This window comes from Rhodobacter sp. Har01, assembly GCF_020564565.1.
Lineage (GTDB): Bacteria > Pseudomonadota > Alphaproteobacteria > Rhodobacterales > Rhodobacteraceae > Pseudogemmobacter.
This window is the reverse complement of the sequence record NZ_JAJCTD010000001.1, coordinates 611,756-836,497: the sequence shown is the minus strand read 5'-3', so window position 1 is coordinate 836,497 and position 224,742 is coordinate 611,756. Positions and strand designations below refer to the sequence as shown.

The window sequence follows — 224,742 nt, the reverse complement described above, 5'->3', positions numbered from 1 at the left end:
CCGGGTGAGGGGTGTGCCTTCCGGGCCGAAGGTCAGGAAGCTTACGGCAGTCAATTCGGTCCCGTCCAGGTTCGCCCGCGCCGCCTGGATCACCGTCTGTCCGTAGTCACCGCCCTGCCGCAGCCAAAGCCCGGTGTCCGAAACCGAAAGCACCGCACCATCGGTCAGAAAGCGCGAGCGCAGTTCCTCATAGGCCTTGGACGTGGCCGCGACCAGCGGGTTCAGGACACCGACGGTCAGGACACCCACGGTCAGAGCGGCAAGGACCGGGGTCAGCAGGAAGCGCAGCCCCGAGCGACCGGCCGCGCGCACGACCACCAGTTCCGAAGACCGCGCCAGCGACAGGAACAGGGTCATCGCCGAGATGATCAGGATCAATGGCAGGATGCGGTACAGCGACTCGGGCACGTTCAGCAGCGAAAGCCTGGCCGCATCGGCCAGACCGGCGCCCTTGCCCGACAGCCGCCGCAGTTGTTCGATCATGTCGATCAGCATCAGGATGCCGAAGAAAACCAGGAACACCTGGCCAAGGGTCAGCAGGAACCGCCGGGCGATGTAAAGCGATAGTGTCATGCCGCCGCCCCATCGACCGCGGCAGGATCGTAGCCCAACTGTCGCGGCCGCTGGGCCAGCCACAGCAGAACCGCCGAAACCGCCAGCCCCAGCGCCGGGGCCAGGTACAACAGCAGCCACCCCATGTCATTGCGCAATGCCACCCCCGAGGCTGACGTCGCCACCATCTGCAGGCCGATCAGCAAGAGCACCGCCAACCCGACCTGCCGCCACAAGCCAAAGCGGGAAAACCCGCCCAGCATTAGAGCGGCAAAGCCAAGCAGCGGCGCAGCCAGCCCCAGCAACGGCCCGGCCAGCCGACTGTGCGCTTGTTCAAGAAAGACGGCGCGCGTGGTGCGCATTGCCTCGATCCGGACCGGGTCAGCTTCCAGCAGGTCCAGGGTGGACAGTTCGTCCACCTGTTTGCGGCGCACGTCGTCGTCCTGGACGATGGCGCCCAGGTCCAGGGTGAAATCATTGAACCGGGTGATCGAGATGCGCGGCGGAACATCGCGCGTCAACCGTTGCGCCGCGCCATCCAGCATCACCAGTTGCGGCGCGGTTTCGCCGCGCACGATCAGCGCCCGTCGCGCGGTATAGACCACGCGGTCGTTCTCGCCGCGCTCGTCCGACAGGAACAGGTCGTTCAACTCGCCCAGGGGCGTGATTTCGCGGATATAGATCGTCAGGCCGTCGGCCGGGTGCAGGAACCGACCCTCGTTCAGGAAGCGGGCGGTGACGTCCGCGGAGATCTCGGCGCTGCGCGATTGCAGTCGGCCCTGCGCCATCGGCACCAGCACATTGGCGAGGACCAGATGCATCGCCATGACGCAAACCCCGAACAGCACCACCGGCCGCGACAGGCGCACGGCCGAAAAGCCGGTCGCCTGCATCACCACCAGCTCCGATTCCTGGCTTAGCCGGTTGATGGCATAAAGGCAGGCCGCAAAGGCCGAGACCGGCAGCACCAGGCGGATGACGTTGGGCAGCGACAGCAGCGAAAACTCCAGGAACACCAGCGCTGACTGGCCATCGCCGATCAACTGGTCAAACAGCCCGACGGCCCGGTTGACCCAGTAGACCGCCACCAGCAGCAAGCTGAAAAAGCCGAAAAGCTGCAGCAGGTAAGACAACAAGTAACGGTCGAATCTTGCCAAGAGGAACCCGGGTTTCCACAAGATGTTGCGTTTCAACTGGCCGGACCCTAGCCGAATTCGAGGCCATGGAAAACTCATATCTGGTCAAGTCCGGGGCATCTGGATAGCGTTGCGGCGATGGCCCGCCGACCCGTTCCGCCGCTGTGCGGGCGGGGCTGCAGTTCGATGAAACCCCTTTGCGCAAGGTGACTTTGCGATGTCGCATCCCGTTCCCGTCCAGTTCCGCGAAACCGAGGTCGAGGCGCTGATCGCCGCCGAGGGGCGGATTGCCATTCTGGTCGAGCCGGGCACGGCATTGGGTCCGGCAGGGCGGCGGATCGACCGGGCCACGCGTGGGGCGGTGGCGCGGGCGCTGGCCTCGGACGCCGCGGCCAAGCTGAAACCGGGTGAGGCGATGGACCTGGCCTATCCGGCGGGCCTGGCCTGCGACGCGCTGCAACTGGTGCGGCTGCCCAAGCGCACCGACACCGCCGCTGCCCGCAAGGCCGGCGGTGCAATCGGCCGGGGTCTGGGGGAAAAGCCGCTGACGGTGGTGGCCGAGGCGCATCCGCGCGCGGCCGAGGTGGCCCTTGGCCTGGTGCTGCGGGCCTATGACTTTACCGCCCACAAGTCGGGCGAGAAGAAACTGCAAGGCCCGGTGCGGATGATGGTCGCGGCCCCCGAGGCGGTGGCGGCCGAGGTGGCGCCGCTGATGGCGCTGGCCGAGGGCGTCTGCTTTACCCGCGATCTGGTGAACGAGCCGGCGAACGTGCTGACGACGCAGGATTTCGCCGAGCGCCTGCTGGGCCTGCGCGACCTGGGCGTCGAGGTCGAGGTGCTGGAAGAGGCAGAGTTGGCCAAGCTGGGCATGCGCGCGCTGTTGGGCGTGGGGCAGGGGTCGGAGAGCCCGTCCAAGGTGGTGGTGATGCAGTGGAAGGGCGGCGCCCGGGATGACGCTCCGCTGGCGCTGGTGGGCAAGGGCGTGGTGTTCGACACCGGCGGCATCTCGATCAAGCCGGCGGCGGGCATGGAAGAGATGACCATGGACATGGGCGGCGCGGGCGTTGTCGCGGGCGTGATGCGCACGCTGGCGCTGCGCAAGGCAAAGGCCAATGTGGTGGGTCTGGTGGGTCTGGTCGAGAACATGCCCGACGGTCGCGCGCAGCGGCCGGGCGACGTGGTGCGCAGCATGAAGGGCGACACCATCGAGGTGATCAACACCGACGCCGAGGGCCGTTTGGTGCTGGCCGACGTGCTGTGGTACGCGCAGGACCGCTTCAAGCCGAAGGGCGTGATCGACCTGGCGACGCTGACCGGGGCGATCATCATCGCCTTGGGCCATGAGAATGCGGGTGTGTTTTCCAACGACGATGCGCTGTGCACGTCCTTCCTCAAGGCCGCGATGGCGGAGGGCGAGGGCGCCTGGCGGATGCCGATGGGCGAAGGCTATGACGCGCGGCTGAAAAGCCGGATCGCCGACATGATGAACGTCGGCGGCCGCGAAGGTGGTGCTGTGACGGCGGCGCAGTTCCTGGCGCGGTTCGTCAAGCCGGATGTGCCATGGATTCACCTGGATATTGCCGGGGTGGCGCTGTCGAAGGCCGACCAGCCGCTGGCGCCGAAGGGGGCCACCGGCTGGGGCGTGATGGCGCTGAACCGGCTGATCCGCGACCGCCATGAGGGCTGAGGACGGCGGAATTCGCGCCAAGTCCGGCTTGAAACCGGGGCGTGCCGCATGGGGGTGGTGAACTTCTACCACCTGACGCGGTCCACCCTGGACGAGGCGGTGACGATGCTGTGCGACCGCGCGCTGGCGCAGGGCTGGCGGGTGATGGTCCGCGGCCCCGACCGCGCCGCGCTGGAGCGGCTGGACGCGCGGCTGTGGCTGGGGCCGGAGGACGGGTTTCTGCCGCACGGGCTGGAGGGCGGGCCGCAGGATGCCGATCAGCCGGTGCTGCTGGGGCAGGGTCCGGCGGTGAACGGGGCGCAGGCGGTGCTTCTGCTGGGTGCCTTGCCAGTGGACCCGGCCGAGGCGGCGGCGCTGGAACGGGTCTGGCTGCTGTTCGAGGATGCCGATCAGGCCCAGGTCGCCGCGGCGCGGGGGCAGTGGACGGCCGTCACTGCGGCGGGGTTGCCGGCGCAGTATTGGGCCGATGCCTCGGGCCGGTGGGAGAAGAAGGCCGAAACCGGCGCGGCCTAGCGCGACAGGATCATCCGGTCGTCGGCGATTTCCACCCGGAACTGGCGCAGGTAATCCATGCCCAGAAGCGAGATGTCCATCTCTCCGTCGGTGACATAGGCCGGAACGCCGGTGTCGGTGAACGGCCCCAGCGCCACCTGCGGCAGGGTCACGCGGGCGGTGCGGACGGTGCCGTTGGCGGTGGAAGCCTCGCCGATGAAGACCAGCGCGGCCGGGTCGATGCCCAGCCGGGCGGCATCATCGCCCGACAGCACCATGTTGGTGGCGCCGGTGTCGGCGAGGAACAGGACGCCGGTGCCGTTGATGTCGAGCGTGGCGTAGAAATGCCCGTCGCCGGCGCGCGGCAGCTCGATCTCGCCCGCCTTGGTGACGCTTTGGCGGGGCATCACGTCCTGGCGGATGTCACCCCAGAGGCCGTAGCCAGCCATTACGCCCAGGAAGATCAGCCCCCAGGCAAGGGCGGTGCGCAGGGCCTGGCCCAGGCGCTTGCGGTATTCCACCATCACCCAGCCGCCCACGGCGACCAGCAGAAGCACGAGATAGGCCATGCGGCCAAGGGTGTCGCCATCCATCAGGGGTCTCCTTTGCGGCCGATATGGGGGCGGGGCGGGCGCAAGGGAAGATCAGCCGACCAGTCCGGTCTGGCGCACGCCGTCGATGACGAACTGCACCGCCAGCGCGGCCAACAGCATGCCCAGCAAACGGGTGATCACGATCACCCCGGTCCGGCCCAGAAGGCGTTCCAGCGGCGGCGAGGCGAGCAGGAAGGCGAAGGTCACCGCCATCATCGCCAGCATCAGCCCGATCACCGCCGCCGCGCCGCGCCAGTCTGCGAACGGGGCTGCGCCGGCCTGCGCTTCGGCCTGTCCGACCAGCAGGATCATCGAGGCGATGGCGCCGGGGCCGGCGATCAGCGGCGTGGCCAGCGGAAACACCGAAGGGTCGTGGTCGGGCTCGGCGTGCTGGCCCTCGCGCCGCTGGGTGCGGCGCTCGAACAGCATGTCGAGCGCGGTCAGGAACAGCAGGATGCCGCCGGCGATGCGGAAGGCGGGCATCGAGATGCCGACGAAGCCCAGGAGGGATTCTCCCGCCAGCCCGAACAGCGTCAGCAGGGCCGCCGCGATCAGGCAGGCACGCTGCGCCATGGCGCGGCGCTGCCGGGCGTCCATCCCGCGGGTCAGGGCGATGAACATCGGCACCAGCCCGGGCGGGTCAATCACCACGAAGAGCGTGGCGAAGGCGGTGATGAGAAAGGCGCTGTCGGGCATGGCGACAGGCTAGCGCGCTGGGGGGCGATCTGGAAAGCGCTATCCCGTCGGGCGCCGCAGGCCGGGGGGCCAGCCCCCCGGACCCCCGGAGGTATTTGGGCCAAGATGAAGGATCAGACGATGCGGGGGCCCAGGGTTGCGGGGTCGGTGCCGGGGGTGGACCAGAATTCGGTGGCGAAGGGCGGGAGGAGCGCGGTGGCGCGGTCGAGGTCTTCGCGCAGGATGGATTTGCGCAGGGCCAGGGCGGTGGCCTCGACGCAATTGGGCGGGGTCAGGTTATGGTGGGGGCGAAGGGATTGCGCTTCGGCCGTCCAGTCGGCGCGGGTGCCGGGGGGGATGGGGTCGGCAAGGTGCCAGTCGGCAACGAAGAGGGCCCGGAGCGTGGCGGGCAGGACTTGCGCGAAGTCGATGGCCTGTTGCGGCGTCAGGCGACGGCGGAAGGCGCGCAGCACGCCTTCGACGGCGGTGAAGGTGGCGTTGTCGGAGGTGAGGTTCATGGCATCGCGGGCATGGGCCAGGAAGGCCTGCCATTCGCGGGTGGACTGGCGATAGGTCCAGGGCATGGGCATGGTCCGGCCTCCGGTACCGATGTGATCGTGTCAGATGGCGTCAAGCTGGCGGAGCGCGCGACCGTACTTGCCGAGACGTAGGGCATCGCTTTCCGTCACTTCGGGCAGACGGCGCACATCAAGATTGTCCAGCAGGTCGGCTCGCTTGACGCGCCGCGACACGGGGTTCTGGCGGCAGCGGTCGATGAATGCGGTATAGTCCTCGGCCTCGGACTGTTTGGTGACGAGGGCAAGCGCGGCAAGCACCTCGTCCGAAAAACCCTCTCCGCGCAGGCGGTCCAGACTCCAGCCAGGGCAATCCTCAATCACGTCGTGCAGGACGCCAACGATCCGCTCGGCATCGCCTTCCAGCGACAGCATCACCCGCAAGGGGTGCAGGATGTAGGGGGCGCCTGCCTTGTCCTTCTGTCCGGCATGCGCGGTCACCGCAATCTCGATGGCGCGTTCGAGGGGAGTCATGTGGCGTCCTCCAGGCGTTCGTGAGCGGTGATCCAGAGCGCCTCGGCCCGGTGTTCGGCCTCTTGCAGTTCGGCGGCCTTGGCGGTGAGCGCGTCGAGGTCGGGTTTGCGGGCCGGCGTGTAAAGGGCGGGGTCGGCGAGTTTCTCGGAAAGTTTCGCCCGCATGTCGGACAGCTTGGCCAGGCGGTCTTCGCACTTGCGGACTTCGGCGCGCAGGGCGGCGAGGTCTTCCTTCGCGGATTTTGAATTCTTTTCAGAGGGTTTCGCGGTGGTCTTCACGGGATCTTCGCCGGCCAGAAGCTGGGCGCGATAAGCGTCGAGGTCTTCGGTGAAGGGGGTGACGGTGCCGCCTTTCACCAGCCACAGCCGGTCGGCGACCAGGTTCAGGAGGTGCATGTCGTGGGAAACCAGGATCACCGCGCCGGTGTAGTCGGTCAGCGCCTCGACCAGGGCCTCGCGGGATTCGATGTCGAGGTGGTTGGTGGGTTCGTCCAGGATCAGCAGGTGCGGCGCGTCGATGGTGGCCAGCAGCAGCGAGAGCCGGGCCTTCTGGCCGCCTGAGAGCCGCGCGACCAGCGTGTCGGCCTGGTCAGCGGTCAGGCCGAAGCCGGCCAGCCGGGCGCGGTGCTTCGAGGCATGCTCGGCCGGGCGCAGGCGGGCGACGTGCTGCAGCGCGGTCTCATCCGTGTGCAACTCGTCGACCTGATGCTGGGCGAAATAGCCGATGCGCAGCTTCGAGGCGCGGGCCAGACGGCCTTCCGAAGCTCGAAGTTTCCCGGCCAAGAGTTTGGAAAGGGTAGATTTTCCTTCGCCATTGCGGCCGAGAAGGGCAATCCGGTCGTCCTGGTCGATGCGCAGGGTCAGGCGGCGCAGCACCGGCGGGCCGTCATATCCGGTGGCGACGGCGTCGAGCGTCAGGATCGGCGGCGCGAGTTCCTCTGGCTCGGGGAAGGTGAAACGCGCGAGCGCCGCCTCTTGCGGGGTTGTGGCGAATTTCAGCCGCTCGATCATCTTCAGCCGCGACTGGGCCTGGCGGGCCTTGGAGGCCTTGTAGCGGAAGCGGTCGACGAAGGCCTGGAGATGGTCGCGTCGGGCCTGGGTGCGGCGGTTCTCGGCCTCGGCCACGGCCAGCCGGGCAGCGCGGGTCTCGGCAAAGGTGTCGTAGGGGCCGGTGTAATAGGTCAGCTTGCGGTCTTCGAGATGCAGAATGCCGGTGACGGCGCGGTTCAAGAGACCGCGGTCGTGGGAGATGATGATGACGGTGTGCGGGTAGCGGGAAAGGTAGTTTTCCAGCCAGAGCGCGCCTTCGAGATCGAGGTAGTTGGTGGGTTCGTCGAGAAGCAGGTAGTCCGGCTGGGCGAACAGGACGCCGGCGAGGGCCACGCGCATCCGCCAGCCGCCGGAAAAGGCCGAGCAGGGTTGCAGTTGCTGCTCCGGCTCGAACCCCAGGCCGCGCAGGATGGCCGAGGCGCGGGCCTCGCCCGACCAGGCGTCGATGTCCGCGAGGCGATGCTGGATGTCGGCGATGCGGTGGGGGTCATGGGCGGTTTCCGCTTCGGCCAGAAGGGCGGCGCGTTCGGTGTCGGCGGCGAGGACGGTGTCGAGAAGTGAGGTTTCCGACGAGGGCACCTCTTGCGCGACGCCGCCGATGCGGGCGCGGGCGGGCAGGCGGATGGCGCCGGATTCCAGCGCCAGCTCGCCCCGGATCAGCCGGAAGAGGGTGGTCTTGCCGGTGCCGTTGCGGCCCACGAGGCCGACCTTGTGACCGGTGGGAATGGTGGCTGAGGCGCCCTGGAACAGCGGGCGGCCTTCGACGGAATAGGTGATGTCCTCGATGCGCAGCATGGGGCGGGATTGCCCGATGCCGGGGGCGGCGTCAACCGCGGGCTCAGTCCATCAGGCCGGCCAGCAGTTCGGCGGGCCAACTGCGGTAGGCAATCAGCGGCTGGTCACCCTGATCCGAGAAGACGAAGACGTTCAGCGTGGCCAACTGCGATGTCATCCGGCAGAACCGGTCTGGTCCGTCCAGCGGCACCGGGCAGACGTCAAGGTCGACGTGGGGGACGGATTCCTCGAACATCGCATAGGTGAAGGGCAGGGTCGGCGGGGCCTCTTGTGCCAGGGCGGGCAAGGGCAGCAGGGTGGCGAAAAGAAGGCTGGGGCGGAGGGGCATGGTCGGCCTCACAAGCGAAAATCCCGAGTATTTTTATCGGAGGATTCTCTCCGGGCAAGCGTCAGCCTGTCGCAGGCCGTCTTTTCTTCATCCCGGGCGCGTGCTAGCAGCCCGGCCATTACGGACCACGGGCCAGCAAGGCCCCACCCAGCATGGAGAGCCAGATGGCCACCGAACGCACCCTGTCGATCATCAAGCCCGACGCCACCAAGCGCAACCTGACCGGCAAGATCATTGCCAAGTTCGAAGACGCCGGCCTGCGGGTCGTGGCGTCGAAGCGCATCCACCTGACCCCGGCGCAGGCCGGCGAGTTCTACGCCGAGCACAAGGAGCGCGGCTTCTATGGTGAATTGGTGGACTACATGGCCAGCGAGCCGGTGGTCGTGCAGGTGCTGGAAGGGATCGGCGCCATCGCGAAGAACCGCGAAGTGATGGGCGCGACCGATCCGGCGCAGGCCGATGCGGGCACCATCCGCAAGGAATTCGCGCTGTCGAAGGGCGAGAATTCGGTGCATGGCTCGGACAGCCCGGCCTCGGCGGCGCGCGAGATTGCGTTCTTCTTCTCGGGGCTTGAGCTGGTCGGCTAAGCGCGGAAACGATTTCCGAAGCCGGAAATCGTGGACGGAATTCGACGTCGAATTCCGTCGCCCGGGATCAGCGGCGTTCCACCACGCCGAAATAGGACAGGGCCGCCTCCAGATCGGAGCGGCCCTTTTCCTTGGTGCCCTGAAGGCTGGCTTTCAGCGCATCGAAGCGCAGACGCAGGGCCTTTTTCTCGTCGCCCTGGCAATCGTTCCAGGGCCGGCCCTGCAGGCCCATCACCAGCACGTAGTAGCCGATGAAATGCGGGGCTGAACCGGACAGGAGAAGCCGCCGGTAGGCCTCGTCCGCGCCGAGGGCGCGGATTTCATCGGCCGAGTGAATGCCCGCGCGGGCAAAGGCCGCTTCGCTGGCGGGGCCGAGATTGGGGATGGACGAGACCGGGTCGGACATGGCGCCTGCGCGAATGCAACAGGGGCCAGCGTGACGGCTGGCCCCCGGTTTCGTCAAGGCGTCTTCAAGGCGTCTACAGGGCAGGGGTCAGATCGACGCCCAGTCCTTGTAGATCGGCTTGCCGGCCTGCGGCTGCGGCGTGGCCGTGCCCGGCTGGGTCTGCTGGGGTTGTGCGGTCGGCGCCGGGGTGCCGCCCTGTTGAATCTGTGCCGTGGCCATGTGACTGCTCTCCGCTCTGGCTCTTGTTTCCGATACCCCTTGATTGCGCCCCGGGCGTGGCCCGGGCAAGTCAGGGATGCGGCACCTTTGCGGATTTCCGAATCACAAGTGCGGCATTTGCCACAGGGTCAGGTCAATTCACTCGCCGGAAAGCCGATTTCGGCAAGGGCGGCAACAAGGGCCGCGGTAGGCGCGCCTTCGGCGCGGACCTGCCGGGTGGCCAGATCGACCTCGACCTTCGCCGCAAGGGGGGCCAGGGCGGCCTCGACGCTGGCCTTGCAGTGGCCGCAGGTCATGTCGGGAACGGAAAGCGTGGTCATGGGAGTGCTCCTTTTGCCCCCATATGGGCGTTCCGGTCGCTGGAAGGTCAAGGGCAAGCCTGCGGTCGGCGGCGGGCTTGACCTTCCCGTGACTGGAAGCCCCATATGGATGGGGAAGGAGTCTCCCCGATGAACGCCCCCGCCCCCGTGAACGAGACCGCCCGCCTGCACCTGGAGGGCATGTCCTGCGCCAGTTGCGTGGCGCGGGTCGAGCGGGTGCTGACGGCGCAGGAAGGTGTCGAGACCGCCAGCGCCAATTTCGGCACCGGCGAGACACTGGTGCGGTTCCATGCGCCGGCCACGCGCGAAGGCATGGCGGGCGCGCTGGCGAAGGCGGGCTATCCGGTGAAGCCGCTGGTGGTGGACCTGTCGGTCGAAGGGATGACCTGTGCCGCCTGCACTGGCCGGGTGGAACGGGTGCTGAAGGCGCAGCCCGGGGTGGCCTCGGCGGTGGCGAACCTGGCCACGCGGCGGGCGCAGGTGACGCTGTGGGAGCCGGTGCCGCCGGAACGGCTGGCGGCGGCGGTGACCAAGGCGGGCTATGTCGCCACGCCGCTGGCTTCGGCCAGGCCCGCCGATCCGCGGGCGGAAGAGCGCAAGTTGTGGCGTGCAGCGGCCCTGGCGGGGGCGCTGACGCTGCCGGTGTTCGTCACCGAGATGGGCGGGCACCTGATCCCGGCGTTTCACCACTGGCTGGGGATGACCTTCGGCACGCGCCAAATCTGGCTGATGCAGTTCGTGCTGGCGACGCTGGTGCTGGCCGGGCCGGGGCGGCGGTTCACCCTGAAGGGCTTGCCGGCGTTGCTGCGCGGGGCGCCGGACATGAACAGCCTGGTCGCGGTGGGCACCCTCGCCGCCTGGGCCTATTCGACGGTGGTGCTGTTTGCGCCCTCGCTGGTGCCGGCGGCATCGCGCGCGGTCTATTTCGAGGCGGCGGCGGTGATCGTGGTGCTGATCCTGGTCGGCCGGGCGATGGAGGCCCGGGCGCGCGGGCAGGCGGGGGCGGCGATTGCGCGGCTGGTGGGCCTGCAGCCGAAAACCGCGCGGCTTGAGGACGGGACCGAGGTGCCGGTGGCCAGCCTGCTGCCGGGAATGCGCATCGCCCTGCGGCCCGGCGAGCGGGTGCCGGTCGATGGCGCGGTGGTCTCGGGCGGCTCAGCGGTGGACGAATCCATGCTGACCGGAGAGCCGCTGCCGGTGGCCAAGCGCGCGGGCGATGCGGTCAGCGCGGGCACGGTGAACGGCACCGGCGCGCTGACGGTCGAAGTGCGGACGGTGGGCGCGGGCACGGTGCTGGCGCGCATCGTGGCGCTGGTGGAAGAGGCGCAGGGGTCCAAGCTGCCGGTGCAGGCGCTGGTCGACCGGGTGACGCTGTGGTTCGTGCCGGTGGTGATGGCGATTGCCCTGGTGACGGCGGCGGTCTGGCTGGCGGTGACGGGCGATATCGCCCGCGCGCTGGTCTCGGGCGTGTCGGTGCTGATCATCGCCTGCCCCTGCGCCATGGGCCTTGCGGTGCCGGTGTCCATTCTGGTCGGCTCTGGCCGGGCGGCCGAGTTGGGGGTGCTGTTCCGGCGGGGCGACGCGTTGCAGCGGCTGGCCGGGGTGACGCGCGTGGCCTTCGACAAGACCGGCACGTTGACCGAAGGCAAGCCGCGCGTGATGGCGGTGCATGGGCCGGGCTGGGTGCTGCCGGGCGCGGCGGCGGTCGAGGCGTCCAGCGAACACCCGCTGGCGGCGGCGGTGCTGGCGGCGGCGGGCGAGGTGCCCGAGGCGACCGGCTTCGTGGCGCACCCGGGCCTTGGCGCCGAGGCGGTGGTGGCGGGCGCGCCGACCCTTGTCGGGGCGGCGCGGATGTTTCCGACCATACCGCCCCGGCTGCGGGTGCTGGCCGATGAGGCGGCAGCACAGGGGCAAAGTGTCTTGTTCGTGGCCCGCAACGGCGCGGTGCAGGGCCTGATCACGGTGGCCGACGCGCCGCGCGCCAGTGCGGCGCGGGCGGTGGCGGCGCTGAAGGACATGGGCGTGACCCCGGCGATGATCAGCGGCGACAGCCCGGTCGCGGCGCGGGTGGTGGCGGCGGCCCTGGGGATTTCGGACGTGTCGGCGGGCGTTCTGCCCGAAGGCAAGCTGGACCTGATCCGCACCCAGGGCGGCGCCTTTGTCGGCGACGGCATCAACGATGCGCCGGCGCTGGCGGCGGCCGAGGTGGGCATCGCCATGGGCACCGGCACCGATGTCGCCATCGAGGCCGGCGAGGTGGTGCTGATGCGCGGCGACCCTCTCGCCGTGGCCAGTGCCATCCGCCTGTCCCGCGCGGTGATGCGCAACATCAGGCAGAACCTGGCCTGGGCGTTCGGCTACAACGCGGCGCTGATCCCGGTGGCGGCGGGCGTGCTGGTGCCCTTCGGCGGGCCGCAGCTTTCGCCGATGCTGGCGGCAGCGGCGATGGCGCTGTCTTCGGTCTTCGTGCTGACCAACGCGCTGCGGCTGCGTTTCGTCAAGGAGGTGACATGAACATCAAGGACGTCGCCGCCCGCGCCGGCCTGCCGGCCAAGACCATCCGCTATTACGAAGAGATCGGCCTGATCCGGCCCTTGCGCGCCGCCAACGGCTATCGCGCCTTTCGCGAGAGCGACCTGCACAAGCTGGAATTCATCGGCCGGGCGCGGTCCCTGGGCTTTTCCATCGACGATTGCCGGTCGCTGCTGGCGCTGTACGAAGACAAGGCGCGGGCCAGCGGCGATGTGAAGGCGCTGGCCGAGCGCCACCTGCAACGGATCGAGGCCAAGCTGGCCGAACTGCACGCGATGCAGGACACGCTTTCGCAGCTTGTCCATGCCTGCAAGGGCGACGCGCGGCCCGATTGCCCGATCCTGTCGGGCCTGGCAAAGGGGCCGTCCTGCTGCGCCTGAAAGCCTCAGGCGACGCGGAGGATCTTGTCCAGCGTGGTGTTCTCGACCACCAGGTCGGCCACGGTGCTGCGGTCAAGCCGGGCGTAGAAGGCATCCAGCGCCTCGGCCAGGACGCAGTTCAAACGGCACCCCTCGGCCAGGGGGCATTCCGGCGCTGTGCCCTTGAAGCATTCGGCGAAGGGAATGACCTTCTCGAAGGCGCGGAAGACCTCGCCCACGGTGATGCGCTCGGCCGGGCGGGCAAGCTGCAACCCGCCGGTTCGGCCGCGCACGGTGTGCAGGAATTTCTTCTGCGCCAACAGGTGGATCACCTGGGCCAGATGGTTTTCCGAGGCGCCGGTCGCCTCGGCAACCTCCTGCCGGCGGACAGTGCGCCCGGTGTTGATCGCGCAGAACATCAGGGCGCGCATCGCCAGACTGGTTCGGGTGGTCAGACGCATGAAGACCTCCTCAGGATTGTCCAGGGAAATTGGGCATGTGAGACTTCGCAAACCATGATCCAGATCAGAAATCCGGCCCGGCCGGCGCGAATTGGTGTCGGTCCGATGCGTCATTTCGCCCCTGTTAACGCCACCATAGCGAAAATTTCGGTTTACAATTGTATACATATGACATATTCAGATGTGAGCATGCGTAGAGGGGGAGGCGTGATGCAAAGCGATATGCGGCTGTTGGGCCGGCGTGGGTTCCTGGGGCTGGCGGCTGGCGGAGCGGCGGTCGCAGCCACCTTGGGACCGGCACGCGCGGCGAAGGTGCGGACTTCGGCACGGATTGTCATCATCGGTGCAGGTGCGGCGGGCACCTCCATGGCGAACCGGCTGGTCGAGCGTCTGGAGGGTGCCACGATCACGCTGCTTGATGGTCGGGCGGACCATTTCTATCAGCCGGGCCTGTCACTGGTGGCAGCGGGGCTGAAGCCGGCCTCCTACACGCTCTCGAAGACCGCCGACTGGCTGCCGAAAGAGGTGACGCTGATCGCAGAGAAGGCCGCAGCCATTGACCCCGATGCGAAGACTGTCGCGACCGAAGGCGGCACCCGGCTGGACTACGATTTCCTGATCGTGGCGCCCGGTCTGGTGCTGGACCACGATGCAATCCCCGGCTTTTCGCTGGACATGGTGGGCACGAACGGCATCGGCGCGCTCTATGCCGGCCCGGACTATGCGGCCAAGACCTGGGAAGCCGCCCGAAAGTTCACGGAAGAGGGCGGCGTGGGCCTGTTCACCCGGCCCGCGACCGAAATGAAGTGCGCTGGCGCACCCCTGAAGCACACTTTCCTGATTGAGGATATTGCCGGGCGCACCGTCGGCCCGGGCAAGTACGAGATTCATTTTGCCGCGCCGCAGCCCGTGCTGTTCAGCGTGCCGATCGTGGCCGAGAAGGTGCGGATGCTGTTCGGCGAACGCGGTGTCACCACCCACCTGCAGCACAAGCTGATGTCGATCGATCCCGGCAAGAAGTCGGCGCAGTTCGAGAAGACCGAAGTGGATGCGGCGACCAAGGCCGAAGTGAAATCGACGGTCGAACTGCCCTACGACTATCTGCACGTCATTCCGCCGCAGCGCGCCCCCGAGGTGATCCGCCAGTCCGGCCTGTCCTGGGCCGACAAGTGGACGGACCAAGGCTGGGTCGAATGTGACATGAAGACCCTGCGCCACCTGCGCTACCCCGAGATCTTCGCTCTGGGGGACGTGGCCGGCGTGCCCAAGGGCAAGACGGCGGCATCGGTCAAATGGATGGTGCCGGTGGTGGAGGATCACCTGGTTGCCGCCATCGAGGGCCGCGAAGGGACCGAGGTCTATGACGGCTACACTTCCTGCCCGATGATTACTCGCGTCGGCAAGGCGATGCTGGTCGAGTTCGACTACAACAACAACCTGGTGCCGTCCTTCCCCGGGCTGATCGCCCCGCTGGAAGAACTTTGGATCAGCTGGCTGATGAAGGAGGTGGCTCTGAAAGCCACCTACAACGCCATGCTGCGCGGCAAAGCCTGAACCGACGGAGAAAGAGATGAAGGACCTGACCCTTTCCACCCTGATCGCCGTCTTCGAGGAAATGTTCGGCCGAGGCCTGTTCTGGACCATGGTTGCGGTGGCGGCGCTGATCACCCTGCTGTACTTCTTTGTCCTGATCCGCGATCACCGGGTCAGTTGGCGCAAGTTCCTCTGGGCGCAGCTGTCGATGCCCTTCGGCGCCGTCGCGGCGGTGCTGTTCGTGCAAAAGGTCACCTCGTCCAGCTTTTCCAACATCGGCGGACCGGTTGACTGGATCGTGCTTCTGGGCGTTGCGGTCCTGGGGGCGGTCGGGCTTGCAATCCTGGTCTATTCGGTGCAGTCGCTGGTCCGAGGGCCGGGCTGACCCTCCATTTGCAGCCCAATGCCTGATAATGCCCCGGTCCCTCACGGCCGGGGCTTTTTCGTCCCCGGACGTTTCCGCCCTTCGCGGCTTTGGGTTCAAAGCGGTTTCGCTTGCACAGAGCCGCGGTTTTCAGCGGGCGAATTCACTGGATTTGCCGGATGATTGCGGTAACATCAAAGCGCTTTGAACGTTGACCACGCGTCCGGGCGCCGAAACTCGGTCTGCCTATCCGCTTGACCCGCCCGATGGCCGGCCTAGGCTGCCAAGTGACCCATGACCAATGCAGGACCCGCCGTGAACGACCTCAGCCTTTCGCCTGACCGCCTTCAGTCCTCTGTCCTGCATCACTTGACCTTCACCCTGGGCAAGGACGCTCCGAACGCCAGCCGCTACGACTGGCGCATGGCGCTGTCGTTTGCGATCCGTGATCGCATCGTGGAACCCTGGTTTGCCAGCACCCGCCGCACCTGGGCCGAGAACCGCAAGCGCGTCTACTACCTGTCGATGGAGTTCCTGATCGGCCGCCTGCTGGAAGACGCGACGATCAACCTTGGCCTGTACGAGGCGGCAGAAAAGACCATGGCCGGCTTTGGCCAGGACCTTGAGACGCTGATCCAGGACGAACCCGATGCGGCGCTGGGCAATGGCGGCCTGGGGCGGTTGGCGGCCTGCTTCATGGAAAGCATGGCCACGCTGGGCTGTCCGGCCTATGGCTATGGCATCCGCTATGAACACGGGCTGTTCCGCCAGCGGTTCGAGGGCGGGCGCCAGGTGGAAACCCCGGAAGACTGGCTCAATCAGGCTCATCCCTGGGAATTCCCGCGCCCTGAAAGCAGCTACACCGTGGGCTTCAAGGGCGAGGTGGAAACCCGCGACGGACGCGAGGTCTGGGTGCCCGGCGAAACCGTCCTTGCCGAGGCGCATGACACGCCCGTCATCGGCTGGGCGGGCAAATGGGCCAATACCCTGCGGCTCTGGGCAGCCAAGCCGACGACGATGTTCGACCTGGCGCGGTTCAACCGCGGTGACTATGCCGCCGCGGCCGAGCCCGAGGCGCTGGCGCGCACGCTAAGCCGCGTGCTCTATCCCGATGACACCACCTATCAGGGCAAGGAGTTGCGGCTGAAGCAGGAATTCTTTCTGACCTCGGCCGCGCTGCAGGACATCCTGCGCCGCTATCTTTATGCTCATGACGACCTGAAGGCCCTTCCGAAACACGTTGCGATCCAGATGAACGACACCCACCCGGCGATTGCCGGGCCGGAACTGGTGCGGCTGTTGTCCGACGAACACGGGCTGCCGTTCGAGGACGCCCTGTCTACGGCGCGGGCCTGCCTGGGCTACACCAACCACACGCTTCTGCCCGAGGCGCTGGAACGCTGGGCCACCTTCACCTTCGGCACCGTGCTGCCGCGCCACATGCAGATCGTCGAGCGCATCGACAGCTGGCACCGCCGCACCTACCCGTCGCGGCCGCATTACGTGGGCATTGTCAAGCACCACGAGGTGCGGATGGGCGAGCTGGCCTTCATCATGAGCCACAAGGTCAACGGCGTTTCGGCGCTGCATTCCGACCTGGTGAAGAAGAACCTGTTCCCCGAGCTGGATCGCCTGCACCCTGGCCGGATCATCAACCAGACCAACGGCGTCACGCCGCGGCGCTGGCTGAAGATGTCGAACCCTGCGCTGGCAGGGCTGATCACCGACGCCGTCGGCACCGGCTGGGAGGATGATCTCGACCGGCTGGACGGGTTGCGCGCTCATGTCGACGATGCGGGCTTTCGCGACCGCTTTGCCGCCGCCAAGCGGGCGAACAAGGCGCAGGTCAGCGACTGGATCGGGCGCGAGTTCGGGGTCAAGGTCAGCCCCGATGCGCTGTTCGACGTGCAGGTCAAGCGCATCCACGAATACAAGCGGCAGCTGCTGAACATCCTGGAATGCATCGCCCACTGGCACGCGCTGCGCAGCGGCGCGATCTCGAACCCGGTGCCGCGGGTGCGCATCTTCGGCGGCAAGGCCGCACCGGGCTATGCGGTGGCCAAGGAAATCATCCGCCTGATCAACGACGTGGCGGTCGTGGTGAACAACGATGCCAAGACCGGCGACCTGCTGAAGATCGTCTATCCGCCGAACTACAACGTGAGTATGGCCGAACGCCTGGTGCCCGCCGCCGACCTGTCGGAACAGATTTCGACCGCCGGGAAAGAGGCCAGCGGCACCGGCAACATGAAATTCATGATGAACGGCGCCCCGACCATCGGCACGCTGGACGGCGCCAACGTCGAGATTCTGGCAGAGGTGGGCGAAGAGAACTTCTTCCTGTTCGGCCTGACCGCGGAAGAGGTGCAAAAGCGCCGCGAAGACCCCGAGCATTCGCGCAAGGCCATTGAGGCGAGCCAGCCCCTGCAGGACGTGCTGCAGATGATCGCCGAGGGCCGCTTCAGCCCCGATGAGCCGGAACGCTATCATGGCCTCGTGCATGGCATGTGGCACAGCGACTATTTCCTCGTCGCTTCGGATTTCGACGCCTATCATGCGGCGCAGAAGCGGGTGGATGCGGCCTATGCCGATCCGGGCGCCTGGGTCCGAATGGCAGCGATGAACACGGCGCGGTCCGGGTTCTTCTCGTCGGACCGCACCATTCGCGGCTACATGAAGGATGTATGGGACGTGACGCCCGCGCTGTAACGGGTGCCGTCCGGGAGGGTCCGATGGGCGACGAACTGCTGGAGGCCGGCGCTGCCTGGGCCATTTCCGAGGGGCGCCATGGCGATCCGTTCTCGGTGTTGGGGCCGCAAAAACGCGGCGGCAAGTGGGTCATCACCGCCTTCGTGCCGGGGGCCGACCGGCTGTGGGTCGTCTCGGGCAAGACGGTTGCCGAGGCGCAGGCCTATCCGGGCATCCCGGGGCTGTTTAGCCATGTGCAGGGGCGCAAGGCGGCCTATCGTCTGCGGGCGCAAGGCGGCGGCACGGAATGGGAGTTCGACGATCCCTTCCGCTTTGGCCCGGTGCTGGGCGAGATGGACGAATACCTGCTGGGCGAGGGCACGCACAAACGGCTGTGGCAAGTGCTGGGTGCGCATCTGATCACCCATGAAGGCGTGGACGGCGTGCATTTCGCCGTCTGGGCGCCGAATGCCGAGCGGGTTTCCGTTGTGGGCAACTTCAACATCTGGGACGGCCGGCGCCACCCGATGCGGCGGCGCGGCCCGACCGGCGTGTGGGAGATCTTCGTGCCCGGGTTGCTGGAGGGCGAGGCCTACAAATACGAAATCCGCGGCCCCGGCGGCGTACTCTTGCCGCTCAAGGCAGACCCGGCGGGCTTCGGGTCCGAGCATCCCCCCGCCACGGCCTCGGTGGTGCGCCGGATCGGCGGCGAGTTCCACGATGCGGAGTGGATGGCCGGGCGACAGGCGCGGCAGTCGATCGACGCGCCGATCTCGGTCTATGAGGTGCATCTTGGGTCATGGCGGCGGGCGCCGGGCAACCGGATGCTGTCCTATGACGAGCTTGCCGAACAACTGGTCGGTTATGCGGTCGACATGGGGTTTACCCACATCGAATGCCTGCCGGTTTCCGAATACCCGTTCGACGGAAGCTGGGGCTATCAGCCGGTGGGCCTGTTCGCCCCCACCATCCGGCACGGCACACCTTCGGAATTCCGCGCCTTCGTGGATGCCGCGCACCGCAAGGGCCTGGGCGTGCTGCTGGACTGGGTGCCGGGGCATTTCCCGTCGGACGCGCATGGCCTGGCCTGGTTCGACGGCAGCGCTCTGTACGAACATGCCGATCCGCGCGAGGGGTTTCACCAGGACTGGAACACCCTGATCTACAACTACGGCCGGCTTGAGGTGAAGAACTTCCTTGTCTCCAACGCCTTGTATTGGCTTGAGGAATACCACGTCGACGGGTTGCGGGTGGATGCCGTGGCCTCGATGCTGTACCGCGACTACAGCCGCAAGGCGGGCGAGTGGATCCCTAACCGCGACGGCGGCCGCGAGAATTACGAGGCGATCGACGTCCTGCGGGCGATGAACATCACCGCTTACGGCGAATGCCCGGGCGTGATGACGGTGGCCGAGGAAAGCACCGCTTTTCCGGGGGTTTCGCGGCCGGCGAACTGGGGCGGGCTGGGGTTCGGCTTCAAGTGGAACATGGGGTGGATGAACGACACCCTCAGCTACATGCAGAAAGACCCGCTGTTCCGCAAATACCATCACCACAAGATGACCTTCGGCATGGTCTATGCCTGGTCGGAGAACTTCATCCTGCCGATCAGCCACGATGAGGTGGTGCATGGCAAGGGATCGATGCTGACCCGGATGCCCGGCGATGCCGAACATAAGTTCGCAAACCTGCGGGCGTTCTACGGCTACATGTGGGGACACCCGGGCAAGAAGCTTCTGTTCATGGGTCAGGAATTCGCCCAAGGCGCGGAATGGAACCACAACCAGAGCCTGGACTGGCACCAGCTTGACCTGCCCGCGCATGCCGGCGTGCAGGCGCTGGTGCGCGACCTGAACCGCATCTACCGCGACACCCCGGCGTTGCATGTCAACGACTGCCGCCCCGAGGGGTTCGAGTGGATCGAGGCGAACGATGCCGGCGCCTCGGTCTATGCCTGGGTCCGCAAGGGTGCCGCAAAAGACCCGATGGTGGTGGTGGCGGTGAACATGACCCCGGTCGAGCGCAGCTATCGGCTGGGCCTGCCCGCCGGCGGGAAATGGTCCGAGGTGATGAACACCGATGCTGCGGCATATGGTGGCGGCAACCGGGGCAACTTGGGCGGCGTGAGGGCCGAGGCCGTGCCGGCGCAGGGTCGTGCGCATTCGGCGCTTGTCACGCTGCCGCCGTTGTCGGCAGTCTATCTTCAGCAGGGCTGACATGCGTCGGTCGGGGACGGAGAACCAGATGCAGCCAAGATCGAACCAGCGACTGTCCTCGCAGGCCATGGCCTTCGTGCTGGCTGGCGGGCGCGGCAGCCGGCTGAAGGAACTGACCGACCGCCGCGCCAAGCCAGCGGTGTATTTCGGCGGCAAGACCCGGATCATCGACTTCGCGCTGTCGAACGCCCTGAACAGCGGCATCCGCAAGATGGCCATCGCCACGCAATACAAGGCGCACAGCCTGATCCGCCACATCCAGCGCGGCTGGGGGTTCTTCCGGGCCGAGCGGAACGAATACCTTGACGTGCTGCCGGCCAGCCAGCGGATGGACGAGGTGAACTGGTACCGCGGCACCGCGGATGCCCTGGCGCAGAACATCGACATCATCGACAGCTATGCGATCAAATATGTCGTCGTGCTGGCGGGCGACCACATCTACAAGATGGATTACGAGCTGATGCTGCGCCAGCATGTCGACACCGGCGCCGACGTCACCATCGGTTGCCTGACCGTGCCGCGGATGGAAGCGACCGCCTTTGGCGTGATGCATGTCGACCGCGACATGCGGATCACCCAGTTCCTGGAAAAGCCGAAGGATCCGCCGGGCATTCCGGGCGATCCCGACAATGCGCTGGCTTCGATGGGGATCTATGTCTTCGACTGGGCCTTCCTGCGCGACCTCTTGTTGCGCGACATGGTGGACGACAATTCCAGCCACGATTTCGGCAACGACCTGATCCCCGAGATCGTCAGGAACGGCAAGGCGATGGCGCACAAGTTCTCTGACAGCTGCGTGAAAAGCGGCCTGGAGGATGAGCCCTACTGGCGCGACGTCGGCACCATCGACGCCTTCTGGCAGGCCAACATCGACCTGACGGATTTCGTGCCGAAGCTGGACATCTATGACAATTCCTGGCCGATCTGGACCTATTCCGAGATCGTGCCTCCCGCGAAGTTCATCCATGACGAGGATGATCGCCGCGGTATGGCGGTGTCGTCGCTGATCTCGGGCGACTGCATCGTGTCGGGCTCCGAGGTGCGCAATTCGCTGCTGTTCACCGGGGTGCGGACGCATTCGTTCAGCGCGCTGGAATATGTCGTGGCACTGCCGCGGGTGATCGTGAACCGCAAGGCAGAGCTGCGGAACTGCGTGATCGATTCCGGCGTGATCATCCCCGAGGGGCTGGTGGTGGGCAAGGATGCCGAGGAAGACGGGCGCTGGTTCCGCCGCACCGACTCTGGCATCGTGCTGATCACGCAGGAGATGCTCGACGCGCGGGCCAGGGCCCTGGGCTGAGGGCCGGGCGCGCGGGGTATGCCCCGGAGGATTTGCGCGTCCCAGACCATCGGTTTTTCGAACCGATGGCGAAACAGACGAACTACCCCGCAGGGTATTTGAGCCAGGATGAAGGACGGGAGACGGGGACAGATGGGCGGGCGGGTGCTTTCGGTCGCGTCGGAATGCGTGCCTCTGGTCAAGACCGGGGGGTTGGCAGATGTGGTGGGGGCGCTGCCCGGCGCCTTGAAGGGCGCGGGCTGGGACATGCGGGTGCTGATCCCGGCCTATCGCCAGTTGCGCGACATGGCCGCCGAATGGCCCGAGGTGCTGGTTGAGCAAGCGCTCTGGGGCGGCACCGGGCGGGTGCTTGCAGGCGAGGTGAAGGGCGTGGCGGTCCTGCTGCTTGACGCTCCGCATCTGTATGACCGCGACGGCGGGCCCTACAACGGGCCGGGCGGCGACCACTGGGACAATGCGCAGCGTTTTGCGGCGCTGAGCTGGGTGGCGGCACGTATCGCACGCGAGGGCCTGGGCGACTGGAAACCAGACGTCCTGCACGCGCATGACTGGCAGGCGGGCTATGCTCCGGCCTATCTGGCATATCACGGCAACGGCGGCTGCCGGTCGGTCATGACGGTTCACAACATCGCCTTCCAGGGCCAGTCCTCGGCCGTGATGCTGGGTGATCTTCGGTTGCCGGCCAGTGCCTTCCATCCGGGCGCGCTGGAGTATTATGGCGGAATCTCCAGCCTGAAAGCGGGCCTTGTCACCGCCGATCGGATCACCACCGTCTCGCCGACCTATGCAACGGAACTGATGCGGCCCGAGTTCGGGATGGGTCTGCAAGGCGTGATTTCGGCGCGGGCAGGTGTCGTGTCGGGCATCCTGAACGGGGTCGACCTGGACGTATGGTCGCCCGAGGTCGAAGCGGAAAATGCCTATTCGTCCCGCGACATGGCCGGAAAGGCGGCGGCGCGGGCGGGCTTGTGCGCCGAGTTCGGAATTGAGGTGCCGGGGCCTCTGGCCATCATCGTCTCACGGCTGACCGATCAGAAAGGCATCGACCTTCTGCCAGCCGCGCTGCCGGATTTTCTCGATGGCGGGGGCGGGCTGGTCATCCTCGGGTCGGGCGACCCGGGACTGGAGGCTGCGGTGCGCGGTCTTGTGGCCCGTTTCCCGGGCCGGGTCGGCCTGCGCATCGGGTATGACGAGGGCCTGAGCCACCGCATGTTCCAGGGCGCCGATGCGGTGCTGGTGCCCAGCCGGTTCGAGCCCTGCGGGCTGACCCAGCTTTACGGGCTGCGCTACGGCACGCTGCCGGTGGTGGCGGCTGTCGGCGGCCTGGCCGATACGGTGATCAATGCTTCACCCGCAGCGATGGCAGCCGGGGTTGCGACCGGGATCAGCTTCTGGCCCACCGATGCCCTGGCCTTTGCCGGGGCGCTGCGCCGCTTGCTGGCGCTGCACGCCGACCGTAAGGCCTGGGCGCGGGTGCAGAAGAACGCCATGGCGGCAGCGGTCGGTTGGCAGACCAGCGCCGCCGCCTATGCCGCGCTGTATCAGGGGCTCAAGGGGTGACCGAGCTGCCCTTGATGCGGGCGAACGGCCATGCCGTGGCCCCCGGACGGCCCTGGCCGATGGGCGCCACGCTGACCGGCGACGGGGTGAACTTCGCCGTCTTTTCGGCCCATGCCGAGATGATCGAGCTGTGCCTGTTCTCGCCCGATGGCCGGCGCGAGATGGCTCGCCTGCCGATGCGCGACCGCGACGGCGACATCTGGCACATCCATGTCGGCGGGTTGACCGCGGGCACGGTTTACGGCTTCCGCGCCTTCGGCCCATATGAGCCCGAGCGCGGCCACCGCTTCAACCCGCACAAGCTGTTGCTCGACCCCTATGCAAGGGCGCTTGAAGGCCGGCTGAAGTGGTCCGATGCGCTGATGGGCTACAAGATCGGCTCGCCCAAGGCCGACCTCAGCTACGACACCCGCGACAGCGCCTTCGCCGCGCCCAAGTCGGTGGTGACCGACCCGTCCTACGGCTGGGACGGCGATGCCGCCCCGCGCACGCATCGCCCCGAAACGGTGATCTACGAAGCGCATGTGCGCGGCCTGACCATGCGCCATCCGCGGGTGCCGCAGGGCCTGCGCGGCACCTACCTGGGCCTCGCCTCGGATGCCGTGATCGAGCACCTGCTGGGCCTGGGCGTCACCGCGGTGGAACTGCTGCCGGTGCAGGCGTTCCTGGACGAACGCATGCTGGTCGCGCGGGGATTGCGCAACTACTGGGGCTACAACACGCTGGCCTTCTTCGCGCCCGAGCCGCGCTACATGGCCAAGGGCGGGTTGTGGGAATTCCAGACCATGGTGCGCCGGCTGCACACGGCGGGGCTTGAGGTCATTCTGGATGTGGTCTTCAACCACACCGGCGAAGGCGACGAATGGGGCCCAACCCTGTCGTTCCGCGGCCTGGACAATGCCAGCTACTACCGCCTGGCTGATGGCGGGCGGCGCTATGTCAACGACACCGGCACCGGCAATACGCTGAACCTGACCCACCCGATGGTGTTGCGCATGGTGATGGACGCCCTGCGCTACTGGGTCGAGGTCGGCCATGTCGATGGCTTCCGCTTTGACCTGGCCACCGTGCTGGGGCGCGAGGCGCATGGCTTCGACCCGCAGGGCGGGTTTTTTGACGTGATCCGCCAGGACCCGGTGCTGAGCCGGGTCAAGCTGATCGCGGAACCCTGGGATATCGGCCCCGGCGGCTATCAGCTGGGCGCCTATCCGCATCCGTTCCTGGAATGGAACGACCGCTTCCGCGATGGCGTCCGGCGGTTCTGGAAGGGCGATGCGGGGATGACCCGCGACCTGGCGGCGCGGCTGCTTGGCAGCGCCGAGAAGTTCGACCATTCGGGCCGCGCAGCGACCTCGTCGGTGAACTACCTGACCAGCCATGACGGCTTCACGCTTGAGGACCTGGTCAGCTACACCGTCAAGCGCAACTGGGCCAACGGCGAGGAAAACCGCGACGGGCATTCCGAGAACCACTCGGACAACCTGGGCGTGGAAGGCCCGACCACCGACACGGCGGTGCTGGCCGCGCGGGCCTTGCGCAAGCGCAACCTGCTGGCGACGCTGTTTCTGAGCCAAGGCGTGCCGATGCTGCTGGCGGGCGACGAGATGGGGCAAAGCCAGGCCGGCAACAACAACGCCTATGCCCAGGACAATGAGGTGTCGTGGCTGGACTGGGATCACGCGGATACCGGGCTGATGGCGTTCGTTCATCGGCTGGCCGGCTTGCGCAAGGCGCATCCGGTGCTGCGCCAGCGCCGTTTCCTGCATGCGCGGGAACGCCCGGCCGATGGCCTGCGCGACGTGATCTGGCGCCGTCCCGACGGCACCGAGCCCTCGGCCCAGGACTGGCACGATCCGGCCTTCCGCTGTCTTTGCGCCGAATTGCGGATGTCTGCCGAAGGCGGCGACCCGTCGCAGGACGCCGTGCTTGCGGTGTTCAACTGCGGCCCGGCGGTGACGCTGGTGCTGCCCGACAGCGCCCCGGGGTGGGAGCTGATCCTTGACACCACGCGCCCGGACATGGGTCACGGACCCGCACCGCATGAGGCTCCGGCCCAGTCGGTGCTGCTGTTGCGCGCCACATTCGCCCGACCGAAGGATGAGCATCCATGACCACCACCGTAGCGACCACGCCGATTGCAGGCCAGAAACCGGGCACCAGCGGGCTGCGCAAGAAGACCGCGGTCTTCATGGGGCGGCACTACCTTGAGAACTTCGTTCAGGCGGTGTTCGACGTGGTGGGCTGTGCCGGCAAGACCTTCGTCCTTGGCGGCGACGGACGCTATTTCAACGACCGCGCGGCGCAGGTGATCCTGCGGATGGCGGCGGCGAACGGCGCGGCGCGGGTGATCGTGGGGCAGGGGGCTTTGCTCTCCACGCCGGCCGCCAGCCACCTGATCCGGCTGAACCAGACCGATGGCGGCATCATCATGTCGGCCAGCCACAACCCCGGCGGCCCGACCGAGGATTTCGGCGTCAAGTTCAACATGCCGAACGGTGGCCCGGCGCCCGAGGCGGTGACAGAAAGCATTTTCACGCGCACCACAGAGATCACCGAATACCGCATCGTTCAGGCGCAGGATGTCGACCTGTCGCGCATCGGGCGGCATGATCTGGCGGGAATGGCGGTCGATGTGGTCGATCCGGTGGCGGACTATGCTGCGCTGATGGAAAGCCTTTTCAGTTTTGACGCGATCCGGGCGATGTTCGCCGGCGGGTTCCGGATGCGAATGGATTCGATGTGTGCGGTGACCGGCCCCTATGCCGTTGAAATCCTTGAAAACCGCCTTGGTGCGGCCAAGGGCACCGTGGTCAATGCTGCACCCCTGCCGGATTTCGGCGGGATGCATCCCGACCCCAACCCGACCTGGGCCAAGGCCCTGATGGATGAGATGTTCGGTGCCGATGCCCCCGATTTCGGCGCCGCTTCCGATGGCGACGGCGACCGCAACATGGTGGTCGGGCGCGGCATCTATGTCTCGCCCTCGGACAGTCTGGCGGTGTTGGCCGCGAACGCCCATCTGGCGCCGGGCTATGCCCGCGGACTGGCCGGCGTGGCGCGCTCGATGCCGACCTCTGCCGCGGCCGACCGGGTGGCGGCGGCGCTGGGGATCGCGGCTTATGAAACGCCGACAGGGTGGAAGTTCTTCGGCAACCTGCTGGATGCCGCGAAAGTCACACTGTGCGGCGAGGAAAGCTTTGGCACCGGCAGCGACCATGTGCGCGAGAAAGACGGGCTTTGGGCTGTGCTGCTGTGGCTGAACATCCTGGCCGCGCGCAAGCAGTCGGTGGCCGGGATCCTGCGGGAACATTGGGCGACCTACGGCCGCAATTACTATAGCCGGCACGATTTCGAGGCGATCGAGACGGCGAAGGCCGATGCGATGATGGCCGCGCTGCGGGGACGTCTGGCGGGCCTGCCGGGCACGGACGTGCAGGGCCTGACCATCGAGGCGGCGGACGACTTCGCCTATACCGACCCGGTCGACGGCTCGATCAGCCGGGCGCAGGGCGTGCGGGTGCTGTTCTCGGGTGGCTCGCGCGCGGTGTTCCGGCTGTCCGGCACTGGCACCGAAGGCGCGACGCTGCGGCTGTATCTGGAACGCTATGTGGCGGGGCCGGACGGTCTGGACCACAACCCGCAACAGGCGCTGGCCCCGATCATCCGCGCCGCCCATGCCATCGCCGGCATCGCCGCGCACACCGGGCGCAGCACGCCCGATGTGGTGACCTGAAGGTTCATTCGCGCCATTTCCATGTCGGACATGGACCAGACCCCCGGCCGCAGGAACCTGACACTGGTGTCGAGTTTGCGGCAGGGGGGGGGTCGGCAATGTCAGACGTGCGCAACGAAGGACGGGCCCGGTCTGGCCGGCAGGCGCGGGCCGCCGAACGCAGCCGCAAGGGCGGCGGGGTCGGACGGCCCTACATCGTGCGGAACATCCCGCCCTACGACATCCTGTCCGAAGACAACCTGCAGCGCATCGAACGTGCCGCCGACCGCATCCTGGCCGAGACCGGCATCGAGTTCCGCGACGACCCGGTCGCGCTGGACCTCTGGCGCCAGGCCGGGGCGCAGATCGACGGGCTGCGCGTGCGGTTCGCGCCGGGAATGCTGCGGGAAATCCTGACCTCCGCCCCGGCCGAATTCACCCAGCACGCCCGCAACCCCGCCAACTCCATCCGCATCGGTGGCAAGAACGTGGTGTTCTCGCCCGCCTATGGCAGCCCCTTCGTGATGGACCTCGATCGCGGCCGCCGCTTCGGCACGATGGAGGATTTCCGCAACTTCATCATGCTGGCGCAGGCCAGCCCCAGCTTTCACCACTCGGGCGGCACCATCTGCGAACCGACCGACGTGCCGGTGAACAAGCGCCACTTCGACATGGTGATGGCGCATATCGAACTGTCGGACCGGGCGTTCATGGGTTCGGTCACCGCCGAGGAACGCAGCGAAGACAGCATCGAGATGTGCCGCATCCTGTTCGGGGCGGGCTTCGTGGACGAAAACTGCGTGATCCTGGGCAATGTGAACGTCAATTCGCCTTTGGTCTGGGACGGCACCATGACCCGTTCGCTCAGGGCCTATGCCCGCGCCAATCAGGCCGCCGTGGTGGTGCCCTTCATCCTGGGCGGGGCGATGGGTCCGGTGACCAGCGCCGGCGCCATCGCGCAATCGCTGGCCGAAACCATGGCCGGCTGCGCCCTGACGCAGCTGGAGCGCAAGGGCGCGCCGGTGATCTTCGGCAACTTCCTGTCGTCGATGGCGATGCGCTCCGGCAGCCCCACCTTCGGCACGCCCGAGCCGGCGATCGGCAGCATGGTGATCGGCCAGCTTGCCCGCCGGCTGAACCTGCCGCTGCGCTGTTCGGGCAACTTCACCACCTCGAAGCTGCCCGATGCCCAGGCGATGACCGAAGGCACGATGTCGATGCTGGCCGCCATTCATTGCGGCGCCAACTTCATCCTGCATTCGGCGGGGTTCCTGGATGGGCTGCTGAGCATGTCCTATGAAAAGTTCATGCTCGACGATGACCTCTGTGGCGCCTTGCACCATTATCTGGACGGGGTGACGGTGAACGACGACACCCTTGCCGTCGATGCCTTTGCCGAGGTCGGGCCGGGCAACCACTTCTTCGGCTGCAGCCACACCATGGCGCATTACGAAACCGCCTTCTGGGACAGCGGCCTGGCCGACAACGAGCCGTTTGAAAAGTGGGAAGCGGCGGGTTCCACCGACGCCGCGACCCGGGCCAACCGGGCCTGGAAGCAGCGCCTGGCCGAATATGAGGCGCCGCCGCTGGACGATGGCCTGCGTGACGGGTTGCGCGATTTCGTGGCGCAGAAGAAGGCGGCGATGGACGACGCCTGGTACTAGCGGCCTACGCGCGCAGCCCGGTTTCCCGCAGCAGGCCCAGCCGCTTGGCTTCGTAGTAATAGCCCTTGGCGTACCACATCACCGCGCGGTCCTGATCGCCGCCCGACACCATCCAGGCCCCGCGCAGGTAGCGGCCGGCGTAGATCAGGTTGGTCTCGGCATCCAGCAGGCCCTCGGGCGGGCCCTGATAGCCCATGGTCCGCGCGGTCTGCGGCAGGATCTGCATCAGCCCATAGTAGGGGCCGTTGCGCGCGCCCGGGTTGTAGCCGCTTTCGCGCTGGATCACCCGGTGCAGCAGGCTTTCGGGGATGCCGTGGATGCCGGCATACTTGTGGATCAGCGCCCGCATCTCGGGCGTCTCGCCGGCATGCAGGTCACCGGTCGGCGCCTGGGCAGCGGGGCGGCCCCCGCAGGCGGCCAGCGCCAGCGGCATCAGCAGAAGGGATCGGCGGGACAGCGGCATCGGAAACCTCACACGGCAACGGCGGACAGGCATAGGAAACCCGCGCCTTGCGCGCAAGCCGGCCCTCACCCCGTGTCCGACTTTCCGCCTGTGGCAAGGGCCGCCCCTCGGCGCTACTCTGCCCGGCAACCGCCCCTGCCGGAGCCGCGCCATGCCCCTTGCCCCCCGCCCGATGGCCACGGCCCTGATCGTGGACGACCATCCGCTGTTCTGCGACGCGCTGTCGATGACGCTGCGCGCCGTGGCCGGCCTGACCGGGATCGAGACGGCGGACCGGCTGGAAACCGCGCTTGCGCGGCTGGCCCGTGCGCCCTTGCCCGACCTTGTGGTGCTGGACCTGAACCTGCCCGATGTGATGGGCATCGACGGGCTGATCCGGCTGCGGCAGGTGGCGGCCGAGGTGCCGGTGCTGGTGGTGTCGTCGATGGATGACCCGCGGGTGATCGGCGCCTGCCTTGCCGCAGGGGCCGCGGGCTTTGTCCCCAAACACGCCCGGCGCGAGGCGTTCCGAGCCGCGGTCGAAGCGGTGCACCAGGGCACCCCCTACCTGCCCGAAGGCTATGAGCCCGCGCCGCAAGGCAGCCCCCGCGCCTCGGCCCGCGCGGCGGCGATTGCGCGGCTGGCGCTCTTGACCCCGCAGCAGGCGCGCATCCTGCAACTGATCTGCGAGGGCAAGCTGAACAAGCAGATCGCCTGGGACCTGTCGATCGCCGAGACCACGGTCAAAGCCCATGTCACAGCCATCATGCGCAAGCTGGGGGTGCAAAGCCGCACCCAGGCGGTGCTGATGGCCAAGACCACCGATTTCACCAGCCTGATGCCGGAAGTCGGCTGAGCCGCTTGCCGGGGCGGGGTCAGGACGCATAGGCTGGGGTTCCCTTAACCGGAGGAACAAGGGCGATGGACGGTCACACCCGGCCCGAGGTGATGCCGCGCGCCCATGCCCCGGCGCGTGACCCGGCCGCGCTGGACCGGCTGGCGCTGGCCTTGGGGCCGGGGCCGTTCGCGGCGGTGCTGCTGTTCGTCTCGCCCGAGGCCGACCGGCTGGCGGTGCAGGCAGGCCTTGCCGCCGGGGCCTTCGGCGGCGCGCCGGTGATCGGCTGCACCACGGCGGGGGAGATCTCGGCCGAAGGCTATGCCGAGGGCGAAATCGTCGCCGTCGGTCTGCCCGCCGCCACCTTCGCCGCCGAGGTGCTGGAAATCGACCTGACCCATATCGACGGGCAGGGCCTGATCGGCCGGATGATCCGCGCCCGCGCGGCTCTGGCCGACCGCCACCCCGTCTGGCAGGGCGAGTTCGCCTTCCTGATGGTCGACGGCCTGTCGATCCGCGAAGACGAACTGACCGCCGCCCTTGGCCCCGGCCTTGGCCCGGTGCCGCTGTTCGGCGGCTCGGCCGGCGACGGGTTACGCTTCGGGCAGACCTTCGTGCTGTCCGGGGGGCGGTTCCGCCAGGGCGCCGCCGTGCTGGCGATGATCCGCACCGCCTGCCTCGCCAGCGTGTTCAGCCTTGACCATCTGGTCCCCACCGACCGCCGCATGGTGGTGACCGGCGCCGACCCGGCCCGCCGCGTGGTGCACCAGATCAACGCCGAACCCGCCGCCCGCGAATACGCCCGCCTTCTGGGCAAGGACCCCGCGCAACTGACCGCCTTCACCTTTGCCGCCCACCCGGTTGTGGTCCGCATCGGCGGCCGCCACCACGTCCGCGCCATCCAGCGCATGGCCCCGAACGGCGATCTGGTGTTCTTCTCGGCCATCGACGAGGGCCTTGTCCTGACCCTGGCCGAGCCGATGGACATGGCCGACCACCTGGACGCCGCCCTGACCGAGCTTTCCGCCGACGCAAGACCCTCGGCCATCCTGGCCTGCGACTGCCTTCTGCGCCGCATCGAGGCGCAGGAAAAGCAGCGCTTCGGCGCCGTCTCAAGCGTGCTCAGGGCGCATGGGGTGGCCGGGTTCTCGACCTATGGCGAGCAGTGGAATTCCATGCACGTCAACCAGACCATGACCGGCGTCGCCCTTTGGGCGCCCGAGGCCGGCCCATGATCGAGGCGCTGATCGACCCCGCCGATGCCCCCGACCGGCGGGCGGAAAAGCTGCTGACCATCGCCACCGCGCTGATGCGGCGGATGGAGCGGGTGACGGATGACAGCGGCGCCGCCTACGCCCAGTTCCAGCGCGCCGCCCTGCTGGAGGATCAGGTCCGCGACCGCACCCGCGATCTGGAACGCGCGCTGGCGCTCTTGAACGCCACCAACTCCCGCCTTGCCGAAGCCAAGGCCGAGGCGGAAACGGCGCGGCAGAACCTGGCCTCGGCCATCGAGACCATCCAGGAAGGCTTTGCGCTGTTCGACCGCGACGACCGTCTGGTGATGTGCAACAGCCGCTTCGGCATGCACATGCAGGACCTGCGGGGGCGGCTGTCGCCGGGCCTGCCCTTCGCCGACTATGTTGCCATGGCCAGCCGCTCGGCCTTCCTCGCGCTGCCCGAAACCGAAACGCCCGAGGCCTGGGTGGTGCGCCGGATGCAGCGGCACCTGGACCGGCACGTGATCTTCAACGTCCGCATGGTGCAGGACCATTGGGTGCAGGTCAGCGAACACCGCACCGCCGACGGCGGCACCGTCATCCTGCAGACCGATGTCACCGACATCATCCGCGCCGAACGGCATGAACGCGGCAAGGCGCTGGACGACCAGGCCCGCATCATCCGGGCCACGCTGGACCACATCAACCAGGGCGTGGCGATCTTTGACCGCGATGGCCGGCTGGTGGGCTGGAACCGGCGGCTGTCGGTGCTGTTGTCGTTGCCAGCCGGGCGGCTGCGGATGGGGGCGTCGTTCGACCAGTTGCTCAGCCGGTTCCGCGCCGACCTGGCCTTCGGCGCCGGCATGTCGGAAACCCGGCTGATGGACTGGGTCGCCGGCCGCACCGCCCGCGCCGCGCTGTCCTTCACCGTTCGCCCCGGCGACGGGCCGATCCTGGACGTCTTCGCCCAGGGCATGCCCGACGGTGGCTTCGTGATGAGCTTCACCGACGTCACAGCCGAACGTGAGGCGCTTGAGGCGCTGAGCCGCGCCAAGGAAACGCTTGAAGCGCGCGTGACCGAACGCACGCTGGAATTGCAGGACGCCCTTGCCCATGCCGAACGCGCCAACGCCAGCCGGTCGCGCTTTGTCGCCGCCGCCAGCCACGATCTGCTGCAACCGCTGTCGGCGGCGAAACTGTTCCTGTCTGCCATCGAAGCCGCCGCGCTGAACCCCGCCGCAAGGGCCGCGCTGGACAAGGCGCAAAACGCGCTGCAATCGGTCGAAGGCATCCTCGACGCGCTTCTCGACATCTCCAAGCTGGAATCCGGCAAGGCCGCGGTCAGCGTCGGCCCGGTCCGGCTGGGCCGCCTGCTGGCGCAACTGCATGAGGAATTCGCCCCCCTTGCCGCCACCAAGGGCCTGCGGCTGACCGTCGTTGCCAGCCGCGCCGTGGTCGACAGCGACCCGGCCTACCTGCGCCGCATCCTGCAGAACCTGATCGGCAACGCGATCCGCTACACCGACACCGACCGCGTGCTGGTCGGCGCCCGCCGCCGCCCCGGCGCGATTGAAATCGAAGTCCGAGACACCGGCCCCGGCATCCCTGCGCATGCCCGCGAGGATATCTTCAAGGAGTTCCACCGCCTGAACGCCCGCGCCTCGGCCAGCGAAGGCATGGGTCTGGGCCTGGCCATCGTGCAACGCGCCTGTGCACTGCTGGATCATCCGCTGACGCTGGACTCGACCCTTGGCAAGGGTACCACCTTCCGCGTCGGCCTGCCGCTGGCCGCCGAGGCCCCCGCCGCCGCCCCCTCGGCCCCGGTGCATGAGGCCCCCCAGACCCAGGGCCGCATCGTCTTTCTGGTGGAAAACGACGCCGACCTGCGCCGCGCGCTGGCGCATCTTCTGGAAACCTGGGGGCTGGGCGTGCTTGAGGCCGCCTCGGGCGAAGAGGCCTTTGCCCTGATCGACGAGATCGGCATCCTGCCCGACCTGTTCCTGGTCGACCAGCAACTGGGGCAGGGGATGGACGGTCTGGCCTTCGTGGCCGCGCTGCACGCCCGCCACGGCGCCGTGCCTGCCCGGCTGATCACCGCCGACCGTGCGCCCGCGCTGGCGCAGGCCGCCCGCGCCGCCGGGCTGGGCCTGATCCACAAGCCCATCGACGCCGCCGCCCTGCGGCTGGCGCTGGCCACCCCCAAGGGCAATTGATACTTCCGGGATACGACTATCGAAGTATGGCGCCGCGCCCCGACGTTGCATAGTCTGCACCACGAGGGAGAGAGAAACATGAAGCTCAGCGACAGCCGCGACATCGCGGCCGCGCCCGAAGTGGTGTGGTCGGCGATCCTGGACCCCGAGGTCCTGCACCAGTGCATTCCCGGCTGCCAGTCGATGACCGGCACCGTCGAAGACGGCTTCGAGGCGGTGGTGAAGCAGAAGGTCGGCCCGGTCAGCGCTACCTTCACCGGCCATGTCTCGTTCTCCGACGTGGTTCCCGGCCAGTCGCTGAGCATCACGGGTGAGGGCAAGGGCGGCGTCGCCGGCTTTGCCAAGGGTGGCGCTGCGGTCACCTTCGAACCCATCCCCGAAGGCACCCGCCTGACCTATGACGTGGACGCCTCGGTCGGCGGCAAGATCGCCCAGCTGGGCAGCCGCATCGTCGACAGCTTCACCAAGAAGATGGCCGACGAATTCTTCGCCCGCTTCCAGGACGCGGTAGAACCCGCGACCGAAGAGGAACTGGCCGCCGCCGCTGCCGCCGAAGCGGCCGCCGCCGCCGAGGCCGAAGCCCTGGGCGAAGAAGTTGTTGCCGATTCGGGTGATCACAAGAAAGGATGGTTCCGGCGCATGATCGGCGGCTGAACCACCGGCACCAGACGTTACCAAGGAATACCCAGGGAGGATGACGATGACGAAGGTCTCGATGACCGTGAACGGCAAGGCCGTCTCGGGCGAGGTGGAGGGGCGGACGCTTCTGTCCACCTTCCTGCGTGACGGGCTGGGCCTGACCGGCACTCATGTCGGCTGCGACACCAGCCAGTGCGGCGCCTGCGTGGTGCATGTCGACGGGCGCGCGGTGAAATCCTGCACCATCTTTGCGGCCGACGTGGCCGGCGCCACGGTCAAGACCATCGAAGGCATGGCGAACCCCGACGGCTCGCTGTCCACCCTGCAACAGGCGTTCCAGGACAATCACGGCCTTCAGTGCGGTTTCTGCACCCCCGGCATGGTGATGGCCTCTGCGGCCTTCCTGGCCGAGAACCCGACCCCGACCGAGGCCGAGGTGCGCCACGGGCTGGAAGGCAACATCTGCCGCTGCACCGGCTATCATAACATCGTCAAGGCGGTGTTACAGGCCTCGGGCCAGGACGTGTCCAAGATCGCTGCGGAATAACCGGGCAGGGGGCGCATCCGCGCCCGACCCGCAAGAGAATTCAGGGAGGATTTCCATGCCCAAAGATGGTGGCATCGGCGCCAGCGTAAAGCGGCGCGAAGACGTGCGGTTCCTGACCGGCAAGGGCCGGTATACCGACGACATCAACATCCGTGGCCAGTTGTACGCCTTCTTCCTGCGCAGCGACGTGGCGCATGGCAAGCTGAAGGCCGTCCACACCGCCGCCGCGGCCGCAATGCCCGGCGTGGTGCAGGTCTTCACCGCGGCCGATTTCGCGGCCGTGGGCGGCATTCCCTGCGGCTGGCAGGTGACCGACCGCTTCGGCAAGGTGATGCAGGAACCCAAACACCCGGTCCTGGCCGACGGCAAGGTGCGCCATGTCGGCGACCCCATCGCCATGGTGGTGGCCGAAACCCTCGATCAGGCCCGCGACGCCGCCGAGGCGATCGACGTCGAGATCGACGAACTGCCCCCGGTCCTGAACATGAAGGACGCGCTCAAGGACGGCGCGCCCAAGGTCCATGACGAGCTGACCTCGAACCTCTGCTACGACTGGGGCTTCGTCGAGGAAAACCGCGAGGCGGTGGCCAAGGCCTTCGAAGGCGCGGCGCATCACATCACTCTGGAACTGCGCAACAACCGCCTGATCGCCAACCCGATGGAGCCCCGCGTCGCCGTGGGCGACTATGAAGACCATTCGGGGATGCACACCCTTTACACCACCAGCCAGAATCCCCACGTGATCCGGCTGCTGATGGGGGCCTTCGTGCTGGGCATCCCGGAATCGAAGCTGCGCGTGGTCGCCCCCGACGTCGGCGGCGGCTTTGGCTCGAAGATCTATCACTACGCCGAAGAGGCGGCGGTGACCTTCGCCGCCAAGATGCTGAAGCGGCCGGTCAAGTGGACCTGCTCGCGCAGCGAGGCCTTCATCTCCGACGCGCAGGGCCGCGACCACCTGACCAAGATGGAACTGGCGCTGGACAAGGACCACAATTTCCTGGCCATCCGCACCGAGACCCATGCCAACATGGGCGCTTATCTTTCCACCTTCGCGCCCAGCATCCCGACCTGGCTGCACGGCACGCTGATGGCCGGCAACTACAAGACGCCGCTGATCTACGTGAACGTGAAAGCGGTTTTCACCAACACCGTCCCGGTCGACGCCTACCGCGGCGCCGGCCGTCCCGAGGCGACCTACCAGCTGGAGCGGATCATCGACCTCGCTGCGCGGCAATTGGGGGTCGACCCGATCGAGTTGCGCCGCAAGAACTTCATCACGCCCGACCAGTTCCCCTACCAGACCCCGGTCGCCGTGGTCTACGACACCGGCAATTACCAGGCTACCATGGACAAGCTGCTGGAACTGTCCGACCACGCCGGCTTTGCCAAGCGGCTGGAAGAGTCGAAGAAACGCGGCAAACTCCGCGGCTTCGGCATCGCCCACTACATCGAGGCTTGCGGCATTGCGCCGTCAAACCTTGTCGGCCAACTCGGTGCCCGCGCCGGCCTTTACGAAAGCGCGACCGTGCGGGTGAACGCCACCGGCTCGATCACCGTCTTCACCGGCAGCCACAGCCACGGGCAGGGGCACGAGACCAGCTTTGCCCAGGTGATCTCCGAAATGATCGGCATCGATTCCGCTCAGGTGGAAATCGTCCATGGCGACACCTCGAACACGCCGATGGGGATGGGCACTTACGGCTCGCGGTCCCTCGCCGTGGGCGGCTCGGCCATGGTCAAGGCGACGAACAAGATCATCAACAAGGCCAAGAAGATCGCCGCGCACCTGCTGGAAGCGAGCGAAGCCGACATCGAGCTGAAGGACGGCAAGTTCACCGTTGCCGGAACCGACAAGTCGAAAACCTGGGTGGACATCACCCTTGCGGCCTATGTCCCGCACAACTACCCGCTGGAAAGCCTGGAACCGGGGCTTGAAGAGACGGCCTTCTACGACCCGTCCAACTTCACCTACCCCGCCGGCGCCTATGGCTGCGAGGTCGAGGTGGACCCGGAAACCGGCAAGGTCACCATCCTGGCCTTCACCGCCGCCGATGACTTCGGCAATGTGGTGAACCCGATGATCGTGGAAGGCCAGGTCCACGGCGGCCTTGCCCAGGGCATCGGCCAGGCGCTGCTGGAGAACTGCGTCTTCGACGAGAACGGCCAGCTCCTCTCCGGCAGCTTCATGGACTACGCCATGCCGCGCGCCGACGACCTGCCGTTCTACAAGGTCGACCACAGCTGCGTCACGCCCTGCACCCACAACCCCCTGGGCGTGAAGGGCTGCGGCGAGGCCGGGGCCATCGGCTCGCCCCCCGCCGTGGTCAACGCGGTGATCGACGCGCTGCAGCGCGGCGGCCATACCCACGTCACCCACATCGACATGCCCGTCTCGCCCGCCCGCGTCTGGGCCGCGATCAACAACCGCTGAGGGAGGTTCAAATGCACAACTTCGACTTCGTCAAACCTTCCACCATCGCCGATGCGGTCAAGGCGCTGAAAGCCGAAGGCGCGCAGGCGCTGTCCGGTGGGCAGACCCTGGTGGCCAGCATGAAGCAGCGCCTTGCGGCCCCGGCCACGCTGGTCAGCCTGACCGGCATCGCAGAGATGAAGGGCGTCTGCCTGGGCGACGGCGGCTTGCACGTCGGCGGCGCCACCCCGCATGCCGACGTGGCACGCGAGGCGGCCAGGCACTATCCGGCGCTGGCGGCGCTGGCGGGCGGCATCGGCGACCCGCAGGTGCGCAACCGCGGCACCCTCGGCGGCTCGATCGCCAACGACGACCCGGCGGCCTGCTACCCGGCGGGGGTGCTGGGTTCGGGCGCGACCGTGGTCACCGACCGCCGCAGGATCGCCGCGGACGACTTCTTCCAGGGCCTCTTCACCACGGCCCTGCATGCGGGGGAAATCGTCACCAGCGTGGTCTTCCCGATCCCGCAGGCGGCGGCTTACGAGAAGTTCGACCAGCCCGCCAGCCGCTTCGCCCTGACCGGCGTGTTTGTGGCGAAATACGCCGACGGCGTCCGCGTGGCCGTCACCGGCGCGGGCGGCGACGGGGTGTTCCGCTGGACCGAGGCCGAAAGGGCGCTGTCGGCGAACTTCTCGGCCTCGGCCATCGCCGGCCTGTCGGTTGACCCATCCGGCCTGATCCACGACCTGCACGGCACGCCCGAGTATCGCGCCAACCTCGTCAAGGTGCTGACGGCCCGCGCGGTGCAAGCCGCCGGCTGACCGGTTGCCGGTTCCGCGAACGGTCTCGATTGTCAAACGCCTGTCATGTGCGCCTGCCATCAAGCAGGCGCACAGCGACAATATCTCGGGGTTGCCAGTGCTGGCCAACCAGATATAGTCGGCGCCGTCGGGGCGGGGCTCCCGTCCTGATGCCAAAGGCAGTCGGGTCTAGGCGGAGTCACTTGCATATGGACGGCGATTTCAGGACCCATTTCGTGCGCGATCCCGGTGCCTTGCGGCATTTTCCGGCGCTGGTCCTGAACGCCGATTTCCGCCCGCTCAGCTACTACCCGCTGTCGCTCTGGCCCTGGCAAGAGGCGATCAAGGCCGCCGTGCTGAACCGCGTGCAGATCGTCGCCGAATACGACGAGGTGGTGCGAAGCCAGAGGCAAGAGTTCCGCATACCCTCGGTCGTCGTTCTCAAGGAATTCATAAAACCCCAGAAGCGCGTGGCATTCACGCGCTTCAATCTTTTCCTGCGCGACGAGTTCTGCTGCCAGTATTGCGGCTCGAAGGGCGACCTGACCTTCGACCACGTGGTGCCCCGGTCGCGCGGCGGCATCACCAGTTGGGAAAACGTCGTCGCTGCCTGTTCGCCGTGCAATCTGCACAAGGGAAACAAGACTCTGCGGCAGTCGGGCTTGTCGCTGCGCCGCCCGCCGCGGCCGCCGACATCCGAGGAAATGCAGTTCCATGGCCGCAAGTTCCCGCCCAACCACCTGCACGACAGCTGGATCGACTACCTCTATTGGGACGCCGAACTGGAAGCGTAAGCAGTCACGTTCTCGGCCCGGAACCAAGCCGTGGGGGCCAGATCGGAATGCGGGCCCCCTCAGACCAGCGTCGCGTCTCAGGCTGGGCCGAAGCATTGGCTGGCTTGGGATCGAAGCTGTCGTTTCCAGTCTCGCGGGCAGGCACTGCGGTAGCTGCGGCGGTCGGAAAGCGGTGGTTTCTGGTTTCGCCCAAGGCCGCAGCCCGGACGCTGACCTTTGACGCGCTGACTGAGGGGGACATCGGCGCAGGACGCCGGACCGCACGGCGGTTCTGCCCACCGGCGATCAGGCTGGTCGGTGCGACGCGCCTGATCGGATCGCCACGGCCAATCGCAGGCCTGCGGCAGCGGTGCCAAAGTGGCCCGCTCGCCGGCTGACCGTCAGGCACCGGCCGTCCTTTCCAGGGGCGCAACGTACCCTTCCGCAGCGCACGGCCGCGGGACAGGGTTGAAGGACGCGAGTCCCAGTGGAACTGGCCGTCATCCAGGGTCAGGCCCGGGCGGACGGCGCCAGGCTCAGTCCTTGGAGCGTTCCACGTAGGTATTGTCGTCGGTGTTGATGACGATCCGGGTGCCCGCCCCGATGTGCGCCGGCACCATGATCCGCAGCCCGCTGGTGGTCATGGCCGGCTTGTAGCTGGAGCTGGCCGTCTGCCCCTTCACCACCGGCTCGGTCTCGGTAATCTCGACGGTGATCTTCTGCGGCATCTCGATCGCGATCGGGATGTTCTCGAAGGTCTTCACAAAGCAGCGCATGCCTTCCTGCAAGTAGACCTTGTTGTCGCCCATCACGTCGGCGGTGACCACGACCTGATCATAGCTTTCCGGCTCCATGAAGTGAAAGCCCTCGCCGTCTTCATAGAGGAAGTCATAGCCGCGCTCGTCGACCGTGGCCTTCTCGACCTGGTCGGTGGTCTTCCACCGCTCGCTGACTTTCACCCCGTCCGAGATTCGGCGCATTTCCACGCTGGTGGTGGGGGTGCCCTTGCCGGGGTGGAAGTTGACGGAATTGAGGACGACGTAAAGGCGGCCGTCCATGTCGACGACGTTGCCCTTGCGAAGCGAGGAGGCGATGACTTTCACGGGGTCGGGTCCTTGTGGTATGGGCGCGGCGGGCGCGGATGCCGTGCCCTCTAGCGCACCTTGCCCCGCAATTCCAGCCGGAACAGCCGTAGATGACCGATACGCCCCCGCCGCGTTCCTGGTGGCACCCCGCGCGCCACGCCGACCGCCGCCCGCTGCTGCTGGCCCGCAATCGCATTCAGGCGGCGATCCGGGGCTGGCTGGCGGCGAGCGGCTTCACCGAGGTCGATCCCGCCGCGCTGCAGGTCTCGCCCGGCAACGAGGCGCATCTGCATGCCTTTCGGACCCTTGCCATCGGCAATGACGGGGTGGGGGTGGAGCGATACCTGCACACTTCGCCCGAGTTCGCGATGAAGCGGCTGCTGGCGGCGGGGGAGACGCGAATTCACGCCTTCAGCCACGTCTGGCGGAACCGGGAACGGGGGGCGCTGCATTCGCCTGAGTTCACGATGCTGGAATGGTACCGGGTGGGTGAGGGATATGACCGGCTGATGCAGGACATCGCGGCCTGGGTCAGGCTGGCGGCCGAGGGGCCGTTGCGGTTCCGCGACCGGGTCTGCGATCCGGCCGCACCCTTCGACCGGGTCTCGGTGGCCGAGGCCTTTGCGGACCATGCCGGGATCGATCTGCTGGCGACGATGGATGCTGCGGGCGAGACCGACGCCGCGGCGCTGGCGGCGCAGATGGACCGGGCGGGGATCGCTCGGATGGCGGGCGAGACCTGGTCCGACCTGTTCAGCCGGGTGTTGTCCGAGAGGGTCGAGCCGCGGCTGGGGATGGGGCGGCTGACGGTTCTGGACCGCTACCCGGCCGCCGAGGCGGCCTTGGCGCGGCGTTGCCCGGACGATCCGCGGGTGGCGGAGCGGTTCGAGGTCTATGCCTGCGGGGTCGAACTGGCCAACGGGTTCGGCGAATTGACCGATCCGGTCGAGCAGCGCCGGCGATTCCAGGAGGAAATGGCGATCAAGGCGCGGGTCTACGGCGAGATCTACCCGATCGACGAGGACTTTCTGGCCGCGCTGGCGATGATGCCCCCGGCGGCCGGCTGTGCCCTGGGCTTCGACCGGCTGGTGATGCTGGCCACCGGCGCGCCTTCGGTCGAGGCGGTGATGTGGGTGCCTGCCGGCTGACCGCGGGGGGCTCTGCCCCCCGACCCCCGGGGGTATTTGGGCCAAGATGAAGGGCTGACTTGCATCAGGGCGGGTTTGGCGGCAGGAGAGGCGGGCGTGTCTGTGGAGGAAAACTTGATGCATCGGATCGCCATTCTTGGAGCCTCGGGCTACACGGGCGCGGAACTGGTGCGCCTGATCGCCACGCATCCGCAGATGCGCATCACGGCGCTGTCGGCCGACCGCAAGGCGGGGCTGAGCATGGCCGAGGTGTTTCCCTTTCTGCGCCACCTCGACCTGCCGCGGCTGGTGAAGATCGACGAGATCGATTTCCAGAACGTCGACCTGTGCTTTTGCGCGCTTCCGCATGCGACCACGCAGGAAGTGATCGCAAAGCTGCCACGCGATCTGAAGATCGTCGACCTGAGCGCCGATTTTCGGCTGCGCGATCCGGCGGAATACGAAAAGTGGTATGGCCAGCCGCATGCAGCCACAGAGTTGCAGCGCGAGGCGGTCTATGGCTTGACCGAATTCTACCGCGACGACATTCGCAAGGGCCGGCTGATCGCGGGAACGGGGTGCAACGCCGCCGCCGGGCAATACGCGCTGCGGCCGCTGATCGCGGCGGGCTGCGTGGACCAGGACGACATCCTGATCGACCTCAAGGCAGGAGTCAGCGGCGCCGGGCGGTCCTTGAAGGAAAACCTGCTGCATGCCGAGTTGTCGGGCGGCACGCATGCCTATTCCGCGGGCGGCAAGCACCGCCACCTGGGCGAGTTCGACCAGGAGTTCAGCAAGGTCGCGGGGCGGCCGGTGCATGTGCAGTTCACCCCGCACCTGTTGCCGATGAACCGCGGCATCCTGGCCACGGTCTATCTCAAGGGCGATGCGAAGGTCGTGTATGAAACCCTTGAAAAGGCATATCAATCCGAGCCGTTCCTGCGCGTCTTGCCGTTCGGCGCCCTGCCATCCACGCGCGATATCGCGGGCAGCAACTTCTGCCACCTCGGCGTCATCGGCGACCGCATTCCGGGCCGGGCGGTGGTGGTCGCGGTGCTGGACAACCTGACCAAGGGCAGCTCGGGTCAGGCGATCCAGAACGCCAATCTGGTGCTGGGGATCGAAGAGACGACGGGGCTGATGCTGGCGCCGGTGTTTCCGTAACTCCGGCCTTGCGGCGCTGGCGGCCGTGCCGGCTGCCGGCGTGGCCCGGCCGACGCGCCAAAGCACGCGCACCCGCAGCGCCCGACCCTAGTTGCGGAATTCCCTGGGGCGCATCCAGAGCCAGATCAGCGCGCCGCCTGCCGCCACCAGGAACGGCAGCATCGCCAGGTTGACCAGTTGCCAGCCGGCCTGGACCGACCCGCCCGAGCAGTTCATCAACCCGCCCGACGAGAAGCTGGCCAGCGTCACCCCGCCGAAGACGATGAAATCGTTCAGACCCTGGATGCGGCCGCGCTCCTCGGGGCGATGCGCGGCGGTCAGCATGGTGGTCGCGCCGATGAAGCCGAAGTTCCAGCCGATGCCCAGCAGGATCAGCGCGAGGTAGAAGTTCTCAAGCTCGACCCCGGCCATGGCGACGGCGCCCGATCCGGCCAGGATCATCAGGCCCAGAGCGATCACACGCTCGACCCCGAAGCGGGCGATGATGTGGCCGGTGACGAAGCTGGGCAGATACATCGCCAGCACATGGGCCTGCACCACGTTCGCCGCGTCGCCGGTGTGAAAGCCGCAGCCGACCACGGCCAGCGGCGACGAGGTCATCACCAGGTTCATCAGCGCGTAGGACACGGTGGCGCAGATCATCGCCACCGCGATGGTGGGGGTGCGCACCAGATCGGCGCGCGACCGGCCCGGCGCCGCGTCGTGGCGCGGCGGCGGCGGCAACGGGATGCGCAGAAGGGCGAAAAGGCCGATGCCGACGAGGTTCAGCAGGATCACCACGGCATAGGTGGCCAGGAACGAGACGACGTGGGCATCGGCGGTCAGCTTCACCAGCTCCGGGCCGGCGATGGCGGACAAAAGGCCCCCCGCCATGACCCAGCTGATCGCCTTGGGCCGGAACGCGGCCGAAGCGGTGTCGGCGGCGGCGAAGCGGTAGAAGCCCTGCGCGCTCATGTAAATGCCGGTGAACAGGCCGGCCAGGCAGAACAGCGCGAAGTTGGCGGTGTACAGGGCATAGGCCCCCAGCGCGCCGCCGATGGCCCCACCCAGGGCGCCGACGGCAAAGCCCGCCGCCCGTCCGAAACGCTGCATGAAGGCCGAGATCGGCGTGGCGGTCAGCATCGAACCGATCACGGTCATCGAAATCGGCAGCGTGGCCCAGCAGGCGTTGGGCGCCAGCGACTGCCCGGCCAGGCCGGCGACGGTGAAGATCATCGGCAGTTGCGCGCCCATGATCGCTTGGGCGGCGACCAGGACGGCGACATTGCGCTTGGCGAGGGCGTCGGACATGGGGCACAGGGGTAGGGGGTTCGGGGCGGGCCTGCAAGGGGGGCGCATGATCGGGCGGATCATCGAGGGGCCGGCGGACCTGGCGGAAGGTGTGGCCTGGCTGGTGGCGCGCGAGCCGCGGTTCGCGCTGGTGCTGCAGGCGGTCGGGGACTTGCCGCTGCGCCGGCATGCCGATGGGTTTGGGGCGCTGATGGATGCGATCATCGGCCAGCAGGTCTCGGTCGCCTCGGCCGCGGCGATCCGGGCGCGGATGGAGGCGGCGGGGTTCCTTCAGGCGGCGGCGGTGGCGGCGGCGGACGAGGCGGCCTTGCGCGCGGCGGGGCTGAGCAGGCAGAAGGCGGGCTATGCCCTGGCGCTGGCGCGGGCCGATATCGACTATGCGCGGTTGCGGGCGTTGCCGGATGACGAGGTGATCGCGGCGTTGGTGGCGGTGCCGGGGATCGGCCGCTGGACGGCGGAGATCTATGCCAAGTTCGCCCTTGGCCGCGCCGATGTCTTCGCCGCCGGAGACCTGGCCCTGCAGGAAGGCGCGCGGCTACTGTTCGGCCTGTCCGAACGCCCCGGCGAACGGGCCTTGCGCGGGATGGCCGAGGACTGGCGGCCCTGGCGGGCGGTTGCGGCCCGGGCGCTGTGGGCCTACTACCGCGTGGCGAAAGGGCGCGAAGGAGTGGGCGGATGAGGCAACTGGACTTCGGGCGCAAGGGCGTGGCGCAGGGCACGGCGCGGTCGCTGGTGGTGTTCCTGCACGGCTATGGCGCCGATGGGGCTGATCTCTTGGGCCTGGCCGATGTGCTGGCGCCACATCTGCCGGGCACCGCCTTCGTGGCCCCCGATGCGCCCGAGCCCTGCGCGGGCAATCCGTTCGGCCGGCAGTGGTTTCCGATTCCCTGGCTGGACGGGTCCAGCGAGGCGGCGGCGAAGGACGGGCTTGTGCGGGCGGCCGAAGACCTGAACGGGTTTCTCGACGCGCGGCTGGCCGACGAGGGGTTGGCGCCGTCGGCGCTGGCGCTGGTCGGCTTCAGCCAGGGCGCGATGATGGCGCTGCATGTCGCGCCGCGGCGGGATCAGGCGGTGGCGGGCGTGGTGGCGATCTCGGGCCGGCTGCTGGCGCCGGAGCGGCTGGCGGCGGATCTGGTGGTGCGGCCGCCGGTGCTGCTGGTGCACGGCGACGAGGACGCAATGGTGCCCTTCGCCGAGATGGGTCTGTCCGGCGAAGCGCTGACGGCGGCGGGGTTCGAGGTCTTTGGCCACGTCATGCAGGGCACCGGCCACGGCATCGCGCCAGATGGTCTGGGCGTGACCTTGCAGTTCCTGCGCGAGCGGCTGCCGTCGGCAGGGGGCGCTGCCCCCTGACCCCCGGGGTATTTGAGCCAAGATGAAGGGATTGCAGCTTCATCTTGGCAATAAATACCCCCCGCGCGGAGCGCATTCTTTCTTAGGCCGAGGCTTGCAGCCAGGCGGCGCAGCCGGTGAGGGCGGCGTAGTCGTCTTCGACCACGGTGACCGAGAAGGCGTGGGTCAGCAGGTCCACCCGGCGGGGTTCGCGGAAGGCCCTTGCCAGGCCGAAGCGGGCGAAGTGGGGGCACATGGCGCGGGACATGCCGCCGATCAGATAGATGCCGCCATAGGGCAGGTGGATCAGCGCGAGGTCGGCCAGGACCTGGGCGAGGATGCGGGTATAGAGGGCGGCGGCCTGGGTGGCGATGGGGTCTGCGGTATCGAGGGCCTTGAGGACTTCGGCCGACTGGCGGGTGTCGGTCTGGCCCGCTTCGCTGGCGGCGAAGGCGCAGAGGTTGCCCAGACCGCGCCCCGCAAGCACCTCTTCGGCGCCGCAATGGGGGACTTCGCCTTTCGCGGCCAGGCGGGCTTCGATGAAGCGCATGAGCCGCAGGTCCGCTTCGCTGCGCACCGGCATGTTGACGTGGCCGCATTCCGAGGGCGGCACCACGCGCCGCGCGCCATGGCCGTGGACCGGCGCGGCATTGACGCCGGTGCCGAGGCCCACCACCAGCATCGGAGCGCCGGGCGCCTGCGGGCCGTCGATCACCGGGCGCAGGTTTTCGGCCGCGATGTGGCCCAGGGCGTGGCCTTGCGCCTGCAGGTCGTTCAGGATTTCGACCCTGACCGCCCCGCTGGCGGATTGCAGCTTGGCCGCGTCCATCGTCCAGTCGAGGTTGGTCATGGTGGCGACGCCGTCCTGCACCGGCCCGGCGGCGGCGACGCAGAGGCCCTGGATCGCGGCGCCGCCTTGCGCCCCGCCCTGCGCCAGGTAGTCGCGCAGGATCTGGGCGATGTCCTGGCCGCGGGCCTGGTATTCGGCGTTGGGAAAGCGGCGGATCGTGTCGGGCAGCACGCGCGTGCCGCTCGCCAGCGCCACGCGGGTGTTGGTGCCTCCGATGTCGGCCAGAAGCGAAAGGCCCGATCCCATCTTGTCCCCTAACCGTTCCGCGCCAGCGCCCGCGTCAATGCGTGATACGAGGCTTTGGGCGTGCGCTTCAAGCTGTCGAAATCGACATGCACCAGGCCGAAGCGCTTTTCGTAACCGAGCGACCATTCGTAATTGTCGAACATCGACCAGCAGTAATAGCCCTGCACGTTCGCGCCCTGCGCGATGGCGCGCTGCACGGCGGCCAGATGCTGGCCGATGTAGTCGGTCCGCTCGGGGTCCTGGAACGGGCTGGGCGAGGCCATGCCGTTTTCGGTGATGAAGATCGGCAGGCCGCGGGAATATTCCGCCTGCGTGCGCAGCAGGAACCATTCCAGCCCCTCGGGGAAGATTTCCCAGCCCATCTGGGTCCTCGGCAGCGGGCCTTCGACTTCGGCGGTGTGCGGCCAGGGGCCGGGGTCGGGGGCGATCAGTTTGCGGGTGTAGTAGTTCAGCCCGCACCAGTCGACCGGGGCCGAGATCAACGCCATGTCGTCCTGCCAGTTCGCCGGCATGTGGGGGCCAAGGCCTTGCAGCGCAAGGGCGGGGTATTCGCCGTGGAAGATGCCGCCCAGGAACCAGCGGTTGTAGATCGCGTCGTAACGGGCGGCGGCAGCGGCCGCTTCGGGGCTGGCACCGTCCGGATCGGCCCATTCCAGGTTGCAGACCGCGCCCAGGTTCGGCACGCCAAGGCCGCGCATGACCTCGATCGCCCGACCGTGCGCCAAGAGGACGTGGTGCATCGCCCGCGCGGTGGCGCGGATGTCGCGCAGCCCCGGCGCGTGGATCCCGAGGAAATGCGACAGCCAGCCGACGCACCAGGGTTCGTTGATCGGTGCTGTGGACCAGACGCGGTCGCCGATGCGGCGCATCAGCACCTCGGTGTAGTCGGCGAACCAGCCGGCGATGTCGCGGTTGCGCCAGCCGCCCAGATCGGCCAGGGCCGAGGGCAGCTCCCAATGATAGAGCGTCAGCGCGGGCTTCAGGCCACGGTCCACCATGCCATCGACGAGGCGGTCATAGAAATCCAGACCCTCGGGGTTGGGCGCCCCGCGCCCCTGAGGCAGGACGCGGGCCCAGGAGGCGGAGAAGCGGTAGACGTCCAGGTTTGCGGCGGCGATCAGGTCCAGGTCTTCCGCCCAGCGGTGGTAATGGTCGCAGGCCCGCGCGCCGGTTTCGGCCCGGACCACGTTGCCGGGCGTTTCGGCGAAATCGTCCCAATGGGTGCGGCCGGCGCCGCCGAAGGCGTGGCCCTCGATCTGGTAGGCCGAGGTCGCGGTCCCGAACAGGAATCCTTGCGGGAACTGGGCGCGGGCGGGCAGCATGGGCGGCTCCTTCAGCGGGGGGCGGGGCCGGTGGACTGGCCGATGACAAGGTCGGCTTCCAGAAGGCGGGTCGGCGGCGGGTCTTGCGGGCGGGCGATCAGGCCCAGCAACATTTCGGCGGCGATACGGCCGGCGTCGCGCACCGAGGACCGGGTGGCGGTGAAGATCGGCACGTCCTCGCCGTTCTTCATGTAGGAAAGGTCGTCGTCGTGGATGATGACGGAAACATCGCGGCCCAGCTTCAGCCCGCGCTCTTCGACGGCGCGGCGGATGCCCATGCCGGAAATCATCGAGGCCGCCAGAAAGGCGGTCGGTGGCCGGGGCAGGGCCAGCATCCGGGTGGCGGCGCGGTAGCCCGAAACCTCGGTCATCTCGTCGCTGGCCATCAGGGCGGGGTCGGGCGCGATGCCGCGGGCGGCCAGCGCGTCCAGGTATCCGGCGCGGCGGCGCATGGCGAAATCCATGAACTCCAGCCCGTTGACCAGCGCGATGTGGCGGTGGCCCAGGTCCAGCAGGAATTCCGTCGCGCGCTGGAAGGCGCGGCGGTTGTTCACATCGACCCAAGGGTAGGGCAGGGTCACGCCCGAGGCGCGGCCGTGGACGACGAAGGGAAGCCCGATCTCGTGCAACAGCGCGATGCGGCGGTCTTCCATCTTGGGCGCGTGGACGATGACGCCATCGACGTTGCCCTTGGAGCGCAGCGCGCGGTAGGTGTCTTCCTCGTCCTCGTCGGGCACGACGGACAGCACCATGTCATAGTCGTTGCGCGAATAGGTCTCGCCCGCGCCGGCGATGAAATCGGCGAAGATCGGGTTGACGATCTCATGCCGGGTGGCGACCGGGATGACATGGCCCACCGCCATGGCGCGGCCGGTGGCCAGCCGGATGGCGCGGGCGTTGGGGCGGTAGTTGTGCCGCTTGGCTGCGGCCATCACCCGTTCGCGGGTGGCCTCGTTCACTTCGGGGTAACCGTTCAGCGCCCGGCTCACCGTGGTGGGCGACAGGCCCAGCTTGGTGGCGAGTTCCTTGAGGTTCATGGCGGGACTGGCTCAAAGCGGTTTCAATCGACCGGACTGTAACGGGTGATGAACAGGAGTCAAAGCCATTCGTTTGCAAGCGAACCCGCGTTAGACGGGCATTGCTGCAGGTGCAAAAGCGCTTTGGATTGACTTGGGCTGGCGGATGGGCAAGGCTGCCATATCCAAAGCGGTTTGAAACCGATTCTGCCGCCATGGGAAAACGCTCCGTCAACCGGGCGGGGCAATCGGGAGGATTGCGAATGAAGACCAAGCTTTATGTCAGCGCCGCGGTGCTGGCTCTGGGTGCGGGTGGCGCCTTTGCGCAGGACCTGAAGTTCCCCGTCGGCGAGGGCGCCTTCAACTGGGACAGCTACAAGGCCTATGACGAGGCGACCAATCTGGACGGCCAGACGCTGACGATCTTCGGCCCCTGGCGCGGTGAGGACCAGGTGCTGGTCGAGTCGATGCTGGCCTATTTCACCGCCGCCTCGGGGGTGAAGGTGAACTACTCGTCGTCCGAGAATTACGAGCAGCAGATCGTCATCGATTCCGAAGCCGGCAGCCCGCCGGACATTGCCATCCTGCCGCAGCCGGGCCTGATCGCCGATCTGGTGAAGAAGGGGTTCGTGGCGCCGCTGGGCGAGGACACCCAGAAATGGCTGGCCGAGAATTATGCCGCCGGCGACAGCTGGGTGGGACTGGGGTCCTATGCCGGCCCCGACGGCACCAAGGCGCTTTACGCGTTGCCCTACAAGATCGACGTGAAATCGCTGGTCTGGTACAGCCCCGAGACCTTCGAGGACGCGGGCTATGACGTGCCCGAGACGATGGAAGACCTGAAGGCGCTGACCGACAAGATCGTCGCCGATGGCGGCACGCCCTGGTGCATCGGGCTGGGGTCGGGCGGGGCCACCGGCTGGCCGGCCACCGACTGGGTCGAGGACATGATGCTGCGCACCCAGGCGCCGGAAGTCTATGACCGCTGGGTGACCAACGAGCTGGCCTTCAACAGCCCCGAAGTGGTGGGCGCGATCGAGGAATTCGGCGCCTTCGCCAAGACCGACGCCTATGTCGCCGGCGGCGTGGCGGCAGTGGCCGCGACCGACTTCCGCGACAGCCCCAAGGGCCTGTTTGCCTCGCCGCCGCAGTGCTACATGCACCATCAGGCCAGCTTCATCCCGTCGTTCTTCCCCGAAGGCACGGTTGTCGGGCAGGATGCCGACTTCTTCTACTTCCCGGCCTATGCCGGAAAGGACCTGGGCAAGCCTGTCTTGGGGGCGGGCACGCTGGCCTTCATCACCAAGGACACCGAAGCCTCGCGCGCGTTCATCGATTGGCTGAAGACGCCGATCGCGCATGAGGTCTGGATGGCGCAGTCGGGCTTCCTGACGCCCTTGAAGAGCGCCAACCCGGAAACCTACGGCAGCTCGGTCACCCGCAAGATGGGCGACATCCTGCTGAACTCGACCACCTTCCGGTTCGACGGGTCGGACCTGATGCCGGGCGCGGTGGGCGCGGGCACGTTCTGGACCGGCATGGTCGATTATGTCGGCGGCAAGTCGGCGCAAGAGGTGGCCGACGCGATCCAGGCCAGCTGGCCGAAGTGATCTGACTGCGCAAGGGGCGCGGGCGGAGCGATCTGCCCGCGCGACCCATGTCGCCATTCATCCGATCGCCACGGGAGGGGTAAGACGATGCATCCGGCCTTGCAGGCCTTTGTGGTCATTCTTGTCGGCGTCGGCGGCTGCGTGGGGTATTTCTACGCCTCGAACCTGGTGCTGGACAAGATCCTGTTCCCCGCCCGTGGCCCGCATGCCGGGCGCAACATCAACCGGGCGAGCGCAATCCGGCCCTGGCTGTTCCTGTTCCCCGCACTGGCGCTGCTCTGCCTTTACCTCGCCTATCCGGTCTTCGCGACCGCCTGGTTGTCGCTGCATGGAAGGTCCGGCCAGTTTGTCGGCGGCGCCAACTACATCGCCATGTTCGGCGAGCCGAAGTTCGCGGAATCGCTGAAGAACAACATGCTGTGGCTGGTGGTGGTGCCGGCGGCATCCACCGCCTTCGGCTTGCTGGCGGCGCAACTGACCGACCGCATCAAGTGGGGCAACATCGCCAAATCGCTGATCTTCATGCCGATGGCGATTTCCTTCGTCGGGGCATCGGTGATCTTCAAGCTGATCTATGATGCCCGCGATGCCGAGGTGGCGCAGATCGGCCTGCTCAACGCGCTGTGGCTGAAGTTCGACGGCGGGCCGGGGTCGTTCCTGTTTCTCAAGCTGTTGCCGTTCCTGCTGGTCATCGCCTTTGTCGTGCTGGCGGTGGCGCTGGCGGGCTATGCCGCGCAGGCGGTGGCGCAGACCCGCAAGGATTTCAACGGCCGTCTGCTGGCCGGCGGCATCGTCTTTGCGCTGCTGGTGGTGCTGTATGCGATCTGGGGCGCGGTGGGCAGCCTGTGGGGGCTGGTGATGTGGGCGCCGCCCTTTGGCCAGCCGCAGAACTGGCTGCAACTGCCGTTCTGGAACAACTTCTTCCTGATGGCCGTGCTGGTCTGGATTCAGACCGGCTTTGCCATGGTGATCCTGTCGGCAGCACTCCGCGGCGTGCCGGAAGACACCATCGAGGCCGCCATCATCGACGGCGCCAACCCGTTCCAGATCTTCTTCAAGATCAAGGTGCCGCAGATCATGGGCACCATCGTCGTGGTCTGGACGACGATCACCATCACGGTGCTGAAGGTGTTCGACATCGTGCTGGCGATGACCAACGGCCAGTGGGAGACGCAGGTGCTGGCCAACTACATGTACGACAAGCTGTTCCGCTCGCTGGACTGGGGCATGGGCTCGGCCAGTGCCATGATCATCATGCTGCTGGTGACGCCGATCCTGGTCTGGAACGTGTGGAACGTCCGCAAGGAAATGAAGTAGGGGGCGGGGTCGATGGACAACATTGCCGGCAAGAAACCCGCCCTTCTGTGGGCCGTTCACATCTCGGTCGTGGCGCTGGTGCTGTTGTGGGTCGTGCCGACCTTCGGGCTTCTGGTGTCCAGCTTCCGCACCGGCGACCAGATCGTCAGTTCCGGCTGGTGGCAGGCGCTGTCGACGCAGGAAACCCAGCAACCGGCGATCCGCGTGGCCGGGGACGAGGTGGAAAAGGACGGCGCCTTTGTCATCGAGGGCAATCTCTATGAGACCACCGGCACCACGATCAGCCGCTGGGGCACCTCATCGCGCGAGCCCGAGGCCTATGCCCCGGGCGAGACCGCCAGCCTGGACGACGGCGTGACGCTGACGGTGCAGCCGGATGGCGCCTATGTGCTGAGTTCTCCGGCCACCACCGCCGAGATGCGGCTGCCACGGGTGTTCACCACCGCCTCCTCGCCGCCCGAGTTCACCGTGAACAACTATTCCAATGTGATCGCCTCGCCCATGGCGGGGCAATCCATCGGGCAGGCCTTCCTGAACACGCTGACTGTTGCCATTCCGGCAACGATCATCCCGATCCTGGTGGCGGCCTTTGCGGCCTATGCGCTGGCCTGGATGGAGTTTCCGGGGCGCGCGCTGCTGGTGGCCTTCATCGTGGGCCTGCTGGTGGTGCCGCTGCAACTGGCGCTGATCCCGCTGTTGCAGTTCCACAACTGGATTGGCATCGGCAAGGGGTATCTGGGCATCTGGATGGCCCATACCGGGTTCGGGTTGCCGCTGGCGATCTATCTCTTGCGCAACTACATGGTCGGCCTGCCGCGCGACATCATCGAGAATGCGCGGGTGGACGGCGCCACCGATTTCCAGATCTTCGTGCGGATCATCCTGCCGCTGTCGTTTCCGGCGCTGGCCAGTTTCGCGATCTTCCAGTTCCTCTGGACCTGGAACGACCTGCTTGTCGCGCTGGTGTTCCTGGGCACCGGTAACGACCAGCAGGTGCTGACCGGCAATCTGGTGAACCTGATGGGGTCGCGCGGGGGGGATTGGGAAATCCTGTCCGCCTCGGCCTTCGTGTCGATCGCGGTGCCGCTTCTGGTGTTCTTCTCGATGCAGCGGTTCCTGGTGCGGGGCCTGCTGGCCGGATCGGTGAAGTGAGATGACGCAGACCGACCCCGACTGGTGGCGCGGCGCGGTGATCTATCAGATCTACCCGCGCAGCTATCAGGATTCGAATGGCGACGGGATCGGTGATCTGAAGGGCATCACCGCCCGGCTGGACCACATCGCCCGGCTGGGGGCCGATGCGATCTGGATCAGCCCGTTCTTCACCAGCCCGATGAAGGACTTCGGCTACGACGTCAGCGATTATTGCGACGTCGATCCGATGTTCGGCACGCTGGCCGACTTCGACGCGCTGGTGGCCCGCGCTCATGACCTGGGCCTGAAGGTGATGATCGACCTGGTGCTGTCGCATGCCTCCGACCAGCACCCGTGGTTCAAGCAAAGCCGCAAGGACCGGGTGAACGACAAGGCCGACTGGTTCGTCTGGGCCGAGCCCAAGCCGGACGGCACGCCGCCGAACAACTGGCTGTCGGTGTTCGGTGGGCCGGCCTGGCAATGGGATGCGCGGCGGCAGCAGTATTACCTGCACAATTTCCTGACCAGCCAGCCCGACCTGAACTTGCACCACATGCCGGTGCAAGAGGCGCTCTTGGACGCGGCGCGGTTCTGGCTGGAACGCGGGGTGAACGGCTTCCGGCTGGACACCATCAACTTCTACTTTGCCGACAAGTACCTGCGCGACAACCCTTCGCTGCCGCCCGAGCTGCGCAACGACAGCATCGCGCCGAAGGTGAACCCCTATAACCATCAGGTTCACCTGTTCTCGAAGAACCAGCCCGAGAACCTTGATTTCCTGCGCAAATTCCGCGCCGTCCTGAACCCCTTCAACGCCGCCGCCGTGGGCGAGGTGGGCGATGCCCAGCGCGGCCTCGAGATCATGGCCGAGTATACCTCGGGCGGCGACAAGGTGCAGATGTGCTATCCGTTCGAGATGCTGCAGCCGACGCGGCTGACCGCCGGGGCCCTGGTGGAAACCTTTGCCCGGATGCAGGCGAAGGCGCCGGACGCCTGGCCCTGCTGGGCCTATTCCAACCATGACGTGATCCGCCACGTCACCCGCTGGGGGCTGTCTGACGCCGCCGCGCGCAGCTATACGGTGCTGCTGATGTGCCTGCGCGGTTCGGTCTGCCTGTATCAGGGAGAGGAACTGGGTCTGCCCGAGGCGGATGTGGCCTTGGAAGACCTGCAAGACCCCTATGGCATCGAGTTCTGGCCCGAGTTCAAGGGCCGCGACGGCTGCCGGACACCGATGGTCTGGGTGTCGGACAACGCCTCGGGCGGGTTCACCACTGGCAAGCCCTGGCTGCCGGTCGATGCGCGGCACCTTGGCCGCTCGGTCGCGGCGCAAGGTGACGAGGCGGGGTCGATGCTGGCCCACTATCGCCACGCGCTGGCGTTCCGGCGTGCGCATGAGGTGCTGCGGACCGGCGCGATGGACGGGATCGCGGCGGCGGGCGACGTGGCGCGTTTCCTGCGCCGGGGGGACGAAGTGCTGTTCTGCGCCTTCAACCTGGACGAAAAGGCGGGCAGCGTCGCCTTGCCGGACGGGACATGGGAGCAGATCGGGACCGAGCTTGGATCGGTGCCGGTCGATGCAGCGGAAATCCACCTGCCGGGCTGGGGCTTTGCCCTGGCGCGGCAGGCGTAGGGAAGGGGGGACGGATGGCCGATCTGGTGCTGAAGGACGTCGAGAAGGCCTATGGCGAGGTCAAGGTGTTGAAGGACATCAACCTTGACATCAAGACGGGCGAGCTGATTGTCTTCGTCGGCCCCTCGGGCTGCGGGAAATCCACGCTGCTGCGGATGATCGCGGGGCTGGAAAAGATCTCGGGCGGCGAGTTTTCCATCGACGGGGTGCGGATGAACGACGTGCCGCCGGCGCAGCGCGGCATCGCCATGGTGTTCCAGAGCTATGCCCTGTACCCGCACATGACGGTGCGCGAGAACATGTCCTTCGCGCTGCGCATCGCCAAGAAATCGCAGGCCGAGATCGACAAGGCGGTCGACAAGGCGGCGAAGATCCTGCAACTGACGCCTTATCTCGACCGTCTGCCCAAGGCGCTGTCGGGCGGCCAGCGGCAGCGGGTGGCCATCGGGCGCAGCATCGTGCGCGACCCCAAGGTCTATCTCTTCGACGAGCCGCTGTCGAACCTGGACGCCGCCCTGCGGGTGGCGACCCGGATCGAGATCGCCCAGCTGAAAGAGGCGATGCCGCAATCGACCATGGTCTATGTCACGCATGACCAGGTGGAAGCGATGACCCTCGCCAGCCGCATCGTGGTGCTGGCGGGCGGCGGGATCGCCCAGGTCGGCAGCCCGCTGGAACTGTACGAACGCCCGCAGAACGAATTCGTGGCGCAGTTCATCGGCAGCCCGTCGATGAACCTGATGGCGGGCGAGATCACCGGCACCGGGGCAAAGACCACGGTCAGGCTGGCGAATGGCGGCATGGCGGTGTCGGCGGTGCCAACGAACGCCGCCGACAAGGGCCTGCCGGTGAACATCGGCGTGCGGCCCGAGGACCTGGTCGAGGCGGCGGGGAAATCGCCGGCCGAGGCGATCTTCACCGGCGAGGTGGAAATCACCGAGGCCCTGGGCGAGGTGACGCTGCTCTACTTTCGCCGTCAGGGCGAGGCGGCGCAGGTGGTGGCCAAGCTGCCCGGCATCCGCCCGGAACTGCGGCGCCGGACGGTGTCGCTGGGCGCCGATCCGAAGAAGGTGCACCTTTTCGCGAACGGCACGTCGCTGCTGTATCGCTGAGCGCCTAGCCAGGCCAGCCGACCATTGCGAGGAACCCGAGCCACAGGCCGCAAAGCACGGCCCCCGACATCACGCTGACCCAGAGGGTCAGGCGGATAGAAGGCACGGGCTTGGTGGCGGTTGCAGAGCGTCGGGTCATGTCCCGATAGAGCCGGACAAGGGTTTCCGAATCGCTAACGGCCGCGTCGCAAGGCGGAATTCGAAGTCGAATTCCGTGCACGATTTCCGACTTCGGAAATCGGCTGCTTCGGTTGGACTCAGCGCGTCTTGCGGGCGTGGAAGATGAAGCCGAGGAAGTTCAGCAGCACCTGCGCAGCCAGGATGGCGGTCGATCCGGAGTGATCGTAGTCGGGCGCGACCTCGACAAGGTCGATGCCGACGATGTCATGCGTCCGGGCCACGCCTTGCAGGATTTCCAGCACTTCATAGTAGAGGAATCCGCCGTGGCTGGGGGTGCCGGTGCCCGGCGCGATGGAAGGGCAGAAGCCGTCAATGTCGATGGTGACATAAAGCCGGGCGCCGGCCGGGATGCGGGCCAGCACGGCCGCACGGCCGAGCGCCCGCACCTGCCGCACCGACAGGATGTCGTCGCCCATGGCGCGGGCCGCGTCATAGCCGTCTTTCGCGGTGCTGCTGACGTTGCGGATGCCCAGCGCGGTGATGCCGGTCACATGTTCTTGCTCGGCCGCGCGGCGCATCGGATTGCCGTGGCCGTGGCGCACGCCGTGGCGCACATCGACGAAATCGAGATGTGCGTCGATCTGCAGGATGTGGATCGGGCCGCGCCCGGCAAAGGCGCGGATGCAGGGGATGTTCACCGAGTGATCGCCCCCCAGCACCACCGGCAGGGCGCCGGCGTCGAGGATGGCGCGCACGCCGGTCTCGATGTTGGCGTGGCTGGTCTCGGTGTCGGTGTGGACGATGTCGGCATCGCCGATGTCGACGATGCGGACGTCCGATCCCAGATAGGTGCAGTCGTCTTCATGGTCATAGGCGCCGGCATGGCCGAAGGAGAACAGCGTCGAGGCCTCGCGGATCGCCCGCGGCCCGAAGCGGGCGCCGGCGCGAAACTGGGTACCGAAGTCGAAGGGCGCGCCGAGCACGGCCACGTCGGCCCGGATCGCGCCCCAGTCGGCAAGGTAGGGCCGTTTGCCGAAGGTGGAGATCCCGACGAAGGGCAGGTTCAGCCGCCCGCTTTCGTAGCCATGTCCGCTCATGTCCCGTGCCTTTCGCTGCCGCCCGGCGGCGCAGCATGAAAGGCGGCGCGGGGCTTGTCCAGCCCGCGCCCGGGGGGCCAGGGGGGCGCCCTCGGGGGGCATCGAGCCCCCGCTCGGCCGCGTTGCCACGGCATGCGGCACCGGTTCTGCTTGAACCCGGGGCCGGAATGCGCTGGGGTGCCGGCCGACAACGGAGTGTGGCATGGCAAACGACCCGGTGAACTTTCGCCCGAAGGCATATCCGCCGCCCGAGTTCCCGCCGCGCAAGGCGCCGGCCTTTGCCCGCACGCCGCCGGCGGTCTTTCCGGTGATCCTGGGTCTGCTGGGTCTGGCGCTGGCACTGCGGGCCGGGCTGGCGCGGGTGGGTCTGCCAGAGGGCCTGGGCGATCTGGTGGCCGGCCTGGTGCTGCCGGTCTGGGCCTTCGCCGTCCTTTCCTATGGCGTCAAGCTGGCGCGGCGGCCGGGGGTGATCCTGGACGACCTGAAGGTGATGCCGGCGCGGGCGGGGCTGGCGGCGGCGACGATGGGCGGAATGGCGGTTGCGGCGCTGCTGGCCCCTTTTGCGCCGCGCGTGGCGCTGGGGATGCTGGCGATTTCCCTGGTCGCCCATGCCGGGCTGGCGCTGCTGGTCGGCCGCGTGCTGGCGGCGGCGCCGCCCGAGGGGCAGGCGGTCAACCCGGGCTGGCATCTGACCTTCGTCGGCTTCATCGTCGGCGGTGTGGCCGCGGCCCAGCTTGGCCTGCCGGGCCTGGCGCGCGGGTTGCTTTGGGCAACGCTGGTGCCGGCGGCGGCGATCTGGGGCGTCAGCCTGGTGCAACTGATTCGTCGGGTGCCGCCGGCGCCGCTGCGGCCGCTTCTGGCCATTCACCTGGCGCCGGCCAGCCTGTTCGCCACGGTGGCGGCGCAGACCGGGCAGGAGGGCCTGGCGCTGGCCTTCGGCGTGCTGGCGCTTGGCATCTTCCTGGCGCTGGCGCTGGGGTTCCGCTGGATCACCGAAGCCGGGTTCTCGCCGCTTTGGGGGGCCTTCACCTTTCCGCTGGCCGCCTTTGTCGCGGCCCTGATCCGGCTGGGCGGGGTCTGGACCGGCGCCGGCCTTGGCCTTTTGGTGGTGGCGCTGGTGGCGGTGCCGGTGGTGGCCTGGAAGGTGCTGTCGCTGTGGCCCGGCGGGCGGCTGGCAGGCAAGACCAACGCGGCCGAGGCGTGACGGACGCCCGTTCGCCTTGGCCGGTGTTGTCAGGGCCGATCAGGCGGCCGCGCGACACGGATCAGATCAATCCGACCCAGGCACGGGCGATGGCCAGGCCATGACCGTCGGCCGCGGCACCGCGGGTGCGCGCCAGTTCCGGGTGACGGGCGGGCCAGCCGGGGTCCGTGCGTTCGATCAGGTCGGGGAATTCGCGGGTCCAGTCGGCCACCACGGCGCGGCTGGCCTCGAAATGGAACTGCATGCCATAGGTGGCGCGACCGATGCGGAAGCTCTGGTTCGGTGCGGCGGCTGAGCCGGCCAGCCGGACCGCGCCCGTGGGCAGGCTCAAGGTGTCCGAGTGCCACTGGAAGATCGGGAATTCGCCGGGCAGGGCGCCCAGCACCGGGTCGGTGCGGCCGGGGTCGGTCAGCGCCACGTCGCACCAGCCGAATTCTGGCGCGGCGCCGAGGTGGTTTTCCGCCCCGAAGGCCCGCGCCAGCAGTTGCGAGCCAAGTCAGATGCCCAGCACCGGCCGGTCCGCCGCGGCATAGGCCGCCATCAGCCGGGCCAGCGCGGGCAGGTAGGGGTGGGTATGGTCGTCCCGTGCGGATTGCTCGCCGCCGAAGACGACCAGCGCTTCGGCCTCTGGCGCCTGCGGCAGGGGCTGGCCGGTCCAGGGCTTGAGAAGGTCGATCTTCGCCGCCGCCTCGTGCAGGGCCACGCCGACCTGGCCGTGGTGGGTGACCTTGGTGTTTTCCACGATGGCGACGCGCATCAGCTTCTCCGTCCGGCAGCCCGGCACAATCTGCATGGGGCGGCCCTGCTTTCAAGCCCAAGATGCGGCTTTCCCCCTTGCGCCCGGGCTTGGGCCGTGAAACAGGGAACCGCCAAACGATGATCCCCCAGGAGTTCCCCATGGAGATTCGCGAGGCCCTCACCTTCGACGATGTCCTGCTGGTTCCGGCCGCCTCTTCGGTGCTGCCGTCCGATGCCGACACGGCGACCTTCGTCACCAAGTCCATCCGGATGAACATTCCGCTGCTCAGCAGCGCCATGGACACCGTGACCGAGGGCCGCATGGCCATCGCCATGGCCCAGGCGGGCGGCATCGGGGTGATCCACCGCAACCTCGACACCCAGGCGCAGGCGCGCGAGGTGCGGCGGGTGAAGCGCTTCGAATCCGGCGTGGTCTACGCGCCCATCACCCTGCGCGCCGACCAGACCCTGGCCGACGCCAAGGAGTTGATGGAGCGCTACAACATCACCGGCTTTCCGGTGGTGGATGCGGACAACCGCGTTGTCGGCATCGTCACCAACCGCGACATGCGCTTTGCCAGCGACGACCGCACCCCGGTCAGCGTGATGATGACCAGCGAGAACCTGGCCCTGCTGAAAGAGCCGGTGGACCGCACCCAGGCGATCAGCCTGATGAAGGCACGCCGGATCGAGAAGCTGCTGGTCACCGACGGCGCCGGAAAGCTGACCGGCCTGTTGACGCTGAAGGACACCGAGAAGGCCGTCCTCAACCCGCATGCCTGCAAGGACGAGATGGGCCGGTTGCGCGTTGCCGCTGCCTCGACCGTGGGCGATGCCGGGTTCGAGCGCAGCCAGGCGCTGATCGAGGCCGGCGTGGACATGGTGGTGATCGACACCGCGCATGGCCACAGCGAAGGCGTGGCCCGCGCGGTGGAACGCATCAAGCAGCTGTCCAATACCGTGCAGGTGGTGGCCGGCAACGTCGCCACCGGCGAGGCGACGCGGGCGCTGATCGGTGCCGGCGCGGATGCGGTCAAGGTCGGCATCGGCCCCGGCTCGATCTGTACCACCCGGATCGTCGCGGGCGTGGGCGTGCCGCAACTGACCGCGATCTTCGATTCCGCCCGCGCGGCCGGCGACATTCCGGTGATCGCCGATGGCGGCATCAAGTATTCCGGCGACTTCGCCAAGGCCATCGCGGCGGGCGCGTCCTGCGCCATGGTCGGCAGCGCCATCGCCGGCACCGACGAATCGCCCGGCGAGGTGATCCTGTGGCAGGGCCGCAGCTTCAAGGCCTATCGCGGCATGGGCTCCATTGGCGCCATGGCGCGCGGGTCGGCCGACCGGTATTTCCAGAAAGAAGCCAGCAGCGACAAGCTGGTGCCCGAGGGGATCGAGGGGCAGGTGCCCTACAAGGGCTCGGCCCAGGCGGTGATTCACCAGATGGTGGGCGGCTTGCGCGCGGCGATGGGCTATACCGGCTGCGCCACGATTGCCGAGATGCGCACGCAGTGCCAGTTCGTGCGGATCACCGGCGCGGGCCTGAAGGAAAGCCATGTCCATGACGTGCAGATCACCCGCGAAAGCCCGAACTACCGCGCCGGCTGACCGCGGCTTGCGACGCTACACTGCCTTGCCGGCGCCCATCCGGGGCGGCCATCAGCGGGGGGGCCCTCAGGCGCGAAAAAAGGACCGCCAGCCATGAAGCAATCGATTCTCATGGAGAAGTATCCGGTCTTCGAACTGACCGTGCCGAAGGCGGAAACCACCTGCGCCGACATCGACGCCGTGATCGACCGCCTGCGCGCCCGCATCGAGGCGCATCCCAAGGTGGCCTATATCGCCACCTTCGACCACTTTGCCCATACCTCCGCGATCGGCGGCAGCATCGCGCCGCAGATCAAGGCCGCCAAGAACATCGTGTTCTGCTTCGGGGTGCATCTGCCGAACCCGCATGTGCTGGCGGTTCGCCCGCGCGCCATCGGCGTGGCCGATCTGGGCGACAGCTTCCACCTGGCCTTCCTGGAGCCGCCGATGGAACTGGCGACCACCGAGATGGAGGCCTGGTGCAAGGCGCTGGCCGACCGGACCTGATGCCGCCATGACCCCTGCCGCCCGCGCCGCCGCCGCAATCGAGGTGCTGGACCGCGTGCTGGCGGGCGAGTCGGCCGAAAAGGTGCTGACGGCCTGGGCGCGGGCGTCGCGCTTTGCCGGCTCGGCCGACCGCGCGGCGGTGCGCGATCTGGTGTTCGAGGCGCTGCGCTGCCGGCGGTCCTTTGCGGCCCTGGGCGGCGGAATGACCGGCCGGGGTCTGGTGCTGGGTGGCTGGCGGGCCGCCGGTCGCACGCCCTGGGACGACGGTCCGCACGCCCCGCCGCCGGAAGGCCCCGCGGACCAGGGCCGCCCGCCCCAGGGGGCCGAGGCGCTGGACGTGCCGGATTGGCTGGAACCGGCCCTGCAGCGGGCGCTGGGGGCGGACTATGCGCCGGTGATGCAGGCGATGCGCCAGCGTGCGCCGGTGGTGCTGCGGGTGAACGCCGCAAGGGCCGCGCGCGACGCGGCGGCGGCGCGGCTGGCCGCCGAAGGCATCGCCACGCGGCCCCATCCCCTGGCGGCTTTCGCGCTGGAAGTGACCGAGGGCGCGCGCAAGGTGCAGGCCTCGCAGGCCTATGCGACGGGCCTGGTGGAATTGCAGGATGCCGCGTCGCAGGCGGTGGTCGAGGCGCTGCCGCTGCGCGACGGAATGCGGGTGCTGGACCTCTGCGCCGGTGGCGGCGGCAAGACCCTTGCCATGGCCGCCCGCGCCCGGCTGGCGCTCTGGGCGCATGATGCGGCACCGCGCCGGATGGCCGACCTGCCGGCCCGCGCCGCCCGCGCCGGCATTGCCGTCAGCCTGACCGACCGCCCCGAGGCGACCGCGCCCTATGACCTGGTGCTGGCCGACGCGCCCTGTTCGGGCAGCGGCAGCTGGCGCCGCGACCCCGAGGGGAAATGGGCGCTGACGCCTGACCGGCTGGCCGATCTGACCGCGGTGCAGGCGCAGATCCTGGACCGCGCCGCCAGCCTGGTCGCGCCGGGCGGCGTGCTGGCCTATGCCACCTGTTCATTCCTGCGCGAAGAGAATGAGTCGCAGGTTGCGGCCTTTCGCGCCCGCAGCCCCGGCTGGACCCTGGACCGGGAGGCCCGCTTTACCCCGTTGCAAGCGGGTGACGGTTTCTTTCTTGCCATTCTAAGGCGCGCCTGAGGCGGACGGATCAACTTGCAGATGTTTTCCGGCTTCGGTTAAGTGCTGGTTAATCATTGTGGGCCTAGTGATGCGGAAGGGAATTCCGTGACGGAGGGCTGCGTGCTGGGGCCGGAAGTTGAACTCAGGGCCGCGTTGGCGACCACCGACGGAACCCGTCGCGGGCTGCCGTGGCTGGTGGCGGGCGCCATGCTGTGCCTTTCGCTGGCGGTCTATTCGGGTTCGACGCTGGTGCGGCTGAGCCTGATCACCACCGGGCTGGCCATCCTGCTTGTGGCCGGCGCGATGATGATCCTGGCGCGCAAGGGTCACCGGGGCGAGGCGCGGCTTGCCCGCCAATTGACCACCCTGGTCGGCGAAGACGCGGCGCCGTGCTTCTCGACCGACGAACTGGGCCAGATCCTGTATCGCAACGTCGCCGCCCAGGCGCGGTTCGGCGACAACCCGACGGCAACCCTGGTGGGGGTGCTGCACGAACAGTTCGCCTCGCCCTCGGCGGTGCTGTTCCGGCTGCAGACGCGGGCGGCCAGCGGTGGCGCCGCGCGTGAGGATGTGGTCACTCGGCGCGGTCATCTGCGGCTGTCGGTGCACCGGGTCGAAGAGAACCGCTTCCTGTGGCGGCTCGAGGAATTCCAGGACCGCACCCCTGCCGGCCGCGGGGCGGAAGCGCTGAGCCTGCCGATGGTGGTGGCCAACCGCAACGGCGTGGTGCTGTTCTCGAACGAGGCGATGCGCCGGCTCCTGGGCGAACGGCCCAAGCGGCTGGACCGCATCTTCGTGCAGCCGAAATTCCAGACCGGCGAAGAGGTGGACATCGTCACCCCCGGCGGTCAGATCCGCGCCGTCGTGGCCGAGGTCGAGGGCATCGGCGACCGTCGCGAGATCTTCCTCTTGCCGGCGCCGGAACGCTCGGACGCCGACACGATGACCACCGATTTCGAGAACGTGCCGGTGGCGCTGATGAAATTCGGCGCCGACGGGGCGATGCGCAGCGCCAACCGGGCCGCGCGCGAACTGCTTGGCGATATCCCGCTGGCCGGGCTGTCGTTCCACGACCTGTTCGAAGACCTTGGCCGGCCGGTTCAGGACTGGCTTGCCGACGTGATCGCCGAGCGGCTGCCGGCCGGGGCGGAAGTGCTGCGGATGCGCCGGGCGGGGGAAGAGGCCTTCGCCCAGGTGCAGTTGCGCCGGATCGTCGAGCAGGGCCGCAGTGGGGCGCTGGCGATCCTGTCCGACGCGACCGCGCTGAAGAAGCTGGAAGCGCAGTTCAACCAGAGCCAGAAGATGCAGGCGATCGGCCAGCTGGCCGGCGGCATCGCGCATGATTTCAACAACCTGCTGACCGCAATCTCGGGCCACTGCGACCTTCTGTTGCTGCGCCACGGGCGCGAGGACGGCGATTTCGCCGATCTTGAACAGATCCGCCAGAACGCCAACCGGGCGGCGGCGCTGGTCAGCCAGTTGCTGGCGTTCTCGCGCAAGCAGACGCTCAAGCCCGAGCGGCTGGATCTGCAGGACCTGCTGTCGGACCTGACCCACCTGTTGAAGCGGCTCCTGGGCGAGAAGGTCGTTCTGCGCTTCGCTCACGACCCGCTGCTGGGCCCGATCCGGGCCGACAAGCGGCGGCTGGAGCAGGTGCTGATGAACCTGGTGGTCAACGCCCGCGATGCCATGCCCGATGGCGGCACGATCCGCATCGAAACCGAGGCGCTGGCGCTTGCCGAGGCGACGGTGCGCGACAAGGCCACCGTGCCGCCCGGGGAATATTCGGTGATCCGGGTGATCGACACCGGCACCGGCATCGCGGCCGACAAGATCGACAAGATCTTCGAGCCGTTCTTCACCACCAAGAAGGTGGGCGAGGGAACGGGCCTGGGCCTCTCCACGGTCTATGGCATCGTCAAGCAGTCGGGCGGCTATGTCTTCGTCGCCTCCGAGCCGGGCAAGGGCACCACCTTCGATCTGCTGTTCCCGGTGCATGAACTGGCCGAGGGCGAGCATGTCCCGCTGCCCTCCGCGCCGCAGGAGGAACCGTCGCGGCTGCTGCTTCGCAAGGGCGAGGGCGTGGTGCTGCTGGTCGAGGATGAGGCTCCCGTGCGCGCCTTCGCCAGCCGGGCGTTGCGGATGCGCGGCTATACCGTGCTTGAGGCCGAAAACGCCGAAGAGGCACTGAAGACGCTGGAAGATCCGGCACTTGAGGTCGATGTCTTCGTGACCGACGTGGTGATGCCGGGGCTGGACGGCCCGTCCTGGGTGAAGATGGCGCTGGAGGATCGGCCGAACGTCAAGGTCGTCTTCGTCTCGGGCTATGCCGAGGATTGCCTCAGCGAGGATCAGTCGCGCATCCCGAACTCGGTCTTCCTGCCGAAACCCTTTTCGCTGAACGACCTGACAACGACGGTGCAGAACCAGTTCCACTGATGCGGCTGCAGGATGGGGAGCGGTCTCGCCAGGCCGCCCGCCAGAGCGGCAGGGCAAGCAGTCGCGCAAGCTCGCGCTGCCGCCGGACCTCGCGGCGCAGCGGATCGGGCGACGAAGCGGGCCGCGTGGCAAGGCAGACTGCGCGGCAAGGCGGGCGGCGGAACGGACCGAGCGCCAGAGCGGATTGAACGGCGCAGCGGACTGCGCAACGACGCAAATTGCGCGGTGGAGTGGACTGCGGAACGCACCGTGCGGCGCTGAGGACTGCGCTGCACCGACGACTGTGCGGCGCAGCGGACCGCGTCGCGGAACCGACCGAGCGGCAGAGCGGACTGGGCAGCGGAACGGACCGAGCGCCAGCGCGGATTGCGCGGTGCAGCGGACTGGCGGCGAAAAGGACCGCGCAGGGAAACCGATCGCCCAGCAGAACCGGCAAGGGCGGAGCGGACGGAGTGGTGCAACACAGGGTGCGGCCGCAAATCAACCCTGGCGAGGCGCCGGTCCTGCGCCGCTAGACCTGCAAGCTGGCGTGAAGGGCGAAATCCTCTGCGGCCACCTCGTGCAGAAGCGCCTCGGTTTCGGGTGACAGCTCGGTCGCGCGCGAGGGCGAGACGTTGAGCCGGGGCAGGATGATCTCGCAATCCAGCCGGTCTTCCAGGAAGTGGACGAAGGTGTCGATCTCCTCATAGCGGAACAGCCGGTCCACCCCCTGGCCCTGACGCGGTTTCAGGAACCGCGCTTGCGAGCCGACATCGGCAAAGGCCGGGCGAGGGTCGCTGCACCAGCCGCGGACGAAGTCGTCGAAGCTTTTGCCGGCGGTGCTTTTCCCGGGGTCGGCCTGGTCGTCGCGGCCGCGGAAGCGGTACCAGGACCCCAGCCAGTCGCGCGGTTCCCGCATCAGCGCGACCACGGTCCAGTCGGCCTTCGACGCCGCCTCGAGGTAGGGTCCGAAGAACCGCCGGAACCGGTGCACGGTGGTGTGCTTCAACACCGGCGGACGCTGGATTGACACCGCCGCCAGCGATTCGAGGGCCGAGGCGATGGCGGTGGACCCGGTCTTCGGCGTGGCCAGGAAAACCAGCCTCTGCTCCCAGAACACCAGCATGTCCGTCCCCTTTTTTCTTCGTTCCGGCCCTTCCGGCCGGTTTTCCTCGGTCGCCGTAAACTATCCCTTAACGGATTCGCGCAAAAGCTGATTTTACGAGAATTTGGTTGAAATGTTCCGCTTTTGATCCCATAAGAACGGGAACGAAAAACGAACACAGGCAAGGATTGCCGCCCCAGGGTGGCTGTGGAATAAGGGAGACGGGAATGTCGGCGGCGAACCTTTTCGACCTCGGGAGCAAACGGGACATGGACAAGCAGAAGGCGCTGGAAAGCGCGCTGCAGCAGATCGAGCGGCAGTTCGGCAAGGGCTCGATCATGCGGCTGGGTGCCGACAGCCCGGCGATGGACATCGAGTCGACCTCGACCGGTTCGCTGGGCCTGGACATCGCGCTGGGGATCGGCGGCCTGCCCAAGGGGCGGGTGGTTGAAATCTACGGGCCGGAGAGCAGCGGCAAGACCACGCTGACCCTGCATGTGGTGGCCGAGGAACAGAAGAAGGGCGGCGTCTGCGCCTTTGTCGACGCCGAACACGCGCTGGACCCGCAATATGCCAAGAAGCTGGGCGTCAACCTGGATGAACTGCTGATCAGCCAGCCCGACACCGGCGAGCAGGCGCTGGAAATCGTCGACACGCTGGTGCGGTCGGGCGCGGTCAGCCTGATCGTGGTCGACTCGGTTGCCGCGCTGACGCCCAAGGCGGAGCTGGAAGGCGACATGGGCGACGCCACCGTCGGCGCCCAGGCCCGGTTGATGAGCCAGGCGATGCGCAAGCTGACCGCCAGCATCGGCCGCACCAACTGCATGGTGATCTTCATCAACCAGATCCGGATGAAGATCGGCGTGATGTTCGGCAGCCCGGAAACCACCACCGGCGGCAATGCTCTGAAGTTCTATGCCAGCGTGCGGCTGGACATCCGCCGCATCGGCGCAATCAAGGACCGCGACGAAGTGGTCGGCAACACCACTCGCGTCAAGGTGGTGAAGAACAAGGTGGCGCCGCCGTTCAAGCAGGTGGAATTCGACATCATGTATGGCGAGGGCATCTCGAAGACGGGCGAGCTGGTCGACATCGGCGTCAAGGCCGGCGTGGTTGAAAAGTCGGGCGCCTGGTATTCCTACAAGGACGAACGCATCGGCCAGGGCCGCGAGAACGCCAAGACCTTCCTCAAGGCCAACCCTGCCATTGCGGCCGAGATCGAGGACAGGATCCGCGCCGCCAACGGGATGGATTTCACCCTGGTCGCCGGCCCGGACGATGGCGAGGCCGGCGAGGACTGAACCCCGTCGCCGGGCAGGATTTCAAGGGCCGGAGGGGCAACCTTCCGGCCCTTTTTCCTGGCCTGCCGCATCCCCCGTGGACAGGGCTGCCTGCCGCCGCTACATGAGGGCGAAACCGCAGGAAATTCCCTGAAAGGCCCGGCCCATGGCGTCGCTCAACGACATCCGTTCCACCTTCCTCGACTTCTTTGCCAAGAACGGCCACCGGGTGGTCGAGAGTTCTCCGCTGGTCCCGCGCAACGACCCGACGCTGATGTTCACCAACAGCGGCATGGTGCAGTTCAAGAACCTGTTCACCGGAGTGGAAACCCGCGACTACAAGCGCGCGACGACGGCGCAGAAATGCGTGCGGGCGGGCGGCAAGCACAATGACCTGGACAATGTGGGCTATACCGCGCGGCACCACACGTTCTTCGAAATGCTGGGGAATTTCTCGTTCGGCGACTATTTCAAGGACACGGCCATCCCGCTGGCCTGGGAGCTGTTGACGCGCGACTTCGGGCTGGACCCCAAGCGCCTGCTGGTCACCGTCTATCACACCGACGACGACGCGGCGGCGATCTGGAAAAAGGTCGCGGGCCTGGGCGATGACCGGATCATCCGCATTCCCACCAACGACAACTTCTGGATGATGGGCCCCACCGGCCCCTGCGGCCCCTGCACGGAAATCTTCTACGACCACGGCCCGCACATCTGGGGCGGCCCGCCCGGCAGCGCGGAAGAGGACGGCGACCGCTTCATCGAGATCTGGAACAACGTCTTCATGCAGTTCGAGCAGTTCGAGGACGGCAGCCGCCGCGACCTTGAGGCGAAGTCGATCGACACCGGCATGGGGCTGGAGCGGATCGGCGCGCTCTTGCAGGGCAAGCACGACAACTATGACACCGACCTGATGCGTAGCCTGATCGAGGCCAGCGCGCATGCCACCAGCAGCGACCCCGACGGCCCCGGCAAGACCAGCCACCGGGTCATCGCCGACCACCTGCGCTCGGTCAGTTTCCTGGTCGCCGATGGGGTGATGCCCAGCAACGAAGGCCGCGGCTATGTGCTGCGGCGGATCATGCGGCGCGCCATGCGGCACGCCCACATGCTGGGCGCGCAGGACCCGGTGATGTTCAAGCTGGTGCCGGCGCTGGTGCGCCAGATGGGCGCGGCCTACCCGGAACTGACCCGGGCGCAGGCGCTGATCGAGGAAACGCTGAAGCTGGAAGAGACCCGGTTCAAGCAGACGCTGGACCGCGGGCTGAAGCTTCTGGATGACGAGTTGTCGCGCCTGCCGGAGGGCGCCGAACTGCCGGGGCAGGCGGCCTTCAAGCTGTACGACACCTACGGTTTCCCGCTGGACCTGACGCAGGATGCTTTGCGCGAAAAGGGCAGGGCGGTGGAAACCGCGGGCTTCGACGCGGCGATGGCCGAGCAGAAGGCCAAGGCCCGCGCCGCCTGGTCCGGCAGCGGCGAGGCGAAGGACGCGAAGGTCTGGTTCGAGATCGCCGAAGACAAGGGCGTGACCGAATTCCTGGGCTATGAGACGGAAACCGCCGAGGGCGTGATCCTGGCGCTGGTCCGCGACGGGGCGGCAATCGACCGTGCCGAGGCCGGGGAAACCGCGCAAGTGGTGGTCAACCAGACCCCATTCTACGCGGAATCGGGCGGCCAGGTGGGCGATACCGGCTGGATCCGCACCGACACCGGCCTGGTCGAGGTGACCGACACCCGCAAGGCCGCCGGGGTGTTCATCCACATCGGCCGGGTGATCGAGGGCAAAGTGTCGCGCGGCGAGCCGGCGAAGCTTGAGGTCGCGCACGGGCGGCGCAGCCAGATCCGCGCCAACCACTCGGCCACGCACCTGCTGCACGAAGCCCTGCGCCGCGCGCTTGGCGAGCATGTCGCGCAGAAGGGCAGCCTGAATGCGCCGGACCGGCTGCGGTTCGACTTCTCGCACAGTCAGGCCCTGACCGCCCCGGAACTGGCGCAGGTGGAAACCGAGGTCAATGCCTTCGTCCGCCAGAACGCCCCGGTCGACACCCGGATCATGACCCCCGACGACGCCCGCGCCATCGGCGCGCAGGCGTTGTTCGGCGAGAAATACGGCGACGAGGTCCGGGTGGTGTCGATGGGGGTGCTTGACGGCTCGGGCAAGGGCGCCGAGGGCCGGACTTACAGCCTTGAGTTGTGCGGCGGCACCCATGTGGCGCGCACCGGCGACATCGGCGCCTTCGTGCTCTTGGGCGACAGCGCGTCAAGCGCGGGCGTGCGGCGGGTCGAGGCGCTGACCGGCGAGGTGGCCCTGCAGCATCTGCGGGCGCAGGATGCCCGGCTGGCCGACATCGCGGCCGTTCTCAAGGCCCCGGTGACCGAAGTGGTAGACCGGGTAAGGGCCCTGTCCGACGAACGCCGCGCCCTGCTCAACGAGGTGGCGCAGTTGCGGCGCGACCTGGCGATGGGCGGAAGATCAGCCGGGCCGGACGCGAAAGAGATCAACGGAATCAAGCTGATCGCGCAGGTTCTTCAAGGTGTTTCCGGGAAAGACCTGCCCGCCCTGGTGGATGAGATGAAGGCCCGCGTCGGCAGCGGCGCGGTGCTGCTGATCGCCGATACCGGCGCCAAGCCCGCCGTGGCGGCCGGCGTCACCGCCGACCTGACGGATCGCCTGTCGGCCGTCACCCTGGTCAAGGCCGCGGCCGAGGCGATGGGCGGCAAGGGCGGCGGCGGGCGGCCAGACATGGCGCAATCCGGCGGCGCCGACATCGCGCTGGCGGAGGCGGCGATCAAGGCCGCCGAAGCCGTGCTGGGGGGCTGAGGCGATGCCCACCGCGTTCTGGATCGCCCATGTCACCGTGACCGACGCCGAAGCCTACGGCCGATACGCCAAAGGCGCGACCGAGGCCATCGCCGCGCATGGCGGCGTCTTCCTGGCCCGCGGCGGGCGCTACGTGCAGCTGGAAGGCACCGACCACAGCCGCAACGTGGTGGCACGCTTTCCCAGCCTGGAGGCCGCGGTGGACTGCTACCACTCGGCCGCCTATCAGGCCGCGCTGGCGCATGCCAAGGGCGCGGCGGTGCGCGATCTGGTGGTGGTCGAAGCCGCCGACTGACCCGCGATCTGCCGGGATTCGCGGCAATTTGATCGCAAACGGCGGAATTCCCGGCCTGACGGCTTGTCGGAAAACTGTTACCTTGGTCATATCGGAGCAGACCTCGCACAGGCGCCAAGGACCGCAACAAGGTCTACGCGGGCGGGGGCAGGCGGAAGGGTTTGACAGATGTGCCGTTGGGCAGCCTATGCGGGTGCGCCGATTTTTCTTGAAGATATCGTGTCCCGGCCAGGACACAGCCTGATCCACCAGTCGCATTGCGCCACGCAGTGCCACAGCGCGATCAACGCCGACGGGTTCGGCGTTGCCTGGTATGACGAACGCCCCGAACCGGGGCTGTATCGCGACGTGATGCCGGCCTGGAGCGACCCGAACCTGCGCAGCCTGACCGCGCAGGTGAAATCCGGCCTGTTCCTGGCGCATGTCCGCGCCTCGACCGGCACCGCCACCAGCCGCAACAACTGCCATCCCTTCGTGCAGGGTCGCTGGTCTTTCATGCACAACGGCCAGGTCGGCGGCTACGATGCCTTTCGCCGCGATGCCGACATGCTGATCCCCGAAGCGTTGTACACCCATCGAAAGGGCGCGACCGACAGCGAGGCGTTGTTCCTGGTCGCCTTGGCCGAGGGGCTGGATGACGATCCGCGCGCGGCCCTTGAACGCGCCTCGGCCCGGTTCATCGCGCTGGCCCGGGCCAAGGGCGCGCTGCCGCATCTGCGCATGACCGCCGCCCTGTCTGACGGCCGCCGGCTTTACGCCGTACGCTACGCCACTGACGAGGCGGCGCCGTCGCTGTATTACCGCTGGTCCGACACGCGGCAAGGCATGGCCGTGGTCTCGGAACCGCTGGAAAGCGATGAAGGCGGCTGGACCGAAGTGCCAGCCGCCTCGTTCTGCAGTTTCGAGGGCGACGCGGTTCGCGTCGAAGAGTTCCGGCCGTGCCGGCTGGCCCTGGCGGCCTGACCTCAGGCCTTTTTCATCGGGCAGGTCGAGAGGCCGACGATCGAATACAGCGGGCAGGTTCCCAGCAGGCCGGTCAGCAGCGGCACGACGCCGATCAGCTTGGCATAGTGCCAGAAGCCGGTTCCGCTATCGACAAAGAACCAGACGATCAGGGCCAACCCCACCGCGATGCGCAGGATCTTGTCGATCCCTCCGACGTTGTTCTTCAGCATGATACGTCTCCCATATCGTTCGCCCGGGCGATTCCCCCGAAGCTGCAGGAAGATTAGCACCTGCCGAAGGACGGGTCTGTGATCAGGTCACAAAGGCACGGCCGCCAGGCCGCGCAGCGCCCCCGGGTCGGTCAGCCGGACCTGGCCGCGGTCGGTCTCCACCCAGCCCTGGCGCTGGAACCCTTCAAGCCGGCGCGACACCACTTCGCGGGCCGAGCCGATGCGGGCGGCAAGTTCGGCCTGGGTTGCCGCAACCACGTCGTCCCGCGCGAGATCCAGCAGCGCTGCTGCGAGCCGGGCCTCGACCCGCCCGAAAGCCACGCGCTCCAACAGCCGGGTCACATCCGCCATGCGGCGGCCGAAGGCGCGCAGGATGAAGGCGCGGAAGCCCGGTTCGTGATCCATCAGCCGGGCGAACAGGGCCGCCGGGATCGTCACGGCGCGGGCCTCGGCGGCGACGATGGCCTCGCCGGAATAATCCTCGCCCCCCATCAGGCCCAATGTCGTCTGCACGCAGGATTGCCCGGGGCCGACCGCATAGAGCAGGATTTCCCGCCCGCTGGGGCCGGTCAGGAAGACCTCGACCCGGCCCGACAGCACGACCAGAAAGCCGTCAGGGCGGTCGCCGGGACGAAACAGGATGGTGCCCTTGGGCAGCGCCATCATCCGCAACTGCATCAGATCGCGCTGGGACGCGGCAGAGAGCGGCCCGAGGGTGTCCGTCCAGCTCATGCGTTTCCCTTCCTGGTCGTTGGCACACGCCGGCATTTGCATCCCTGGTCTCTGGCGGCTGGCCGACCGCGGCACCGACTCGACCGTGACAGTGTCACCGCGCACGGGCGCACTGACAATATGTAGCGTCCGCGGCGGGGCAGGGGGCGACATTCGACCGGTTGCCGATCACCGTCACCGTTTTGTGAACAATTACGGCCGAAGTGCGATTGTGCGTGAATGATCGGCGACAGCGCTCTGCGCAAGGTTGTCTGAAAGCCGGTCCGAATAAATCACAGAGTGTATTTCATGGCGGGATTGCGATCAGGTTTTGACTTCTTCAAGGCAAGACCCGAAATTGTCGGCTTGAGTGGTGTGGTGGGGGATTCACATGCGGTTTGATCTGAAGATTGCCTTGGTCGCGGGCACGGTGGCACTGGGTGCTGGCGCGGTCGCGGATGCGGCGACGGTGTCGTTCAACTTCGGCACGGGCACGAATGCCTATGCCGCGCCCGGCGATCCGATGACCTTTCTCAGCAGCGATGGCGCCTTGAAGGTCACGGTGCTGGGCTTCAACTATTCCAACGCGGTCCCGCCGTCGATCGAACCGGTGCTGGACTATCAGATCGGCGTCTACAAGCAGCAGAACGAGGGGTTGGGGGCTTGCACCTTTGGCACCGCTGACCGGTGCCGGCAGAACTCGTTGCTCGACGGCGGCTCGCTCTACGAGATGCTGACCTTCGCCTTCGAATACGCGGACACCGGCGCGGCTGCGCTGGTCACCATCGGCAACGTGCTGTTCAACCAGGTGAATACCAACGAAGAGGTGGACATCTTCGCCGGCTCGATCCTGCAGCAGATCTTTGACAACAAGACGGTTGCGGGGGTGACGCCGATCAACATCGGGGCCTATTCGCTGTTCGGGATCGGGGTCGACAACGGCGCCGCAGGGCCGGACACGGATCAGGTCCGGGTTGCCGGGTTCTCGGTCGATTACGAGCCGGCGCCCGCCCCGGTGCCGCTGCCGGCTGCCGGCTGGCTGATGCTGGCGGGACTGGGCGGCCTTGCCGCGACGCGGCGGCGCAGGGCGGCCTGAGACTGGCGCCAGATCTGGGCCAAGACCGGGGCCAGATCGGGGGGCAGACCCTTCTGACGAACAGGGGCGGCCGTATCGGCCGCCCTTTCCTTTGCCGGGCGGGGGGGGCCGCGATCGGCCCCTCGTTTCCGCGGCAATTGGACCGGACATGTCGGGCCGCTGCCGCGGAAAAGCCGAATCATCGGGGGCGCAATACATCCGGCGGCACGATCAAGAAAATCACAGAACAATCCCAGATTGCGCAGCCCCGGCGGGTCGCAATTGACCCCTTGCACGACCGTTGCAAAAACAGGCCAGACCGGCGGGCCATGCCCCTGATCTGGGCCAAATGGGAAACAACGACCCCAGATATTGCGGCCGAGAAGGGGAATCCGCTTTGGTGGGTCCGCGCAGGCTGTTATTCTTCAGTTGAGGCACGAGGGTGTCTGCCGGAATCGGTCGAACAAGGATCAAGGACGGCGCACCTTCAATTGCACGCTGCTGTTTGTGACAAGGGATTGGCAAGTGGGATATCTGACGAAACTGGCGCTAAGCGCCGCGGTCACGGTTGCAGCGGGCTCTGCCCAGGCTGCAACCGTGACTTTCGATTTCGACGCGGCGAACCGGGGGGCGGCCTATAGCCTGGCCTATGCTTCGGGCGACCTGTCGCTGAACGTCACGGCGACGCGCGGCTCGGCCGCGGCAAAGGTGCAGACCTGGTCCGGCCACGGCATGGGCGTACCCGGCCCCAACCCGGACCCGCATCTGGTTGATTCCAGCGGAACCGGCGAGGATGAGACGGTCTGGTTCCGCTTTTCCGAGCTTGTGAACCTGGTGAAGGTGACCTTCAGCTACGTCGACGAGAAGGACGACTTCAAGCTTTGGCAGGGTGCCACGTCGCTGGGCGTGTTTGACGTCAAGCAGACGGTCTTCACGGCCGCCGCCGGCTGGGCCGATTCGTTCGGCGTCGGCGCGGTCGATTGGCGGTCGCGTCATGGCTCGGGCTATTCGGCCTTCAAGATCACCTCGGTGACGGTCGAGACCCAGGACGCGCCGGCCCCGGTTCCGCTGCCCGCCGCCGGTCTGATGCTGGCTGCCAGTCTGGCCGGTCTTGGCCTGGCAAAGCGCCGCAAGGCCTGAGACCGCGCCCGGAAGGAATGGAAAAGGGGCGGCCCGCCGGGCCGCCCCTTTTGACTTTGCGGTCGGCTGGCGTCAGTCCAGCGCCTTGAAGTTCAGGCTCGCGCCTTCCTTGATGCCGCTGAACCAGCGCGCCGTCACCGTCTTGGTCTTGGTGTAGAAGCGGAAGGCGTCCGGCCCATACTGGTTCAGGTCGCCGAAGGCCGACTTCTTCCAGCCGCCGAAGCTGTAGTAGGCCAGCGGCACCGGGATCGGGAAGTTGATCCCCACCATGCCCACGTTCACACGGCTTGCGAAATCGCGCGCCGTGTCGCCATCGGCGGTGAAGATGGCGGTGCCGTTGCCGTATTCGTTGTCCATCACCAGCTTCAGCGCCTCTTCGTAGTTGCCGCTCCGGACGGTGGACAGAACCGGCCCGAAGATCTCCTGCTTGTAGATCTCCATCTCCGGCGTCACCCGGTCGAACAGCGTCGGCCCGACGAAGAATCCGTTCTCGTAGCCCTGGATCTTCAGCCCCCGGCCATCGACCACCAGCTTCGCGCCCTGGTCCACGCCGCTGCCGATCAGGCCCAGCACGCGGTCCTGCGCGGCCTTGGTCACCAGCGGGCCGAAGTCCACGTCGTCGCCCGCCGTGTAGGGGCCGACCTTCAGCTTCTCGATCCGCGGTACCAGCCGTTCGATCAGCGCATCCGCCGTCTTCTCGCCCACCGGCACCGCGACCGAGATCGCCATGCAGCGTTCGCCCGCCGCCCCGAAGCCCGCCCCCACCAGCGCATCGGCCGCCTTGTCCAGATCGGCGTCGGGCATGATGATCATGTGGTTCTTGGCGCCACCGAAGCATTGCGCCCGCTTGCCGTTCGCCGCGGCACGCGCGTAGATGTATTGCGCGATCGGGGTCGAGCCGACGAAGCCGACCGCCTGGATCACCGGATGGTCCAGGATGCCGTCCACCGCCGTCTTGTCGCCGTTCACCACCTGCAGCACGCCGTCGGGCAGGCCCGCTTCCTTGAACAGTTCGGCCAGCAGAAGCGAGGTCGAGGGCGTCCGCTCGCTGGGTTTCAGGATCATCGCATTGCCGGCGGCGATGGCGGGGGCCATCTTCCACAACGGGATCATGGCCGGAAAGTTGAACGGGGTGATCGCGGCGACCACGCCCAGCGGCTGGCGCATCGAATACAGGTCGATGCCGGGGCCGGCGCTGTCGGTCATCTCGCCCTTCAGCATGGCGGGCGCGCCCATGCAGACCTCGACCACCTCAAGCCCGCGCTGCACGTCGCCGCGCGCATCGGGCAGGGTCTTGCCGTGTTCGCGGCTGACCGCCTGGGCCAGCTTGTCCATGTCGCGGTTGATCAGGGCCGCAAAGGCCACGATGATCCGGGCGCGGCGCTGCGGGTTGGTGGCGGCCCAGCCGACCTGGGCCTTGGCGGCCTCGGCCACCGCATGGTCCATCTCGGCGGGGCTGGCCAGCGCGACGCGGGCCTGCACCTCGCCGGTGGCGGGGTTGAAGACCTCGGTGAAGCGGCCCGAGGTGCCCGCGACCCGCTTGCCGTTGATCCAGTGACCGATCTCTTCCATCTCAATCCTCCCAAGGATGTGCCGGGCCGTTTTACTCTTGCGGAAATGCCAGACCAAGGGGCAATCTTCCAAAAGGGTTTTGCAGGATTGCAGGGGAAACCATGCTGGACTGGGACGATCTGCGGGTCTTTCTGGCGGTGGCGCGGACGGACAGCCTGTCGGGCGCCGGCAGGCGGCTGAAGATCGACCCCGCCACCGTCGGCCGCCGCATCGCCCGGCTTGAGGACGGCATCGGCGCGCGGCTTTTCGCCAAGTCGCCGCAGGGCTATGCCCTGACCGAGGCCGGCACCCGGCTGATCCCCCATGCCGAGCGCGCCGAAGGCGCGGCGCTGGCGGCGCAGGAAACCCTGTCCGGCCCGGAAGGGCTGACCGGGCAGATTCGCCTGGGCGCCCCGGACGGTTGCGCCAACTACCTGCTGCCGCAGGTGCTGACGCGCCTGTGCGACGCCAACCCCGGGCTTGAGGTGCAGGTCGTGGCGCTGCCGCGCGTGTTCAACCTGTCGAAGCGCGAAGCCGACATGGCCATCGGCGTCTCGCGCCCCGCCGCCGGCCGGCTGACGGTGCAGAAACTGACCGACTACCGCCTGCACCTGGCCGCCAGCCGCACTTGGTTGGCCGCCCATCCGGTGACCGGCCCCGAGGATCTGCGCGCGCATCCCTTTGTCGGTTACATCCCCGACATGATCTTCGACAAGGAACTGGACTATTTGTCCGAGATCGGCGCGCCAGCGGTGCGGCTGGCCTCGAACTCGATTCCGGTTCAGGTGAACCTGCTGCGCCAGGGCGCCGGGATCGGCGTCGTGCATGACTTCGCGCTGCCGGCCGCGCCGGAACTGGTGCGCGTGCTGCCCGACCGCATCAGCCTGACCCGCAGCTTCTGGCTGATCCGCCATGCCGACGACACCCGCGTGGCCCGGCTGAACCGGTTCGCCGACCTGCTGATCCGCGAGGCGCGGGCGGAAATGGCGAATCTCGAATCCATCGCTTGACAGGATGCCCCTGCAACCCTGACCCTTCCAGAGACAACCCGAGGGAAGCGAGGTCGTGATGCTTGTCAGCCAGATCCTCAAGACCAAAGCCGATGGCGTGATCACCATCGCGCCCGGCCTGACCATGGCGGAGGCGGTCGAGATGCTGTCGGCGCGCCGGATCGGGGCGGTCATCGTCTCGACGGACGGCCGCCACGCCGAGGGCATCCTGTCGGAACGCGACATTGTGCGCGAACTGGGCCGCCGCGGCCCGACCTGCTTGAAGGACAAGGTCGAGTCGGTGATGACCTCTCGGCTGGTCTCCTGCCAGAAGACCGACCGCGCCGACGAGGTGCTGCAGAAGATGACCGACGGCCGCTTCCGCCACCTGCCCGTGGTCGAGGGCGGGCAGATGGTCGGCCTGATCTCGATCGGCGACGTGGTCAAGGCGCGGCTGGAAGAGCTGCATGCCGAGAATCACGCGCTGGAAGGCATGATCAAGGGCTTCTAGGCCAATGCCGCAGTGCGGCGCTTTGGGGCTTGCACGGCTGGCCGCGATGCTGTTGCGTGGCGGCCGGAACGCACCGGACGGAGAACCCTGAATGCGCATCGGCCTTTACCCGGGGACTTTCGATCCCATCACCCTGGGGCATGTGGACATCATCCAGCGCGCCATGGCACTGGTGGACCGACTGGTGATCGGGGTGGCGATCAACCGCGACAAGGGACCGCTGTTCAATCTGGAAGAGCGCGTCGGCATGGTGCAGGACGAATGCGCCGCCATTGTCGCCAAGACCGGGGGCGAAATCGTCGTCCATCCGTTCGAGAACCTGCTGATCGACTGCGCCCGCGACGTGGGGGCCACGATCATCATCCGTGGCCTGCGGGCGGTGGCGGATTTCGAGTACGAGTTCCAGATGGTCGGCATGAACCGCGCACTGGATGCCTCGATCGAGACGGTGTTCCTGATGGCCGATGCGCGGCGGCAGGCCATCGCGTCGAAGCTGGTCAAGGAAATCGCCCGGCTGGGCGGGGATGTGTCCAAGTTCGTCACCCCGCCGGTCAAGGTGGCGCTGGAGCGCAAGTATCGCTGAAACGAAAACGGGGGCCGACTGGCCCCCATGTCCGTCACGCCGCAACCCCTTTGCGGCGCCGGTGGCCCGGGCGCTCAGGCCCGGCCGTAGACCGCCTGCCAGGCAATCCTGTCGGCGTCGCCCGGATAGATGTCCAGGTCCAGTGCCACGTCCAGCGGCATCCGCGCGATTTCGTCCCGGGTGCGCCGGTAGAGCGCCCGCTTGCGCGCGGCCTCTCGCAGGCTTCCAATCATCGTCAGCATCATCGTCTTCCTTTTCTCGCGGGGTCTGCTTTTTCTCCCGCATGGGCTGAAGATGGCGGTTTCCGTTAGCGCGAACAAGGCCGGATGCTGCGATGCGGCATTGCGTCGAACGCATACCTTCCACATAGGGAAAGGGCGCCCGAGGGCGCCCTTTCGCTGGAATTTCAAGCGGTTCAGATCAATTTGCCCATCGCGACGGCGGTATCCGCCATGCGGTTCGAGAAGCCCCATTCGTTGTCATACCACGACAGGACAGAGCAGAAGGTGCCGTCCATGACCTTGGTCTGGTCCATGTGGAACACGGACGAATGCGGGTCATGGTTGAAATCCGAACTGACGTTCGGCAACGTGGTGTAGCCGAGGATGCCCTTCAGCGGGCCATCGGCGGCGGCCTTGATGGCGGCGTTGATCTCATCGACGCTGGTGGCGCGCTTGGCGATGAATTTCAGGTCCACGACGCTGACGTTCGGGGTGGGAACGCGGATCGCGAAGCCGTCCAGCTTGCCCTTCAGGTCGGGCAGCACCAGGCCCACGGCCTTGGCCGCCCCCGTGCTGGTGGGGATCATGCTCAGGGCGGCCGCGCGGGCGCGGTAAAGGTCCTTGTGCATGGTGTCCAGCGTCGGCTGGTCGCCGGTGTAGCTGTGGATGGTGGTCATCATCCCCTTCTCGATGCCGATGACCGAATGCAGCACCGAGGCGACCGGCGCCAGGCAGTTGGTGGTGCAGGACGCGTTCGAGACGACGATATCATCGCGGGTCAGCGTGCCGTGGTTCACGCCATAGACAATGGTCTTGTCCGCGCCTTCGCCCGGCGCGCTGATCAGAACGCGCTTCGAGCCGTTCTCAAGATGGGCCGCGCATTTTTCCTTGCTGGTGAAGATGCCGGTGCATTCCATCACCACGTCCACATCGCCCCAGGGCAGGTCGGCGGGGTTGCGCAACGCGGTGACGCGGATCGGTCCGCGGCCGACGTCGATCCAGTCGGGGCCGGTGGTCACGGCGACCGGGAACCGGCCATGCACCGAATCGAAGCGCAACAGGTGGGCGTTGGTCTCGACCGGGCCAAGGTCGTTCACCGCCACGACCTGAATGTCGGTGCGGCCCGATTCGATGATGGCGCGCAAGACGTTGCGGCCGATGCGGCCAAATCCGTTGATGGCGACCTTGACGGCCATGTGCGTTCCTCCTGTGCTGCGCGGGCTGGCGCCCCTGCGCTTGGAACCCGAAACCCGCCGCGAATGCAACCGGCCTTGGCGTGGTCAGCGCCAGAATTCCACCCAGTCCATCAGCCCGACGAACTTGCGCGCCAGATACAGCAGCGTCTCGCCCCCGGTCAGCACCAGGTCGGCGCCGATGAAGGCCGCGAGGATCAGCGCCAGGATCAGCGCCAGCCGGTCGGTCACGATGGTGTCTCCTGCGGCCGCGCCCCGGGCCCAGGGCCGACGATAGACGAAGCCGCGGCGCCGGAGCCAGCCCTTTGCCAAGGCGCCGCCGCTGCGCTATCTCGACCGAAAGCCCTGGTGGAGATTGGCATGAGCGGATTGTTGGCGCTTCTTGACGACGTGGCGGCCATCGCCAAGGTGGCGGCCGCCTCGGTCGACGACATCGCCGCCGCGGCAGCCAAGGCCGGGGCCAAGGCGGCGGGCGTGGTGATCGACGATGCCGCGGTGACGCCAAAGTATGTGCACGGCTTCTCGGCCGAGCGCGAGTTGCCGATCATCTGGCGCATCGCGCTGGGGTCGATGAAGAACAAGCTGCTGTTCCTGCTGCCGGGCCTGCTGGCGCTGGATCATTTCCTGCCCCAGGTGATCACGCCCTTGCTGATGCTGGGCGGGGCCTATCTGTGCTTTGAAGGCGCCGAGAAGGTGTTTCACGCCCTGGCGCCCCATGCCGAAAAAGGCGTCGCGGCCGATTTCGACACCAGAGATCCGGCGCACCTGGAAGAGGAAAAGGTCGCCGGCGCGATCAAGACCGACTTCATCCTGTCGGCCGAGATCATGACCATCGCGCTTGCGACCATCGAAAGCCCGTCGTTCTGGCTGCAGGCGGTGACGCTGGCGGTGGTGGGGGCGGCGATCACGGTCGCGGTCTATGGCGCGGTGGCGCTGATCGTCAAGATGGACGACATCGGCCTGCACATGGCCGCGAACCGCCGCACCCGCGCGGCGCGGGCCTTCGGGCGGGGTCTGGTGGTGGCGATGCCGAAGCTGATGTCGGTGCTGTCGACCGTGGGCACGGCGGCGATGCTCTGGGTCGGCGGTAACATCGTGATCCACGGGCTTGAGGTGACGCATCTCTGGCCCGCGCCCTATGAGGTGATCCACCACATCGCCGAGGGTGCGGCCCATGCCGTGCCCGCCGCGCAGGGCGCTGTCGAATGGGCCGTGACGGCGGCGCTGGACGGGGTTGCCGGGCTTGTTCTGGGGGTGGCGCTGATTCCCCTGGCGACCCGGGTGATCGGTCCGATCTGGGGCGCGCTGACGGGGGCGAAGGCCTCGCACTAGCTGCGGCGCAGCACCGTCAGCGAATACAGCGCCAGGGCGGCCCAGATGAAGCCGAAGGCCACCAGCTTGGTCTGGCTGAACGGCTCGTCGAAGACGAAGACCGCGGTCAGGAAGATCATGGTCGGCGCGATGTACTGCATGATGGCGATGGTCGAAAGCCGCAGCCGCTTGGCGCCGTTTGCATAAAGCATCAGCGGCCCGGCGGTGACGATGCCGCATCCGGCAAGCAGCCAGGTCTCCATCGGCGTGCCCATGGCAAAATGGCCCTGGCCGGTGCCCGCCAGCCAGGCGGCATAGGCCAGCGCCGGCGGCAGCAGGATCAGCACCTCCAGCGCGAAGCCCTGGTTCGGGCCGATCGGCAGGCTTTTCTTGAAATAGGCGTAGAAGCCCCAGGTCAGCGTCAGAGCCAGCGCGATCATCGGCAGCCGCCCCGCCTCCCAGGTCAGGATGGAGACGCCGAGGGCAGCAAGGGCGATGGCCAGCCATTGCACGCCGCGCAGGCGCTCGCCCAGCAAGAGCGCGCCCAGGCCGATCGAGAACAGCGGGTTGATGTAATAGCCCAGGGCGGCGTCCAGGGCGTGGCCCGAACCGATGGCCCAGACGTAGATGCCCCAGTTGACGCTGACCAGGGCGGCGGTGAGCGTGCCCATCGCCAGCATCCGCGGGCTGGTCAGCGCGGCTTTCAGTTCGGCCGTCCGGCCCAGGGCGACCAGCACGGCCAGCGCGACGGGGACCGACCAGATCACCCGATGCGCAATGACCTCGACCGGGGGCACACTGGCCAGCGCCTTCATGTAAAGCGGCAGGAAACCCCAGAGGAGATAGGCGGCCAGTGCGTAGAAAAAGCCCGACAGGCTGTCATCGTTGCGGGCAGGCGCGGTGCTTTGGGTCATGCTGCCGGTGTATCGGGGTCGGCGGCGGCGGGCCACGGCGAACTTGTGCCCGATACATCAATGCGCAGGATGTGGGTCGGCGGGCAGGGGAAAGGGGGCACTGCCCCCCGTCGCCGCAAGAGCGGCGACTCCCCCCGGAGTATTTCGGAAAGGGCAATGGGCAGAGGGTCAGCGCGGCAGGGTCCAGCCCGGCTGGGCCAGGGTGAAGCCTTCGAAGCGAAAGCCGGGGCTGACGGTGCAGGAGACAAGGCTGAAGGTGCCGGTGGGGCGGGCGGCCTGCCAGGCCTGGGCCGGGACGATGATCTGCGGGCTTTGGCCGGCCAGCACGTCGGGGCCAAGGCTGTGGTCGGTGGCCCGCGTGGTGCCGATGGAGAGGGTGAGCGGGTGGCCTGCGTGCCAGAGCCAGATCTCGTCGGCATCGACCCTGTGCCAGTGGCTGCGCTCGCCTTCCTTGAGCAGGAACAGGATCGCGGTGCCGCTGGCGCGGCCGTCGCGGTCGGGGCCACGCCAGGTTTCGCGGAACCAGCCGCCTTCGGGGTGGGGTTCAAGGCGCAGCGTTTCGATCAGGCGGTCGGGGTCGGTCATGCCTCTCTCCATTGGCCGGGGGCAAGGCCGTCCAGCGTCCAGTCGCCGACGCGCCAGCGGATCAGCCGCAGGCAGGGCAGGCCCACCGCGGCGCACATCCGGCGGACCTGGCGATTGCGCCCCTCACGCAGGGTCAGTTCGATCCAGGCGTCGGGAATGGACTTGCGCACCCGGATCGGCGGGGTGCGGGGCCAGAGCCATACGGGCGTATCCACCATACGGGCCTGCGCGGGCAGGGTGGGGCCGTCGTTCAGCACGACGCCGCCCGACAGCGCCTCAAGCGCCTGCGGGCCGGGGGTGCCCTCGACCTGGGCGAGATAGGTCTTGTCCAGCTTGTGGCGCGGGTCGCTGATCCGGGCCTGCAGCCGGCCGTCGTCGGTCAGCACCACCAGGCCCTCGCTGTCGCGGTCCAGCCGGCCGGCGGGGTAGACGCCTTTCACCGGCACCACATCGGCCAGGGTGGCGCGGCCCTGATCGTCGGTGAACTGGCAGAGCATGTCGTAGGGTTTGTTGAGCAGGATCACGCGAGGGGGCATGGGCCACCATAGCCCGGCCGGCGGGCAAAGAAAAAGGGCGCCCGGGGGCGCCCTGTGCGATGCTGCCGGGGCCGATCAGCCGCGCAGGATGCTGCGACCGGCGTATTCGCCGACCTCGCCCAGCATTTCCTCGATCCGGATCAGCTGGTTGTATTTCGCCAGCCGGTCCGAGCGGGCCAGCGAGCCGGTCTTGATCTGGCCGCAGTTGGTGGCGACCGCCAGGTCGGCGATGGTGGCGTCTTCCGTCTCGCCCGAGCGGTGGCTCATCACGTTGGTGTAGCCGGCGCGATGGGCCATCTCGACGGCTTCCAGCGTTTCGCTGAGGGTGCCGATCTGGTTGACCTTGACCAGCATGGAATTCGCGACTCCGCGCGAGATGCCCTCGGCCAGACGCCGCGGGTTGGTCACGAAAAGATCGTCGCCCACCAGCTGCACCTTGCCGCCCAGGCGATCGGTCAGCAGCTTCCAGCCGTCCCAGTCATCCTCGGCGCAGCCATCCTCGATCGACAGGATCGGATAGTCCGCCACCAGCTTGGCCAGGTAATCGACGTTCTGCTTCGGAGTCAGGGTTTTCTTTTCTCCGCCAAGTACATAGGCGCCATCCTTGAAGTATTCGGTCGAGGCGCAGTCCAGCGCCAGCCAGACATCGTCGCCGGGCGCGTAGCCGGCCTTCTCGATGGCCTTGAGGACGAAATCCAGCGCCGCGCGGGTGCTTTTCAAGGCCGGCGCAAAGCCGCCCTCGTCGCCGATGCCGGTCGACAGGCCCGCCGCCGTCAGTTCCTTCTTCAGCGTGTGGAAGATCTCGGACCCCATCCGCACCGCTTCGCGGATGTCCTGGGCGCCGACCGGCATGATCATGAATTCCTGGATGTCGATCGGGTTGTCGGCATGCGCCCCGCCGTTGATGATGTTCATCATCGGCACCGGCAGCACGCGGGCCGAGGTGCCGCCGACATAGCGATACAGCGGCTGGCTGGAGTATTCCGCCGCCGCCTTGGCCACCGCCAGCGACACGCCGAGGATGGCGTTGGCGCCAAGCCGGCTTTTGTTCGGGGTGCCGTCCATCTCGATCATGGTGCGGTCGATGCCGACCTGTTCGGTGGCGTCATAGCCGACCAGTTCCTCGGCGATCTCGCCGTTCACCGCGGCGACCGCTTCCAGCACGCCCTTGCCCATGTAGCGGGTCTTGTCGCCGTCGCGGCGTTCGACCGCTTCGTGCGCGCCGGTCGAGGCGCCCGAGGGCACGGCCGCGCGGCCCATGGCGCCGCTTTCCAGCACCACGTCCACCTCGACGGTGGGGTTGCCGCGGCTGTCAAGGATCTCGCGGGCGTGAATGTCGATGATCGTGCTCATTGGGGGGCTCCCTTTGGCCGGAATGCTGCGCTCTTGCCGGCGGCTATAGCAGCGCGGGCCGGGGGTGGGGAAGGGCGGATCGGACGGAAAGGACCGCCCGCACAAGGAAAACGGCGGCGAGGTTGTCCCCGCCGCCGTCCGTCTGCTCATGTTGCCTGTATTGCCTTGCCGTCCGGGTCAGCTGCAGCCGGTGGTGCCGCCGCAGGTGTTGCACTTGAGGCAGGTGCCGTTGCGGACCAGCGTGTAGTTGCCGCATTCGCCGCAGGGATCGCCGGTGTAACCCTGCATCTTGGCCTTGATGCGGACCTCGGTCGTGGCGACGCTGAGCGCGAAGCCAGAGGTGGTTTCGGCAAAGCCTGCGGTCCGGGTTTCGGGGACCAGCATGTTCAGCGCGGTCACCGGGTCGCTGGCGGCAAGCGCCGTGGCGCCGGCCGCACCGCCCTGGAACACCATCAGTTCCTGCGGCAGGCGTTTGCGCAGATAGCCGGTCGAGCTGATCGACTTGAGCAGTTCCACCGACTTGGTGGCCTGCGCGTCGGTCACCTCGCCGAAGTTGCGCTTGCCTTCATCGTCGCCGCGGCCCATCTCGTCGAAGCTGTGCCCTTTCGGCGCGACATGCGCCAGATCGGTGCGGTCAAGGTAGCTGATCGCCAGTTCGCGGAAGATGTAGTCCAGGATCGAGGTGGCGTTCTTGATGCTGTCGTTGCCCTGGACCATGCCCGCGGGTTCAAACCGGGTGAAGGTGAAGGCCTCGACGAATTCCTCAAGTGGCACGCCGTATTGCAGGCCGACGCTGACGGCGATGGCGAAGTTGTTCATCATCGCCCGGAAGCCGGCACCTTCCTTGTGCATGTCGATGAAGATCTCGCCCAACTGGCCATCGGCATATTCGCCGGTGCGCAGATAGACCTTGTGGCCGCCGACGATGGCCTTTTGCGTATAGCCCTTGCGGCGTTCGGGCAGTTTCAGCCGGTGGCTGCGGACGATTTCGCGGACGATCACCTTCTCGATGATCTTCTCGGCGATCACCGTGGCCTTTTCGTGCAGGCTGCCGGTGGTGAGGATGTCCTCGGCCTCTTCGTCGTCCTCGATCAGCGCGCTGGCGAGGGGCTGGCTGAGCTTCGATCCGTCGCGATAGAGCGCATTGGCCTTGATGCCCAGCGAGTGCGACAGTTCATAGGCCGCAAGGGTTTCGGCGATGGTGGCCGAGTTCGGCATGTTGATGGTCTTGGAGATCGCGCCCGAGATGAAGGATTGGGCGGCGGCCATCATGTGGATGTGGCTCTCGACCGAAAGGTAGCGCTTGCCGGTCTTGCCGCAGGGGTTGGCGCAGTCGAACACCGGGTAGTGTTCGGTCTTGAGGAAGGGCGCGCCTTCCAGCGTCATGGTCCCGCAGGCGTGGTCGTTGGCGGCGTCGATCTGGGCCTTGGTAAAGCCGAGGTGGCGCAGCAGGTCGAACGTCGGGTCGTTCAGCTTTTCGTCGGGAATTCCAAGGGTTCCGGTGCAGAACTCGGCGCCCAGCGTCCACTGGTTGAAGACGAACTTGATGTCGAAGGCGGTGGGAAGCGCCGCTTCGACCTTGGCGATCTCGACCGGGCCGAAGCCGTGGCCGATCAGCGCGGTGTGGTTCACGCCGGGGGCTTGCGCCAGCGAGCCGTGGCCGACCGCATGGGCGACGATCTCGGCGATCTGGTGGCCGGGGTAGCCGAGGGTTTCCAGCGCGCCGGGGACCGACTGGTTGATGATCTTGAAGTAGCCGCCGCCGGCCAGTTTCTTGAACTTGACCAGGGCGAAGTCGGGCTCGATGCCGGTGGTGTCGCAATCCATCACCAGGCCGATGGTGCCGGTGGGGGCGATGACGGTGGTCTGGGCGTTGCGGTAGCCGTGCGCCTCACCCAGGGCAAGGGCTTCGTCCCAGGCGGATTTCGCAAGGGCGACAAGGCTTTGGTCGGGGCAGTTCACCTGATCCAGCGCGACCGGGGTGACATTCAGGCCTTCATAGCCGGCCTGCTTGCCCCAGGCGGCGGCGCGGTGGTTGCGGATCACCCGCAGCATGTGGTCGCGGTTGCGGGCATAGCCGGAGAAGGCGCCAAGTTCACGCGCCATCTCGGCGCTGGTGGCATAGGCGATGCCGGTCATGATCGCGGTCAGGGCACCACAAAGGGCGCGGCCTTGCGCCGAGTCATAGCCAAGGCCCATGTTCATCAGGAGGCCGCCGATGTTGGCGTAGCCCAGGCCCAGGGTGCGGAAATCGTAGCTGAGCTGGGCGATTTCCTTCGACGGGAACTGCGCCATCATCACGCTGATTTCCAGGGTGACGGTCGACAGCCGGCAGGCGTGGATATAGGCCTCGGCGTCGAACCGGCTGCCGGTCTGGAAGGTCAGCAGGTTCAAGGACGCCAAATTGCAGGCGGTGTCGTCGAGGAACATGTATTCCGAGCAGGGGTTCGAACCCCGGATCGGGCCGTCTTCCGGGCAGGTGTGCCAGGCGTTCACGGTGTCGTGGAACTGGATGCCGGGGTCGGCGCAGGCCCAGGCGGCGTGGCCGATCTGGTCCCAGAGGTCGCGGGCGCTGACGGTCTTGGCGACCTTGCCATCAGTGCGGCGGATCAGCTCCCACGGTTTGTCGTCACGGACGGCCTTGAGGAAGGCGTCGGTCAGGCGGACCGAGTTGTTCGAGTTCTGGCCCGAGACGGTGACATAGGCCTCGGAATCCCAGTCGGTGTCATAGGTGGGGAATTCGATGCTGTCGAAGCCCTGGCGGGCGTATTGCAGGATGCGGTTGGTATAGGTGTCGGGGATCAGGGCCTTTTTCGCGGCCCGGATGGCGGCCTTGAGGGCCGGGTTCACGCCTGGATCGGTGGCGCCGTCCATGCTGCCGTCGAAGGCCTTGATGGCGGTGAAGATGTCGTTCAGGCGGGCTTCGTGGGCCTTCGATCCGGCCACCAGCGAGGCGACCTTCTGTTCCTCGATGACCTTCCAGTTGATGAAGGCCTCGATGTCGGGGTGATCCATGTCGCAGATCACCATCTTGGCGGCGCGGCGGGTGGTGCCGCCCGACTTGATGGCGCCGGCGGCGCGGTCGCCGATCTTGAGGAAGCCCATCAGGCCCGACGACTTGCCGCCGCCCGAGAGTCTCTCGCCCTCGCCCCGCAGCGACGAGAAGTTGGTGCCGGTGCCCGAGCCGTATTTGAACAGCCGCGCCTCGCGGACCCAGAGGTCCATGATGCCGCCGTCGCCGACCAGATCATCCTTGACCGACTGGATGAAGCAGGCGTGCGGCTGGGGGTGTTCGTAGGCGCTGTCGGATTTGGTCAGCGTGCCGGTCTTGTGGTCGACGTAGTAGTGGCCCTGCGACGGGCCGTCGATGCCATAGGCCCAGTGCAGGCCGGTGTTGAACCACTGCGGGCTGTTCGGCGCGGCCATCTGGCGGGCCAGCATGAAGCGCATCTCGTCATAATAGGCCCGCGCGTCGGACTCAGAGCTGAAATAGCCGCCCTTCCAGCCCCAATAGGCCCAGGCGCCGGCAAGGCGGTCGAAGACCTGCTTGGCGCTGGTTTCACCGACGATACGGTCTTCGGGGGCCAGATTGGCAAGTGCTGCGTCATCGGGGACCGAGCGCCAGAGGAACTCGGGCACGCCCTTTTCCTTGACCCGTCTCAGCCGCGCCGGCACGCCGGCCTTGCGGAAATACTTCTGGGCGAGCACGTCGGAGGCGACCTGGCTCCAGCCCTCGGGAACCTCGACGGCATCGTTGCGGAACACGACCTTGCCATCGGGATTGCGGATTTCGGATGTGGTCACGGAGAAGGCCATCGCCCCATAGGCGCCGGTGGCTTCACTGGTAAACTTGCGCTCGATCTTCATCGCCCCTTGATCCTTCGCTTTGGCCAGGGCGGCCCGGAATGGCCCCATGGCATGGTCCCCTTTGCGCGGCCCTTGCCCGGCAAAGCGCAACAATACCCCGCCCGGCCCGCAGCAAGCGGACTGGGGCTTCGGTGCCAATGGTACGGGCACCCTCGGGATGGGGTCTGCTGCTCCCTCGCCGGCCGCACTAGATTTAGTGTCTCGTTGGGCCGCTTCGTCAAACTGTCGTATTCGTGGGGCGGGTTCAAACGAATTTTTTGCAGCCGCGACGGATTTTCCGTCTTGACGCTGGGCCTGCGTTTTCACGGCCACATCACGCCGCCGTTAACCTTCGAGTCCCCCGAACACGCCGAGGTTGTGGGTGATCCTGTGGACAAGACTTGCACCGGAGTCTCAAGAGCGGCGGTTTTGCAGGCATCCCGGCCCACTTGCCGCGAAAGCCTGAAACCAAGACTGAATCCGGCCGAGGCGGGGATAGATGCAGGCCCGATGCACCGGGCCGATTCCTTTGCGTCACTTTGCCGGGGCGCGATTGATCAGCACGATTCCGGCCGCCACCAGAGCAACCGCCCCGAGAATCCCGCCCGAGAGCGACTCACCGAAGATTGCGGCGCCCAGAAGCACGGCCAGCACCGGCGTCAGGAACGAGAACGACGCCACCGTGGATGACGGATAGACCGACAGCAGCCAGAGCCACAGGATGAATCCCCCCGCCACCACGACCGAGGCCTGGAACAGCAGGCCGGCCAGGTGCAGCGGCTGCAACTCGCGGATCAGCGGGCCGAAGAACGGCGCGGCCAGAAGCAGGATCGGGGCCGAGACCACGACCATCCAGAACAGCTGCAGCTCGGGGCCTTCGGCGCGCATGGTCGGGCGGCGCGCGACAAAGGCGGTCAGCGCCCAGCCCAGTGCCGCGCCAATGGCACAGAGGTCTCCGGCCAGGCTGCCCTCGCCACCCTGTCCGCGCGACAGGATGGCCCAGGCGGTGCCGGCAAAGGCCAGCGCCAGCCCTGCGGCCTTGGACGGGGTCACCCGCTCGCCCAGGCCGAAATGCGCCAGCGCGGCATACCAGACCGGCATCGAATACATCAGCACCGAGGCGCGGCCGACCGTGGTCAGGTCAAGCGCAAGGAACAGGAACAGGAACTCGGCCGCAAACACCGTGCCCATCAGCAGGCCGGGCCAAAGTGCGGCGCGGCGCAGCCGGGGCGGGCGGCCGCGCCAGGCCAGCCAGGCCCAGACAAAGCCGATGGCCAGAGCCGAGCGAAGGCCCGCAAAGAACACCGGCTGCAGTCCCGCGTTGACCGCCTTGACGATGATCTGGTTGAAGGCAAGCAGCACCTGCACGCCCAGCAGCATCGCCACTCCGGCGCCGTCCAGCCTGTCTCTGCGCACCTCCGCCCCCCGAAGCCTGCGCCCTTTTGGCATTGACCGGGGGATGGGGGCAAGCGAGGCTTTGGCAGGTGAAACAACGGACGCAAGGGGTGTGTGATGAGTCTGGGCAAGACACTGATGAGGGTGTTGATCGGCGTGGCGATCGCGAAGGGGGTCTCGACCCTGGCCAAGAAGGGCAACGCCGGCATCGACACGTCGGGCGCCGGAACGGGCAGCCGCTATGACGGTGGCAAGGGCGGCCTTGAAGACATGATGGGCGACATCCTGGGCGGCAAGTCGCGCACGACCAAAACCACCAAGACCTCGGGCGGCGGACAGGGCAGCGGAGAGGGCGGCGGCCTGGGCGACCTGCTGGACCAGATTTCCGGCAGCAAGCGCAGCACGCCGCGCAAGACGGCCCCCAAGGGCGGCTTCGACGACCTGCTGGGCCAGTTGACCGGGGCGTCGTCGACCAAGGCGCCCAAGGCCGGGTCAGCCGGCTCTGGCGGGGTCGGCGATCTGCTCGACCAGGTGCTGGGCGGAACCAAGGCGGCGGCCGGCAAGCCGATGATGCTGCCCGAGCCCGAGCAGGAGCAGGAGCTGTCGGCGGCGCTGATGCTGCGCGCGGTGATCCAGGCGGTCAAATGCGACGGCGACCTGGACGAGGCCGAAAAGCGCAAGCTGATGGATGCGATGGGGGATGCCGATGCCTCCGAGGTGAAGGCGGTGAATGCCGAACTGGCCCGCCCGGTGGATGTGGACGGCCTGGCCCGCGCGGTGCCGGCGGGGATGGAGCCGCAGGTCTATACCGTCTCGCTGATGGCCATAGACCTCGACCAGCAGGCCGAGGCGCAGTATCTGCACGCGCTGGCGCAGGCGCTGGAACTGACCCCGGCCGAGGTGAACGCGCTGCACGACCGCGCGGGCGCCCCCCGGATATATCGTTAGCGGCACCTGCCGGGCCGTCCGCGGCCCGGCAACGCCTTCGGCAGGGCGCTTGCATCCGGCCGGCGCCAGGGCCGGCACTGCGGTTGTGCTGCGGGGCGGCCGCATCGGGGCTGTCGTCCGCGGCCGAAGGCGGCTTTCGTGGCCTGAGGATCGCCACGTAACCGACTGCAATCGCTTGTCTCTCTTTCCGCCGTGGACGCTTTGCGCCCGGCCGCCCCGACAGGATCGTGACTTCCCCTCGGCGCCGGCCGCCCTATAGTGGCGCCGAACCGACGGAAACCGGCCGCGCGTGCGTTTCACGGGCAGCCTCGAAAGAACCCGCCTTGACCTCAGACACCCGCCCCGACCTTGCCAGCCTTGCCCGCATGAACCCCGGCCGCCGGTTCGGCCGCTGGGTCTGGCTTGGCCTGTTGCTTGCCGTGGTCGCCGCCGGAGGCTGGTGGTGGGTCAACCGCCCCGCCGCGACGGTCGTCTATGACACCACGCCCGCCCGCATCGGCGATCTGGTCGTCACCGTGGTTGCCACCGGCAATATCCAGCCCACCACCAGCGTCGACATCTCGTCCGAGCTGTCGGGCACCGTGGCCGCCGTCGAGGTCGACTACAACGATGCCGTCGAGGTCGGTCAGGTGCTTGCCCGGCTGGACGACACCACCCTGAAGTCCCGCATCATCACCGCCGAGGCCCAGCTTGCCGCCGCCCGAGGCAAGCTGGTGCAGGCCGAAGCGACGGCGACCGAGACCGCCGACACCTGGGCCTCGACCGAGGCCCTCGACAAGCGCGGCCTGGCCACCCGGACCACCGTGATCGCCGCCAAGGCCGCGCATGACCGCGCGGCCGCCGCCGTGCAGATCGCTAGCGCCGATCTGACCTTGGCCGAGGCCGCGCTGACCGAGGCCAAGACCGATCTTGGCAAGGCCGTGATCCGCGCGCCGATCAAGGGCATCGTCCTGGACCGCGCCGCCGAAGTGGGCCAGATCGTCGCCGCCACGCTGAATGCGCCGGTGCTGTTCACCCTGGCCGAAGACCTTGCCCGCATGGACCTGCAGGTCGCGGTGGACGAGGCCGACATCGGCCGCGTCAAGGTCGGCCAGACCGCCGATTTCACCGTTGACGCCTATCCGGGCCAGCTGTTCCAGGCCACCATCACCAGCCTGCGCTATGCCCCGGACGACACCGAGGACGTGGTCTCCTACACCGCCGTCCTGACCGTGGCCAACGACCAGTTGTTGTTGCGCCCCGGCATGACCGCCACCGCCACCATCATCGTGGCCGAGGAAGCCGGCGTGCTGCTGCTGCCCGTCGCCGCCCTGCGCTATTCCCCGCCGCAGACGCAATCCAGCACCCGCTCGGGCCGCGGCCTGCTGGGCTATATCATGCCGTCGCGCCCGCCGGGCGCTGGCAGCCGGGCTTCGGTCGATGGCTCGGGCGTCTGGGTGTTGCGCGGCGGCGTGCCGGTCCGCGTCAAGATCACCCCCGGCGCCACCGACGGAACCGACATCGTCGCCACCTCGGAAGAGCTGAAGGAGGGCGACGAGGTCATCCTGTCCCAGCGCGAGGCCGACTGAGCATGACCGCGCCGCTGATCGAATTCCGCGCCGTTGCCCGCGTCTATGGCGAGGGCGAGACCGAGGTGCGTGCACTGGACGGCGTGGACCTGCGCATCGGCAAGGGCGAGTTCGTTGCCGTGATGGGGCCCTCGGGGTCGGGCAAGTCCACCGCGATGAACATCATCGGCTGCCTCGACCGGCCCAGCGGCGGGGAATACCTGTTCGACGGCGTCGCGGTGCAGGACCTGTCGCCCGATGCCCGCGCGCTGCTGCGCCGGCACTACCTGGGCTTCGTGTTCCAGGGCTTCAACCTGTTGCCGCGTACGACGGCGCTTGAGAACGTGGAACTGCCGTTGATCTACAAGGGCGTCCCCGGCGCCGAACGCAAGGCCCGCGCGCTGGCCGCGCTGGCCAAGGTCGGGTTGCAGGGGCGCGAACGGCATGATCCGTCGCAACTGTCGGGCGGCCAGCAGCAGCGCGTGGCCATCGCGCGCGCGCTGGCCAGCAGCCCGATGGTGATTCTGGCGGACGAACCGACGGGAAATCTCGACAGCCACCGCAGCCACGAGATCCTGACGCTGCTGCAAGAGCTGAACCGCACCGAGGGGATCACCATCGTCATGGTCACGCATGAGGCCGACATCGCCGCCTATGCCAGCCGGCTGGTGGTGTTCACCGACGGCCGCATCACCCGGGACGAACCGGCGCTGCGACAAAGCGAGGCCGCGCAATGATCCTGGAAGCGGTGCGTTTGGCCTTCCGGTCGATCCTGCGCAACAAGCTGCGGTCGTTCCTGACCATTCTTGGCGTGGTCATCGGCGTCGGCGCGGTGATCGCCATGGTCACGGTGGGGCAGGGCTCGTCGCGCCAGGTCGAGCAAAGCGTGCAGGGCCTGGGGTCCGACATGGTGGTGTTGCGGCCCGGCCAGCGCGGCTTCGGCCCGCCCGGCGGCGGCCCGCCCGCCCGCCGGTTCACCCTGCGCGATGCCGAGGCGCTGTCGCATCTGCCGGTGGCGCGGCTGGTGGCGCCGATCGCCAACGCCTCTGCGACGGTGGTGTCCGGCAATGCCAACGTGACGACCTCGATCACCGGCTCGAACGAGGCCTGGGCCGAGGTGGCGAACTGGACCTTTGCCGCGGGCCGCAACTTCTCGGCCTCGGAAGTGCGGGCGGGGGCTGCGGTCTGCCTGCTGGGCGAATCGGTGCGGAAGAACCTGTTCGGCAGCGCCGATCCGGTCGGCCAGCAGGTGCGGGTGAAGTCGATCGCCTGCACCGTGGTGGGCCTTCTCGACGCCAAGGGCGCGGGCAGCTTCGGCCAGGATCAGGACGACCTGGTGGCGATGCCGATCCGGCTGGTGCAGCGGCGGCTGAACGGGGACGAGGATGTGAACTCGATCCAGATCGCCATTGCCCAGGGGGCCGCCACCGCCGATGCCATCGCCCAGATCAGCGAATTGATGCGTGAGCGGCGCCGGATCAGCCTGGGCGAAGACGACGATTTCTCGGTCACCGACATGAAGGAGGTGGCCTCGATGCTGAACTCGATCAACACCGTGCTGTCGGGAATGCTGTCCTCGGTTGCGGCGGTCAGCCTGCTGGTGGGCGGGATCGGCATCATGAACATCATGCTGGTCTCGGTCACCGAGCGCACGCGCGAGATCGGCATAAGGCTGGCGATCGGGGCCACCGGGCGGCAGGTGCTGACGCAGTTCCTGGTCGAGGCGGTGGTGCTGTCGCTGTTCGGCGGGCTGATCGGCATTCTGGTCGGGCTGGCGCTGGCCTGGGGGGCGGGCAAGTTCATGGCCATCCCGTTTTCGCCCGATCCGTTGGTGGTGGTGCTGGCCTTCGGCTTTTCGGCGGTGGTGGGGGTGGTGTTCGGCTTCTTCCCGGCCCGCCGGGCGGCGCGGCTGGACCCGATCGAGGCGCTGCGGCATCAGTAAGGTGCGGCCCGGTCAGCCTTGAAAGCGGATCGGCAGGGTAAAGCTGTAGCTGTCCTCGGCCAGGCCTTTCGGCGCCGCCGGGAAATTTCCCGCGGCCTTCACGGCCTTGACCGCCGCCCGGTCCAGCGCCGCGACCCCGGACGAGGCCACCACCGACACCGCCAGCAGCCGGCCCGTCCGCGCCACCGTCAGGCGGACCTTGACGGTTCCGGCCGCGCCGACGGCGAACTTGCGCGACTCGACCCGCGACCGGATCTTGGCGCCCCAGGCGGCCTTGAGATCGGCGATCTTGCCTTTCGTGAGGCCCGGGTCGCCGGCGCTGCCGGCTGCTCCGGACACCGCGCCCTGGCCGGTGCCGGCTGCCCTGGCGGCGGCCAGCGCCTCCGGCGCGGCGGCGGGGCGCGGCGCCTTGGGCGCCGGCTTCGCCGCTGGCTTGGGCTTGGGCTTGGGTTTGGCCTTGGGTTCCGGCACGGGTTCTGGCGGCGGGGCCGCAAGCGGAGCCGGGGGCAGGGCCGGGGCCGCATCGGCCCGGGGCGGCTGCGGTAGGGCGATGGAGGGCCGGGGGTCAGGGACCTCGGCTGTCGCGGCCAGCGCCGGGGTGGCATCCTCGGCCGCTGGCGGCGTCAGCGGCCCGGGCGGGGCCGTGGCGACCGCGGGGGCGGCGGCGGGCAGCAGGTCGGCCGGGGTCAGCAGGGTGACCTGAACCGAAGGCGGCTGCGGCCGGGTGGCGCTGTCCAGCCCGCTGTCGCCGGCCGATCCGGCCCCCATTGCCGCGGGAACCGCGACCAACGCCAGGGCCGCACCGGCATGCAGGCTGGCCGAGACCAGCGCCGCCCAGGGGGCCGCGAAGGGGCCGGTGGTGGGGGCGGTTGCAGCCGGGGCCGGGTGGGCGACCAGGGCCGGCGCCGCGCCGGCCGGCGCAAAGACGGCGCCGGCGGAGAGGGCGCGCAGCGACCGCGCGCCCGGCGCGGCCTTGCCACGCTGCGCCACGAGACGTGCCTCTGGCCCCCGCCTGTCCGACATCCTGCCCCCGAAGGTGTATCCCATGGGATCAACCGCGCCCGGGTTGCGCGCAAGCCCGGGCCTTGTCAAGTCTGCCCGCCCGGGGCGGCCACGGCTGCGACGGAATCGACCATCCACGATCCGCGGACGCTGTGCCGGACCGCAGCCGATTCGCAACTGGCACGGTTGCATATGAGAATGGCCGAGGCTAGGCTTGCCCGGCGATGAAGAAGCCGCACGACAAGACCACCCGGATGACCCAGGCCCTGCGCGACGGCGGCGTGCGGGTGACGCGCCAGCGCGAGGCGCTGCTCAAGGTGCTGACCGAGGCGGCGGATCACCCGGACGCGGCCGAGTTGCATCGGCGGGCCAAAGGGATCGACGATACCGTGTCGCTGGCGACGGTCTATCGCACCCTGACGGTGCTGGAACGCGAGGGCGTGGTGCATCGCCACAGCTTCGAGTCGGGCGGGGCCCGGTTCGAGGTGGCGGATCCGGTGCATCACGACCACATCGTGGACCTGGACACCGGCCAGATCACCGAGTTCCGCAATGACAAGATCGAGGAATTGCAGCGGCTGATCGCGGCGGAGATGGGCTATGAGATCGTCCATCACCGGCTTGAGCTTTACTGCCGGAAGCTCGGCTAGGGCGGCGCCCCGACGCCGATTTCCGAAGTCGGAAATCGTGCACGGAATTCGACTTCGAATTCCGGGGTCCGGGTCACAGGCCGCGGGTCTGGAACTCGCGCCCGATGTGGCAGGTGGCCTGCCACCAGGCGCTGGCGCGGCTGCGGGTCTGGTGGGCCTGGAAGGCCGGGGCGTCTGCGAAGGATTCCTCGACCCGCCAGACCAGCGGGTCTTCGGTGGGGGTCACCAGGAAGCTGACACAGCCGGGCTCGGCCCGGGTCAGCCGGATGTGGTCGGGCAGGTGGGCCCGGACCAAGGCGGCCTCGGCCTCGCCGCTGCAGATCAGGTGGCCGGTGAGCGTGATCATGGCACGGACGATTTCCGCGCGGAAACCGTGCGCGGAAGTGGCGCGAGTTCCGTCTTTCCGCCGCGGCTCATTCGAGTTCGATCGTCCCTGGCGGTTTCGAGGTGCAGTCGTAGAAGACGCGGTTGATTCCCTTGACCTCATTGATGATGCGGGTGGCGGTTTCGCCAAGGAACTCATGGCTGAAGGGGTAGTAGTCGGCGGTCATGCCGTCCACGGATGTCACCGCCCGCAGGGCAAGGGCGTGGTCGTAGGTGCGGCCGTCGCCCATCACGCCGACGGTGCGCATCGGCAGGATGGCGGCGAAGGCCTGCCAGATTTCATCATACAGCCCGTGCTTGCGGATCTGGTCGATGTAGACGGCATCGGCGCGGCGCAGGATGTCCAGCTTTTCCCGCGTGATCTCGCCGGGGCAGCGGATGGCCAGGCCGGGGCCGGGGAAGGGGTGGCGGCCGATGAAGCTGGCGGGCAGGCCGAGTTCGCGGCCCAGGGCGCGGACCTCGTCCTTGAACAGCTCGCGCAGGGGTTCGACCAGTTTCAGGCCCATCTTCTCGGGCAGGCCGCCGACGTTGTGGTGGCTCTTGATGGTGACCGAGGGGCCGCCGGAGAAGCTGACCGACTCGATCACGTCGGGGTAAAGCGTGCCTTGGGCCAGGAACTCGGCGCCGCCGACCTCATGCGCGTGTTTCTGGAACACGTCGATGAAGAGCCGGCCGATGGTCTTGCGCTTGACCTCGGGGTCCGAGACGCCTTCCAGCGCGGTTAGGAACAGGTCCGATTCGTCGGCATGGATCAGCGGCATGTTGTAGGCGTCGCGGAACATTGTGACGACCTGTTCGGCCTCGCCCAGGCGCAGAAGGCCATGGTCGACGAAGACGCAGGTCAGCTGGTCGCCGATGGCTTCGTGGATCAGCACGGCGGCGACGGAGGAATCAACGCCGCCCGAAAGGCCGCAGATGACCTTGGCGCTGCCGACCTGGTCGCGGATTTTCCGGATGGCTTCCTCGCGGTAGGCGCCCATGGTCCAGTCGCCCTTGAAGCCGGCGAGGCGGACGAAGTTTTCATAGAGCCTGGCGCCGCGCGGGGTGTGGTGGACCTCGGGGTGGAACTGGACGGCGTAGAAGTGCCGCTCGGGGTCGGCGGTGATGGCGAAGGGGGCGTTGGGCGAGGTGCCGTAGACCTGGAAACCGGGGGCGATCTTCGACACATGGTCGCCGTGCGACATCCAGACCTGTTCGGGGCCTTCGGCGAACCAGCCGGCCAGTAGCGGCAGGACCTTGGCGGTGGCGGTGACCTTGGCGCGGCCGAATTCGGCGGTGCCGTGGCCGCCTTCGACGGTGCCGCCCAGGCAGTGCATCATCACCTGCTGGCCGTAGCAGATGCCAAGGATCGGCACGCCCAGATCGAACACGCCCTTCGGCGGCATCGGGGCATCGGTCCAGTAGACCGAGGCCGGGCCGCCGGAGAGGATCACGGCTTTCGGCGCGAAGGCCTTGAGGAAAGCGTCGTCCACCCGGTTGTAGGGGTGGATTTCGCAATAGACCGAGAGTTCGCGCAGCCGGCGGGCGATCAGCTGGGTGACCTGGCTGCCGAAGTCGATGATGAGGAGGCGGTCGTGTTGGGTCATGCGCCCGCGTAGCGCGCTGTTTGGGGCGTGGCAAGGGGCGGAGAGCGAGAGCCGGGGGTTTCACACCCCCGGACCCCCGTGGGATATTTGGGGACAGATGAAGGCGGGTCGTTTTCGGCGGGACAGGGTGTCGCTTTTGGCGGTGAGGTGCCGGAAACGGGGGGCGACCGGAGAGGCTTGCCGGGCATAAGGGCCGCAAGGGGTTCCTCCGGGAGGCGGCGATGAGCGAGACGGAAGTGGCAGAGACGGGCGCGCGGCGGGTGCGGGGTGGCGGCGGCAGCGCGCGGCGGGCCGAACGCACGGCGGTCAGCTTCGAGACGGCGCGGTTCATTGAGCGCAACATCCCGAACTTCGAGATCCTGAACGAGGAGGCGCTGTCCATCATCGAGTGGAACGCCGAGACGGTGCTGGAGGAGATCGGCGTCAACTTCGTGGAAAACCCCACGGCGCTGCTGCGCTGGCGCGAGGCCGGGGCGGATGTGCAGGGCGAGCGGGTTCGCATTCCGCGCGGGCTGGCGCGGGCGTTGTGTGCGACGGCACCGGGGAGTTTCACCCAGCACGCCCGCAACCCCGATCGCAACGTCGAGATCGGCGGCCGGGGGCTGGTGCTGGCGCCGGTCTACGGGCCGCCCTTCGTGCGCGATGCGGAAGGCGGGCGGCGCTATGCCACTATCGCGGATTTCCGGAATTTCGTGAAGCTTGGCTACATGTCCAAGTGGCTGCACCATTCCGGCGGCACGGTCTGCGAGCCGACCGACGTGCCGGTGAACAAGCGCCACCTCGACATGCTGCTGGCGCACATGACGCTGAGTGACAAGCCGTTCATGGGATCAGTGACGGAGCCTTCGCGGGCGGCGGATTCGGTGGCGATGGCCAAGGTGCTGTTCGGCGACGATTTCGTCGACCGCAACACGGTGATGACCAGCCTGATCAACATCAACAGCCCGTTGACCTTCGACGGCATCATGATGGGCGCGCTGGAGGTCTACGCGCAGGCCAACCAGGCCGCCATCGTCAGCCCCTTCATCGTCGGCGGCGCGATGGCGCCGGTCACCGTGGCCGGCACGCTGACGCAGGTGCTGGCCGAATGCCTGGCCGGGGTGGCCTACAGCCAGCTGGTGCGCAAGGGCGCGCCGGTGATCATGGGGGCCTTCGTCACCTCGATCGACATGAACTCCGGCGCGCCGACCTTCGGCACGCCCGAGGCGGCGCATATCACCTATGGCGCGGGGCAACTGGCGCGGCGGCTGGGGCTGCCCTACCGGTCGGGCGGGGCCTTCTGCGGATCGAAGCTGCCCGATGCGCAGGCGGCCTATGAATCGGCCAACAGCCTGAACATGGCGCTGCTGGCGGGCGTCAACTTCATGCTGCATGCCTGCGGCTGGCTGGAGGGCGGGCTGGTCAGTTCCTATGAAAAGTTCGTGATGGATGCCGACCAGCTTGGCTGCCTGCATGGCCTGGCCAAGGGCGTGTCGGTGGATGCGAACGGGCAGGGGATGGACGCCATCCGCGAGGTCGGCCCCGGCGGGCATTACCTGGGCTGCGAGCATACCCAGGCGAATTTCAAGTCGGCATTCTGGCGGACCGACGTGCTGGACTACAAGCCTTTCGAGACCTGGGAGGAAGAGGGCGCGCGCGATACCGAAGCCCTGGCCTCGGCGCGGGTGAAGAAGATGCTGGCCGACTATCAGGCCCCGGCGCTGGACGAAGGCACGCGCGAGGCGCTGGCAGACTTCGTTGCACGGCGGAAGTCCGAGATGCCCGACGCCTTTCTCTGACCCATCCGGTCAAAACAGTTTTGCCAATGCGGAAACATTCGCCCGCGCCCCGTGGCTCGGGGGCGCGGGCCTTGCGATGCCGGTAAGGGTCAGGACCCGCGCGCGGCGGTCAACAGCCTGCATTCGGCCAGAAGCGCCACCAGCACCTCAAGATGGGCGACCACGGAATAGGCCGCATCGCCCCGGCGGCGGGTCTCTTCGAAGGCCGCTTCGGCCTCGAACAACCGCGGAACCGTGCGTTCCGGCCGCATTTCCCCGGCCAGAAGCCGCTGCAGCTGGCGGCCACGGCGGTAATGCACAAGCCCGAAGCGGGCGGCGCGCATCATCAGTCCGGGGCGCCGCAACTGGCTGAGCGCCGGATGGGATTCGGGCATGGCAGACCTCCTTTGGATTCGGGAGGCAGTCTGCACCGGCACAACCCGGCGTTGCGTCTTGACCTTTTCAAGCGTGCGGGCTGGTCGGAAATGTTTAGCATTTGTTTATGATTATCGCCAGAAGGTTAAGAGTTAACTCTCAGGTAACCAATTCTTCCATAGGTTGCATTCGTCCGATTTCCGGACGCTGCGATCCCATGCCGCCGAAAGCCCAGGATGACAGGATTGTCCGCCATCGCCTCTGCCCGCCTTCCAGACTGGCTTCCCTCGAAGGTCCGACTGTACCTCAGCCACACCGAAGAAGGCGTGCCGCTGCGTGCCTTGGCGCGCGAAGTGGGGCTGAATGCCTCGACCGTCCTGCGACAGGTCCGGCGCTATGAAAACCGCCGCGACGACCCGCTGATGGACGGGGCGCTGGCGGCGCTGGCTCGGGCAGCCCGCCCCGATCCGACTGACTCCACGCGAAAGGACGCATCTGCCATGACCGCCCCGATCCGAGACCTGACTGCCGTGACCGACGAGGCGCAGCTGGAACGCGAAGGCCGCCGGGTGCTGCGCCGGCTGGTCGAGCCGGGCTCGGTCCTGGCCTTCGCCCCCGAAATGGACAAGGCGGTGGTCCTGCGCGAGTTCCCCGACGGGCGCTCGGCGCGGACCGCGGTGCTGGACAAGGCGGTGGCGCAGGCGATGAGCCTGAAGGACTGGATTGCCTGCCGCAAGTCGGGCCGGGTGGCGATCTACGAGATCACGGCGGCAGGGCGGGCGGCGCTGAAGCGGATGCTGGATGCCGATGACCGGCGGCGCAACGGCGGGTTGGCCGAGGCGGCGACACCCTTCGCCGACCAGCACCGGGTCTGGGGCGAGCGGCGGATCGAGGACGAGGACGGCGTGCGCCGGGCGCGGTTCAACCTGGCGGAAAGCCCGGTCGCCGTGCTGGGGCGGCGGCGCGACAAGGACGGCAAGCTGTTCCTGGAAACGCCGCTGGTCGAGGCGGCGGAACGCCTGCGCGAGGATTTCGAACTGGCGCAGATGGGGCCTCGGGTGGCGCAGAACTGGGAAAAATTCCTGACCGGCGGCGACCGCGGCAGTTTTCGCACCGACAGCGGCCTGGCCGAGGGCCCGTCACGGGCGCGCGAGCGGGTAGCCGCGGCGCTGCGCGACCTGGGGCCGGGTCTGGGCGATGTGGCGCTGCGGGTCTGCTGCTTTCTTGAGGGCATCGAGGCGGCCGAACGGCGGATGGGCTGGGCGGCGCGGTCAGGCAAGATCGTGCTGCGCATCGCCCTGATGCGGTTGCGCCGGCACTATGACGAAACCTATGGCCGGGCCGGCCCGCTGATCGGCTGAGGTCCTGTCAGCCCGCCATGGCGCGCGCGGCCAGTGTCAGCGACAGGACCGCCAGCCAGACGGCAGAGGCGCGATTCAGGCCGGGGCCAAGGCGCCTGAGGGCTCCGGCCCCGAGAAGCAGCCACAGGACCGAGACCACGGGCACGACAAGGGCGAAGAGCGCAAGCCCCGTCGCGCCCGAGCCGGGCAGCAGCACCAGGCCCAGGATCAGCGCCTTGGGGTTCAACAGCGTGGTCACGGCGATGTGCCGTGCGGTGACGGTGGTTGCAGGGGCGGCGCCGGCGCCGGGCAATTGCCACAGCCGGACCGCCAGCCACGCCACCCAGATCGCCGCAAGCCCGGTCACCAGCGGCCGCAGGATCGGCAGGGCGGACAAGGCCTGGTCCCCCCAGAGCCAAAGCGGCAGCACCACCGCCGCGTAGGCCGCCAGCACCACCGGCACCAGCCGCAGCGCCCGCCTCCCGCCCCCTTGCGCTGCCGCCAAGGCCAGCAGCGCGTTCGTCGGGCCGGGTGTGGCCAGAAGCCCGATCAGGGCGAGGAACAGCTGCGCGGTGGTCATCATCGCTGAACCGTTGTCGCATCAGACGCGCCAGATCAAGGGTGCGACCGGGTTTGGTGCCGATCAAATGCAGGAAACGCGGTGGCCAGAGTGTTTCGCCCGCACGCGCAGCGCACGGCACCAAGACTGAAACACCAAGACGGGCGGCGTCAATCCGGGGGGGTGTCAATACGGGGGGGCGTCAAGACAGGGACCAAGACGGGAGGCGCGGATCGCACCCCCCGTCCCGGGCCGGGGCTTCCCCTTCCCCGGACTGGCGCAGCCGCTGCTCTGTCGGCGCGCGTAAAGCCTTGTGCCGTGTTCCCTGCGTTGCCTTGCGGGGCATGACGGCTTATGTCGAAAAGGGCCCCGCACCGTCACGGGGAAAAACCGGAAGTCTGCAACCCATGCGCGACCTGAAGCTGCCTGAAGAGCGCCACCCCGAAAAGGCGCACCGCCCCGACAATGCCCAGCCGAAGAAGCCGGCCTGGATCAGGGTGCGTGCCCCCACGTCCGACGGCTACAAGCAGACCCGCGACATCCTGAAGGCCAAGAAGCTGGTCACCGTCTGCGAAGAGGCGGGCTGCCCCAACGTGGGCGAGTGCTGGAGCGCCGGCCACGCCACCATGATGATCATGGGCGAGATCTGCACCCGCGGCTGCACCTTCTGCAACGTGGCGACCGGCAAGCCCCAGGCGCTCGATGCCTTCGAGCCTGGCCGCGTGGCCCATGCCGTAGCCGAACTGGGCCTGCGCCACGTCGTCGTCACCTCCGTTGACCGCGACGATCTGGCCGACGGCGGCGCCGAGCATTTCGCCCAGACCATCCGCGCCATCCGTCACCGCGCGCCCGGGACCACTATCGAAGTGCTGGTGCCCGACTTCCTGAAATGCGGGCCCGACGCGCTTGAAACCGTGGTCGCCGCGAAACCGGACGTGCTGAACCACAACCTGGAAACCGTGCCCGGCCTTTACCCCGAGGTCCGCCCCGGTGCGCGCTACTTCCACTCGCTGCGCCTTCTGCAGCGGGTGAAAGAGATCGACCCGGCGATGTTCACCAAGTCCGGAATCATGGTCGGCCTGGGCGAGGACCGCCAGTCGGTCGGCCAGGTGATGGACGATCTGCGCAGTGCGGACGTCGATTTCCTGACCATCGGCCAATACCTGCAGCCGACACCCAAGCACCACGCAGTGGCCCGCTTCGTGCCACCCACAGAATTTGCGGCCTATGAGGCCGCGGCCTATGGCAAGGGCTTCCTGATGGTCTCGGCCACGCCGCTCACGCGGTCCAGCTACCATGCCGGCGAGGACTTCGCCCGCCTTAGCGCGGCGCGGAAAGAGCGCCCGGGGCGAGGCTAGCAGACCGATCCTTCGTCGAAGGATCGGATACGAGTTTTCGTCGAAAACTCGGGGTTCCGGATCTTCGACGAAAATCCGGCGCTTCAGAACAGCATCTGAACCGGCTCTCGGTTGCAGACCACGATGAACTGGTTGGAGGTTGCCAGGAGATGAAACCCGCGCCGGCGGACCTCGGCAAGGAACCGATCGCGCCCGATCTCGCGGTCGACCCAGGCGATGGACCGCCGCACCACACCCCCGCGTGCGGCCTGAGCCGCGAAGATATGGCTGATCCAGGCCTCCGGATCGGAGTGGACTGGGGCAGAGACAGGCGGGTGGGGCTGCAGGCGTGTCATGCGATGATCCTGCCGCGCCGTGGTTAACAGCCGGTTAATCGCTGCCCGACAGGATTCCAGAGGGCGGGCCGGGCCTACTCGACGGGCGCAACCCGCTTGAGGTAGGCCGCCACGGCGGCCGCGTCCTCGGTCGGCAGGCGGGCGAAATTGTCGACCACATGTGCCATGTGACCGCCGACGCTGTCATACTCCGGCGTGAAGCCGGTGGTCAGATAGGCCGCGATGTCGGCCTCGGACCAGGTCAGCTTGGCCGGCGTGATGTTCGGCACCCGGGCCTTGCCGCCGGGGTCCGACGGGTCGGCTGCACCGGCCAGCCAGCGCGCCTTGTCCGGCCCGCCCAGCGCATTGCGGGGTGTATGGCATTCGCCGCAATGCGCCAGCGCCTCGGCGATGTATCGGCCGCGGTCCTCGGTCGGGGTCATGTTGCCCGGCACCGCCCAGGCTTGCGACACGAACAGCAGTTTCCAGGCCCCCAGCGAGGCCCGGATGTTGAACGGAAAGCCCAGGTCGTGCTCGGCGTTCGGGGTGGCATCGGCCGGCAGGGTTTTCAGAAAGGCGAACAGATCGGCCACATCGGCCAACTCCATCCGGGCGTAAGAGGCATAGGGCAGGGCGGGGTAATAGTGCTGGCCGCGAGGCGACACCCCGCGGGTGATGGCATTGGCAAGATCAAGCAGCGTCCAGTCGCCGATGCCGGCCTCGGGGTCCTGGCTGATGTTCGGGGCGATGAAGGTGCCGAAGGGAGAAGCGAAGCGCTGCCCCCCCGTCAGCACCCGCTGCGCCTCGCCCTTGGCACCCGGGGCCATGTGGCAAGAGGCGCAGCCGGCGGCCCAGAAGATGCGCTCGCCCTTCGCGGCATCGCCGGTCAGACCCTCGACCGCGGCGGCGGACAGCGGCGCGGGCCGGGTCAGCCACCAGCCGGTGCCACCGGCCAGAACGGCAAGAAGGGCAAGCGTGCGGATCAGGCGCATGGTCTGGCATCCTTCGGGCTTGGGCTGGTCCGCAACCCTAGCGGGCTTTGCCGGGCCTGTCAGTCACGGTTTTGCGCGCAGCTGCTCCACCGTCAGCCAGGCCGGCCAACCCCACAGCCATTCGATCCCGGCAATCAGCAGCGAAGCCGCGATGACGCCGCCATACATCGCGACCTGCCGCGCCGAGGGCGGCTTCTGCGCCCAGCGCTTTGCCTTCATCATCCAGCGCAGCGGGTCCATCAGCCCGCGCCCGTGAAGCGGACCTTGCCGATGTAGGGCAGGTTGCGGTTCCTTTGCGCAAAGTCGATGCCGTAGCCGACCACGAATTCGTCGGGAATCTCGAAGCCGGTCCAGGTTGCCCGGATCTCGACCTCGCGCCGCGACGGCTTGTCCAGCAAGGCGCAGACCTCCAGCCGCTTCGGCCCGCGCGACAGCAAGAGGTTGCGCACATGGTGCAGGGTAAAGCCGGTGTCCACGATGTCCTCGACGACCAGCACGTCGCGGCCGGCGATCTCGCCCCGCAGGTCCTTCAGGATGCGCACCTCGCGTGAGGATGCCATGGCGTCGCCATAGGAACTGGCCTCCAGGAAATCCACCTCGACCGGCAGGTCGATCTCGCGCACCAGATCGGCGATGAAGACGAAGCTGCCGCGCAGCAGGCCCACGACGACCAGCTTGTCGGTGCCCTTGAAATGGGCGGTAATCTCGCGCGCAAGGGATTCGACCCGGGCGGCAATGGCCTTGGCGCTGATCATCTGGTCGATGACATAGGGGCGGTCGGGCATCGGCGTCCTTGCGGTGGCTTCCCTGCCTTCCTAGCGCCAAGCCGGCCGCAACGCGAGGGCCTCTGTCCCGGCGTCCTGCGGCGGCGGGACGCGGGCTTCGGCTGCGGCGGTTCTTGACCCCCGGGCAGCTTCGCGCCACATGGAGGCGACGTCCGCCGGAGCCGCATGCCCACGCACCATGAGATCAAGCGCCTGCCCTATACCGCCCAGCAGATGTACGATCTGGTGGCCGATGTGGCACGCTACCCCGAATTCCTGCCCTGGAATTCGGCCGCCCGCATCCGCTCGCTGACCCCGATCCCCGGCGGCACGCTGATGGAGGCGGACCTGGTGATCAGTTTCAAGGTGTTCCGAGAGCGGTTCGGCAGCCGGGTGCAGCTGCTGGCGAACGAAAGGCGGATCATCACCGAATACATCGACGGGCCGTTCCGCTTCATGCGCTCGACCTGGGCCTTCCGCGATGCGCCGGGCGGTTGCGAGGTCGAATTCTTCGTGGATTTCGAGTTCCGGAACGCCATCCTGCAGGGCATCATCGGGGTGGTGTTCAACGAGGCGATGACCCGCGTCGTGCGTGCCTTCGAGCGGCGGGCGAACGCGCTTTACGGGCCTTGACCGCAAAGGCCGCGACGAAAGCCGCAACGGAAGCCGCAACGAAGACAGCGACGGAAGCCGCGACGGGCAACGTGTGACGTGAAGGCGTCCAACAGCCCGGAGACCCAGACATGACTGCGCTTTCCCCCATGTCCGCCCGTCCGCGCCGCATCGCGGCCCTTCGTGCCCTGACCGTCTGGGCGGTGCTGATCCTGGCTACCATGGCCGTTCCCGCGCTGGCACGCTCCGAACGGGTCGAGATCGGCGACCGCTGGTATCGGATCGACCTGCCGGCAAAGACCCGCGGCGCCCCGGTGATCCTGGCATTGCACGGTGGCGGTGGCGACCCCGAGCAGTTCGCGCGGTCGTCGGGCCTTGGCGACGCGGGCACCGCCCAGGGCTACGCGGTCGTCTTTCCGGCCGGAACGGGCCGCCGAGGCGACCGGCTTCTCACCTGGAACGGCGGCTATTGCTGCGGCTCGGCCGCCAGGCGCGGGGTCCAGGACGAAGCCTTCCTGAAGGCCGTGATCGCCGATGTGGCGGCGCGCTACGGCGTAGATGACGGTCGCGTGTTCCTGACCGGCATGTCGAACGGCTCGATCATGTCCGAGACCTTCGCGGCCCGGAACCCGGGGCTGGTGCGGGCGGTGGCCGGGGTTTCCGGCACCATGGACACCAGGTCGAACCGCCTGCGCGGCCCGGTGGCTGCGCTGGTGATCCACGGCACCGCCGACAGCATGGTGCCCTACCAGGGCGGCCAGGGCGACCGCAGCCTGACGCGGGCGGATTTCTCGTCGGTCGCGTCGGTGGTCAAGGCCTTCCTCGCGCCGCAGTCCTCGGTTCTGGCCAAGACCACCCGTCGGATCGACGCCCGCGACGACGGCACCGCGGTCGAGGTGACCGACTGGACAGCGGGCGGCCGGGTGGTGGTGCGGCTGATGACCGTCGAGGGCGGCGAGCATTACTGGCCCGGCAGCCGCAAGGCGCGGCTGTCCAGCGGCAAGACGCAAGAGATCGACGCCACCGCCGAAGTGCTGACGTTCTTTGCCCTCTGGCGGTGACCGCCGGCCGGGTCTGCAATCGGCCTGGCGACGATCTAGGTCAGCCGGCGCAGCGGCAGGCCCAGGCGGCCGTAGTCCACCGCCTTGTAGCCGAACGGAAGTTCGACCAGCGCATCCGGCCGGATCATCGCCACGTCCTGCGCCAGCACGCCCTCATAGGTCGCCGGCAGCCCGGCATAGCGCCAGCGATACAGCGGCAGGCCCTGCGCGGTCATGCCGGTCTGGCGGACATCTTCCTTCAGCCGGACATCGCTGGTCGCGGCCGCGGGCGAGCCCGAGCCGGCCGAGGCGATCGTCGCCATGAACAGGATCAGCATGAGCGGCACGATGGCATCATGCGAGGCCGACGACGAGGCATCCTGCCGGATGACCTCCGGCTCCATCACCGGCTCGGCCAGGCCACCGGCCTGTGCCAGGCTGAGGCTTCCGAAAACCAGTGCAGAGGAAAGGAGAAGGCACTTCTTCATGGCGCAGTCCCTTGGTTGTGACAACATCCCCGTCGCGGGCGCGGGCAGGTAACGGGCAGTTCACTGGCAGACAATCGGCCGGCCCCCGGCGACCGGGTCAGAATGTCCTCAGAACCGGGATTGCACAACGTTTGTTTGCTCCGCACCGGCGGCGACCTTGCCAAGGGCGGGATGCCGCGGAAAATCTCCGGGTTTTCGGTGGCATTGTCGTGACGGCGTGGCTAATCTCGGCGCCAGAACCGACAGCTGAAGGACGCTCCGCATGGCCACTCCGAAGAAGACCGCCCCCAAGGCACGCAAGGCCGTGCCCAAGGCCATGCCCGCCGCCGTGCTCGAGATCGCGCCGGTTGCCGAGGCTGCGGGGGCCGAAGCCCCCGAGGCGGATGTGGCCGCCCAGGCCAAGGTCCGCGCGCCCAGCCTGCGTCTGAAGGAACTGGTCGACCATGTCTCCGCCTCGACCGGGGCCAAGAAACCTGCGGTGAAAGAGATCGTGACAGCGACCGTGATGGCGCTTGGCGACGCGCTCGGGCGCGGCGACGAGTTGAATCTTCCCGGCTTCGGCCGCGCCCGCATCGCCCGCCAGACCGAACGCGACGGCGCCTCGCATCTGACGCTCAAGGTCCGCCGCGGCCCGCACAAGAGGCGCGAGGCCGGCGACACGGAACCCCTTGCAGAGGACGGCGAGGATAGCTAAAAGCCCCGCCACCGAACAGGGTTTCGGGCGATTAGCTCAGCGGTAGAGCGCTTCGTTCACATCGAAGATGTCAGCGGTTCAAATCCGTTATCGCCCACCATTCCAGCCGAAGGCGCGCCAGCACCGGCGCGCCTTTGCGCATTTCGGGGTGCGGTGTTCGGCGCTAGCGCAGAATGCCCAGCAGATTGGCATGATCGTCGGTCCAGACCGGGCCGCCATCGCCCGCCAGCGGCCGCCAGCGCGGGTCGCCGGCAAGGGGGGCCAGCGCTTCGGCGCTGTCGGCCATGACCACCACGGTCGAGGGCAGCACACCCGGCCCCTCGTCGCTGACATCCTTGCGCGACCGGATCATCGCCGTCATGCCCAGCGCCTCAGCGCCGCGCGCCAGCGGCAGTTCGATCCGGTAGAAGCGGTTCGAGATGTGGAACACCAGCACGCCCCCGGGCGCCAACTGCCGGCGGTACAGCGCCAGCGCCTCGACCGTGGTCAGATGCACCGGCACCGCATCCGAACTGTAGGCGTCGATCACCAGCAGGTCGAACCCCATCTCGGGCTGGCCCTCCAGCACGATCCGCGCATCGCCCAGATGCGTCGGCGCATCGCCCGCGCAGGCCGACATGAAGGTGAACAGGGCCGGATTGCGGGCGATCTCGTCCACCTTGCGGTCGATCTCGTAGAAATGCCAGGCCTGCCCGGGCTGGCGATAGCAGGCAAGCGAGCCGACACCCAGGCCGATCACCCCGACGCGCTGCGCCGTCCTGCCCAGATCCGAGGACAGGATCTGCCCCATCGGGCCGCCGGCGCTGTAATAGGTGATCGGCGTCGGCCGCGCGGCGGTCAGGTCGGCCACCCGCTCGGCGCCGTGCACCGTGGTGCCGTTCGAATAGCGCCGCAAATCGCCCTTGTCGCGCACGGCATGCAGGCCAAAGAAGCTGCGGTCGCGGTGCAGGGCCGCGCTGTTGATCAGCAGGCCGGCGGTCAGCAGGAAGACCAGCACCGCCACCATGCCGCCGCGATGGCCCGCCGGGCCAAGGCGCCCCAGCGCCCAAAGGCCGCCGGCCAGGATCGCCACCGCCACCAGCGCCGGCACCAGGCGCGACACCCCGGCCAGCACGACCGGACCCAGGATCAGCGGCAGCAGCGTCAGCACCCCCAAGGCCAGCCCCAGCGCCAGCGACCGGACGCTGAACCGCCCCCAGGCGCCGGCCAGCAGCACCGCCGCCAGCGCAACCGTGATGCGGAATTCAAGGAACTGGTCGAACGCCAGCGGCGCGATGATCGAGTTGAAGACGCCGCCGACCGCGCCGCCCACCGACATCACCAGATAGAACAGCGTCAGGTGGCGGGGGGCCGGGCGGGCCTCGTAAAGCATCCGGTGCGTCACCAGCGAAACCAGGAACACCGCCAGAACCAGAATGCCGGCCAGCGTCCAGCTTTGCTCGGTCGATGTCAGGCCGGTGAACAGCACGGCCAGAACCGCCAGGGCGGCGATGAACGGCGGCCGCAGCCGGGCCGCAGTCAGCCAGGGGCGATTGGAAAAGGCCAGCACGAAGGTCAGCAGATACAGCGCCAGCGGCACCACCCAGATCAGCGGAAACGACCCGATGTCGGTGCTGATGGTGGTGGTCGCCCCCAGCATCAGCGACGACGGCACAAAGGCCAGGAACATCCACCACAGGATGCGGCCGGCGGTCGGCCGGGCCGCAGCCGTCTCGGCCGGCGCCGGCCCGGCCTGCCCGCCGCGCGCCAACAGCGCGCAGGGCACCAGCAACAGCCCCAGCACAACGAACCCCGCGGCCCAGCCCCGACCGATCGCCGTCGCCCCGAACAGCGGCTCGGCCAGCAGCGGAAAGGCCAGCAGCGCCAGCAGCGAGCCCAGGTTGCTGGCGCCGTAGAGGAAATAGGGGTCCTGCGCCGACGGCCCGCCGCTCTTGCCATACCAGGACTGGATCAGCGGTGCATTGGCCGACAGAAAGCCGAACGGCAGGCCGACGCCCAGCGCGAACAGGGTCAGCGTCTGCACCACGGTCGACCGGTGCGGGTCATAGCTCCAGCCCTCGGGCATCGCCAGCGGCAGGAACGCCAGCGCGCAGGCCCAAAGCCCCAGATGCACCGCCATCTGGGTGCGCACGCCAAGATACCGGGTCATCAGATGGGCATAGAGATAGCCGCCGATCAGCACGCACTGAAAGAACAGCATCGCCGTCGTCCAGACCGCTGACGCGCCGCCAATGGCCGGCAGCACGATCCGGGTGAACAGCGGCTGCACGAAGAACAGCAACGAGGCCGACAGGAAGATCGTCAACGTGAACAGACCGGCCAGGGCAAGACGCCCCGAAAAGGCCGTCGCGGGACGTGTCACGCTCGAAGTCATGGTCCGGGGCGCCCTTGCAGAAGATTCCTCTGCGGCCAAGCCTTGGACACAGACTTTGTTCTCCTTTGGGCAGCAATCGCGCCAATTGTGGTGAAACGCGAAACCGGTGCTGCGGCGCGTCACAGTCTCGCCCGAATGCCGGCTCGCCCGAATACCGGGGTCGTCAGTCGCGCAGGTCGGATGGTGCGGGGCAGGGCGGCTCTGCGGCCATTGCGGCGGGACGGACAGTTTCGCCCGCATCAACGCCGCCATCAACGCCGCCATCAACGCCGCCATCAACGCCGCCATCAACGCCCGCGTCATGGCCCGCATCAAAGCCGGCGGGTGGTGCGGGCGGGCAATCGCTGGCCGCGGTCAGCTTTGCCGCCGGGCTTTCCGTAGCGGTGCCGGCCTTTTCGCCATGGGGCGGATAGATCGGCAGATGAACCGCGCCGAAGATGCCCGCGACGACAAGGGTCTCCAGCACGATGCGCTTGGTGGTCAATTTGCGGGCCATGCCGGCAGGCTGCCCCAGCTTGCGTCGACAGGCAAGCCCGACCGCGCCCGACCCTGGCCCGGTTTCTTGCCCCGTTTCTTGCCCTGTGGCTCTCCCGGTGGCCCTCCCGATGCAGTCGCCCGGCGCTTGCGTCGGTCGGGGCGGCCCGGTAAACCGGCCTCTCCGGGGTGGTTAGCTCAGTTGGTAGAGCGTCTCGTTTACACCGAGAATGTCGGGGGTTCGAATCCCTCACCGCCCACCATTTCTCACGGCCGATTCTAGGCTTTGGAACCGGCATGCTTCCGGTTGCCCTTGCCGCCGCAGGGGCGCGAAGGTCGCGGCCGGTGCGCGCAGGTTGGCCTAGGCCACCGCCCTCAAGATCATGCGCCCGCGCCGTTGGCCATTCATGCCGCGCCGGCGCTGATCCGTCGGCCTGACGCGGCGTGTCGGCGAAGGGTTCGGCGGCGACCTGTTGCGCGTCGCTGTAGACGATGTAGCCAATCCGCTCGCCGTGCAGGATCTCGATCGGATGGCCGTGGTCTTCCAGCAGGGCGGTCAGCTCGAAGGCCTTGTCCAGGGCCTCGGTCGCGGGAGGCGCGGTCAAAGCGGTTTGGGGCGGGCAGGTGGGTTCCGAACCAGCCCGGCAGGTCCTGCAGGCGCTGGCGCGCGGCGGGGTCGATCTCGCCCTCGTCGCGCAAGGCGCAGGCGGCGCAGAAGAACCCCTCGCGGGCGGCAAGGCCCGGCACGCGGTTCGGCCGGACGAATCTCAGATAGATGGGCACGACACCACCGAAACCGACCGCCTCTCGCGACACTCGCTGAGTTTGGCTGCGAAATCCGGCCATTTCTTGGCCATCGTTGCACCCCGGAGGCCCGGAGTTTCCTAACAATTCGTTAAAGTCGATTCGCAAGCCCTTGAATTCATTGCGGCCGCAAAGCGTCCCATCATGGGACACCCCGCTGTTCGTCCCCGCACAGCCCCCGCGCGCAGGCCGGGATTTGCCCCTGGGACCGCCAGTCCCTATCTTTTCCCCATGAGCTGGAACCCCGCCCTCGACCCCACCATCCCCCTCGGCGACGCCATCGACGCCATCGAGACCGTCATCGTGCCCCGGGCCCGCGACCTCGGTGGCTTCGAGGTCCGCAGGGCGCTGCCCTCGATCGCCCGCCAGATGGTGGGGCCCTTCATCTTCTTCGACCAGATGGGCCCGGCCGAGTTTCTCACCGGCCAGGGGATCGACGTGCGGCCGCATCCCCACATCGGGCTGGGCACGGTGACCTATCTCCTGAAGGGTCGCCTGCACCACCGCGACAGCTTGGGCACCGATGCCTGGATCGAACCGGGGGCGGTGAACTGGATGCTGGCGGGGCAGGGCATCACCCATTCCGAGCGCACCGACGGCCCCGCCCGCCAGGCGCCGCTGTCCCTGTTCGGCCTGCAGACCTGGCTGGCCCTGCCGAAGGACCGCGAGGACGCCCCCGCCGGTTTCGCCCATCTCGGCCGAACCTCGCTGCCCGAGCTTGAGGGCGAGGGCAAGCTGGTCCGCCTGATCCTGGGCCACGCCTGGGGAGAGACGGTGCCCCTCAAGCTGCCCTCCGAGGTGTTCTATGCCGACGCCCTGCTGGGCCCCGGCGCCGCGATCCCCTTGCCCGACGACCACGAGGACCGCGGCGTCTACATCCTGGAAGGCGAGGTCGCCTGCGCCGGCCAAGTGTTCGAGGCCGGCCGCATGCTGGTCTTTCGCCCGGGCGACCGGGTCTCGGTCCGGGCCGGCGGGCAGGGTGCGCGGATCATGCTCCTGGGCGGGGCCACGATGGACGGGCCGCGGTTCATCTGGTGGAACTTCGTGGCCTCTTCGAAAGACCGCATCGAGGCCGCAAAAGAAGCCTGGCGGGCGGGCGACTGGGCGCATGGCCGGTTCCGCCTTCCCCCCGGCGACGCGGGCGAATTCATTCCGGCCCCGGAGCGTTGATTTTTCCCCGCCCGGCCGCTTGACGCCGCCCGCCCCCCCGCGTATCTAGCCGGCGTCGCCCGGGCAACCGGACGAAAAACGCGCGGTGGTAGCTCAGTCGGTTAGAGTACCGGCCTGTCACGCCGGGGGTCGCGGGTTCGAGCCCCGTCCACCGCGCCAGTTTTCCCAACGAGACCGATGGCCGCAAGGATGTCCCATCATGGGACATGTCTTGAACCCTTTGAAATCAAAGGGTTGCGCGCGTGATTTCACGATTTGTTAACCTTTGGAGGATTTTGACCGCCTTTACCGCGGCCCCTTGCGCCCCTGTCGATGGTCCTCAACCTTGGCCCGAAGGTGGGCGGCTTCGTCTGGCGGCAGGGCGTCCAGCAACTCGTCCAGCTTGTCGCCGGTGCCATCGAGAAACTCGATCGCCTTCTCGGCCAGCTCGTAATGGTCGCTGATGTCGCCGCCGATGTCTTCAAGGACACCGCCTGCAACCCCGCCGATGGTCGACCCGATCAGGGTCGAGACCATCACCAGATTGCGCAACCCCTTCACGCTGACGGTCGAGGCCTTGTCGGCCTGCTTTCCCTGACCTTCGGCCACTTCGGCCACCTGACCGATCAGCAGGGCGCTTTTCTCCGACACCAGCGCCGCCCGGACGGCGTCTTGCAGCAGGTCCATCACCAGTTGCCGCGTCGCCCCCCGCCGCGCAAAGCCGCCATGGTCATCGTCCAGCGCCCGCGCCTCGGGGAAGGACCGGACCAGCGTCGCGGCCGAGGCCAGGAAGGTGCCCAGTGCCGCCCGCGCCTCTTCGGGCAGCAGGTCCAGCGCATCGCGCCCTTCGCGCCGCCCCCGGTCGTTCGCGTCAAGCAGTTCGCCCAGCGCGATCAGGCTGCCCCAAAGCTCCAGCGACCGCTCGGCCAGCGACCGCCCGGTCTCGGCCAGGATCGCGGCAAAGGCAACGGCTTCCTCATGCACTTCCTGCCGGAACCCGCCCGAGTTTGTTCGCGTGCCAAGCTTGGCCAGCAGCTTTGCGCAGCGGTCTGCGGCCATGCGTGCCAACTGCTCTTGCCGCTGATCCGCGGGCACGTCGCGGATATACAGCGACAGCACCCCCTGTGCGGGCGAGAACCGCCACCCCGCCAGATCCTGCGCCTGCATCAGCGCTTCGAGTGTCGGCGGCGGTTCGGGCGGCTTCGCATCGCCGATCGGCTGCGGCGGCTGGCCATCCGGGCGGGCGCGGGGGGTGTAGGGCTGCGGCCAGGGCGGCAGGGAGGCGAGATAGGCCAGGGTCTCGCGGGCGCGGTCTGCCGTATCCTCGATCCGCGACAGCCGGTCCAGCTCGGCATCCTGCGCGGTGGCGGCGGTGGCGGAGAAGGTCAGGCCGGGAGGGTCGTCCGTGCCCAGTCTGTCCGCCCCCTTGATCGGGCGCAGGTCAGTGATCGGAGTGCCGTCCAGTGCCAGGTCTGCCAGCGCGGTGAGGCCGGAAAGGGGGGCAAGATCGGCGACGGCGGTCTGGCTGAGAAAGAGAGATCGCAGCGCGGTGAGGCCGGCGAGGGGGGCAAGGTCGGCGACCGCGGTCTGGTCGAGCCTGAGGGTTTGCAGCGCGGTGAGGCCGGCGAGGGGGGCGACGTCGGCGACGGCGGTCTGGTCGAGCGCAAGCGATTCCAGCGCAGTGAGGCCTGCGAGGGGGGCAAGGTCGGCGACCGCGGTCTGGCTGAGCCAGAGCCATTGCAGCGCGGTGAGGCCGGCGAGGGGGGAAAGGTCGGCGACCGCAGTCTGGTCGAGCTTGAGCCATTGCAGCGCGGTGAGGCCGGCGAGGGGGGCAAGGTCGGCGACCGCGGTCTGGTCGAGCCTGAGGGTTTGCAGCGCGGTGAGGCCGGCGAGGGGGGCGAGGTCGGCGACGGCGGTCTGGTTTAGCCAGAGAGATCGCAGCGCGGTGAGGCTGGCGAGGGGAGCGAGGTCGGCGACTGCGGTCCGGCTGAGGTCGATCTCTGACAGGCCCTGAACCCCGGCGATTTCGGGCGGGATGCGGGTGAGCGCGCGGAAGCGGGTACCGCTGAGGTCGAGGGTGGTTCCCCCGGCCTTCCGCACCCGCTCGATTTCCTTCACCGCCGCCCGATAGGCGCGGTCTGCCTTGCTGTCTGCCATCGCGCGCCCCCTGCTTGCGCGGCCAACCTGCCGCGGCCTTGGCGCCACCGCAACCCCCCGGCGTTTCCCGCTTGACGCCCCTTGACGAAGCGTCTATCCGGCCCGGCACGCGCGGTGGTAGCTCAGTTGGTTAGAGTACCGGCCTGTCACGCCGGGGGTCGCGGGTTCGAGCCCCGTCCACCGCGCCAGTTTCCCCCCTCGGACCGTTTGTCGGTGAAAGACCAGCCGGGATTCCGTGCGCGGTCGTTTCGGGGTTTAATGCATTCCGAAAGTGGAATATGTGAGTCGGACCCCGATCCGGAGCCGCGCCATGGAATTTCTCGACAAGACCCCGCTGTTCCTGTTCGCGATTGCCGCGCTGACCCTGGGGTTGTCACCGTATTCTCCCGAGCCGCACATCTGGGAGAAACTGAAGATGCTGGCGGCGGGCAATCTGGTGCGGCCGATCGACATCTTCGATTTGTGCCTGCATGCGGCGCCCTGGCTGGCGCTGGCGGCCAAGCTTGCGCGGATGGCGCTGCGCGGGCAGGGCGGCTGAGAGGGGGCGCTGCCCCCGCCGCGGGCAAGCCCGCGACTCCCCCGGGGTATTTCGGGAAAAGCAAACCGGCAGCAAGGCGGGCGACCGGCTTCAGCCGTCCGCGGCAGCGCCGCCGAGCGGGGGCTCGATGCCCCCCGAGGCGGCGGCTGGTGGCCCGCCCCTGAAGGTCAGGCGATGCGGGCCAGGATGCGGGCCCAGCTGCGGATGCCCTTGTGGAAGGACTCGAGGTCGTATTTCTCGTTCGGGGAATGGATCTGGTCGTCGTCGCGGCCGAAGCCGATCAGCATCGCGTCCATGCCGAGGATCGACTTGAAGTAGCCCGCCACCGGGATCGAGCCGCCGGCGCCGACAAAGGCGGCGGGGCGCCTCCATTCCTCGGTCAGGGCCTGGCGGGCGGCCTCGAAGGCGGGGTCCGAGATCGCCATGACCGAGGCCGGCGCGCCTTCGATGGCGTCGTGCCAGGTGATGCTGCAGTCGGGCGGCAGTTGCGCCTCGGCCCAGGCGCGGAAGGCGGTCAGCACCTTGGCCGGGTCCTGGTTCGAGACCAGCCGGAAGCTGACCTTCGCATGCGCTTCGGCCGGCAGAACGGTCTTGAAGCCGGCGCCGGTATAGCCGCCCCAGAGGCCGTTCACTTCGGCCGTGGGGCGCGACCAGATCATCTCCAGCGGCGTGCGGTCCTGTTCGCCGGCCGGCTGCGACAGGCCGACGTCGCCCAGGTAGCCGGCATGGTCGAAGGCCAGCGCCTGCCATTGCGCGCGCAACGCGTCGGGCAGTTCGGCCACGTCGTCATAGAAGCCGGGCACCTGCACCCGGCCGGTGGCGTCGTGCAGGCCGCTGAGGATTTTCGCCAGCACATGAAGCGGGTTGCGGGCCAGGCCACCATACATGCCGGAATGCAGGTCGCGGCTGGCGGCGTGCAGGGTGAATTCCGCCTTGGCCAGGCCGCGCAGCATGGTGGTGATGGCCGGGACGGCGCCGTCGAAGAGGCCGGTGTCGCAGATCAGCGCCAGGTCGGCCGAGAGTTCCGGGGCATTGTCGCGCAGGAACGGGATGAGGGAGGGCGAGCCGGATTCCTCCTCGCCCTCGAGAAAGATCGTCAGCTTGCCGGGAAGACTGCCGTGGACATGGCGCCAGGCCCGGCAAGCCTCGAGGAAGGTCATCAGCTGGCCCTTGTCGTCAGACGCGCCGCGGGCACGGATGACCGGGCCTTTCGGCGTGTCTTCCAGCGCCGGATCGAAGGGGTCGCGGGACCAGAGCGACAGCGGATCGACCGGCTGCACGTCATAGTGGCCGTAGAACAGGATGTGGCGCGGCCCGGTCCCGCCGTGGCCGATCACCATGGGATGGCCGGGGGTGGCGGCGGCGCGGGCGTCGAAGCCGAGGCCGCGCAGGTCCGCGACCAGCCAGTCGGCGGCACGGGCGCAGTCGGCCTTGTAGGCGGGGTCGGTCGAGATCGAGGGGATGCGCAGCAGGTCCATCAGCCGGTCCAGCGCCTGCGGCAGGGTTTCGTCGATCCGCGCGAGCACGGCGTCCAGCGACATGGGCCTCTCCATTCTTTGATCGGGGCGCGAGCCTAGCAGGCGAGCGGGGACTGTCCAGAGCCGGCGCGATGCGGTAATGCCGGGTCCGGTCTGCGGACGGAGGGCAAGATATGCGGTCGATGGCACTGGCACTGGCACTGGCGGCGGCAACGGCTGGCGGGGGTGAGGCCGGCGGGGTCGCCACGGAATCGGCGCGGCTGGGGACCTCACGGGTGACCCTGCACGTCCACCCCTTCCTGACCGGCCAGGAGCTGACCGCGCTGCGGCTGGTGATGACCAACGAAGAGGCGCTCAAGGCCTTCGTGCCGGTCGCGGGCAGCTACGCCGCCATGGCGGTTTCGCCGGACGACGGGTTCATCCGCAACGGCGCGCCGGTCGCCTCGGCCGTGGCGATGGCGGGGCTGCCGGATGCTGCAGGCGCAGCATCCGCGGCTCTGGCCGCCTGTGACGCCGCACGCAAGGCCGCGGCGGCCTGCGTGGTGGTGTTGGAAGTGGCTCCGACCAAGGATTGAGCCGCACAGCTGTAAACGAGGGGCGACAAATCGCCCTCTGGCCTGTCAGGCTGACTTGACACATGTCAAAGTGGCCGTCACCGTCTTGTGCAAGGTGGCCAAAGTGAACATGGGGGCGAAAGTCATGGATTACGTTGCCGCGTTGGACCGCGCCATTGGCCGCTTGCACGAGGAAGGCCGCTATCGCACCTTCATCGACATCGAGCGGCGCAAGGGCCAGTTCCCCAATGCGGTCTGGACCCGCCCCGATGGCAGCCAGAAACCGATCACCGTCTGGTGTGGCAACGACTATCTGGGCATGGGCCAGCACCCCGAGGTTCTGGCCGCGATGCACGAGGCGCTGGACGCGACCGGCGCCGGCTCGGGCGGCACCCGCAACATCAGCGGCACCACGGTTTATCACAAGCGGCTTGAGGCCGAGATCGCCGACCTGCACGGCAAGGAAGCGGCGCTGGTCTTCTCGTCCGCCTACATTGCCAACGACGCGACGCTCAGCACGCTGCGGGCGATCTTCCCCGGCCTGATCATCTATTCCGACGCGCTGAACCATGCGAGCATGATCGAGGGCGTGCGCCGCGGCGGGGGCGAAAAGCGCATCTTCCGCCACAACGACGTGGCGCATCTGCGCGAACTGCTGGCCAAGGACGATCCGGCGACGCCGAAACTGGTTGCCTTCGAATCGATCTATTCGATGGACGGCGACTTTGGCCCGATCGAGGCGATCCTGGATGTCGCCGAAGAATTCGGCGCGCTGACCTACATCGACGAAGTGCATGCGGTCGGCATGTATGGCCCCCGCGGCGCGGGCGTGGCCGAGCGCGACGGCCAGATGCACCGGATCGACATCATCAATGCCACCCTGGCCAAGGCCTATGGCGTGTTCGGCGGCTACATCGCTGCAAGTGCGAAGATGGTGGACGCGGTGCGGTCCTACGCGCCGGGCTTCATCTTCACCACCTCGCTGCCGCCGGTCGTGGCCGCGGGCGCGGCCGCCAGCGTTCGCTTCCTGAAGACCGAAGCCGGTCAGGCCCTGCGCGAGGTGCATCAGGCCAAGGCCCGGACGCTGAAGATGCGGCTCAAGGGGCTGGGTCTGCCGATCATCGACGAAGGGTCGCATATTGTGCCGGTCCACGTCGGCAACCCCATCCATTGCAAGATGATCTCGGACATGCTGCTGGAGAATTTCGGCGTTTATGTCCAGCCGATCAACTTTCCGACCGTCCCGCGCGGCACCGAGCGGCTGCGTTTCACCCCGTCGCCGGTGCACGGCCCCGAGGAAATCGAGAAGGTCGTGAAGGCGATGGATGCGCTCTGGCAGCATTGTGCGCTGAATCGCGCCGAGGCCACTGCCTGACTTTTCCTGCATGTGCAAAAGCGCTTGCCCTGTGCTAGCGTTCCCGCAATAGAAGGCCCGGTGAGTCGGTTGGGGATCGACTCGCCACATCATCCGGGCACGAAGGGGACAGGTCTGCATGATCGGCTGGAGGTCCAAGCCTCAGGCAATCGAAGAGGAAAAGCCAAGGGGCTTTGACGACTTCGAGTTGCGGCTGGGCGACGTGATGCGCGGGGAACGTGCAACGCTGGGCAAGTCGCTTCTGGACGTGCAGCGCGAGCTGAAGATCAAGGCCACCTATATCGCCGCCATCGAAAACGCCGATGTCTCGGCCTTTGAATCGCCGGGCTTCGTGGCCGGCTATGTCCGGTCCTATGCGCGCTATCTGGGCATGGATCCGGACTGGGCCTTTGCCCGGTTCTGCAAGGAAGCGAATTTCGCCGTAGCCGACGGCATGTCGGCGATGGCCGCCCCGCAGCGGGCGCGCGAGGCGCGGGCGCAGGCAGAATTCGTCGATCCCCTGGCCAACCCGAATGCGGCCTTCATCCCGCGCGGCGAAAGCTGGCTCGACCGGGTCGAACCCGGCGCGATCGGTTCGGTCGCGGTGCTGGTGGCGCTGATCGGGGCGATCGGCTACGGCGGCTGGTCGGTGTTGCAGGAAGTGCAGCGCGTGCAACTGGCGCCGGTGGACGAGGCCCCGGTGGTGGTGGCCGAAATCGACCCGCTGCAGGGCGCTGTGCCCGCAGCGCCTGCGCAGCCCGAGGCCGAAGGCGACACGCTGACGGCCGAGGCCGGCACGGCGGCGGCGCCGGACGTGATGGACCGGCTTTATCGCCCGCAGGCGCTGGATGTTCCGGTGCTGGTGTCGCGGGACGGTCCGATTGCCGCCATTGACCCGCGCCTGCCCGGTGCGGCGGACATGGCCGATGCGACCTTGGGCATGAGTGCGACCGATCCGCTGATGGAGGACGGCGTGCGCGTCGTCTCCGAGGTGAAGCCGGGCGTCGAAGTGCTGGCGGTGCGGCCGGCCTGGGTGCGGGTGACCTCGGCCGATGGCACCGTGCTGTTCGAGAAGATCCTTGACGCGGGCGAACGCTATGCCGTGCCGCCGCTGGAAGCGGCTGCGGTGTTCCGCACCGGCAACTCGGGGTCGGTCTATTTCGTGGTGAACGGCGCAACCTTTGGGCCGGCTGCCCCCGGCGCGAATGTGGTCAAGGATATTGCGCTGTCGCCCGAGGCGCTGACCGAAAAGTTCGCCGAGGCCGATTTCAGCCGCGACGACGATCTGGCCAAGTTCATGACGGCGGATGCCGGGGCCACGCCGGCCGAGACCCCGCTGCAAGACGCCGCACCCTGACACTGTCAATTCCGGTTTACACCATGCCCCGCGCGGTTGCCCCCGGCGGGGCTTCGCCTTATCCTGCAGGCGCGTTCCGCGGAGACCAGTCATGAGCCACAACCCGATCCGACCCTGGCGCGACATCGAGCGGCGGAAAAGCCGCCAGATCATGGTCGGGCGCGTGCCGGTGGGGGGCGATGCCCCGATCAGCGTGCAGACGATGACCAACACGCTGACGACGGACGTCAAGGCGACGGTCGAGCAGATCCTGCGGTCGGCCGAGGCCGGGGCGGATATCGTGCGGGTCTCGACCCCGGACGAAGACAGCACGCGGGCGCTGCGCGAGATCGTGCGGGAAAGCCCGGTGCCGATCGTGGCGGACATCCATTTCCATTATCGCCGCGCCATCGAGGCGGCGCAGGCGGGGGCGGCCTGCCTGCGGATCAACCCGGGCAACATCGGTGACGCAAGGCGGGTGGCCGAGGTGGTGAAGGCGGCCAAGGACCACGGCTGCAGCATCCGTATCGGGGTGAACGCGGGCAGTCTGGAAAAGCAGCTCTTGGAAAAGTATGGCGAGCCCTGCCCGGATGCCATGGTCGAATCGGGTCTGGACCACATCAAGCTATTGCAGGACAACGATTTTCACGAGTTCAAGATCAGCTGCAAGGCGTCGGACGTGTTCCTGTCCTCGGCCGCCTATCAGCAATTGGCGGCGGCGACGGATGCGCCGATCCATCTGGGCATCACCGAGGCCGGGGGGCTGGTGTCGGGCACGGTCAAGTCGGCCATCGGGCTGGGCAACCTGTTGTGGTTCGGGATCGGCGACACCATCCGGGTCAGCTTGAGCGCGGACCCGGTGGAAGAGGTCAAGGTCGGCTACGAGATCCTGAAAAGTCTGGGCCTGCGGACGCGGGGGGTGCAGATCATCAGCTGCCCAAGCTGCGCGCGGCAGGGCTTTGACGTGATCAAGACGGTCGAGGCGCTGGAAAAGCGGCTAGAGCACATCAAGACGCCGATGAGCCTGTCGATCATCGGTTGCGTGGTGAACGGCCCGGGCGAGGCGCTGATGACCGACATCGGCTTTACCGGCGGCGGGGCGGGCAACGGCATGATCTACATCGCCGGCAAGCAAAGCCACCGGATGGGCAACGACCAGATGATCGACCACATCGTCGAACTGGTCGAGCAGAAGGCGGCCGAACTGGCGGCGGCAGAAGCGCAGGCTGCGGCCGAGTAGCGGAATTCGAAGACGAATTCCGTGCGCGAAAATCGTGCGATTTTCGTGGCTCAGCCGTCTTGGCGCTGGCCTTCGACGATCTGGCGCATGCCATCCAAGGGGACGTAGCCGCGCACCATCGTCTGGTCGATCACGAAGGTCGGCGTGCCGCTGATCTCCATCAGGGTGGCCAGCTCGTGGTTGGCGCGGATGATGTCCATCACCTCGGGCGCCTTCATCCGGTCGGCCACGGCGGCGGGGTCGTGGCCGAGGTCGCTGGCCAGCCGGGCAAGGGTTTCATCGTTGGCATCGCCGCGCAGCGCGATCAGCGCGTCATGCGCGACCTTGTAGGCCTGGTCGCCGTACAGCAGCTTGACCGCGATGGCGAATTGCGCGCTGAGCATGGACTGGTCGCCCAGGATCGGGAATTCCTTCAGCACGAAGCGGATGTTGCCGTCGGATTTCACCAGTTCCTCGGTGTCCTGGTAGGCCTTGCGGCAATAGCCGCAGCGGTAGTCCATGAACTCGACCACGGTGATGTCGCCGTCGGGGTTGCCGCCCACCCAGTCGGCCGGGCTGTTGAAGATCACGTCCTTGTTCTCGGCCAGCATCTGGATGTCGCGCTCGGCGGCGGCGCTGTCTTCGCGCACCTGCAACTCGGTCATCGCCTCGACGATGACTTCGGGGTTTTCCACCAGGTAGGCGCGAACTTCGGCGCGGAAGGCGGCGCGTTCGTCATCGGTCATTTCGCCCAGGCCCCCGGCCAGCGCGGATGTGGCGGTCAGGGCGGCGGCAAGGGTCAGGGCGAGGCGCATGGACGGTCCTTTTGCGGGTTGACCTGGTTCCGGCACGAGGGCAGGGATCGGGCGAAGTGTAAGGGGCCGGCAAGGATGAGTGCAAGTCGCGGATCACGGAGGGGCGATGTCGATCCCTTCATTGTGATGGAGGTTCTGGAGCGCGCCCGCGCCGCCGAGGCGGCCGGGCGGCGGATCGTCCACATGGAGATCGGCCAGCCGGGGACGGGGGCGCCCGAGGGGGCGCGGCGCGCGCTGGCGAAGGCACTGGAGCAACCGCTGGGGTACACGGTGGCGTTGGGGCTGCCCGAGTTGCGCCGTGGCATCGCGGGCCTGTACCGGCGCTGGTACGGGGTCGAGGTCGATCCGGCGCGGGTGGTGGTCACCACGGGGTCGTCCTCGGCCTTCATCCTGGCCTTCACGGCGCTGTTCGAGGCCGGCGACCGGGTCGCGCTGGGAGAGCCGGGCTACCCGAGTTACCGGCAGATCCTGCGGGCGCTGTCGTTGCAGCCGGTGGGCGTGCCGACGCGCTCCGAAAACCGCCTGCAGCCGGTGCCGGACGATCTGGAGGGGCTGCAGGTCGAGGGGCTGATCGTCGCCTCGCCCGGCAATCCGACCGGCACCATGCTGTCGCGTGAGGCGCTGGCGGCGCTGGTCGATTGGGCCGAGGCGCGCGGGGTGGGGTTCGTCAGCGACGAGATCTACCACGGGCTGCACTACGGGGACCGCGCGGTCAGCGCGCTGGAGATCAGCCAGAAGCCGTGGATCATCAACAGCTTCTCGAAATACTTCAGCATGACCGGCTGGCGGGTGGGCTGGATGGTGGTGCCGGAAGATCAGGTGCGCCGGGTGGAACGCCTGGCGCAGAACCTGTTCATCTGCCCGCCGCATGCCAGCCAGATCGCGGCGCTGGCGGCGCTGGACTGCGAGGGCGAGCTTGAGGCGAACCGGGCGGTCTATGCGACCAACCGGCGGCTGATGCTGGAGGGGCTGCCGAAGGCGGGCTTTGCCAAGATCGCGCCACCGGACGGGGCCTTCTACGTCTACGCCGATGTCAGCGACCTGACGGCGGATTCGTTGACCCTGGCGGCGGAAATCCTGGACGGCGCGGGCGTGGCGGTGACGCCGGGCATCGACTTCGACCCCGTCCGCGGGCGGCAGACGATGCGGTTTTCCTATGCCGGGTCGACCCTAGACATTGCCGAGGGGCTGGAACGCCTTGCCGCCTTCATGGCGGAGAGGTGAATGGACTTTCGCCCGTCGGTGCCCGATAGTTTCGGCAAAAGAACAAGAACGAGCGGGCAATGCGGGCGGTTCTTCTGGCCTTTGCGATCTTCTGGGCGGCGCTGACTTCGGGTGTCGCGCAAGACCTGTCGGCGCTGGCGCGGCTTGAGGCAGGGGCGTCGTCGATCCGGGCCGAAGGCGGGGGCGTTTCGGTGACGCTGGCGATCAGCCAGCCGGTGCCCTGGCGGGTGCGCCTGCTGGACGGGCCGCCGCGCCTGGTCCTGGACGTGCGCGAGGTGGACTGGGCCGGCATCGGCGAGGTAACCCGCAGCGCGCCGCAGGTCAGGGACGTGCGTGCGGGCGTGTTCCGGCCGGGCTGGAGCCGGCTGGTGCTGGAACTTTCCGGGCCGATGCACGTTGCGGAATCGGAAATGCAGACCGGCGCGGACGGTGCAGCAATCCTGCTGCGGCTGGAGCCGGCCGAGGCTGAGGCCTTCCGGGCCGAAGCCGCAAGACCCGAGCCGCCGGACTGGGCCGCCCCCAAGGCCGCCGACCTGCCGCCACCGGTGGCCCGGGGCGAGGGGCCGGTCGTGGTGGTGCTGGACCCCGGCCATGGCGGCATCGACCCCGGCGCAGAGCGTGACGGCGAGAAGGAGGCCGAGCTGATGCTGACCTTCGCGCGGGAACTGAAGGATCTCTTGTCGCGCGATGGCCGATTCAGGGTGGTGATGACGCGCGACGATGATGTCTTCGTGCCGCTGGAGACGCGCATCTCGATCGCCCGGGCGGCGGGGGCGCAGATCTTCATCTCGCTGCATGCCGATGCCTTGGCCGAGGGTGAGGCGCAGGGGGCGACGATCTACACCCTGTCGGAGGAGGCGAGCGATGAGGCCAGTGCCGCGCTGGCCGAACGGCACGACCGCGACGACCTGCTGGCCGGCGTGGACCTCAGCGCGCAGGACGACGTGGTGGCGACGGTGCTGATGGACATGGCGCGGACCGAGACCGCGCCGCGGGTCGCCCGGCTGGCGAAGGCGCTGGTGGTGTCGATCAAGGCGGCGGGGGTGAAGATGCACCGCCACCCGCACCAGGAGGCCGGCTTTTCGGTGCTGAAGTCGCCGGACATACCGTCGATCCTGGTCGAGGTGGGGTTTCTGTCCTCGGCGCGCGACCTGAAGCGGCTGACGGACAAGGACTGGCGGGCGAAGATGGCCGAGGCGCTGCGCCAGGGGCTGGTAACCTGGTCCGAGGAAGACGCGGCGATCCGGGCGCTGCGGGCAGAGCAATAGGCGGGCCGCGGCCGGGGGGCTGGCCCAAGCTTTTGACGCTGGGAGGCGTCTGATGTAGGGAAGCGGATCAAACGACGGAGTTCTGGGTGCTGCGATTCATCGGCTCTTTCTTCGGGGCCATCTTCACCGCGGTGACGCTGGGGACGCTGTTCGGCGCCCTGACCGTTGGCGCGATCTTCTGGATGTATTCCAGCGACCTGCCCAGCCATGAGCGGCTGGCGCAATACACTCCGCCGACGATCAGCCGCATCTACACCAGCGAAGGCAGCATCCTGGACGAATTTGCCCGGGAACGCCGGCTGTTCGTGCCGGCCGAAGACATTCCCGACCTGGTCAAGCATGCCTTCGTCAGTGCCGAGGACAAGAATTTCTACAGCCACGAAGGCTATGACGCCGGCGGCATGGTCGCGGCGCTGATCGACGCGGTGCGCAGTCGCGGGCAGGATGTGCGCGGTGCGTCAACCATCACCCAGCAAGTGGCCAAGAACATGCTGCTGGACGGCACCCGCCAGGGGGTGAAGGGCGTCGAGCGCAAGATCAAGGAGATCATCCTGGCGACGCGGCTGGAGCAGACGCTGTCGAAGGACCGCATCCTTGAAATCTACATGAACCAGATCGACCTGGGCTATCGCAGTTTCGGCGTGGCCTCGGCGGCGCAGACCTATTTCAACAAGACCCTGGACCAGCTGACCCCGGGCGAGGCGGCCTATCTGGCGGCGCTGCCGAAAAGCCCCGGCAAGGGGCTGCGGCCGGTGCAGGAATACGACCGCGCGGTGGAACGCCGCAACTACGTGCTGCGCGAGATGCGCGACAACGGCTATATCGACGCGGCCACCTATGAGGCCGAGAAGGCCTTGCCGCTGAAGACGGTGCAGGCCGGCGACTATGCCAGCTATCGCGAGGACCTGCCGTCGCGCAGCTATTTCACCGAGGAGATCGCCCGCCAGTTGTCGAAGAACTTTGGCGAGGAGGAATTCTACAATGGCGGCCTGACCATCCGCGCCACCATCGACCCGGAGTTGCAGGAAGAGGCGGCCAAGTCGCTGCGGGTGGCGCTGGAGAAGTTCGACCGTGGCCAGGGCGTCTGGCGCGGCACCGGCAAGGTGATCGCGGCCGAGCGGCTGGGCGCCGAGGCCGACTGGCGCGCCGCGCTGTCCGAGGTCGAGGTGCCGCGCGACATCGCCGGCTGGTCTCCGGCGGTGGTGCTGGAGCTGGGCGAAAGCGCGGCCCGGATCGGCATCGAGGGCGTGGACGAAGACGCGGACGGCCATTTCATCCCGGCCGAGGACGTGACCTGGGCCCGCAAGAAGCTGGCGGACGGCAGCTTGGGCAAGAAGGCCAAGGTGGCGGGCGATCTGGTCGCGGTCGGCGATGTGGTGCTGGTGCGGGCGGTGACCAAGGACGAGGACGGCAGTTTCGTCCGCTGGTCGCTGCGCCAGGTGCCGGAAGTGCAGGGCGCCTTCATGGCGATGGACGTGACCACCGGCCGGGTCCTCGCCATGCAGGGCGGGTTCAGCTACCAGGAATCGGTGTTCAACCGCGCCACCCTGGCCAAGCGCCAGCCCGGGTCAAGCTTCAAGCCTTTCGTCTATGCCGCGGCGCTGGACAGCGGGTTCACCCCCGCCACCATCGTGGTGGACGCGCCGATCGAGATCGACACGCCGCAGGGGTTGTGGACGCCGAAGAACGCCTCGAACAAATACTATGGCCCGGCACCGCTGCGGACCGGCATCGAGCAGAGCCGCAACCTGATGACGATCCGCATCGCCGAAGAGATCGGCATGCAGACGGTGGCAGGCTATGCCGAGCGGTTCGGCGTCTATGACCGGATGAACCCGTTCCTGGCCAATGCCCTGGGCGCGCAGGAGACCACGCTGTTCCAGATGGTCGCGGCCTATGCCATGTTCGCCAACGGCGGCGAGCGGGTCGAGCCGACGCTGGTGGACCGGGTGCAGGACCGCTATGGCCGCACCGTCTATCGCCATGATCAGCGGATTTGCGAGACCTGTTCGGCGCCCGAACTGCCGCGGGGCGAAGGCGTTGCCATCACCTCGAACCGCGAGCGGGTGATGGACGCGATCACCGCCTACCAGCTGACCAGCATGATGGAAGGCGTGATCCAGCGCGGCACCGGGCGGGGCATCAACCTGCCGGTGCCGGTGGCCGGCAAGACCGGCACCACCAACGATGCCAAGGACGTCTGGTTCATCGGCTTTACCTCGACCGTCGTGGCCGGCTGCTACATCGGCTATGACCAGCCGCGATCCCTGGGCGACGTGTCGGGCGGCGGGTTCTGCGGCCCGGTGTTCGAAAGCTTCATGAATGCGGCGATCCAGAAATACGGCGGGTCCAAGTTCAAGGTTCCGCCCGGGGGCTATTTCGTGAAGATCGACCGCTTCACCGGCATGCCGCTGCCCGACGATGCCAGCGGCGACTATGTGGTGGCCGAATACTTCCGCGAGGGCGAAGAGGCGATCTTTGGCCTGGGCGCTCTGGTCGACGGCGGCTTTGCCATGGGCCAGAACCTGCCGCTGTTCGCCTATGGCGAGTCCGAAAGCGGCAGTTCGGCCACCGTGACCACCGCCACCGGTGAAACCACCGTGATCCCGAAGAAGGCCGATTTCGGCACGGTGTCTTCGGGCGGGCTTTACTGACCATGGCACTGCGACCCTGCGCTGCCCTTGCCGGGGCGGCGCCCAACGGCTATCACCCGCGCCAGACGCAAAGGATGACGACAGAAGATGCGCGCCGAGACCCAAGCCAATGTTGATGCGATCCGCAAGACGCTGGGCCTGCTGGCCCAACGGATGGATTGGGAAACCGCGCCGCACCGGCTTGAGGAATTCAACGCCCTGATCGAGCAGCCGGACCTGTGGAACGATCCGGCCCGCGCGCAGAAGCTGATGCGCGAGCGGCAGGCGCTGATCGACGCCGTGGCGGCCTACAGGCTGATCGAGGGCGGGTTGAACGACAACGTCGGCCTGATCGAGATGGGCGAGGCCGAAGGCGAGGCGGACCTGGTGGCCGAGGCGGAAGAGGCGCTGAAGGCGCTGGTCGAGACGGCGGCGCAAAAGGAGCTTGAGGCGCTGCTGGACGGCGAGGCCGACGGCAATGACACCTTCCTGGAAATCAACGCCGGCGCCGGCGGCACGGAAAGCTGCGACTGGGCCAGCATGCTGGCGCGGATGTATGTCCGCTGGGCCGAAAAGCACGGCTACCAGGTCGAGATGCAGTCGGAAACGCCGGGCGAAGAGGCCGGCATCCGCAGCGTCAGCTACAAGATCATCGGCAAGAACGCCTATGGCTGGCTGAAATCGGAATCGGGTGTGCACCGGTTGGTGCGCATCAGCCCCTACGACAGCGCGGCGCGGCGGCACACCTCGTTTTCCTCGGTCTGGGTTTACCCGGTGGTGGACGATAACATCGAGATCGAGGTGCAGGACAAGGACATCCGCATCGACACCTACCGGTCGTCGGGCGCTGGCGGCCAGCACGTCAACAAGACCGACTCGGCGGTGCGGATCACCCACTTCCCGACCAATATCGTTGTGACGTCGAGCCTGAAGTCGCAGCACCAGAACCGTGACATCGCCATGCAGGCGCTGAAGTCGCGGCTGTATCAGCTGGAGCTGGACAAGCGCAACGCCGCCATTCTGGAAGCGCATGAAAGCAAGGGCGACGCGGGCTGGGGCAACCAGATCCGCAGCTATGTGCTGCAGCCCTATCAGATGGTCAAGGACCTGCGCACCGGGGTCGAGACCAGCGACACCCAGGGCGTGCTGGATGGCGACCTGGACAGGTTCATGGCCGCCACTCTGGCGATGGAGATGTCCGGCAAGGCGCGGGCAGACTGATCCAGGCCGAGGGTGCAGGCGCCGGGGTTGCGGTCTCGCGGTCTGGCCGGAGCGAAATTCTTTGCTGAAGGATACATCGTGGACTAACCTTTTCCATGGGAGAAGGAGACTGCGATGGCCGACCAGACTGCCGCCCCGCCTGCTGCGGTGCCCGAGGTCTATGAGCTGGACTGGAGCGACCTGAAGGAAAGCCTGGCCGCCGGCTGGCGCGATTTCCTGGAGGCGCCGACCTACGGGCTGTTCTTTTCCTGCATCTACGTGATCGGCGGCTGGCTGGTGATCTGGGCGGTCTCGATCAAGGGCCAGCTCTGGTGGACGCTGCCGGCGGCGGCGGGGTTTCCCATCCTGGGGCCGTTCATCGCCTGCGGCTACTATGAGATCTCGCGCCGGCTGGAGCAGGGAATCCCGCTGAACCGCCACCAGATCATGGGGGTCGTGTTCCGCCAGAAGGACGGCCAGATCCCCTCGATGGCGGCCATGGTCGTGGTGTTCTTCCTGTTCTGGAACTTCCTGGCGCACATGATCTTTGCGCTGTTCCTGGGCAATGCGACGATGACCAATGTCAGTTCGTCGCTGGCGGTGTTCCTGACGCCGGAAGGCCTGGGGATGCTGGCGATGGGCACGCTGGTGGGGGCGGCCTTCGCCACGCTGCTGTTCTCGTTGACGGTGGTCAGCCTGCCGATGCTGCTGGACCGCGACATCGACTATGTCACCGCGATGCTGACCAGCTTTGCGCTGGTGCGGCAGAACCCGGTGATCATGCTGAGCTGGGGCGCGCTGATCGCGGCCTGCCTGTTCATCGGCATGCTGCCGCTGTTCTTCGGTCTTTTCCTGGTGCTGCCGGTGTTCGGCTATGCCAGCTGGCACCTGTACCGGCGGGCCATCGGATAGGCCAAGCGCAAAAGCAGAAGGCCCCGCCGCGGCGAGGCCTTTCTTGTTTTTCCGACAGGTCGGATGTCAGGGCGCTTCGGGTTCCGAAAGCGGCTCGACAGGCACGCTGCTGCGCAGCGGCGGCAGGTTGGCCGAGGAGCGGCCCGAGGCGAGCGGGTCTTCCTGGCGCTGCACCGAGCCTTCGAAATGGGCGCCGGATTCGATGGCGATGGTCTTGTGGATGATGTCGCCCTCGACCCGGGCGGTCGAGGTCAGGCGGACCTTCAGCCCGCGCACGCGGCCAATGACGCGGCCGTTCACCACGATGTCATCGGCGACGATCTCGCCGCGGATGGTGGCGCTTTCGCCGACCGTCAGCAGATGGGCGCGGATATCGCCTTCGACGGTGCCTTCGACCTGGATGTCGCCCGAGGTGCGCAGGTTGCCGACAACGGTCAGGTCCGAGGACAGGACCGAGGCGACAGCCTTGCCTTTCGGCGTGGACGGCATGAAATCCATGGTCGGCTTGCTGCTCATCGGGGTCTCCGGGGCTTTGGGTTTCTCGGCCTCGGGCTTTGCTCCTGGCTCGTTGATGCGGCTCTTAGAAAACATCGCTGGCTGCCTTTATGAACTTCATCGGGTTGACGGCCCCTCCGCCGATCCGGACTTCGTAGTGGAGGTGGGTGCCGGTGGACCGGCCTGAGTTGCCCATATCACCGATCCGCTCGCCGCGCGAGACCCTTTGGCCGACCTCGACCCGGATCTGCGACAGGTGGCCAAAGCGGGTTTCGATGCCGAAGGCATGCTGGATCTTGATCAGGCGGCCATAGCCGTTTTCCCAGCCGGCGTGGACCACCACCCCGTCCGCGGTGGCAAAGATCGGCGTGCCGTAGTCGCCGGCCAGGTCCTGACCGTCGTGCATCCGGTAGCCACGGCCCAAGGGATCGCTGCGCCCGCCGAAGCCGCTGGTGAAGCGCACCGCCGACTTGACCGGCATCCCCAGCGGCACCTTGAAGGCGGCCATGCGATACAGGTTCATCTCCTCAAGCTCCTTGAGGATCGCGTTCGCCCGCACTTCGTCGGCGGTCAGCGGCAGCCCCGAGGTCGACATGCTGATCGGCGACAACGGCCCGCCCTGGCCGGAATAGCCCTTGCGGACCGAGGAGATCAGGTCGTCGGGGTCAAGCCCAGCGGCGCGGAACATCTTGTCCAGCGGCTCCATCGACACCGTCACGGCCTCTTCCAGCTTGGCGAAGATGGCGTCGTTCTTCATCTCGAGCGCGCGCTTCTCGACCTCGAGCGCGGCGAGGTCGGCCCTGGCCTTTTCGGTCGCGGCCTGTTTCGCATCGCGGTCGCGTGCGGTGTCGCCCAGGGCCGAGGTCAGATAGTCCAGCGTCGCCGCGGTGTCGCGGATACGGCCGACCTCGGTCGCCCCGCCGGAGGACTGGTTCAGCGCCAGGGTCAGGCGGTCCACCTCGGCGCGGGCCGCGTCGCGGTCCTTGATGGTGCGGCGCAGCGTGTTCTGGATCACGTCGATGCCGGTTTCCAGCTCGCGCCGGCGATCTTCGGAGGCCAGCAGCATCTCTTGCATCTTCGAGACTTCGTCGAGGGCGGCGTTGAAGCGTTCCTGGGCGTGGATCGCCTCTTCGGCACGGGCCTCGCGGTCGGTCGAGAGCACGGTCAGGCGTTCCTCGAACAGGCTTTGGCGGCGCTGTGCCTGTTCCCGGGCGGACCCGGCCCCGATGCTGTCCATCATGATCAGCGCGGTGGCGACGATGGTCCAGGCCACCGCCAGCGCGCCGACGGTCGCGGCCACCGCCTGGGTTGCGGGGCGCAGGCGGATGAAATGGGTTCCGGAATCGGATTTCAGGAACAGGCGCTGTTCGGGGAAATAGCGCTCGAGCTGGGTATTGATCCGGAAGGCAAGGCGCGTGAGCACGTGGGACAGGTCCGTGTTTGCGGGGCGGCTTGGCCGGCTTGCAGCAGGGCACGGGTCCAGGCAGATCGGACCGGAATGCCCAAAGGCTTGACCTTGCTTAGCCAAGCCATGCCGGGCCGGCAAGATTTTTGACCGTAACCCGCCAAAACGCGCGCGAAACAGGCGACGGATCGGCAAAAACCCGCCGATTATGCGGAGTCGAGATGCACCTTTTCCGCGATGGGACGATGGATTGCCCTCAGAAAACAAGCGGTTGGCCTGCCCCGGCACGGCGCTTGCGGCCAGTGGCGGCCTTACAGCGCCTGCGCCGCGGCCAGCACCTCGTCGGCATGGCCCTTGACCGAGACCTTGGGCCAGACCTGCGCGATCTTGCCGGTGCCGTCGATCAGGACCGTGGTGCGCTCGATTCCCATGTAGGTCTTGCCATACATGCTTTTTTCGACCCAGACGCCGTAGTCTTCGCAAGTGTGGCCGGTCTCGTCCGAGGCCAGGATGACAGAAAGCGCGTGTTTCTTGCAGAACTTGTCATGCGCCTTCACGCTGTCTTTGGAAATGCCGATCACCGTGGTGCCGGCGGCGGCGAAGGCAGCGCCGCGGGCAGTGAAATCCTGCGCTTCCAGCGTGCAGCCAGGGGTGTCGTCCTTGGGATAGAAATACAGCACCACCTTGCCGGGGCGGAACGCCGACAGGGTGACGGTCGACCCGCCGTCGCGGGGCAGGGTGAAATCGGGGGCTTGGGTTCCGGCGGCGGGCATGGCAGCTCCTTGGCGTTTCGGTTCACGGTGCTTTGTGTTCTAGTTGCCTTGCGGCAAAGATAAAGGCTAGGCCCGCGGCACAACAAGACGGGCCCCAAGACGGGCCTCAAGACGGGCCTCGGTGGCGCGATTCAGGGGAAAGGCGACGCAGGCCTTGGCGGACGACAGGCACGACGACAGGCATGAGGACGGCAAGGAGGCTGTGGCGCCGGTGAGCGTTGCGGCAGAACCGGCCGTGCCGTCCGCCGCGGACCGGCGGCGCGGCCGGCGCCGGTCGGGTGCGGGCACAATGCTCTGGGTCGCGCTGGTCTCGGGATTGCTGGTCTGCGCCGTGGGGCTTGCGGCGCTGGTGCTGACCGGGCGGCCGATCCGTCTGCCGGTCTGGGCCGTGGCCGAGGTCGAGGACCGGATCAACGCGCGGATCGGCGGGTCGCATCTGCCGCAGGGGGCGGCGCTGTCGCTGGGGTCGATCGAGGTCTCGGTCGAGCGCGATCTGGTGCCGCGGATCGTGGTGCGCGACATCCGCCTGGTCGAGCCTTCGGGGCAGTCGCTGGTGGCGCTGCCCGAGGTGCGCACGACGCTGGATGCCGGTGCGCTGCTGACAGGGCACCTGCGCCCCGGCAGCCTGCGGCTGAGCGGCGCCCGGATCGCGGTGACCCGCGACGAAGAAGGCCGGATCGCGCTGAGCCTTGGCCAGTTGTCCGGCAGCCCGGGGCCGCGAGGCGCGGCCGACCTGCTGGACGCGCTGGACCGGATGTTTTCATCCGAGGCGCTGGCCGGGCTGCGCCTGATCGAAGCCGATGCGCTGACCCTGACGCTGACCGACCGACGGGCCGGCCGGGTGTGGGAGGTGGGCGATGGCCGGCTGGTGGTGGAAAACAAGCCGGGGGCGCTGGCGGCGGAACTGAGCCTGACGCTGCTGGATGGCGCAACCTCGGCCCAGGCCCGGCTGGCGGTGCAGACCGACAAGGCCGACAGTTCGGCCCGGCTCTGGGCGATGGTGGACCGCGTCGCCTCGGCCGACCTGGCGGTGCAGGCCGCGCCGCTGGCCTTTCTGGAGGTGGTGACGGCGCCGATCTCGGGGCGGCTGGTGGGCAATCTGGACGAGCATGGCCGGCTGTCCGGGATGGAGGCGCAACTGACCCTGGGCGAGGGGTCTTTGCGGGTCGATGCCGCGGCCCAGCCGGTGGGGTTTGACGCCGCGGGTCTGGCGCTGCGCTATCTGCCAGGGCGCAACCGGGTGTGGCTGGATGCGATGACGGTGGAAAGCGACTCGCTGCGGGTCAAGGCGGCCGGCTCGATCGACCTGCTGGACGCCGCCGGTGTCCCGGCGGCGGCGGGCATGCTGCCCGAGGCGCTGGTGGTGCAGCTGGATTTCTCGGAGGCGATGGTGGACCCGGAGGGCCTGTTCGCGGCGCCGGTGCGGTTCTCGGACGGGGTGTTGGACCTGGCGCTGTGGCTGCGGCCGTTCCGGGCCGAGATCGGCCAACTGACGCTGGTCGAGGGCGAGGAACGGCTGACGCTGCGCGGGCAGATCGCGGCGGGCGAGGCGGGCGTCGAGACCGCGCTGGACGTCAGCCTGAACGCGATCTCGACCGAGCGGCTGGTCAAGTTGTGGCCGGTCGCAGCGGTGGCGCAGACCCGCGACTGGCTGGCCGAGAACGTGGGCCAGGGCGAATTGCAGGATGTGGACGCGGCGCTGCGGCTGGCCCCGGGGGCCGCGCCGCGCTTTGCCCTGGACTATGAATTCTCGGGCGCAGAGGTGCGTTTCATCCGCACCCTGCCGCCAGTGCAGGACGGCCGCGGCCGTGCCGTCATCGAGGGCAACTCCTATACCGTGGTGCTGGAGGGCGGTCATGTCACGGCGCCGATGGGGGGCCGGATCGACGTCGCCGGGTCGGTGTTCCGGGTGCCCGACATCACCCGCCGCCCGGCCGATGCCGAGGTGCGGCTGCTGACCGACGCCGACCTGACCGCCACGCTGTCGCTGCTGGACCAGGAGCCGTTCCGCTTCATCACCAAGGCCGGGCGGCCGGTGGACCTGGGCAGCGGGCGGGCGGTGCTGGTTTCGGACCTGCGGTTTCCGCTGAAGGCCAGGGTGTTGCCCGAGGACGTGACCTATGACGTCTCGGGGCGGGTGGTCGATTTCCGGTCCGATCAGCTGGTGCCGGGGCAATGGGTGACCAGCCCGGACATGGCGGTGAAGGTCACGCGCCAGGGCATGACGCTGTCGGGCGAGGGGATGCTGGCCGAGATGCCCATCGTCGCCCGCTACGAACAGGAGTTCGCCCCGGAAGCGGCCGGCAGGTCCAGCGTGCGCGGCACGGCCGAGCTGAGCGACGCCAATCTGCGCGCCCTGGGCGTGACCTTGCCCGAGGGCTGGTTCGCCGGCAGCACCACCGCCACGGTGGACCTGGCGCTGACCCGCGGGGCGCCGGCCGAACTGGTGCTGACCAGCGACCTGACGGGCGCCACACTGAAGGTCGGCGCGCTGTCCTGGTCGAAAAAGGCCAGCACGGCGGGCGAGTTGACGGTCGAGGCCACGCTGTCGTCGCCGCCGCAGGTGGGCCGGATCGCGCTCAAGGCCGCCGGGCTGACGGCCGAGGGCCGGCTTTCCACCCGCCAGGGCGGCGGGCTGGACAAGGCCGTGTTTCCCAGGCTGACGGTGGGCAAGTGGCTTGACGCCTCGGTCGAGATCACCGGGCGCGGAGCGGGCAAGGCGGTGGGCGTCGCCTTGACCGGCGGCACGCTGGACCTGCGCAACCGGCCCTCGGGCGGCGACGGCGGCGGCAGCGGCGCGATCGCGGTGGCGCTGGACCGGCTGGTGATCTCGACCGGAATCGCGCTGACCGGGTTCCAGGGCAACTTCAAGATCTCTCGCGGGGGCCTGGACGGCAGCTTCGGTGCTTCGGTCAACGGCAAGGGCCGGATCGAGGGCACGACGGTACCGACCAGCGGGGGCACAGCGGTGCGCATCCGGTCGGACGATGCCGGGGCCGTCATGGCGGCGGCCGGGGTCTTTGCCAAGGGCCGCGGCGGCACGCTGGACCTGACGCTGCAGCCGCGCGGGGCCGAGGGCACCTATGTCGGGATCGCTGCCTTCAAGGCCCTGTCGGTGCAGGGCGCCCCGGCGCTGGCCGAGCTTCTGTCGGCGGTGTCCGTGGTGGGCCTGCTGGAGCAGATGAACGGCCAGGGCATCCAGTTCAACGAGGGCGACGCCGAGTTCCTGTTGCGCCCCGAGGGGGTGGAAATCCGCCGCGGTGCCGCCATGGGCGCCTCGCTGGGCCTGTCCTTCGCGGGGCTTTACCGCTTTGGCAGCGGGCAGATGGACATCCAGGGCACGATCTCGCCGATCTATCTGCTGAACGGCATCGGGCAGATCTTCACCCGCAAGGGCGAGGGGGTGTTCGGCTTCAACTACCGGATGACGGGCACCTCGGACAATCCGCAGGTCAGCGTCAATCCGCTGTCGATCCTGACCCCGGCAATGTTCCGCGAGATCTTCCGCCGGCCGGTGCCGACGCTGGAAGGCGGCGGCGGATGAGGCTGTCGGATTTCGACTTCGACCTGCCCGAGGCGCTGATCGCCACCCGTCCCGCCCGCCCGCGCACCTCGGCGCGGCTGCTGGTGGCGCAAGGCGATGCCATCCGCGACCTGCATGTGCGCGACCTGCCGGGCCTGCTGCGGCCGGGCGACCGGCTGGTGCTGAACAACACAAGGGTCATCCCGGCGCGGCTGTTCGGGCAGCGGACACGCGGCGAGGCGGTGGCCAGGGTCGAGGTGACGCTGCTGGAGCCTGCGGCGGCGGGCGGTTGGCGGGCACTGGCGAAACCGCTGCGCAAGCTGAAGCCCGGCGAGGTGATCGTGTTCTCCGACCGGCTGTCGGCAGAGGTGGCCGAGAAGGGCGAGGCCGACCTGCGGCTGCGTTTCAACCTGGACGCCGAGGCCTTCGATGCGGCGCTGGCCGAGGTGGGGGCCATGCCGCTGCCGCCCTATATCGCCGCGAAACGGGCCGCCGACGCGCAGGACAAGACCGATTACCAGACCGTCTTTGCCCGCCACGCCGGCGCCGTGGCCGCGCCCACGGCCAGCCTGCATTTCGATGCCGACCTGCTGGCGGCCCTGAAGGCGGGGGGCGTGGACGTCACCGAGGTCACCCTGCACGTCGGCGCGGGCACCTTTCTGCCGGTCAAGGTCGAGGACGTGGCGACGCACCGGATGCATGCCGAATGGGGCCGCGTCACGCCGCAAGCCGCGGCCGAGATCAACGCGACCCGGGCCGCGGGGGGACGGGTGATCCCGGTCGGCACCACCGCCCTGCGGCTGATCGAAAGCGCCGCGCGCGGTGGCCAGGTCGAAGCCTGGGAAGGGCCGACCGACATCTTCATCACCCCGGGCTTCCGGTTCCGGGTCACCGATGCCCTGATGACCAACTTCCACCTGCCGCGATCGACGCTTCTGATGCTGGTTGCGGCGCTGATGGGCAAGCCGCGGATCGACCGGATCTACGATCATGCCATCCGCGCCGGTTATCGCTTCTTCTCTTACGGCGACGCCTCGCTGCTTGTTCCGGAACGGACGCCATGAGCTGGTTCATCCTGAAGGCCGCACTGTCCGGCCTGATCATCGCCCTTATCGCCGAGATCGCCCGGCGCAGCCCGGGCTTCGCGGCGCTGGTGGCATCCTTGCCGCTGGTTTCGGTGCTGGGGATGATCTGGATGTGGCGCGATGGCCTGGAGCCTGCCCGGATTGCGGCGCATGCCGAGGCGACGTTCTGGTATGTGCTGCCCTCGCTGCAGATGTTCCTGCTGCTGCCCTGGCTGATGCGGTCGGGTTTCGGCTTCTGGACAGCGCTTCTGGCTGGCTGCGGGGTGACGGTTGCGCTGTATTTCCTGATGCTCTGGCTGGCCCCGCGGTTTGGGCTGAGACTGTGACGGAACAGCGATGCTGAGAGTCGCGCTCAAGACCTGGCCGCTGCTTCTGGGCGTGCTCTTGCTGATGGTCGGAAACGGCGTGCAGGGCTCGCTCTTGGGCATCCGGGGCACGCTGGAGCAGTTCGATACGCTGGAACTGTCGGTGGTCATGTCGGCCTATTTCCTGGGCTTCCTGCTGGGGTCTTTGCGGGCGCCGGCGATGATCCGGCGGGTGGGCCATGTGCGGGTCTTTGCGGCGCTGGGGTCGCTGATCTCGGCCGTGCTGGTGCTGTATCCGATGCTGGTGGAATGGCAGATCTGGGCGCTGATGCGGGTGGTGATCGGCTTTGGCTTTGCCGGCATCTACATCACCGCCGAAAGCTGGCTGAACAACATTTCCACCAACGAGACGCGAGGGCAGGCGCTGTCGGCCTACATGATCGTGCAGATGCTGGGCATCGTCGCCGCGCAGGGGTTGCTGGCCGCGGGCGATCCCTTCGGCTACGACATGTTCCTGATCCCTTCGGTGCTGGTGTCGCTGGCCTTTCTGCCCTTGCTGCTGGCCGACAGCCCGACGCCCAACTTTTCCACCACCGTGCGGCTGGGCTTTCGCGAGTTGTTCCGCATCTCGCCCTTGGGCTGTGTGGGGATGCTGATTTCGGGCGGGGTGTTCTCGGCGATGTTCGGGATGGCCTCGGTCTGGGGCACGCTGAGCCTGCTGAGCGTGCAGCAGATCGCGCTGTTCATCTCGTTCCTCTATGTCGGCGGGCTGCTGCTGCAATATCCGGTGGGCTGGATTTCCGACCGGATGGACCGGCGGCAGATCATGCTGTGGCTGTCGATCATCGCCGCCGCGGTGCTGGCGGTGGCGGCTGCGGTGCCCTTGCCGTTCTGGGCGCTTCTGGGGGTGGCCGCGGTGCTGGGGGGCATCACCTATCCGATGTATTCGCTGCTGATCGCCTATACCAACGACTTCCTGTCGCGCGAGCAGATGGCGGCGGCCTCGGCCGGGCTGATCTTTCTGAACGGGTTTGGCGCGATCTTCGGGCCGCTGGTCACCGGCTGGCTGATGGGGGTGGTCGGCACCCGGGGGTTCTTCCTCTACATGGCCGTGCTCTATGCCGTGCAGGCGGCCTATGCGCTGTGGCGGATGACGCGCCGGGCCTCGCCTTCGGTCACCGGGGCCTACCGCGGGGTGACGCCGACCGCGTCCACCGTGGCGGCGATGGCGGTGATGGAAAACGCGCCCGAGCTTGGCCCGTCGCCCGAGGCGCCCCGGGGCTGAGAGGTTGCACCGCGGGCAGGGGCCTGTCAGGGTGGGCGCCCGGGAGGACCCGTCATGGCTGACCCTGTGGACGTGCTGGATTTCTGGCTGGGCGAGATCGGGCCTGCGGGCTGGTATGTCGGCTCGCCCGAGATCGACGATGCCTGTGCCGTGCGCTTCGGCGAGGACTGGCAGGCGTTGCACGACGGCGGCCTTGAGCATTGGGTCGAGGGCACGGTGGCGACGCTGGCCTACCTGGTGATCGCCGACCAGTTCGCCCGCAACATCCACCGCGGCCAGGCCCTGGCCTTTGCCACCGACGCGCAGGCCCGGGCGGCGGCGCGGGCGGCGCTGGAGGCCGGCTGGGACCTGGGCGCGCCGGAACCCGAGCGGCAGTTCTTCTACATGCCCTTCGAGCATTCCGAGGACCCCGCCGACCAGGCCCTGGCAGTGCGCCTGATGGAGGAACGGATGGCCTCGGACCCGGAGTTGGCGCTGCATGCCCGGGCGCATGCCGAGATCATCCGCCGGTTCGGCCGGTTTCCGTTTCGCAACGCGGCCCTGGGCCGGGACAGCACACCCGAGGAGGCGGCCTTCCTGGCGACGGGCGGCTATGGCGCGGTGGTGCGGGAAATGAAGGGTTAGCCATGCAGGATTTGCATGGGGCCCTGGCGCGGCTGGTGTTGTCCGGCACAGGGCGATAGTTTAAGGCCAAACCACTTTTCCGAGGGAGGGAAGAATGGCGGACCAGAGCTTTGACGTGGTGGTGGTCGGCGCCGGCCCCGGCGGCTACGTCGCCGCGATCCGGGCGTCGCAGCTGGGCCTCAAGGTCGCCATCGTGGAGCGCGAGCATCTGGGGGGCATCTGCCTGAACTGGGGCTGCATCCCGACCAAGGCGCTGCTGCGGTCGGCCGAGGTGTTCCACCTGATGCACCGCGCCAAGGACTTCGGCCTGGCGGCCACGGGCATTTCCTTCGACTTGCCGGCCGTGGTGGCCCGCAGCCGGGCGGTGGCCAAGCAGTTGTCGGGCGGCATCGGGCACCTGATGAAGAAGAACAAGGTCACTGTCTTCATGGGCACCGCGACCTTGCCCAAGGCCGGCGTGGTGTCGGTGAAAACCGACAAGGGCGCCGAGACGCTGACGGCGAAGAACATCGTTCTTGCCACCGGCGCCCGGGCGCGCGATCTGCCGGGGCTTGAGGCGGACGGCGAGTTGGTCTGGTCCTACAAGCATGCGCTGGTGGCCAAGCGGATGCCGCAACACCTGCTGATCATCGGCTCGGGCGCGATCGGCATCGAATTCGCTAGCTTCTTCAACACACTGGGCGCGAAGACCACGGTGGTTGAAGTGATGGACCGAATCCTGCCGGTTGAAGATGCCGAGATCAGTGCCTTCGCCCGGAAGCAATTCGTCAAGCAGGGGATGACAATCCTGGAAAAGGCCTCGGTGAAAAGCCTGGGCCGGGTCGATGGCATGGTGACCGCCCATATCGAACACGGCGGCCAGGTCGAGACGCGGACCTTCGACACGGTGATCTCGGCAGTGGGGATCGTCGGAAATGTCGAGGGCCTGGGGCTTGAGGCGCTGGGGGTGAAGGTCGACCGGACCCATGTGGTGACGGATGAATTCTGCCGCACCGGCGTGCCGGGGCTGTTCGCCATCGGCGACATCGCCGGCGGGCCCTGGCTGGCACACAAGGCCAGCCATGAAGGCGTGATGGTGGCCGAACTGATCGCCGGCGGGCATCCGCATCCGATCAAGCCCGGCAGCATTGCCGGCTGCACCTATTGCCACCCGCAGATCGCCAGTGTCGGGATGACGGAAGAAAAGGCCAAGGCCGCAGGATACGAGATCAAGGTCGGCCGTTTTCCGTTCATCGGCAACGGCAAGGCGATTGCCCTGGGGGAATCCGAGGGCCTGGTGAAGACCGTCTTCGATGCGAAGACCGGCGAATTGCTGGGCGCCCACATGGTCGGCGCGGAAGTGACCGAGCTGATCCAGGGCTATGTGGTGGGCCGCGCCCTGGAGACCACCGAGGAAGACCTGATGAACACCGTCTTCCCGCACCCGACGCTGAGCGAGATGATGCACGAGGCCGTGCTTGACGCCTACGGCCGCGCGCTGCACATCTGAGGCATGGCCTCGCTCAACCGCATCGTGATGCAGAAGACCAGCCGCACTTGGCTGCGCGATCTGGACCCGGCCACGCTGGACGCGGCGGAGATATCGGGCGCCTGGGGCGAGACCTTGGGCTTTCGGTCGCACCGGTCGTTCCACTTTCCCGAGTTCGACCCCTGCGTCGGGCCGTTTGCCGATGCCGCGGGCCGGGTGTTGAAATTCGATGTGATCCTGGCCAATCAGGTCTGGGAACATATCGACCGGCCCTTTGCCGCCACGAAGAACGTGCTGAAGATGCTGAAGAAAGGCGGCTGGTTCTGGCTGGCCGTGCCGTTCTTCATTCCCTACCATGCGGTGCCGGTGGACTGCGCGCGCTGGTCGGCCCGAGGGCTGCGGAACCTGCTGATCGAGGCCGGATTCGAGGAAGATTCGATCATGGCCGCGCAGTGGGGCAACCGGGCCGCGGCCGCTCGCAACCTTGAGCGGCCCTGGCCGCCGGTGGCAACGCCCGAAGACGACCTGACCAACGACCCCGACTTTCCGCTGGTCGCCTGGGCCATGGGCCGCAAGCCCGGCGGCTGAGCGCGGCGCCTCCGGCGGGAGTATTTGGCAAAGGGCAAGTGGCAGGGGTGGCGCTGCGCTGCCGGGCTTGCTAGCCATCCTGCATGGTGCGGCTTCCCCCCATGGCGCTGGTGCTGATCCTTTGGGCCGCTGGCCTGGGGGCGGCGGCGCAGTTCGGCAAGATCTCGGTGCTGTATGACGACCTGCGGGCGCTGTATGGCGGGCAGGGCGAGGCGGCGCTGGGGCTGGTCGTCTCGGTTGTCGGCATGGTCGGGCTGATTTTCGGCACCACGGCGGGACTGCTGGTCGCCCGGATCGGGCCGAAGCGGGCCATCGTGGGCGCCATGGCGCTGGGGACCGCGGTGTCTGTCGTGCAGGCGACGTTGCCGGCCTATCCGGTGATGATCGCCGCGCGGGTGCTGGAGGGCGCGTCGCACCTGGCCATCGTGGTGGTCGGGCCTGTGCTGATTGCGCAGTTGGCCTCGGAAGACCGGCGGCCCTTGGCGATGACGTTGTGGTCCAGCTTCTTTGGCGTCACCTATGCGGCGCTGGCGCTGGTTGCGCCGGGGATCATCGGTTGGGGCGGCGCCCCGGCCCTGTTCCTGGCTCATGCCGGCTGGATGGCGGGGATCGGCGGGGTGCTTTGGGCGGCGCTGCCGCGCGATCCGCCGCAAGGGCGGGGGCGCCTGGGCAACCTGCTGCGCCAGCACGTCGAGATCTATGCCTCGCCCTGGCTTGCGGCGCCGGCCATGGGGTTCTGCTTTTACACCTTTCTCTATGTGGCCTGCCTGACCCTGCTGCCGCCGCAATCACCCCTGGCGTCGCGGGCCTGGATGGCGACGGGGATGCCGCTGGTCTCGATCGCCGTTTCGCTGACGCTTGGGGTCTGGCTGCTGCGCCGGATGTCCGCGGTTCGGCTGGTGCGGTGGGGCTATGTCTGGGCCTTGCCCGGCTTTGTGGCGCTTTGGGCGTTCTGGGGGCAGGGGGCGGGAATGGTCGCAGCCGGGCTATGGCTTTCGGCCGCGCTTGGCATCGTGCAGGGGGCCAGCTTCGCCTCGATCCCCGAGTTGAACACCCGCCCCGAGGACCGCGCCCGCGCCGCCGGGGCGATTGCACAGCTTGGCAATCTGGGGACCACGACCGGCACGCCGCTGCTGGCGGCGATCCTGGCGTCGGGCGGGCCGATGGCCCTGGCATCGGTTGCGGTGCTGGCTTCGCTGGCCGGGGTTGCCGTGGTTGGCTGGCAGGCGGGCCGGCGTCAGACCCGCTCGACCTGACCGCCGCCGGCGATCCAGTCGCCCAGGCCGCCCAGGTTCCACACCGGCCCGTAGCCCATCCGCGCCAGCATCTGCGCGGCCATTCCGGACCGTGCGCCGGACGCGCAGTACAGCACGACCGGCACCCCCATTTTCAGCATCGTATCCGGGGCGTTCGGGTCTGCCTTCAGCGCCAGCAGGCCCAGGGAGATGTGGATCGCGCCCTTGGCCTTGCCCGAGGCCCGCAGCTCTCCCGTGTCGCGGACATCCACAAGCTGCATCTCGCCGCGGGCCATGGCAGCGACGATTTCGGAGACGGGAGGGCAGGCGGGGCCAGTGGACGGGCGCAGGAAGGAAAACATCGGCAAACCTTTCGATTGGTTCCAGGATACATATATCAATCTAAGAATATGTAAAGAGATGTCGAACCTAACCGTTCCTGCTTCGTTCGCAAAATCCGGTTGGATACGGGGGCGAATTGCCCTATCTCTGGGGTCTCAGGTCAGGGGTCGCGGATGGCGGAACACAAGTTCATCGAGGTGCGCGGCGCGCGCGAGCATAACCTCAAGGGAATCGACCTGGACATCCCGCGCGACCAGCTGGTGGTGATCACCGGGCTGTCGGGGTCGGGCAAGTCGTCGCTGGCCTTCGACACGATCTATGCCGAGGGGCAGCGGAGATACGTCGAATCGCTGTCGGCCTATGCCCGGCAGTTCCTGGACATGATGGGCAAGCCGGATGTGGACCATATCTCGGGCCTGAGCCCGGCGATTTCTATCGAGCAGAAGACGACGTCGAAGAACCCGCGGTCCACCGTCGGCACGGTGACCGAGATCTACGATTACCTGCGGCTGCTGTTTGCGCGGGTGGGCACGCCCTATTCCCCGGCGACCGGCCTGCCGATCACGGCGATGCAGGTGCAGGACATGGTGGATGCGGTGATGGCGATGGAGGAGGGCACGCGGGCCTATCTGCTGGCGCCCATCGTGCGCGACCGCAAGGGCGAATACCGCAAAGAGTTCCTGGACCTGCGCAAGCAGGGGTTCCAGCGGGTCAAGGTGAACGGGGCGTTTCACGAGTTGGAAGACCCGCCGGTTCTGGACAAGAAGTTTCGCCACAACATCGACGTGGTGGTGGACCGCATCGTGGTGCGCGAGGGGCTGCAGACGCGGCTGGCCGATTCCTTCCGAACGGCGCTGAACCTGGCGGACGGAATCGCGGTGATCGAGACCGCGCCGGCCGAGGGCGAGGGCGAGCGGATCACCTATTCGGAGAAATTCGCCTGTCCGGTCAGCGGGTTCACCATTGCCGAGATCGAACCGCGACTGTTTTCCTTCAACGCGCCCTTCGGGGCCTGCCCGGCCTGTGATGGCCTGGGGGTCGAGCTATACTTCGACGAACGGCTAATTGTTCCCGACCAGGGGTTGTCGATTCCGCAGGGCGCGATCGCCCCTTGGGCGAAATCCAAATCGCCCTACTTCACCCAGACCGTGGACGCGCTGGCCCGCCACTACGGCTTTGACAAGAAGACGAAATGGCGTGACCTGCCGGATCAGGTGAAGCGGCTTTTCCTATACGGATCAGAGGGTCAGGAGATCGACTTCAACTATGACGAGGGCGGGCGCAGCTACAAGGTGCGGCGCGTCTTCGAGGGTGTCATCCCGAATTTCGAGCGCCGCTACCGGGAAACCGACAGCGCCTGGTCGCGCGAGGAGATGGAGCGCTACCAGAACAACCGCGACTGCCACACCTGCGGCGGCTACCGGCTGAAGCCCGAGGCGCTGGCGGTGAAGATCGGCGGGCTGCACATCGGCGAGGTGGTGCGGATGTCGATCCGCGAGGCCCATGCCTGGGTGGAAACCGTGCCCGGCAGCCTGTCCGCGCAGAACAACGAGATCGCCCGGGCGATTCTGAAGGAAATCCGCGAACGGCTTGGATTCCTTGTAAATGTCGGGTTGGACTACCTGACGATGAGCCGCAATGCCGGGACGTTGTCGGGGGGCGAAAGCCAGCGGATCCGGTTGGCGTCGCAGATCGGGTCGGGGCTGACGGGGGTGCTGTATGTGCTGGACGAGCCCAGCATCGGCCTGCACCAACGTGACAACGACCGGCTGCTGACCACGCTGAAGAACCTGCGCGACCAGGGCAATTCCGTGCTGGTGGTGGAACACGACGAGGAGGCGATCCGCGAGGCGGATTATGTCTTCGACATGGGGCCGGGGGCCGGGGTGCACGGCGGGCAGATCGTGGCGCGCGGCACGCCGGATGAGATCGCCGCCGATCCGGCCAGCCTGACAGGGCAGTATCTGTCGGGCGCGCGGGCCATTCCGGTGCCCCGGGTGCGGCGCGATGGCAGCGGGAAAAAGCTAACGGTCGTGGGGGCTTCGGGGAATAATCTCAAGAATGTGACGGCGGAATTTCCGCTGGGCAAGTTCGTCTGCGTCACCGGCGTTTCGGGCGGCGGCAAGTCGACGCTGACCATCGAGACCCTGTTCAAGACCGCGGCGGGGCGTCTGAACGGCGCGCGCGAGACACCGGCGCCCTGCGAGACGATCAAGGGGTTCGAGCATCTGGACAAGGTGATCGACATCGACCAGCGGCCGATCGGACGCACGCCGCGGTCGAACCCGGCGACCTATACCGGGGCCTTCACGCCAATTCGCGACTGGTTCGCCGGCCTGCCCGAGGCCAAGGCGCGGGGCTACGGGCCGGGACGGTTTTCGTTCAACGTCAAGGGTGGGCGCTGCGAGGCCTGCCAAGGCGACGGCGTGATCAAGATCGAGATGCACTTCCTGCCTGACGTCTATGTCACTTGCGAGACCTGCAAAGGCCACCGCTACAATCGTGAAACCCTGGAAATAAAGTTCAAGAACAAGAGCATTGCAGACGTTCTTGAGCTGACCTGCGAAGACGCGCGCGAGTTCTTCCAGGCCGTGCCGGCGATCCGCGAGAAGATGGATGCGCTGTGCGAGGTGGGGTTGGGGTACATCAAGGTGGGCCAGCAGGCGACCACGCTGTCAGGCGGCGAGGCGCAGCGGGTGAAGCTGTCCAAGGAGCTGAGCCGCCGCGCCACCGGGCGGACGCTGTACATCCTGGACGAACCGACCACCGGCTTGCACTTCGAGGACGTGAGGAAACTGCTGGAAGTGCTTCATTCCCTTGTCGATCAGGGGAATACGGTCATCGTGATCGAGCACAACCTGGACGTGGTGAAGACCGCCGACTGGGTGATCGACATCGGCCCGGAGGGCGGCGATGGCGGCGGGCGGATCATTGCGACCGGCACGCCGGAGGCGATCGCCAAGGTCGAGGCCAGCCACACCGGGCACTACCTGAAGGACATGCTCAAGGCGCGCCGGGTGGCGGCAGAGTAGGTCAGTTCAACAGCGTTGACAGCAGGCCCAGAACCGCCAGAACGCGGCCGGTCTCGGGGTCGACTCGGTACAGGTTTTCGCCCACGCGCCAATAGGTCAGCGCCGGGTCGAGCCGGTAGCGAGTGGGGTCATCCAGAAGCACATGGCCGTCGCGGATGCGGTCGCCTTCGCGGTAGCCCTGCCAGGCGCCCTGCTTGGCCAGTCCGGGCGGGACACAGGGCGGGTTCTTCTTGGCCAGGCCCGGCGGGCAGGAAGAATGAGCGGCGGGCGCGTGCGCCTTGGGCTTGTGCCTAGGCTTGTCCGCCAGCGCCGGGCCGGCGACAAGCAGGATAAGGGCGGCGAGGGTGACGATCCGGGTCATGGCATTCTCCATCCGAGCCTGCCGATAACGCCATACGCCCCCGGATGGTCCAGACACATTCGCGAGCCCGCAGCCGCTTGGGCGGCTATTCGCTGCGCGAGGCGCGCTTGCGGTCATTCGAATCGAGGATGCGCTTGCGCAGGCGGATGATCTTGGGGGTGACCTCGACCAGTTCATCATCGTCGATGTAGGCGATGGCCTCTTCCAGGCTGAAGCGGATGTGCGGGGTCAGCCGGACCGCCTCATCCGTGCCGGAGGCGCGGACGTTGGTCAGCTTCTTGCCCTTGAGCGGGTTCACTTCCAGATCGTTTTCGCGGCTGTGCTCGCCGATGATCATGCCGGCGTAGATCTGTTCCTGCGGGCCGATGAACATGCGGCCGCGATCTTCCAGGTTCCACAGGGCATAGGCGACCGAGACGCCGGTCTCCATACTGATCAGCACGCCCTGACGGCGGCCCTGGATCGCGCCCTTGTGCGGCGCCCAGCCGTGGAAGATGCGGTTCAGCACGCCCGAGCCGCGGGTGTCGGTCAGGAACTGGCCGTGATAGCCGATCAGGCCACGCGAGGGGACATGGGCAATGATGCGGGTCTTGCCGGCGCCGGCGGGACGCATCTCGACCAGATCGCCCTTGCGCTCTCCGGTCAGCTTGTCGATCACCACGCCGGAGAATTCGTCGTCGACGTCGACGATGACCTCTTCGATCGGCTCGTTCCGGGTGCCGTCGATGTCTTGCAGGATGACGCGGGGGCGCGAGATCGACAGCTCGAAGCCTTCGCGGCGCATGTTCTCGATCAGCACGCCCATCTGCAGCTCGCCACGGCCCGAAACCTCGAAGGCCTCGCCGCCTGGGGTGTCGGCGACCTTGATGGCGACGTTGGTCTCGGCCTCTTTCAGCAGGCGGTCGCGGATTACGCGGGACTGCACCTTGCTGCCGTCGCGGCCGGCCAGCGGGCTGTCGTTGATGCCGAAGGTGACGGTGATGGTGGGCGGGTCGATCGGCTGGGCGGGCAGGGCGGTGTCGACCTCGGGGGCGCAGAGGGTGTCGGCGACGGTGGCCTTGGTCATGCCGGCCAGGGTGACGATGTCGCCGGCGAAGGCTTCGTCGACGGCGGTCTGGTTCAGGCCGCGGAAGGCGAGGATCTTGGTCACCCGGAACTGCTCGATCCGGTCACCGTCGCGCGACAGGGCCTTGAGGGTGGTGCCTTGCGCCACCCGGCCGGATTCGATGCGCCCGGTCAGGATGCGGCCAAGGTAGGGGTCGGCGGAAAGGGTGGTCGCCAGCATCCGGAAGGGTTCGGAGTCATGCGCAACCTGGGCGGGCGCCGGGACGTGGCGCACGATCAGGTCGAACAGGGCCGAGAGGTCCTTGCGCGGGCCGTCCAGCTCCATGTCGGCCCAGCCGCTGCGGCCGGAGGCATAGACGTGGGGAAAGTCGAGTTGAGCGTCGCTGGCGCCGAGGTTGGCGAAGAGATCGAAGACCTCGTTCAGGGCGCGGTCGGGTTCGGCGTCAGGCTTGTCGACCTTGTTCAGCACCACGATGGGGCGCAGGCCCAGAGCGAGGGCCTTGGCCAGCACGAACTTGGTCTGCGGCATCGGGCCTTCGGCGGCGTCGACCAGCAGGCAGACGCCGTCGACCATGCTCAGGATGCGCTCGACCTCGCCGCCGAAATCGGCGTGGCCGGGGGTGTCGACGATGTTGACCCGCTTGCCCTTCCATTCGACCGATGTGCACTTGGCCAGGATGGTGATCCCGCGCTCGCGCTCGATGTCGTTTGAATCCATCGCGCGTTCGGAGACCTGCTGGCCCTCGCGGAAGGCGCCGGACTGCTTGAGAAGCTCGTCCACCAGCGTGGTCTTGCCGTGGTCGACATGGGCGATGATGGCGATGTTTCGCAGTTGCATGGGGGCCTGGGTCCGGGGGGAGGGTCGGGCGGGGCTTACAGGGTTTTCCGGGCCGTGGCCAGAGGGGCAGGGCCCGGCGTCGGTGTTTCCTGGGGAACAGCGGGAAAAGGCTGCGGGGACTAGGGTTTCAGGCATCGGATCGGGGTTGGCCCGGTCCTGGCGGAAGCAGAAGGAGACCTGCCATGAAAGCCCTTGTGAAGCTGATGATCGCCACGATGACACTGACCACGGCGCTGGCCGCGGTGGCGCCGGCGGCGGTGGTGCTGCCCGGCCCCGGCGACGACGACCGGGTCGGCCGCGCCTGCTATGACGCCTATGGCCGGATCGTGCCCTGCAAGCGCGTGAAGCCGAAATACTGAGCCGGGTGGCCGCCATACGCCCCGGTATGGCGGCCTCAGGTGGCGATGTAGCGGTCGCGGCGGTGGTTGATGGCGACCACCAGGTTGACCACCAGCGCGCCCAGGAAGCTGATCGCCACCGTTTTCGCGTCGCGCACGAAGAAGGCGGCGGCGAAGAGCACGGCGTCAAAGCCCAGTTGCACCCAGCCGGCACGCCAGCCCAACCGGTCCTGCAGCATGACGGCGACGATGCCGACGCCGCCCAGGCTGGCGCCATGGCGGAACAACGCAAGCAGGGCCGAGCCGGAAAGGAAGCCGAACAGCACGGCACCGAGCCAGGGGTTCAGGCTGGCGAAGGACAGGTGCTGCGGCATCCAGACCGCAAGGGCCGAGAGCAGGGCCACGGCGAGAAAAGTCTTGACCGTGAACGCGAGACCCATGCGCAGGTAGCCGAGAAGGTAGAACGGCAGGTTCACCGCAAAGAACACCGGCCCGAAGCCCCAGCCGGTGGCATAGGAGATCAGCACCGCCAGCCCCGCGGTCTGGCCGGTGACGAGGCCCAGATGGGTGAGCAGGGTGATGCCGAAGGCGGCCATGGTGGCGCCGTAGACCAGGCCCTGGGCGTCTTCGAGGAGGCTGTGCTTTTCGGGGTCAGGCATCTGGGGCAGGGGTGGGGGCGGATCGGAATGGTGCGGTGCCTATACCGGCGACCGGGACAGGGAAAGCGGTGTTTCGCACCAGGAGGGGACTGCGGTTCGGCGGAAGACGATTTCCGAGCGGAAATCGTGGACGGAATTCGCGCGAATTCCGGTTCCCGGGCGCGGCAGGGCGCGCCGGTGGCCGGGAAAGCGAAAGGGCCAGGGTTTCCCCTGGCCCCTGCGGTCCCCAAGGGCCCGTATGTCAGCCTTTGAGGGCCTTGTTCAGGTAGTCGTCCACCTTTTCCAGGTAGCCGATGGTGGTCAGCCACTTCTGATCCGGGCCAACCAGCAGAGCCAGATCCTTGGTCATGTGGCCGTCTTCCACCGCCTGCACGGTGACGCGCTCCAGCGTCTGGGCGAAGGTCATCAGGGCGTCGTTGCCATCCAGCTTGGCGCGGTGCTTCAGCCCGCCGGTCCAGGCGTAGATCGAGGCGATCGAGTTGGTCGAGGTCTCCTTGCCCTTCTGATGCTCGCGGAAGTGGCGGGTCACAGTGCCGTGGGCGGCCTCGGCTTCCACGATCTTGCCATCGGGGGTCATCAGCACCGATGTCATCAGGCCAAGGCTGCCGAAGCCCTGGGCCACGGTGTCGGACTGCACGTCGCCGTCATAGTTCTTGCAGGCCCAGACATAGCCGCCCGACCATTTCAGGCTGGAGGCCACCATGTCGTCGATCAACCGGTGTTCGTAGGTCAGGCCGCGCTTCTTGAACTCGGCCTCGAACTCCTCTTCGTAGACCTTCTGGAACAGGTCCTTGAAGCGGCCGTCATAGGCCTTGAGGATGGTGTTCTTGGTCGACAGATACACCGGGTAGTTGCGCAGCAGCCCGTAGTTCAGCGAGGCGCGGGCGAAATCGGTGATCGAGTCGTCGAGGTTGTACATACCCATCGCGACGCCCGAGGAGGGGGCCTTAAAGACCTCCTTCTCGATCACGGTGCCGTCTTCGCCGACAAACTTGATGGTCAGCACGCCCTTGCCCGGGAAGCGGAAGTCGGTCGCCTTGTACTGGTCGCCGAAGGCGTGGCGGCCGACGATCACCGGCTGCGTCCAGTGCGGCACCAGCCGCGGCACGTTCTTGCAGATGATCGGTTCGCGGAAGATCACGCCGCCCAGGATGTTGCGGATGGTGCCGTTGGGCGACTTCCACATTTCGCGCAGGTTGAATTCCTGCACCCGCGCCTCGTCGGGCGTGATGGTGGCGCATTTCACTGCGACGCCGACTTCCTTGGTCTTCATCGCGCTGTCGATGGTGATCTGGTCGCCGGTGCGGTCGCGTTCCTCGATCCCGAGGTCGTAGTAGAGCAGGTCGATGTCCAGGTAAGGCAGGATCAGCTTCTTCTTGATGAAGTCCCAGATGATCCGGGTCATCTCGTCGCCGTCCATCTCGACGATGGGATTGGCCACCTTGATCTTGGTCACGGGTCTGCCCTTTCGGTTCGGGGATTCGCTGGGGCCGTCTTAGCGGAAAGATTGCCTGCGGAAAAGATGGTATGCGGCGGTATACCGAATTGTCGCGGCATCAGTCGAACCAGGCGCGGGCCCGGTCGCGGACCCAGTCCCATAGCCGGGGCGCACCGCGGGCGATCTTGGCTCCGACGCGGGAATCGAGCTGGTCGAAGGTGACGTTGTAGGTTGTCCAGGTGCCGCCGCCGGAGGCGAGGTTGGCCATCACCGGCTGCACCCGGTCGAGCGATTTGGCGAAGACGGCGTCGGCCGTCTCGGCGGCTTCGAATTCATCCCAGAGCGCACGGAATTGCGCGGCGAGATCAGGGGGAAGCAGGCCGAAGATGCGGTCGGCGGCGCGTTGTTCGGCGGCTTGCGTCTGGGCGCTGGCATGGGCCGTGCCGTTGGCGGAATGGATCGGCACGTCGCCGACGTCGATTTCCACCAGATCGTGCAGGATCAGCATGCGGATCACCCGGTCGATCGAGACGTCCGGGGCCGCATGGTCGGCCAGCGCCAGGGCGTAAAGCGCCAGGTGCCAGGAATGCTCGGCCGAATTCTCGCGGCGCGAGCCGTCGCAAAGCGTGGTCGCGCGCAGGACGGACTTCAGCCGGTCGGCTTCGTCGAGGAAGGCGAACTGCCGGTCGAGGCGGTCGCTCAATGCCCGCCGCCCGGATCGCGCGGGGCCGCCGGGGCCTTGCCGCCTTCGCGCTTGGCCTTCAGCGTGCGGTTCAGGAAGTCGCGGCCGCGACGCTCGGCCAGGCGGATGCGGATCGAGGTCATGAAGGCCTCTTGCACGGTGGGAGAGGCGGCCAGCAGCACCTTGCCCACCTGTTCGTAGAACCGGTCGTCGCCAAGTTCGTCCTGAGCCTCGAGGACATCCTTGGCCAGTTGGTCGGCAAGCTCCTGGATGAAGGACATCAGCGGGTTCCTTCACCCATCCTTCGCCGGACATAGTCGGAGACCGTTTCGATCATCGGCTTCATGTGCGCCTCTTCGTCCTTGAAGAAGTGGTCGGCGCCTTCGACCTCGACATGGGTGATGGTGATGCCCTTCTGCTCGTGCAACTTGGCGACCAGCGTGCGGGTATCCTTCGGCGGGGCCACCTTGTCGGCGGTGCCATTGATGATCAGGCCGGACGACGGGCAGGGGGCCAGGAAGGAGAAATCGTAAAGGTTCGCCGGGGGGGCGACCGAGACGAAGCCGGTGATTTCGGGGCGGCGCATCAGAAGCTGCATGCCGATCCAGGCGCCGAAGGAAAACCCGGCGACCCAGCAATGCTTGGCGTTCTGGTTCATCGTCTGCAGGTAGTCCAGCGCCGAGGCCGCGTCGCTGAGTTCGCCGATGCCCTGGTCATACTCGCCCTGGCTGCGGCCGACGCCGCGGAAGTTGAACCGCAGCACGGTGAAGCCCAGGTTGTAGAAGGCGTAGTGAAGGTTGTAGACCACCTTGTTGTTCATCGTGCCCCCGTAGGCAGGGTGCGGGTGCAGCACGATGGCGATCGGCGCGTCACGATCCTTCTGCGGATGGTAGCGGCCTTCGAGGCGGCCTTCGGGACCGGCAAAGATGACTTCGGGCATGGACCTTGCCTGCTTGTTGCCTGGAGCGATCGTTGACGCTATCGCCCGGAGAATCTAGACCAACCCCAGCGGCCCTGCGGCGGCCGCCGGGATCACCGGTTTTTCACGTAAAGGCCGCGACAGGCGGCGTCAATGGACTTGCGGCGCAGCGCAAGGGAGGCGGCGATGAAACTCTCGACCAAAGGGCGGTATGCGATGGTGGCGCTGGCCGACCTGGCCCTGGCCAAAGGCGACGACATGGTGTCGCTGGCGGAGATCTCGAAACGGCAGGACATCAGCCTGCCTTACCTGGAGCAATTGTTCGTCAAGCTGCGCCGGGCCGGGCTGGTGGAAGCGGTGCGCGGACCCGGCGGCGGCTACAAGCTGGCCCGCGACCCCGCGAGCATTCGCGTCAGCGAGGTCTTGCAGGCGGTGGAAGAGACGGTGGATGCCATGCACACCGGGGCAGGGGCCACCGGGGGCGTCTCGGGCACCCGGGCGCAAAGCCTGACCAACCGGCTGTGGGAAAGCCTGTCGGCCAATGTCTATGTCTTCCTGCACCAGGCGCGGTTGTCGGATGTGGTGAAGAACGATCTGACGCCCTGCCCGGCGGTGCCGTCGCTGTTTCGGGTGGTGGATGACGAATGAGCCGCCTGGGTTGGCCGCGCGCGGTTGAGGCCCCGGGGGTTTTCCACCCCCGGACCCCCGGAGGATATTTTCCCAGAGAGGAAGGCGCATGAGCCGCCTTTACCTGGACTGGAACGCGACGGCACCCTTGCGGGCCGAGGCGAAGGCAGCGATGGCGGCGGCGATGGAGGTGGTGGGAAACCCGTCTTCGGTGCATGCCGAGGGGCGGGCGGCGAAGGCCGTGCTGGAAAAGGCGCGCCAGCAGGTGGCCGCGGCGCTGGGGGCCGAGGGGGCGGATGTGGTGTTCACCTCGGGCGCCACCGAGGCGGCGGCGCTGGCCTGCGCGGGGCGGGGTCTGATTTGCGCGGCGGTCGAGCACGAGGCGGTGACAGCTTGGTGCGACCCGGTCCTGCCGGTGGAGCCTGCCGGCGCGGTGGGGGTCGGCATACCGGGGCGTATGGCGCTGCAACTGGCAAATTCCGAGACCGGCATCGTCCAGACGCTGCCGGAGGGTCTGGCGGTGTCGGACCTGACCCAGGGCTTTGGCAAGCTGCCGGTGGCGTTCAACTGGCTGGGATGCGGCATCGGACTGGTCAGTGCCCACAAATTGGGCGGTCCGTCAGGGGTGGGCGCCCTTGTCTTGCGACAAGGCATTGATGTGCATGCACAAATACGCGGTGGTGGGCAGGAGTCCGGGCGCCGGGCCGGGACCGAGAACCTGATCGGAATTGCCGGATTCGGCGCCGCTGCCGAGGCCGCGGCCCGGGATCTGGCGCTTGGCGTCTGGGAGGAAGTGGCGCAAGTTAGAAATATTCTAGAATCGGCATTGTCGGCGGGTGCAAATAATACTATTTCTGTCGGGAAAGGCGTGGCGCGGCTTCCGAACACCCTGTGCATCATCGCGCCGGGCTGGAAGGGCGAGACGCAGGTGATGGCGATGGACCTGGCAGGCTTTGCCGTCTCGGCAGGTTCGGCCTGTTCCAGCGGCAAGGTGAGGGCCTCGAAGGTGCTGCGCGCGATGGGGTTCGACGAGGCCGCGGCGGGGCAGGCGATCCGCCTCTCGCTGGGGCCGGGGGTGACGGAACAGGATGTGCTGCGGTTCGCCGAAGTGTGGACCAAGGCCTATGCGAAGGCCCGCGCGCGGGCGGCGTGACGAAGAGGGGCGCGATGAAGACGGCCGAGGCAGAAGACATCCGCGATGGCGTGGACCGCGAGACGATCGAGACCGTGGCGGCCATGGCCGGCAAGTACAAGTACGGCTGGGAAACCGAGATCGAGACGGAGTACGCGCCGAAGGGTCTGAACGAGGACATCGTTCGGCTGATCAGCTCCAAGAATGGCGAGCCGGAGTGGATGCTGGACTGGCGCCTGGCCGCCTATCGTCGCTGGGTCGGGCTGGAAGAGCCGCGGTGGGCGATGCTGCACTATCCCGCCATCGACTATCAGGATCAGTATTACTACGCCAAACCCAAGAGCATGGCGGTCAAACCGAAGTCTCTGGATGAGGTCGATCCGAAGCTTCTGGCCACCTATGCCAAGCTGGGCATTCCGTTGAAGGAACAGGCGCTGCTGGCCGGGGTCGAGATCCCCGAGGGTGAGCGCCAGGTCGCAGTGGACGCGGTGTTCGATTCGGTGTCGGTCGGCACCACCTTCAAGGCGGAACTGATGAAGGCGGGGGTGATCTTCTGCCCGATCTCGGAGGCGATCCGCGACTATCCCGAACTGGTGCAGAAGTACCTGGGCAGCGTCGTGCCGCAAAGCGACAACTTCTTTGCCACACTGAACTGCGCGGTCTTCTCGGACGGGTCGTTCGTCTATATCCCGCCGGGCGTGCGCTGCCCGATGGAGTTGAGCACCTATTTCCGTATCAACGCCGAAAACACCGGCCAGTTCGAGCGGACGCTGATCATCGCCGACAAGGGGTCTTACGTCAGCTACCTTGAGGGTTGCACCGCGCCCAAGCGCGACACCCACCAGTTGCATGCGGCGGTGGTGGAAATCGTCGTGCTGGAGGATGCCGAGGTCAAGTATTCGACCGTGCAGAACTGGTATCCGGGCGACGAAGAGGGCCGCGGCGGCATCTACAACTTCGTCACCAAGCGCGCCGATTGCCGGGGCGACCGGTCCAAGGTGATGTGGACCCAGGTGGAAACCGGGTCGGCGATCACCTGGAAATACCCCTCCTGCATCCTGCGGGGCGAGGGCGCGCAGGGTGAATTCTACTCGATCGCCATCACCAACAATGCCCAGCAGGCCGATACCGGCACCAAGATGGTTCATCTGGGCAAGAACACGAAATCGCGCATCGTTTCCAAGGGGATATCGGCAGGCCGGGCACAGAACACCTATCGCGGCCTGGTCAGCATGCACCCGCGCGCCGCCAACAGCCGCAACTTCACGCAATGCGACAGCCTGCTGATCGGAGACAGATGCGGCGCCCATACGGTGCCGTATATCGAGGTCAAGAACAGCTCGAGCCGGGCCGAACACGAGGCAACCACCTCGAAGGTGGACGAGGAGCAGCTGTTCTACTGCCTCTCGCGCGGGATCGGGGCCGAGGCGGCGGTGGCGCTGATCGTCAACGGCTTCTGCAAGGAGGTCCTGCAGGCCCTGCCGATGGAGTTTGCCATGGAAGCGCAGAGTCTGGTGGCGATCAGCCTGGAAGGCAGTGTCGGCTGATGGGCCCGGCGAACGTCCTCCTGGTGGTGCTGATGCGGCGTGCTGCCGTGGTCGCTGCGGCCGGGATCAAGCTGGCCCGGGGCTGAAGCGATGCAGGATTTTCGCCCAAGTTTTCACGCAATTGAACGAATTGCGTCCTATTGGCGCCATTCCGGTCGCGATCAACTGGTTCCTGACATGAAGGCGGGGCCGGGCGATGATGGCAGGACAGAATGCAAGTTTCGAGGCCCGGATCGCCCGCATCCGCGCCGGCCAGGCCAGCGGCAAGGCAACCGTCTTCGTCGGCCAGGACCTGACATTCTCGTATCGGCCGAAAAGCCGGCAGCGGCGGGGCGGTCTGGGCGACGTGCTGCGCAACGCAGGCTTTGTGCTGGTCTTTCCGCTGTGCCTTGGTCTTGGCTTTCTGAGCCATGCCTTGGGGCGCTATGCCGACTGGGTGCTGAATGGCGTGCCGCAGACGCCCGAGAATGTCGACTTCGAGATGGCCATGGTCGCCCTGATCGGCGCCTGCATTGCCGTGGTGCTGGCACATCTGGCGGGCCTGCGAGAAAAGGCGCTGCGGGTGCCGCTGCTGATGGGCGTGGTCGTCGGCATGCTGTCCTTTCACAATCTGGTGCATCTCTATCCGGACACCTTCGAGACGCTGTTCTCGCCGATCTGGGTGGCGCGGATCACCTCGATCACCGAGCCGCATTCGCTGCTGTTCCGGGGGATCAGCTTCCCGTTCTGAAGGCGGGCGGCGATGCGTGAGGCCCCGCATCGCCCCGACCTGATCCTGCCCGAGGCCGAGGCCGCGGCCTTGCGGCACGCCTATACGGGGGCGGATGTGGTGCTGGAATACGGCTCTGGCGGGTCCACCGTGATGGCGGCGGAGCTGGGGGCCGAGGTCTGGGCGGTGGAAAGCGATGCGGCCTGGGCCGCCGGGCTGCGGTCCTGGTTTGCGGCGAACCCGACGCCGGGGCAGGCGCATGTTCTGCATGCCGACATCGGCCCGACCCGTCGCTGGGGGCACCCGGTGGACGAGACGCGCTTCCGTGACTGGCCGGACTATCCGCTGTCGGTCTGGGAGCAGCCGGCGTTCCGCCATCCCGATGTGGTGCTGGTGGACGGGCGGTTCCGGCTGGCCTGTTTCCTGACAGTGGCGTTCCGGATCGCCCGCCAGGTGACGCTGTTCTTTGACGACTACCGGCTGCGCAAGACCTATCACGCCGCCGAAACCCTGCTGCCTCCGGTCGAGATGATCGGCCGCATGGCGCGCTTCGATCTGTCCCCGACCCCATTGACGCCGGACCGGCTGCGGCTTTTCGCCCGCGCGCTGCTGTCGCCGGTCTGAGGAGAAGAAGATGCTTGAGATCAATAACCTGCACGTGAAGCTTGAGGAAGAGGACAAGGTCATTCTGCGCGGGGTGGACCTGCTGGTGAAGCCCGGCGAGGTGCATGCCATCATGGGCCCGAACGGCTCGGGCAAGTCGACGCTTTCCTATGTGCTGTCGGGCCGGGGCGGCTATCAGGTGACCGAAGGCAGCGCCCGGCTGGACGGCCAGGACTTGCTGGCGATGGAGCCCGAGGAGCGCGCGGCGGCGGGCCTGTTCCTGGCGTTTCAGTATCCGGTGGAAATCCCCGGCGTCGGCAACATGACCTTCCTGCGCACCGCCCTGAACGCCCAACGCAAGGCGCAGGGCCTGGACGACCTGAGCGCGGGCGATTTCCTGAAACTGGTGCGCGAGAAGGCCAAGGCGCTGAAGATCGACGCCGAGATGCTGAAGCGGCCGGTGAACGTGGGGTTCTCGGGCGGAGAGAAGAAGCGCAACGAGATCCTCCAGATGGCGGTTCTGGAACCGAAGATGTGCATCCTGGACGAGACCGACTCGGGCCTAGACGTCGACGCCATGAAACTGGTCGCGGACGGCGTGAACGCGCTTCGCAACGGCCGGCGGTCCTTCCTGGTCATCACGCATTATCAAAGGCTTCTGGATCATATCAAACCTGACGTGGTCCATATCATGGCGGCCGGGCGCATCATCCGCAGCGGCGGGCCGGACCTGGCGCTGGAAGTCGAGCACAACGGCTATGCCGACCTTCTGGCCGAGGTGAAGTGATGGCGCTGGCAGAGGCAAAGCGCGCCACGCTGGCCGCCCGCACCGCCGGGCTGACGGTGGTGAGCGAGGGGTGGCTGGGCACCGCCCGGGCCGCGGCTCGGGCGCGGCTGGCGGCCATGGGCCTGCCGGCCCGGCGTGACGAATACTGGCGCTACACCGATCCGACCAGCCTGACGGCTGCGGACCCTTCGCCGGCCCGGGTTGACGGCGAAGAGGAAGAGACGCCGGTCTTCACCGCCATCGACCGAGTGAAACTGGTCTTCGTGGACGGCGTCTTCGACGCCAAGGCGTCGGACGATCCGCGGCTTGCCGGAGTCGAGATCGAGCGGCTTGCGGAAGCGGCCGCGCGCCCGGGGCACTGGGCCAGGGACCTGTTCGGCGTGCTTGAGGCGCGCGGGCAGTCGCCGGTTGATCGGCCGCTGGCGACGATGAACACGGCCTACGCGACCGATGGCGTGCTGATCCGGGCAACAGCGCGGGCCAGGAAGCCGATTTCCCTGATTTACATTCACAAGTCAGAGACTTCGGATGCGATCTTGCACCATTGCATAAAGGTCGAGACGGGTGCTGACCTGACCGTTCTGGAAAATGGCCCGGCTGCGGCCCGGTTCTGCAAGGTGATGGAGGTCGAGGTCGCCGACGGCGGCAGCTTTCACCATGTGCGCGCCCAGGGCCCGGACCACGAACGCCGGGCCGTCACCCATGTCTTCGCCCGGCTTGGCGCCAGGTCGATGTTCAAGAGCTTTACCCTGACCGCGAATGGCCGGCTGACCCGCAACGAGGTGGTGATCGAACTGGCGGGCGCGGACAGCATGGCCCATGTCGCCGGCGCGACGATGGGCGACGGCGATTTCCATCACGACGACACGGTCTTCGTGACCCACGCCGCCGAACGCTGCGAAAGCCGCCAGGTGTTCAAGAAGGTGCTGAAGAACGGCGCGGTCGGGGTGTTCCAGGGCAAGATCCTGGTCAAGGCCGGGGCGCAGAAGACCGACGGATACCAGATCAGCCAGAGCCTGCTGCTGGACGAGGACAGCCAGTTCCTGGCCAAGCCCGAACTGGAAATCTACGCCGATGACGTGAAATGCAGCCACGGCTCGACCAGCGGCGCGATCGACGAGACGGCATTGTTCTACCTGCAGTCGCGCGGCGTGCCGAAACGGGCGGCGCAGGCGCTGCTGGTGCTTGCTTTCCTGTCGGAGGCGATCCAGGAGATTGACGACGAGGCGATTGCCGAGGACATACGGGGGCGTCTGGAGGGCTGGTTGAACCGGCACGCAAGGTAATGGCCGTCAGCACCGACATTGTGGCAACCTGGACCCGCCCTCGGCAGGTGTTTCGCCGGCTGCTGGACCGGCAGGGCGGCGAAGCGCAGGCGCTGGCCTACATGATGGGCGCCTGCCTGTTGATCTTTGTCGCGCAATGGCCCCGGCTGTCGCGCCAGGCGCATCAGGCGCGCCAGGCGGCTGAGGCGGCCGGCACGCCGGTCGACCAGGTGCCCAGCCTGCAGGCGCTGATGGGAATCAACCTCTTTGCGCTGCTGTTCCTGGCACCGCTGCTGTTCTATGCGCTTGCCGGGCTGGCCCATGCGGTGGCGAAGGGTCTGGGCGGCAAGGGCAGCGCCGTTCATTCGCGGCTGGCGCTGTTCTGGGCTCTTCTGGCGGTGTCGCCCTGGATGCTGTTCCAGGGCCTGGTGGCGGGCTTCATCGGCCCCGGCCCGGCGCTGACGGCCACCGGTGTGGCGGTGGCCGCGGGGTTCCTGTGGTTGTGGATCACCCTGATGCGCGAAGCGCACCGGCCATGATGCAGACCATGGCGACACGTATGGCCGAGACCCTGCGCGATCCGCGCGCCGGCCTGCGCGGGGTTCTGCGGATGGACCTGCCACGCGGCGCCCGCTGGGCCGCGCTGACGCTGACGGCGGTCGCCTCGGCGCTGCTGGTGTTCGTGGCGCAGGCGATCTCGCCGCCGATGGAAGGGCTGGCGAGCCTGTTCTTTGCCTCGCCGTTCCGGGCCGCGGCGGTGGAACTGGCGATGCTGGCGATATCGGCGCTGCTGGTCCACACGGTCGGCCGGGCCTGGGGCGGGACGGGATCGCCGGACGATGCGGTTCTGCTGGTGGCCTGGCTGCAGGCGATCATGCTGGCGATCCAGCTTCTGCAGATCGTCCTTCTGCTGGCGGTGCCGCCGCTGGCTCTGCCGCTGGGGCTTTTGTCGATCGGTCTGTTCTTCTGGCTGGCCTCGAACTTCATCGCGGAACTGCATGGATTCTCAAGCACTTTGAGGGTGTTCGGAGCAATTCTTCTGGTCATGTTCGGGCTGGTCGTGGTGATTTCACTGATCCTGTCGGCGGTCTTCGGACCGGAGGTGCTGAACCATGTATGACGTCACGGCCGTGCGGCGCGATTTCCCGATCCTGAGCCGCGAGGTGAACGGCAAGCCGCTGGTCTACCTGGACAACGGCGCCAGCGCGCAGAAGCCGCAGGTGGTGATTGATGCGGTGACACAGGCATATTCCATGGAATATGCGAATGTTCACAGAGGCTTGCACTACCTTTCCAATCTTGCGACCGAAAAGTACGAGGCGGTGCGCGGTATTGTCCGCCGCTTTCTGAACGCGCCGTCCGAAGACGAGATCGTCTTCACCAGTGGCACGACCGAGGGGATCAACCTGGTGTCCTATGCCTGGGCAGCGCCGCGGATGCAGCCAGGCGACGAGATCGTGCTGTCGGTGATGGAACACCATGCCAACATCGTTCCCTGGCACTTTCTGCGCGAACGCCAGGGGGTTGTGCTGAAATGGGTGGACTGCGACGCGAACGGCGATCTGGACCCGCAGGCGGTGATCGACGCCATCGGGCCGCGGACGCGCCTGGTGGCGGTGACGCAGATGTCGAACGTGCTGGGCACGGTGGTGGACGTGGCGGCGATCTGCCGGGCAGCGCAAGACAAGGGCGTTCCGGTGCTGGTGGATGGCTCTCAGGCCGCGGTGCACCGGCCGGTGGACCTGACCGCACTGGGCTGCGATTTCTATGCGATCACTGGTCACAAGCTATATGGGCCATGTGGTTCCGGGGCGATCTTCATCCGGCGCGAGCGGATGCAGGAGATGCGGCCCTTTCTGGGTGGCGGCGACATGATCCGCGAGGTTGCGCGCGACGCCGTGAGCTATGCCGACCCGCCGATGAAGTTCGAAGCCGGCACGCCAGGGATCGTGCAGCAGATCGGGCTGGGTGTGGCGCTGGAATACATGATGGGCCTGGGCATGGCCGAGATCGCTGCCCATGAACTCCGCCTGAGGGACTATGCGCGGGATCGGCTTTCAGGCTTGAACTGGCTGAACCTGCAGGGAAAATCGGCAGGGAAGGGGGCCATTTTCAGCTTCACCCTGCAAGGGGCTGCCCATGCCCATGACATCTCGACCGTGCTGGACAAGCGCGGCATCGCCGTCCGCGCGGGCACCCATTGCGCCATGCCGCTGATGGCGCACATGGGCGTCACGGCAACCTGCCGCGCCTCGTTCGGGCTGTACAACACCGAGGCCGAGGTCGATGCGCTGGTCTCGGCGCTGGAGCTGTGCCAGGACCTGTTCGGCTGAGGCGGCGTCAGAACGACAGCCGCAGCGTCAGTGCGCCGGCGGTGTCTTCAAGTCCCGCCTGATTGCCGAAATTGGCGGCGTGGATCAGGTCCAGGCGCAGGTCGGCGCCGCGGGCCAGGGGTATGTCGTAGCCGATCCGCAGGTCCATCTCGCGCGCCTCGGGGGCGAGGGGCAGGGCGATGTCGGCCATCCGCGTCCGGCCATCGGTTGACAGGACGGGCAGGCGGGCGCGGGCCGTGCCAGCGCTGACCGCCAGCGGGGCCGAGAGGCCAAGGGTCAGGCGATCGCCCCGCGAGAACACGTTGCGGCTGCCGATTTCGGCGCCGAAACTGTCGAAGGCCATCCGTCCCACCTCGGTCAGCGCGCCACCGCCGGAGGCTTGCGCCAGGCCCAGTTCGGCCCCGACCTGCAGAAAGCCATCGCCGCGCAGACTGCTGCGCATCCCCAGCGTCAGCGCCGCCATGGCGGTCCCGCCGCCGGTCCGGTTGTCGCCGAGGCCGAAAACCTCGCCGCCGTCGCGCGCCAGCTTCAGCCCCAGATCCAGGCCGGCGATGTCGTCGCCGATTCGGCGGGTGATCGAAAGCCCCAGGCTTTCGGACCCGGGGGCCGGCATCAGCACGTGCAAGGCCAGGGCGGCATCGGCCGAGACCAGCGCAAGGTCGGTGCCGGAAAAGCCGTCGAAGCGCGCGCCGACAGGGCCGGGGTCGGCGCTGCCGACGCCCTCGGCGCCAAGGCGCGCGGCGCGCAGCGACAGCGGCTCGGGGGCCATGGCAAGGGTCAGCGCCGGGGCCGGCATCGCGAACGTGCCGGCCAAGCTGTCGGCCACCGCCAGGTCATAGGGTGCCAGGCCCCGGGTCAGGGCGTCGCCCAGGCCCGCGCCGGTGACGATGCGCGCTTCGGCCAGCGGCACCGCCGCGCCATCGACCGAAATCACGGGCACGCCGATCGGCAGCAGCGCCGACTTGAGGTTGAGAAAGCCATGGCCGAATTCGTCGCTGTAGGCATGCGCGAAGCCGGGCACCAGTTCGACCGAACCGTCGGCGGAGAACCCGGCGAAATCATTGTCGGCCGAGGCCAGCAGGCGCAGCCGCAACTGATGCGGCGTGAGGTCCGGAAACGCCTCGGCCAGAAGCGCCAGCGCGCCCGACACCTGCGGCGCCGCAAAGGAAGAGCCGGTGCCGAAGCCGTAGGACGTGGTCGAGGCACTCGCGGAGCCGGGAATGAAGGCGACGGCGGCCGTCCAGCTGCCGTCGGCGAACAGGCACCAGGCGGCGGCCTCCAGGCAGCCCGAGGACAGCCGCGTGGCCGACAGCACATGGTCGGCATCGAAGGTCGCGGTTGCGTTGCCGACAGCAAGCCAGCCCGGTTCGAGTTGCCGGTCCAGCAGGGGCAGGGCGGGCATGATTTCGGCCGCGGTCGCCGAATCTTCGTTGGACAAGGCGAAGACCACGACGCCTTCGGCGGCGTAGTCGCGCAGCGCGGTCAGATAGGCCGCACCATCGGTGCCTGAAAAGATCTGGTCGAAGCCCAGCGGCGTGGCTGGCGTCTTGTAGCCCCAGGAATTGTTCAATGCCACGGCGCCGGCCTGCCGGGCGGTGTTGGCGGTCAGCGCCAGGTCGGTCTGCGTATCGAAGGCCCCGAGGATCAGGCGCGCCCGTGGCGCAACGCCGATCATGGTGGCGGAATCGCCGGCCGCGATCGAGGCGACCATGGTCCCGTGATCGTCGGCGGTGACCGTGCCGGTCACCTGGGCGCGCCCCGCGATGGCCTCATGCCCGACGCGGAAGCCGGCATCCGAAATGGCGATGAGCTGGCCCAGCCCGGTCAGGCCGACGGCATGGGCATAGTCGATGTGGCCGGCAGCCAGGGGAAAGCTGTGGTACGTGACGGTGGGGGCCGAATTGAAATGCCAGTCGGTGTTCTGCAGTCGATAGCGTGCCGTCTGACGCAGCTGGGCGACGGTCGCCTCCCAAGGCGCGAAGTCCTCGACAAACCAGGACCCCAGCGTGCCGGAGCCGCCCGGGATGATCGTCGGGGCGGTGTCCGAGCCTCCGGTGCAGGCGGCCAGGGCGGCAAGGCAGACGGCTGACGCCGGGCGCGAGGGAAACGACAATTCCGGAAACGACATGGCTGCAAGACCCTTGGACCAAAGGCTGAACCGAACAGTCGGGTTTGGGGCAGCGCCTGTCAAGCCGAAGCGATCCGGTGACGAACCGCCGCCGGCGTTGGCCCGGGCGCCACGCGCTTCGGGGTTGCGGGGTCGGGGCCAAGACCGTATAGAACCGCCCAGGCACCCGTAGCTCAGCTGGATAGAGTGCTGCCCTCCGAAGGCAGAGGTCACAGGTTCGAATCCTGTCGGGTGCGCCAATCCTGCCTTGAGATGAGGTCATTCGATACTGGCGGCGAGGCCCGAGTCAGGCCCGTCAAGCCCGATGTGCCGCGGGCGTGCAGTATCAGCAATGGCAGGCGTGGCGAGTTGGGCAAACCGGTGCAGTCTGCGACAAGCGTCACGTTGTGATCGGCCTTGGCCCGGGGTCGCTGACCTTGATCCGGCCGCAGAAGGAACCGGAGCAGGTGGCTCGAACCCAACTTGATGGAGATACGGGGGCGATCCGAAGCGGGGCTTGGGTCAGTCTGATTAGCGTATAATCAGTATTATGTAAAATACCGATGGAGCCATCAGACCACTGCCAGTTCCAGGAGCGGTTTGCCCTGAACCACGCGGTCGACCGAAAGCTCTGACAGATCAAGGCTTTGCCAGCCGCCGTGCAGGATATGCTCGGCAATGCCGCGGCCGACCGCTGGCGATTGTTGCAGGCCGTGGCCGGAGAAGCCGCTCATCAGATACAGGTTGGCCAGCGCCGGATGCGGGCCAAGGATCGCGTTCTGGTCAAGCGTGCAGTAGTCGTATTGCCCAACCCAATGCCGCACGACCTTGACCGCGTCGAAACCCGGTGCGCGGTGATAAAGCTGTTCCCAGATGACCTCTTCAAAGAGGTGAAGGTCAGGCTCGAAGTCATTGACATCACAAGGCCCGTCGTCTTGCGGCACGGTCGCCGTGATCCACTGGCCCTGACCTTCGGGGCGCAGGTAGAAGCCGTGGTCGATCAGCAAGGGTGCGTCGGGGTGACGGGCGTTCGGAGCGTCGATCACGAAGACGGTGCGCTTGCGCGGCTCGACCGGATGCGGCAGGCCGGCCCAGGCCATCACCTGTGCGGCCCGGGTGCCGGCCGCGTTGATGACGGCAGCGCAGGGGACCAGGCCCCTGCCCTCGATCTGGACCCCGGTCACGCGCCCGCCGGTCACTTGAACTCCGGTCGCTTCGGCCTTGATGAACCTGGCACCTTGAGCCCGCGCCGCGTTCCGGAAGCCCTGCAACAGACCCATGTTGTCAAACCAGCCTTCATCGCGCAGACCGATGCTGCCAGCGGCAATGTCGTCGGTGTTCAGCCAGGGATAGCGGGCCCGGGTCTGGGCCGCGGTCCAGACTTCGGTTGCGGCCCCCGCGGCGCGCTGCATCGCCGCCAGTTCCCGCATCAAGGCGGCCTGGTCGGGGCGCGTGGTCAGGAAGAGATAGCCGTTTTCCTTGAGGCCCAGCGAAGCGACTTCTGCCGTCGGGCCAATACGTTCCGCAAAGTTTCTTATGAAATCAATAGCAAAGCGTGAAATCTTGACGTTCACAGCCGCGGAAAACTGCTGGCGCACCGAGGCGACGGACAGCGCCGTGGCGGCACGCTGATAGGTCGGATCGCGTTCGACCACCAGGACGCGCAGCCCCGGCGACATCCGGGTCAGCCAGTAGGCAGCCGAGGCGCCCATCACCCCACCGCCGATGATGATGACATCTTCCGTCATGATTGCCTTCCGTCCGTCCCAAGCCTCGACAGGGCCTGTGCGTCTGCATATGACAGTTGCGGGGATAAGGACAACCTGCCGCGGCGACCCGCAAATCCGACCGCCAAATCCGACCGCGGCGTGTGAAGGAGTCTGAGATGTCCAGTTGTGCCGTCCTGGGCCTGCTGATCCGGATCGCCGAGGCGCAAAGCATCGACGCCGCCTGGTCGCTGGCGACCCGCCATTTCGCGACCCTTGGGTTTTCGCGAATCAACTATGGCTTCACGCGGTTTCGCCACCTGCGCACCATCGGAGACCCCGACGACGCGCTGTTCCTGACCACCTGCGACGCCGACTACGCCCGGCGCTATTTCCAGGGCGGCTTTTACGCCAAGACCCCGGTGTTCCGCTGGGCGGAACGGACTTCGGGGTCCTGCACCTGGAAATGGGTGCGCGAGGCCTTCCTGGCGGGCCGGCTGTCGGCCGAAGAGGCCGAGGCGGTTCGGCAGAACGTAGCGATGGGGGTGACCGCGGGAATCTCGGTCAGCTTTCCCGAGGCTTCGGCCCGGGCCAAGGGCGCCGTCGGGCTGATCGCGGACATTGGCCTTGACCACGACGCGGTCGAGGCGATCTGGGCCGAGCGGCATGACGAGATCGTGGCCGTCGCGCATGTGATGCACCTGCGCATCGTGCAACTGCCGCAACTGGCCCCGGCGCGTGCCCTGAGCCCGCGCCAGCGCGAGGCGCTGGAATGGGTGGCCGACGGCAAGACCACGCAGGATGTGGCGCTGCTGATGGGCGTCAGCCCGGCGATGGTGGAAAAGCACCTGCGGCTGGCGCGCGAGGCGCTGGCGGTCGAGACCACGGCCCAGGCCGTCGCCAAGGGCGCGCTGTTGAACATGATCTTCCAGCGCGGCCCTGAACCGGCAGCCCAGGCCGCCCGCTAGGCCGCGACGCCGCGGCCGGCCTTCCGGGGCAGGTCTGGAAAACCGCACTCGCCTGACGCCACGTCATGCGGCAGGGTGGTCGGGTTCCGTGAGTGGTGGCGTTTTGCCTGGGAACACGGGGCGGCCGGCCCGCCGCAATTCCGGCATCGGTTCGACCGCCCCTTTTCATGGTCCGCACCCCCTTCCCCTGGGGCTGCGGGCGACACCTGAGGTCGGCCTTTGCGGCGGGCCAAGGGTCGACGGACCGGCCCTGTGTCCTCATTCCCCAGTGAGTCCGGGCCGGACGGCACAAGGTGCGGCCCTCTGGGGAGGTGCCGCACCTTTTCTTGCCGCCTGAATGCAAGAGGCCCGCGCCGAAGCACCCGGCGCGGGCCTTGTCAGTCTGGCCGGCGGTCCGGGCGGATCAGCCCTGGACCATCTTCGCCACTTCGGCGGCGAAATCCTCGGACTTCTTCTCGATCCCCTCGCCCACGGCGACGCGGGCGTAGCCGGTGATCTCGACGCCGGCATCCTTGGCCGCCTGCTCGACGGTCACGTCGGGATTGATGACGAAGGCCTGGCCCAGCAGCGTGTTTTCCGCCAGGAAGCGCTTCATCCGGCCCGGGATGATGTTGTTCTGGATCACCGCCTCGGGCTTGGGCTTGGCCGAGGATGCGTTTTCTTCCAGCGCCTTGGCGGTCTGCACCGCCAGTTCGCGCTCAAGCACGGCCGGGTCGAGGTGGGCTTCCGACAGCGCCAGCGGCGAGGTCGCGGCGATGTGCATGGCGAACTGCTTGCCGATCTCTTCGGCCTTGGTGGCGTCGCCCTTCAGCGCGACCAGCACGCCGATCTTGCCCATGCCGGCCGCCGCCGCGTTGTGGACATAGGACACCACGGTGTCGCCTTCCAGCACATGCAGGCGGCGGAAGGTCATGTTCTCGCCGATGCGGGCGATGGCTTCCTGGATCACCTCTTCGACGGTCTTGCCGTTCAGGTCCGAGGCGCGGACGACCTCGACCGAGTCGCCGACGGTCAGCGCCACGCGCGCCACTTCGCGCACCAGCGCCTGGAAGTCGGCGTTCTTGGCGACGAAGTCGGTTTCCGAGTTGATCTCGACCGCAACGCCGCGGCCGTTGTCGACGGCAACGCCGACCAGGCCTTCGGCGGCCACGCGGTCGGCCTTCTTGGCGGCTTTCGCCAGGCCCTTGGTGCGCAACCAGTCGACCGCGGCTTCCATGTCGCCGTTGGTCTCGGTCAGCGCCTTCTTGGCGTCCATCATGCCTGCGCCGGTGGAATCGCGCAGTTCTTTCACCATCTGGGCGGTGACGGTCATGTCAGTCTCCTGCAATCGCAATGGGGTTCGGCGGGGGTATCCCCCCGCCGCATGTCAGATCGGTGACAGAGGCTCAGGCCTCGACCGCAGCCTCGACCACGGCCTCTTCGGCAGGCGCGGCGTCCAGCGCACCGAGGTCCACCCCGGCGGCACCCAGCTGCGCCGACATGCCGTCCAGCGCGGCGCGGGCGATCAGGTCGCAATACAGCGCGATGGCGCGGGCGGCGTCGTCGTTGCCCGGGATGATGTGGGTCACGCCCTTGGGCGAGCAGTTGGTGTCGACCACGGCCACAACCGGGATGCCCAGCTTGCCGGCTTCCAGGATCGCCAGGTCTTCCTTGCCCACGTCGATGATGAACAGCAGGTCCGGCACGCCGCCCATTTCACGGATGCCGCCCAGGCTGGCCTGCAGCTTGGCCTGGTCGCGTTCCATGTTCAGCCGTTCCTTCTTGGTCAGGCCTTCGGCACCGGCCGCCAGAACCTCGTCGATCTGCTTGAGGCGCTGGATCGAGGCCGAGATGGTCTTCCAGTTGGTCAGCGTACCGCCCAGCCAGCGGTGGTTCATGTAATACTGGGCGCATTTCTCGGCCGCCTCGGCGATCGGCTTCTGCGCCTGGCGCTTGGTGCCGACGAACAGGATGCGGCCGCCCTTGGCGACGGTGTCGCGGACGATCTTCAGCGCCTGGTCCAACAGCGGAACGGTCTGCGTCAGGTCGAGGATGTGAATGCCGTTGCGGTCACCATAGATATACTCGCCCATGCGGGGGTTCCAGCGGGCGGTCTGGTGGCCATAGTGAACGCCAGCTTCAAGCAGCTGACGCATGGAAAACTCGGGGAGCGCCATGTCGAATTCCTTTCCGGTTTCGCGCCTCGGGACGGTGATCTCAGGCTTGCGCCCAACCGGTGGACCGAAACGGGATTTCTCCCCGTCCGGCCCGCACCGACCCTGTGAAGTGGCGCGCGTATACGTGGCTCCGCCGCGCAGCGCAACCCCTTGCCCTTCATCTTGGCCCAAATACCCCTGCCCGGCCGCCGCTTGCGCGCCGCCCGACCTTAGGCGATGAAGACCGCATGACACCCGACATCCTCTGCATCGGTTCGGTCTTGTGGGACATCATCGGCCGCAGCGCTTCGGCGCTGCGGCTGGGGTCCGACGTGCCCGGCCGGATCACCCGCCTGCCGGGGGGTGTCGCGATGAACATCGCCATGACGGTGGCGCGGTTCGGACTGCGTCCGGCGGTGCTGACCGCCCTCGGCCGCGATGCCGAAGGCGAGGATCTGGTGGCCGCCTGTGCCCGGCTGGGGGTCGAGACCGGCTACGCCTACCGCTCGGACGACCTGCCGACCGACCGCTACATGGCCATCGAGGGCGCCAACGGCCTGATCGCCGCGGTGGCCGACGCGCATTCGCTGGAGGCCGCAGGCGACCGTATCCTGCGCCCGCTTGCCGACGGGCGGCTCGGCGATGCCGCACGGCCCTGGACCGGCCTGATCGCCGTCGATGGCAACCTGACCGAAACCCTGCTGGCAGGCATCGCCACCTCGCCGCTGTTCGCGGCCGCCGACCTGCGCGTGGCGCCGGCCAGCCCGGGCAAGGCCGAACGGCTGGCACCGCTGATGCGGCATCCGCGCGCAACCTTCTATGTCAACCTGCAAGAGGCGCGGCTGTTGACCCGGTCCCAGGCGGACAGTGCCCCCGAGGCCGCAAAGGCGATGCTGGAGCGCGGGGCCGCGCGGGTGCTGGTGACCGACGGCGGGCGCCCCTGTGCCGACGGGGCCCGGGGCGAGGCGACGGTGATCGTCGACACGCCGCCGCAGGTCCTGGTCACCCGCGTCACCGGGGCCGGCGACACCTTCATGTCGGCCCATCTCGTGGCCGAACGCACCGGCGCCGATCGCGGGGGGGCGCTTGCCGCCGCCCTGCGCGCCGCCGCCACCTATGTCTCGGGAGAGATCGGAACATGACCCCGCCGCTGACCTTCTCGCCCGAAGTCGCCGCTGCCCGCGCCGCCGGCGCCCCGCTGGTGGCGCTGGAATCCACCATCATCACCCATGGCATGCCCTGGCCGCAGAACGTGGAAACCGCCCGCGCGGTCGAGGCCGCGGTACGCGCGGCCGGGGCGGTGCCGGCTACCATCGCGGTGATGGACGGCCACATCCATGTCGGCCTGACCGCGGCAGACCTGGACCGGCTGGGCCAGGCGCAAGATGTGGCCAAGCTTTCCCGGGCCGATCTGGCGGCGTGCCTGGCCAGCGGCGGCATCGGGGCGACCACGGTCGCCGCGACGATGATCTGCGCCCGCCTTGCGGGCATCGCGGTCTTTGCCACTGGCGGCATCGGCGGTGTGCATCGCGGGGCCGAGGACAGCTTCGACATCTCGGCCGACCTGATGGAGCTGGCGCAGACCCCGGTCACCGTGGTTGCCGCCGGGGCCAAGGCCATCCTCGATCTGCCGAAGACGCTCGAGGTGCTGGAAACCCATGGCGTGCCGGTCATCGCCTTTGGTCAGGACGAGTTTCCTGCCTTCTGGTCACGCTCCTCGGGGCTGAGCGCGCCCTTGCGGATGAACAGCGCCGCCGAGGTCGCCGCCGCGCACCGGATGCGGGGCCGGCTGGGCCTGCCCGGCGGCCAGCTGGTGGCGAACCCGATCCCGGCCGAGGCGGAGATACCCCGCGCCGAGATCACGCCGCACATCGAGGCCGCCCTCGCCGAGGCGCAGGCGGCCGGCATCGCCGCCAAGGCGGTGACGCCGTTCCTGCTGGACCGCATCTTCCAGCACACCGCGGGCCGGTCGCTGGCCGCCAACATCGCGCTGGTACTGGCCAATTCGCGGCTGGCGGCGGCGATTGCCGCGGAACTGGCCAAACCCTCGTGACGCTGTGGAAGGGCTGAAAAAATCGGCCCCTGCGGCATTGCGCCGACGGCGCCTCGCGTCCTAGATAGGCGCGATGCAGGTTGACCGATGAACGATCTTTCTCCTCCGCGCCGCGGCTTTCTGGCCGTGCTCCGTGCCAGTTTCCTGACCGGTCTGGTCGTCGTGCTGCCGGTCGGGCTGACGCTTTATGTCGTCTGGGCCGGCATCGGCTGGATCGATGGCTGGATTCTGCCGCTGATCCCGTCCTCTTATCAGCCCGACGCGCTGATGCGCCGCTGGTTCGGGCCGGAATACGAATTCCCGGTGCGCGGACTTGGCGTGCTGGTCTTCCTGGTCGCCACCGTCGTCATCGGCTGGCTGGCCAAGGGCCTAATCGGCCGTTCGGTCATCCGCAAGGCCGAAGACATGGTCGACCGGATGCCCATCGTCCGCTCGGTCTACAGCGGCATCAAGCAGGTGGCCGAGACCTTCTTCAACAAGAAGGAGCAGAGCTTCGACAAGGTCTGCCTGGTCGAGTTTCCACGCCCCGGCGCCTGGGCGCTGGGGTTCCTGTCGACCCGGCCCAAGGGCGAGCTGGCAGACCGGCTGGCCGCGATCGGCCCCGAGATGTCGGCGGTCTTCGTCGGGCTGACGCCGTTCACCAGCGGGATGCTGCTGTTCGTGCCGACCCGCGACCTGGTGATCCTGGACATGAAGATCGACGACGCGGCCAAGCTGATCGTCTCGGGCGGGCTGGTCTATCCGATGCCGAAGGACCCGCGCTGACCAACCCTAGAGTGCCGTCCAGCCGCCGTCGACGCTGATCGTGGTGCCGGTGACTTGATCGGCATAGGGGCTGCACAGCCAGACCACGGTGCCGCCGATCTGCTCGGTGGTGGCGAACTGCCGGCTGGGCTGGCGCAGCAGCATGACCTCGCGGATCACCGTCTCGCGGTCCATGCCATGCACCTTCATCTGGTCGGGGATCTGCGCCTCGACCAGGGGTGTCAGCACGTAGCCCGGGCAGATCGCGTTGCAGGTGATGCCCTGCCCTGCGGTTTCCAGAGCGATGGTCTTGGACAGGCCGACGACGCCATGCTTGGCGGCGATATAGGCGCTCTTGAACGGGCTGGCGGTCAGGCCATGCGCCGAGGCGATGTTGACGATCCGGCCCCAGCCTTTCGCCCGCATTCCCGGCAGGGCGACGGCGCTGGTGTGGAAAGCCGAGGACAGGTTGATCGCCAGGATCTGGTTCCACTTCTCGACCGGAAACTCCTCGACCGGGGCGACGTGCTGGATGCCGGCGTTGTTCACCAGAATATCGCAGCCGCCGGCCAGTTCGACCAGGGCGCGGGCCTCGTCGGCCTTGGACAGGTCAGCCCTGATGTAGCGGACGTTGACCCCGAACCGGGCCGCAAGGTCGCTGGCCAGCGCGTGATCGGCCGCGCTGTCGGTGAAGCTGTTGATCACAACCTCGGCCCCGGCGCGCGCCAGCTCCTCGGCCACGCCCAATCCGATACCGGAGTTCGATCCGGTGACGACCGCTCGCTTGCCCGCCAGGTCAAACATCTGTGCCTCCTTGTGCATTCGCGCAGAGCCTAGGTTCGTCAGCGCGGAAATGGAAGGCCATCACCGGACTTGACGGCGCGAACCGTGATCACGCACGCTTGTAACGTGATCGGAAGATACAATTTTTTGAAGGAGGAAAGAGTGAGGGCATACCTGTCATCCGCGATTCTGGCCACGCTGGCCCTGGCGTCCCCGGGTCTGGCGGCCACCCTGACGGCCCAGCCGCTTGGATTCTTCGAAGGCTTTTCGATTGAGTTCGACGACACCAACAACAACAAGCTGTTCGATCTGCCCGAACTGACCAGCTTTTCCGGGATGACGATCAGACTCGTAACCTCGACGCTGCTTGACACCGTCATCGGAGTCCCCGCCATCGCCGGGATTTCGACCGAAGCGACCCTGCCGGGCGTTATCGCCCTGGCACCCGACCACTGGTCGTTTGACGCAGCCGGATCAACCGAACTGACGACCGACCTCTCGGCAGGGGCTGTGAGCTGGTCCTATCAGATCACCGGTCTCAGCCCGGTGCCGCTGCCGGCCTCGCTGCCGCTGCTGGCGGGCGGGCTTGTCCTGCTGGCCGCGCGCCGTCGCCGCAACGCGGCGTGACAACATCACAGGGCTGTGAGCGGGCCGTCCTCAGGGGCGGCCCTTTCGTTTGCGCAATGCCAAAAAAAACGCCGGCACAAGGCCGGCGTTAAGTCGTTGAGGCAGGTTTCATACAGGCAAGAAACCTATCGAGCAGTAAGGACTATATAATCCTGTCTCCGCCGATGGCCAAGCTAAAAGTTTGAAAAGGCAGCGGACGCCGCCTAGGCTGCCGGCAGGATCAAGACAGCTCAGGGGATGATGTCGAAGATGAGCCGCCACTTTCCTGCAAACCTCGGCGCGCTTCTGGTCGCGCTGGCCCTGGCACTGACCGCGACCAATCTGCGGGCCGAACCGAAGCATGCCATCGCTATGTATGGCGAGCCCGCCCTCCCCCCGGATTTTGTGTCCCTGCCCCAGGTCAACCCTGACGCACCCAAGGGCGGACGCATCGTCTTTGGCGAGGCCGGCAGCTTTGACACGCTCAACCCCTTCATCACCGGTGGACAGCCCGCCGCAGGCATCTCGGCCTATACGGTCGAGACGCTGATGGGGCGCAGCTATGACGAGCCCTTCACCCTTTACGGCCTGTTGGCCGAATCGATCAGCACCGACGAGGCCCGGACCTACGCGGAATTTACCCTGCGTGAAGGCGCCCGATTCTCGGACGGCAGCCCGGTCACGGTCGAGGATGTGATCTGGTCGATGGAGACGCTGGGCACCGTTGGCAACCCGCGCTACCACGCGGCGTGGAAGAAGGTCGGCTCGGTTGAAAAAACCGGCGAGCGCAGCGTGAAGTTCACCTTCAACACCGAGGACCGCGAGTTGCCGCTGATCCTGGGCCTGCGCCCGATCCTGAAACAGGCGCAGTGGCAGGGCAAGGATTTCGAGGCCACCTCGCTTGAGGCGCCCATCGGGTCGGGCCCCTATGTGGTGGACCAGATGGAGCCGGGCGTTTTCATCAGCTATCGCCGCAACCCCGACTGGTGGGGCAAGGACCTGGCCCTCAACCGCGGCCAGTGGAACCTGGACGAGATCCGCACTGACTACTTCGCCAATCCGCAGGCCATCTTCGAGGCCTTCAAGGCCGGCGCCATCACCAGCTACCGCGAGGGCAACGCAGCGAAGTGGCTGTCGAACTACGATTTCCCTGCCATTGCCTCGGGCGATGTCATCAAGTCCGAGATCGCGCATGGTCGGCCGTCCGGCATCGAAGGACTGGTGTTCAACACCCGCCGACCGCTGTTCGCCGACTGGCGGGTGCGCGAGGCGCTGATCCTGGCCTTCAACTTCGAGTTCATCAACCAGACCATCACCGGCGGCACACAACCGCGCATCGCCAGCTACTTCGGCAACAGCTTTCTGGCGATGGAACCGGGCCAGCCCGCCGAGGGCAGGGTGAAGGAGTTGCTGGAGCCTTTTGCGGCCGACCTGCTGCCCGGCGCGCTGGAGGGCTATGCCCTGCCGGTGGCCGAGGACCAGACCAACCGCAAGAACATCCGCAAGGCGGCGGCGCTGCTGGAGGAGGCCGGTTGGACGGTTGCCGAAGACGGCGTGCTGCGCGATGCCGCCGGCGCCCCCTTTGCCTTCGACATCATCCTGACCACGGGCCAGGACGAGATGGCCTCGATCGCCGCGATCTTCATCGAGGCGCTGAAGCCCTTGGGGATCAGCGCCACGGTGACCATGCTGGACAGCGCCCAGATGAAAGAGCGCACGACCAACTACGACTTCGACATGACGCATTACATCCGCTCGCTGTCACTGTCGCCCGGCAACGAACAGACGCTGTACTGGGGGTCTGCCGGGGTGACCGAACCGGGCACGCGCAACTGGATGGGCATGGCCAGCCCCGCCGCCGAGGCGATGATCGCCGGCATGCTCAAGGCCCCCGACACCACCGAGTTTGCAGCCGCGACACAGGCGCTGGACCGCGTGCTGACCACGGGTAGATACGTGATCCCGATCTGGTATTCTGACGTCTCGCGGATCGCGCATCGCAAGGAACTGCGGTTCCCCGAGCGCATCCCGCTTTACGGCGACTGGATCGGCTTTCAGCCGGACACCTGGTGGTATCAGGACTGACAACAACAAACGGCAGGCAAGAGCATGAAAAGGTTAATTCTTCTGGCGGCGGCGCTGGCCGCCCTGCAAGGCTGCAACACCGTGGCCGGTGTCGGCGAGGACGTCTCGGGCGGCGCGCGCAAAGTGCAGGGCTGGCTGAACTGACGGGCTCGCAACGCCGCGCATCGGGGCTGCGCCGACGACAGGCGCGGCTTTCTTGCACCCGGCTGACCAGGGGAAGACGAAAATCGAGCGATTTTCGGTCACGATTTTCGCGCGAAAATCGGTTTCCCGGCCTATTCGGCCGCTGCGCCTGACAGGCTGTCCACCGTCTCGTCCAGCTCCTCGCGCCGCTCGGGCAGGCGGATCACCGTGACCGAGCAATGCGCCTCGGCCACCACCTGGGCCGAGACCGAGCCGAGGTAGCGCCGCGTCGTCGAATGCCCGCGCGCGCCCATGATGATGTGGTCGGCATGGTTGGCGGTGGCATAGTCGAGGATCGCCTGCCCCGGGTCAGAGCCTTCCAGCACGGCAAAGGTCAGCCGGTCGTCGGGCAGTTCGATCTCTTCCGCCCAGTGCTTCAGCTGCACCAGCCGCACCACATGCAGGTTGTTGCCCTGATCGTCGGTGCCCTGATCAATACCGATCCGCGCCGTCTTGATGACGTTGACGCAGGCGATCCTGGCATCCGGCTCGATCAGCAGCATCCGTTTCACCGCACTGCGCAGGACACTGGCCAGCTTCTCCCCCTCGGGGGTCAGGTCCACTGCAACGCAGATGATCGGCACCGAGGCCAGCTGCGAGGCGACCGAGTCCGGCGCCTTGAAACGGCGGATCTTGCGCATGACCCGCCAGCGGTCGAACACCGTCATCAGGCTGTCCTGCTTCAGCTTGTGTGCCCGGGCGGTCAGCTTGACCTGCTGGGGATGGGTCAGGTCAAAGGCCATCTGCCCGGCCGACTGGTAGCGCCGCATCGGGTCCACGACCAGCGCGCGCAGGATGATCTCTTGCAGCCATTCCGGGATTTCGGGCCGGATCGCCCGCGGTGGCACCGGATCGCGCCACAGCCGCTTGCGCACGCCGCGCAGGGTTTCCGGCGTGCCCCAGGGGTTCTTGCCCGTCGCCAATGCGTAAAGCATGGCGCCAAGGGCAAAGAGGTCGGACCGCGCGTCGTCGCGGCAGCGCAGGTATTGCTCGGGGGCGATGTAGGGGTAGGTTCCCATCGGGATGGTGAATTCCTCGGCCAGAAGGTCGGGCAACTCGTCATGCCGCGACAGGCCATAGTCCACGATCACCATCTCGCCCGACTTGCGTTGCAGGAAGTTCTCGGGCTTGAGGTCCAGGTGGATGACGTGCTGGCGGTGCAGGTCGGCCACCGCATCGACCATCCGCGCGGCGATCTCGATCACGTCCGACAAGGGCAAGGGCGCCTGCTGGAAGACCTTGAGGAAGCTGTCGCCGTCGATCCGCTCGGTCACGATATAGGGCATGACTTCGAAGCCGCCGACGCCCATCACGCGGGGCACATGCGGGCCGGTCAGCCGCGGCATGATCATCTGCTCGATCTCGAAGCCGACGATGGTGGGGCCATCGTAGCCGTCCATGATGGTCGGCACCTTCATCACCAGCGGCGTGCGATACTTCGCATGCGTCGCCTCCCAGATCGTCGCGAAGCCGCCGACGTGCAGCCTTTCGCCCAGGGTGAAACCGTCGATCTCAAGTCCGGGATGCGGGCGCACGGGCATGGTCACTGTCCTTTGAGCAGGCGGATGGCAAGTTCCTCGGGCAGGCCCGCGGCGCGCACCTTCCGGGCGGCGGTGGCAGCGTCATAGGGCACCCGGCGGAAGGTCAGGTCGTTCAGCGTGGTGTCCAAGAGCGCCCAGGCCGCCTGTGGCACCCCGTCGCGCGGCTGGCCGACCGATCCGACGACGGCCAGCCAGCGCCGGCTGCGCAGAAGCGGGATGGGAAAGCCCGGGCGAAAGGTCTGCTGGCGCACCACGCCGCCCACGTCACAACTGGCCAGGAGCGGCACATGGACATGACCGCAGAAGATCAGCCGCGATTTCGTCACCCGGAACGACGGCGTCGCTTTGGTGTCCGAAGTGACATAGGTCCAGGCCTCCGGTTCGTTGGCCGAGGCGTGGACGAAGAGGATGTCGTCCACGTCCACCGTCAGCGGCAGGCCGGCCAGAAACCGGCGGTGGGCCTCGGTCATCCGGGTCTTGGTCCAGTCCATCGCGCGCTTGGCATAGGTGGACATCATCTCGGGTGCGCCCGCGGCAGCGTTGTCGTGGTTGCCGCGCACGCAAAGCGCGCCCTGCGCCACCAGATCGGCCGCCTTTTCGGCGCACCATTCCGGATCGGCGCCATAGCCGACCAGGTCCCCCAGAAGGACGATCCGATCCACCTTGCGTGCCGCGGCATCGGCCAGCACGGCCTCGAAGGCCTCGCGGTTGGCATGGATGTCCGTCAGGATGGCAAACTTCATCCGGCCCCTCCCAAGGCACTCCTTCGGCGCGACCCTATGGCCCGGGCCGAGGCGGCGCCATGCGACAGATCAAACGCCGCGGAATCATCTTTGCGCAAGAGGGACTTCGCCAGAATCTGCACTCGAATCCACGTGAACCTCAGACCAGCGAGGTGACCCACAGCACGTTGGCATCCTCGTCCGACAGGCTGACCACGTTGTGCCCCATCGAGGCATCGTAATAGGCGCTGTCGCCGCGGCGCAGATCGACCGGCTCGTAGAACTCGGTGTAAAGCCGGACGATGCCGGTCAGGACATACAGGAATTCCTCGCCGTCGTGGCGCACCCAGCCGCCGAATTCCGCCACGTCCCGGGCGCGGATGCGGGCGCGGTAGGGCAGCATCTGCTTGATCCGCAGGCCCGCGGCCAGCAATTCATGCTCATAGGTGGCGGTGACGCTGGCCTGCCCCTCGCCCGACTTGGTCACCGCCATGCGGCCGTTGACCTGGGCCCGCGACGGCGGGGTGAACAACTGCGGCACGCTGATCGCCAACCCCTCGGCCAGCTTCTTGAGCGCCTCATAGGTGGGCGACATCTGGCCGTTCTCGATCTTGGACAGGGTCGAGCGCGCCAGCCCCGCCTTGCCCGCCGCCTGTTCCAGCGTCCAGCCGCGGTCCTTGCGCAGGGCGCGCACGCGGGCGCCCAGGTCCAGGGGCTCGACATGCGCGGCACCGCCGTCTTCGCGGGCAATGCGGATCAGGGTCTTGGGGTCGGGGTGGGTCATGCGGCATCCTCCGGGAAACCGGAATTCGAAGTCGAATTCCGTCCCCGATTTCCGGCTTCGGAAATCGGTTCCCCGCCGTTACGCCAGCGCGCCCGGCCCTTGCAAGCCCACACCGGCGTGCTATCCCCCTGCCCCATGACCATGCCCGACCTTTCCCGCTTCAACCTGGCGGCCCATGTCCTGGCTGCAGGCGCGCAGACGCCGGACAAGGTGGCCCTTGCCATCCTGACCCTGACCGGTGCCGAACGCTGGAGCTATGCCCGGCTGATCCGCGCCGTGCAGGGCTGCGGCGGCTGGCTTCTGGCGCAGGGCCTGCGGCCCGGCGACCGGGTGCTGATCCGGCTGGGCAACCGGCCGACCTACCCGGTGCTCTACCTTGGCGCCATCGCTGCCGGGCTGGTGCCGGTGGCAACCTCGCCGCTGCTGACTGCCCCCGAGATCACCAGGATGGCCGCCGTCGTCCGACCCCGCCTGGCAATCCAGGCCGATGATGTGGTGCTGCCCGACGGCGTGCCCGCCGTCGCCGCCGACCTGGCCGCCTGGGAAGCCGCGTCGCCCTGCGCCTGGCACCTGGGCGAAGCCGAGCGCGAAGGCTATATCGTCTTCACCTCAGGCACCTCCGGTGCCCCCCTGGCCGTCCGCCACGCCCATCGCGCGATCCTGGCCCGCGCCCGGATGCACACGGGCTGGGAAGGGCTTGAGCCCGCCGACCGCCTGCTGCACGCCGGCGCCTTCAACTGGACCTACACCATGGGCACGGGCCTCTTGGACCCCTGGACGGTCGGCGCCACCGCCCTGATCGCTGCGCCGACGGTCGCGCTTGACCATCTGCCGCTGGTTCTGCGCCGGCATGATGCAACGATCCTTGCCGCCGTCCCCACGGTCTTTCGCCGGCTCTTGCGCGCCGGGGTGCACAACCTGCCCCGCCTGCGCCATGCGCTTTCGGCCGGAGAAGCCCTGCCGCCCGCGCTGCGCGCCGAGTGGCAGGCCGCCACCGGCACCGATATCCACGAAGCCTTTGGCATGTCGGAGATTTCCACCTTCATCTCGGGTTGCCCCGACCACCCGGCCCCGCCCGGCACCTCGGGCTTCCCGCAGCCCGGCCGCCGTGTCGCCGTGCTGGGCGAGGACGGCCGTCCGCTGCCCCCGGGCGAGGTCGGCGTGCTGGCCGTCTCGACCGCCGATCCGGGCCTGATGCTGGGCTACGAAGGGCAGCCGCCGCCACAAGGCCCTTGGTTCGCCAGCGGAGACCTGATCCACCAGGACCACGCCGGCGCCATCCACAGCCACGGCCGCGCCGATGAGATGATGAACTCCGGCGGCGTCCGGGTTTCTCCGCGCGAGGTGGAACAGGCCCTGCTGGCCCTGCCCGGCGTGACCGACCTGGCCGTGGCCGAGGTTGAGGTCGCCCCCGGCACCCGCGTGATCCTGTGTTTCTACGCGGGCCACCTCCTGCCCGAAGGCACCGCCCAGGCCTTTGCGGCCGAACGGCTGGCACGCTACAAGTGCCCCCGCGGCTATGTCCATGTGCCGGAAATCCCGCGCGGCCCGACCGGCAAGATCAACCGCCGCGCGCTGGCCGCGCTTTGTGCCGAAGGGGCGCCATGATCCGGCTCGACATCTTTTCCGACCCCGTCTGCCCCTGGTGCTTTGTCGGCAAGGCCAACCTTGACCGCGCGCTGGCGGCGCACCCCGACCACCCGTTTCGCATCGAATGGCAGCCGTTCCAGCTGAACCCCGACCTGCCGCCCGAAGGCGTGGACAAGCGCGGCTATCTCGAGGCCAAGTTCGGCGGGCCGGACCGCGTGAACGCCATCCACGAGCGTCTGCGCGAAGTGGCCCGCGCCGCAGGCGTGGCGCTTGACCCCGACAAGCCCAAGCGCATGCCCAACACCCTGAACGCCCATCGCCTGATCCACTGGGCCGGCATCGAAGGCCGGCAGATGGCCGTCGTCTCGGCCCTGTTCAGCGCCTACTGGACCGGCGGCCGAGACATCGGCCAGCCCCGCGTGCTGGCCGACATCGCCGCAGCCTGCGGCATGGACCGCGCCGCCACCCTGCGCCTTCTGGACAGCGAGGCCGACGCCGACGACATCCGCGCCCGCGACGCCGACGCCCGCGCCAAGGGCGTCAATTCCGTCCCCACCTTCCTGATCGCACAGCACTACGTCGTCTCCGGCGCGCAACCGCCCGAGCTTTGGGCCCAGGTCATCGAAGAGCTGCGAGCCAAGGAATGACCCCGACACGCGACAATCTGAGCCAAGGCGAGTTCATCGCCCTGATCGCGATGCTGTTCGCCACTGTCGCGCTGTCGATTGACGCCATGCTGCCGGCCCTGCCGGAAATTGCCACGACGCTGTCGCCCGAGGCGCCAAACCGCGCGCAACTGGTGGTGACCAGCTTCGTCCTTGGAATGGGCCTGGGCACACTCTTTGCCGGCCCCTTGTCGGATGCCTTTGGCCGCAAGCGGATCATCCTCTTCGGCTCGGCGCTTTATTGCCTGGCCGCGCTGGCCTGCTTCTTCGCCCCCACGCTTGAGATGCTGCTGGCCGCCCGCGTCGTGCAAGGCATCGGGTCCGCCGGACCGCGGACCGTCTCGATCGCGTTGGTGCGCGACCTCTTCAAGGGCCGCGAGATGGCGCGGATCATGTCCTTCGCCATGATGGTCTTCACCCTGGTGCCGGCGCTGGCCCCGCTGATGGGCCAAGGCGTGATGGCGCTGACCTCGTGGCACGCGATCTTCCTCGTCTACATCGGCTTTGCGGGCGTCACCATGGCCTGGCTGGGCCTGCGCCAGCCCGAGACCCTGCCCCGCGCCGCCCGCCGCCCGCTGTCGGTGGGCGCCCTTCTCACCGCCACCCGAGAGCTTTTCGCCCACCGCATCGTGGTCCTGTCGATCCTGTGCCAGTCGCTGACGCTGGGGGCGCTGTTCTCGACCCTGTCCTCGATCCAGGGCATCTTCGAGCAGCGCTTCGACCGGGCCGACCAGTTCCCGCTCTGGTTCGCCCTGATCGCCGCCCTGTCGGCCTCGGGGTCGCTGCTAAACGCCCGGGCGGTGATGCGATTCGGCATGCGCCGCATGGTGTCGGCCACATACGCCACCGTATTGGGCCTGACCCTGGCGCATCTGGCGCTGGTGGCCTTCGGCCTGATGCCCGAGGCGCTGGCCTTTCCGGCCTTCATCGCCTGGGGTGTCGCGCTGTTTGCGATGATGGGCCTGACGCTGGGCAACCTGAATGCGCTGGCGATGGAGCCGGTGGGCCATATCGCAGGCCTTGCCGCCAGTGTGATCTCGGCGCTGGCCACGGTCGGATCGGTGCTGCTGGCGGTGCCGGTCGGTCAGGCCTTCGACGGCACGCTGGTGCCGCTTCTCGCAGGGGTGTCGATCTTCATCGCGGCGTCGCTGGCGCTGATCCGGCGGGCGTAGGCTTCGCCGCCTCGGCCAGATCGCGGGCGATGGCGAAGGCGCCCTTGATGCGCTCGGATTCCGACTTCATCTCGCCCTGCAGCACGATCTTCGTCCCCTGCACCTTGGCCGCCCCGCCCTGCGCCTTGAGGAACGTGACTAGTCCCGCAGGATTGGCGAACTTGTCGTTGTGGAACTGCACCGTGGCCCCTTTCGGCCCCGCGTCCAGTCGGCTGATCCCGGCCCGCTTGCACATCGCCTTGATGCGCACGATCAGCATCAGCGTGTTCACTTCCTTCGGCAGCGGGCCGAAGCGGTCGATCAGTTCGGCGGCAAAGCCTTCCAGTTCCACCTTGGTTTGCAGGCCCGAGAGGCGGCGGTAGAGGCCCAGCCGGATATCCAGGTCGGGGATGTAATCCTCGGGGATCATCACCGGCACGCCAAGGTTCAACTGCGGGCTCCAGTCATCTGAAATCGTTGACAGACCCTGCAGTTCACCCGACCTGATCTTGTGGATCGTCTCTTCCAGCATGTGCTGGTACAACTCGTACCCCACCTCCTTGATGTGGCCCGACTGTTCCTCGCCCAACAGGTTCCCCGCGCCGCGCAGGTCCAGATCGTGTGACGCCAGGTTGAACCCCGCACCCAGAGAATCCAGACTGCCCAGCAGCTTGAGCCGCCGCTGTGCCTGCGGCGTCAGCGGGCTGCGCGGCTTGGTGGTCAGATAGCAATAGGCACGGGTCTTGGCCCGGCCGACCCGGCCGCGGATCTGGTACAGTTGCGACAGGCCGAACATGTCGGCGCGGTGGATGATCATGGTGTTCGCGGTGGGGATGTCCAGACCGGATTCCACAATGGTTGTGGCCAGTAACACGTCATACTTGCCATCGTAGAACTGGTTCATCCGGTCATCCAGATCGCCCGCCGCCAACTGCCCGTGGGCAATGACATACGACACCTCGGGAACGTGGGTCTTCAGGAACTCTTCGATCTCGGGAATGTCGGCCACCCGCGGCACGACATAGAAGGTCTGCCCGCCGCGATAGCGTTCGCGCAGCAGGGCCTCGCGGATGGTGATGGTGTCGAACTCGCTGATGTAGGTGCGTATCGCCAGCCGGTCCACCGGCGGCGTGGCGATGATCGACAGGTCGCGCACCCCGGTCAGCGACAGTTGCAGCGTGCGCGGGATCGGCGTGGCGGTCAGGGTCAGGACGTGGACCTCGGCGCGTATTTCTTTCAGGCGCTCCTTGTGGGTCACGCCGAAGTGCTGTTCCTCGTCGATGATCAGCAGGCCAAGGTTCTTGAAGCTGATCGACTTGGCGAGCAGCGCATGGGTGCCGACCACGATGTCGACCGAGCCATCGGTCAGCCCTGCCCGGGTGGCATTGGCGTCCTTGGCGCTGACGAACCGCGACAACGGACGCACCCGTATGGGAAAGCCGCGAAAGCGGTCGGCAAAGGTACGGAAATGCTGGCGCGCCAGCAGCGTGGTCGGGCAGATCACCGCGACCTGCATCCCCGACAGCGCCGCAACGAAGGCGGCGCGCATGGCGACCTCGGTCTTGCCGAAACCGACGTCGCCGACAATCAGCCGGTCCATGGGCGACCCCTTTTCCAGGTCGGCCACGACATCGGCAATGGCCGAAAGCTGGTCGTCGGTTTCCTGATAGGGGAAGCGCGCGGCAAAGGCCTCCCAGATCGAGTGCGGGGCTTCCAGGATGGGCGCGTGGCGCAGGGCACGCTCGGCCGCGACCCGCATCAGGCGGTCGGCGATTTCCTTGATGCGCTCCTTGAGCTTGGCCTTCTTGGCCTGCCAGGCGCCGCCGCCCAGACGGTCAAGCAACCCGTCCTCATGGCCATAGCGGCTGAGCAGTTCGATGTTCTCGACCGGCAGATACAGCTTGGCGTTCTCGGCGTATTCCAGCGCCACGCAGGCATGCGGCGCACCCAGTGCGGTGATCGTCTCGATCCCCAGATACCGGCCGACGCCGTGCTCGACGTGCACCACCAGATCGCCCAGCGAAAGCGTATCAACTTCGCGCAGGAAGTTGTCAGCCTTGCGGCGTTTCTTCGGTTTTCCGACCAGACGGTCGCCGAGCACGTCCTGCTCCGAGATGACCGCAAGCCCCGGCGCGGTGAACCCGGATTCCAGCGCCCAGACAAGCAGATAGAGCGCGCCCTTCGCGGCCGGCAGGGCGCGGAGATCCGCGATGTCATCGGCCACCAGGCCCTGGTCGGAGAGCAGACCCTTCAACCGCTCTCGCGCGCCATCGGACCAACTGGCAATGACCACCGGCGATTGTTCGCGCAATGTTCTAACGTGGTCGGCAAGAGCACTGAAAAGGCTTATCTTTTCCTGTTGCCTCTCAGGTGCGAAGTTGCGGCCGATGCGCCCACCCGCATCCAGAACCCCCGGCCCCGGCGCCTGCGGCAGGGGCGACAGCTGGATCACCCGGCGGTCGGCCATCGTGGCCTCCCAGGCCGCATCGTCCAGATACAAGAGCCCCGGCGCAACCGGCTTGTAGACGGTGTCCAGCCGGCCCTTGGCAACCATCGCCTCGGCCCGCGCGTCAAAGGCGTCGTCGATCGCCTCCCACCGCGCCAGACGGATCGGGGTGACCTGGTCGTCCAGCATCACGCTCGCCTCGGGCAGGTAGTCGAACAGCGTCTCCAGCCGGTCGTGAAAGAACGGCAGCCAATGCTCCATCCCCTGATGCTTGCGGACGGCGCTGACCGCCTCATACAAGGGATCGTCCGACCCGCCCGCCCCGAACTCGGCGCGGTAGTTCTGCCGGAACCGGGTGATCGCCTCGGGGTCGAGGATCACTTCGGAGACCGGGGCGAATTCCACCCTCGCCAGCTTTTCCAGCGTGCGCTGCGTGCCGGCATCGAACCGCCGCGCGCCATCCAGCACGTCGCCGAAGAAATCCAGCCGGATCGGCCCCCCCGGCCCCGGCGGGTAGATGTCGACAATACCCCCCCGTATGGCGAAGTCGCCGGGTTCGGCGACGGTGGATGCGGGGGTGAATCCCATCCGGCCAAGGAACGCGCGCAACCTCGCCTCGTCCACCCGGTCGCCCACCACGGCCCGGAACGATGCGGCACGGACCACATCGCGCGCCGGGACCCGCTGGGTGACCGCGCTGAGCGTGGTCAGCAGCACGAAAGGCCCGCCCAGCCCGTCAGCCAACCCGGCCAGGGCGGACATCCGGCGCGATGCGATTTCGGGGTTGGGCGAGACGCGGTCATAGGGCAGGCAGTCCCAGGCCGGAAACTCCAGCACAACGACTTCGGGCGCCGCCACGGCCAGCGCGGCCCGCATCGCCTCGGCCCGTTTGTCGTCACGCGCGACATGGATCACCGGGCGGCCCTTTGCCACCTCGCGCACCAGCAGGAAAGCGTCATAGCCCTCGGGCGCGCCACCCAGGATGATCCGTTCACGCGCCATGCCTGGTGTCAGTTCAGGATCGAGATGTTCAGGTTCTGATACATCCCGAACAGCGATGTGATGAAGATCGACACCATGCCGACGGTCTGAATCAGGCGGCGATGCACCATCAGCCGCTGATACAGCGCATCGCCGCGGTCTTCGCCGCCTTCGATCCGCAGCGCGGCCCTCAGCGACAGCCAGCCGACCGGCACCATCGGCGCCGCCAGGAAGAACAGCGCCTGGGCGAATTCGACCCAGAACCAGAACGCCAGGACCGCCAGCGCCGACAGCAAGAACGAGAGCACGGCGAAGATCGGAACGGCCGCGGTGCGGGCAATGCCCAGCAAGCGGCGGATGTTGATGCCCACCATGGCCTCGACATCGGCCTGCATCTGGCCACCGTGCCGCCGGGCGCGCTGGATCATGTCATAGGGCACGCCCAGAACCCAATGGCTGGTCGTGGACCAAAGGACCGCCAGCGCGATCCAATACCAGAGGTTCGAGAAGGATCGCATGTCGATCACTTCAAAGACGGTCTCGTACCAGTCCAAGGCCGGTTCCCTGTTCAGCATGTCGCGCCTGTGATCCCTTGAGGCGCGCGTCTTTCCATGGCAGGCAAGTGGCAGGGCTGCAAGCCCCCCCGCCCGCCATGATGGACCGATGATGCGCCCGATCTCCGCCCCCTGCCCCGCCCTGCGCTTCCGCCGCCTGCGCCGCACCGCCGCCCTGCGTGCCCTGACACAGGAGAACACGCTTTCGGTCGGAGACCTGATCTGGCCGGTCTTCATCCGAGACGGGCACGGCATGGAAGAGCCGATCGCCTCGATGCCCGGGGTCAACCGGATGTCGCTGGACAAGGTGGTGAAGGCGGCCGAAATGGCCGCGGGTCTGGGAATTCCGGCGATCTGCCTGTTTCCCTACACCGATCCGTCGAAAAAGACGGAAGCCTGCGAAGAGGCCTGGAACCCCGACAACCTGGCCAACCGGGCGATCCGCGCGATCAAGGCCGCGGTGCCCGAGATCGCGGTGATGACCGATGTGGCGCTGGACCCCTACAACTCGAACGGCCATGACGGGATCGTCCGCGACGGCATCATCCTGAATGACGAAACCGTCGAGGCGCTGGTGAAGATGTCGCTTGCCCAGGCCGAGTCGGGGGCCGACATCCTGGGGCCTTCGGACATGATGGATGGCCGGATCGGCGCCATGCGGGGGGCACTGGAAGCCGCGGGCCACAAGGATGTGGCGATCATGTCCTATTCGGCCAAGTATGCATCGGCCTTCTACGGCCCGTTCCGCGATGCGGTGGGCGCCTCGGGCGCGTTGAAGGGTGACAAGAAGACCTACCAGATGAACCCCGCCAACAGCGACGAGGCCCTGCGGCTGATCGAGCGCGACCTGCGCGAGGGCGCGGACATGGTGATGGTCAAACCCGGCATGCCCTATCTGGATATCTGCCGCCGGGTGAAGGACACCTTCGGCGCGCCAACCTATGCCTACCAGGTGTCGGGCGAGTATTCGATGCTGCGGGGCGCGGCGCTGAACGGCTGGGTCGATGGCGAGAAAGTGATGATGGAAAGCCTGATGTGCTTCAAGCGCGCGGGCTGCGACGGCATCCTGACCTATTTCGCGCCCGAGGCGGCGCGGCTGTTGCGCGGATAGGACCGTGCGGCGGCGTATGGTCCTTGCTGGCCTTGCTGCCCTGCCCTTCGCGGCGCCGCGACCCGCACTGGCGGCATCGACCCGCAGCTTCTGCATGGGCACCACGCGCTGGCCGCACGACCTGACGCTGCGCGCCCTGGGGCAGGTTGAACTGTTCCTGCGTGACCGCGCCGACATGGCCGCGCCGATGGTGCTGGGAGGCGTGCCCTGGGATGCCGCCGCCGACGGCACCGACTTCTCGGCCGCGCTGATGCGCGACCTGAGCTGGGCCGCGGCGCCGGGCCACCCCAAGCTGCTGTCTCTTGGCGCGCTGGACACGATGCGCCAGGGCATGGCGCTGAATTTCGCCGTCGCCGACAACCAGCCGCTGCCCGCCCGCTGGCAGGGCCGCGCCTTCGACGACCCGGAGGTCATCGCCGCCTACACCGCCTTCTGCCTGCGCGCGGCCGAAATCGCCCGGCCCGACTGGCTGGCGATCGGGGTCGAGGTGAACCTGCTCTTGCACTTCGCTCCCGACCTCTGGCCCGGCTATACCCGCCTGCACCGCGCGGTCTATGAGGCGGTGAAGGACCGCTTTCCCGAAACGGGCGTCTGTTTCACCATCGCCACCCAGCACTACATGGGCCGCACCGATGGCGCCGACGCAGCCCTCCAGCGCGCCGAGATGGCAGCGCTGATGACGCATTCCGACCTGGCCGCCTTTTCGATCTACCCGCATCTGCAGGACGATGCGCCCGACCCCATTCCCGACGGTTTCTACGACCCGCTCAACGATCTGGCCGCGCGCACCGGCCGCCCGGCCGCGATCAGCGAAAGCGGCACCTCCTCGGCGCCCATACGCTGGGGTTTGTTCGGCCGCATCCCCGGTAGCCCCGAATGGCAGGCCCAGGCGACCGAGGCGCTGTTCCGTTTCGCCGACGAAGGGCGCCACCGGTTTGTGGTGAACTTCACCAGCCACGACTACGGCCCGTTTCTGGCCCATATTCCCGAAGCGGACCGCCCCCTGGCCAGCCTGTGGGAACACTGCGGCATCCTGGATGCGCAGGGCGGCGACAAAGCGGTCACCAGGGTCTGGAACGACTGGCTGACGCGACCGACCGCATGATCCCGCCGATCGCGACGGGAGCGTCGCGAAACGCATGACAATCGCCGCGGAACACGCTAGATTTAGCGGCAAAGGGGCCGAGAACCCCCGGATAGGGCAGGAAAGGGCAGATCATGCAATACACCCGTCGTGGACTCATGCTGGGGGCGGGCTCAATGGCGCTGCTGACGGCGGCCTGCGGCAACGGCATCGGCTCGAACGGAGCCGGCCAGATCGATGCCCGCGTCGACGCGACACAGACCTATCTGTTCGAGAAGTATCCAGGCACCCGCGATCTCGCGTCGCGAGCTTCTGGCGTGCTCTACATGCCGCTGATCACCGAGGCCGGGCTGTTCTGGGGCGGCGGCTACGGTCGCGGCGCCCTGCGCATTCAGGGCGCGACGGTCGATTACTACTCGGCCACCAAGGCCAGCGTTGGCCTGCAGATCGGCGCGCAACAATACGCCCACGCCTTGTTCTTCATGACCCAACCCGCGCTTGAAGACTTCCGCCGATCGAAGGGCTGGGCGGCCTCGGCCGACTTGCGCTATGCCACGCCGGAAGAAGGCGCGACCATCGGCAAGGCCACCACCGAAATCGACCCCGTCGTCGCTTTGGTGTTCGGCCAGCAAGGGCTGATCGCGGGCGCCACCCTGGCAGGCGTGAAATACACCCGCATCATCCCGTGACGCCGCTTCGCGCGGCGACTCAACATCGCCGTGCAACCTTTTGTCTGGAAACGAAAAACGCCGCTACTTCAGACGCCGTATGAGGCTTGAGGTGTCGTTCCGGCCGCCGCCCATCAGTTGCACATCCTTGTAGAACTGGTCGATCAGGGCGGTCACCGGCAGCCGGGCGCCGATTTCCTCTGCGGTGTCGAGGCAGATGCCCAGGTCCTTGCGCATCCAGTCCACCGCAAAGCCGAAGTCGAATTCGTCCTTCAGCATGGTCTTGTGCCGATTTGCCATCTGCCAGGACCCGGCTGCCCCCTGGCTGATCACCTCGACCACCTTTTCACCGTCGAGGCCCGCCTTCTGCCCGAAGGCCAGCGCCTCGGACAGGCCCTGCATCAGGCCGGCGATGCATATCTGGTTCATCATCTTGGCCAGTTGCCCCGCCCCGCTGTCGCCCAGGCGACGGCAGACGCGGGCATAGGCCGCCAGCACCGGCTCGGCCCGGTCATAATCCGGTTCGGCCCCGCCGCACATGATGGACAGGACGCCGTTTTCCGCCCCCGCCTGGCCACCCGAGACCGGCGCATCGACAAAGCCCAGCCCCTTGGCGGCAGCCAGCGTCGCCAGTTCGCGCGTCACCCGGGCCGAGACCGTGGTGTGATCGATGAAGATCGCGCCCGGGTCCATGCCGGCAAAGGCGCCATCCGGGCCGGTGCAGACCTCGCGCAGGTCGTCGTCGTTGCCGACACAGGCCATCACGAACTCTGCCCCCAGGGCGGCCTCGCGCGCCGTGGTCGCGGTTGCCCCGCCGTGCCGGTCCGCCCAGGCCGAGGCCTTTGCTGTTGTCCGGTTCCACACCGCCACCTGGTGCCCCTTGGCCGCCAGGTGCCCGGCCATCGGGAACCCCATGACACCCAGCCCCAGGAATGCCACCTTCGCCATGTCTTGCCGCCCCCTGCCTCTTGAATTGCCCTTGCCGCGAGTTTCGACTACGACGCCAAGCCGGTGCTGCCGTCAAGAAGGACCCCGATGTTCACCCTGTTCCGCTGGCTTGTCCGCCTGGTGACCGCCGCCGCGGTGCTTCTGGGTGTGGCGATTGTGCTGGTCTACTGGTTCCTGTCCCGGTCGCTGATCGACTATGACGAGGATTTCGTGGTCGAGGGCCTGACCGCGCCGGTCGAGGTGGTTCGCAACAACGACAGCCTGCCGCACATCTTTGGCAAGACCGACACGGATGTCTTCTTCGCGCTTGGCTTCGTGCATGCGCAGGACCGGCTTTGGCAGATGACGATGCTGCGCCGCACCGCGCAAGGCCGGCTGAGCGAGATCTTCGGCAGTTCCACCCTGGGCGTGGACGAGATGATGCGCCGGCTCGACCTTTACGACCTGTCGCTGCAAAGCGTGCCGGCGCAGGACCCCGAGACCCTGGCTGCGCTGCAGGCCTATTCGGCCGGGGTGAATGCCTGGATCGAACAGGTCAGCGAGGGCACGCGCGGCCGCGGAGCGCCCGAATTCTGGCTGTTCCAGCCCGAGATCTCGGCCTGGGCGCCGGCGGATTCCATCGCCATCCTCAAGCTCATGGCGCTGCAACTGTCCGGTCACGCCGAGGCCGAAGTGCTGCGGGCCCGGCTGTCACTGCTGCTTGCACCCGAGCGGTTGGCCGACATCCTGCCGGAAGACCCGGGCAAGGGTGTCGCCGTCCTGCCCGACTATGCCGCACTGGTGCCGGGCGTCGGTCCGGACAGCCGCCCGGTGGACTTTGCGCTGGGGCCGTTCTCGCCGCTGCCCGTGCCGGGGCTGGAAGGCGCCTCGAACGCCTGGGCTGCAGTGCCGGCGCGCTCGGCCGCGGGCGGTGCGCTGCTGGCCAGCGATCCCCATCTCGGCTTCACCGCGCCGGCGATCTGGTATCTGGCGCGGCTGGAGTTGAAGTCCGGCGGCGTGATCGGGGCGACGATTCCCGGCGTTCCGGCGGTCTTGCTGGGCCGCAGCGAAGCGATGGGCTGGGGCATGACCTCAAGCTACCTTGATGACCAGGACCTGGTGATCGAGAAGCTGAACCCCGAGGATCCCGAGGAATACCTGCGTCCGGACGGCAGCTGGGCGCGGTTCGACAGCCGGCAGAGCATCGTCCTGGTCAAGGACGGCGATCCGGTGACGCTGTCCCTGCGCTGGTCCGAACACGGGCCTGTGCTTTCCGGCGCGCAGTTCGATGTCGGCTCCATCACCCCGCCCGGGCATGTCGCGGCGCTGGGCTGGACGGCGTTGTCGCCGGCCGATACCTCGATGACCGCGGCGCTGCGGCTGATGCAGGCCAAGACGGTGGATGCGGCGATCGAGGCCGGACGTCTGACCGTGGCGCCCAGCCAGAACATCGTTCTGGCCGGCCCGGACGGGATTGCGCTGCAGATGATCGGCCAGATGCCGGCGCGCGATCCGGCGCATCCCAGCCAGGGCCGGATGCCGGCACCGGGCTGGATGCCGGCGGTGGGTTTCAAGGGCATTCTGCCCTATGAGGACAATCCAAGCTTCCGCAACCCGTCCTCGGGCCTGCTTGGCAATACCAACAACAAGACCGTGGACCGGCCCTTCCCGAAGCATGTCAGCTTTCTGTGGGGCGACACGCAGCGCATCCAGCGCTGGCTGACGCTGATGAAGACGCGCGAGGTGCATACCCGCGAGAGTTTCATCGAGGCGCAACTCGACACGGTTGACCCGACCGCGCGGGCGCTGCTGCCGTTGATCGGTGCCGACCTGTGGTTCACCGGTGATGCCGCGCCCGAGGGCACGCCCGAACGTTTCCGCCAGCGCGCGCTGATGCTGCTGGCCGAATGGAACGGCGAGATGAACGAACATCTTCCCGAGCCGCTGATTGCCGCGGCCTGGATCCGCAGCCTGATGGACAAGTTGGTCCGTGACGAACTGGGTCCGATGGCCGACAGTTTCACCCATCCCGATCCGGTGTTCATCGAACGGGTGTTTCGCAACGTGAACGGCGCTGCGGTCTGGTGCGACATCATCCAGTCGGCGGCGGTGGAAAGCTGCACCGACCTGTCGCGGATGGCGCTGGACGAAGCCTTGCTGCGCCTGTCCGAGGACTGGGGGCCTAAGCTGGAAAGCTGGCGCTGGGGCGACGCGCATCAGGCTGCGCATGACCACCCCGTGCTCGGATCGGTGCCGATGCTGCGCTACTTCGTGAACATCCGCCAATCGACCAGCGGCGGCGACGACACCCTGCTGCGCGGGCGCACCGCCGGAGTGGGAGAGGATCCGTATCGCAACGTCCACGGCGCCGGCTACCGCGGCGTCTATGACTTTGCCGACCCCGATTCGAGCGTGTTCATCACCTCGACCGGCCAGTCCGGTCATCCGCTCAGCCGCCACTACGACGACCTGGGAGAGCTTTGGCGACGCGGCGAATACATCCCGATGAGCCTGGACCCGGCACTTGCCCGCGCGGCGGCCCTGGGTGTCATGGTGCTGTCGCCCGCCGCCGCGGCCGACTGAGCCTGAGCGTGTCCGGGCGCTGCCGTCTGCCGTCTGCCGTCGCGGCCGGCAAGGCCGGGCGCAAGCGTCGGACCAGCCGCCGGGCGGATCTGTCAGGATGCCAGTCGCAGACCGTCCTCTGCCGCGGGCCGCAGCGCTTCGTCGGTTCGGAACGGGGCGACGATGGCCGCCAGCGCTTCGGCTTCGGCGTGCAACGCGGCCTGGGTGCTGGCCGTCTGGTCGACCATCCCGGCGTTCTGCTGCGTCACCTGGTCGAGCTGGTTCAGACCGACGCTGACCTCGCTCAGGCCGGCCGACTGGGTGGAAATCGCGGCTGCAAGGCCCTCGGCCAGAGTTGCCACCGAATCGACCTCGCTGCCAATCCGGACAAGCGCTGCGCCGGTGCGATCCACCAGCTCGACACCCTTCAGCACCTGATCTGCTGCACCCTGGATCAGACCCTTGATCTCGCGCGCGGAATCAGAGGTTCGCTGGGCCAGCGCGCGCACCTCGGACGCGACGACCGAGAAGCCCCGGCCCGCCGCGCCGGCCCGCGCCGCCTCGACCCCGGCATTGAGCGCCAGAAGGTTGGTCTGGAAGGCGATGTCGTCGATCACCCCGATGATGCGCGAAATCTGTTCCGAGGAGTGCCGGATTCCGGCCATTGCCGCGACCGCCTCTTCCACCACGACCTGGCCTTCGCTGGCCTGGCTGCGGCTGCGACCCACCCCCTCGGCCACGTGGCGCGTGTCCTCGGCCGCGGCGCGCAGCGAGCCGGTCAGTTCTTCGACGGCGGCCACCGATTGTTCCAGCGTTGCGGCCTGGTTCTCGGTCCGGCGGGCCAGGTCCTCGGTCGACCGCCGCAACCCTTCGGTGCCGCTGCGCAGCCGCGAAGAGACCGCGGCAATGTTTCGGACGGTGCCGCCCAGAGTGCTCGCCAGGCGATTCAGGTCCTGACGGAGGACTTCGTAGGCGGCCGGAAAGGCGGTGTCGATCCGGACCGCGAAGCCGCCCGCGGCCAGTTCGGCAAGGGCCGCGCGCAGCCGCTCGACCATCCGCGCCTGATCGGCCTGATCGGCGGCTTCGGCGCGCGCGCGTTCGTCGGCGAACCCCAGCGCATCGCGCATTGCATCCAGGTTCCGCGCCAGTGCCCCGATTTCGTCCGATCGGGCGGTTTCGGGGATTGCGGTGGCGTAGTCGGCCCCGGCAACGCGGTCCACCGCCACGGCCACCCGGTGCAGCGGCAGGCTGATCGAGGCCCGTAGAAGCCAGGCCGCCGCGGCCGCAAGAATCGTGAAGATGATCAGGGCCTTGATCCGGATCGCCAGCGTCGCGTCGGCGATTTCAGCTCGGATTGGTGCATCCGACCATACGGTCTCGATACCGCCGATGGCCTTGCCGTCCTTGTCTGCCACCAGACGCACAATGGACAGACCGTCGTCGGAGGCGAATCCCTCGCCCCGGGACAGCGCTTGCCGGGCCAGATCGGCCAGCGATGCGGTATCGGCGGCCCTGTCGGCGGGCAGGACGGAAATCGCGGCGCCGGTCAGGTCAAAGACATAGACCGCCTGCGCAACGCCTTCGCTGCGGTCCAGCAGGGCCTGTGCCCGATCGGCGATGTCGGCCGGCTTGCGGAACTTGATCGCCGGGGCGATGCCGACGGCCATGCCGGCGGTCACCTCTTCGGCATAGCGGTGCAGGCCATCCAGGGCGATCTTGCCGGTCAGCTGGCCGGCCTGCCAGGACAGGAAGGCCGCCACGATGCCGGCGGTGGCACCGGCGATCAGCACCGCCCGCAGGAAGACCGAGCCGGCGCCAGGCAGGCGAAGGGCGGGGAGTCTCGACAAGGACAAACGCATCAGCCCGCCCTCCCCGCGATCACATCAGCGATTCGGCATCGACCCCGACGGTCAGCGTGCCCACGGCCTGGCCGGTGGCCGGATCGACCACGGTCATCGAGACCTGGCCCTGATAGCGCTGGGTCGATTCGTCCAGTTCGACCTCGGCGATGAACTTGCCGTCGGGTGCCGGGAAGACCTTGGCGAACTTGTCCTCGTCGCCTTGCCAGTAGTCCGAGGTCGCATCGGTGGCGGCGACGTTCAGGCCCCTGGCATCGGTGATGAAGACCTCGGTGATCTTTCCGCCGGCCGCTTCCACCTTGCCGCGCAGGAAGTCGGCGGCCGGGTTCTGCAGCACCCCGGAGATCAGCTCGGACCCGCCGGCACCGACCGAATCCTTCCAGTCCTGGTCAAGCGAATCGATCCTGGCCTGATCGTAGCCGGCGGTGCCGGCATTCTGCGCCACGATCGCCGCAACCAGCACCGGATCGTTGGCCCAGCCGGCAATGTCCGAGGTCAGGTAAGCCTCAAGCGTGGGGGCGAAATCGTCGGCAACTGCCGGCAGCGCGGAAACGAACAACGGCAAGAGAAAGAGGGAAAGGCGTTTCATGTCGGTCATCCTGCTGAAGGTGGAACCCGCCGAAACGGGCGGCCTTGGCCGCAGCATGAAGGCAGCAGGTTTCCGACCGGTTAAGCCGGCCGCGGCGGCGGCGGTCAGCGACGCAGTTCGGGTGTCAGACCTCGCGGAACCGCTTTTGCTGGCGCGCGGTCCAGAGCACCTCGACCTCCCAGCCGGTTTCGGTCTCGCGTTCGGTGGTGACGACGCCCTGGGCATGCAGCCAGGCGCGGCGGCGTCCGTCGGCGAAGGCCAGATGCAGGTGCCGCTCGGTCCGCTCTTCGTCGAAGACCGCGGAGATGCGGTCCAGCAGCGACGCGATCCCCTCGCCCGTCAGCGCCGAGACCGCCAGCACATCCGGCCGGCTTGCCGCCTGCACGCCCAGAGCGGCGCGCGCCTCGGGGTCCACGAGGTCCATCTTGTTCCAGACCTCGATCTGCGGCGTGGCGGCGGTGACGCCCAGGCTGGCCAGGATCTCGGCCACGTCGGCGGCCTGTTCGGCGGTCTCGGGGTGGCTGATGTCGCGGACGTGGCAGATCAGGTCGGCCGACAGCACCTCTTCCAGTGTCGCGCGGAAGGCGGCGACCAATTGCGTCGGCAGATCGGAGATGAATCCCACGGTGTCGGACAGGATGATCTTGCGGCCGGAGCCCTGCTCTTGCGGCAGCGTCACGCCGCGCATGGTGGGGTCAAGCGTGGCAAAGAGCATGTCTTTTGCCATCACCGAAGCCCCGGTGATGCGGTTGAAAAGCGTCGATTTTCCGGCGTTGGTATAGCCCACCAGGGCGACGATGGGGAACGGCACCTTGGCGCGGGCGGCGCGGTGAAGTTCGCGCGTCTTCACCACCCGGTCAAGCTGGCGCTTCAGCTTGACCACCTGGTCGTCGATGGCGCGACGGTCGGCCTCGATCTGGGTCTCGCCAGGGCCGCCGACAAAGCCGAAACCGCCGCGCTGGCGTTCAAGGTGCGTCCAGGCCCGCACCAGGCGCGAGCGCTGGTAGGACAGCGCGGCCAGTTCCACCTGCAACACGCCCTCGCGCGTGCGGGCGCGGTCGGCGAAGATTTCCAGGATCAGCCCGGTCCGGTCCAGCAGCTTGACGCCCCATTCCTTTTCCAGATTGCGCTGCTGCACCGGAGTGACCGTGCCGTCGACCAGCACCAGTTCAACCCCGTCGGCCTTGAAGCGCGCCTTCAACTCGGCCAGCTTGCCGGTTCCGAACAGCGTTCCCGGCGTGGCCTTGGGCAGGCGCACCACCTCGGACCCCACGACCTGAATGGCGGGTAGCGCCGTGGCCAGCGACACCGCCTCGGCCAGGCCATGTTCGGGCAGGCGCCGTCGGGACTGCGCCTTCAGGTCGGGATGCAGCACCCAGGCCCGCGTCGGCCGCGCGGCCGTTTCATAGACGTCGATCCCGCCGTCCTGGAACGGCGGGTCGTCATCGTCTTCTTCGGGGCGATCCGAAATCAGTCTTCGCCTTCGTAAAGGTTGATCGGCGCGCCCGGCATGATGGTCGAAATCGCATGCTTGTAGACAAGCTGCGACTGACCATCCCGGCGCAGGAGCACGCAGAAGTTGTCGAACCAGGTGATGACGCCCTGAAGCTTGACCCCGTTGATCAGGAAGATGGTCACCGGAACCTTGGCCTTGCGGACGTGATTGAGGAAAGCGTCCTGCAGGTTTTGCTTGTCGCCAGCCATTGTTGTTTTGCCTTGCGCGATGGCCGCGTTGCCCGCGGCGGTGTTGACATGTTTCGGGGCCCGACCGGCCCCGTTATCCGCAGGCGCTGCGAACGGGGCAAGTATTAAACGCGAATCGCAGAGATTCCAGCCCGAAAATCAGGCCGTTACATGTGCGGCTGCAAAGTGCGGCGCCAGCCGCCCGGAGCGATCATGGCGATCAGGGCCAGCGTCTCCAGCCGGCCGACCGCCATGGTCACCCCCAGTATCATCTTCTCGGCATCGGAAAGCACCGCGTAGGACAGGGGTTCGGCACTGGCAACCTGGATCAGCGGGCCGGTTGTGGTCAGCGCCGAGATGCCCAGCACCAGCGCCGGCTCGAAGGCCTGGCCGGTCAGCGTCAGCGCCGAGGTCACGAGGCCGATCGACAGCGCAAACAGCATGAAGAAGACCCAGGCCATGTAGGCGCCGTCGCGGCGCAGCCGCCGCATCTCGGTCCCCTGCCCGCCGACCGAGTTCGGATGGATGATCCGCTCAAGCTCACGCTTGCCCTGCTGCATCAGCGCATAGACCCGCAGCAGCTTGACGCCCCCCGCCGTGGTGGCGACGCCGCCGCCAACGATGGCCAAGCCCATCAGCATCAGCCCCGGCGGGCCAAGCCCGGCCCAGTCGCGCGCCGAAGACCAGTAGGCGCTTTCGTAGCCGGTGGTGGACAGGAACGAGACCGCGGTGAAGGCGGCGCCCCAGATCGCCCGTATCAGGCCTTGCAGCGTTGTCATCTCGCGCGGGGCGGGTGCATCGGACATCAGGTGGCGCGTCATCAGAACGACGACCACCAGCATGGTCAGAACCGCCGCAAAGCGCAGTTCCGGGTCGCGCCAGAACCGGCCGTCATGGGTTCCCAGGCCAGGCACCGGCATCAGCCGCCGGCTGAGCGCGAAGACCAGAAACAGCAGGATCAGAACCTCTCCGGCCAGCCCCGAGCCGGTGACCGACAGCCCGATCCCGGCCGAGACGCCCGAGGTCGACAGGGTTCCCATGGCATGGGTCAGGGCCAGAAGCCCGTCCTCGCCGGCGATCAGCAGCGCCACCCACAGCGCCAGCGTCAGCCCGCCATAGACCGGCAGGATCCTGATCGCATAGCGGCTGAGGCGCAGCGCCGGGTCGGCGACGCGGGTGATCTGCGTCGCTCCCTGCGCGCCGCGCCCTGGCACCCGGCCCGAAATCACCTCGGCCCCCCCCAGGTTCAGCGGCGCCAGGATCGCATAGGCGGCCAGCAGGATGAAGAACCCGCCCAACCAGGCCACCAGCGCCCGCCACAGGTGCACCGAGGGCGGCAGCCGGCCCGGTTCATAGACCGAGGACCCGGTGGTGGTGAAGCAGGTCATCATCTCGAACCAGGCGTTGCTCCAACTGGTGTCGGGCACCGCCCAGACCAAAGGCAAAGCCAGCGCCACCGGCAGCATGACATAGGCCCCGACCAGCGCCGCCAGCTGGCTGCGGGCCGCATTGCGCGGCCGCAGATTCGCCGTGGCAAGCCCCAGCATGACCGCGATCACCCCCAGCATCAGTGCCGAATAGAAGAACGCGCGTGCGGTGCGCAGGTCGTCCGAGATCAGCGCATGCGTGGCCGGCAGCATGGTCGCCAGCACCGCCCCCCCCAGCAGGACGACAAGCAGCGGCAGCGTGGTGAGCCGGGTCAGCATCTCCGGTCAGAAGAAGTCGATCGAGACCAGCAGCAGCCGCTCGACCTCGGGCACATCCTTGGCCATGGCGAACAGCGCGATCACGTCGCCGGCCTCGATCCGCAGATCGCCGGTGGGCTTGAGCACCTTTTCGCCGCCGCGCAGCACGGCACCGACCAGAACTCCTTCGGGGAATTCGATCTCGCGGACCAGCTTGCCGGCCAGCGGCGAGGTCGACATCACCTGGGCCTCGATCAGCTCTGCCTCGGAATCGCCGATCGAATAGACATGTCGCACCCGGCCGTGGCGGATGTGACGCAGGATCGACGACACGGTGGTGGCGCGCGGGTTGATGTAGGCGTCGATGTCCAGCGGCGCCATCAGCGGCGCCAGCGTCGGATCATTGACCAGGGCGATGGCCATCGGGCAGCCGGCCTGCTTGGCGCGGACCGAAACCAGAAGGTTGGTCTTGTCATCGTCGGTGACGGCAAGAATCGCGTCGGCGCGGTCGATGGCCGCCTCCATCAAGAGGTCCATGTCCATGCCGTCGCCGTTCAGAACGATGGTGCGCTGCAGCGAATCCGCGGCGCGCTCGGCGGTGGGCCGGTGCTTCTCGATGATCTTCGCCCGCACCCGGTCGCTGCGCGCCTCAAGCGCGCGCGCCACGCCAAGGCCAACGTTGCCGCCGCCGATGATGACGATGCGTTCCTTCTTCTTGTTCTTCTTGCCAAAGATCTCGAGGCAGCGATTGACGTCTTCGGAATGGGTGAAGACGTAGATCTGGTCTTCGACCAGAAGCTGATCGCCCGGTTCCGGCGCGAACAGCCGCCCTTCGCGCCGCACCCCCACGACGATGGCGCGCAGGGTCGAAAACAGTTCGTTCAACTGCCGCAGAGGCGTGTTCAGCACCGGGCAATCCTCGGACAGTTGCAGGCCCAGAAGCTGCGCCCGGCCGCCCATGAACACCTCGGTGTCGAAGGTCGCCGGCGCGGCCAACCGCTGCAACGCGGCCTCGGCCACCTCGCGCTCGGGGCTGATCACCACGTCGATGGCCAGTCGGTCCTGATTGTAAAGGTCGCTGTAGGCGTCCGACAGGTAACTCTGCGCCCGGATGCGCGCGATCTTCCGGGTGACGTTGAAGGCGACCTGCGCGATCTGGCAGGTCACCATGTTGACCTCGTCCGAGTGGGTCGCGGCGATGATCATGTCGGCGTCGCGGGCGCCGGCCTTTTCCAGCACATCCGGGTGGCTGGCAAAGCCCACCACGCCCTGCACGTCCAGCGTCTCGGTGGCGCGGCGGACCAGTTCGGCGTTCACGTCCACGACGGTGACGTCGTTCTTCTCGCCGGACAACTGGCGCGCGATCTGCCAGCCAACCTGGCCCGCGCCGCAGATGATGACCTTCATCCCTGGTTCCCCGATCGGCCTACGACGCCTTGCCTTGCCTGTTTCGCAGATGCGGCACGGGGGGTCAACGTGGCGGGCCCTTGCCGGGTCTCAGCTTTCGGCCTCTTCCTCTTCCTCGTCTTCGAAGTGGGCCGCGCGGCCACCCGATTTCGTCGTGGTCACCACGCCCAGGCTTTTCAGCTTGCGGTGCAACGCGCTGCGTTCCATGCCGACGAAATGCGCGGTGCGACTGATGTTGCCGCCGAACCGGTTGATCTGGGTCAGCAGGTATTCCCGTTCGAACAGCTCGCGTGCCTCGCGCAGGGGCAGCGTGGCAACCATGCCGCCCAGCACCATCCCGTCCGAGCCGCCGCCCTGGGCTTCCGGACCGGGCAATTCCCGCGCCTCGATCGGACCGCCGTTTTCGCCCAGGATGAGCACCCGCTCGATCACGTTTCGCAACTGGCGGATGTTGCCGGGCCAGGCCATGGTCTGCAGCATCGCCTCGGCTTCCGACGACAGCATGCGTGCCGGCAAGCCCTGGCTGCGGTGGAACCAGTCGATGAAGTGGCGCGCCAATTCCGGGATGTCCTCGCGCCGGTCGGCCAGCGAGGGCACCGCGATCGGCACCACGTTCAGCCGGTCATACAGCTCTTGCCGGAAGCGGCCGGCGCGGATTTCCCCGGGCAGGTCGCGGGTGGTCGAGGAGACCACCCGCAGGTCCACCCTGACCTTGTCGGTGCCGCCGGCCCGGGTGAACTGCTGTTCGGTCAACACACGCAGGATCTTGGACTGGGTGCCGGTCGGCATGTCGCCGACCTCGTCGAAATACACCACGCCGCCATGCGCCTGCTCAAGCAGGCCCGGTTCCACCCCGCGGTCGGGCGTTTCCCGCCCGAACAGGACCTCTTCCATCCGTTCGGGTTCGATGGTCGCCGAAGACACGCTGACGAATGGTGCCGCAGCGCGGTTCGAGTTCAGGTGGATGAAGCGCGCGGCCAGTTCCTTGCCCGAGCCGGGCTGGCCCGTCAGCATCACCCGGCCGTTCGACTTGGTGACCTTTTCCAGCTGCACCTTCAGCGCCTTGAAGGCGGGCGAGCCGCCGATCATCTCGGTCGCGCTCACATCACGCCGACGCAGTTCCTGGTTTTCGCGGCGCAGCCGGCTGGTCTCCATCGCGCGGGTGACCACCACGATCAGCTGGTCGATGTTGAACGGCTTTTCGATGAAGTCGTAGGCGCCTTGCTTGATCGCGGCCACGGCGATCTCGATGTTGCCATGGCCCGAGATGATGATGACCGGAATGTCGGGGTTGTCGCGTTTCACGGTCTTGAGGATGTCGATCCCGTCCATCCGGCTGTCCTTGAGCCAGATGTCCAGGACCATCAGGGCCGGCGGGTCGGCGTTGATCTCGGACATGCAGTCGTCCGAGTTGCCGGCCAGCCGCACGACATAGCCCTCGTCGCGCAAGATGTCGCCGATCAGTTCGCGGATGTCCTTCTCGTCGTCGACGATGAGAATGCTCATGCTGCGGTTCCCTCCTGGGTCGGTGCTGGCGACCCCATGTTCCGGCCCATCCGGCGCTTGGCCAACCGCGGCAGGCGGATCTCGGCCAGGGCGCCGGCGTGGGCCTTGCCGTCGAACACGGGCGCATCCAGCAAGGCGAGGGTGCCGCCGTGTTCCTCGATGATCTTCTTGACGATGGGCAGGCCAAGGCCGGTGCCCTTGGCCCGCGTGGTGACATAAGGCTCGAACAGGCGCGCGCGGTCAGGCGGCAGGCCGATGCCGTTGTCGGCAATGCGGATCACGCTTTCGGATTCGCCCGCCGTCATGCTGACCCGTATCTCCGGCACAAAGCCAGTGGGCGCACCCTTTTCCATAAGCGTTTCAATCGCTTCGCCTGCGTTCTTGATCAGGTTGGTCAGCGCCTGGGCGATCATCGTCGCGTCCAGGTGCATGATCACCATGCCGTCCGGAATGCCGGTGACGAAGCGCACGCCGGGTTGCCCGGCCTCTTGCAGGGTCACCGCATCGCGCAGCAACTGCACCAGATCGCTTTCCTTGCGGTCCGGCTCGGGCATGCGGGCGAACTTCGAGAATTCGTCGACGATCCGCCGCAGGTCATTGGTCTGCCGCACGATCACGTCGGTCAGGCTTTCCAGCTCGCCCGGCTCTTGCACCTGGCTGAGGAACTTGCGTTTCAGCCGCTCGGCCGACAGGGCGATGGGGGTGAGCGGGTTCTTGATTTCATGCGCGATGCGACGGGCGACGTCGCCCCAGGCCGCCATCCGCTGCGCCGTCACCAGGTCGGTGACGTCATCGAAGGCCACCACGTAGCCTTCCAGACGCCCGCTTTCGCTTTGCCGAATGCTCACCCTCACAAGCAGGCTTTCCAGCTTGCCGCGGCGGGTCAGCTTCACCTCTTCCTGCACCGCAGAAATGCCTTCTTCGCGCAACCGATCCAGCAACGGGGCGAATTCGGGCACCGCGCCGGCCAGCGCCACGCCGTGCAGGTCGCCCTCGATGTCCAGGAGACGTTCGGCGGCGCGGTTGGCAAAGTCCACGGTGCCGCCGGCATCCAGTCCGATCACCCCGGCGGTCACGTTGGACAGCACCGAATCGAACAGTCGCCGCCGCTGCTCGGTCTGGCGGTGGCTGTCCATCAGCGCCTCGCGCTGGCCTTTCAGCTGCCGGGTCATCTGGTTGAACAGACGCCCCAGCATGGCGATCTCGTCATCGCCCTCCTCCTCTTTTACCTGGACGTCGAGGTTGCCCGCGCCGACCTGCTGCGCCGCCCCCGCAAGCCGCCCCACCGGGCGCGACAGCCGCTCGGCGAACCACAGGCCCAGCCAGATGGCCGCCAGGATCAAGATGATCGCAAGGCCCAGGTAGATCAGGCCGAAGTTCAGCAGCAGACGTCCGCGCTCGCTTTCCAGCTGGGTGTAGAGCTGGACTGTCTCCTTGGTCTCGTCCAGCAGCGACAGGATCGAGCCGTCCACCTCGCGGCTGATGTAAAGGAATCGGTCGGCGAAGGTGTCCAGGAACACCACGGCGCGGAACTCGTTGTTCGGCCAGTCCTCGATCAGCACCGTCTCGCCCTGGCGGGCGCGCTCAAGGTCATCGGCGGTGACCGGTTCGAAGCCGAACAGGTAGGACCGGTCGCCCCGGGTCTTCAGCGTGCCGGTGCCGTCGATCAGATAGGCCTCCTTCAGCCCGCGCTGGATGGCATCCTGCCCCTGGCTCAGCAGCGGACGAAGCTGGTCGTCCCGCAGGAAAAAGCTCTTCTGCTTGGCCAGGTTGAGATAAGCGGCCAGCGCCTCGGCATCCTGGGTCAGATCCTCGCGCTGCTCGCCCTCATAGGCCTCGGCGGCGGCCAGAGACGAGCCGACGACCGACCGGACCCGGTCCGAGAACCAGCCTTCAAGACCCAGGTTCACCGAAAGGACCGCGAAGACCGCCACCAGAACCGTGGGCACCAGCGCCACGCCGGCAAAGACGCCGGAAAGCCGCAGGTGCAGGCGCGAGCCCGCCGACTGGCTGCGCCGGTCCGACACCAGCCGCGCCACGCGGTACAGCACCAGGGCGGCGACCAGCAGCACATAGACCAGATCGGCCAGCAGGATCAGTCGCAGGGCCGGTGAGTTCGCGCCCTGGCTGAACGGACCCAGCGCAAGAAAGGTGGCCACCACCAGCACCGGGCCCAGGAACACCAGCCCCAGGGTCATCGCCGTCTGCACGCGCCGCTGCCGCCGCAAAAGCGACAGTCTTGACCAGAATTCCCGGCGTTGCGCGCGTTCGGTTGGACTCATGGACCTGCAACATCTTGTGGCAACGGGCACTTGCGGCCGGTTTGCCACGCTTGATGTTGCGGTTTTACATCAGCTTGCGCCGTCGTGTCACGCGGATATCGAGATCGGTGATCTTCTTGCGCAAGGTATTCCGGTTGATCCCCAGCAGATCGGCGCATTTCGCCTGGTTTCCGGCGGTGGCGTCCAGCGCAATCTCGATCAGCGGGGTCTCCACTTCCTTCAGGATGCGCTGATAGACGCCGGCCGGGGGCAACTGTCCGCCGTGCAGGTCGAAGTAGCGTTTCAGGTGGCGGGCGACGCTGGCCGACAGCTTTTCGCCCTCCAGCGCCGATTTCACCGGCTCGGCGGCGGGCAACTGGCCCAGCACCTGTGCCACCTCGGCCTTGGTGATTTCCACATCGCTTGACGTCACCGCCAGCCGCCGCAGCGCGTTTTCCAACTGCCGCACGTTGCCCGGCCAGGCATGCGCCCGCACCATCTCGCGGGCATCCCCCGACAGGCGCCGGACCGCGCCCATGTCGCGCTCGGCGCGGGCCAGGAAGTGGTCGGCCAGCAGCGGAATGTCCTCGACCCGTTCGCGCAGGCTGGGCATGTGCAGCGTCACGCCCGCAAGGCGGAAATACAGGTCCTGGCGGAAGGTGCCGGCCTCGATCCGCTGGCTGAGGTCGGCCTGGCTGGTGGCGATCACCCGCGGCGCGTTGTCGCCCGGCATGTCCAAGAGCCGCACCGCGCGGGCCTGGGTGTCGTCGTCGTAGTCGGCCACCTCGTCAAACACCAGCGTGCCGCCGCGGGCCCGCGCGATCAGGTTCGCCGGGCCTTCGATGCCCTGAAGGTCGGCGCCCTGGGCCACCACGAAGGGCATGCTGCGGCGGTCGCTGAAATCATGGATGGCGCGGGCGAGCAGGCTTTTGCCGGTGCCCGATTCGCCGGTGACCAGCACCGCCAGATCGGTGTTCATCACCCGCGCGACTAGCCGGTACAGCGCCTGCATCCCCGGCGAGCGGCCGACCAGCGGCAGGTCGTCCGAGGGTTCCTTGACCGGCACGACGGCGGGCTGCGGCGCGCGGCGGCGCTGGTCCAGCGCGCGGGCGCTGCGCTTCATCAGGTCGGGGAGGTCGAACGGTTTCGGCAGGTAGTCGAAGGCCTCCGCCTCGGCCGCCTGGATCGCCGTCATGATGGTGTTCTGCGCCGAAATGACGATCACCGGCAGACCCGGGCGCATCCGTCCGATGCGGGGCAGCGCGTCCAGCCCGTTGCCGTCGGGCATGATCACGTCGCTGATCACCAGATCGCCCTTGCCCTCTTCCACCCAGCGCATCAGCGTCATCAGGCTGCCGGTGGCATGCACCTTGCAGCCTGCGCGGGTCAGCGCCTGGGTCAGCACGGTGCGGATGGTGCGGTCGTCGTCGGCGACAAGGATGGTGCCGTCCATGGCCTAGATGTCCTTCCGTTTGTCCTTGGGGGCCAGCGGCAGCGAGATGCGGAAGGCGGTGCGCCCGGGCACCGACTCCACGCTGATCCAGCCGTCGTGGTCGGAGATGATCTTCGACACCAGCGCCAGCCCCAGCCCGGTGCCGTTCTCGCGGCCCGAGACGAAGGGCTCGAACACGTCGCCGGCGATGTCGGGCGGCAGGCCGGGGCCGTCGTCGATGATTTCCACGTTCAGCGGCAGCGCGGCGGGGGTGCCGTCCTTGCGCCGCATCCGCAGGCTGACGTCATAGAAGGTGCGCAGGCGGATGGTGCCGCCGTCCGGCCGGCCCGCCGCCTCGGAAGCGTTCTTGATCAGGTTCAGGAACACCTGCATCAACTGGTCGGGGTCGGCCCAGGTGGGCGGCAGCGAGGGGTCGTAATCCTCGACGATGGTCATGTGCGAACCGAACCCCACCATGGCGGAACGCCGCGCACGGTCCAGCGCGTCGTGGATGTTCGCCGCGCGGCGGTCCGGCGGGCGCAGGTTGCCGAACTGCTCCACCTGCTCCAAGAGCTTCACGATCCGCCGGGTTTCCTCGACGATCAGGTCGGTCATCTCGCGGTCTTCCGAGGACAGCGACATCGACAGCAGCTGCGCCGCGCCGGAAATCCCGGCGAGCGGGTTCTTGATCTCATGCGCCAGCATCTCGGCCATGCCGATGGCCGATTTCGCCGCCGTCTTCGCCCCCATCGACCGGCCCAGCCGGTCGGCCAGTTCGCGGGGCGACAGGATCAGCAGCAGGATGCCGGGGTTGTCGTGCATCGGCGCCAGGTGCAGCGTGCACTGCACCGGCGCGCGTTCGCCGCTGGTCACGTCCACGTCATTGATGTTCAGCGCGGCCTGGTTCGCCCGCACCCGCGCCATCGCCTCTTCCATCGGCGCGTCGATGGCCAGCCGGTCCAGCACCGGCTGCCCGGTCAGCACCCGGGTCGAGGCGTTGAGGAAGGCCTCGGCCGCCGGGTTGGCCTCAAGGATCAGCCCTGCCTCGTTGACCAGCAGCGACGGCAAGGGAAGCGAAGCCCAGATCACCCCCGGCACCGGATAGGGCGGGCGATAGGCGCTCATGCGGCCTCCAGCTCGGCGAAGGTTTCGGTGACAAGGCGGATCACGCGGCCAGGGTCGGTCGCGGTCAGGATCGCCTCGCGCGCCTGCGGCAGGCCGGCCTCGTCCAGATACCAGCCCAGATGCTTGCGGGCGCAGCGCAGGCCCAGGGCACGGCCGTAAAACGAAAGCATGTCCTCGTAGTGCGCCACGATCAGCGCGGCGCGGTCGGCGCCCTCGGGCACCATCGGCGCGGGGGTGCCGTGCAAGGCGTGGGCGATCTCGGCCAGCCGCCAGGGCGCGCCTTGCGCCCCACGCCCCACCATCACCCCATCGGCGCCGCTTTCGGCAAGGGCCTGCCGGGCGGTCGCGGCATCCACAATGTCGCCATTGGCAATGACCGGAATCCGAACGGCGTCCTTCACCGCCCGGATCGCCGCCCAGTCGGCGCGGCCCTTGTAGAACTGGCAGCGGGTGCGGCCGTGGATCACCACCATCCGCACCCCGGCGCCCTCGGCCCGGCGGGCCAGCTCGGGCGCGTTCAACTCGGCGTCGTCCCAGCCGAGGCGAGTCTTCAGCGTCACCGGCACCTTCACGGCACCTGTCACCGCCTCGATCAGCCGCAGGGCAAGGTCCAGATCGCGCAACAGCGCGCTGCCGCACAGCCCGGTGGTCACCCGCTTCGACGGGCAGCCCATGTTGATGTCGATGACCCGCGCGCCCTGCCCCTCGCACCAGCGCGCGGCCTCGGCCATCAGTGCCGGCTCGCGCCCCGCCAGTTGCACCGAGGTCGCAACCTCGTCGAACCCCAGTTCGGCCCGCGCCCGCGCCTCGGGTCGCGCCCGCAACACCTCGTCGCTGGCGACCATTTCGCTGACCACAAGCCCGGCGCCGAACCGCCCGACAAGCCGGCGGAACGGCAGGTCGGTGATTCCCGCCAGCGGGGCCAGCAGGACGGGCGGAGTGATCGCAAGGGGGCCGAGGGTCAGGCTCAAGGGACAGGTTCCACTTCGGATGCGCCCAGCCTTAGCCCCCTGGCGGGGCAAGGTCCAAGGCGGCGGCCCCGATTGTGATGGAAAAACGTGCATTGCACAAGAAATAGGCGGCCCTGCCCGTTTTACCGACAGATTGTCGCTGCCGACCGGGCCGTCTGGACAAGCCGCGCGAAACCGGGATGCTGACCGAATGACAACCGCCTGCATCATCGTCGCCGCCGGACGGGGCACCCGCGCCGGTGGGGATATTCCCAAGCAATGGCAAATGCTTCGCGGCCGTTCCGTATTGGCGCATACGCTGCGGGCCTTCGCCGGTTTGCGCATCGTTCTGGTCATCCATCCCGATGACCGGGCGCAGGCCGAGGCGATTGCCCCGGGCGTGACCCTGGTGACCGGCGGCGCCACCCGCGCGCAATCGGTGAAGAACGCGCTGGAGGCGCTGGAGGGCAGCGGCATCACCCGCGTCCTGATCCATGACGGGGCCCGCCCGCTGGTCAGCCGCGCGCTGATCGGCCGGCTGGAAGCGGCGCTGGACAGCCACCCCGGCGCCGCCCCTGCCGTGGCGGTGACCGATGCGCTGTGGCGTGGCGCGGCGCGCCTGGTCGTCGGCACCCAGTCGCGCGAAGGGCTGTGGCGGGCGCAGACCCCGCAGGCCTTCCGCTTTCCCGAGATCCTGGCCGCCCACCGTGCCCATCCCGGCAATTCAGCCGACGATGTCGAAGTGGCGCGGGCGGCGGGGCTTGACGTTGCCATCGTCGAGGGCGACGAGGACAACCTGAAACTCACTTTCCCCGGCGACTTCGCGCGCGCCGGGCGGCTGCTGGAGGCCAGGGACATGGATGTGCGGATGGGCAACGGCTATGACGTGCACGCCTTCACGGCGGGCGATCACGTCTGGCTCTGCGGCGTGAAGGTGCCGCATGACAATGCGCTGCTGGGCCACTCCGACGCCGATGTCGGAATGCACGCCCTGACCGATGCGATCTACGGCGCCCTTGCGATGGGCGACATCGGCCGCCACTTCCCGCCATCCGATCCGCAATGGAAGGGCGCCGCCAGCCACATCTTTCTGGCCCACGCGGCGAACCTCGCGCGTGAGATGGGCTTTGCCATCGGCAACTGCGACGTCACGCTGGTCTGCGAACGGCCCAAGATCGGCCCCCACGCCGCCGCCATGCAGGCCGAACTGGCGCGCATCATGGCCGTTGAACCCGCCCGGGTGTCGGTCAAGGCCACCACCTCGGAGCGGCTTGGCTTCACCGGCCGCGAAGAGGGCATCGCCTCGATCGCGACCTGCGTGCTGATCAAGCCATGATGCACCGCATCGCCACCGTCTTCGGCATTGGCCGGATGCGCCCTGCCCCCGGCACCTGGGGCTCGGCCACGGCCATTGTCGCGGGGGTGGCGATTGACCGGCTGTTCACTGTCTGGGGCCTGCTGGCCGCCTTCGTCATCGTCACCGCCCTGGGCTTTCGCGCCTGCGCCGCCACCTGCGGCCCCGGCGAAGACCCGTCCGAAGTGGTGATCGACGAGGTCGCCGGCCAGTGGCTGGCGCTGCTGTTTCCCGCTTTCGCCTTCTGGAACCGCGGCATGGACAACTGGGCGCTGGACGCCTGGCCGGGCTGGGTTGCGGCCTTCCTGTTCTTCCGGCTGTTCGACATCTGGAAGCCGGGGCCGGTGGGCCGGGCCGACCGGCGGGGGGATGCGACAGGGGTGATGCTTGACGATCTCTGGGCGGGGCTGTTTGCTGGCCTCATGGTGGTGGTGATGGCAGGGCTATGGCACGGCGTGATGGGCATGTAAGCGCGGAAGAGGTGCTGGACCGGGCGCGCTATTGGGGCCTGCGCATCGCCACCGCCGAAAGCTGCACCGGCGGCATGATCGCCGCCGCACTGACCGACGTGGCCGGGTCCTCAACTGTGTTCGAGCGCGGCTACGTCACCTATTCGAACGCCTCGAAGGTGCAGCTTCTGGGGGTGCGCGAGGAAACCCTTGCGGCCCACGGCGCGGTCTCGGAACAGACCGCGCGCGAGATGGCCGAGGGCGCCCTGCAGCGCGCGGGCGTGGCCCTGGCGGTGGCGGTGACCGGCGTCGCAGGCCCCGGGTCCAGCGATTTCAAGCCCGAGGGTCGGGTCTGCTTTGCCGTCGCCCGGACCGGCCGGATGACCCGGGTCGAGACCGTTCACTTCGGCGCAATTGGCCGGGCCAAGGTGCGCGCGGCCAGCACGGAACACGCGCTGGCCCTGCTGCTGGCAGCAACCGAATAGCATCCTTGCCGCGGCGCCGGCGGCGAAGCCTTCGGTCGCCCGCCTGACGCGCGCCACCAGACCGCAAAGACAAACGCGCGCCGAATCATCGGCGCGCGTCGGTCTGTTGCCTGCTGGGAAGGTCAGTGCGCGATCTGGGTCGCCGATTCCTCTGCCGCCTGCCGGCGCGCGGCGGCCGCGGCTTCCTCGGCCACTTCATCCCATTCGACCGGCTCGGGCTGGCGGACCAAGGCCTGGGCCAACACCTCGCGCACATGGCTGACCGGAATGATGGCCAGGCCTTCCTTCACGTTGGCCGGGATCTCGGCCAGGTCCTTGGCGTTCTCTTCCGGGATGAACACGGTCTTGATGCCGCCGCGCAACGCGGCCAGCAGCTTTTCCTTCAACCCGCCGATGGCCATGGCATTGCCCCGCAAGGACACCTCGCCCGTCATGGCGATATCCTTGCGCACCGGGATGCCGGTGATCACCGAGACGATGGAGGTGACCATCGCCAGACCGGCCGACGGCCCGTCCTTGGGCGTCGCCCCGTCGGGAACGTGGACGTGGATGTCCATGGCCTCGAACTTGGGCGGCTTGACCCCCAGCAGGGGCGAGATCGAGCGGACATAGGACGACGCCGCCTCGATCGATTCCTTCATCACGTCGCCCAGCTTGCCGGTGGTCTTCATCCGGCCCTTGCCGGGCAGCTTGAGCGCCTCGATCTGCAGCAGATCGCCGCCGACCGATGTCCAGGCCAGGCCAGTGACGACGCCGACCTGATCCTCCTTCTCGGCCAGGCCGTAGCGGTGGCGCTGCACGCCCAGGTATTCCTCGGCTTTCGCGGGGGTCACCTCGACGCGCTTTTCCTTGCCCTTGAGGATTTCGGTCACGGCCTTCCGTGCCAGCTTGGCGATCTCGCGCTCCAGGTTCCGCACCCCCGCCTCGCGCGTGTAGTAGCGGATGACGTGGGTCAGCGCCTCGTTCGAGACCGAGAACTCGCCCTTGCGCAAGCCGTTGGCCTTGATCTGCTTCGGCAAGAGGTGGCCGATGGCGATCTCGCGCTTTTCGTCCTCGGTGTAGCCGGCAAGCGGGATGATCTCCATCCGGTCCATCAGCGGGCCCGGCATGTTGTAGCTGTTCGCCGTGGTGATGAACATCACGTTCGACAGGTCGTATTCGACCTCGAGATAGTGGTCGACGAAGGTGTTGTTCTGTTCGGGGTCCAGCACTTCCAGCAGGGCCGACGCCGGGTCGCCCCGGAAATCCTGCCCCATCTTGTCGATTTCATCCAGCAGGATCAGCGGGTTGGTCGTCTTGGCCTTTTTCAGGCTCTGGATGATCTTGCCCGGCATCGAGCCGATGTAGGTGCGCCGGTGGCCGCGGATTTCCGATTCGTCGCGCACCCCGCCCAGGCTGATGCGGATGAACTCGCGCCCGGTGGCGCGGGCGACGCTGCGCCCCAGCGAGGTCTTGCCCACGCCGGGCGGGCCGACGAGGCACAGGATCGGGCCTTTCAGCTTGGTCGAGCGGGCCTGCACGGCCAGGTATTCGACGATCCGCTCCTTGACCTTCTCCAGCCCGTAGTGATCGGCATCCAGCACCTTCTGCGCGGCGGCAAGGTCCTTCTTGGTGCGCGACTTGACGCCCCAGGGCACGCCCAGGAGCCAGTCAAGGTAGTTGCGCACCACCGTCGCTTCGGCCGACATCGGCGACATCGACTTCAGCTTCTTCAGCTCGGCCTCGGCCTTTTCGCGGGCCTCCTTCGACAGCGCGGTCTTCCTGATCCGCTCTTCCAGCTCGGCCGCCTCGTTCTGGCCGTCCTCGCCGTCGCCCAGCTCGCGCTGGATCGCCTTCATCTGCTCGTTCAGGTAATATTCGCGCTGCGTCTTCTCCATCTGGGTCTTGACGCGGGACTTGATCTTCTTCTCGACCTGCAGGACGGACAATTCGCCCTGCATCTGGCCGAACACCTTTTCCAGCCGTTCGGCGACGACCAGGGTTTCCAGGATGTCCTGCTTCTGGCCGACGTCGATGCCCAGATGGCCGGCCACCAGGTCGGCCAGCCGCGCCGGCTCGCGGGTCTCGGCGACGGCGACCAGGGCCTCTTCAGGGATGTTCTTCTTGACCTTGGCGTAGCGCTCGAACTCTTCGCCCACCGTGCGCAGCAGGACTTCGACGCTGGCCTTGTCGCCCATCACTTCGTCCAGCCGCTCGGCCCGGGCTTCGAAATAGGCCGGGTTGTCGATGAATTCGGTGATGCGCACGCGCGCCTTGCCTTCGACCAGCACCTTCACGGTGCCATCGGGCAGCTTGAGCAGTTGCAGCACATTCGCCAGCACCCCGGCGCGGTAGATACCGTCGGCCGCGGGATCGTCCACCGTGGGGTCGATCTGGCTGGAGAGCAGGATCTGCTTGTCGTCCTGCATCACCTCTTCCAACGCGCGGACGGATTTCTCGCGCCCGACGAACAGCGGCACGATCATGTGCGGGAACACCACGATGTCGCGCAACGGCAGGACAGGGTAGCTGGAGGGCAGGGTCTGTGTCATCGGGCATCCTTGCGTTGCGGCAGGGAAAGGCGGCCCCGACCATCGGCAACCGCCATTCTCTCCATCGGATCAGGGTTCTCTATTTGTGCCCTGCTGGCAGGGGATTCAAGAACCCGTCAGACACCCATTTTGACCTCATCGGCGGGTCGCCCGCAAGGGCGGGAAATCCACAATTGGCCATGATGCCCCCGGAGCCGCGCCGTTGTCGCCCGGCCAAGGGCTCAGTTCACCCGCCCGGCCTTGCGGATGCGGGTGCGCTCGCGGTCGATCATGGCGCGGCACGCCGGGCAGACGCCGTAGTCAACCAGTTCGGGATGGCGTTTGCCGGTGGTGAACGGATCGACCCAGCCATCGGCTCGCCGCAGTCCGCAGCAGAAGCTGCACTTGCAGTCAAATGCCCCCGGCAGCCAGGTCCAGCCGGGGCCGATCGGCGGGAACGACCGCGCATCCAGCAGATCATGGGTGACAAGCAGACGGTCGGCGCGCATTGCGGTGATGGTCATCCGCATGTCGCGCCTGAGGGTCGGGCTGTCACAGCGGTATTCGATGCGGAAGCTGCGCTTGAGCGCAAGCACGTCGTCCAGCACGCCGCGCATCACGTCCTGCGTCTCGGTCCCGACCAGATGGTCCTCCAGGTGGCTGCTCAGCACACGCGAGGCGCGGGCAAGATCGCCTTCGTTCTGGGCGGCGAAATCGTCCCAGTCGCCACCGACCCAAAGCAGCCGGTGGGTGCGGTCAAGCACGTAGAAGACCTGCAGGAACTTGACGATGGCGCACGTCCTTTCGGCGCGTCCTGCGGGCCGGACGCCAACGGGATCAGGCATAGCACGACTCAGCACGACAGCTCTACCGAAGTTTACACTCAAGCGGTGGAATCGAGCGGGTAAGTGCGACAAGGCCAAGAGCAGGCAAGTCAGGGTGACACAACGGCAATGTCTGTGCGAACATGCACATCGGGCATGTAAACTTTTCTGGACAGATTGACTGTCAGATCGTGCAGATTTTCGGCCCGGGGGAAGCCAGCGGCGGATCGACCCTTCTCGCCATTCGGGCGGCCTCGCCCTGCCACCGCCTTACTCCGGCCAAGGTCTGTCGCCACGTCCGGCGCGCTCTGTCCTGTCGCGCAAGGGCATTTGCCCTGGCACCGCCAGGCGGGGCGCGGTCGCCATTGGCCGCAATGCGAAATCAACCGGGGATCGCCGATGTTCAGAACCGCCCGCCTTGCCTTGCCCACCGCCCTGCTGCTGGCCGCAACCCCGGCCCTTGCCGAGCCGTTGCAGGCCTTCGGCTTCAGCCTGAAGCGGGCCAGGCCCGACGTCGAGGGATTCTACGTCGTGGACGGCTACGCCGCCGGGGAGATGCGGTCGCTGATCGGGCTTTACTGCGCGGGCAGCGTTGGCGACATCGTCAATGTCGGTCCGCCGAAGCGCAAGCGCGGCCTGATGCTGCAGAAGTTCCGTTCGACCTGCTCGGGCGGGCTGAGCGGACGGTTCCAGGGCAAGTCGGCCTCGTTCGAAATCGAGTTGATGCAGAAGGGCGAACACCGGGGCCGGCATGTGGCCGAGATCACCTCGTCGGACGGCAGCGGCAACGTCGTCTATCTGCGCGAAACCGTGGCACCCTGAGCGGCCTGCCGTCACAGCGGCGGGATGTCGCCTTCGGCCCGTGCGGCGTGGAATTCCGACGTGAAATCCGCAAGCCGCCCGCCGCCGATGGCGTCGCGCAGGCCCTGCATCAGATCCTGGTAGTAGTGCAGGTTATGCCAGGTCAGCAGCATCGAGGCGACGATCTCGCCGGCCCGAAAGACATGGTGCAGGTAGGCGCGGGAATAGCTGCGGCAGGCCGGGCAGGTGCAGGCCTCGTCCAGCGGGCGCGGGTCGTCGGCGTGGCGGGCGTTCTTGATGTTCACCTGCCCCCGCCGGGTCCAGGCCTGGCCGGTGCGGCCCGACCGTGACGGCAGCACGCAATCCATCATGTCGATGCCGCGCTGCACGGCGCCGACGATATCGTCAGGCTTGCCGACGCCCATAAGGTAGCGCGGGCGATCCTCGGGCAGGAAACCCGGGGCGTAGTCAAGGACGCCGAACATCGCCTCCTGCCCCTCGCCTACGGCCAGCCCGCCGATGGCATAGCCGTCAAAGCCGATGGCGGTCAGCGCCGCGGCGCTTTCGGCGCGCAATTCGCGGGTGACGCCGCCCTGCATGATGCCGAACAGGGCATGGCCCGGCCGGTCGCCGAAGGCATCGCGCGAGCGTTGCGCCCATCGCATCGACAGCCGCATGGAGCTTGCCACGGTGGCCTCGTCGGCAGGCAGCGCGGGGCATTCATCGAAGGCCATCACGATGTCGCTGCCCAGCAACCGCTGGATATCCATGCTGGTTTCCGGCGAGAGAAAGTGCTTCGAGCCATCGACGTGGCTGCGGAAGGTGACGCCCTCTTCGGTCAGCTTGCGCAGGTCCGACAGGCTCATCACCTGAAAGCCGCCGCTGTCGGTCAGGATCGGGCGGTGCCAGTTCATGAAACGGTGCAAGCCCCCCAACCGGGCGATCCGCTCGGCGCCGGGGCGCAACATCAGGTGGTAGGTGTTGCCCAACAGGATGTCGGCCCCGGTTGCGCGCACGCTTTCGGGCAGCATGGCCTTGACCGTGCCGGCGGTGCCCACCGGCATGAAGGCCGGCGTGCGCACCTTGCCGCGCGGCGTGTCGATCACGCCGCTGCGGGCGCGGCCGTCGCGCGCCTTGACCGTGAAGCCGAACCGTTCCGCCATGTCCATCCCCGCCTGATCCGCCGGGTGATGCGCGAAAATGCGGCGCTTGCCAAGAGCGGCGGCCGGCATGGCGCAACCGGCGCTAGAATGTCCTTGACCTTTCGGTCAGGTCCGCTAAGTCGACTGAATGAACGTTCATTCCTGCCCTTCTGGAACAGGCCCATCCCGATGACCCTGCTTGCCGCCCTGCCCCATGGCGCTGATGCCCGCAGCGTCGAAATCCTGGCCCGCATCCGCTCGGTCTTTGCCGACAAGGGATTTGACGGCGCCTCGATGCAGGATCTGGCGCGTGCGGCGGGTATGAGCGTGGGCAACTTCTACCGCTATTTCCCGTCCAAGGATGCCATCGTCGAGGCCATGGTCGCCTTCGACATGGACGAGATCCAGCGTGACTTTGCCGCCATCCGCCAGGCCGGTGAGCCGATGACGGTGCTGCGAGCAAAGATCGCCGAACATGTGCGCGACCAGTGTCATCCTGACGACGGCCGGCTCTGGGCCGAGATCAGCGCCGCAGCGCAGCGCAAGGCCGAGATCGCGCGCATCTGCTGCGGGATGGAGGATCTGGTGGCAGAAAACCTTCTCGACGTCTTCGCCCGGGCAACCGGACAGGGCGTCGAGGTCTGCCGCCAGCGTTTCGGCGCCCATGCCCAGTACATCGTGCTGATGATCAAGGCCGCCGCCACCCGCAACCCGACCGCCCGCTCGCCCGATCTGGATGCGCTGATCCTGCGCGGGATCGACGCGACCCTTGACGAAATCATTGCCCGTTCCGAAAGCTGACCCCGATGCGTCTTCGCCCCCTTGCCCTGGCTGCCGTCCTTGCCCTGGTCGCCGCCGCCCCGCTGCCAGCTCTGGCCGAGGCCAGCACCGAAGACCCCGCCGCTGCCGCCTCGGGTGCGGCCAGCCTTCCGGCCATCACCGTCTCGACCGCGGGGGTGCGCAGACTGTCCGACCGCATCATCGCCTCGGGGCTGATTGCGCCGATCGAAGAGGTGCAGGTGCAGCCGCTGATCGAAGGGCAGCCGATCGAGGCGCTCTTGGCCGACGTGGGCGACGAGGTGACCGAGGGCCAGGTGCTGGCCCGGCTGTCGCGCTCCACGCTGGAGTTGCAGCGCGCCCAGTCGGTGGCCGCGGTCGAGGCCGCGAAGGCCACCATCGCCCAGGGCGAGGCACAGCTTCTGGACGCCGAATCCGCCTCGGCCGAGGCCGCAAGGGTGGCCGAGCGCGCCCGCAAGCTGCGCGAACAGGGCTCGGCCAGCCAGGCAGCGCTGGACACCGCCAATGCCGCTTCGGTGTCGGCAACGGCGCGGGTCTCGGTGGCGCGGCAGTCGCTGGCCGCGGCGCGGGCACAATTGTCGCTGAGCGAGGCGCAGCTGGCCAATGTGGAACTGCAGTTGACCCGGACCGATGTGAAGGCGCCCTATGCCGGCCGGATCACCGACCGCAATGCCACCATCGGCGCCATCGCCACCGCTGCGGGCACCCCGATGTTCGTTCTGGAAAAGGACGGCGCGCTGGAACTGCGCGTCGATGTGGCCGAAACCGACATCCTGCGCCTCGCCCAGGGCCAGAAGGCCGTGCTGCGCGCCGTCGGCCTGGCCAGCCCCCTGACCGGAACGGTGCGGCTGGTGGAACCCTCGATCGATGCCACCACGCGGCTGGGCCGGGCGCGGCTGAGCGTGGATGCCTTTGCCGGGCTGCGCGCCGGCATGTTCGTCGAGGCCGAAATCCTGGTCACCGAGCATGACGCCCTGGCCGTGCCGGTCACCTCGGTCGGCTCTGAAAACGGGGCGGCCACGGTGATGCGGGTGACCGACGGCATCGTCGAGCGCGTGGTGGTCCAGACCGGCATCCGCGACGGCGGCTTCGTCGAAATCCTGTCCGGCCTGGCGCCGGGTGATAAGGTCGTTACCAAGGCCGGTTCCTTTGTGCGCAACGGCGACCGAATCGCGCCGGTCGCCGCGCCGGCGACGAACTGAGGAGAAGCAGGCGATGAACTTCTCGGCCTGGGCCATCCGCAACCCCGTGGCGCCGCTGCTGGCGTTCTTCATGCTTCTGGTGCTGGGCTGGCAGTCGTTCAATGCCCTGCCGATCACCCGTTTCCCGAACATCGACTTCCCGCTGGTCAGCGTCACCATCTCGCAGCCCGGTGCTGCGCCTGCGGAACTGGAAACCCAGGTCACCAAAGAGGTCGAGGATGCCGTCTCGGGCATCACCGGGGTCAAGAACGTGGTCTCGAACGTCTCGGACGGCGTTTCGACGACGCTGATCGAGTTCCGGATGGAAAAGCCCACCGACGAGGCGGTGCAGGACACCAAGGACGCCATCGACCAGATTGTCGGCGACCTGCCGGCCGATGCCGACACGCCGCAGGTGACGAAGATCGACGTCGAGGGTCAGGCGATCATGACCTTCGCCGTGACCGCCCCGGGGATGACCTTCGAAGAACTGAGCTGGTTCGTCGATGACACCGTGACCCGGGCCTTGCAGTCCAAACCCGGGATCGGCCGGATCAGCCGCTTCGGTGGCGCCGACCGTGAGGTGCAGGTGCTTCTGGACCCGGTCAAGCTGGGCAGCTACGGGATCACCGCGCAGGCGGTCTCGGGCCAGTTGCGCGCCACCAACACCAACGTCGGCGCCGGCCGCGCCGAGTTGGGCGAGGGCGAGCAGGCGATCCGCCTTCTGGGCGACGCGCAAGACGTGGACAAGCTGGCCGAGACCACCGTCGCGCTGCCTTCGGGGCGGCATGTCAAGCTGGCCGATCTGGGCCAGATCGTCGACACCTACGAGGAACTTCGGTCGTTTTCGCGGGTGAACGGCGAGCAGGTGGTGGTCTTCGCAGTGTTCCGCGCCAAGGGCGCCTCGGAAGTGTCGGTCGCCGAAACGGTCAACGCCTCGATCGCGGAAATCTCCGAAAGGAACCCGGGCGTCGGCTTCAATCTGGTGGACGAGACCGTCTTCTACACCTACGGCAACTACGAAAGCGCGTTGCATACCCTGCTGGAAGGCTCGCTTCTGGCAGTTCTGGTGGTGCTGGCCTTCCTGCGCAACGGGCGGGCCACGCTGATCTCGGCCATTGCCCTGCCGCTGTCGGCGATTCCGACCTTCTGGGTGATGGACCTGATCGGGTTTTCGCTGAACCTCGTCAGCTTCCTGGCCATGACGCTGGCGACCGGCATCCTGGTCGACGACGCCATCGTCGAGATCGAGAACATCACCCGGCACATCCGCATGGGCAAGTCACCCTATCGCGCCGCAATGGACGCCGCAGACGAGATCGGCCTTGCCGTCATCGCCACCAGCTCCACCATCATCGCGGTCTTCGTGCCGGTCAGCTTCATGGCCGGCATCCCGGGCCAGTATTTCCGGCAGTTCGGCCTGACGGTGGCGATCTCGGTCACCTTCTCGCTGCTGGTCGCGCGGCTGATCACGCCGATGATGGCCGCCTACCTGATGCGGTCCAAGGACGCCGGCACCGAGCACAGCCACCGCGACGGCCCGTTCATGAAGGGCTATCTGCGGTTGATCCGGGCGGCGACCGGGGCGTGGCAGGTGTCGCGAAAGGTGGCGATCGGCCGCTACTACCTGACCATGGTGATCGCCTTGATCCTGGTCTATTTCTCGGTGCTGGCGATGATGCGGGTGCCGGGCTCCTTCATGCCGCCCGAGGACGTGAGCCGGATCTCGATCTCGGTCGAACTGCCGCCCGGATCGACGCTGGACGAGACCGACCGCACCACCCAGGCCATGGTGGCCAAGATCTCCGATCTTGACTGGATCGAGAACATCTTCGTCCTGGGCGGCGCTTCGCCCAAGGGCGACCGCGACATCCGCCGCGCCGCGATCACGGTGACGCTGGTCAAGATCGACCATTCGCTGCTGCTGAAACTGTCGCAGCTGGGGCAGCGGATTCCGCTGATCGGCGGGCTGGTGCCCGAAGTCGAGAACAGCGGCCGCACCGTGCCGCAGAACGTGATCGAGGCAGAGGTGTTCCGCCGCCTGGCCGAGGTGCCGGACGTGCGCGTGGTCAAGCTGAACGACCGCGGCGAGCGCGACATTTCCTATTCCGTGCTGGCGGCGAACGAGGCGGACCTGAACGGCGCCGTCCGGGCCCTGGAAGAGGCGCTGCGCGGCGATCCTCTGCTGGCCAACGTCGCCAGCGAAGGTGCCCTGCCGCGTCCGGAAATCCAGATCACGCCGCGCAATGAGGAAGCCGCCCGGCTGGGCGTCACCACCTCCGACATCGCGGCGGTGGTCCGGGTCGCCACCATCGGTGACGTCGATGCGGCCCTGCCCAAGATCTCGATCGACAACCGGCTGATCCCGGTGCGGGTGCGGCTGGCCGACGCCTCGCGCGAGGATCTGACGCGGATCGCCAGTCTCAAGGTCTATACATCGACCGGGGCGCAGGTGCCGCTGTCGGCGGTGGCCGACATCCGGATCGCCGAAGGCCCGTCGACCATCGAGCGGCTGAACAAGGAACGTCGCGCCACCATCGGCGCCAACCTGCCGGTGGGCGTGGCTCTGGGCGAGGCCTCGGCCCGGTTCAAGGAGATCGCCGCTCGGGTGGACCTGCCGGCCTCGGCGCGGCTGGAGGAATCCGGCGATGCGGAAATCCAGCAAGAGCTGTTCGCCAGCTTCGGCAAGGCCATGATCCTGGGCCTGATGCTGATGCTGACGGTGCTGATCCTGTTGTTCGGATCAGTCCTGCAACCCTTCACGATCCTGTTCTCGCTGCCGCTGGCCATCGGCGGGGTGGCGGCGGCGCTGTTGTCCACCGGGTCGGCGGTGTCGATGCCGGTCCTGATCGGCCTTCTGATGCTGATGGGGATCGTGTCGAAGAACGCGATCCTCATCATCGACTTCGCCATCGAGATGCGGCGCCGCGGCTTCGACCGCTATCAGGCGGTGGTCGAGGCCGGCCACAAGCGGGCCCAGCCGGTGGTGATGACCTCGATCGCGATGTCGGCGGGAATGCTGCCCTCGGCCCTTGGCGTGGGCGAAGGTGGCGCCTTCCGCGCGCCGATGGCCACCGCGGTGATCGGCGGCATCATCGTCTCGACGGTTCTCAGCCTGGTCATCGTGCCGGCCTTCTATCTGGTGATGGACGATCTAAGCCGGGTGCTGGGCTTGGTCTTCAGCCGGTTCATCGGCCAGAAAGAGACCGAGGCTGACGCCCCCGCGCCCGAGATCCTGGCCGACCGCATCGCCCGCGGCCGCGACGAGATGGAGAAGCTGGAACAGCGGCTGGGCGCCGTGGAAGACCGCCTTGGCGCTCCGCCCCGGCCAGGCACGACCTTGCACGTGGCAGAGTGAAGGCCGGAATGAAGCCGGTTTTCGGGAGATCCTCGCTTCCCGGCCGCGGCCGGCCGCTGCGGCTTCAGCGCCCCGGCCACAGCAGAGCGGCTTGCTCTGCCGTATAGCGCCCGAGCGCCACATCTTCCGCCACTGCCCTCGGGTCGCGCGAGCCTGGGGCTCCGTAGCCGCCGCCGCCCGGCGTACGCACGCGCACCCGGTCGCCCGGGGCCAGCACGATGTCCTGCGCCTTGGACAGGTGTTCGGGGATCGTCACCTGGTCCCCGTAGTGGATCTCCACCCGGTTCACCGCCCCGTCCTGCCCGCCAAGCGCCCCCTTCGGCCCGCTGCGGCCGTGGTCCATGACAAAGGACGCCCGCGCCGTGCCGCGCAGGAGTTCGATCTCGTAATCCAGCCCGAAACCGCCCCGCCACTGCCCCGCCCCGCCTGACCCTTCGTGCAAGGCGTAGCGGCGGTAGAGAACGGGATACTTCTGCTCCATGATCTCGACCGGGGGGGCCTTGGAGATGCCGATGGTCGAACAGCCGTTGGCGATGCCATCGCCCCCGGCAAAGCCGCCGTAGCCACCGCCGGAAATCTGGTACATCACATAGCCCGCCCCGGTTTCCGGGTCGGTCCCGCCCAGGCCGAAGTTGCCCGATGTGCCCGCCGGGGCCGCCGTCACCCGGTCGGGGATCGCCTGCACCAGCGCGGCAAAGACCGCCTCGGCGATGCGCTGGCTGACTTCCGCCGCGCAGCCCGAGACCGGGCGCGGGTAATGCGCATCCAGGAACGTGCCCTCGATGCCGGTCACGTGCAGCGGCTCGAATGCGCCCGCTGAAATCGGTACGTCGGGAAAGATGTGCCGCATCGCCAGGTAGACTGACGACAGCGTGGTCGCGCGGACCGAGTTCATCGGCCCCATGCAGGGCGCCGAAGACCCGGTGAAGTCGAAGGTCAGCGCATCGCCCTTTCGGGTGACGGTCAGCGCGATGGTCAGGGGTTCGTTCACCACCCCGTCCGAATCCACATAGGCCTCGGCCCGGTAGCTGCCCTCGGGAATCAGCCCGATCATCGCCCGCATCTGCCGGGCGGCCAGATCGCGCATCCGCGCCACCGCTTCGGTCACCGTGTCGTCACCGTAGCGGTCCATCAGCTGCGCCAGCCGCTCGGCCCCCACCATCAGCGCGCTGGCCTGCGCCTTGACGTCGCCGATGCGCTGGTCGGCCACGCGGATGTTCGACTGGATGATCGCCCAGATCTCGGCGTCCAGAACCCCCTTCTTGAACAGCTTGACCGGTGGCAGCCGCAGCCCCTCCTGTTCGGCACTGATCGCCGATGCCGAGAACCCCCCCGGCACCATGCCGCCGGTATCCGGCCAGTGCCCGGTGTTCGACAGCCAGCACCAGATCCGCCCCCCGCGCCAGACCGGCATGGCAAAGCGCACGTCCATCAGGTGAGTGCCGCCCAGGTAGGGGTCGTTGACGATGTAGATGTCGCCCGGCTCCGGCGCGGCGGTAATGCCGTCGCGGATGCGCTGCACCAGCGTCCGGGTCGAGAACTGCATGACGCCGACGAACACCGGCAGGCCCTTGGAGCCCTGGGCGATGAGCGAGCCGTCCTCGGCCGAATAGATGCCGTCCGAGCGGTCGTCGGCCTCGGCGATCACCGGGGAAAAGGCGGCGCGGGAAAAGGTCAGGTCCATCTCGTCGCAGACCTGCTGCAGGCCGGCCTGGATGACGGCCAGGGTGACGGGATCGATCATGAAAAGCCCTTTCATCTGTCCTCAAATATCCCGGGGGTCCGGGGGCTGGCCCCCGGCCGCGGTCTCAAGCCTCGACCCCGACGATCAGGTTGCCGTCGGCATCGCCGGTCACCCGGCAGCCGGGATCGACGACCAGGGTGGTGTCCATCTGCTCGATGATCGCGGGGCCGGTCAGGTCCGGGGCCAGCGGCAGGTGGTCGCGCCAGTAGACCGGGGTTTCCACCCAGGCCCCGGCGAACCAGACCGGCCGCGTCGCCTGCGGTTCGGCCGTCGCGCGCCGCCCCACCGGGTCGATCAGCCGCGACAGGTCCAGTTCGGCGCGGCGGCCGGTGACGCTGACGTTCAGGTTCATCACGCTGGCGCGAATCTCCGGCAGCTCCACCTTGAAGCGGGCGTGGTAGGCGGCCTCGAACAGGCACTGCAACTGGTCGCGGGTCGGGGTGGCCGAGGGCAGCGCGACGCGAAGCAGATGCGTCTGGCCGACGAACTGCATGTCGGCGGTGTATTCGGCGCGGATGTCGCGCACCTCGATCCGTTCCTCGGCGATCAGCCGGCGGCCCTCGGCCTCCTGCGCCGCCAGCACGCCATGCGCCTCGGCCATGTCCAGCGCATCGAGCGGACGGTTCAGCGTGCGCACGAAATCGTGCCGCAGGTCGGCCACCACGCATCCCAGCGCGTTGGTGATGCCGGGGCGGGCGGGGACCAGCACCTTCGGCACCGACAACTCGCGCGCCAGCGCCACGGCATGCAGCGGCCCTGCCCCGCCAAAGGCGAACAGCGCGAAGTCGCGCGGGTCGGCGCCAAGGCTGATCGACACCATCCGCACAGCTCCCGCCATATGGGTGTTGGCGATGCGCACCACGGCCTCAGCCGCGGCTTCGACGCTCAGGCCAAGAGGCTTGCCGATCTGCTCCGCCATCGCCGCCCGTGCCGCATCGGCCGCCTGACCGAAGCGGGCGGCGGGCAGCCGGCCCAAGACCAGGTTGGCGTCCGAAATCGTCACCCGCGTGCCGCCCCGCCCATAGCAGACCGGTCCCGGCGTGGACCCCGCGCTTTCCGGTCCCACCCGCAGCATCCCGCTTTCGTCCACCCGGGCGATCGAGCCGCCCCCGGCGCCCACGGTGCGCACATCCACCATCGGGACATGAATCGGCATGGCATATTCCACCTCGATCTCGTTCGAGACCGGGGCCACGCCGCCGCGGATCATGGCGACATCGGTCGAGGTTCCACCCATGTCATAGGTCAGCAGGTTCGGCATGCCGGCCCGCCGCCCCGTCGCCACCGCCGCCATCACGCCCGAGGCGGGACCGGACATCACCGTCTTGACCGCCTCGCGCGCCACATGCGCCGCCGAGACCATGCCGCCGTTGCCGTTCATCACCAGAAGGTCGCGGGTATAGCCGCGCGCCTTCAACTCGCCGGCAAGCCGGGCGATGTAGCGCTCCAGGATCGGCTGCACCGAGGCATTCACCGCCGCCGTTACCCCGCGTTCGTATTCGCGGGCCTCGGACAGCAGGGCGTGACCGAGGGTGATATAGCCGTTCGGCCAAAGCCCCGCCGCGATTTCCCCGGCCCGCAGCTCATGCGCCGGGTTGGCATAGGCGTGCAGGAAGTGGATCACCAGCGCCTCGCAACCCTCATCGCGCAGTGTCCCCACGGCCGCCCGCAGCGCGGCCTCGTCCAGCGGCGTCACCACCCGGCCGCGGGCGTCCATCCGCTCGGGCACCTCCAGCCGCAGGTTTCGCGGAATGATGGGGACGAAGCGGCCCGACATGCCATAGGCCTGCGGCCGGGTGCGGCGGCCCAGTTCCAGCACGTCGCGGAAACCGGCCGTGGTGATGATCCCGGTCTTCGCCAGCTGCCGTTCAAGCACCGCGTTCGTCGTCGTGGTGGTGCCGTGCACGATCAGGTCAAGGTCGGCCAGGTCGGCTCCGGCGGCCTCGAAGGCCGCCAGCACGCCCGGCGCCTGGTTCGGCAGGCTGGTGGGCACCTTGGCCAGCCGCACCCCGCCCGAGGCCGGATCGAAGATCACCAGATCGGTGAAGGTGCCGCCGACGTCCACTCCGGCCACAAGCCCCGCCATTCAGACCCCCACATAGTCCAGGAACTGGCGCGCGCCGTGTTCCAGCTTGCGCGCCTCGACCATTTCTTCCACCCGGCCATGCGCCATGAAGGCCACCCGGTCCGCCATCTTCAGCACCGCGTCCACCCGCTGTTCCACCAGCACCACGGCCACCCCTTCCGCCTTGAGCCGCAAGACGGCGTCGCGGATCAGCGCGATCATGCTGGGCTGCAATCCCTCGGTCGGCTCGTCCAAGAGCAGCACCTTCGGCTCCAGACACAGCGCGCGGCCGATGGCCAGCATCTGCTGCTCGCCGCCCGACAGGGTGGCTGCGGGCTGGGCCAGACGCTCGCGCAGGCGGGGGAAGAGGGTCAGGACATGCTCGCGCACCTCGCGGCGGTGGCCGTGCAGCAGGCCGCCGACCTCAAGGTTTTCCGCCACCGTCAGCGGGCCGAACAGCCGGCGGCCCTGCGGCACCCAGGCCAGACCATGGCCGGGGCGGCGGTGGGCGGGCAGGTCGTGCAGGTCGATGCCAGACAGGCGTATGGTCCCTTCGGCAGTCTCGACCAGCCCCATGATCGCCTTCAGAAGCGTGGTCTTGCCGGCACCGTTGCGGCCCATCAGGCAAGTCACCTCGCCGGCGCGGGCATCGAAATCGACACCGCGCAGCACGGTGACCGGGCCGTAGCCGGCGGTCAGGGCCCGGACCTCAAGCACCAAGATAGGCCTCCTGCACGGCAGGGTTGGCGCGCACCTCGTCGGGCGTGCCACTGGCCAGCACACGGCCGAAGTTCAGAACGGTGATGCGCTGGGCAAGGTCCATCACCACTTCCATGTTGTGCTCGATCAGCAGCACCGCGACCTCGGGCACCAGACCCCGGACCAGCGCCTTGAAGGCGCCGATCTCGCCCGCCGCCAGGCCTTGCGTCGGCTCGTCCAGGATCAGCACGCGCGGTTGCAGGGCCAGACCCATGGCCACCTCGAGCAGCCGCTGGTGGCCGTAGGACAGGGTTCCGGCGGTCTCGCGCCGCAGGGTTTCCAGGCCGACACGGTACAGCGCGGCCTCGACGGCGCGGGAAAGGTCGCGGGCCGAGCCGCGGCCGCCCTGCACCGCCAGCGCGACGTTGTCGAAGACCGACAGACCGGGGAACACGCTGGTGATCTGGAAGGTATAGGCAATGCCCTTGCGGACGCGGGCATGGGCCGGCAGGCCGGTGATGTCTTCGCCGGCCAGCGTGATGCGGCCCGACTGCACCGGCAGGCGGCCAGACAGGAGCGAGACGAAGGTGGTCTTGCCCGCCCCGTTCGGGCCAATCAGGGCGTGGATTTCCCCTGCCGCCAGGTCGAAGTCCACCCCGTCCACGGCCTTGAGGCCGCCGAAATGCCGGGTCAGACCTCGAGCGTCGAGCAGGCTCATGGCAGGCCCCGCAGGCGGGTCCGCAGCGCGCCGAGAATGCCCTTGGGCGCAAACAGCACCAGGATCACCAGCGCCGCACCCACCAGGAACATCCAGGCCGAGGTGACCTCGGTCGCGGCCTCGATCAGCATGAACATCAGGATCGCGCCGAGAAGCGGGCCGGCGACGGTGCCGGCGCCGCCGAGCAGAACGTAAAGCATCGGCAGGATGGAATACTGGATGGTGGCGAAGCTGGCGCCGGCATAGCCGAAGAGGATGGCATAGGCGGCCCCCGCCAGGCCCGAGGCGGCGCCGGACAGCGTCAGCACGCCAAGCTTGGTGGTGAAGGGGTTGATGCCCAGCATCCGCGCGCGGTCCTCGTTTTCGCGCAAGGCGACCATCACCCGGCCAAAGCGCGACCGGACCAGCGCAAGGGTTGCAAGGAAGGTCACCGCAAAGATCGCCCAGGCCGCCAGAAACCGCGGCACATCGGTCGAGAGGTCGGCCCCGAACAGCCGGCGGCCGGTCGCCGGCAGGGCAAAGCCTTCGTCCCCGCCCGTGGTGGCGTTGAAGTAGAGCAGCGTCAGGTAGCCGGCCTGCGCGAACATCAGCGTCACGATCATGAAGCTGACGCCGGCGGTGCGCAGGGCAAGCACCCCCACGGCCAGGGCGGCGAAGGCGCCGCCGGCGAGGCCGAGGCCCAGGGCCGGCAGCGCGGCCAGGCCGGCGTGCCAGATCGGCAGGCCGGCGGCGTACATTCCGGCGGCGAAGAACAGCGCGTGGCCCAGGCTGAGAAGGCCGGTATAGCCGAAGGCCAGGTTGTAGCCCATGGCGAAGGTGGCCAGCACCAGGATGCGGGCCAGGTTGGTCATGTGATAGGGCGACAGCAGGAAGCCCGCGGCCAGAAGCAGCGCCAGGACGGCCAGATGGGCGGCCCAGGTCTTCATGTGCGCGTCCCGAACAGGCCCTGCGGGCGGAAGACCAGCACCAGCGCCACCAGCAGCGTGGCCAGGATCTTCGCCAGCGTGGGCGAGAAGAACATCGAGATCACCCCGTCCGACAGGCCGATCACCAGTGCCGCGACCAGTGTGCCGCGCAACGAGCCGAGGCCGCCGATGATGACCACGATGAAAGACAGGAGCAGCGGGTCGCCCCCCATCAGGTAATGCGCCTGGGTGATCGGAACGATCAGCACGCCCGCCAGTGCGGCCAGCCCGGCGCCCAGGGCGAAGGTGCCCATGTAGACGCGGTCGACGTCGATGCCGAAGGCGCGGGCGACATCGCGGTCGACCTGGGTCGCGCGCATCACCAGCCCGGCGCGGGTGTGGGTCATCAGGGCCCAGATGCCGGCCAGGACCACCGCGGCGGCGGCGATGACGAAAAGCTTGTAGCCGGAATAGCCGAACCACGGCAGTTGCAGGCGCAGATCGAAGGGCGCGGCAACCGGGCGGGCGTCGGGGCCGTAGACCGTCAGCGCGGCCTGCTGCAGCATGTAGAGAAGGCCGATGGTGGCGACGATGGTCGCCTCGGGGTCGTAGTTCAGCCGCTTCAGCACCAGCGCATCGGCCAGCGCCGCCAGCGCCGCCACCGCCAGCGGCGCCACTACCAGGGCAGCGGCAAAGGCCATCCAGGCCGGGCCGGGGATCAGGCTTGCCACGAACCAGGCGATCACCGCGCCCAGCATGAAGAACTCGCCATGCGCGACGTTCACCACCCGCATCACGCCGAACACCAGCGCCAGCCCCGAGGCCGCCAGCGCCAGCACGGCGGCGGTCACCAGGCCCTCCATCAGGGCAAGCAGCAGGAACGGTCCGAAGGCCATGGGGCGGGTCCGGGGATGCGGGATGTCGGGGTGGGGTTTCACCCCACCCCTGCGGGATCAGAACGACATCGCGGTGTAGTCGACGGCGTCGGGGTAGAGGCCTTCGTCGATGGTGGTGCTGTGCACCTTCACCAGCTTGCCGGCTTCGACCTTCGAGATGTACTGCGCGCCGAAGACCTGGTGGGTCTTGCCGTTGAAGAGCTTGGCCCCCTGCGGCCGTTCCAGCCCATAGGGCAGGTCGGTGATCGCCTCCATCGCCTCGACCAGCTTCTGGCGGTCGGCCGGCCCGGTGTAGCCCGCCGCCTCCATCGCCTGCTTGATGAAGTAGAGCGTCTCCCAGGTGCTGAACATGTGCGAATAGGTTGAGATGTCGGCCGGGTCGCTGACCGAAGCGCCCATGTCGTCCACCCCCACCGCGGCGCGGTAGGCCGCTTCGTGCTCCCCGGCATCGGCCGGTTTCACCCGCGGATGCGCCTCCCAGAAATGCGAGCCTTCCAGGAATTCCAGCCCCGACGTGGCGGTATCCACTGCCTCAAGGCTGTCGACGAAGCCGAAAAGGGCGGGCTTGGCGCCGGTGCCGTAGAACTCGCCCAGTTCCTTGACGAAGGTCAGCACGGCCGGGCCGACCATGACGTGATAGAGCACCTCTGTTTCCGCCGGGATCTGCGGGAAATAGCGGGTGAAGCTGGTCTCGGTCGGCGGAATGGCGATCTGGGCGATGACCTCGCCGCCCTGTTCCGCCATCGCCTTGGTGAAGAAATCGCGGTGGTCGTGGCCGAAGGCATAGTCGGGGAAGACCATCGTCACCTTCTTGCCCAGGTTGGCGGAAACCCAGGGCGCCATGGTGGAAATCTGCGCCCGCACATCGGTGATGCCGGGCTGCAGCGTCCAGCGGTTCAAGGCGCCGCTGGCGACATGGTAACCCTCGGAACAGACCAGGTAGGGCACCTTGAGTTCCCCCGCCCGCGGCGCGCTGCCCATCACCACATGCGAGAACAGCGTCCCCATCACCAGGTCGCAGCCATCGGACTGGGTCAGCTTGTCCACCACTTCCGCCCCGCGCTTGGGGTCG

Annotated in this window: 201 protein-coding genes and 5 tRNA genes (2 of these 206 only partly in view); 114 read left to right on the top strand and 92 right to left on the bottom strand. The window is 67.6% G+C overall.

Annotated features, from left to right (window positions below; genetic code table 11):
- Together lptG and lptF are read right to left on the bottom strand one after the other, a co-directional pair.
- A protein-coding gene (lptG, locus tag LHP98_RS03990) for an LPS export ABC transporter permease LptG (RefSeq protein WP_227251177.1) crosses the window boundary here: on the bottom strand, positions 1–573 show its 5' portion. Its footprint begins 522 nt before the window's first position; 573 of the gene's 1,095 nt are visible here — the first part of the coding sequence; its start codon is at positions 571–573; the stop codon falls past the left edge of the window.
- On the bottom strand, positions 570–1,709 hold the full coding sequence (gene lptF / locus LHP98_RS03985) for an LPS export ABC transporter permease LptF (protein WP_227251555.1): 1,140 nt from the start codon (positions 1,707–1,709) through the stop codon (positions 570–572). The genes lptG and lptF overlap by 4 nt, the downstream gene beginning before the upstream one ends.
- Before the next feature lie 196 nt (positions 1,710–1,905).
- Between lptF and LHP98_RS03980 the strand changes: the two genes are divergently transcribed.
- Together LHP98_RS03980 and LHP98_RS03975 are read left to right on the top strand one after the other, a co-directional pair.
- Complete coding sequence (locus LHP98_RS03980; RefSeq protein WP_227251176.1) at positions 1,906–3,375, top strand: leucyl aminopeptidase; 1,470 nt, start codon at positions 1,906–1,908, stop codon at positions 3,373–3,375.
- Between the two features lie 48 nt (positions 3,376–3,423).
- On the top strand, positions 3,424–3,888 hold the full coding sequence (locus LHP98_RS03975) for a DNA polymerase III subunit chi (RefSeq protein WP_227251175.1): 465 nt from the start codon (positions 3,424–3,426) through the stop codon (positions 3,886–3,888).
- Here LHP98_RS03975 and LHP98_RS03970 read toward each other — a convergent pair.
- From LHP98_RS03970 to LHP98_RS03945, 6 genes are all read right to left on the bottom strand, one after another.
- On the bottom strand, positions 3,885–4,460 hold the full coding sequence (locus LHP98_RS03970) for a TIGR02281 family clan AA aspartic protease (protein WP_227251174.1): 576 nt from the start codon (positions 4,458–4,460) through the stop codon (positions 3,885–3,887). The genes LHP98_RS03975 and LHP98_RS03970 overlap by 4 nt on opposite strands.
- A 51-nt stretch (positions 4,461–4,511) precedes the next feature.
- Positions 4,512–5,156 carry a MarC family protein gene (locus LHP98_RS03965; protein WP_227251173.1) on the bottom strand — a complete coding sequence of 215 codons (645 nt, stop codon included), beginning with the start codon at positions 5,154–5,156 and terminating at the stop codon, positions 4,512–4,514.
- Positions 5,157–5,269: 113 nt separating this feature from the next.
- Positions 5,270–5,725, bottom strand: coding sequence for a DUF2267 domain-containing protein (locus LHP98_RS03960; RefSeq protein ID WP_227251172.1), 456 nt, complete (start codon positions 5,723–5,725; stop codon positions 5,270–5,272).
- Positions 5,726–5,755: 30 nt separating this feature from the next.
- Entirely contained in the window at positions 5,756–6,184 is a 429-nt protein-coding gene (locus tag LHP98_RS03955) for an HD domain-containing protein (protein ID WP_227251171.1), read from the bottom strand.
- Entirely contained in the window at positions 6,181–8,028 is a 1,848-nt protein-coding gene (locus tag LHP98_RS03950; RefSeq protein WP_227251170.1) for an ABC-F family ATP-binding cassette domain-containing protein, read from the bottom strand. Before LHP98_RS03950 ends, LHP98_RS03955 begins: the two co-directional genes overlap by 4 nt.
- A gap of 43 nt (positions 8,029–8,071) precedes the next feature.
- On the bottom strand, positions 8,072–8,356 hold the full coding sequence (locus LHP98_RS03945; RefSeq protein WP_227251169.1) for a hypothetical protein: 285 nt from the start codon (positions 8,354–8,356) through the stop codon (positions 8,072–8,074).
- Between the two features lie 164 nt (positions 8,357–8,520).
- Here LHP98_RS03945 and ndk point away from each other — a divergent pair, with 164 nt between their 5' ends.
- Positions 8,521–8,943 (top strand): nucleoside-diphosphate kinase, encoded by a 423-nt coding sequence (gene ndk / locus LHP98_RS03940; RefSeq protein WP_227251168.1) that lies wholly within the window; start codon positions 8,521–8,523, stop codon positions 8,941–8,943.
- 67 nt (positions 8,944–9,010) lie between these two features.
- On the opposite strand, the gene LHP98_RS03935 is transcribed toward ndk, so the two are convergent.
- The 3 genes from LHP98_RS03935 to LHP98_RS03930 all read right to left on the bottom strand — a co-directional run bounded on the left by LHP98_RS03935 (position 9,011) and on the right by LHP98_RS03930 (position 9,888).
- Positions 9,011–9,349: a TfoX/Sxy family protein gene (locus LHP98_RS03935; RefSeq protein ID WP_227251167.1), complete on the bottom strand. Its 339-nt coding sequence runs from the start codon at positions 9,347–9,349 to the stop codon at positions 9,011–9,013.
- A gap of 87 nt (positions 9,350–9,436) precedes the next feature.
- On the bottom strand, positions 9,437–9,568 hold the full coding sequence (locus tag LHP98_RS19455) for a hypothetical protein (protein ID WP_264473567.1): 132 nt from the start codon (positions 9,566–9,568) through the stop codon (positions 9,437–9,439).
- A 128-nt stretch (positions 9,569–9,696) separates the two neighbouring features.
- A complete protein-coding gene (locus tag LHP98_RS03930; RefSeq protein ID WP_227251166.1) occupies positions 9,697–9,888 on the bottom strand; it encodes a heavy-metal-associated domain-containing protein in 192 nt (63 codons plus the stop codon).
- Between the two features lie 129 nt (positions 9,889–10,017).
- On the opposite strand from LHP98_RS03930, the gene LHP98_RS03925 reads away from it, so the two are divergent.
- Positions 10,018–12,402, top strand: a complete 2,385-nt coding sequence (locus tag LHP98_RS03925) for a heavy metal translocating P-type ATPase (RefSeq protein WP_227251165.1) — start codon at positions 10,018–10,020, stop codon at positions 12,400–12,402.
- Positions 12,399–12,800, top strand: coding sequence for a Cu(I)-responsive transcriptional regulator (gene cueR / locus LHP98_RS03920; RefSeq protein WP_227251164.1), 402 nt, complete (start codon positions 12,399–12,401; stop codon positions 12,798–12,800). Before LHP98_RS03925 ends, cueR begins: the two co-directional genes overlap by 4 nt.
- Positions 12,801–12,805: 5 nt before the next feature.
- Here cueR and LHP98_RS03915 read toward each other — a convergent pair whose 3' ends face one another.
- Complete coding sequence (locus LHP98_RS03915) at positions 12,806–13,240, bottom strand: RrF2 family transcriptional regulator (RefSeq protein WP_227251163.1); 435 nt, start codon at positions 13,238–13,240, stop codon at positions 12,806–12,808.
- Between the two features lie 210 nt (positions 13,241–13,450).
- On the opposite strand from LHP98_RS03915, the gene LHP98_RS03910 reads away from it, so the two are divergent.
- The 9 genes from LHP98_RS03910 (at position 13,451) to LHP98_RS03870 (ending at position 28,277) form a co-directional block, all read left to right on the top strand.
- The gene (locus LHP98_RS03910; protein ID WP_227251162.1) at positions 13,451–14,794 is read left to right on the top strand and encodes an NAD(P)/FAD-dependent oxidoreductase; all 1,344 of its coding nucleotides are present in this window, start codon (positions 13,451–13,453) and stop codon (positions 14,792–14,794) included.
- Positions 14,795–14,810: 16 nt separating this feature from the next.
- The gene (locus tag LHP98_RS03905; protein ID WP_227251161.1) at positions 14,811–15,158 is read left to right on the top strand and encodes a DUF5368 domain-containing protein; all 348 of its coding nucleotides are present in this window, start codon (positions 14,811–14,813) and stop codon (positions 15,156–15,158) included.
- A gap of 273 nt (positions 15,159–15,431) precedes the next feature.
- Positions 15,432–17,846 carry a glycogen/starch/alpha-glucan phosphorylase gene (locus LHP98_RS03900; RefSeq protein ID WP_227251160.1) on the top strand — a complete coding sequence of 805 codons (2,415 nt, stop codon included), beginning with the start codon at positions 15,432–15,434 and terminating at the stop codon, positions 17,844–17,846.
- 23 nt (positions 17,847–17,869) lie between these two features.
- A complete protein-coding gene (gene glgB, locus LHP98_RS03895; RefSeq protein ID WP_227251159.1) occupies positions 17,870–20,041 on the top strand; it encodes a 1,4-alpha-glucan branching protein GlgB in 2,172 nt (723 codons plus the stop codon).
- Between the two features lie 28 nt (positions 20,042–20,069).
- Positions 20,070–21,341, top strand: coding sequence for a glucose-1-phosphate adenylyltransferase (glgC, locus tag LHP98_RS03890; RefSeq protein ID WP_227251158.1), 1,272 nt, complete (start codon positions 20,070–20,072; stop codon positions 21,339–21,341).
- Positions 21,342–21,449: 108 nt separating this feature from the next.
- The gene (glgA, locus tag LHP98_RS03885) at positions 21,450–22,901 is read left to right on the top strand and encodes a glycogen synthase GlgA (protein WP_227251157.1); all 1,452 of its coding nucleotides are present in this window, start codon (positions 21,450–21,452) and stop codon (positions 22,899–22,901) included.
- A 14-nt stretch (positions 22,902–22,915) separates the two neighbouring features.
- Positions 22,916–25,012 carry a glycogen debranching protein GlgX gene (glgX, locus tag LHP98_RS03880; RefSeq protein ID WP_227251554.1) on the top strand — a complete coding sequence of 699 codons (2,097 nt, stop codon included), beginning with the start codon at positions 22,916–22,918 and terminating at the stop codon, positions 25,010–25,012.
- The gene (locus LHP98_RS03875) at positions 25,009–26,634 is read left to right on the top strand and encodes an alpha-D-glucose phosphate-specific phosphoglucomutase (protein ID WP_227251156.1); all 1,626 of its coding nucleotides are present in this window, start codon (positions 25,009–25,011) and stop codon (positions 26,632–26,634) included. Before glgX ends, LHP98_RS03875 begins: the two co-directional genes overlap by 4 nt.
- 98 nt (positions 26,635–26,732) lie before the next feature.
- Positions 26,733–28,277: a trimethylamine methyltransferase family protein gene (locus LHP98_RS03870; protein ID WP_227251155.1), complete on the top strand. Its 1,545-nt coding sequence runs from the start codon at positions 26,733–26,735 to the stop codon at positions 28,275–28,277.
- A 4-nt stretch (positions 28,278–28,281) separates the two neighbouring features.
- Here the strand turns inward: LHP98_RS03870 and LHP98_RS03865 are convergent, their stop codons facing one another.
- Positions 28,282–28,740, bottom strand: a complete 459-nt coding sequence (locus tag LHP98_RS03865) for a lytic transglycosylase domain-containing protein (protein WP_227251154.1) — start codon at positions 28,738–28,740, stop codon at positions 28,282–28,284.
- A 151-nt stretch (positions 28,741–28,891) separates the two neighbouring features.
- Between LHP98_RS03865 and LHP98_RS03860 the strand changes: the two genes are divergently transcribed.
- The 8 genes from LHP98_RS03860 (at position 28,892) to LHP98_RS03825 (ending at position 38,174) form a co-directional block, all read left to right on the top strand.
- On the top strand, positions 28,892–29,575 hold the full coding sequence (locus tag LHP98_RS03860; RefSeq protein ID WP_227251153.1) for a response regulator transcription factor: 684 nt from the start codon (positions 28,892–28,894) through the stop codon (positions 29,573–29,575).
- A 65-nt stretch (positions 29,576–29,640) separates the two neighbouring features.
- Entirely contained in the window at positions 29,641–30,789 is a 1,149-nt protein-coding gene (locus tag LHP98_RS03855) for an FIST N-terminal domain-containing protein (protein ID WP_227251152.1), read from the top strand.
- Positions 30,786–32,984, top strand: a complete 2,199-nt coding sequence (locus LHP98_RS03850) for a PAS-domain containing protein (RefSeq protein ID WP_227251151.1) — start codon at positions 30,786–30,788, stop codon at positions 32,982–32,984. Before LHP98_RS03855 ends, LHP98_RS03850 begins: the two co-directional genes overlap by 4 nt.
- A 78-nt stretch (positions 32,985–33,062) precedes the next feature.
- A complete protein-coding gene (locus LHP98_RS03845; protein WP_227251150.1) occupies positions 33,063–33,638 on the top strand; it encodes a CoxG family protein in 576 nt (191 codons plus the stop codon).
- A 46-nt stretch (positions 33,639–33,684) separates the two neighbouring features.
- A complete protein-coding gene (locus LHP98_RS03840; protein ID WP_227251553.1) occupies positions 33,685–34,170 on the top strand; it encodes a (2Fe-2S)-binding protein in 486 nt (161 codons plus the stop codon).
- Positions 34,171–34,225: 55 nt separating this feature from the next.
- Positions 34,226–36,601 carry a xanthine dehydrogenase family protein molybdopterin-binding subunit gene (locus LHP98_RS03835; RefSeq protein ID WP_227251149.1) on the top strand — a complete coding sequence of 792 codons (2,376 nt, stop codon included), beginning with the start codon at positions 34,226–34,228 and terminating at the stop codon, positions 36,599–36,601.
- A gap of 11 nt (positions 36,602–36,612) precedes the next feature.
- Entirely contained in the window at positions 36,613–37,401 is a 789-nt protein-coding gene (locus tag LHP98_RS03830; protein ID WP_227251148.1) for an FAD binding domain-containing protein, read from the top strand.
- A 188-nt stretch (positions 37,402–37,589) separates the two neighbouring features.
- The gene (locus LHP98_RS03825) at positions 37,590–38,174 is read left to right on the top strand and encodes an HNH endonuclease (protein ID WP_227251147.1); all 585 of its coding nucleotides are present in this window, start codon (positions 37,590–37,592) and stop codon (positions 38,172–38,174) included.
- A gap of 515 nt (positions 38,175–38,689) precedes the next feature.
- Here the strand turns inward: LHP98_RS03825 and efp are convergent.
- Positions 38,690–39,256, bottom strand: a complete 567-nt coding sequence (efp, locus tag LHP98_RS03820) for an elongation factor P (RefSeq protein ID WP_227251146.1) — start codon at positions 39,254–39,256, stop codon at positions 38,690–38,692.
- 92 nt (positions 39,257–39,348) lie between these two features.
- On the opposite strand from efp, the gene epmA reads away from it, so the two are divergent.
- Positions 39,349–40,386, top strand: coding sequence for an EF-P lysine aminoacylase EpmA (gene epmA / locus LHP98_RS03815; protein ID WP_227251145.1), 1,038 nt, complete (start codon positions 39,349–39,351; stop codon positions 40,384–40,386).
- Positions 40,387–40,500: 114 nt separating this feature from the next.
- Positions 40,501–41,529 (top strand): N-acetyl-gamma-glutamyl-phosphate reductase, encoded by a 1,029-nt coding sequence (gene argC, locus LHP98_RS03810; protein WP_227251144.1) that lies wholly within the window; start codon positions 40,501–40,503, stop codon positions 41,527–41,529.
- Between the two features lie 87 nt (positions 41,530–41,616).
- Here the strand turns inward: argC and LHP98_RS03805 are convergent, their stop codons facing one another.
- Positions 41,617–42,819, bottom strand: a complete 1,203-nt coding sequence (locus LHP98_RS03805; protein WP_227251143.1) for an MFS transporter — start codon at positions 42,817–42,819, stop codon at positions 41,617–41,619.
- Positions 42,820–42,865: 46 nt separating this feature from the next.
- On the opposite strand from LHP98_RS03805, the gene LHP98_RS03800 reads away from it, so the two are divergent.
- Positions 42,866–43,498: a DNA-3-methyladenine glycosylase family protein gene (locus LHP98_RS03800; protein WP_227251142.1), complete on the top strand. Its 633-nt coding sequence runs from the start codon at positions 42,866–42,868 to the stop codon at positions 43,496–43,498.
- Positions 43,495–44,172 (top strand): alpha/beta hydrolase, encoded by a 678-nt coding sequence (locus LHP98_RS03795; RefSeq protein WP_227251141.1) that lies wholly within the window; start codon positions 43,495–43,497, stop codon positions 44,170–44,172. The genes LHP98_RS03800 and LHP98_RS03795 overlap by 4 nt, the downstream gene beginning before the upstream one ends.
- Before the next feature lie 82 nt (positions 44,173–44,254).
- Here the strand turns inward: LHP98_RS03795 and LHP98_RS03790 are convergent, their stop codons facing one another.
- Genes LHP98_RS03790 through LHP98_RS03780 form a run of 3 tightly spaced genes read right to left on the bottom strand, consistent with a single transcriptional unit; the run spans position 44,255 to position 47,606 of the window.
- Entirely contained in the window at positions 44,255–45,247 is a 993-nt protein-coding gene (locus LHP98_RS03790) for an ROK family protein (protein WP_227251140.1), read from the bottom strand.
- A gap of 8 nt (positions 45,248–45,255) precedes the next feature.
- Positions 45,256–46,569: a GH1 family beta-glucosidase gene (locus tag LHP98_RS03785; RefSeq protein WP_227251139.1), complete on the bottom strand. Its 1,314-nt coding sequence runs from the start codon at positions 46,567–46,569 to the stop codon at positions 45,256–45,258.
- A gap of 11 nt (positions 46,570–46,580) precedes the next feature.
- Positions 46,581–47,606 carry a LacI family DNA-binding transcriptional regulator gene (locus LHP98_RS03780; RefSeq protein WP_227251138.1) on the bottom strand — a complete coding sequence of 342 codons (1,026 nt, stop codon included), beginning with the start codon at positions 47,604–47,606 and terminating at the stop codon, positions 46,581–46,583.
- A gap of 242 nt (positions 47,607–47,848) precedes the next feature.
- Between LHP98_RS03780 and LHP98_RS03775 the strand changes: the two genes are divergently transcribed.
- The 5 genes from LHP98_RS03775 to LHP98_RS03755 all read left to right on the top strand — a co-directional run bounded on the left by LHP98_RS03775 (position 47,849) and on the right by LHP98_RS03755 (position 54,391).
- Positions 47,849–49,195, top strand: coding sequence for an ABC transporter substrate-binding protein (locus LHP98_RS03775; RefSeq protein ID WP_227251137.1), 1,347 nt, complete (start codon positions 47,849–47,851; stop codon positions 49,193–49,195).
- An 87-nt stretch (positions 49,196–49,282) separates the two neighbouring features.
- Entirely contained in the window at positions 49,283–50,512 is a 1,230-nt protein-coding gene (locus LHP98_RS03770) for a carbohydrate ABC transporter permease (protein ID WP_227251136.1), read from the top strand.
- A 12-nt stretch (positions 50,513–50,524) separates the two neighbouring features.
- Positions 50,525–51,664: a carbohydrate ABC transporter permease gene (locus LHP98_RS03765; protein ID WP_227251135.1), complete on the top strand. Its 1,140-nt coding sequence runs from the start codon at positions 50,525–50,527 to the stop codon at positions 51,662–51,664.
- Position 51,665: 1 nt separating this feature from the next.
- The gene (locus LHP98_RS03760) at positions 51,666–53,279 is read left to right on the top strand and encodes an alpha-amylase family glycosyl hydrolase (protein ID WP_227251134.1); all 1,614 of its coding nucleotides are present in this window, start codon (positions 51,666–51,668) and stop codon (positions 53,277–53,279) included.
- A gap of 14 nt (positions 53,280–53,293) precedes the next feature.
- The gene (locus LHP98_RS03755; RefSeq protein ID WP_227251133.1) at positions 53,294–54,391 is read left to right on the top strand and encodes an ABC transporter ATP-binding protein; all 1,098 of its coding nucleotides are present in this window, start codon (positions 53,294–53,296) and stop codon (positions 54,389–54,391) included.
- A gap of 257 nt (positions 54,392–54,648) precedes the next feature.
- On the opposite strand, the gene speB is transcribed toward LHP98_RS03755, so the two are convergent.
- Positions 54,649–55,608 (bottom strand): agmatinase, encoded by a 960-nt coding sequence (speB, locus tag LHP98_RS03750; RefSeq protein WP_227251132.1) that lies wholly within the window; start codon positions 55,606–55,608, stop codon positions 54,649–54,651.
- Between the two features lie 202 nt (positions 55,609–55,810).
- Between speB and LHP98_RS03745 the strand changes: the two genes are divergently transcribed.
- Entirely contained in the window at positions 55,811–56,812 is a 1,002-nt protein-coding gene (locus tag LHP98_RS03745) for a tellurium resistance protein (protein ID WP_227251131.1), read from the top strand.
- A gap of 61 nt (positions 56,813–56,873) precedes the next feature.
- Here the strand turns inward: LHP98_RS03745 and LHP98_RS03740 are convergent, their stop codons facing one another.
- Positions 56,874–57,230, bottom strand: coding sequence for a type 1 glutamine amidotransferase (locus LHP98_RS03740; RefSeq protein ID WP_227251130.1), 357 nt, complete (start codon positions 57,228–57,230; stop codon positions 56,874–56,876).
- Between the two features lie 78 nt (positions 57,231–57,308).
- Positions 57,309–57,569 (bottom strand): hypothetical protein, encoded by a 261-nt coding sequence (locus LHP98_RS03735; RefSeq protein WP_227251129.1) that lies wholly within the window; start codon positions 57,567–57,569, stop codon positions 57,309–57,311.
- Positions 57,570–57,709: 140 nt separating this feature from the next.
- Here LHP98_RS03735 and guaB point away from each other — a divergent pair, with 140 nt between their 5' ends.
- The 4 genes from guaB to LHP98_RS03715 all read left to right on the top strand — a co-directional run bounded on the left by guaB (position 57,710) and on the right by LHP98_RS03715 (position 63,215).
- A complete protein-coding gene (gene guaB / locus LHP98_RS03730) occupies positions 57,710–59,158 on the top strand; it encodes an IMP dehydrogenase (protein ID WP_227251128.1) in 1,449 nt (482 codons plus the stop codon).
- Between the two features lie 93 nt (positions 59,159–59,251).
- A complete protein-coding gene (locus LHP98_RS03725; RefSeq protein WP_227251127.1) occupies positions 59,252–59,644 on the top strand; it encodes a DUF6858 family protein in 393 nt (130 codons plus the stop codon).
- A 7-nt stretch (positions 59,645–59,651) separates the two neighbouring features.
- Positions 59,652–60,794 carry an RsmB/NOP family class I SAM-dependent RNA methyltransferase gene (locus LHP98_RS03720; protein ID WP_227251126.1) on the top strand — a complete coding sequence of 381 codons (1,143 nt, stop codon included), beginning with the start codon at positions 59,652–59,654 and terminating at the stop codon, positions 60,792–60,794.
- A gap of 189 nt (positions 60,795–60,983) precedes the next feature.
- Positions 60,984–63,215, top strand: a complete 2,232-nt coding sequence (locus tag LHP98_RS03715; protein ID WP_227251552.1) for an ATP-binding protein — start codon at positions 60,984–60,986, stop codon at positions 63,213–63,215.
- Between the two features lie 511 nt (positions 63,216–63,726).
- Here LHP98_RS03715 and LHP98_RS03710 read toward each other — a convergent pair.
- Entirely contained in the window at positions 63,727–64,320 is a 594-nt protein-coding gene (locus LHP98_RS03710; protein WP_227251125.1) for a hypothetical protein, read from the bottom strand.
- 206 nt (positions 64,321–64,526) lie between these two features.
- On the opposite strand from LHP98_RS03710, the gene recA reads away from it, so the two are divergent.
- The 4 genes from recA (at position 64,527) to LHP98_RS03690 (ending at position 69,658) form a co-directional block, all read left to right on the top strand.
- Entirely contained in the window at positions 64,527–65,600 is a 1,074-nt protein-coding gene (gene recA / locus LHP98_RS03705) for a recombinase RecA (protein WP_227251124.1), read from the top strand.
- A 145-nt stretch (positions 65,601–65,745) separates the two neighbouring features.
- Complete coding sequence (gene alaS, locus LHP98_RS03700; RefSeq protein ID WP_227251123.1) at positions 65,746–68,400, top strand: alanine--tRNA ligase; 2,655 nt, start codon at positions 65,746–65,748, stop codon at positions 68,398–68,400.
- 4 nt (positions 68,401–68,404) lie between these two features.
- Positions 68,405–68,695: a DUF1330 domain-containing protein gene (locus LHP98_RS03695; RefSeq protein WP_227251122.1), complete on the top strand. Its 291-nt coding sequence runs from the start codon at positions 68,405–68,407 to the stop codon at positions 68,693–68,695.
- Between the two features lie 168 nt (positions 68,696–68,863).
- The gene (locus tag LHP98_RS03690) at positions 68,864–69,658 is read left to right on the top strand and encodes a class II glutamine amidotransferase (RefSeq protein ID WP_227251121.1); all 795 of its coding nucleotides are present in this window, start codon (positions 68,864–68,866) and stop codon (positions 69,656–69,658) included.
- A 2-nt stretch (positions 69,659–69,660) separates the two neighbouring features.
- Here LHP98_RS03690 and LHP98_RS03685 read toward each other — a convergent pair whose 3' ends face one another.
- Positions 69,661–69,870: a DUF2892 domain-containing protein gene (locus LHP98_RS03685; RefSeq protein WP_227251120.1), complete on the bottom strand. Its 210-nt coding sequence runs from the start codon at positions 69,868–69,870 to the stop codon at positions 69,661–69,663.
- Positions 69,871–69,957: 87 nt separating this feature from the next.
- Positions 69,958–70,602 carry a Crp/Fnr family transcriptional regulator gene (locus LHP98_RS03680; protein ID WP_227251119.1) on the bottom strand — a complete coding sequence of 215 codons (645 nt, stop codon included), beginning with the start codon at positions 70,600–70,602 and terminating at the stop codon, positions 69,958–69,960.
- 370 nt (positions 70,603–70,972) lie between these two features.
- On the opposite strand from LHP98_RS03680, the gene LHP98_RS03675 reads away from it, so the two are divergent.
- The gene (locus LHP98_RS03675) at positions 70,973–71,677 is read left to right on the top strand and encodes a VPLPA-CTERM sorting domain-containing protein (RefSeq protein ID WP_227251118.1); all 705 of its coding nucleotides are present in this window, start codon (positions 70,973–70,975) and stop codon (positions 71,675–71,677) included.
- 504 nt (positions 71,678–72,181) lie between these two features.
- Positions 72,182–72,796, top strand: a complete 615-nt coding sequence (locus tag LHP98_RS03670) for a VPLPA-CTERM sorting domain-containing protein (RefSeq protein ID WP_227251117.1) — start codon at positions 72,182–72,184, stop codon at positions 72,794–72,796.
- Positions 72,797–72,868: 72 nt separating this feature from the next.
- Here the strand turns inward: LHP98_RS03670 and LHP98_RS03665 are convergent, their stop codons facing one another.
- Positions 72,869–74,368, bottom strand: a complete 1,500-nt coding sequence (locus LHP98_RS03665; RefSeq protein WP_227251116.1) for a CoA-acylating methylmalonate-semialdehyde dehydrogenase — start codon at positions 74,366–74,368, stop codon at positions 72,869–72,871.
- 104 nt (positions 74,369–74,472) lie between these two features.
- Between LHP98_RS03665 and LHP98_RS03660 the strand changes: the two genes are divergently transcribed.
- The 3 genes from LHP98_RS03660 (at position 74,473) to coaD (ending at position 76,430) form a co-directional block, all read left to right on the top strand.
- A complete protein-coding gene (locus LHP98_RS03660) occupies positions 74,473–75,357 on the top strand; it encodes a LysR family transcriptional regulator (RefSeq protein ID WP_227251551.1) in 885 nt (294 codons plus the stop codon).
- Between the two features lie 58 nt (positions 75,358–75,415).
- On the top strand, positions 75,416–75,847 hold the full coding sequence (locus LHP98_RS03655) for a CBS domain-containing protein (protein ID WP_227251550.1): 432 nt from the start codon (positions 75,416–75,418) through the stop codon (positions 75,845–75,847).
- 91 nt (positions 75,848–75,938) lie between these two features.
- The gene (coaD, locus tag LHP98_RS03650) at positions 75,939–76,430 is read left to right on the top strand and encodes a pantetheine-phosphate adenylyltransferase (RefSeq protein ID WP_227251115.1); all 492 of its coding nucleotides are present in this window, start codon (positions 75,939–75,941) and stop codon (positions 76,428–76,430) included.
- A 74-nt stretch (positions 76,431–76,504) separates the two neighbouring features.
- Here coaD and LHP98_RS03645 read toward each other — a convergent pair whose 3' ends face one another.
- From LHP98_RS03645 to LHP98_RS03635, 3 genes are all read right to left on the bottom strand, one after another.
- The gene (locus LHP98_RS03645) at positions 76,505–76,675 is read right to left on the bottom strand and encodes a hypothetical protein (protein ID WP_227251568.1); all 171 of its coding nucleotides are present in this window, start codon (positions 76,673–76,675) and stop codon (positions 76,505–76,507) included.
- Between the two features lie 170 nt (positions 76,676–76,845).
- The gene (gene gap / locus LHP98_RS03640) at positions 76,846–77,847 is read right to left on the bottom strand and encodes a type I glyceraldehyde-3-phosphate dehydrogenase (RefSeq protein WP_227251114.1); all 1,002 of its coding nucleotides are present in this window, start codon (positions 77,845–77,847) and stop codon (positions 76,846–76,848) included.
- Between the two features lie 84 nt (positions 77,848–77,931).
- On the bottom strand, positions 77,932–78,075 hold the full coding sequence (locus tag LHP98_RS03635) for a hypothetical protein (RefSeq protein WP_227251113.1): 144 nt from the start codon (positions 78,073–78,075) through the stop codon (positions 77,932–77,934).
- A 129-nt stretch (positions 78,076–78,204) separates the two neighbouring features.
- Between LHP98_RS03635 and LHP98_RS03630 the strand changes: the two genes are divergently transcribed.
- Positions 78,205–79,176, top strand: coding sequence for a DUF808 domain-containing protein (locus LHP98_RS03630; protein WP_227251112.1), 972 nt, complete (start codon positions 78,205–78,207; stop codon positions 79,174–79,176).
- Here the strand turns inward: LHP98_RS03630 and rarD are convergent.
- The 6 genes from rarD to LHP98_RS03600 all read right to left on the bottom strand — a co-directional run bounded on the left by rarD (position 79,173) and on the right by LHP98_RS03600 (position 87,805).
- Positions 79,173–80,069: an EamA family transporter RarD gene (gene rarD / locus LHP98_RS03625; RefSeq protein ID WP_227251111.1), complete on the bottom strand. Its 897-nt coding sequence runs from the start codon at positions 80,067–80,069 to the stop codon at positions 79,173–79,175. The genes LHP98_RS03630 and rarD overlap by 4 nt on opposite strands.
- 168 nt (positions 80,070–80,237) lie before the next feature.
- Entirely contained in the window at positions 80,238–80,654 is a 417-nt protein-coding gene (locus LHP98_RS03620; protein ID WP_227251110.1) for a cupin domain-containing protein, read from the bottom strand.
- Positions 80,651–81,190 (bottom strand): pseudouridine synthase, encoded by a 540-nt coding sequence (locus LHP98_RS03615; RefSeq protein WP_227251109.1) that lies wholly within the window; start codon positions 81,188–81,190, stop codon positions 80,651–80,653. Before LHP98_RS03615 ends, LHP98_RS03620 begins: the two co-directional genes overlap by 4 nt.
- Before the next feature lie 75 nt (positions 81,191–81,265).
- The gene (gene eno, locus LHP98_RS03610; RefSeq protein ID WP_227251108.1) at positions 81,266–82,543 is read right to left on the bottom strand and encodes a phosphopyruvate hydratase; all 1,278 of its coding nucleotides are present in this window, start codon (positions 82,541–82,543) and stop codon (positions 81,266–81,268) included.
- 177 nt (positions 82,544–82,720) lie between these two features.
- Positions 82,721–86,410: a vitamin B12-dependent ribonucleotide reductase gene (locus LHP98_RS03605; protein ID WP_227251549.1), complete on the bottom strand. Its 3,690-nt coding sequence runs from the start codon at positions 86,408–86,410 to the stop codon at positions 82,721–82,723.
- A gap of 513 nt (positions 86,411–86,923) precedes the next feature.
- A complete protein-coding gene (locus tag LHP98_RS03600; protein ID WP_227251107.1) occupies positions 86,924–87,805 on the bottom strand; it encodes a DMT family transporter in 882 nt (293 codons plus the stop codon).
- A gap of 96 nt (positions 87,806–87,901) precedes the next feature.
- Between LHP98_RS03600 and LHP98_RS03595 the strand changes: the two genes are divergently transcribed.
- From LHP98_RS03595 to LHP98_RS03580, 4 genes are all read left to right on the top strand, one after another.
- Positions 87,902–88,732, top strand: coding sequence for a DUF533 domain-containing protein (locus LHP98_RS03595; protein ID WP_227251106.1), 831 nt, complete (start codon positions 87,902–87,904; stop codon positions 88,730–88,732).
- Between the two features lie 323 nt (positions 88,733–89,055).
- Positions 89,056–90,300 (top strand): efflux RND transporter periplasmic adaptor subunit, encoded by a 1,245-nt coding sequence (locus LHP98_RS03590; protein WP_227251105.1) that lies wholly within the window; start codon positions 89,056–89,058, stop codon positions 90,298–90,300.
- A gap of 2 nt (positions 90,301–90,302) precedes the next feature.
- The gene (locus LHP98_RS03585; RefSeq protein WP_227251104.1) at positions 90,303–91,016 is read left to right on the top strand and encodes an ABC transporter ATP-binding protein; all 714 of its coding nucleotides are present in this window, start codon (positions 90,303–90,305) and stop codon (positions 91,014–91,016) included.
- Entirely contained in the window at positions 91,013–92,221 is a 1,209-nt protein-coding gene (locus tag LHP98_RS03580) for an ABC transporter permease (RefSeq protein WP_227251103.1), read from the top strand. Before LHP98_RS03585 ends, LHP98_RS03580 begins: the two co-directional genes overlap by 4 nt.
- A 12-nt stretch (positions 92,222–92,233) precedes the next feature.
- On the opposite strand, the gene LHP98_RS03575 is transcribed toward LHP98_RS03580, so the two are convergent.
- Positions 92,234–93,211: an energy transducer TonB gene (locus LHP98_RS03575; RefSeq protein ID WP_227251102.1), complete on the bottom strand. Its 978-nt coding sequence runs from the start codon at positions 93,209–93,211 to the stop codon at positions 92,234–92,236.
- 236 nt (positions 93,212–93,447) lie between these two features.
- Here LHP98_RS03575 and LHP98_RS03570 point away from each other — a divergent pair, with 236 nt between their 5' ends.
- Positions 93,448–93,873: a Fur family transcriptional regulator gene (locus tag LHP98_RS03570; RefSeq protein WP_227251101.1), complete on the top strand. Its 426-nt coding sequence runs from the start codon at positions 93,448–93,450 to the stop codon at positions 93,871–93,873.
- Positions 93,874–93,946: 73 nt separating this feature from the next.
- On the opposite strand, the gene LHP98_RS03565 is transcribed toward LHP98_RS03570, so the two are convergent.
- Both LHP98_RS03565 and guaA read right to left on the bottom strand, forming a co-directional pair.
- On the bottom strand, positions 93,947–94,219 hold the full coding sequence (locus LHP98_RS03565) for a putative quinol monooxygenase (RefSeq protein ID WP_227251100.1): 273 nt from the start codon (positions 94,217–94,219) through the stop codon (positions 93,947–93,949).
- Between the two features lie 67 nt (positions 94,220–94,286).
- Positions 94,287–95,843, bottom strand: coding sequence for a glutamine-hydrolyzing GMP synthase (gene guaA / locus LHP98_RS03560; protein ID WP_227251099.1), 1,557 nt, complete (start codon positions 95,841–95,843; stop codon positions 94,287–94,289).
- A 236-nt stretch (positions 95,844–96,079) separates the two neighbouring features.
- Here guaA and LHP98_RS03555 point away from each other — a divergent pair, with 236 nt between their 5' ends.
- On the top strand, positions 96,080–97,621 hold the full coding sequence (locus LHP98_RS03555) for a trimethylamine methyltransferase family protein (RefSeq protein WP_227251548.1): 1,542 nt from the start codon (positions 96,080–96,082) through the stop codon (positions 97,619–97,621).
- Between the two features lie 89 nt (positions 97,622–97,710).
- Here LHP98_RS03555 and LHP98_RS03550 read toward each other — a convergent pair whose 3' ends face one another.
- Positions 97,711–97,995, bottom strand: coding sequence for a DUF6477 family protein (locus LHP98_RS03550; RefSeq protein WP_227251098.1), 285 nt, complete (start codon positions 97,993–97,995; stop codon positions 97,711–97,713).
- Between the two features lie 216 nt (positions 97,996–98,211).
- Between LHP98_RS03550 and LHP98_RS03545 the strand changes: the two genes are divergently transcribed.
- A complete protein-coding gene (locus LHP98_RS03545) occupies positions 98,212–99,336 on the top strand; it encodes a DUF6456 domain-containing protein (protein WP_227251097.1) in 1,125 nt (374 codons plus the stop codon).
- 7 nt (positions 99,337–99,343) lie between these two features.
- Here LHP98_RS03545 and LHP98_RS03540 read toward each other — a convergent pair whose 3' ends face one another.
- A complete protein-coding gene (locus LHP98_RS03540) occupies positions 99,344–99,898 on the bottom strand; it encodes a hypothetical protein (protein ID WP_227251096.1) in 555 nt (184 codons plus the stop codon).
- A 383-nt stretch (positions 99,899–100,281) separates the two neighbouring features.
- On the opposite strand from LHP98_RS03540, the gene lipA reads away from it, so the two are divergent.
- Entirely contained in the window at positions 100,282–101,232 is a 951-nt protein-coding gene (lipA, locus tag LHP98_RS03535) for a lipoyl synthase (RefSeq protein ID WP_227251095.1), read from the top strand.
- Between the two features lie 83 nt (positions 101,233–101,315).
- Here lipA and LHP98_RS03530 read toward each other — a convergent pair whose 3' ends face one another.
- The 4 genes from LHP98_RS03530 to hpt form a co-directional block, all read right to left on the bottom strand.
- Entirely contained in the window at positions 101,316–101,567 is a 252-nt protein-coding gene (locus LHP98_RS03530) for an N-(5'-phosphoribosyl)anthranilate isomerase (protein WP_227251094.1), read from the bottom strand.
- Positions 101,568–101,641: 74 nt separating this feature from the next.
- Entirely contained in the window at positions 101,642–102,538 is an 897-nt protein-coding gene (locus LHP98_RS03525) for a cytochrome c (protein WP_227251093.1), read from the bottom strand.
- A gap of 63 nt (positions 102,539–102,601) precedes the next feature.
- Positions 102,602–102,778 (bottom strand): hypothetical protein, encoded by a 177-nt coding sequence (locus LHP98_RS03520; RefSeq protein WP_227251092.1) that lies wholly within the window; start codon positions 102,776–102,778, stop codon positions 102,602–102,604.
- Positions 102,778–103,323, bottom strand: a complete 546-nt coding sequence (hpt, locus tag LHP98_RS03515) for a hypoxanthine phosphoribosyltransferase (RefSeq protein WP_227251091.1) — start codon at positions 103,321–103,323, stop codon at positions 102,778–102,780. Before hpt ends, LHP98_RS03520 begins: the two co-directional genes overlap by 1 nt.
- Before the next feature lie 165 nt (positions 103,324–103,488).
- Between hpt and LHP98_RS03510 the strand changes: the two genes are divergently transcribed.
- Positions 103,489–103,935 (top strand): type II toxin-antitoxin system RatA family toxin, encoded by a 447-nt coding sequence (locus LHP98_RS03510; protein WP_227251090.1) that lies wholly within the window; start codon positions 103,489–103,491, stop codon positions 103,933–103,935.
- Positions 103,936–104,045: 110 nt separating this feature from the next.
- Positions 104,046–104,975, top strand: a complete 930-nt coding sequence (locus tag LHP98_RS03505; RefSeq protein ID WP_227251089.1) for an alpha/beta hydrolase family esterase — start codon at positions 104,046–104,048, stop codon at positions 104,973–104,975.
- 35 nt (positions 104,976–105,010) lie between these two features.
- Here the strand turns inward: LHP98_RS03505 and LHP98_RS03500 are convergent, their stop codons facing one another.
- Positions 105,011–105,442, bottom strand: a complete 432-nt coding sequence (locus tag LHP98_RS03500; protein ID WP_227251088.1) for a tail fiber domain-containing protein — start codon at positions 105,440–105,442, stop codon at positions 105,011–105,013.
- 262 nt (positions 105,443–105,704) lie between these two features.
- On the opposite strand from LHP98_RS03500, the gene LHP98_RS03495 reads away from it, so the two are divergent.
- Positions 105,705–106,136, top strand: coding sequence for an HU family DNA-binding protein (locus LHP98_RS03495; RefSeq protein WP_227251087.1), 432 nt, complete (start codon positions 105,705–105,707; stop codon positions 106,134–106,136).
- Positions 106,137–106,161: 25 nt separating this feature from the next.
- Positions 106,162–106,236: transfer RNA gene (locus LHP98_RS03490), tRNA-Val, on the top strand.
- 63 nt (positions 106,237–106,299) lie between these two features.
- Here the strand turns inward: LHP98_RS03490 and LHP98_RS19450 are convergent.
- Entirely contained in the window at positions 106,300–108,498 is a 2,199-nt protein-coding gene (locus LHP98_RS19450; RefSeq protein ID WP_319638909.1) for a fused MFS/spermidine synthase, read from the bottom strand.
- A 175-nt stretch (positions 108,499–108,673) separates the two neighbouring features.
- A complete protein-coding gene (locus LHP98_RS03475; RefSeq protein WP_227251086.1) occupies positions 108,674–109,006 on the bottom strand; it encodes a hypothetical protein in 333 nt (110 codons plus the stop codon).
- Positions 109,007–109,171: 165 nt separating this feature from the next.
- Between LHP98_RS03475 and LHP98_RS03470 the strand changes: the two genes are divergently transcribed.
- From LHP98_RS03470 to LHP98_RS03460, 3 genes are all read left to right on the top strand, one after another.
- Positions 109,172–109,247, top strand: a tRNA-Val gene (locus LHP98_RS03470).
- Positions 109,248–110,019: 772 nt separating this feature from the next.
- Positions 110,020–110,958, top strand: a complete 939-nt coding sequence (locus LHP98_RS03465) for a pirin family protein (protein ID WP_227251085.1) — start codon at positions 110,020–110,022, stop codon at positions 110,956–110,958.
- An 82-nt stretch (positions 110,959–111,040) separates the two neighbouring features.
- Positions 111,041–111,117: transfer RNA gene (locus LHP98_RS03460), tRNA-Asp, on the top strand.
- Between the two features lie 126 nt (positions 111,118–111,243).
- Here LHP98_RS03460 and LHP98_RS03455 read toward each other — a convergent pair.
- Complete coding sequence (locus LHP98_RS03455) at positions 111,244–113,094, bottom strand: leucine-rich repeat domain-containing protein (RefSeq protein ID WP_227251084.1); 1,851 nt, start codon at positions 113,092–113,094, stop codon at positions 111,244–111,246.
- Between the two features lie 111 nt (positions 113,095–113,205).
- Between LHP98_RS03455 and LHP98_RS03450 the strand changes: the two genes are divergently transcribed.
- Positions 113,206–113,282: transfer RNA gene (locus LHP98_RS03450), tRNA-Asp, on the top strand.
- Between the two features lie 122 nt (positions 113,283–113,404).
- On the top strand, positions 113,405–113,632 hold the full coding sequence (locus LHP98_RS03445) for an RND transporter (RefSeq protein ID WP_227251083.1): 228 nt from the start codon (positions 113,405–113,407) through the stop codon (positions 113,630–113,632).
- A 167-nt stretch (positions 113,633–113,799) separates the two neighbouring features.
- Here LHP98_RS03445 and LHP98_RS03440 read toward each other — a convergent pair whose 3' ends face one another.
- On the bottom strand, positions 113,800–115,173 hold the full coding sequence (locus LHP98_RS03440; RefSeq protein ID WP_227251082.1) for a M20/M25/M40 family metallo-hydrolase: 1,374 nt from the start codon (positions 115,171–115,173) through the stop codon (positions 113,800–113,802).
- 110 nt (positions 115,174–115,283) lie between these two features.
- Between LHP98_RS03440 and LHP98_RS03435 the strand changes: the two genes are divergently transcribed.
- The 4 genes from LHP98_RS03435 (at position 115,284) to ispG (ending at position 119,594) form a co-directional block, all read left to right on the top strand.
- Positions 115,284–115,685, top strand: a complete 402-nt coding sequence (locus tag LHP98_RS03435) for a hypothetical protein (RefSeq protein WP_227251081.1) — start codon at positions 115,284–115,286, stop codon at positions 115,683–115,685.
- Between the two features lie 124 nt (positions 115,686–115,809).
- A complete protein-coding gene (gene hemA, locus LHP98_RS03430; protein WP_227251080.1) occupies positions 115,810–117,039 on the top strand; it encodes a 5-aminolevulinate synthase in 1,230 nt (409 codons plus the stop codon).
- 118 nt (positions 117,040–117,157) lie between these two features.
- Positions 117,158–118,375, top strand: coding sequence for a helix-turn-helix domain-containing protein (locus LHP98_RS03425; protein ID WP_227251079.1), 1,218 nt, complete (start codon positions 117,158–117,160; stop codon positions 118,373–118,375).
- 91 nt (positions 118,376–118,466) lie between these two features.
- Positions 118,467–119,594 carry a flavodoxin-dependent (E)-4-hydroxy-3-methylbut-2-enyl-diphosphate synthase gene (ispG, locus tag LHP98_RS03420; RefSeq protein ID WP_227251078.1) on the top strand — a complete coding sequence of 376 codons (1,128 nt, stop codon included), beginning with the start codon at positions 118,467–118,469 and terminating at the stop codon, positions 119,592–119,594.
- 50 nt (positions 119,595–119,644) lie between these two features.
- Here the strand turns inward: ispG and LHP98_RS03415 are convergent, their stop codons facing one another.
- Positions 119,645–120,388 carry a DsbA family protein gene (locus LHP98_RS03415; RefSeq protein WP_227251077.1) on the bottom strand — a complete coding sequence of 248 codons (744 nt, stop codon included), beginning with the start codon at positions 120,386–120,388 and terminating at the stop codon, positions 119,645–119,647.
- Between the two features lie 75 nt (positions 120,389–120,463).
- Between LHP98_RS03415 and LHP98_RS03410 the strand changes: the two genes are divergently transcribed.
- From LHP98_RS03410 to LHP98_RS03390, 5 genes are all read left to right on the top strand, one after another.
- Positions 120,464–121,612: a pyridoxal phosphate-dependent aminotransferase gene (locus LHP98_RS03410; RefSeq protein WP_227251076.1), complete on the top strand. Its 1,149-nt coding sequence runs from the start codon at positions 120,464–120,466 to the stop codon at positions 121,610–121,612.
- Positions 121,613–121,671: 59 nt separating this feature from the next.
- Positions 121,672–122,880: an N-acetylmuramoyl-L-alanine amidase gene (locus tag LHP98_RS03405; protein ID WP_227251075.1), complete on the top strand. Its 1,209-nt coding sequence runs from the start codon at positions 121,672–121,674 to the stop codon at positions 122,878–122,880.
- A gap of 86 nt (positions 122,881–122,966) precedes the next feature.
- Complete coding sequence (locus LHP98_RS03400; RefSeq protein ID WP_227251074.1) at positions 122,967–125,534, top strand: penicillin-binding protein 1A; 2,568 nt, start codon at positions 122,967–122,969, stop codon at positions 125,532–125,534.
- A gap of 87 nt (positions 125,535–125,621) precedes the next feature.
- Positions 125,622–126,734 (top strand): peptide chain release factor 2, encoded by a 1,113-nt coding sequence (gene prfB, locus LHP98_RS03395; protein WP_227251073.1) that lies wholly within the window; start codon positions 125,622–125,624, stop codon positions 126,732–126,734.
- A 114-nt stretch (positions 126,735–126,848) separates the two neighbouring features.
- On the top strand, positions 126,849–127,625 hold the full coding sequence (locus LHP98_RS03390; RefSeq protein ID WP_227251072.1) for a DUF2189 domain-containing protein: 777 nt from the start codon (positions 126,849–126,851) through the stop codon (positions 127,623–127,625).
- Between the two features lie 66 nt (positions 127,626–127,691).
- Here the strand turns inward: LHP98_RS03390 and LHP98_RS03385 are convergent, their stop codons facing one another.
- From LHP98_RS03385 to LHP98_RS03375, 3 genes are all read right to left on the bottom strand, one after another.
- Positions 127,692–128,216 (bottom strand): bactofilin family protein, encoded by a 525-nt coding sequence (locus LHP98_RS03385; RefSeq protein WP_227251071.1) that lies wholly within the window; start codon positions 128,214–128,216, stop codon positions 127,692–127,694.
- Positions 128,206–129,543: a DUF5930 domain-containing protein gene (locus LHP98_RS03380; protein ID WP_227251070.1), complete on the bottom strand. Its 1,338-nt coding sequence runs from the start codon at positions 129,541–129,543 to the stop codon at positions 128,206–128,208. Before LHP98_RS03380 ends, LHP98_RS03385 begins: the two co-directional genes overlap by 11 nt.
- A 293-nt stretch (positions 129,544–129,836) precedes the next feature.
- Complete coding sequence (locus LHP98_RS03375) at positions 129,837–130,298, bottom strand: peroxiredoxin (protein WP_227251069.1); 462 nt, start codon at positions 130,296–130,298, stop codon at positions 129,837–129,839.
- 289 nt (positions 130,299–130,587) lie between these two features.
- On the opposite strand from LHP98_RS03375, the gene LHP98_RS03370 reads away from it, so the two are divergent.
- From LHP98_RS03370 to LHP98_RS03335, 8 genes are all read left to right on the top strand, one after another.
- A complete protein-coding gene (locus LHP98_RS03370) occupies positions 130,588–133,842 on the top strand; it encodes an AsmA family protein (protein WP_227251068.1) in 3,255 nt (1,084 codons plus the stop codon).
- Positions 133,839–134,885, top strand: coding sequence for a tRNA preQ1(34) S-adenosylmethionine ribosyltransferase-isomerase QueA (gene queA / locus LHP98_RS03365; RefSeq protein ID WP_227251067.1), 1,047 nt, complete (start codon positions 133,839–133,841; stop codon positions 134,883–134,885). The genes LHP98_RS03370 and queA overlap by 4 nt, the downstream gene beginning before the upstream one ends.
- On the top strand, positions 134,882–135,232 hold the full coding sequence (locus tag LHP98_RS03360; protein WP_227251066.1) for a DUF3147 family protein: 351 nt from the start codon (positions 134,882–134,884) through the stop codon (positions 135,230–135,232). Before queA ends, LHP98_RS03360 begins: the two co-directional genes overlap by 4 nt.
- Before the next feature lie 10 nt (positions 135,233–135,242).
- Complete coding sequence (locus LHP98_RS03355; RefSeq protein ID WP_227251065.1) at positions 135,243–136,496, top strand: MFS transporter; 1,254 nt, start codon at positions 135,243–135,245, stop codon at positions 136,494–136,496.
- A 54-nt stretch (positions 136,497–136,550) separates the two neighbouring features.
- A complete protein-coding gene (locus LHP98_RS03350) occupies positions 136,551–137,120 on the top strand; it encodes a DUF924 family protein (RefSeq protein WP_227251064.1) in 570 nt (189 codons plus the stop codon).
- A gap of 94 nt (positions 137,121–137,214) precedes the next feature.
- Positions 137,215–138,609, top strand: coding sequence for a dihydrolipoyl dehydrogenase (gene lpdA / locus LHP98_RS03345; RefSeq protein ID WP_227251063.1), 1,395 nt, complete (start codon positions 137,215–137,217; stop codon positions 138,607–138,609).
- Positions 138,610–138,612: 3 nt separating this feature from the next.
- The gene (locus tag LHP98_RS03340) at positions 138,613–139,176 is read left to right on the top strand and encodes a class I SAM-dependent methyltransferase (protein ID WP_227251062.1); all 564 of its coding nucleotides are present in this window, start codon (positions 138,613–138,615) and stop codon (positions 139,174–139,176) included.
- An 83-nt stretch (positions 139,177–139,259) separates the two neighbouring features.
- Positions 139,260–140,432: an MFS transporter gene (locus LHP98_RS03335; protein WP_227251061.1), complete on the top strand. Its 1,173-nt coding sequence runs from the start codon at positions 139,260–139,262 to the stop codon at positions 140,430–140,432.
- Here the strand turns inward: LHP98_RS03335 and LHP98_RS03330 are convergent.
- A complete protein-coding gene (locus LHP98_RS03330) occupies positions 140,414–140,773 on the bottom strand; it encodes a rhodanese-like domain-containing protein (protein ID WP_227251060.1) in 360 nt (119 codons plus the stop codon). The two genes, LHP98_RS03335 and LHP98_RS03330, sit on opposite strands and share 19 nt — an antisense overlap.
- 153 nt (positions 140,774–140,926) lie before the next feature.
- Between LHP98_RS03330 and uvrA the strand changes: the two genes are divergently transcribed.
- Positions 140,927–143,785, top strand: a complete 2,859-nt coding sequence (gene uvrA / locus LHP98_RS03325) for an excinuclease ABC subunit UvrA (protein ID WP_227251059.1) — start codon at positions 140,927–140,929, stop codon at positions 143,783–143,785.
- Between the two features lies 1 nt (position 143,786).
- Here uvrA and LHP98_RS03320 read toward each other — a convergent pair whose 3' ends face one another.
- Both LHP98_RS03320 and typA read right to left on the bottom strand, forming a co-directional pair.
- Positions 143,787–144,146, bottom strand: a complete 360-nt coding sequence (locus LHP98_RS03320; protein WP_227251058.1) for an excinuclease ABC subunit A — start codon at positions 144,144–144,146, stop codon at positions 143,787–143,789.
- An 85-nt stretch (positions 144,147–144,231) separates the two neighbouring features.
- Entirely contained in the window at positions 144,232–146,049 is a 1,818-nt protein-coding gene (gene typA / locus LHP98_RS03315) for a translational GTPase TypA (protein WP_227251057.1), read from the bottom strand.
- A 182-nt stretch (positions 146,050–146,231) separates the two neighbouring features.
- On the opposite strand from typA, the gene LHP98_RS03310 reads away from it, so the two are divergent.
- A complete protein-coding gene (locus tag LHP98_RS03310) occupies positions 146,232–146,408 on the top strand; it encodes a hypothetical protein (protein WP_227251056.1) in 177 nt (58 codons plus the stop codon).
- A 35-nt stretch (positions 146,409–146,443) separates the two neighbouring features.
- On the opposite strand, the gene LHP98_RS03305 is transcribed toward LHP98_RS03310, so the two are convergent.
- The 5 genes from LHP98_RS03305 to LHP98_RS03285 all read right to left on the bottom strand — a co-directional run bounded on the left by LHP98_RS03305 (position 146,444) and on the right by LHP98_RS03285 (position 150,106).
- A complete protein-coding gene (locus LHP98_RS03305; RefSeq protein WP_227251055.1) occupies positions 146,444–147,046 on the bottom strand; it encodes a YitT family protein in 603 nt (200 codons plus the stop codon).
- 241 nt (positions 147,047–147,287) lie between these two features.
- Positions 147,288–148,502 (bottom strand): NADP-dependent isocitrate dehydrogenase, encoded by a 1,215-nt coding sequence (locus tag LHP98_RS03300; protein WP_227251054.1) that lies wholly within the window; start codon positions 148,500–148,502, stop codon positions 147,288–147,290.
- 100 nt (positions 148,503–148,602) lie between these two features.
- Positions 148,603–149,187 carry an HD domain-containing protein gene (locus LHP98_RS03295; protein WP_227251053.1) on the bottom strand — a complete coding sequence of 195 codons (585 nt, stop codon included), beginning with the start codon at positions 149,185–149,187 and terminating at the stop codon, positions 148,603–148,605.
- Entirely contained in the window at positions 149,184–149,447 is a 264-nt protein-coding gene (locus LHP98_RS03290) for a hypothetical protein (RefSeq protein WP_227251052.1), read from the bottom strand. Before LHP98_RS03290 ends, LHP98_RS03295 begins: the two co-directional genes overlap by 4 nt.
- Entirely contained in the window at positions 149,447–150,106 is a 660-nt protein-coding gene (locus LHP98_RS03285; protein WP_227251051.1) for an alpha/beta hydrolase, read from the bottom strand. The genes LHP98_RS03290 and LHP98_RS03285 overlap by 1 nt, the downstream gene beginning before the upstream one ends.
- A gap of 165 nt (positions 150,107–150,271) precedes the next feature.
- Between LHP98_RS03285 and LHP98_RS03280 the strand changes: the two genes are divergently transcribed.
- The 10 genes from LHP98_RS03280 to LHP98_RS03235 all read left to right on the top strand — a co-directional run bounded on the left by LHP98_RS03280 (position 150,272) and on the right by LHP98_RS03235 (position 159,088).
- Positions 150,272–150,733, top strand: a complete 462-nt coding sequence (locus LHP98_RS03280; RefSeq protein ID WP_227251050.1) for an Rrf2 family transcriptional regulator — start codon at positions 150,272–150,274, stop codon at positions 150,731–150,733.
- Positions 150,734–150,821: 88 nt separating this feature from the next.
- Complete coding sequence (locus LHP98_RS03275; RefSeq protein WP_227251049.1) at positions 150,822–151,865, top strand: cysteine desulfurase family protein; 1,044 nt, start codon at positions 150,822–150,824, stop codon at positions 151,863–151,865.
- Between the two features lie 14 nt (positions 151,866–151,879).
- Positions 151,880–153,391 (top strand): Fe-S cluster assembly protein SufB, encoded by a 1,512-nt coding sequence (sufB, locus tag LHP98_RS03270; RefSeq protein WP_227251048.1) that lies wholly within the window; start codon positions 151,880–151,882, stop codon positions 153,389–153,391.
- 196 nt (positions 153,392–153,587) lie between these two features.
- On the top strand, positions 153,588–154,121 hold the full coding sequence (locus tag LHP98_RS03265; RefSeq protein WP_227251047.1) for a hypothetical protein: 534 nt from the start codon (positions 153,588–153,590) through the stop codon (positions 154,119–154,121).
- A gap of 12 nt (positions 154,122–154,133) precedes the next feature.
- Positions 154,134–154,724: a hypothetical protein gene (locus tag LHP98_RS03260; RefSeq protein ID WP_227251046.1), complete on the top strand. Its 591-nt coding sequence runs from the start codon at positions 154,134–154,136 to the stop codon at positions 154,722–154,724.
- Between the two features lie 10 nt (positions 154,725–154,734).
- Positions 154,735–155,490, top strand: coding sequence for a Fe-S cluster assembly ATPase SufC (sufC, locus tag LHP98_RS03255; RefSeq protein ID WP_227251045.1), 756 nt, complete (start codon positions 154,735–154,737; stop codon positions 155,488–155,490).
- Positions 155,490–156,776 carry a Fe-S cluster assembly protein SufD gene (gene sufD / locus LHP98_RS03250; RefSeq protein WP_227251044.1) on the top strand — a complete coding sequence of 429 codons (1,287 nt, stop codon included), beginning with the start codon at positions 155,490–155,492 and terminating at the stop codon, positions 156,774–156,776. Before sufC ends, sufD begins: the two co-directional genes overlap by 1 nt.
- Positions 156,776–157,294 carry a YIP1 family protein gene (locus LHP98_RS03245; protein WP_227251043.1) on the top strand — a complete coding sequence of 173 codons (519 nt, stop codon included), beginning with the start codon at positions 156,776–156,778 and terminating at the stop codon, positions 157,292–157,294. The genes sufD and LHP98_RS03245 overlap by 1 nt, the downstream gene beginning before the upstream one ends.
- Positions 157,295–157,302: 8 nt before the next feature.
- Positions 157,303–157,875 (top strand): YIP1 family protein, encoded by a 573-nt coding sequence (locus LHP98_RS03240; RefSeq protein ID WP_227251042.1) that lies wholly within the window; start codon positions 157,303–157,305, stop codon positions 157,873–157,875.
- On the top strand, positions 157,868–159,088 hold the full coding sequence (locus LHP98_RS03235; RefSeq protein ID WP_227251041.1) for a cysteine desulfurase: 1,221 nt from the start codon (positions 157,868–157,870) through the stop codon (positions 159,086–159,088). Before LHP98_RS03240 ends, LHP98_RS03235 begins: the two co-directional genes overlap by 8 nt.
- Before the next feature lie 7 nt (positions 159,089–159,095).
- On the opposite strand, the gene LHP98_RS03230 is transcribed toward LHP98_RS03235, so the two are convergent.
- Positions 159,096–161,216, bottom strand: coding sequence for a S8 family peptidase (locus tag LHP98_RS03230; protein ID WP_227251040.1), 2,121 nt, complete (start codon positions 161,214–161,216; stop codon positions 159,096–159,098).
- A gap of 162 nt (positions 161,217–161,378) precedes the next feature.
- Between LHP98_RS03230 and LHP98_RS03225 the strand changes: the two genes are divergently transcribed.
- Positions 161,379–161,455, top strand: a tRNA-Arg gene (locus tag LHP98_RS03225).
- A 312-nt stretch (positions 161,456–161,767) separates the two neighbouring features.
- Here the strand turns inward: LHP98_RS03225 and LHP98_RS03220 are convergent.
- A complete protein-coding gene (locus tag LHP98_RS03220; RefSeq protein ID WP_227251039.1) occupies positions 161,768–162,943 on the bottom strand; it encodes an NAD(P)/FAD-dependent oxidoreductase in 1,176 nt (391 codons plus the stop codon).
- A gap of 137 nt (positions 162,944–163,080) precedes the next feature.
- Between LHP98_RS03220 and LHP98_RS03215 the strand changes: the two genes are divergently transcribed.
- Entirely contained in the window at positions 163,081–163,869 is a 789-nt protein-coding gene (locus LHP98_RS03215; protein ID WP_227251038.1) for a LuxR family transcriptional regulator, read from the top strand.
- 403 nt (positions 163,870–164,272) lie between these two features.
- On the opposite strand, the gene tsf is transcribed toward LHP98_RS03215, so the two are convergent.
- Complete coding sequence (gene tsf, locus LHP98_RS03210) at positions 164,273–165,181, bottom strand: translation elongation factor Ts (RefSeq protein WP_227251037.1); 909 nt, start codon at positions 165,179–165,181, stop codon at positions 164,273–164,275.
- Positions 165,182–165,254: 73 nt separating this feature from the next.
- Positions 165,255–166,025 (bottom strand): 30S ribosomal protein S2, encoded by a 771-nt coding sequence (gene rpsB, locus LHP98_RS03205; protein WP_227251036.1) that lies wholly within the window; start codon positions 166,023–166,025, stop codon positions 165,255–165,257.
- 227 nt (positions 166,026–166,252) lie between these two features.
- Between rpsB and LHP98_RS03200 the strand changes: the two genes are divergently transcribed.
- The 3 genes from LHP98_RS03200 to LHP98_RS03190 all read left to right on the top strand — a co-directional run bounded on the left by LHP98_RS03200 (position 166,253) and on the right by LHP98_RS03190 (position 168,822).
- A complete protein-coding gene (locus tag LHP98_RS03200; protein ID WP_227251035.1) occupies positions 166,253–167,146 on the top strand; it encodes a PfkB family carbohydrate kinase in 894 nt (297 codons plus the stop codon).
- A complete protein-coding gene (locus LHP98_RS03195) occupies positions 167,143–168,057 on the top strand; it encodes a pseudouridine-5'-phosphate glycosidase (protein WP_227251034.1) in 915 nt (304 codons plus the stop codon). Before LHP98_RS03200 ends, LHP98_RS03195 begins: the two co-directional genes overlap by 4 nt.
- An 87-nt stretch (positions 168,058–168,144) precedes the next feature.
- Positions 168,145–168,822 (top strand): DUF502 domain-containing protein, encoded by a 678-nt coding sequence (locus LHP98_RS03190; RefSeq protein ID WP_227251033.1) that lies wholly within the window; start codon positions 168,145–168,147, stop codon positions 168,820–168,822.
- Positions 168,823–168,828: 6 nt separating this feature from the next.
- On the opposite strand, the gene LHP98_RS03185 is transcribed toward LHP98_RS03190, so the two are convergent.
- On the bottom strand, positions 168,829–169,605 hold the full coding sequence (locus LHP98_RS03185) for a 3-hydroxybutyrate dehydrogenase (protein ID WP_227251032.1): 777 nt from the start codon (positions 169,603–169,605) through the stop codon (positions 168,829–168,831).
- Positions 169,606–169,746: 141 nt separating this feature from the next.
- Between LHP98_RS03185 and LHP98_RS03180 the strand changes: the two genes are divergently transcribed.
- The 3 genes from LHP98_RS03180 (at position 169,747) to LHP98_RS03170 (ending at position 172,419) form a co-directional block, all read left to right on the top strand.
- On the top strand, positions 169,747–170,211 hold the full coding sequence (locus LHP98_RS03180; protein WP_227251031.1) for a hypothetical protein: 465 nt from the start codon (positions 169,747–169,749) through the stop codon (positions 170,209–170,211).
- Positions 170,212–170,460: 249 nt separating this feature from the next.
- Positions 170,461–172,275 (top strand): extracellular solute-binding protein, encoded by a 1,815-nt coding sequence (locus LHP98_RS03175; RefSeq protein ID WP_227251030.1) that lies wholly within the window; start codon positions 170,461–170,463, stop codon positions 172,273–172,275.
- A 24-nt stretch (positions 172,276–172,299) separates the two neighbouring features.
- Positions 172,300–172,419: an entericidin gene (locus LHP98_RS03170; RefSeq protein WP_227251029.1), complete on the top strand. Its 120-nt coding sequence runs from the start codon at positions 172,300–172,302 to the stop codon at positions 172,417–172,419.
- A gap of 131 nt (positions 172,420–172,550) precedes the next feature.
- On the opposite strand, the gene LHP98_RS03165 is transcribed toward LHP98_RS03170, so the two are convergent.
- The 3 genes from LHP98_RS03165 to LHP98_RS03155 form a co-directional block, all read right to left on the bottom strand.
- Positions 172,551–173,999, bottom strand: a complete 1,449-nt coding sequence (locus LHP98_RS03165; RefSeq protein WP_227251028.1) for a bifunctional serine/threonine-protein kinase/universal stress protein — start codon at positions 173,997–173,999, stop codon at positions 172,551–172,553.
- Between the two features lie 2 nt (positions 174,000–174,001).
- Positions 174,002–174,742, bottom strand: coding sequence for a metallophosphoesterase family protein (locus LHP98_RS03160; RefSeq protein ID WP_227251027.1), 741 nt, complete (start codon positions 174,740–174,742; stop codon positions 174,002–174,004).
- A 139-nt stretch (positions 174,743–174,881) separates the two neighbouring features.
- Entirely contained in the window at positions 174,882–175,505 is a 624-nt protein-coding gene (locus LHP98_RS03155; protein ID WP_227251026.1) for a helix-turn-helix domain-containing protein, read from the bottom strand.
- A 141-nt stretch (positions 175,506–175,646) separates the two neighbouring features.
- On the opposite strand from LHP98_RS03155, the gene LHP98_RS03150 reads away from it, so the two are divergent.
- The 3 genes from LHP98_RS03150 to LHP98_RS03140 are packed head-to-tail and all read left to right on the top strand — an operon-like array spanning position 175,647 to position 178,932.
- Complete coding sequence (locus LHP98_RS03150) at positions 175,647–177,113, top strand: class I adenylate-forming enzyme family protein (RefSeq protein ID WP_227251025.1); 1,467 nt, start codon at positions 175,647–175,649, stop codon at positions 177,111–177,113.
- The gene (locus LHP98_RS03145; protein WP_227251024.1) at positions 177,110–177,742 is read left to right on the top strand and encodes a DsbA family oxidoreductase; all 633 of its coding nucleotides are present in this window, start codon (positions 177,110–177,112) and stop codon (positions 177,740–177,742) included. Before LHP98_RS03150 ends, LHP98_RS03145 begins: the two co-directional genes overlap by 4 nt.
- Entirely contained in the window at positions 177,739–178,932 is a 1,194-nt protein-coding gene (locus LHP98_RS03140) for a multidrug effflux MFS transporter (RefSeq protein ID WP_227251023.1), read from the top strand. Before LHP98_RS03145 ends, LHP98_RS03140 begins: the two co-directional genes overlap by 4 nt.
- Here the strand turns inward: LHP98_RS03140 and mfd are convergent.
- Positions 178,895–182,359: a transcription-repair coupling factor gene (gene mfd / locus LHP98_RS03135; protein WP_227251022.1), complete on the bottom strand. Its 3,465-nt coding sequence runs from the start codon at positions 182,357–182,359 to the stop codon at positions 178,895–178,897. The genes LHP98_RS03140 and mfd overlap by 38 nt on opposite strands.
- An 8-nt stretch (positions 182,360–182,367) precedes the next feature.
- The gene (locus LHP98_RS03130) at positions 182,368–182,913 is read right to left on the bottom strand and encodes a component of SufBCD complex (protein ID WP_227251021.1); all 546 of its coding nucleotides are present in this window, start codon (positions 182,911–182,913) and stop codon (positions 182,368–182,370) included.
- Between the two features lie 91 nt (positions 182,914–183,004).
- Here LHP98_RS03130 and hemB point away from each other — a divergent pair, with 91 nt between their 5' ends.
- From hemB to LHP98_RS03115, 3 genes are all read left to right on the top strand, one after another.
- The gene (hemB, locus tag LHP98_RS03125) at positions 183,005–184,003 is read left to right on the top strand and encodes a porphobilinogen synthase (protein ID WP_227251546.1); all 999 of its coding nucleotides are present in this window, start codon (positions 183,005–183,007) and stop codon (positions 184,001–184,003) included.
- A 4-nt stretch (positions 184,004–184,007) separates the two neighbouring features.
- Positions 184,008–185,108 (top strand): hypothetical protein, encoded by a 1,101-nt coding sequence (locus LHP98_RS03120; protein WP_227251020.1) that lies wholly within the window; start codon positions 184,008–184,010, stop codon positions 185,106–185,108.
- 110 nt (positions 185,109–185,218) lie between these two features.
- Positions 185,219–185,776, top strand: a complete 558-nt coding sequence (locus tag LHP98_RS03115; RefSeq protein WP_227251545.1) for a YSC84-related protein — start codon at positions 185,219–185,221, stop codon at positions 185,774–185,776.
- 63 nt (positions 185,777–185,839) lie between these two features.
- On the opposite strand, the gene LHP98_RS03110 is transcribed toward LHP98_RS03115, so the two are convergent.
- Positions 185,840–186,703 (bottom strand): NAD(P)-dependent oxidoreductase, encoded by an 864-nt coding sequence (locus LHP98_RS03110; protein ID WP_227251019.1) that lies wholly within the window; start codon positions 186,701–186,703, stop codon positions 185,840–185,842.
- An 87-nt stretch (positions 186,704–186,790) separates the two neighbouring features.
- On the opposite strand from LHP98_RS03110, the gene LHP98_RS03105 reads away from it, so the two are divergent.
- Positions 186,791–189,265 (top strand): penicillin acylase family protein, encoded by a 2,475-nt coding sequence (locus tag LHP98_RS03105; protein ID WP_227251018.1) that lies wholly within the window; start codon positions 186,791–186,793, stop codon positions 189,263–189,265.
- A gap of 92 nt (positions 189,266–189,357) precedes the next feature.
- On the opposite strand, the gene LHP98_RS03100 is transcribed toward LHP98_RS03105, so the two are convergent.
- The 11 genes from LHP98_RS03100 to dusB all read right to left on the bottom strand — a co-directional run bounded on the left by LHP98_RS03100 (position 189,358) and on the right by dusB (position 203,762).
- On the bottom strand, positions 189,358–191,091 hold the full coding sequence (locus LHP98_RS03100; protein ID WP_227251017.1) for a methyl-accepting chemotaxis protein: 1,734 nt from the start codon (positions 191,089–191,091) through the stop codon (positions 189,358–189,360).
- Positions 191,092–191,122: 31 nt separating this feature from the next.
- Entirely contained in the window at positions 191,123–191,692 is a 570-nt protein-coding gene (locus LHP98_RS03095) for a hypothetical protein (protein ID WP_227251016.1), read from the bottom strand.
- Positions 191,693–191,816: 124 nt separating this feature from the next.
- Positions 191,817–193,109 (bottom strand): GTPase HflX, encoded by a 1,293-nt coding sequence (gene hflX / locus LHP98_RS03090; RefSeq protein ID WP_319638917.1) that lies wholly within the window; start codon positions 193,107–193,109, stop codon positions 191,817–191,819.
- Positions 193,110–193,162: 53 nt separating this feature from the next.
- The gene (gene hfq / locus LHP98_RS03085) at positions 193,163–193,396 is read right to left on the bottom strand and encodes an RNA chaperone Hfq (protein ID WP_023664101.1); all 234 of its coding nucleotides are present in this window, start codon (positions 193,394–193,396) and stop codon (positions 193,163–193,165) included.
- 146 nt (positions 193,397–193,542) lie between these two features.
- Positions 193,543–195,081: a TrkH family potassium uptake protein gene (locus LHP98_RS03080; protein WP_227251014.1), complete on the bottom strand. Its 1,539-nt coding sequence runs from the start codon at positions 195,079–195,081 to the stop codon at positions 193,543–193,545.
- 6 nt (positions 195,082–195,087) lie between these two features.
- Entirely contained in the window at positions 195,088–196,467 is a 1,380-nt protein-coding gene (trkA, locus tag LHP98_RS03075; RefSeq protein ID WP_227251013.1) for a Trk system potassium transporter TrkA, read from the bottom strand.
- A 90-nt stretch (positions 196,468–196,557) separates the two neighbouring features.
- Positions 196,558–197,973: a sigma-54-dependent transcriptional regulator gene (locus LHP98_RS03070; RefSeq protein WP_227251012.1), complete on the bottom strand. Its 1,416-nt coding sequence runs from the start codon at positions 197,971–197,973 to the stop codon at positions 196,558–196,560.
- On the bottom strand, positions 197,970–200,255 hold the full coding sequence (locus LHP98_RS03065) for a sensor histidine kinase NtrY-like (RefSeq protein ID WP_227251011.1): 2,286 nt from the start codon (positions 200,253–200,255) through the stop codon (positions 197,970–197,972). Before LHP98_RS03065 ends, LHP98_RS03070 begins: the two co-directional genes overlap by 4 nt.
- 64 nt (positions 200,256–200,319) lie before the next feature.
- Positions 200,320–201,687 (bottom strand): response regulator, encoded by a 1,368-nt coding sequence (locus LHP98_RS03060; protein WP_227251010.1) that lies wholly within the window; start codon positions 201,685–201,687, stop codon positions 200,320–200,322.
- Between the two features lie 3 nt (positions 201,688–201,690).
- Positions 201,691–202,791 (bottom strand): two-component system sensor histidine kinase NtrB, encoded by a 1,101-nt coding sequence (locus LHP98_RS03055; RefSeq protein WP_227251009.1) that lies wholly within the window; start codon positions 202,789–202,791, stop codon positions 201,691–201,693.
- Complete coding sequence (gene dusB, locus LHP98_RS03050; RefSeq protein WP_227251008.1) at positions 202,788–203,762, bottom strand: tRNA dihydrouridine synthase DusB; 975 nt, start codon at positions 203,760–203,762, stop codon at positions 202,788–202,790. The genes LHP98_RS03055 and dusB overlap by 4 nt, the downstream gene beginning before the upstream one ends.
- Before the next feature lie 190 nt (positions 203,763–203,952).
- Here dusB and LHP98_RS03045 point away from each other — a divergent pair, with 190 nt between their 5' ends.
- Genes LHP98_RS03045 through LHP98_RS03035 form a run of 3 tightly spaced genes read left to right on the top strand, consistent with a single transcriptional unit; the run spans position 203,953 to position 206,029 of the window.
- Positions 203,953–205,077: a bifunctional 2-C-methyl-D-erythritol 4-phosphate cytidylyltransferase/2-C-methyl-D-erythritol 2,4-cyclodiphosphate synthase gene (locus LHP98_RS03045; RefSeq protein WP_227251007.1), complete on the top strand. Its 1,125-nt coding sequence runs from the start codon at positions 203,953–203,955 to the stop codon at positions 205,075–205,077.
- Positions 205,074–205,565, top strand: coding sequence for a phosphatidylglycerophosphatase A (locus tag LHP98_RS03040; RefSeq protein ID WP_227251006.1), 492 nt, complete (start codon positions 205,074–205,076; stop codon positions 205,563–205,565). The genes LHP98_RS03045 and LHP98_RS03040 overlap by 4 nt, the downstream gene beginning before the upstream one ends.
- Positions 205,541–206,029, top strand: a complete 489-nt coding sequence (locus LHP98_RS03035; RefSeq protein ID WP_227251005.1) for a CinA family protein — start codon at positions 205,541–205,543, stop codon at positions 206,027–206,029. The genes LHP98_RS03040 and LHP98_RS03035 overlap by 25 nt, the downstream gene beginning before the upstream one ends.
- A gap of 122 nt (positions 206,030–206,151) precedes the next feature.
- Here the strand turns inward: LHP98_RS03035 and lon are convergent, their stop codons facing one another.
- Positions 206,152–208,560 carry an endopeptidase La gene (lon, locus tag LHP98_RS03030; RefSeq protein ID WP_227251004.1) on the bottom strand — a complete coding sequence of 803 codons (2,409 nt, stop codon included), beginning with the start codon at positions 208,558–208,560 and terminating at the stop codon, positions 206,152–206,154.
- 221 nt (positions 208,561–208,781) lie between these two features.
- Positions 208,782–209,384 carry a hypothetical protein gene (locus tag LHP98_RS03025; protein ID WP_227251003.1) on the bottom strand — a complete coding sequence of 201 codons (603 nt, stop codon included), beginning with the start codon at positions 209,382–209,384 and terminating at the stop codon, positions 208,782–208,784.
- A gap of 378 nt (positions 209,385–209,762) precedes the next feature.
- On the opposite strand from LHP98_RS03025, the gene LHP98_RS03020 reads away from it, so the two are divergent.
- The gene (locus tag LHP98_RS03020; protein WP_227251002.1) at positions 209,763–210,185 is read left to right on the top strand and encodes a hypothetical protein; all 423 of its coding nucleotides are present in this window, start codon (positions 209,763–209,765) and stop codon (positions 210,183–210,185) included.
- An 11-nt stretch (positions 210,186–210,196) separates the two neighbouring features.
- On the opposite strand, the gene tgt is transcribed toward LHP98_RS03020, so the two are convergent.
- Positions 210,197–211,327 (bottom strand): tRNA guanosine(34) transglycosylase Tgt, encoded by a 1,131-nt coding sequence (tgt, locus tag LHP98_RS03015; RefSeq protein ID WP_227251544.1) that lies wholly within the window; start codon positions 211,325–211,327, stop codon positions 210,197–210,199.
- A 168-nt stretch (positions 211,328–211,495) separates the two neighbouring features.
- Between tgt and LHP98_RS03010 the strand changes: the two genes are divergently transcribed.
- From LHP98_RS03010 to LHP98_RS03000, 3 genes are read left to right on the top strand one after another with little or no spacing between them, the layout of a single operon-like run.
- Positions 211,496–212,107 carry a TetR/AcrR family transcriptional regulator gene (locus tag LHP98_RS03010; RefSeq protein WP_227251001.1) on the top strand — a complete coding sequence of 204 codons (612 nt, stop codon included), beginning with the start codon at positions 211,496–211,498 and terminating at the stop codon, positions 212,105–212,107.
- Positions 212,108–212,112: 5 nt separating this feature from the next.
- Positions 212,113–213,306 carry an efflux RND transporter periplasmic adaptor subunit gene (locus LHP98_RS03005; protein WP_227251000.1) on the top strand — a complete coding sequence of 398 codons (1,194 nt, stop codon included), beginning with the start codon at positions 212,113–212,115 and terminating at the stop codon, positions 213,304–213,306.
- Positions 213,307–213,319: 13 nt separating this feature from the next.
- Complete coding sequence (locus LHP98_RS03000; RefSeq protein WP_227250999.1) at positions 213,320–216,643, top strand: efflux RND transporter permease subunit; 3,324 nt, start codon at positions 213,320–213,322, stop codon at positions 216,641–216,643.
- 64 nt (positions 216,644–216,707) lie between these two features.
- Here LHP98_RS03000 and LHP98_RS02995 read toward each other — a convergent pair whose 3' ends face one another.
- The 7 genes from LHP98_RS02995 to LHP98_RS02965 all read right to left on the bottom strand — a co-directional run.
- Positions 216,708–218,387 carry a hydantoinase B/oxoprolinase family protein gene (locus LHP98_RS02995; RefSeq protein ID WP_227250998.1) on the bottom strand — a complete coding sequence of 560 codons (1,680 nt, stop codon included), beginning with the start codon at positions 218,385–218,387 and terminating at the stop codon, positions 216,708–216,710.
- Between the two features lie 64 nt (positions 218,388–218,451).
- Entirely contained in the window at positions 218,452–220,473 is a 2,022-nt protein-coding gene (locus tag LHP98_RS02990; RefSeq protein ID WP_227250997.1) for a hydantoinase/oxoprolinase family protein, read from the bottom strand.
- On the bottom strand, positions 220,474–221,169 hold the full coding sequence (locus LHP98_RS02985; RefSeq protein WP_227251543.1) for an ABC transporter ATP-binding protein: 696 nt from the start codon (positions 221,167–221,169) through the stop codon (positions 220,474–220,476).
- The gene (locus tag LHP98_RS02980; protein WP_227250996.1) at positions 221,162–221,869 is read right to left on the bottom strand and encodes an ABC transporter ATP-binding protein; all 708 of its coding nucleotides are present in this window, start codon (positions 221,867–221,869) and stop codon (positions 221,162–221,164) included. The genes LHP98_RS02985 and LHP98_RS02980 overlap by 8 nt, the downstream gene beginning before the upstream one ends.
- Positions 221,866–222,795 (bottom strand): branched-chain amino acid ABC transporter permease, encoded by a 930-nt coding sequence (locus LHP98_RS02975; protein WP_227250995.1) that lies wholly within the window; start codon positions 222,793–222,795, stop codon positions 221,866–221,868. The genes LHP98_RS02980 and LHP98_RS02975 overlap by 4 nt, the downstream gene beginning before the upstream one ends.
- Complete coding sequence (locus LHP98_RS02970) at positions 222,792–223,670, bottom strand: branched-chain amino acid ABC transporter permease (protein WP_227250994.1); 879 nt, start codon at positions 223,668–223,670, stop codon at positions 222,792–222,794. The genes LHP98_RS02975 and LHP98_RS02970 overlap by 4 nt, the downstream gene beginning before the upstream one ends.
- Positions 223,671–223,727: 57 nt before the next feature.
- A protein-coding gene (locus LHP98_RS02965; RefSeq protein ID WP_227250993.1) for an ABC transporter substrate-binding protein crosses the window boundary here: on the bottom strand, positions 223,728–224,742 show its 3' portion. It continues 257 nt past the right edge of the window; the window shows 1,015 of its 1,272 coding nt (coding positions 258–1,272); its start codon lies beyond the right edge, outside the window; the stop codon is at positions 223,728–223,730.

What these genes read in the sequence shown, in the direction of transcription:
- LHP98_RS03970 (WP_227251174.1), bottom strand. Translation starts at nt 4,460, where the DNA reads ATGGATGGCGACACCCTTGGCCGCATGGCCTATCTCGTGCTTCTGCTG.
- LHP98_RS03045 (WP_227251007.1), top strand. Translation starts at nt 203,953, where the DNA reads ATGACAACCGCCTGCATCATCGTCGCCGCCGGACGGGGCACCCGCGCC.
- LHP98_RS02990 (WP_227250997.1), bottom strand. Translation starts at nt 220,473, where the DNA reads ATGGCGGGGCTTGTGGCCGGAGTGGACGTCGGCGGCACCTTCACCGAT.
- LHP98_RS03040 (WP_227251006.1), top strand. Translation starts at nt 205,074, where the DNA reads ATGATGCACCGCATCGCCACCGTCTTCGGCATTGGCCGGATGCGCCCT.
- LHP98_RS03405 (WP_227251075.1), top strand. Translation starts at nt 121,672, where the DNA reads ATGCGGGCGGTTCTTCTGGCCTTTGCGATCTTCTGGGCGGCGCTGACT.
- LHP98_RS03035 (WP_227251005.1), top strand. Translation starts at nt 205,541, where the DNA reads ATGGCACGGCGTGATGGGCATGTAAGCGCGGAAGAGGTGCTGGACCGG.
- LHP98_RS03770 (WP_227251136.1), top strand. Translation starts at nt 49,283, where the DNA reads ATGCATCCGGCCTTGCAGGCCTTTGTGGTCATTCTTGTCGGCGTCGGC.
- LHP98_RS03060 (WP_227251010.1), bottom strand. Translation starts at nt 201,687, where the DNA reads ATGGACGGCACCATCCTTGTCGCCGACGACGACCGCACCATCCGCACC.
- LHP98_RS03595 (WP_227251106.1), top strand. Translation starts at nt 87,902, where the DNA reads ATGAGTCTGGGCAAGACACTGATGAGGGTGTTGATCGGCGTGGCGATC.
- LHP98_RS03615 (WP_227251109.1), bottom strand. Translation starts at nt 81,190, where the DNA reads ATGCCCCCTCGCGTGATCCTGCTCAACAAACCCTACGACATGCTCTGC.
- LHP98_RS03605 (WP_227251549.1), bottom strand. Translation starts at nt 86,410, where the DNA reads ATGAAGATCGAGCGCAAGTTTACCAGTGAAGCCACCGGCGCCTATGGG.
- LHP98_RS03645 (WP_227251568.1), bottom strand. Translation starts at nt 76,675, where the DNA reads ATGATGCTGACGATGATTGGAAGCCTGCGAGAGGCCGCGCGCAAGCGG.
- LHP98_RS03825 (WP_227251147.1), top strand. Translation starts at nt 37,590, where the DNA reads ATGGACGGCGATTTCAGGACCCATTTCGTGCGCGATCCCGGTGCCTTG.
- LHP98_RS03965 (WP_227251173.1), bottom strand. Translation starts at nt 5,156, where the DNA reads ATGCCCGACAGCGCCTTTCTCATCACCGCCTTCGCCACGCTCTTCGTG.
- LHP98_RS03780 (WP_227251138.1), bottom strand. Translation starts at nt 47,606, where the DNA reads ATGAACCTCAAGGAACTCGCCACCAAGCTGGGCCTGTCGCCCACCACG.
- LHP98_RS02970 (WP_227250994.1), bottom strand. Translation starts at nt 223,670, where the DNA reads ATGGCCTTCGGACCGTTCCTGCTGCTTGCCCTGATGGAGGGCCTGGTG.
- LHP98_RS03195 (WP_227251034.1), top strand. Translation starts at nt 167,143, where the DNA reads ATGACCCCGCCGCTGACCTTCTCGCCCGAAGTCGCCGCTGCCCGCGCC.
- LHP98_RS03725 (WP_227251127.1), top strand. Translation starts at nt 59,252, where the DNA reads ATGAAGCAATCGATTCTCATGGAGAAGTATCCGGTCTTCGAACTGACC.
- LHP98_RS03900 (WP_227251160.1), top strand. Translation starts at nt 15,432, where the DNA reads ATGACCAATGCAGGACCCGCCGTGAACGACCTCAGCCTTTCGCCTGAC.
- LHP98_RS03835 (WP_227251149.1), top strand. Translation starts at nt 34,226, where the DNA reads ATGCCCAAAGATGGTGGCATCGGCGCCAGCGTAAAGCGGCGCGAAGAC.
- LHP98_RS03265 (WP_227251047.1), top strand. Translation starts at nt 153,588, where the DNA reads ATGATGGCAGGACAGAATGCAAGTTTCGAGGCCCGGATCGCCCGCATC.
- LHP98_RS03790 (WP_227251140.1), bottom strand. Translation starts at nt 45,247, where the DNA reads ATGGGATCGGGCCTTTCGCTTCTGGCCGACATCGGAGGCACCAACACC.
- LHP98_RS03550 (WP_227251098.1), bottom strand. Translation starts at nt 97,995, where the DNA reads ATGCCCGAATCCCATCCGGCGCTCAGCCAGTTGCGGCGCCCCGGACTG.
- rarD (WP_227251111.1), bottom strand. Translation starts at nt 80,069, where the DNA reads ATGACCCAAAGCACCGCGCCTGCCCGCAACGATGACAGCCTGTCGGGC.
- LHP98_RS03475 (WP_227251086.1), bottom strand. Translation starts at nt 109,006, where the DNA reads ATGGCCCGCAAATTGACCACCAAGCGCATCGTGCTGGAGACCCTTGTC.
- LHP98_RS03950 (WP_227251170.1), bottom strand. Translation starts at nt 8,028, where the DNA reads ATGCTGCGCATCGAGGACATCACCTATTCCGTCGAAGGCCGCCCGCTG.
- LHP98_RS03915 (WP_227251163.1), bottom strand. Translation starts at nt 13,240, where the DNA reads ATGCGTCTGACCACCCGAACCAGTCTGGCGATGCGCGCCCTGATGTTC.
- LHP98_RS03545 (WP_227251097.1), top strand. Translation starts at nt 98,212, where the DNA reads ATGACAGGATTGTCCGCCATCGCCTCTGCCCGCCTTCCAGACTGGCTT.
- LHP98_RS03175 (WP_227251030.1), top strand. Translation starts at nt 170,461, where the DNA reads ATGAGCCGCCACTTTCCTGCAAACCTCGGCGCGCTTCTGGTCGCGCTG.
- LHP98_RS03630 (WP_227251112.1), top strand. Translation starts at nt 78,205, where the DNA reads ATGAGCGGATTGTTGGCGCTTCTTGACGACGTGGCGGCCATCGCCAAG.
- LHP98_RS03410 (WP_227251076.1), top strand. Translation starts at nt 120,464, where the DNA reads ATGAGTGCAAGTCGCGGATCACGGAGGGGCGATGTCGATCCCTTCATT.
- LHP98_RS03055 (WP_227251009.1), bottom strand. Translation starts at nt 202,791, where the DNA reads ATGAGCGCCTATCGCCCGCCCTATCCGGTGCCGGGGGTGATCTGGGCT.
- lipA (WP_227251095.1), top strand. Translation starts at nt 100,282, where the DNA reads ATGCGCGACCTGAAGCTGCCTGAAGAGCGCCACCCCGAAAAGGCGCAC.
- LHP98_RS03190 (WP_227251033.1), top strand. Translation starts at nt 168,145, where the DNA reads ATGAACGATCTTTCTCCTCCGCGCCGCGGCTTTCTGGCCGTGCTCCGT.
- LHP98_RS03000 (WP_227250999.1), top strand. Translation starts at nt 213,320, where the DNA reads ATGAACTTCTCGGCCTGGGCCATCCGCAACCCCGTGGCGCCGCTGCTG.
- LHP98_RS03305 (WP_227251055.1), bottom strand. Translation starts at nt 147,046, where the DNA reads ATGCCTGACCCCGAAAAGCACAGCCTCCTCGAAGACGCCCAGGGCCTG.
- LHP98_RS03215 (WP_227251038.1), top strand. Translation starts at nt 163,081, where the DNA reads ATGTCCAGTTGTGCCGTCCTGGGCCTGCTGATCCGGATCGCCGAGGCG.
- rpsB (WP_227251036.1), bottom strand. Translation starts at nt 166,025, where the DNA reads ATGGCGCTCCCCGAGTTTTCCATGCGTCAGCTGCTTGAAGCTGGCGTT.
- glgB (WP_227251159.1), top strand. Translation starts at nt 17,870, where the DNA reads ATGGGCGACGAACTGCTGGAGGCCGGCGCTGCCTGGGCCATTTCCGAG.
- LHP98_RS03370 (WP_227251068.1), top strand. Translation starts at nt 130,588, where the DNA reads ATGCTCTGGGTCGCGCTGGTCTCGGGATTGCTGGTCTGCGCCGTGGGG.
- LHP98_RS03275 (WP_227251049.1), top strand. Translation starts at nt 150,822, where the DNA reads ATGAGCCGCCTTTACCTGGACTGGAACGCGACGGCACCCTTGCGGGCC.
- LHP98_RS03375 (WP_227251069.1), bottom strand. Translation starts at nt 130,298, where the DNA reads ATGCCCGCCGCCGGAACCCAAGCCCCCGATTTCACCCTGCCCCGCGAC.
- LHP98_RS03980 (WP_227251176.1), top strand. Translation starts at nt 1,906, where the DNA reads ATGTCGCATCCCGTTCCCGTCCAGTTCCGCGAAACCGAGGTCGAGGCG.
- coaD (WP_227251115.1), top strand. Translation starts at nt 75,939, where the DNA reads ATGCGCATCGGCCTTTACCCGGGGACTTTCGATCCCATCACCCTGGGG.
- lpdA (WP_227251063.1), top strand. Translation starts at nt 137,215, where the DNA reads ATGGCGGACCAGAGCTTTGACGTGGTGGTGGTCGGCGCCGGCCCCGGC.
- tsf (WP_227251037.1), bottom strand. Translation starts at nt 165,181, where the DNA reads ATGACCGTCACCGCCCAGATGGTGAAAGAACTGCGCGATTCCACCGGC.
- LHP98_RS03025 (WP_227251003.1), bottom strand. Translation starts at nt 209,384, where the DNA reads ATGCCTGATCCCGTTGGCGTCCGGCCCGCAGGACGCGCCGAAAGGACG.
- hemB (WP_227251546.1), top strand. Translation starts at nt 183,005, where the DNA reads ATGCGCCCGATCTCCGCCCCCTGCCCCGCCCTGCGCTTCCGCCGCCTG.
- queA (WP_227251067.1), top strand. Translation starts at nt 133,839, where the DNA reads ATGAGGCTGTCGGATTTCGACTTCGACCTGCCCGAGGCGCTGATCGCC.
- LHP98_RS03665 (WP_227251116.1), bottom strand. Translation starts at nt 74,368, where the DNA reads ATGGAAGAGATCGGTCACTGGATCAACGGCAAGCGGGTCGCGGGCACC.
- LHP98_RS03285 (WP_227251051.1), bottom strand. Translation starts at nt 150,106, where the DNA reads ATGCCCGAAGTCATCTTTGCCGGTCCCGAAGGCCGCCTCGAAGGCCGC.
- LHP98_RS03830 (WP_227251148.1), top strand. Translation starts at nt 36,613, where the DNA reads ATGCACAACTTCGACTTCGTCAAACCTTCCACCATCGCCGATGCGGTC.
- LHP98_RS03390 (WP_227251072.1), top strand. Translation starts at nt 126,849, where the DNA reads ATGGCCGACCAGACTGCCGCCCCGCCTGCTGCGGTGCCCGAGGTCTAT.
- LHP98_RS03905 (WP_227251161.1), top strand. Translation starts at nt 14,811, where the DNA reads ATGAAGGACCTGACCCTTTCCACCCTGATCGCCGTCTTCGAGGAAATG.
- ndk (WP_227251168.1), top strand. Translation starts at nt 8,521, where the DNA reads ATGGCCACCGAACGCACCCTGTCGATCATCAAGCCCGACGCCACCAAG.
- gap (WP_227251114.1), bottom strand. Translation starts at nt 77,847, where the DNA reads ATGGCCGTCAAGGTCGCCATCAACGGATTTGGCCGCATCGGCCGCAAC.
- LHP98_RS03930 (WP_227251166.1), bottom strand. Translation starts at nt 9,888, where the DNA reads ATGACCACGCTTTCCGTTCCCGACATGACCTGCGGCCACTGCAAGGCC.
- guaA (WP_227251099.1), bottom strand. Translation starts at nt 95,843, where the DNA reads ATGACCCAACACGACCGCCTCCTCATCATCGACTTCGGCAGCCAGGTC.
- LHP98_RS03165 (WP_227251028.1), bottom strand. Translation starts at nt 173,999, where the DNA reads ATGCCCGTGCGCCCGCATCCCGGACTTGAGATCGACGGTTTCACCCTG.
- LHP98_RS03570 (WP_227251101.1), top strand. Translation starts at nt 93,448, where the DNA reads ATGAAGAAGCCGCACGACAAGACCACCCGGATGACCCAGGCCCTGCGC.
- mfd (WP_227251022.1), bottom strand. Translation starts at nt 182,359, where the DNA reads ATGGCGCGTGAACGGATCATCCTGGGTGGCGCGCCCGAGGGCTATGAC.
- LHP98_RS03335 (WP_227251061.1), top strand. Translation starts at nt 139,260, where the DNA reads ATGGTGCGGCTTCCCCCCATGGCGCTGGTGCTGATCCTTTGGGCCGCT.
- recA (WP_227251124.1), top strand. Translation starts at nt 64,527, where the DNA reads ATGTCGGCGGCGAACCTTTTCGACCTCGGGAGCAAACGGGACATGGAC.
- LHP98_RS03690 (WP_227251121.1), top strand. Translation starts at nt 68,864, where the DNA reads ATGTGCCGTTGGGCAGCCTATGCGGGTGCGCCGATTTTTCTTGAAGAT.
- sufC (WP_227251045.1), top strand. Translation starts at nt 154,735, where the DNA reads ATGCTTGAGATCAATAACCTGCACGTGAAGCTTGAGGAAGAGGACAAG.
- LHP98_RS03505 (WP_227251089.1), top strand. Translation starts at nt 104,046, where the DNA reads ATGACTGCGCTTTCCCCCATGTCCGCCCGTCCGCGCCGCATCGCGGCC.
- LHP98_RS03865 (WP_227251154.1), bottom strand. Translation starts at nt 28,740, where the DNA reads ATGCCGCTGTCCCGCCGATCCCTTCTGCTGATGCCGCTGGCGCTGGCC.
- LHP98_RS03140 (WP_227251023.1), top strand. Translation starts at nt 177,739, where the DNA reads ATGACCCCGACACGCGACAATCTGAGCCAAGGCGAGTTCATCGCCCTG.
- LHP98_RS03330 (WP_227251060.1), bottom strand. Translation starts at nt 140,773, where the DNA reads ATGTTTTCCTTCCTGCGCCCGTCCACTGGCCCCGCCTGCCCTCCCGTC.
- sufB (WP_227251048.1), top strand. Translation starts at nt 151,880, where the DNA reads ATGAAGACGGCCGAGGCAGAAGACATCCGCGATGGCGTGGACCGCGAG.
- LHP98_RS03340 (WP_227251062.1), top strand. Translation starts at nt 138,613, where the DNA reads ATGGCCTCGCTCAACCGCATCGTGATGCAGAAGACCAGCCGCACTTGG.
- LHP98_RS03800 (WP_227251142.1), top strand. Translation starts at nt 42,866, where the DNA reads ATGATCGGGCGGATCATCGAGGGGCCGGCGGACCTGGCGGAAGGTGTG.
- LHP98_RS03530 (WP_227251094.1), bottom strand. Translation starts at nt 101,567, where the DNA reads ATGACACGCCTGCAGCCCCACCCGCCTGTCTCTGCCCCAGTCCACTCC.
- LHP98_RS03540 (WP_227251096.1), bottom strand. Translation starts at nt 99,898, where the DNA reads ATGATGACCACCGCGCAGCTGTTCCTCGCCCTGATCGGGCTTCTGGCC.
- LHP98_RS03720 (WP_227251126.1), top strand. Translation starts at nt 59,652, where the DNA reads ATGACCCCTGCCGCCCGCGCCGCCGCCGCAATCGAGGTGCTGGACCGC.
- LHP98_RS03445 (WP_227251083.1), top strand. Translation starts at nt 113,405, where the DNA reads ATGGAATTTCTCGACAAGACCCCGCTGTTCCTGTTCGCGATTGCCGCG.
- epmA (WP_227251145.1), top strand. Translation starts at nt 39,349, where the DNA reads ATGACCGATACGCCCCCGCCGCGTTCCTGGTGGCACCCCGCGCGCCAC.
- glgA (WP_227251157.1), top strand. Translation starts at nt 21,450, where the DNA reads ATGAAGGACGGGAGACGGGGACAGATGGGCGGGCGGGTGCTTTCGGTC.
- LHP98_RS03425 (WP_227251079.1), top strand. Translation starts at nt 117,158, where the DNA reads ATGATCGGCTGGAGGTCCAAGCCTCAGGCAATCGAAGAGGAAAAGCCA.
- LHP98_RS03935 (WP_227251167.1), bottom strand. Translation starts at nt 9,349, where the DNA reads ATGTCCGACCCGGTCTCGTCCATCCCCAATCTCGGCCCCGCCAGCGAA.
- LHP98_RS03105 (WP_227251018.1), top strand. Translation starts at nt 186,791, where the DNA reads ATGTTCACCCTGTTCCGCTGGCTTGTCCGCCTGGTGACCGCCGCCGCG.
- LHP98_RS03080 (WP_227251014.1), bottom strand. Translation starts at nt 195,081, where the DNA reads ATGCTGACCCGGCTCACCACGCTGCCGCTGCTTGTCGTCCTGCTGGGG.
- LHP98_RS02980 (WP_227250996.1), bottom strand. Translation starts at nt 221,869, where the DNA reads ATGAGCCTGCTCGACGCTCGAGGTCTGACCCGGCATTTCGGCGGCCTC.
- LHP98_RS03240 (WP_227251042.1), top strand. Translation starts at nt 157,303, where the DNA reads ATGGCGACACGTATGGCCGAGACCCTGCGCGATCCGCGCGCCGGCCTG.
- LHP98_RS03840 (WP_227251553.1), top strand. Translation starts at nt 33,685, where the DNA reads ATGACGAAGGTCTCGATGACCGTGAACGGCAAGGCCGTCTCGGGCGAG.
- LHP98_RS03440 (WP_227251082.1), bottom strand. Translation starts at nt 115,173, where the DNA reads ATGTCGCTGGACGCCGTGCTCGCGCGGATCGACGAAACCCTGCCGCAG.
- LHP98_RS03005 (WP_227251000.1), top strand. Translation starts at nt 212,113, where the DNA reads ATGCGTCTTCGCCCCCTTGCCCTGGCTGCCGTCCTTGCCCTGGTCGCC.
- prfB (WP_227251073.1), top strand. Translation starts at nt 125,622, where the DNA reads ATGCGCGCCGAGACCCAAGCCAATGTTGATGCGATCCGCAAGACGCTG.
- LHP98_RS03310 (WP_227251056.1), top strand. Translation starts at nt 146,232, where the DNA reads ATGAAAGCCCTTGTGAAGCTGATGATCGCCACGATGACACTGACCACG.
- hemA (WP_227251080.1), top strand. Translation starts at nt 115,810, where the DNA reads ATGGATTACGTTGCCGCGTTGGACCGCGCCATTGGCCGCTTGCACGAG.
- LHP98_RS03775 (WP_227251137.1), top strand. Translation starts at nt 47,849, where the DNA reads ATGAAGACCAAGCTTTATGTCAGCGCCGCGGTGCTGGCTCTGGGTGCG.
- LHP98_RS03745 (WP_227251131.1), top strand. Translation starts at nt 55,811, where the DNA reads ATGGCAAACGACCCGGTGAACTTTCGCCCGAAGGCATATCCGCCGCCC.
- typA (WP_227251057.1), bottom strand. Translation starts at nt 146,049, where the DNA reads ATGCAACTGCGAAACATCGCCATCATCGCCCATGTCGACCACGGCAAG.
- LHP98_RS03710 (WP_227251125.1), bottom strand. Translation starts at nt 64,320, where the DNA reads ATGCTGGTGTTCTGGGAGCAGAGGCTGGTTTTCCTGGCCACGCCGAAG.
- LHP98_RS03020 (WP_227251002.1), top strand. Translation starts at nt 209,763, where the DNA reads ATGTTCAGAACCGCCCGCCTTGCCTTGCCCACCGCCCTGCTGCTGGCC.
- LHP98_RS03495 (WP_227251087.1), top strand. Translation starts at nt 105,705, where the DNA reads ATGGCCACTCCGAAGAAGACCGCCCCCAAGGCACGCAAGGCCGTGCCC.
- LHP98_RS03065 (WP_227251011.1), bottom strand. Translation starts at nt 200,255, where the DNA reads ATGAGTCCAACCGAACGCGCGCAACGCCGGGAATTCTGGTCAAGACTG.
- LHP98_RS03875 (WP_227251156.1), top strand. Translation starts at nt 25,009, where the DNA reads ATGACCACCACCGTAGCGACCACGCCGATTGCAGGCCAGAAACCGGGC.
- hpt (WP_227251091.1), bottom strand. Translation starts at nt 103,323, where the DNA reads ATGCCCGACCGCCCCTATGTCATCGACCAGATGATCAGCGCCAAGGCC.
- LHP98_RS03150 (WP_227251025.1), top strand. Translation starts at nt 175,647, where the DNA reads ATGCCCGACCTTTCCCGCTTCAACCTGGCGGCCCATGTCCTGGCTGCA.
- LHP98_RS03805 (WP_227251143.1), bottom strand. Translation starts at nt 42,819, where the DNA reads ATGTCCGACGCCCTCGCCAAGCGCAATGTCGCCGTCCTGGTCGCCGCC.
- eno (WP_227251108.1), bottom strand. Translation starts at nt 82,543, where the DNA reads ATGAGCACGATCATCGACATTCACGCCCGCGAGATCCTTGACAGCCGC.
- LHP98_RS03415 (WP_227251077.1), bottom strand. Translation starts at nt 120,388, where the DNA reads ATGCGCCTCGCCCTGACCCTTGCCGCCGCCCTGACCGCCACATCCGCG.
- LHP98_RS03655 (WP_227251550.1), top strand. Translation starts at nt 75,416, where the DNA reads ATGCTTGTCAGCCAGATCCTCAAGACCAAAGCCGATGGCGTGATCACC.
- LHP98_RS19455 (WP_264473567.1), bottom strand. Translation starts at nt 9,568, where the DNA reads ATGGCCACGGCACAGATTCAACAGGGCGGCACCCCGGCGCCGACCGCA.
- LHP98_RS03350 (WP_227251064.1), top strand. Translation starts at nt 136,551, where the DNA reads ATGGCTGACCCTGTGGACGTGCTGGATTTCTGGCTGGGCGAGATCGGG.
- LHP98_RS02975 (WP_227250995.1), bottom strand. Translation starts at nt 222,795, where the DNA reads ATGAAGACCTGGGCCGCCCATCTGGCCGTCCTGGCGCTGCTTCTGGCC.
- LHP98_RS03680 (WP_227251119.1), bottom strand. Translation starts at nt 70,602, where the DNA reads ATGAGCTGGACGGACACCCTCGGGCCGCTCTCTGCCGCGTCCCAGCGC.
- LHP98_RS03435 (WP_227251081.1), top strand. Translation starts at nt 115,284, where the DNA reads ATGCGGTCGATGGCACTGGCACTGGCACTGGCGGCGGCAACGGCTGGC.
- LHP98_RS03110 (WP_227251019.1), bottom strand. Translation starts at nt 186,703, where the DNA reads ATGGCGAAGGTGGCATTCCTGGGGCTGGGTGTCATGGGGTTCCCGATG.
- LHP98_RS03290 (WP_227251052.1), bottom strand. Translation starts at nt 149,447, where the DNA reads ATGTCCTTCATCCAGGAGCTTGCCGACCAACTGGCCAAGGATGTCCTC.
- LHP98_RS03675 (WP_227251118.1), top strand. Translation starts at nt 70,973, where the DNA reads ATGCGGTTTGATCTGAAGATTGCCTTGGTCGCGGGCACGGTGGCACTG.
- LHP98_RS03525 (WP_227251093.1), bottom strand. Translation starts at nt 102,538, where the DNA reads ATGCGCCTGATCCGCACGCTTGCCCTTCTTGCCGTTCTGGCCGGTGGC.
- LHP98_RS03170 (WP_227251029.1), top strand. Translation starts at nt 172,300, where the DNA reads ATGAAAAGGTTAATTCTTCTGGCGGCGGCGCTGGCCGCCCTGCAAGGC.
- LHP98_RS03095 (WP_227251016.1), bottom strand. Translation starts at nt 191,692, where the DNA reads ATGAAACGCCTTTCCCTCTTTCTCTTGCCGTTGTTCGTTTCCGCGCTG.
- LHP98_RS03925 (WP_227251165.1), top strand. Translation starts at nt 10,018, where the DNA reads ATGAACGCCCCCGCCCCCGTGAACGAGACCGCCCGCCTGCACCTGGAG.
- hfq (WP_023664101.1), bottom strand. Translation starts at nt 193,396, where the DNA reads ATGGCTGGCGACAAGCAAAACCTGCAGGACGCTTTCCTCAATCACGTC.
- LHP98_RS03500 (WP_227251088.1), bottom strand. Translation starts at nt 105,442, where the DNA reads ATGAAGAAGTGCCTTCTCCTTTCCTCTGCACTGGTTTTCGGAAGCCTC.
- uvrA (WP_227251059.1), top strand. Translation starts at nt 140,927, where the DNA reads ATGGCGGAACACAAGTTCATCGAGGTGCGCGGCGCGCGCGAGCATAAC.
- speB (WP_227251132.1), bottom strand. Translation starts at nt 55,608, where the DNA reads ATGAGCGGACATGGCTACGAAAGCGGGCGGCTGAACCTGCCCTTCGTC.
- LHP98_RS03235 (WP_227251041.1), top strand. Translation starts at nt 157,868, where the DNA reads ATGTATGACGTCACGGCCGTGCGGCGCGATTTCCCGATCCTGAGCCGC.
- LHP98_RS03220 (WP_227251039.1), bottom strand. Translation starts at nt 162,943, where the DNA reads ATGACGGAAGATGTCATCATCATCGGCGGTGGGGTGATGGGCGCCTCG.
- LHP98_RS03755 (WP_227251133.1), top strand. Translation starts at nt 53,294, where the DNA reads ATGGCCGATCTGGTGCTGAAGGACGTCGAGAAGGCCTATGGCGAGGTC.
- LHP98_RS03130 (WP_227251021.1), bottom strand. Translation starts at nt 182,913, where the DNA reads ATGCTGAACAGGGAACCGGCCTTGGACTGGTACGAGACCGTCTTTGAA.
- LHP98_RS03160 (WP_227251027.1), bottom strand. Translation starts at nt 174,742, where the DNA reads ATGAAGTTTGCCATCCTGACGGACATCCATGCCAACCGCGAGGCCTTC.
- LHP98_RS03960 (WP_227251172.1), bottom strand. Translation starts at nt 5,725, where the DNA reads ATGCCCATGCCCTGGACCTATCGCCAGTCCACCCGCGAATGGCAGGCC.
- LHP98_RS03230 (WP_227251040.1), bottom strand. Translation starts at nt 161,216, where the DNA reads ATGTCGTTTCCGGAATTGTCGTTTCCCTCGCGCCCGGCGTCAGCCGTC.
- LHP98_RS03245 (WP_227251043.1), top strand. Translation starts at nt 156,776, where the DNA reads ATGGCCGTCAGCACCGACATTGTGGCAACCTGGACCCGCCCTCGGCAG.
- ispG (WP_227251078.1), top strand. Translation starts at nt 118,467, where the DNA reads ATGAGCCACAACCCGATCCGACCCTGGCGCGACATCGAGCGGCGGAAA.
- LHP98_RS03260 (WP_227251046.1), top strand. Translation starts at nt 154,134, where the DNA reads ATGCGTGAGGCCCCGCATCGCCCCGACCTGATCCTGCCCGAGGCCGAG.
- LHP98_RS03715 (WP_227251552.1), top strand. Translation starts at nt 60,984, where the DNA reads ATGCTGTGCCTTTCGCTGGCGGTCTATTCGGGTTCGACGCTGGTGCGG.
- sufD (WP_227251044.1), top strand. Translation starts at nt 155,490, where the DNA reads ATGGCGCTGGCAGAGGCAAAGCGCGCCACGCTGGCCGCCCGCACCGCC.
- LHP98_RS03860 (WP_227251153.1), top strand. Translation starts at nt 28,892, where the DNA reads ATGCCCCTTGCCCCCCGCCCGATGGCCACGGCCCTGATCGTGGACGAC.
- glgC (WP_227251158.1), top strand. Translation starts at nt 20,070, where the DNA reads ATGCAGCCAAGATCGAACCAGCGACTGTCCTCGCAGGCCATGGCCTTC.
- lon (WP_227251004.1), bottom strand. Translation starts at nt 208,560, where the DNA reads ATGACACAGACCCTGCCCTCCAGCTACCCTGTCCTGCCGTTGCGCGAC.
- LHP98_RS03280 (WP_227251050.1), top strand. Translation starts at nt 150,272, where the DNA reads ATGAAACTCTCGACCAAAGGGCGGTATGCGATGGTGGCGCTGGCCGAC.
- LHP98_RS03850 (WP_227251151.1), top strand. Translation starts at nt 30,786, where the DNA reads ATGATCGAGGCGCTGATCGACCCCGCCGATGCCCCCGACCGGCGGGCG.
- LHP98_RS03620 (WP_227251110.1), bottom strand. Translation starts at nt 80,654, where the DNA reads ATGACCGACCCCGACCGCCTGATCGAAACGCTGCGCCTTGAACCCCAC.
- alaS (WP_227251123.1), top strand. Translation starts at nt 65,746, where the DNA reads ATGGCGTCGCTCAACGACATCCGTTCCACCTTCCTCGACTTCTTTGCC.
- LHP98_RS03010 (WP_227251001.1), top strand. Translation starts at nt 211,496, where the DNA reads ATGACCCTGCTTGCCGCCCTGCCCCATGGCGCTGATGCCCGCAGCGTC.
- LHP98_RS03845 (WP_227251150.1), top strand. Translation starts at nt 33,063, where the DNA reads ATGAAGCTCAGCGACAGCCGCGACATCGCGGCCGCGCCCGAAGTGGTG.
- LHP98_RS03795 (WP_227251141.1), top strand. Translation starts at nt 43,495, where the DNA reads ATGAGGCAACTGGACTTCGGGCGCAAGGGCGTGGCGCAGGGCACGGCG.
- LHP98_RS03870 (WP_227251155.1), top strand. Translation starts at nt 26,733, where the DNA reads ATGTCAGACGTGCGCAACGAAGGACGGGCCCGGTCTGGCCGGCAGGCG.
- LHP98_RS03320 (WP_227251058.1), bottom strand. Translation starts at nt 144,146, where the DNA reads ATGACCCGGATCGTCACCCTCGCCGCCCTTATCCTGCTTGTCGCCGGC.
- LHP98_RS03975 (WP_227251175.1), top strand. Translation starts at nt 3,424, where the DNA reads ATGGGGGTGGTGAACTTCTACCACCTGACGCGGTCCACCCTGGACGAG.
- LHP98_RS03200 (WP_227251035.1), top strand. Translation starts at nt 166,253, where the DNA reads ATGACACCCGACATCCTCTGCATCGGTTCGGTCTTGTGGGACATCATC.
- glgX (WP_227251554.1), top strand. Translation starts at nt 22,916, where the DNA reads ATGCGGGCGAACGGCCATGCCGTGGCCCCCGGACGGCCCTGGCCGATG.
- LHP98_RS03765 (WP_227251135.1), top strand. Translation starts at nt 50,525, where the DNA reads ATGGACAACATTGCCGGCAAGAAACCCGCCCTTCTGTGGGCCGTTCAC.
- LHP98_RS03565 (WP_227251100.1), bottom strand. Translation starts at nt 94,219, where the DNA reads ATGATCACGCTCACCGGCCACCTGATCTGCAGCGGCGAGGCCGAGGCC.
- LHP98_RS03760 (WP_227251134.1), top strand. Translation starts at nt 51,666, where the DNA reads ATGACGCAGACCGACCCCGACTGGTGGCGCGGCGCGGTGATCTATCAG.
- LHP98_RS03855 (WP_227251152.1), top strand. Translation starts at nt 29,641, where the DNA reads ATGGACGGTCACACCCGGCCCGAGGTGATGCCGCGCGCCCATGCCCCG.
- LHP98_RS03685 (WP_227251120.1), bottom strand. Translation starts at nt 69,870, where the DNA reads ATGCTGAAGAACAACGTCGGAGGGATCGACAAGATCCTGCGCATCGCG.
- LHP98_RS03585 (WP_227251104.1), top strand. Translation starts at nt 90,303, where the DNA reads ATGACCGCGCCGCTGATCGAATTCCGCGCCGTTGCCCGCGTCTATGGC.
- LHP98_RS03355 (WP_227251065.1), top strand. Translation starts at nt 135,243, where the DNA reads ATGCTGAGAGTCGCGCTCAAGACCTGGCCGCTGCTTCTGGGCGTGCTC.
- LHP98_RS03735 (WP_227251129.1), bottom strand. Translation starts at nt 57,569, where the DNA reads ATGCGCGTCGCCATCGTGGAAAACACCAAGGTCACCCACCACGGCCAG.
- LHP98_RS03155 (WP_227251026.1), bottom strand. Translation starts at nt 175,505, where the DNA reads ATGACCCACCCCGACCCCAAGACCCTGATCCGCATTGCCCGCGAAGAC.
- LHP98_RS03580 (WP_227251103.1), top strand. Translation starts at nt 91,013, where the DNA reads ATGATCCTGGAAGCGGTGCGTTTGGCCTTCCGGTCGATCCTGCGCAAC.
- trkA (WP_227251013.1), bottom strand. Translation starts at nt 196,467, where the DNA reads ATGAAGGTCATCATCTGCGGCGCGGGCCAGGTTGGCTGGCAGATCGCG.
- LHP98_RS03070 (WP_227251012.1), bottom strand. Translation starts at nt 197,973, where the DNA reads ATGAGCATTCTCATCGTCGACGACGAGAAGGACATCCGCGAACTGATC.
- LHP98_RS03520 (WP_227251092.1), bottom strand. Translation starts at nt 102,778, where the DNA reads ATGGACCCGCTGCGCTGGATGATGAAGGCAAAGCGCTGGGCGCAGAAG.
- LHP98_RS03360 (WP_227251066.1), top strand. Translation starts at nt 134,882, where the DNA reads ATGAGCTGGTTCATCCTGAAGGCCGCACTGTCCGGCCTGATCATCGCC.
- LHP98_RS03455 (WP_227251084.1), bottom strand. Translation starts at nt 113,094, where the DNA reads ATGGCAGACAGCAAGGCAGACCGCGCCTATCGGGCGGCGGTGAAGGAA.
- LHP98_RS03695 (WP_227251122.1), top strand. Translation starts at nt 68,405, where the DNA reads ATGCCCACCGCGTTCTGGATCGCCCATGTCACCGTGACCGACGCCGAA.
- LHP98_RS03465 (WP_227251085.1), top strand. Translation starts at nt 110,020, where the DNA reads ATGAGCTGGAACCCCGCCCTCGACCCCACCATCCCCCTCGGCGACGCC.
- LHP98_RS03955 (WP_227251171.1), bottom strand. Translation starts at nt 6,184, where the DNA reads ATGACTCCCCTCGAACGCGCCATCGAGATTGCGGTGACCGCGCATGCC.
- tgt (WP_227251544.1), bottom strand. Translation starts at nt 211,327, where the DNA reads ATGGCGGAACGGTTCGGCTTCACGGTCAAGGCGCGCGACGGCCGCGCC.
- LHP98_RS02995 (WP_227250998.1), bottom strand. Translation starts at nt 218,387, where the DNA reads ATGATCGATCCCGTCACCCTGGCCGTCATCCAGGCCGGCCTGCAGCAG.
- LHP98_RS03785 (WP_227251139.1), bottom strand. Translation starts at nt 46,569, where the DNA reads ATGCTGCCCGCCCGCGCCCAGTTCCCGCAAGGATTCCTGTTCGGGACC.
- LHP98_RS03145 (WP_227251024.1), top strand. Translation starts at nt 177,110, where the DNA reads ATGATCCGGCTCGACATCTTTTCCGACCCCGTCTGCCCCTGGTGCTTT.
- LHP98_RS03510 (WP_227251090.1), top strand. Translation starts at nt 103,489, where the DNA reads ATGCCCACGCACCATGAGATCAAGCGCCTGCCCTATACCGCCCAGCAG.
- cueR (WP_227251164.1), top strand. Translation starts at nt 12,399, where the DNA reads ATGAACATCAAGGACGTCGCCGCCCGCGCCGGCCTGCCGGCCAAGACC.
- LHP98_RS03910 (WP_227251162.1), top strand. Translation starts at nt 13,451, where the DNA reads ATGCAAAGCGATATGCGGCTGTTGGGCCGGCGTGGGTTCCTGGGGCTG.
- LHP98_RS03945 (WP_227251169.1), bottom strand. Translation starts at nt 8,356, where the DNA reads ATGCCCCTCCGCCCCAGCCTTCTTTTCGCCACCCTGCTGCCCTTGCCC.
- LHP98_RS03385 (WP_227251071.1), bottom strand. Translation starts at nt 128,216, where the DNA reads ATGTTTTCTAAGAGCCGCATCAACGAGCCAGGAGCAAAGCCCGAGGCC.
- guaB (WP_227251128.1), top strand. Translation starts at nt 57,710, where the DNA reads ATGGAGATTCGCGAGGCCCTCACCTTCGACGATGTCCTGCTGGTTCCG.
- LHP98_RS03185 (WP_227251032.1), bottom strand. Translation starts at nt 169,605, where the DNA reads ATGTTTGACCTGGCGGGCAAGCGAGCGGTCGTCACCGGATCGAACTCC.